General features: G+C 61.9%; 225 protein-coding genes, 1 tRNA gene and 3 pseudogenes (2 of these 229 cut by a window edge). 105 read left to right on the top strand and 124 right to left on the bottom strand.

Going from position 1 to position 225,257, the window contains the following annotated elements; all coding sequences use genetic code 11:
* Positions 1–779: the 5' portion of a hypothetical protein gene (locus AC1D10_RS26515; protein WP_477277133.1), read on the bottom strand. Its footprint begins 1 nt before the window's first position; 779 of the gene's 780 nt are visible here — the first part of the coding sequence; its start codon is at positions 777–779; only part of the stop codon is in view: it crosses the left edge, with 2 bases visible at positions 1–2.
* A 212-nt stretch (positions 780–991) separates the two neighbouring features.
* Here AC1D10_RS26515 and AC1D10_RS26510 point away from each other — a divergent pair, with 212 nt between their 5' ends.
* Together AC1D10_RS26510 and AC1D10_RS26505 are read left to right on the top strand one after the other, a co-directional pair.
* Positions 992–2,422, top strand: a complete 1,431-nt coding sequence (locus AC1D10_RS26510) for a glycosyltransferase (RefSeq protein WP_477277131.1) — start codon at positions 992–994, stop codon at positions 2,420–2,422.
* A 2-nt stretch (positions 2,423–2,424) separates the two neighbouring features.
* Positions 2,425–3,123 (top strand): Stf0 family sulfotransferase, encoded by a 699-nt coding sequence (locus AC1D10_RS26505; RefSeq protein WP_477277129.1) that lies wholly within the window; start codon positions 2,425–2,427, stop codon positions 3,121–3,123.
* 55 nt (positions 3,124–3,178) lie between these two features.
* Here the strand turns inward: AC1D10_RS26505 and dprA are convergent, their stop codons facing one another.
* From dprA to AC1D10_RS26485, 4 genes are read right to left on the bottom strand one after another with little or no spacing between them, the layout of a single operon-like run.
* The gene (dprA, locus tag AC1D10_RS26500; protein WP_477277388.1) at positions 3,179–4,312 is read right to left on the bottom strand and encodes a DNA-processing protein DprA; all 1,134 of its coding nucleotides are present in this window, start codon (positions 4,310–4,312) and stop codon (positions 3,179–3,181) included.
* Between the two features lie 17 nt (positions 4,313–4,329).
* On the bottom strand, positions 4,330–4,917 hold the full coding sequence (gene plsY / locus AC1D10_RS26495) for a glycerol-3-phosphate 1-O-acyltransferase PlsY (RefSeq protein WP_477277127.1): 588 nt from the start codon (positions 4,915–4,917) through the stop codon (positions 4,330–4,332).
* Between the two features lie 59 nt (positions 4,918–4,976).
* Entirely contained in the window at positions 4,977–6,263 is a 1,287-nt protein-coding gene (locus AC1D10_RS26490; protein ID WP_477277125.1) for a dihydroorotase, read from the bottom strand.
* Positions 6,260–7,225: an aspartate carbamoyltransferase catalytic subunit gene (locus AC1D10_RS26485; protein WP_477277123.1), complete on the bottom strand. Its 966-nt coding sequence runs from the start codon at positions 7,223–7,225 to the stop codon at positions 6,260–6,262. The genes AC1D10_RS26490 and AC1D10_RS26485 overlap by 4 nt, the downstream gene beginning before the upstream one ends.
* Positions 7,226–7,402: 177 nt before the next feature.
* Between AC1D10_RS26485 and AC1D10_RS26480 the strand changes: the two genes are divergently transcribed.
* From AC1D10_RS26480 to AC1D10_RS26470, 3 genes are all read left to right on the top strand, one after another.
* Entirely contained in the window at positions 7,403–9,031 is a 1,629-nt protein-coding gene (locus tag AC1D10_RS26480; RefSeq protein WP_477277121.1) for a DNA alkylation response protein, read from the top strand.
* Positions 9,032–9,227: 196 nt separating this feature from the next.
* Positions 9,228–9,785, top strand: coding sequence for a hypothetical protein (locus AC1D10_RS26475; RefSeq protein ID WP_477277119.1), 558 nt, complete (start codon positions 9,228–9,230; stop codon positions 9,783–9,785).
* Positions 9,785–10,126: a DUF6105 family protein gene (locus AC1D10_RS26470; RefSeq protein ID WP_477277117.1), complete on the top strand. Its 342-nt coding sequence runs from the start codon at positions 9,785–9,787 to the stop codon at positions 10,124–10,126. The genes AC1D10_RS26475 and AC1D10_RS26470 overlap by 1 nt, the downstream gene beginning before the upstream one ends.
* On the opposite strand, the gene ruvX is transcribed toward AC1D10_RS26470, so the two are convergent.
* Positions 10,044–10,550: a Holliday junction resolvase RuvX gene (gene ruvX, locus AC1D10_RS26465; RefSeq protein ID WP_477277115.1), complete on the bottom strand. Its 507-nt coding sequence runs from the start codon at positions 10,548–10,550 to the stop codon at positions 10,044–10,046. The two genes, AC1D10_RS26470 and ruvX, sit on opposite strands and share 83 nt — an antisense overlap.
* A gap of 123 nt (positions 10,551–10,673) precedes the next feature.
* Here ruvX and AC1D10_RS26460 point away from each other — a divergent pair, with 123 nt between their 5' ends.
* The 6 genes from AC1D10_RS26460 (at position 10,674) to AC1D10_RS26435 (ending at position 15,094) form a co-directional block, all read left to right on the top strand.
* Positions 10,674–11,381 (top strand): metal-dependent hydrolase, encoded by a 708-nt coding sequence (locus AC1D10_RS26460; RefSeq protein ID WP_477277113.1) that lies wholly within the window; start codon positions 10,674–10,676, stop codon positions 11,379–11,381.
* 24 nt (positions 11,382–11,405) lie between these two features.
* Positions 11,406–11,822, top strand: a complete 417-nt coding sequence (locus tag AC1D10_RS26455; RefSeq protein ID WP_477277111.1) for a hypothetical protein — start codon at positions 11,406–11,408, stop codon at positions 11,820–11,822.
* Positions 11,823–11,951: 129 nt separating this feature from the next.
* The gene (gatC, locus tag AC1D10_RS26450) at positions 11,952–12,239 is read left to right on the top strand and encodes an Asp-tRNA(Asn)/Glu-tRNA(Gln) amidotransferase subunit GatC (protein ID WP_477277109.1); all 288 of its coding nucleotides are present in this window, start codon (positions 11,952–11,954) and stop codon (positions 12,237–12,239) included.
* Between the two features lie 7 nt (positions 12,240–12,246).
* Entirely contained in the window at positions 12,247–12,702 is a 456-nt protein-coding gene (locus AC1D10_RS26445; protein ID WP_477277107.1) for a GNAT family N-acetyltransferase, read from the top strand.
* The gene (locus AC1D10_RS26440; RefSeq protein ID WP_477277105.1) at positions 12,702–14,267 is read left to right on the top strand and encodes an amidase; all 1,566 of its coding nucleotides are present in this window, start codon (positions 12,702–12,704) and stop codon (positions 14,265–14,267) included. Before AC1D10_RS26445 ends, AC1D10_RS26440 begins: the two co-directional genes overlap by 1 nt.
* A 29-nt stretch (positions 14,268–14,296) precedes the next feature.
* The gene (locus AC1D10_RS26435) at positions 14,297–15,094 is read left to right on the top strand and encodes a YdcF family protein (protein WP_477277103.1); all 798 of its coding nucleotides are present in this window, start codon (positions 14,297–14,299) and stop codon (positions 15,092–15,094) included.
* Here the strand turns inward: AC1D10_RS26435 and AC1D10_RS26430 are convergent.
* Positions 15,067–15,786, bottom strand: coding sequence for a DUF599 domain-containing protein (locus AC1D10_RS26430; RefSeq protein WP_477277101.1), 720 nt, complete (start codon positions 15,784–15,786; stop codon positions 15,067–15,069). The two genes, AC1D10_RS26435 and AC1D10_RS26430, sit on opposite strands and share 28 nt — an antisense overlap.
* A gap of 181 nt (positions 15,787–15,967) precedes the next feature.
* Between AC1D10_RS26430 and AC1D10_RS26425 the strand changes: the two genes are divergently transcribed.
* From AC1D10_RS26425 to AC1D10_RS26410, 4 genes are all read left to right on the top strand, one after another.
* Positions 15,968–17,371, top strand: coding sequence for an L-serine ammonia-lyase (locus AC1D10_RS26425; RefSeq protein ID WP_477277099.1), 1,404 nt, complete (start codon positions 15,968–15,970; stop codon positions 17,369–17,371).
* Between the two features lie 106 nt (positions 17,372–17,477).
* On the top strand, positions 17,478–17,915 hold the full coding sequence (locus AC1D10_RS26420; RefSeq protein WP_477277097.1) for a DUF1489 family protein: 438 nt from the start codon (positions 17,478–17,480) through the stop codon (positions 17,913–17,915).
* Between the two features lie 75 nt (positions 17,916–17,990).
* Entirely contained in the window at positions 17,991–18,722 is a 732-nt protein-coding gene (locus AC1D10_RS26415; RefSeq protein ID WP_379104567.1) for a vWA domain-containing protein, read from the top strand.
* Complete coding sequence (locus AC1D10_RS26410) at positions 18,722–19,420, top strand: DnaJ domain-containing protein (protein ID WP_477277094.1); 699 nt, start codon at positions 18,722–18,724, stop codon at positions 19,418–19,420. Before AC1D10_RS26415 ends, AC1D10_RS26410 begins: the two co-directional genes overlap by 1 nt.
* Before the next feature lie 47 nt (positions 19,421–19,467).
* On the opposite strand, the gene AC1D10_RS26405 is transcribed toward AC1D10_RS26410, so the two are convergent.
* Positions 19,468–20,838, bottom strand: a complete 1,371-nt coding sequence (locus tag AC1D10_RS26405; RefSeq protein ID WP_477277092.1) for an SPOR domain-containing protein — start codon at positions 20,836–20,838, stop codon at positions 19,468–19,470.
* Between AC1D10_RS26405 and AC1D10_RS26400 the strand changes: the two genes are divergently transcribed.
* From AC1D10_RS26400 to AC1D10_RS26380, 5 genes are all read left to right on the top strand, one after another.
* Entirely contained in the window at positions 20,765–21,028 is a 264-nt protein-coding gene (locus AC1D10_RS26400; RefSeq protein WP_477277400.1) for a hypothetical protein, read from the top strand. The two genes, AC1D10_RS26405 and AC1D10_RS26400, sit on opposite strands and share 74 nt — an antisense overlap.
* A 151-nt stretch (positions 21,029–21,179) precedes the next feature.
* On the top strand, positions 21,180–21,509 hold the full coding sequence (locus tag AC1D10_RS26395) for a phasin family protein (protein ID WP_379104393.1): 330 nt from the start codon (positions 21,180–21,182) through the stop codon (positions 21,507–21,509).
* 297 nt (positions 21,510–21,806) lie between these two features.
* Complete coding sequence (gene clpS / locus AC1D10_RS26390) at positions 21,807–22,136, top strand: ATP-dependent Clp protease adapter ClpS (protein WP_010909565.1); 330 nt, start codon at positions 21,807–21,809, stop codon at positions 22,134–22,136.
* A 6-nt stretch (positions 22,137–22,142) separates the two neighbouring features.
* Positions 22,143–24,611, top strand: a complete 2,469-nt coding sequence (gene clpA, locus AC1D10_RS26385; protein WP_477277090.1) for an ATP-dependent Clp protease ATP-binding subunit ClpA — start codon at positions 22,143–22,145, stop codon at positions 24,609–24,611.
* Positions 24,612–24,675: 64 nt separating this feature from the next.
* A complete protein-coding gene (locus AC1D10_RS26380) occupies positions 24,676–25,302 on the top strand; it encodes a chloramphenicol phosphotransferase CPT family protein (protein ID WP_477277088.1) in 627 nt (208 codons plus the stop codon).
* A 31-nt stretch (positions 25,303–25,333) separates the two neighbouring features.
* Here the strand turns inward: AC1D10_RS26380 and AC1D10_RS26375 are convergent, their stop codons facing one another.
* The 4 genes from AC1D10_RS26375 to AC1D10_RS26360 form a co-directional block, all read right to left on the bottom strand.
* Positions 25,334–25,765 (bottom strand): HIT family protein, encoded by a 432-nt coding sequence (locus tag AC1D10_RS26375; protein WP_477277085.1) that lies wholly within the window; start codon positions 25,763–25,765, stop codon positions 25,334–25,336.
* Between the two features lie 89 nt (positions 25,766–25,854).
* Positions 25,855–27,069 (bottom strand): GNAT family N-acetyltransferase, encoded by a 1,215-nt coding sequence (locus AC1D10_RS26370; RefSeq protein WP_477277083.1) that lies wholly within the window; start codon positions 27,067–27,069, stop codon positions 25,855–25,857.
* 56 nt (positions 27,070–27,125) lie between these two features.
* Positions 27,126–27,854, bottom strand: a complete 729-nt coding sequence (locus AC1D10_RS26365) for a glycerophosphodiester phosphodiesterase (RefSeq protein WP_477277081.1) — start codon at positions 27,852–27,854, stop codon at positions 27,126–27,128.
* Positions 27,855–27,868: 14 nt separating this feature from the next.
* Positions 27,869–28,333 (bottom strand): RidA family protein, encoded by a 465-nt coding sequence (locus tag AC1D10_RS26360; RefSeq protein WP_477277079.1) that lies wholly within the window; start codon positions 28,331–28,333, stop codon positions 27,869–27,871.
* Between the two features lie 139 nt (positions 28,334–28,472).
* On the opposite strand from AC1D10_RS26360, the gene AC1D10_RS26355 reads away from it, so the two are divergent.
* The 4 genes from AC1D10_RS26355 (at position 28,473) to AC1D10_RS26340 (ending at position 31,659) form a co-directional block, all read left to right on the top strand.
* Entirely contained in the window at positions 28,473–29,300 is an 828-nt protein-coding gene (locus AC1D10_RS26355) for a cell envelope integrity EipB family protein (RefSeq protein ID WP_477277077.1), read from the top strand.
* A gap of 115 nt (positions 29,301–29,415) precedes the next feature.
* Positions 29,416–30,714 (top strand): lysophospholipid acyltransferase family protein, encoded by a 1,299-nt coding sequence (locus AC1D10_RS26350; protein WP_477277075.1) that lies wholly within the window; start codon positions 29,416–29,418, stop codon positions 30,712–30,714.
* A 58-nt stretch (positions 30,715–30,772) separates the two neighbouring features.
* A complete protein-coding gene (locus AC1D10_RS26345) occupies positions 30,773–31,051 on the top strand; it encodes a DUF4031 domain-containing protein (protein ID WP_477277073.1) in 279 nt (92 codons plus the stop codon).
* Complete coding sequence (locus AC1D10_RS26340; protein ID WP_477277072.1) at positions 31,048–31,659, top strand: LysE family translocator; 612 nt, start codon at positions 31,048–31,050, stop codon at positions 31,657–31,659. Before AC1D10_RS26345 ends, AC1D10_RS26340 begins: the two co-directional genes overlap by 4 nt.
* Positions 31,660–31,777: 118 nt before the next feature.
* Here the strand turns inward: AC1D10_RS26340 and AC1D10_RS26335 are convergent, their stop codons facing one another.
* On the bottom strand, positions 31,778–33,511 hold the full coding sequence (locus AC1D10_RS26335) for an adenylate/guanylate cyclase domain-containing protein (protein ID WP_477277070.1): 1,734 nt from the start codon (positions 33,509–33,511) through the stop codon (positions 31,778–31,780).
* Between the two features lie 333 nt (positions 33,512–33,844).
* Here AC1D10_RS26335 and rpsB point away from each other — a divergent pair, with 333 nt between their 5' ends.
* Together rpsB and tsf are read left to right on the top strand one after the other, a co-directional pair.
* Positions 33,845–34,627 carry a 30S ribosomal protein S2 gene (rpsB, locus tag AC1D10_RS26330; protein ID WP_023777441.1) on the top strand — a complete coding sequence of 261 codons (783 nt, stop codon included), beginning with the start codon at positions 33,845–33,847 and terminating at the stop codon, positions 34,625–34,627.
* 109 nt (positions 34,628–34,736) lie between these two features.
* Positions 34,737–35,660 (top strand): translation elongation factor Ts, encoded by a 924-nt coding sequence (gene tsf, locus AC1D10_RS26325; RefSeq protein ID WP_477277068.1) that lies wholly within the window; start codon positions 34,737–34,739, stop codon positions 35,658–35,660.
* A gap of 1 nt (position 35,661) precedes the next feature.
* On the opposite strand, the pseudogene AC1D10_RS26320 reads toward tsf, so the two are convergent.
* Positions 35,662–36,611, bottom strand: a pseudogene (locus AC1D10_RS26320) (LysR family transcriptional regulator).
* A 115-nt stretch (positions 36,612–36,726) separates the two neighbouring features.
* On the opposite strand from AC1D10_RS26320, the gene AC1D10_RS26315 reads away from it, so the two are divergent.
* The 13 genes from AC1D10_RS26315 (at position 36,727) to lpxB (ending at position 49,846) form a co-directional block, all read left to right on the top strand.
* Positions 36,727–37,263, top strand: a complete 537-nt coding sequence (locus tag AC1D10_RS26315; RefSeq protein WP_477277066.1) for a nuclear transport factor 2 family protein — start codon at positions 36,727–36,729, stop codon at positions 37,261–37,263.
* 27 nt (positions 37,264–37,290) lie between these two features.
* Positions 37,291–38,397 (top strand): aldo/keto reductase, encoded by a 1,107-nt coding sequence (locus tag AC1D10_RS26310; protein ID WP_477277064.1) that lies wholly within the window; start codon positions 37,291–37,293, stop codon positions 38,395–38,397.
* Between the two features lie 152 nt (positions 38,398–38,549).
* Positions 38,550–39,272 carry a UMP kinase gene (gene pyrH, locus AC1D10_RS26305; protein ID WP_111546675.1) on the top strand — a complete coding sequence of 241 codons (723 nt, stop codon included), beginning with the start codon at positions 38,550–38,552 and terminating at the stop codon, positions 39,270–39,272.
* A 110-nt stretch (positions 39,273–39,382) separates the two neighbouring features.
* A complete protein-coding gene (frr, locus tag AC1D10_RS26300; RefSeq protein WP_015317784.1) occupies positions 39,383–39,937 on the top strand; it encodes a ribosome recycling factor in 555 nt (184 codons plus the stop codon).
* Positions 39,938–39,971: 34 nt separating this feature from the next.
* Positions 39,972–40,706, top strand: a complete 735-nt coding sequence (locus AC1D10_RS26295; protein WP_379104426.1) for an isoprenyl transferase — start codon at positions 39,972–39,974, stop codon at positions 40,704–40,706.
* Entirely contained in the window at positions 40,703–41,518 is an 816-nt protein-coding gene (locus AC1D10_RS26290) for a phosphatidate cytidylyltransferase (RefSeq protein ID WP_477277061.1), read from the top strand. The genes AC1D10_RS26295 and AC1D10_RS26290 overlap by 4 nt, the downstream gene beginning before the upstream one ends.
* A 103-nt stretch (positions 41,519–41,621) precedes the next feature.
* A complete protein-coding gene (gene rseP, locus AC1D10_RS26285; RefSeq protein ID WP_379104430.1) occupies positions 41,622–42,764 on the top strand; it encodes an RIP metalloprotease RseP in 1,143 nt (380 codons plus the stop codon).
* 217 nt (positions 42,765–42,981) lie between these two features.
* The gene (gene bamA, locus AC1D10_RS26280) at positions 42,982–45,351 is read left to right on the top strand and encodes an outer membrane protein assembly factor BamA (RefSeq protein ID WP_477277059.1); all 2,370 of its coding nucleotides are present in this window, start codon (positions 42,982–42,984) and stop codon (positions 45,349–45,351) included.
* A 75-nt stretch (positions 45,352–45,426) separates the two neighbouring features.
* Complete coding sequence (gene lpxD, locus AC1D10_RS26275) at positions 45,427–46,485, top strand: UDP-3-O-(3-hydroxymyristoyl)glucosamine N-acyltransferase (RefSeq protein WP_477277057.1); 1,059 nt, start codon at positions 45,427–45,429, stop codon at positions 46,483–46,485.
* Complete coding sequence (gene fabZ, locus AC1D10_RS26270) at positions 46,478–46,945, top strand: 3-hydroxyacyl-ACP dehydratase FabZ (RefSeq protein WP_027036657.1); 468 nt, start codon at positions 46,478–46,480, stop codon at positions 46,943–46,945. Before lpxD ends, fabZ begins: the two co-directional genes overlap by 8 nt.
* Positions 46,946–46,958: 13 nt before the next feature.
* On the top strand, positions 46,959–47,792 hold the full coding sequence (gene lpxA / locus AC1D10_RS26265; RefSeq protein ID WP_477277054.1) for an acyl-ACP--UDP-N-acetylglucosamine O-acyltransferase: 834 nt from the start codon (positions 46,959–46,961) through the stop codon (positions 47,790–47,792).
* The gene (locus AC1D10_RS26260; RefSeq protein ID WP_477277052.1) at positions 47,764–48,681 is read left to right on the top strand and encodes an LpxI family protein; all 918 of its coding nucleotides are present in this window, start codon (positions 47,764–47,766) and stop codon (positions 48,679–48,681) included. Before lpxA ends, AC1D10_RS26260 begins: the two co-directional genes overlap by 29 nt.
* The gene (gene lpxB, locus AC1D10_RS26255; RefSeq protein ID WP_477277050.1) at positions 48,674–49,846 is read left to right on the top strand and encodes a lipid-A-disaccharide synthase; all 1,173 of its coding nucleotides are present in this window, start codon (positions 48,674–48,676) and stop codon (positions 49,844–49,846) included. The genes AC1D10_RS26260 and lpxB overlap by 8 nt, the downstream gene beginning before the upstream one ends.
* Before the next feature lie 31 nt (positions 49,847–49,877).
* Here the strand turns inward: lpxB and gltA are convergent, their stop codons facing one another.
* The gene (gene gltA, locus AC1D10_RS26250) at positions 49,878–51,206 is read right to left on the bottom strand and encodes a citrate synthase (protein ID WP_477277048.1); all 1,329 of its coding nucleotides are present in this window, start codon (positions 51,204–51,206) and stop codon (positions 49,878–49,880) included.
* 184 nt (positions 51,207–51,390) lie between these two features.
* Entirely contained in the window at positions 51,391–52,815 is a 1,425-nt protein-coding gene (gene gltX / locus AC1D10_RS26245; protein ID WP_477277046.1) for a glutamate--tRNA ligase, read from the bottom strand.
* A gap of 101 nt (positions 52,816–52,916) precedes the next feature.
* Between gltX and AC1D10_RS26240 the strand changes: the two genes are divergently transcribed.
* Complete coding sequence (locus AC1D10_RS26240; RefSeq protein WP_477277044.1) at positions 52,917–55,370, top strand: ComEC/Rec2 family competence protein; 2,454 nt, start codon at positions 52,917–52,919, stop codon at positions 55,368–55,370.
* Here the strand turns inward: AC1D10_RS26240 and lexA are convergent.
* Entirely contained in the window at positions 55,364–56,101 is a 738-nt protein-coding gene (gene lexA, locus AC1D10_RS26235; protein ID WP_379104446.1) for a transcriptional repressor LexA, read from the bottom strand. The two genes, AC1D10_RS26240 and lexA, sit on opposite strands and share 7 nt — an antisense overlap.
* On the opposite strand from lexA, the gene AC1D10_RS26230 reads away from it, so the two are divergent.
* Positions 56,064–56,441, top strand: coding sequence for a hypothetical protein (locus AC1D10_RS26230; protein ID WP_477277042.1), 378 nt, complete (start codon positions 56,064–56,066; stop codon positions 56,439–56,441). The two genes, lexA and AC1D10_RS26230, sit on opposite strands and share 38 nt — an antisense overlap.
* Positions 56,442–56,471: 30 nt before the next feature.
* Here the strand turns inward: AC1D10_RS26230 and AC1D10_RS26225 are convergent, their stop codons facing one another.
* Positions 56,472–57,209, bottom strand: coding sequence for a GntR family transcriptional regulator (locus AC1D10_RS26225; RefSeq protein ID WP_477277040.1), 738 nt, complete (start codon positions 57,207–57,209; stop codon positions 56,472–56,474).
* Positions 57,210–57,369: 160 nt separating this feature from the next.
* Here AC1D10_RS26225 and kynU point away from each other — a divergent pair, with 160 nt between their 5' ends.
* Positions 57,370–58,617, top strand: a complete 1,248-nt coding sequence (gene kynU / locus AC1D10_RS26220; RefSeq protein WP_477277038.1) for a kynureninase — start codon at positions 57,370–57,372, stop codon at positions 58,615–58,617.
* 167 nt (positions 58,618–58,784) lie between these two features.
* Here kynU and kynA read toward each other — a convergent pair whose 3' ends face one another.
* Together kynA and AC1D10_RS26210 are read right to left on the bottom strand one after the other, a co-directional pair.
* Positions 58,785–59,621 (bottom strand): tryptophan 2,3-dioxygenase, encoded by an 837-nt coding sequence (gene kynA / locus AC1D10_RS26215; protein WP_477277036.1) that lies wholly within the window; start codon positions 59,619–59,621, stop codon positions 58,785–58,787.
* Positions 59,618–61,243 carry an AMP-binding protein gene (locus tag AC1D10_RS26210; protein WP_477277034.1) on the bottom strand — a complete coding sequence of 542 codons (1,626 nt, stop codon included), beginning with the start codon at positions 61,241–61,243 and terminating at the stop codon, positions 59,618–59,620. The genes kynA and AC1D10_RS26210 overlap by 4 nt, the downstream gene beginning before the upstream one ends.
* 310 nt (positions 61,244–61,553) lie before the next feature.
* Between AC1D10_RS26210 and AC1D10_RS26205 the strand changes: the two genes are divergently transcribed.
* On the top strand, positions 61,554–62,384 hold the full coding sequence (locus AC1D10_RS26205) for an alpha/beta hydrolase (RefSeq protein WP_477277032.1): 831 nt from the start codon (positions 61,554–61,556) through the stop codon (positions 62,382–62,384).
* Positions 62,385–62,432: 48 nt separating this feature from the next.
* Here AC1D10_RS26205 and AC1D10_RS26200 read toward each other — a convergent pair whose 3' ends face one another.
* From AC1D10_RS26200 to AC1D10_RS26180, 5 genes are read right to left on the bottom strand one after another with little or no spacing between them, the layout of a single operon-like run.
* On the bottom strand, positions 62,433–63,638 hold the full coding sequence (locus tag AC1D10_RS26200; protein ID WP_477277030.1) for a molybdopterin molybdotransferase MoeA: 1,206 nt from the start codon (positions 63,636–63,638) through the stop codon (positions 62,433–62,435).
* A complete protein-coding gene (gene moaC, locus AC1D10_RS26195) occupies positions 63,638–64,120 on the bottom strand; it encodes a cyclic pyranopterin monophosphate synthase MoaC (protein ID WP_477277028.1) in 483 nt (160 codons plus the stop codon). Before moaC ends, AC1D10_RS26200 begins: the two co-directional genes overlap by 1 nt.
* Positions 64,121–64,122: 2 nt before the next feature.
* Entirely contained in the window at positions 64,123–64,935 is an 813-nt protein-coding gene (trpC, locus tag AC1D10_RS26190) for an indole-3-glycerol phosphate synthase TrpC (protein ID WP_477277026.1), read from the bottom strand.
* Between the two features lie 3 nt (positions 64,936–64,938).
* Positions 64,939–65,949 carry an anthranilate phosphoribosyltransferase gene (trpD, locus tag AC1D10_RS26185; protein ID WP_477277024.1) on the bottom strand — a complete coding sequence of 337 codons (1,011 nt, stop codon included), beginning with the start codon at positions 65,947–65,949 and terminating at the stop codon, positions 64,939–64,941.
* A complete protein-coding gene (locus AC1D10_RS26180) occupies positions 65,946–67,838 on the bottom strand; it encodes a SurA N-terminal domain-containing protein (RefSeq protein ID WP_477277022.1) in 1,893 nt (630 codons plus the stop codon). The genes trpD and AC1D10_RS26180 overlap by 4 nt, the downstream gene beginning before the upstream one ends.
* A gap of 144 nt (positions 67,839–67,982) precedes the next feature.
* Here AC1D10_RS26180 and tpiA point away from each other — a divergent pair, with 144 nt between their 5' ends.
* The 5 genes from tpiA (at position 67,983) to AC1D10_RS26155 (ending at position 73,108) form a co-directional block, all read left to right on the top strand.
* Positions 67,983–68,750 carry a triose-phosphate isomerase gene (gene tpiA / locus AC1D10_RS26175; RefSeq protein ID WP_477277020.1) on the top strand — a complete coding sequence of 256 codons (768 nt, stop codon included), beginning with the start codon at positions 67,983–67,985 and terminating at the stop codon, positions 68,748–68,750.
* A gap of 149 nt (positions 68,751–68,899) precedes the next feature.
* A complete protein-coding gene (secG, locus tag AC1D10_RS26170) occupies positions 68,900–69,364 on the top strand; it encodes a preprotein translocase subunit SecG (RefSeq protein WP_477277018.1) in 465 nt (154 codons plus the stop codon).
* Positions 69,365–69,574: 210 nt separating this feature from the next.
* Positions 69,575–70,681: a L,D-transpeptidase gene (locus AC1D10_RS26165; RefSeq protein WP_477277016.1), complete on the top strand. Its 1,107-nt coding sequence runs from the start codon at positions 69,575–69,577 to the stop codon at positions 70,679–70,681.
* A gap of 240 nt (positions 70,682–70,921) precedes the next feature.
* Complete coding sequence (locus tag AC1D10_RS26160; RefSeq protein ID WP_095081390.1) at positions 70,922–72,559, top strand: CTP synthase; 1,638 nt, start codon at positions 70,922–70,924, stop codon at positions 72,557–72,559.
* A gap of 21 nt (positions 72,560–72,580) precedes the next feature.
* Positions 72,581–73,108, top strand: coding sequence for a DUF1697 domain-containing protein (locus AC1D10_RS26155; RefSeq protein ID WP_477277013.1), 528 nt, complete (start codon positions 72,581–72,583; stop codon positions 73,106–73,108).
* A gap of 38 nt (positions 73,109–73,146) precedes the next feature.
* Here AC1D10_RS26155 and AC1D10_RS26150 read toward each other — a convergent pair whose 3' ends face one another.
* Positions 73,147–74,604 carry an NCS1 family nucleobase:cation symporter-1 gene (locus tag AC1D10_RS26150; protein ID WP_379104478.1) on the bottom strand — a complete coding sequence of 486 codons (1,458 nt, stop codon included), beginning with the start codon at positions 74,602–74,604 and terminating at the stop codon, positions 73,147–73,149.
* Between AC1D10_RS26150 and AC1D10_RS26145 the strand changes: the two genes are divergently transcribed.
* Positions 74,586–75,200 (top strand): DUF982 domain-containing protein, encoded by a 615-nt coding sequence (locus AC1D10_RS26145; RefSeq protein WP_477277011.1) that lies wholly within the window; start codon positions 74,586–74,588, stop codon positions 75,198–75,200. The two genes, AC1D10_RS26150 and AC1D10_RS26145, sit on opposite strands and share 19 nt — an antisense overlap.
* 117 nt (positions 75,201–75,317) lie before the next feature.
* Here the strand turns inward: AC1D10_RS26145 and AC1D10_RS26140 are convergent, their stop codons facing one another.
* From AC1D10_RS26140 to AC1D10_RS26100, 9 genes are all read right to left on the bottom strand, one after another.
* Positions 75,318–75,677 carry a YybH family protein gene (locus AC1D10_RS26140; RefSeq protein ID WP_477277009.1) on the bottom strand — a complete coding sequence of 120 codons (360 nt, stop codon included), beginning with the start codon at positions 75,675–75,677 and terminating at the stop codon, positions 75,318–75,320.
* 673 nt (positions 75,678–76,350) lie between these two features.
* Positions 76,351–76,623: a helix-turn-helix domain-containing protein gene (locus tag AC1D10_RS26135; protein WP_436249329.1), complete on the bottom strand. Its 273-nt coding sequence runs from the start codon at positions 76,621–76,623 to the stop codon at positions 76,351–76,353.
* A gap of 110 nt (positions 76,624–76,733) precedes the next feature.
* A complete protein-coding gene (locus AC1D10_RS26130) occupies positions 76,734–77,270 on the bottom strand; it encodes an NADH-quinone oxidoreductase subunit B family protein (RefSeq protein ID WP_436249330.1) in 537 nt (178 codons plus the stop codon).
* 12 nt (positions 77,271–77,282) lie between these two features.
* The gene (locus AC1D10_RS26125) at positions 77,283–78,797 is read right to left on the bottom strand and encodes a hydrogenase large subunit (RefSeq protein WP_436249980.1); all 1,515 of its coding nucleotides are present in this window, start codon (positions 78,795–78,797) and stop codon (positions 77,283–77,285) included.
* A gap of 20 nt (positions 78,798–78,817) precedes the next feature.
* Positions 78,818–80,269 (bottom strand): hydrogenase 4 subunit F, encoded by a 1,452-nt coding sequence (locus AC1D10_RS26120; protein ID WP_477267728.1) that lies wholly within the window; start codon positions 80,267–80,269, stop codon positions 78,818–78,820.
* Complete coding sequence (locus AC1D10_RS26115; RefSeq protein WP_006200993.1) at positions 80,266–80,928, bottom strand: hypothetical protein; 663 nt, start codon at positions 80,926–80,928, stop codon at positions 80,266–80,268. Before AC1D10_RS26115 ends, AC1D10_RS26120 begins: the two co-directional genes overlap by 4 nt.
* Entirely contained in the window at positions 80,928–81,884 is a 957-nt protein-coding gene (locus AC1D10_RS26110; protein ID WP_477267729.1) for a respiratory chain complex I subunit 1 family protein, read from the bottom strand. The genes AC1D10_RS26115 and AC1D10_RS26110 overlap by 1 nt, the downstream gene beginning before the upstream one ends.
* The gene (gene hyfB / locus AC1D10_RS26105) at positions 81,875–83,884 is read right to left on the bottom strand and encodes a hydrogenase 4 subunit B (protein WP_477277385.1); all 2,010 of its coding nucleotides are present in this window, start codon (positions 83,882–83,884) and stop codon (positions 81,875–81,877) included. The genes AC1D10_RS26110 and hyfB overlap by 10 nt, the downstream gene beginning before the upstream one ends.
* Positions 83,885–83,889: 5 nt before the next feature.
* The gene (locus AC1D10_RS26100) at positions 83,890–84,201 is read right to left on the bottom strand and encodes a helix-turn-helix domain-containing protein (RefSeq protein WP_477267731.1); all 312 of its coding nucleotides are present in this window, start codon (positions 84,199–84,201) and stop codon (positions 83,890–83,892) included.
* A gap of 253 nt (positions 84,202–84,454) precedes the next feature.
* Between AC1D10_RS26100 and AC1D10_RS26095 the strand changes: the two genes are divergently transcribed.
* The 6 genes from AC1D10_RS26095 to AC1D10_RS26070 all read left to right on the top strand — a co-directional run bounded on the left by AC1D10_RS26095 (position 84,455) and on the right by AC1D10_RS26070 (position 94,422).
* Entirely contained in the window at positions 84,455–85,192 is a 738-nt protein-coding gene (locus tag AC1D10_RS26095; RefSeq protein ID WP_477267732.1) for a spermidine synthase, read from the top strand.
* A gap of 347 nt (positions 85,193–85,539) precedes the next feature.
* Positions 85,540–86,376 carry a universal stress protein gene (locus AC1D10_RS26090; protein ID WP_477277005.1) on the top strand — a complete coding sequence of 279 codons (837 nt, stop codon included), beginning with the start codon at positions 85,540–85,542 and terminating at the stop codon, positions 86,374–86,376.
* Positions 86,377–86,387: 11 nt separating this feature from the next.
* Positions 86,388–87,995 (top strand): MBL fold metallo-hydrolase, encoded by a 1,608-nt coding sequence (locus tag AC1D10_RS26085; RefSeq protein WP_477277003.1) that lies wholly within the window; start codon positions 86,388–86,390, stop codon positions 87,993–87,995.
* A 50-nt stretch (positions 87,996–88,045) separates the two neighbouring features.
* Entirely contained in the window at positions 88,046–90,607 is a 2,562-nt protein-coding gene (locus AC1D10_RS26080) for a cation-translocating P-type ATPase (protein WP_477277001.1), read from the top strand.
* 173 nt (positions 90,608–90,780) lie between these two features.
* Positions 90,781–93,204: a phosphoketolase family protein gene (locus tag AC1D10_RS26075; RefSeq protein WP_477276999.1), complete on the top strand. Its 2,424-nt coding sequence runs from the start codon at positions 90,781–90,783 to the stop codon at positions 93,202–93,204.
* A 51-nt stretch (positions 93,205–93,255) separates the two neighbouring features.
* On the top strand, positions 93,256–94,422 hold the full coding sequence (locus tag AC1D10_RS26070; protein ID WP_477276997.1) for an acetate/propionate family kinase: 1,167 nt from the start codon (positions 93,256–93,258) through the stop codon (positions 94,420–94,422).
* A 755-nt stretch (positions 94,423–95,177) separates the two neighbouring features.
* Here the strand turns inward: AC1D10_RS26070 and AC1D10_RS26065 are convergent.
* The 3 genes from AC1D10_RS26065 to AC1D10_RS26055 form a co-directional block, all read right to left on the bottom strand.
* Positions 95,178–95,693 carry an N-acetyltransferase family protein gene (locus AC1D10_RS26065; protein WP_477277383.1) on the bottom strand — a complete coding sequence of 172 codons (516 nt, stop codon included), beginning with the start codon at positions 95,691–95,693 and terminating at the stop codon, positions 95,178–95,180.
* Between the two features lie 70 nt (positions 95,694–95,763).
* The gene (locus AC1D10_RS26060; protein WP_477276995.1) at positions 95,764–96,411 is read right to left on the bottom strand and encodes a helix-turn-helix domain-containing protein; all 648 of its coding nucleotides are present in this window, start codon (positions 96,409–96,411) and stop codon (positions 95,764–95,766) included.
* 805 nt (positions 96,412–97,216) lie between these two features.
* A complete protein-coding gene (locus tag AC1D10_RS26055) occupies positions 97,217–98,179 on the bottom strand; it encodes a universal stress protein (protein WP_477276993.1) in 963 nt (320 codons plus the stop codon).
* A 125-nt stretch (positions 98,180–98,304) separates the two neighbouring features.
* Between AC1D10_RS26055 and AC1D10_RS26050 the strand changes: the two genes are divergently transcribed.
* From AC1D10_RS26050 to AC1D10_RS26040, 3 genes are all read left to right on the top strand, one after another.
* Positions 98,305–99,048, top strand: coding sequence for a metallophosphoesterase family protein (locus AC1D10_RS26050; RefSeq protein WP_477276991.1), 744 nt, complete (start codon positions 98,305–98,307; stop codon positions 99,046–99,048).
* 20 nt (positions 99,049–99,068) lie between these two features.
* Complete coding sequence (locus AC1D10_RS26045) at positions 99,069–100,478, top strand: protein kinase domain-containing protein (protein ID WP_477276989.1); 1,410 nt, start codon at positions 99,069–99,071, stop codon at positions 100,476–100,478.
* Between the two features lie 90 nt (positions 100,479–100,568).
* Entirely contained in the window at positions 100,569–101,075 is a 507-nt protein-coding gene (locus tag AC1D10_RS26040; protein WP_477276987.1) for a hydrolase, read from the top strand.
* 121 nt (positions 101,076–101,196) lie between these two features.
* Here the strand turns inward: AC1D10_RS26040 and AC1D10_RS26035 are convergent, their stop codons facing one another.
* The gene (locus AC1D10_RS26035) at positions 101,197–101,499 is read right to left on the bottom strand and encodes an ArsR/SmtB family transcription factor (protein WP_477276985.1); all 303 of its coding nucleotides are present in this window, start codon (positions 101,497–101,499) and stop codon (positions 101,197–101,199) included.
* A 250-nt stretch (positions 101,500–101,749) separates the two neighbouring features.
* Here AC1D10_RS26035 and AC1D10_RS26030 point away from each other — a divergent pair, with 250 nt between their 5' ends.
* From AC1D10_RS26030 to AC1D10_RS26015, 4 genes are all read left to right on the top strand, one after another.
* The gene (locus AC1D10_RS26030; RefSeq protein WP_477276983.1) at positions 101,750–103,057 is read left to right on the top strand and encodes an NAD(P)/FAD-dependent oxidoreductase; all 1,308 of its coding nucleotides are present in this window, start codon (positions 101,750–101,752) and stop codon (positions 103,055–103,057) included.
* 151 nt (positions 103,058–103,208) lie between these two features.
* Entirely contained in the window at positions 103,209–103,409 is a 201-nt protein-coding gene (locus AC1D10_RS26025) for a YgaP family membrane protein (RefSeq protein WP_477276981.1), read from the top strand.
* A gap of 11 nt (positions 103,410–103,420) precedes the next feature.
* On the top strand, positions 103,421–104,383 hold the full coding sequence (locus AC1D10_RS26020; protein WP_477276979.1) for an efflux RND transporter periplasmic adaptor subunit: 963 nt from the start codon (positions 103,421–103,423) through the stop codon (positions 104,381–104,383).
* Complete coding sequence (locus tag AC1D10_RS26015; protein ID WP_477276977.1) at positions 104,380–107,577, top strand: efflux RND transporter permease subunit; 3,198 nt, start codon at positions 104,380–104,382, stop codon at positions 107,575–107,577. Before AC1D10_RS26020 ends, AC1D10_RS26015 begins: the two co-directional genes overlap by 4 nt.
* A gap of 64 nt (positions 107,578–107,641) precedes the next feature.
* Here AC1D10_RS26015 and arcC read toward each other — a convergent pair whose 3' ends face one another.
* From arcC to AC1D10_RS25985, 6 genes are all read right to left on the bottom strand, one after another.
* Positions 107,642–108,559 (bottom strand): carbamate kinase, encoded by a 918-nt coding sequence (gene arcC, locus AC1D10_RS26010; RefSeq protein ID WP_477276975.1) that lies wholly within the window; start codon positions 108,557–108,559, stop codon positions 107,642–107,644.
* Position 108,560: 1 nt separating this feature from the next.
* Positions 108,561–109,562: an ornithine carbamoyltransferase gene (argF, locus tag AC1D10_RS26005; RefSeq protein WP_477276973.1), complete on the bottom strand. Its 1,002-nt coding sequence runs from the start codon at positions 109,560–109,562 to the stop codon at positions 108,561–108,563.
* A gap of 17 nt (positions 109,563–109,579) precedes the next feature.
* Positions 109,580–110,794: an arginine deiminase gene (locus AC1D10_RS26000; RefSeq protein ID WP_477276971.1), complete on the bottom strand. Its 1,215-nt coding sequence runs from the start codon at positions 110,792–110,794 to the stop codon at positions 109,580–109,582.
* A 13-nt stretch (positions 110,795–110,807) separates the two neighbouring features.
* On the bottom strand, positions 110,808–112,274 hold the full coding sequence (arcD, locus tag AC1D10_RS25995) for an arginine-ornithine antiporter (protein WP_477276969.1): 1,467 nt from the start codon (positions 112,272–112,274) through the stop codon (positions 110,808–110,810).
* Positions 112,275–112,491: 217 nt separating this feature from the next.
* Entirely contained in the window at positions 112,492–113,088 is a 597-nt protein-coding gene (locus AC1D10_RS25990) for a cytochrome b/b6 domain-containing protein (protein WP_477276967.1), read from the bottom strand.
* Positions 113,066–113,344 carry a PepSY domain-containing protein gene (locus tag AC1D10_RS25985; RefSeq protein WP_477276965.1) on the bottom strand — a complete coding sequence of 93 codons (279 nt, stop codon included), beginning with the start codon at positions 113,342–113,344 and terminating at the stop codon, positions 113,066–113,068. The genes AC1D10_RS25990 and AC1D10_RS25985 overlap by 23 nt, the downstream gene beginning before the upstream one ends.
* A gap of 256 nt (positions 113,345–113,600) precedes the next feature.
* On the opposite strand from AC1D10_RS25985, the gene AC1D10_RS25980 reads away from it, so the two are divergent.
* Together AC1D10_RS25980 and AC1D10_RS25975 are read left to right on the top strand one after the other, a co-directional pair.
* On the top strand, positions 113,601–114,098 hold the full coding sequence (locus AC1D10_RS25980) for a plastocyanin/azurin family copper-binding protein (RefSeq protein ID WP_477276963.1): 498 nt from the start codon (positions 113,601–113,603) through the stop codon (positions 114,096–114,098).
* 542 nt (positions 114,099–114,640) lie between these two features.
* Positions 114,641–115,075, top strand: coding sequence for a plastocyanin/azurin family copper-binding protein (locus AC1D10_RS25975; protein ID WP_246675775.1), 435 nt, complete (start codon positions 114,641–114,643; stop codon positions 115,073–115,075).
* A gap of 132 nt (positions 115,076–115,207) precedes the next feature.
* Here the strand turns inward: AC1D10_RS25975 and AC1D10_RS25970 are convergent, their stop codons facing one another.
* From AC1D10_RS25970 to AC1D10_RS25950, 5 genes are all read right to left on the bottom strand, one after another.
* Positions 115,208–115,594 carry a hypothetical protein gene (locus AC1D10_RS25970; RefSeq protein ID WP_477276960.1) on the bottom strand — a complete coding sequence of 129 codons (387 nt, stop codon included), beginning with the start codon at positions 115,592–115,594 and terminating at the stop codon, positions 115,208–115,210.
* Positions 115,595–115,678: 84 nt separating this feature from the next.
* The gene (locus tag AC1D10_RS25965) at positions 115,679–116,932 is read right to left on the bottom strand and encodes an MgtC/SapB family protein (protein WP_477276958.1); all 1,254 of its coding nucleotides are present in this window, start codon (positions 116,930–116,932) and stop codon (positions 115,679–115,681) included.
* Between the two features lie 13 nt (positions 116,933–116,945).
* Positions 116,946–117,395, bottom strand: coding sequence for a thioredoxin TrxC (trxC, locus tag AC1D10_RS25960; protein WP_477276956.1), 450 nt, complete (start codon positions 117,393–117,395; stop codon positions 116,946–116,948).
* A 28-nt stretch (positions 117,396–117,423) separates the two neighbouring features.
* Entirely contained in the window at positions 117,424–119,277 is a 1,854-nt protein-coding gene (locus AC1D10_RS25955; RefSeq protein ID WP_477276954.1) for a heavy metal translocating P-type ATPase, read from the bottom strand.
* 35 nt (positions 119,278–119,312) lie between these two features.
* Positions 119,313–119,699 carry a DUF302 domain-containing protein gene (locus AC1D10_RS25950; RefSeq protein WP_477276952.1) on the bottom strand — a complete coding sequence of 129 codons (387 nt, stop codon included), beginning with the start codon at positions 119,697–119,699 and terminating at the stop codon, positions 119,313–119,315.
* Positions 119,700–119,853: 154 nt separating this feature from the next.
* On the opposite strand from AC1D10_RS25950, the gene AC1D10_RS25945 reads away from it, so the two are divergent.
* Positions 119,854–122,535 (top strand): bifunctional acetate--CoA ligase family protein/GNAT family N-acetyltransferase, encoded by a 2,682-nt coding sequence (locus AC1D10_RS25945; RefSeq protein WP_477276950.1) that lies wholly within the window; start codon positions 119,854–119,856, stop codon positions 122,533–122,535.
* A 22-nt stretch (positions 122,536–122,557) separates the two neighbouring features.
* Here the strand turns inward: AC1D10_RS25945 and AC1D10_RS25940 are convergent, their stop codons facing one another.
* Both AC1D10_RS25940 and AC1D10_RS25935 read right to left on the bottom strand, forming a co-directional pair.
* The gene (locus AC1D10_RS25940; RefSeq protein ID WP_477276948.1) at positions 122,558–124,111 is read right to left on the bottom strand and encodes a bifunctional aminoglycoside phosphotransferase/ATP-binding protein; all 1,554 of its coding nucleotides are present in this window, start codon (positions 124,109–124,111) and stop codon (positions 122,558–122,560) included.
* A 49-nt stretch (positions 124,112–124,160) separates the two neighbouring features.
* Complete coding sequence (locus AC1D10_RS25935; protein WP_477276946.1) at positions 124,161–124,559, bottom strand: c-type cytochrome; 399 nt, start codon at positions 124,557–124,559, stop codon at positions 124,161–124,163.
* Positions 124,560–124,735: 176 nt separating this feature from the next.
* Between AC1D10_RS25935 and AC1D10_RS25930 the strand changes: the two genes are divergently transcribed.
* Positions 124,736–125,572, top strand: a complete 837-nt coding sequence (locus AC1D10_RS25930) for a universal stress protein (protein ID WP_477266513.1) — start codon at positions 124,736–124,738, stop codon at positions 125,570–125,572.
* 73 nt (positions 125,573–125,645) lie between these two features.
* Here AC1D10_RS25930 and AC1D10_RS25925 read toward each other — a convergent pair whose 3' ends face one another.
* The 5 genes from AC1D10_RS25925 to AC1D10_RS25905 all read right to left on the bottom strand — a co-directional run bounded on the left by AC1D10_RS25925 (position 125,646) and on the right by AC1D10_RS25905 (position 129,753).
* Positions 125,646–126,092 carry a pyridoxamine 5'-phosphate oxidase family protein gene (locus AC1D10_RS25925; RefSeq protein WP_477266514.1) on the bottom strand — a complete coding sequence of 149 codons (447 nt, stop codon included), beginning with the start codon at positions 126,090–126,092 and terminating at the stop codon, positions 125,646–125,648.
* Between the two features lie 11 nt (positions 126,093–126,103).
* Entirely contained in the window at positions 126,104–126,826 is a 723-nt protein-coding gene (locus tag AC1D10_RS25920; RefSeq protein ID WP_477276943.1) for a phosphoribosyltransferase, read from the bottom strand.
* 3 nt (positions 126,827–126,829) lie between these two features.
* Positions 126,830–127,294, bottom strand: coding sequence for a DUF2267 domain-containing protein (locus tag AC1D10_RS25915; protein WP_477276941.1), 465 nt, complete (start codon positions 127,292–127,294; stop codon positions 126,830–126,832).
* A gap of 80 nt (positions 127,295–127,374) precedes the next feature.
* Positions 127,375–128,652, bottom strand: coding sequence for a 5-aminolevulinate synthase (gene hemA, locus AC1D10_RS25910; protein WP_477276939.1), 1,278 nt, complete (start codon positions 128,650–128,652; stop codon positions 127,375–127,377).
* Between the two features lie 276 nt (positions 128,653–128,928).
* Positions 128,929–129,753, bottom strand: a complete 825-nt coding sequence (locus AC1D10_RS25905; RefSeq protein WP_477276937.1) for a universal stress protein — start codon at positions 129,751–129,753, stop codon at positions 128,929–128,931.
* Positions 129,754–129,947: 194 nt separating this feature from the next.
* On the opposite strand from AC1D10_RS25905, the pseudogene AC1D10_RS25900 reads away from it, so the two are divergent.
* Positions 129,948–130,265, top strand: a pseudogene (locus AC1D10_RS25900) (phasin family protein); the annotation flags it as partial.
* On the opposite strand, the pseudogene AC1D10_RS25895 reads toward AC1D10_RS25900, so the two are convergent.
* A pseudogene (locus tag AC1D10_RS25895) lies at positions 130,244–130,357 on the bottom strand (hypothetical protein); the annotation flags it as partial. The pseudogenes AC1D10_RS25900 and AC1D10_RS25895 overlap by 22 nt on opposite strands.
* Here AC1D10_RS25895 and AC1D10_RS25890 point away from each other — a divergent pair.
* On the top strand, positions 130,356–130,709 hold the full coding sequence (locus tag AC1D10_RS25890) for a c-type cytochrome (RefSeq protein ID WP_477276935.1): 354 nt from the start codon (positions 130,356–130,358) through the stop codon (positions 130,707–130,709). The pseudogene AC1D10_RS25895 and the gene AC1D10_RS25890 sit on opposite strands and share 2 nt — an antisense overlap.
* 135 nt (positions 130,710–130,844) lie before the next feature.
* Here the strand turns inward: AC1D10_RS25890 and AC1D10_RS25885 are convergent, their stop codons facing one another.
* The 4 genes from AC1D10_RS25885 to AC1D10_RS25870 form a co-directional block, all read right to left on the bottom strand.
* Positions 130,845–131,231: a translational machinery protein gene (locus AC1D10_RS25885; RefSeq protein WP_477276933.1), complete on the bottom strand. Its 387-nt coding sequence runs from the start codon at positions 131,229–131,231 to the stop codon at positions 130,845–130,847.
* Between the two features lie 61 nt (positions 131,232–131,292).
* Positions 131,293–131,688 (bottom strand): lipoyl domain-containing protein, encoded by a 396-nt coding sequence (locus AC1D10_RS25880; protein WP_477266937.1) that lies wholly within the window; start codon positions 131,686–131,688, stop codon positions 131,293–131,295.
* A gap of 370 nt (positions 131,689–132,058) precedes the next feature.
* Positions 132,059–132,673 carry a response regulator FixJ gene (gene fixJ / locus AC1D10_RS25875; protein WP_477276930.1) on the bottom strand — a complete coding sequence of 205 codons (615 nt, stop codon included), beginning with the start codon at positions 132,671–132,673 and terminating at the stop codon, positions 132,059–132,061.
* Positions 132,660–134,216, bottom strand: coding sequence for a PAS domain S-box protein (locus tag AC1D10_RS25870; protein WP_477276928.1), 1,557 nt, complete (start codon positions 134,214–134,216; stop codon positions 132,660–132,662). Before AC1D10_RS25870 ends, fixJ begins: the two co-directional genes overlap by 14 nt.
* A 201-nt stretch (positions 134,217–134,417) precedes the next feature.
* On the opposite strand from AC1D10_RS25870, the gene AC1D10_RS25865 reads away from it, so the two are divergent.
* The 5 genes from AC1D10_RS25865 to AC1D10_RS25845 all read left to right on the top strand — a co-directional run bounded on the left by AC1D10_RS25865 (position 134,418) and on the right by AC1D10_RS25845 (position 139,271).
* Positions 134,418–135,230 (top strand): universal stress protein, encoded by an 813-nt coding sequence (locus AC1D10_RS25865; RefSeq protein WP_477276925.1) that lies wholly within the window; start codon positions 134,418–134,420, stop codon positions 135,228–135,230.
* Positions 135,230–137,854 (top strand): magnesium-translocating P-type ATPase, encoded by a 2,625-nt coding sequence (gene mgtA, locus AC1D10_RS25860; protein WP_477276923.1) that lies wholly within the window; start codon positions 135,230–135,232, stop codon positions 137,852–137,854. Before AC1D10_RS25865 ends, mgtA begins: the two co-directional genes overlap by 1 nt.
* A gap of 23 nt (positions 137,855–137,877) precedes the next feature.
* Entirely contained in the window at positions 137,878–138,351 is a 474-nt protein-coding gene (locus AC1D10_RS25855; RefSeq protein WP_477276921.1) for an NUDIX hydrolase, read from the top strand.
* Positions 138,352–138,413: 62 nt separating this feature from the next.
* Positions 138,414–138,683 (top strand): DUF6455 family protein, encoded by a 270-nt coding sequence (locus AC1D10_RS25850; RefSeq protein WP_477276919.1) that lies wholly within the window; start codon positions 138,414–138,416, stop codon positions 138,681–138,683.
* A gap of 30 nt (positions 138,684–138,713) precedes the next feature.
* Positions 138,714–139,271 (top strand): hypothetical protein, encoded by a 558-nt coding sequence (locus AC1D10_RS25845; protein ID WP_477276917.1) that lies wholly within the window; start codon positions 138,714–138,716, stop codon positions 139,269–139,271.
* 233 nt (positions 139,272–139,504) lie between these two features.
* Here the strand turns inward: AC1D10_RS25845 and AC1D10_RS25840 are convergent, their stop codons facing one another.
* From AC1D10_RS25840 to AC1D10_RS25830, 3 genes are all read right to left on the bottom strand, one after another.
* Complete coding sequence (locus tag AC1D10_RS25840) at positions 139,505–140,203, bottom strand: CBS domain-containing protein (RefSeq protein ID WP_477276915.1); 699 nt, start codon at positions 140,201–140,203, stop codon at positions 139,505–139,507.
* Positions 140,204–140,336: 133 nt separating this feature from the next.
* Positions 140,337–140,804, bottom strand: a complete 468-nt coding sequence (locus tag AC1D10_RS25835; protein ID WP_477276913.1) for a DUF2231 domain-containing protein — start codon at positions 140,802–140,804, stop codon at positions 140,337–140,339.
* 119 nt (positions 140,805–140,923) lie between these two features.
* A complete protein-coding gene (locus tag AC1D10_RS25830) occupies positions 140,924–141,157 on the bottom strand; it encodes a hypothetical protein (RefSeq protein WP_477276911.1) in 234 nt (77 codons plus the stop codon).
* 110 nt (positions 141,158–141,267) lie between these two features.
* Between AC1D10_RS25830 and AC1D10_RS25825 the strand changes: the two genes are divergently transcribed.
* The 3 genes from AC1D10_RS25825 to AC1D10_RS25815 are packed head-to-tail and all read left to right on the top strand — an operon-like array spanning position 141,268 to position 143,620.
* Complete coding sequence (locus AC1D10_RS25825) at positions 141,268–141,612, top strand: PepSY domain-containing protein (protein ID WP_477277381.1); 345 nt, start codon at positions 141,268–141,270, stop codon at positions 141,610–141,612.
* Positions 141,612–142,277 (top strand): response regulator transcription factor, encoded by a 666-nt coding sequence (locus AC1D10_RS25820; RefSeq protein WP_477276909.1) that lies wholly within the window; start codon positions 141,612–141,614, stop codon positions 142,275–142,277. Before AC1D10_RS25825 ends, AC1D10_RS25820 begins: the two co-directional genes overlap by 1 nt.
* Positions 142,277–143,620, top strand: coding sequence for an ATP-binding protein (locus AC1D10_RS25815; RefSeq protein ID WP_477276907.1), 1,344 nt, complete (start codon positions 142,277–142,279; stop codon positions 143,618–143,620). Before AC1D10_RS25820 ends, AC1D10_RS25815 begins: the two co-directional genes overlap by 1 nt.
* 7 nt (positions 143,621–143,627) lie before the next feature.
* Here the strand turns inward: AC1D10_RS25815 and AC1D10_RS25810 are convergent, their stop codons facing one another.
* From AC1D10_RS25810 to AC1D10_RS25800, 3 genes are read right to left on the bottom strand one after another with little or no spacing between them, the layout of a single operon-like run.
* Positions 143,628–145,139, bottom strand: a complete 1,512-nt coding sequence (locus tag AC1D10_RS25810) for an RnfABCDGE type electron transport complex subunit D (RefSeq protein WP_477276905.1) — start codon at positions 145,137–145,139, stop codon at positions 143,628–143,630.
* A complete protein-coding gene (locus tag AC1D10_RS25805) occupies positions 145,136–145,858 on the bottom strand; it encodes an FAD:protein FMN transferase (protein WP_477276903.1) in 723 nt (240 codons plus the stop codon). The genes AC1D10_RS25810 and AC1D10_RS25805 overlap by 4 nt, the downstream gene beginning before the upstream one ends.
* Before the next feature lie 25 nt (positions 145,859–145,883).
* On the bottom strand, positions 145,884–146,186 hold the full coding sequence (locus tag AC1D10_RS25800) for an FMN-binding protein (protein WP_477276901.1): 303 nt from the start codon (positions 146,184–146,186) through the stop codon (positions 145,884–145,886).
* A gap of 703 nt (positions 146,187–146,889) precedes the next feature.
* Between AC1D10_RS25800 and AC1D10_RS25795 the strand changes: the two genes are divergently transcribed.
* From AC1D10_RS25795 to AC1D10_RS25785, 3 genes are all read left to right on the top strand, one after another.
* Positions 146,890–147,408, top strand: coding sequence for a cytochrome b (locus AC1D10_RS25795; protein WP_477276898.1), 519 nt, complete (start codon positions 146,890–146,892; stop codon positions 147,406–147,408).
* 4 nt (positions 147,409–147,412) lie between these two features.
* On the top strand, positions 147,413–148,108 hold the full coding sequence (locus tag AC1D10_RS25790; protein ID WP_477276896.1) for a VIT1/CCC1 transporter family protein: 696 nt from the start codon (positions 147,413–147,415) through the stop codon (positions 148,106–148,108).
* Between the two features lie 160 nt (positions 148,109–148,268).
* Entirely contained in the window at positions 148,269–148,484 is a 216-nt protein-coding gene (locus AC1D10_RS25785; protein ID WP_477276894.1) for a DUF1858 domain-containing protein, read from the top strand.
* A gap of 3 nt (positions 148,485–148,487) precedes the next feature.
* Here the strand turns inward: AC1D10_RS25785 and AC1D10_RS25780 are convergent, their stop codons facing one another.
* Positions 148,488–149,189, bottom strand: a complete 702-nt coding sequence (locus tag AC1D10_RS25780; RefSeq protein ID WP_477276892.1) for a Crp/Fnr family transcriptional regulator — start codon at positions 149,187–149,189, stop codon at positions 148,488–148,490.
* Between the two features lie 150 nt (positions 149,190–149,339).
* Here AC1D10_RS25780 and AC1D10_RS25775 point away from each other — a divergent pair, with 150 nt between their 5' ends.
* Together AC1D10_RS25775 and AC1D10_RS25770 are read left to right on the top strand one after the other, a co-directional pair.
* Positions 149,340–149,777 carry a pseudoazurin gene (locus tag AC1D10_RS25775; RefSeq protein WP_477276890.1) on the top strand — a complete coding sequence of 146 codons (438 nt, stop codon included), beginning with the start codon at positions 149,340–149,342 and terminating at the stop codon, positions 149,775–149,777.
* A 105-nt stretch (positions 149,778–149,882) separates the two neighbouring features.
* A complete protein-coding gene (locus AC1D10_RS25770; RefSeq protein ID WP_477276888.1) occupies positions 149,883–151,058 on the top strand; it encodes an NnrS family protein in 1,176 nt (391 codons plus the stop codon).
* A 49-nt stretch (positions 151,059–151,107) separates the two neighbouring features.
* Here AC1D10_RS25770 and AC1D10_RS25765 read toward each other — a convergent pair whose 3' ends face one another.
* The 11 genes from AC1D10_RS25765 to ccoN all read right to left on the bottom strand — a co-directional run bounded on the left by AC1D10_RS25765 (position 151,108) and on the right by ccoN (position 162,440).
* Positions 151,108–151,977, bottom strand: a complete 870-nt coding sequence (locus tag AC1D10_RS25765; RefSeq protein ID WP_477276886.1) for an SUMF1/EgtB/PvdO family nonheme iron enzyme — start codon at positions 151,975–151,977, stop codon at positions 151,108–151,110.
* Positions 151,978–152,029: 52 nt separating this feature from the next.
* Positions 152,030–153,136, bottom strand: a complete 1,107-nt coding sequence (gene nirK, locus AC1D10_RS25760) for a copper-containing nitrite reductase (protein WP_477276884.1) — start codon at positions 153,134–153,136, stop codon at positions 152,030–152,032.
* Positions 153,137–153,582: 446 nt separating this feature from the next.
* A complete protein-coding gene (locus AC1D10_RS25755) occupies positions 153,583–154,284 on the bottom strand; it encodes a CBS domain-containing protein (protein ID WP_477276882.1) in 702 nt (233 codons plus the stop codon).
* A 64-nt stretch (positions 154,285–154,348) separates the two neighbouring features.
* Positions 154,349–154,519, bottom strand: coding sequence for a cbb3-type cytochrome oxidase assembly protein CcoS (ccoS, locus tag AC1D10_RS25750; protein WP_140561960.1), 171 nt, complete (start codon positions 154,517–154,519; stop codon positions 154,349–154,351).
* Positions 154,516–156,795: a cation-translocating P-type ATPase gene (locus AC1D10_RS25745; RefSeq protein ID WP_477276880.1), complete on the bottom strand. Its 2,280-nt coding sequence runs from the start codon at positions 156,793–156,795 to the stop codon at positions 154,516–154,518. Before AC1D10_RS25745 ends, ccoS begins: the two co-directional genes overlap by 4 nt.
* Positions 156,792–157,289: a FixH family protein gene (locus AC1D10_RS25740; RefSeq protein WP_477276878.1), complete on the bottom strand. Its 498-nt coding sequence runs from the start codon at positions 157,287–157,289 to the stop codon at positions 156,792–156,794. Before AC1D10_RS25740 ends, AC1D10_RS25745 begins: the two co-directional genes overlap by 4 nt.
* The gene (gene ccoG / locus AC1D10_RS25735; protein WP_477276876.1) at positions 157,286–158,845 is read right to left on the bottom strand and encodes a cytochrome c oxidase accessory protein CcoG; all 1,560 of its coding nucleotides are present in this window, start codon (positions 158,843–158,845) and stop codon (positions 157,286–157,288) included. The genes AC1D10_RS25740 and ccoG overlap by 4 nt, the downstream gene beginning before the upstream one ends.
* A gap of 213 nt (positions 158,846–159,058) precedes the next feature.
* Positions 159,059–159,922 carry a cytochrome-c oxidase, cbb3-type subunit III gene (ccoP, locus tag AC1D10_RS25730; RefSeq protein ID WP_477276874.1) on the bottom strand — a complete coding sequence of 288 codons (864 nt, stop codon included), beginning with the start codon at positions 159,920–159,922 and terminating at the stop codon, positions 159,059–159,061.
* 2 nt (positions 159,923–159,924) lie between these two features.
* Positions 159,925–160,074 (bottom strand): cbb3-type cytochrome c oxidase subunit 3, encoded by a 150-nt coding sequence (locus tag AC1D10_RS25725; protein WP_477276872.1) that lies wholly within the window; start codon positions 160,072–160,074, stop codon positions 159,925–159,927.
* A gap of 12 nt (positions 160,075–160,086) precedes the next feature.
* Positions 160,087–160,818: a cytochrome-c oxidase, cbb3-type subunit II gene (gene ccoO / locus AC1D10_RS25720; protein ID WP_477276870.1), complete on the bottom strand. Its 732-nt coding sequence runs from the start codon at positions 160,816–160,818 to the stop codon at positions 160,087–160,089.
* Positions 160,819–160,829: 11 nt separating this feature from the next.
* Complete coding sequence (ccoN, locus tag AC1D10_RS25715; protein ID WP_477276868.1) at positions 160,830–162,440, bottom strand: cytochrome-c oxidase, cbb3-type subunit I; 1,611 nt, start codon at positions 162,438–162,440, stop codon at positions 160,830–160,832.
* A gap of 252 nt (positions 162,441–162,692) precedes the next feature.
* Here ccoN and AC1D10_RS25710 point away from each other — a divergent pair, with 252 nt between their 5' ends.
* Positions 162,693–163,103 carry a hemerythrin domain-containing protein gene (locus AC1D10_RS25710; protein ID WP_352676601.1) on the top strand — a complete coding sequence of 137 codons (411 nt, stop codon included), beginning with the start codon at positions 162,693–162,695 and terminating at the stop codon, positions 163,101–163,103.
* Positions 163,104–163,105: 2 nt separating this feature from the next.
* Here the strand turns inward: AC1D10_RS25710 and AC1D10_RS25705 are convergent, their stop codons facing one another.
* A complete protein-coding gene (locus AC1D10_RS25705) occupies positions 163,106–163,834 on the bottom strand; it encodes a Crp/Fnr family transcriptional regulator (RefSeq protein ID WP_477276866.1) in 729 nt (242 codons plus the stop codon).
* Between the two features lie 162 nt (positions 163,835–163,996).
* On the opposite strand from AC1D10_RS25705, the gene hemN reads away from it, so the two are divergent.
* Positions 163,997–165,346: an oxygen-independent coproporphyrinogen III oxidase gene (hemN, locus tag AC1D10_RS25700; RefSeq protein ID WP_477276864.1), complete on the top strand. Its 1,350-nt coding sequence runs from the start codon at positions 163,997–163,999 to the stop codon at positions 165,344–165,346.
* An 81-nt stretch (positions 165,347–165,427) separates the two neighbouring features.
* Here hemN and AC1D10_RS25695 read toward each other — a convergent pair whose 3' ends face one another.
* The 4 genes from AC1D10_RS25695 to AC1D10_RS25680 form a co-directional block, all read right to left on the bottom strand.
* Complete coding sequence (locus AC1D10_RS25695; protein WP_477276862.1) at positions 165,428–165,763, bottom strand: DUF779 domain-containing protein; 336 nt, start codon at positions 165,761–165,763, stop codon at positions 165,428–165,430.
* A 63-nt stretch (positions 165,764–165,826) separates the two neighbouring features.
* Positions 165,827–167,344, bottom strand: coding sequence for an aldehyde dehydrogenase (adh, locus tag AC1D10_RS25690; protein WP_477276860.1), 1,518 nt, complete (start codon positions 167,342–167,344; stop codon positions 165,827–165,829).
* Between the two features lie 144 nt (positions 167,345–167,488).
* Complete coding sequence (locus AC1D10_RS25685; RefSeq protein ID WP_477276858.1) at positions 167,489–168,457, bottom strand: GAF domain-containing protein; 969 nt, start codon at positions 168,455–168,457, stop codon at positions 167,489–167,491.
* A 207-nt stretch (positions 168,458–168,664) separates the two neighbouring features.
* Positions 168,665–169,096 (bottom strand): potassium channel family protein, encoded by a 432-nt coding sequence (locus tag AC1D10_RS25680; protein WP_477276856.1) that lies wholly within the window; start codon positions 169,094–169,096, stop codon positions 168,665–168,667.
* A gap of 303 nt (positions 169,097–169,399) precedes the next feature.
* Here AC1D10_RS25680 and dusA point away from each other — a divergent pair, with 303 nt between their 5' ends.
* Positions 169,400–170,392 carry a tRNA dihydrouridine(20/20a) synthase DusA gene (dusA, locus tag AC1D10_RS25675; protein ID WP_477276854.1) on the top strand — a complete coding sequence of 331 codons (993 nt, stop codon included), beginning with the start codon at positions 169,400–169,402 and terminating at the stop codon, positions 170,390–170,392.
* A 15-nt stretch (positions 170,393–170,407) separates the two neighbouring features.
* On the opposite strand, the gene AC1D10_RS25670 is transcribed toward dusA, so the two are convergent.
* Together AC1D10_RS25670 and AC1D10_RS25665 are read right to left on the bottom strand one after the other, a co-directional pair.
* Positions 170,408–171,109, bottom strand: a complete 702-nt coding sequence (locus tag AC1D10_RS25670; RefSeq protein ID WP_477276852.1) for a TIGR02281 family clan AA aspartic protease — start codon at positions 171,107–171,109, stop codon at positions 170,408–170,410.
* A 7-nt stretch (positions 171,110–171,116) separates the two neighbouring features.
* Positions 171,117–171,350, bottom strand: coding sequence for a DUF1289 domain-containing protein (locus AC1D10_RS25665; protein ID WP_477276850.1), 234 nt, complete (start codon positions 171,348–171,350; stop codon positions 171,117–171,119).
* Between the two features lie 200 nt (positions 171,351–171,550).
* Here AC1D10_RS25665 and AC1D10_RS25660 point away from each other — a divergent pair, with 200 nt between their 5' ends.
* Positions 171,551–172,549, top strand: coding sequence for a nicotinate-nucleotide--dimethylbenzimidazole phosphoribosyltransferase (locus tag AC1D10_RS25660; protein WP_477277378.1), 999 nt, complete (start codon positions 171,551–171,553; stop codon positions 172,547–172,549).
* A 32-nt stretch (positions 172,550–172,581) separates the two neighbouring features.
* Here the strand turns inward: AC1D10_RS25660 and AC1D10_RS25655 are convergent, their stop codons facing one another.
* Entirely contained in the window at positions 172,582–174,111 is a 1,530-nt protein-coding gene (locus tag AC1D10_RS25655; RefSeq protein ID WP_477276848.1) for a sensor histidine kinase, read from the bottom strand.
* 74 nt (positions 174,112–174,185) lie between these two features.
* Here AC1D10_RS25655 and AC1D10_RS25650 point away from each other — a divergent pair, with 74 nt between their 5' ends.
* The 4 genes from AC1D10_RS25650 (at position 174,186) to AC1D10_RS25635 (ending at position 176,738) form a co-directional block, all read left to right on the top strand.
* Positions 174,186–174,806 carry a thermonuclease family protein gene (locus tag AC1D10_RS25650; protein ID WP_477276846.1) on the top strand — a complete coding sequence of 207 codons (621 nt, stop codon included), beginning with the start codon at positions 174,186–174,188 and terminating at the stop codon, positions 174,804–174,806.
* Between the two features lie 55 nt (positions 174,807–174,861).
* Positions 174,862–175,473 (top strand): glutathione S-transferase, encoded by a 612-nt coding sequence (locus AC1D10_RS25645; protein ID WP_477276844.1) that lies wholly within the window; start codon positions 174,862–174,864, stop codon positions 175,471–175,473.
* Complete coding sequence (locus AC1D10_RS25640) at positions 175,413–176,138, top strand: uracil-DNA glycosylase family protein (RefSeq protein WP_477276842.1); 726 nt, start codon at positions 175,413–175,415, stop codon at positions 176,136–176,138. Before AC1D10_RS25645 ends, AC1D10_RS25640 begins: the two co-directional genes overlap by 61 nt.
* 108 nt (positions 176,139–176,246) lie before the next feature.
* Complete coding sequence (locus AC1D10_RS25635; RefSeq protein ID WP_006205209.1) at positions 176,247–176,738, top strand: Lrp/AsnC family transcriptional regulator; 492 nt, start codon at positions 176,247–176,249, stop codon at positions 176,736–176,738.
* A gap of 14 nt (positions 176,739–176,752) precedes the next feature.
* On the opposite strand, the gene AC1D10_RS25630 is transcribed toward AC1D10_RS25635, so the two are convergent.
* The 13 genes from AC1D10_RS25630 to moaA all read right to left on the bottom strand — a co-directional run bounded on the left by AC1D10_RS25630 (position 176,753) and on the right by moaA (position 186,434).
* Positions 176,753–177,322: a DUF3299 domain-containing protein gene (locus AC1D10_RS25630; RefSeq protein ID WP_477276840.1), complete on the bottom strand. Its 570-nt coding sequence runs from the start codon at positions 177,320–177,322 to the stop codon at positions 176,753–176,755.
* 47 nt (positions 177,323–177,369) lie between these two features.
* Positions 177,370–177,951: a GNAT family N-acetyltransferase gene (locus AC1D10_RS25625; RefSeq protein ID WP_477276838.1), complete on the bottom strand. Its 582-nt coding sequence runs from the start codon at positions 177,949–177,951 to the stop codon at positions 177,370–177,372.
* The gene (locus AC1D10_RS25620) at positions 177,911–178,615 is read right to left on the bottom strand and encodes a DNA alkylation repair protein (protein ID WP_379104508.1); all 705 of its coding nucleotides are present in this window, start codon (positions 178,613–178,615) and stop codon (positions 177,911–177,913) included. Before AC1D10_RS25620 ends, AC1D10_RS25625 begins: the two co-directional genes overlap by 41 nt.
* Before the next feature lie 8 nt (positions 178,616–178,623).
* Positions 178,624–179,493, bottom strand: a complete 870-nt coding sequence (locus AC1D10_RS25615; RefSeq protein ID WP_477276836.1) for an NAD(P)-dependent oxidoreductase — start codon at positions 179,491–179,493, stop codon at positions 178,624–178,626.
* Positions 179,494–179,605: 112 nt separating this feature from the next.
* Entirely contained in the window at positions 179,606–180,475 is an 870-nt protein-coding gene (locus AC1D10_RS25610) for an ABC transporter permease (RefSeq protein WP_477276834.1), read from the bottom strand.
* Positions 180,472–181,191 (bottom strand): ABC transporter permease, encoded by a 720-nt coding sequence (locus AC1D10_RS25605; RefSeq protein WP_477276832.1) that lies wholly within the window; start codon positions 181,189–181,191, stop codon positions 180,472–180,474. Before AC1D10_RS25605 ends, AC1D10_RS25610 begins: the two co-directional genes overlap by 4 nt.
* A gap of 75 nt (positions 181,192–181,266) precedes the next feature.
* The gene (locus AC1D10_RS25600; RefSeq protein ID WP_379104516.1) at positions 181,267–182,052 is read right to left on the bottom strand and encodes an ABC transporter substrate-binding protein; all 786 of its coding nucleotides are present in this window, start codon (positions 182,050–182,052) and stop codon (positions 181,267–181,269) included.
* Between the two features lie 156 nt (positions 182,053–182,208).
* On the bottom strand, positions 182,209–182,718 hold the full coding sequence (mobB, locus tag AC1D10_RS25595; RefSeq protein WP_477276829.1) for a molybdopterin-guanine dinucleotide biosynthesis protein B: 510 nt from the start codon (positions 182,716–182,718) through the stop codon (positions 182,209–182,211).
* Positions 182,715–183,347, bottom strand: coding sequence for a molybdenum cofactor guanylyltransferase MobA (gene mobA / locus AC1D10_RS25590; RefSeq protein ID WP_477276827.1), 633 nt, complete (start codon positions 183,345–183,347; stop codon positions 182,715–182,717). The genes mobB and mobA overlap by 4 nt, the downstream gene beginning before the upstream one ends.
* Before the next feature lie 44 nt (positions 183,348–183,391).
* Positions 183,392–184,312 carry a DMT family transporter gene (locus tag AC1D10_RS25585; protein ID WP_477276825.1) on the bottom strand — a complete coding sequence of 307 codons (921 nt, stop codon included), beginning with the start codon at positions 184,310–184,312 and terminating at the stop codon, positions 183,392–183,394.
* A gap of 121 nt (positions 184,313–184,433) precedes the next feature.
* Positions 184,434–184,793, bottom strand: a complete 360-nt coding sequence (locus AC1D10_RS25580; protein ID WP_477276823.1) for a hypothetical protein — start codon at positions 184,791–184,793, stop codon at positions 184,434–184,436.
* A 116-nt stretch (positions 184,794–184,909) separates the two neighbouring features.
* Entirely contained in the window at positions 184,910–185,383 is a 474-nt protein-coding gene (locus AC1D10_RS25575; RefSeq protein ID WP_477276821.1) for a hypothetical protein, read from the bottom strand.
* A gap of 55 nt (positions 185,384–185,438) precedes the next feature.
* The gene (moaA, locus tag AC1D10_RS25570; protein WP_477276819.1) at positions 185,439–186,434 is read right to left on the bottom strand and encodes a GTP 3',8-cyclase MoaA; all 996 of its coding nucleotides are present in this window, start codon (positions 186,432–186,434) and stop codon (positions 185,439–185,441) included.
* A 199-nt stretch (positions 186,435–186,633) separates the two neighbouring features.
* Between moaA and AC1D10_RS25565 the strand changes: the two genes are divergently transcribed.
* A complete protein-coding gene (locus tag AC1D10_RS25565; protein WP_477276817.1) occupies positions 186,634–186,987 on the top strand; it encodes a gamma-butyrobetaine hydroxylase family protein in 354 nt (117 codons plus the stop codon).
* A gap of 67 nt (positions 186,988–187,054) precedes the next feature.
* Positions 187,055–187,666, top strand: coding sequence for a pyridoxamine 5'-phosphate oxidase family protein (locus tag AC1D10_RS25560; RefSeq protein ID WP_477276815.1), 612 nt, complete (start codon positions 187,055–187,057; stop codon positions 187,664–187,666).
* Positions 187,667–187,685: 19 nt separating this feature from the next.
* Here the strand turns inward: AC1D10_RS25560 and AC1D10_RS25555 are convergent, their stop codons facing one another.
* Positions 187,686–188,138 (bottom strand): MarR family winged helix-turn-helix transcriptional regulator, encoded by a 453-nt coding sequence (locus tag AC1D10_RS25555; RefSeq protein ID WP_379104533.1) that lies wholly within the window; start codon positions 188,136–188,138, stop codon positions 187,686–187,688.
* Positions 188,139–188,185: 47 nt separating this feature from the next.
* On the opposite strand from AC1D10_RS25555, the gene AC1D10_RS25550 reads away from it, so the two are divergent.
* Positions 188,186–189,097, top strand: a complete 912-nt coding sequence (locus tag AC1D10_RS25550; RefSeq protein WP_477276812.1) for an alpha/beta hydrolase — start codon at positions 188,186–188,188, stop codon at positions 189,095–189,097.
* A gap of 12 nt (positions 189,098–189,109) precedes the next feature.
* Here the strand turns inward: AC1D10_RS25550 and AC1D10_RS25545 are convergent, their stop codons facing one another.
* A complete protein-coding gene (locus tag AC1D10_RS25545; RefSeq protein ID WP_477276810.1) occupies positions 189,110–189,505 on the bottom strand; it encodes a rhodanese-like domain-containing protein in 396 nt (131 codons plus the stop codon).
* Between the two features lie 66 nt (positions 189,506–189,571).
* Positions 189,572–190,186, bottom strand: a complete 615-nt coding sequence (locus AC1D10_RS25540; protein WP_477276808.1) for a TetR/AcrR family transcriptional regulator — start codon at positions 190,184–190,186, stop codon at positions 189,572–189,574.
* 100 nt (positions 190,187–190,286) lie between these two features.
* Here AC1D10_RS25540 and AC1D10_RS25535 point away from each other — a divergent pair, with 100 nt between their 5' ends.
* Positions 190,287–191,048: a 3-oxoacyl-ACP reductase family protein gene (locus tag AC1D10_RS25535; protein WP_477276806.1), complete on the top strand. Its 762-nt coding sequence runs from the start codon at positions 190,287–190,289 to the stop codon at positions 191,046–191,048.
* A 211-nt stretch (positions 191,049–191,259) separates the two neighbouring features.
* Entirely contained in the window at positions 191,260–193,140 is a 1,881-nt protein-coding gene (locus tag AC1D10_RS25530; RefSeq protein WP_477276804.1) for a L,D-transpeptidase family protein, read from the top strand.
* A gap of 1 nt (position 193,141) precedes the next feature.
* Here the strand turns inward: AC1D10_RS25530 and AC1D10_RS25525 are convergent, their stop codons facing one another.
* The 8 genes from AC1D10_RS25525 to AC1D10_RS25490 all read right to left on the bottom strand — a co-directional run bounded on the left by AC1D10_RS25525 (position 193,142) and on the right by AC1D10_RS25490 (position 201,963).
* The gene (locus AC1D10_RS25525; protein WP_477276802.1) at positions 193,142–193,618 is read right to left on the bottom strand and encodes a hypothetical protein; all 477 of its coding nucleotides are present in this window, start codon (positions 193,616–193,618) and stop codon (positions 193,142–193,144) included.
* Positions 193,619–193,722: 104 nt separating this feature from the next.
* Positions 193,723–194,463: a lysozyme inhibitor LprI family protein gene (locus AC1D10_RS25520; RefSeq protein WP_477276800.1), complete on the bottom strand. Its 741-nt coding sequence runs from the start codon at positions 194,461–194,463 to the stop codon at positions 193,723–193,725.
* Positions 194,464–194,624: 161 nt separating this feature from the next.
* Complete coding sequence (locus tag AC1D10_RS25515) at positions 194,625–194,882, bottom strand: PepSY domain-containing protein (protein WP_477276798.1); 258 nt, start codon at positions 194,880–194,882, stop codon at positions 194,625–194,627.
* Between the two features lie 76 nt (positions 194,883–194,958).
* Positions 194,959–195,216: a hypothetical protein gene (locus tag AC1D10_RS25510; RefSeq protein WP_477276796.1), complete on the bottom strand. Its 258-nt coding sequence runs from the start codon at positions 195,214–195,216 to the stop codon at positions 194,959–194,961.
* A gap of 154 nt (positions 195,217–195,370) precedes the next feature.
* A complete protein-coding gene (locus AC1D10_RS25505; RefSeq protein ID WP_477276794.1) occupies positions 195,371–198,574 on the bottom strand; it encodes an efflux RND transporter permease subunit in 3,204 nt (1,067 codons plus the stop codon).
* The gene (locus AC1D10_RS25500) at positions 198,571–199,677 is read right to left on the bottom strand and encodes an efflux RND transporter periplasmic adaptor subunit (protein WP_477277376.1); all 1,107 of its coding nucleotides are present in this window, start codon (positions 199,675–199,677) and stop codon (positions 198,571–198,573) included. The genes AC1D10_RS25505 and AC1D10_RS25500 overlap by 4 nt, the downstream gene beginning before the upstream one ends.
* 120 nt (positions 199,678–199,797) lie before the next feature.
* Positions 199,798–200,205 carry a hypothetical protein gene (locus tag AC1D10_RS25495; RefSeq protein ID WP_477276792.1) on the bottom strand — a complete coding sequence of 136 codons (408 nt, stop codon included), beginning with the start codon at positions 200,203–200,205 and terminating at the stop codon, positions 199,798–199,800.
* Between the two features lie 87 nt (positions 200,206–200,292).
* Positions 200,293–201,963: a winged helix-turn-helix domain-containing tetratricopeptide repeat protein gene (locus AC1D10_RS25490; RefSeq protein WP_477276790.1), complete on the bottom strand. Its 1,671-nt coding sequence runs from the start codon at positions 201,961–201,963 to the stop codon at positions 200,293–200,295.
* A gap of 89 nt (positions 201,964–202,052) precedes the next feature.
* Between AC1D10_RS25490 and AC1D10_RS25485 the strand changes: the two genes are divergently transcribed.
* A complete protein-coding gene (locus AC1D10_RS25485) occupies positions 202,053–202,481 on the top strand; it encodes a hypothetical protein (protein WP_477276788.1) in 429 nt (142 codons plus the stop codon).
* 88 nt (positions 202,482–202,569) lie between these two features.
* On the opposite strand, the gene AC1D10_RS25480 is transcribed toward AC1D10_RS25485, so the two are convergent.
* From AC1D10_RS25480 to AC1D10_RS25470, 3 genes are all read right to left on the bottom strand, one after another.
* Entirely contained in the window at positions 202,570–203,556 is a 987-nt protein-coding gene (locus tag AC1D10_RS25480) for a glycosyltransferase family 4 protein (protein WP_477276786.1), read from the bottom strand.
* Complete coding sequence (locus AC1D10_RS25475; RefSeq protein ID WP_477277374.1) at positions 203,553–204,407, bottom strand: glycosyltransferase family 2 protein; 855 nt, start codon at positions 204,405–204,407, stop codon at positions 203,553–203,555. The genes AC1D10_RS25480 and AC1D10_RS25475 overlap by 4 nt, the downstream gene beginning before the upstream one ends.
* 275 nt (positions 204,408–204,682) lie before the next feature.
* Positions 204,683–205,357, bottom strand: a complete 675-nt coding sequence (locus AC1D10_RS25470; protein WP_477276784.1) for a peroxiredoxin-like family protein — start codon at positions 205,355–205,357, stop codon at positions 204,683–204,685.
* 283 nt (positions 205,358–205,640) lie between these two features.
* On the opposite strand from AC1D10_RS25470, the gene AC1D10_RS25465 reads away from it, so the two are divergent.
* The gene (locus AC1D10_RS25465; RefSeq protein ID WP_477276782.1) at positions 205,641–207,806 is read left to right on the top strand and encodes a tetratricopeptide repeat protein; all 2,166 of its coding nucleotides are present in this window, start codon (positions 205,641–205,643) and stop codon (positions 207,804–207,806) included.
* Positions 207,807–208,040: 234 nt separating this feature from the next.
* Here AC1D10_RS25465 and AC1D10_RS25460 read toward each other — a convergent pair whose 3' ends face one another.
* Positions 208,041–208,274: a GcrA family cell cycle regulator gene (locus AC1D10_RS25460; protein WP_477276780.1), complete on the bottom strand. Its 234-nt coding sequence runs from the start codon at positions 208,272–208,274 to the stop codon at positions 208,041–208,043.
* A 467-nt stretch (positions 208,275–208,741) separates the two neighbouring features.
* On the opposite strand from AC1D10_RS25460, the gene AC1D10_RS25455 reads away from it, so the two are divergent.
* Complete coding sequence (locus AC1D10_RS25455; protein WP_477276778.1) at positions 208,742–209,095, top strand: hypothetical protein; 354 nt, start codon at positions 208,742–208,744, stop codon at positions 209,093–209,095.
* Between the two features lie 193 nt (positions 209,096–209,288).
* On the opposite strand, the gene AC1D10_RS25450 is transcribed toward AC1D10_RS25455, so the two are convergent.
* Positions 209,289–209,363: transfer RNA gene (locus AC1D10_RS25450), tRNA-Val, on the bottom strand.
* Between the two features lie 140 nt (positions 209,364–209,503).
* Positions 209,504–210,187: a phosphoglycolate phosphatase gene (locus AC1D10_RS25445; RefSeq protein ID WP_477276776.1), complete on the bottom strand. Its 684-nt coding sequence runs from the start codon at positions 210,185–210,187 to the stop codon at positions 209,504–209,506.
* 366 nt (positions 210,188–210,553) lie between these two features.
* On the opposite strand from AC1D10_RS25445, the gene rpiA reads away from it, so the two are divergent.
* The 3 genes from rpiA (at position 210,554) to gor (ending at position 213,523) form a co-directional block, all read left to right on the top strand.
* Positions 210,554–211,285, top strand: coding sequence for a ribose-5-phosphate isomerase RpiA (gene rpiA, locus AC1D10_RS25440; RefSeq protein WP_477276774.1), 732 nt, complete (start codon positions 210,554–210,556; stop codon positions 211,283–211,285).
* Complete coding sequence (locus AC1D10_RS25435; protein ID WP_477276772.1) at positions 211,272–211,892, top strand: DUF2059 domain-containing protein; 621 nt, start codon at positions 211,272–211,274, stop codon at positions 211,890–211,892. The genes rpiA and AC1D10_RS25435 overlap by 14 nt, the downstream gene beginning before the upstream one ends.
* A gap of 239 nt (positions 211,893–212,131) precedes the next feature.
* On the top strand, positions 212,132–213,523 hold the full coding sequence (gene gor / locus AC1D10_RS25430) for a glutathione-disulfide reductase (RefSeq protein WP_477276770.1): 1,392 nt from the start codon (positions 212,132–212,134) through the stop codon (positions 213,521–213,523).
* Positions 213,524–213,588: 65 nt separating this feature from the next.
* Here gor and mgtE read toward each other — a convergent pair whose 3' ends face one another.
* Positions 213,589–214,953, bottom strand: a complete 1,365-nt coding sequence (gene mgtE, locus AC1D10_RS25425) for a magnesium transporter (protein ID WP_477276768.1) — start codon at positions 214,951–214,953, stop codon at positions 213,589–213,591.
* Positions 214,954–215,226: 273 nt separating this feature from the next.
* On the bottom strand, positions 215,227–217,119 hold the full coding sequence (locus AC1D10_RS25420; RefSeq protein ID WP_477276766.1) for an ABC transporter ATP-binding protein/permease: 1,893 nt from the start codon (positions 217,117–217,119) through the stop codon (positions 215,227–215,229).
* A gap of 672 nt (positions 217,120–217,791) precedes the next feature.
* Here AC1D10_RS25420 and AC1D10_RS25415 point away from each other — a divergent pair.
* Positions 217,792–218,157: a hypothetical protein gene (locus AC1D10_RS25415; RefSeq protein WP_477276764.1), complete on the top strand. Its 366-nt coding sequence runs from the start codon at positions 217,792–217,794 to the stop codon at positions 218,155–218,157.
* Between the two features lie 96 nt (positions 218,158–218,253).
* Here the strand turns inward: AC1D10_RS25415 and AC1D10_RS25410 are convergent, their stop codons facing one another.
* Both AC1D10_RS25410 and AC1D10_RS25405 read right to left on the bottom strand, forming a co-directional pair.
* Positions 218,254–218,934, bottom strand: a complete 681-nt coding sequence (locus tag AC1D10_RS25410; RefSeq protein WP_477276762.1) for a DsbA family oxidoreductase — start codon at positions 218,932–218,934, stop codon at positions 218,254–218,256.
* 17 nt (positions 218,935–218,951) lie between these two features.
* On the bottom strand, positions 218,952–220,772 hold the full coding sequence (locus AC1D10_RS25405; RefSeq protein ID WP_477276760.1) for an extracellular solute-binding protein: 1,821 nt from the start codon (positions 220,770–220,772) through the stop codon (positions 218,952–218,954).
* A 232-nt stretch (positions 220,773–221,004) separates the two neighbouring features.
* On the opposite strand from AC1D10_RS25405, the gene AC1D10_RS25400 reads away from it, so the two are divergent.
* The gene (locus tag AC1D10_RS25400) at positions 221,005–221,634 is read left to right on the top strand and encodes an invasion associated locus B family protein (protein ID WP_477276758.1); all 630 of its coding nucleotides are present in this window, start codon (positions 221,005–221,007) and stop codon (positions 221,632–221,634) included.
* A gap of 72 nt (positions 221,635–221,706) precedes the next feature.
* Here the strand turns inward: AC1D10_RS25400 and hspQ are convergent, their stop codons facing one another.
* Both hspQ and AC1D10_RS25390 read right to left on the bottom strand, forming a co-directional pair.
* Positions 221,707–222,030: a heat shock protein HspQ gene (gene hspQ, locus AC1D10_RS25395; RefSeq protein ID WP_167392389.1), complete on the bottom strand. Its 324-nt coding sequence runs from the start codon at positions 222,028–222,030 to the stop codon at positions 221,707–221,709.
* Between the two features lie 175 nt (positions 222,031–222,205).
* The gene (locus AC1D10_RS25390; RefSeq protein WP_477276755.1) at positions 222,206–223,414 is read right to left on the bottom strand and encodes a UbiH/UbiF family hydroxylase; all 1,209 of its coding nucleotides are present in this window, start codon (positions 223,412–223,414) and stop codon (positions 222,206–222,208) included.
* Positions 223,415–223,484: 70 nt separating this feature from the next.
* Between AC1D10_RS25390 and AC1D10_RS25385 the strand changes: the two genes are divergently transcribed.
* The 3 genes in view from AC1D10_RS25385 to pcsA are tightly spaced (at most 14 nt apart) and all read left to right on the top strand, a layout consistent with a single transcriptional unit that may run on beyond the window.
* Entirely contained in the window at positions 223,485–224,423 is a 939-nt protein-coding gene (locus AC1D10_RS25385) for a DUF2182 domain-containing protein (protein ID WP_477276753.1), read from the top strand.
* Between the two features lie 14 nt (positions 224,424–224,437).
* A complete protein-coding gene (locus AC1D10_RS25380; RefSeq protein WP_477276751.1) occupies positions 224,438–225,052 on the top strand; it encodes a DUF1326 domain-containing protein in 615 nt (204 codons plus the stop codon).
* A protein-coding gene (gene pcsA / locus AC1D10_RS25375; protein ID WP_477276749.1) for a phosphatidylcholine synthase crosses the window boundary here: on the top strand, positions 225,049–225,257 show its beginning. It continues 613 nt past the right edge of the window; the window shows 209 of its 822 coding nt (coding positions 1–209); its start codon is at positions 225,049–225,051; its stop codon lies off the right edge, out of view. Before AC1D10_RS25380 ends, pcsA begins: the two co-directional genes overlap by 4 nt.

The following is a 225,257-nucleotide window of genomic DNA, read 5'->3' as shown; positions in this document are numbered from 1 at the left end:
TAGGCCCTGGAAAGCAGACCGACTTTGCGCGACGCGTGCTCTCGGGCGCTTTCCGACATGAGCTGCCGGGCCACCGGCTGCACATTTTCCCTGTAGGTGATGCATCTGTCGTAAAGTTTGTTCGCGACGCGCTCTTTGCCGATTCGCTCCCACTCCGGCGTCCAGGGCGCATCCCAGTCAAAGTGCTGCGAGATGAGACGTTCCCTGTCGAAGCACTGCGGATCCCGATCCAAAATCTGACGGGCTTCATCCGCCAATGGCGTGTAGGCTTTGACGGCAGCCATCTTTCTGGCGCGAGCAGCCGGATCCAGTTGAATTTCTACCTCGACAACCCCCGACACATCGGGAACCGCGGCGGAGCAAAGCTGCTTGCGCCCGGGCTTTGTGCCTTGCAGCAGCCTGTTGAGAGCATTGCCGAATGCGTATGCCAGATCGTGCATCGGATTGTAGCCATCGACCGCATCCGAGACGACTTGCACGGCCTGCATATCAGACACGTCGTCACTGATTCTCGTCAGCACGTCGGCAAAGATGCCACTATCCCCAGTCAACAGCGCTTTATACCAGGCAGCGTCGGGAATATCGCCGAACACCGCCCCCGCGGTTGCGCCAGCAGCTTCCACCACGTCGCGGGAATATTGGGTTCGGGCAGTGTGGCGACCGCCTGAGCCATCCGTCAAAAGGTAGATTCGGGGTTTCTTGAGCTCAAGCCAGTGATTAATCCTGAGCTCATGCCCTGGATGTGCAAGGATCAGCACATGCTGCAACTTTTCGGACAAGCAACGGCTCCAATCCAGGTTTTCGGCATACATTCGCGTTTTAGATCGTATCTAAGGCGACCAGGCGTCAAAGGCTTCCCTAACATTTGGGACAGGCGCCGGTAATTTTTGCACAAACTTGTCTGGTCGATGTCTTCAAACTAAGAACGCTGCCTAGCACCTGTTATCCTCGCCGCCAATGCGGAGATTGTGAAACAGGCAGGAGGCGGCATTTGCGGGTTCTCATCACCAATCTGTTCGTGTCGCAGAACAGCGGCACCGAAGCCGTTGTCGAATTGCTGGCCGACGGGCTTCGCGGCGCTGGTCATCAAACCATGGTGCTGGCTCCAACGCTTGGCGATATGGCCGACAGAATGCGCCGCCGCGGACACCATGTGGTCGACCGGATTGCGGAGATCGTCGAAAAGCCCGACATCATCCACGGTCAGCATTTGACGCCTTGCCTGACGGCGCTGGCGCGGTTTCCCGATGTGCCAGCCGTGTTTTCCTGCCACAGCGCATTCTTCGAGGTCGAAGCTCCCATGCTTCATCCGCAGATACGCCGCTGGATCGCGGTCGACGAAGCGTGCAAGGCCAAATGCCTGTCACGCGGTGTACCGGCGGACAAGCTGGACCTCATCTACAACGCGGTCGACCTTGACCGTTTCAAGCCCCGCCTGCCGCTGCCTTCCCGACCGGCCAGAGGGCTGCTGCTGACCAAGAATTTCGACCACCAGCAGGCCGTGCGTGAAGCCTGCTCGAAAAGCAACGTTCACCTGGATGAGTTGGGGCCGGCTACAGGACGCTTTTCCCATCAACTCGACAAGGATTTGCTCGAATACGACATCGTGTTTGCAACAGCCCGTATGGCCATTGAAGCCGCCGCCGTCGGGTGCTCGGTCGTCGTCTGCGACGCGCGTGGCTTCGCCGGCTTGCTGGATACGGCAAACATGGAGGCATGGCGGCAAATGAACCTTGGGGTTGGTCTTCTGACCAAGCCCGTCACCGTCGAGAATCTGATGGAAGCGATCTCGCGGTTCGACGCCGACGACGCCGCGAAGGTTTCGGCCTATTTTCGTGAAGTGGCTGATATCCCGCACTTCGTTCAAGAGCATCTCAGGGTCTACAACGGGGCCATTGCGGCCGATACGGACACGACCGCAGACGAACGGTCACTGGCCACAGCGTGCTGGATCGAGGAAATCGGCGTGTCGCTTCCGTCGCGCAGATGGGCCGCCATCGTGAAGGAGATGCACGGATGGCAGACTTCGCCAGACCAGGCTGCGCTTGTGGAATTGCTTCGATCAAACACAAAAACGCTGGAGAGCAATGCCGCATCGTTGATGGAGCTTGGCGAGCAGGTCAAAGCCATTGGACCCGAAATTGCAAAAACTGGTCCGATCCTTTCGCTCGACAGGGTAGCCCATGACAGTCAGGCCAGATTGCATCGGCTTGAAGAGCAGCTATCCGGCCTTTCAAACTCTGTCGTCGATAGCTCCGCTTCGCTTAACCGCGCGGCCCACGATAGCCAGGCCGCATTGCATCGAATTGACGAGGAGCTTTCGAGCCTTTCAAATTTCGTCAACGAGAGCAAACGACTCTACAACGGCATGATCCCGCTGTTCATGAGAAGAATGTTTCTTCGGGCTCGCGGGCGAGGCTGAAGGTGTCCGACGACGTACGCGGCTACTCAATTTGCACATCGCCGAGATCTGGCAGCAACTTCCTGGGCCTGCATCTCAGTGGCACCGGTGTGCTCGGACACCCGCTTGAGTATTTCAATTGGCGGGCGCGCCGATTTTTCGACGATCCCAACTTTCCTGAAGATGTGGCCGGGCAGGTCGAGAAAATCCTGACAGTCGGCGCCACGCCCAACCATATATACGGCCTGAAAATATTCGCTCACCAGCATGATTGGATTTCAAGCGAAATAGGCTGGTTCGATGCTCTTCCGTATCTTCGGTTCATTTTTCTTTCCAGGCGGGACCTTCTCGGTCAGGCAATATCCTGGGCGAGAGCCCTCCAGACCGGTCAGTACCGGTCGACGCAACCGGTGAGCCAAGAGGCGGTTTTCGATGCCGAGTTGATTCAGCGGCAACTTGATGCGCTGGTCCGGGAAACGGCGCGTTGGGAGATGTTCTTTGCCCGGACCGGGATTAGCCCTCTCAGGCTCGACTACGAGACGGTGGCGGCGAATCCACGGGATGCCGTCCGCCAAGTCGCCGACATGATGGGTGTGACGCTCCCGCGCAGCCCAGACTCCATCAGCATCGCGATCCAGCAACAGCGCGACTCAATCAGTCTCGAATGGGCCGATCGTTTCAGGCGTGAGCGCGGCAATCCAAATATGCTGGACCTGGTGTAGAGCCGCCTGCATGCGGCGGTGACGTGTCGAATGGATCAGGGATCGACGCGGTCTCTCAGGAACCTTCGAACACCAGCGAAACATGACCGCCGGCATGGCGCTCGAGCCGGCCGGCGAGGTCGAGTTCCAGCAACACCATGAAGACCTGGGCCGGATGCAGGCCGGTGTGGCGGATGATCTCGTCGACCGACACTGGCGTCGGGCCAAGCGCCTCGATGACGCGGGCGCGGTCGTTTTCGCCTGGTGGCGGTGTGGCCGAGAAATCGGGCGGGTCTTGAAACGGCGGCACATCGGGCGCTCGCAAACCGGTCAGTGGCGCAATGGCGTTGGAAATGTCGGCCGCTTCCGTCACCAGCGTGGCGCCGTCCTTGAGCAGGCCGTTGGTGCCGGCGGCGCGCGGATCGAGCGGGGAGCCGGGCACGGCGAAGACCAGCCGGCCCATCTCCCCGGCAAGCCTGGCGCTGATCAGCGAACCCGATCGTTGCGCTGCTTCGACCACCACCAGCCCAAGGGCCGCGCCCGCGACAAGGCGGTTGCGGCGCGGAAAGTCCTGGGCGCGCGGCTGCCAGCCGAACGGCATTTCCGAAATGACGGCGCCGCGCTCGGCAATCTCCTCGCACAGGCCGGCATTTTCGGGCGGGTAGGGCAGGTCGAGGCCGCCGGCCAGCACACCGATCGTGCCGGTCAAGAGACTGCCCTGATGCGCCGCCGTGTCGATGCCGCGCGCCAGCCCCGAGACGATGCCATAGCCGTCGCGGCCAAGATCCGCCGCCAGCATGCGCGCCATCTTGATACCGGCCAGCGATGCGTTGCGCGCGCCGACAATGGCTACCCCCGGCAGCCGGAACACGGCGGCATTGCCCTTGACCGCCAACAGTGGCGGCGGATTGTCCATGCTGTGTAACAGCGGCGGATAGTCGGGTTCGCCGATGCCGACAAAGCGCGCGCCAGCCTTTCGGGCCGTCTCCAATTCGGCCTCGATTTCGGCAACGGAAGGGATGCGGGCAATGCGATTGGCGCCGCCCGAAATCATCAATTCCGGAAGTATCTCCAGCGCCACCTCGGCCGAACCGAAGCGATTGATCAGGTCGCGGAAGGAGGCGGGGCCGACATTTTGGGTGCGGATCAGCCGCAGCCAGCTCAGCCGCTGCCGGTCGCTGAGGCGCGGCCCGGCGGCCGGTTCGCTCACCCTGGTTGCGCGATCGCTCACCCCTTGGCTCCGATCTTGCCCTCGATGCCGGCAAGCAGGCGCGAAATGTTTTCACGATGCTTGATGAAGACAATGATGCTCATCACCACGAACAGGGCGGCAATCTGCGGTGTGCTCAGGACGTAGAGGGCGACCGGCACGATGACAGCCGCTGTCAGTGCTGCCAGCGAGGAATAACGGAATAGGAATGCCATCACCAGCCAGACGACGGCGAAGATCAGCGCCACCTGCCAAGCCAGGCCGATCAGCACGCCGAGATAGGTGGCGACACCCTTGCCGCCCTTGAACCCCAGCCATGCCGGAAAGAGATGGCCGAGAAAGGCGCCAAGACCGGCCCAGATCGCCATTTCGGATGCGAAATGCCCGGCAATCAACACGGCGGCTGTACCCTTGAGCGCATCGAGCAGCAGCGTCGCAGCGGCAAGGCCCTTGTTGCCAGTGCGCAGAACATTGGTAGCGCCGATATTGCCCGAGCCGATCTTGCGCACATCGCCGAGGCCGGCGGCGCGCGTCAGCAGCAGCCCGAACGGAATCGAGCCCAGGAAATAGCCGAACACCAGCGCTGGGATGAGGCTGTAAGTCATTGTTTCCCCCCGCGTTTCCCCCAGACAGGCCAGATCAGGCGCGGTGCGCGATCACCGTCTTAGATTGAGAACACTGTGCGGCCCGCCACCAGCGTTTGCAAGACCTTGCCCTGCAGTCGCGCGCCTTCGAAACAGGTGTTTTTCGAGCGCGAACGAATGCCGCTTTCGGCGACGATCCAGGGTTCGTCCAGATCGACCAGCGCAAGATCGGCCATCGCGCCTGGCTTCAGCGTGCCGCCGGGCAGGCCGAACAGTCTTGCCGGCGCAGTAGACAAGGTTTCGATCAGCCTGAGCAACGGCACGTCGCCATTGTGGTAGAGCCGCAAAGCTGCGCCCAGGAGGGTTTCGAGCCCGATGGCGCCGGCCGCCGCGTCGGCAAAGGGCAGGCGCTTGGTGTCGACATCCTGCGGATCATGCGAGGAGACGATGATATCGATCGTACCGTCCCTGACCGCCTCGATCATCGCCAGCCGGTCTTCCTCGGCGCGCAACGGCGGCGTCAAACGGAAGAAGGTGCGGTATTCGCCGACATCGTTTTCATTGAGCGACAGATTGTGGATCGCCACGCCTGATGTCACCGTCGCGCCGTCGGCTTTGGCGCGGGTCACGGCGTTTGCCGCCATCGCCGTCGAGATCTTGGCCGCATGATAGGAACCGCGTGTCAGCCGCGCCAGTGCAAGGTCGCGCTCCAGCGGGATGGATTCGGCTTCACGCGGAATGCCGGAGAGGCCGAGCCAGCTGGCGTATAGGCCTTCGTTCATGACGCCGGACGAACCGAGGTCGGCGTCCTGCGTTTCATGCACGATGGTGGAGCCGAAGTCGCGCGCATAGGTCAGCGCGCGGCGCATCACCAGCGCGCTTGATATGGTGTGACGGCCATCGGTGAAGGCAACGGCGCCAGCCTCGCGCAGCAGGCCGAACTCGGTCATCTCGCGCCCCTCGAGGCCCTTGGTGATCGCCGCCGCCGGAAAAACGTTGACGCTTGCCGTGTCCTTGGCGGTACGCAGCACGAACTCGACCAGCGCCACGTTGTCGATCACCGGGTCGGTGTCGGGCATCATGACGATGGAGGTGACGCCGCCGGCCGCCGCCGCGACACTGGCCGAAGCGATGGTTTCGCGATGCTCGCCGCCCGGCTCGCCGATGAAGACGCGGCCATCGATCAGGCCTGGAATGATCGCCCTGCCGACGCAGTCGATGACGGTCGCGCCCTCGGGCGCGCCCTGGTTCAGCGCCGCCTTGCCGGCGGCAACGATCTTGCGGCCGTCGACGATGACGGAGCCGACTTCGTCGATGCCGCGCGAGGGGTCGACGATGCGAGCACGCTCGAAGACGGTCGTGCTCATGCGCCGCGGCCCTCATGGTTGCGGCGCGGGTCGAGTAGCGCTTCCATCACCGCCATGCGCACGGCGACGCCCATCTCGACCTGTTCCTGGATGACGCTTTGCGGACCATCGGCGATTTCCGAGGCGATCTCGACGCCGCGGTTCATCGGGCCGGGATGCATCACCAGCGCGTCGTCCTTGGCCGCCTTCAGTTTTTCGGCATCGAGGCCGAAATAGCGGAAATATTCGCGGACCGAAGGCACGAACGCGCCTTCCATGCGCTCACGCTGCAGGCGCAGCATCATCACCACATCGGCGCCCTTGAGGCCTTCAGCCATCGAGCGGGTGACAATGACACCCATCTTCTCGATCCCCGACGGCAGCAATGTCGACGGGGCGACGACCCGCACCTGCGCGCCGAGCGCGTTGAGCAGCATGATGTTGGAGCGTGCCACGCGCGAGTGCAGGATGTCGCCGCAGATCGCCACGATCAGCTTCGACAGCGGGCCCTTGGCGCGGCGGATGGTCAGAGCGTCGAGCAGCGCCTGTGTCGGGTGCTCATGCGCGCCGTCGCCGGCATTGACTACCGAGCAGCCGACTTTCTGGGCAAGAAGTGCCGCCGCGCCCGCCGACTGGTGGCGGATGATCAGGATATCGGGCCGCATGGCGTTCAGCGTCATCGCCGTGTCGATGAGCGTTTCGCCCTTCTTCACCGAGGAGCTTGCCACCGACATGTTCATGACATCGGCGCCGAGCCGCTTTCCGGCCAGCTCGAACGACGACTGCGTCCGCGTCGAGGCTTCATAGAAGAGGTTGATCTGGGTGCGGCCCCGCAGCGTCGAGGTTTTCTTCTCGGACTGCCGCGAGATCGCGACCGCCTGATCCGCCCGGTCGAGCAACAGCTCGATGTCGGCGGGGGAAAGGTCGCGGATGCCCAGAAGATGGCGGTGAGGATAGAGTGGCAGGGACGAAGCGTCGGTCATCTCAAGGCGCTGCTATAGGGTGGAGAATTTGCGGCTGCAAGCGCCAGCTTTGCATTGGAGCCGTTCTCCCCGGTATTTTCATCGCGCGCGTTGCATGGCTTGGGCTATAAACCGCCGATGGCGTCGGATTCGTGGCTTTCTGACGACAAGGGCCTTTCTACCGATAAAGGATTGGGCGTGACCGACGACGTGACGAACCAGCCGCCGCCGCTCGCAGGCGGCAACGCCTGGCGGGGCGATCCGTTGCTGATCCAGCTTGCCGAGCGTTTTTCCGATCCGGTGCGCAAGGATCTCGACGGGCTCGGCCGTTTCGTCCTGACGCAGGAGGCGCAGGAACTGGCCCGTCTCGCCAATGTCGAGACGCCGAAGCTCAGGACGCATGATCGGCAGGGACGGCGCATCGATGTGGTCGAGTTCCATCCCGCCTATCACGCCTTGATGCGCCGCTCGGTGGCCAACGGGCTGCATTCCTCGGTGTGGGAAAACGGCGACGCCGAGATCGGCCGCCGCCATCAGGTCCGCTCTGCCAGGTTCTATCTGACGGCTGAGCTCGAGACCGGGCATCTGTGCCCGATCACCATGACCAACGCTTCGCTCGCCGCCTTGATGGCCAGCCCAAAGCTGTTTCGCGAATGGGCGCCGCGCGTGACGACGCGCAAATACGACCAGAGCCAGAAGCCACCGGTCGAGAAGGCCGGGCTTACGCTCGGCATGGGCATGACCGAGAAGCAGGGCGGCACGGATGTGCGCGCCAATGTGACAAGGGCGGAACGCGCCGGCAGCGGGTTCTATCGCCTGACCGGGCACAAATGGTTCATGTCGGCACCGATGTCGGATGCGTTCCTGGTGCTCGCACAGGCGCCGGAGGGGCTGTCCTGCTTCCTCGTGCCGCGTGTTCTCGGCGACGGCTCGGGCAACGGCTTCCGCTTTCAGCGGCTGAAAGACAAGCTCGGCAACCGTTCCAACGCGTCCTCCGAGGTGGAATTCGTCAACGCCATCGGCGAGATGGTCGGCGAACCGGGTGCCGGCGTGAAGACGATCATGGACATGGTCACCTTGACCCGGCTCGACTGTGCGGTGGCGTCGTCGGCGATCATGCGCGCCGGTCTCGCCGAGGCCGTTCATCACGCCCGCCATCGACAGGTGTTCGGCACCAATCTGATCGAGCAGCCGCTGATGCAGCGTGTGCTGGCCGACATGGCGCTCGATGTCGCCGCCGCCACCGCGCTGTCGTTCCGACTGGCGCGGTCGTTCGACGAGGCGGCGAGCGATCGCGGCGAGGCGGCATTCGCCCGCGCCATGACCCCGGTCGTCAAGTACTGGGTCTGCAAGATCGCGCCGCCGTTGCTTTACGAGGCGATGGAGTGCCTCGGCGGCAACGGCTATGTCGAAGAGGCGCCGCTCGCCCGCTACTATCGAGAGGCCCCGGTCAACGCGATCTGGGAAGGGTCGGGCAATGTCATGGCCCTCGACGTGCTGCGCGTGCTTGGCCGCGCGCCTGGTTTGTTCGAGGACGTGCTGGCCGGCATCGACCGCGACCTCGGCGCTGGCGGACGCGGCACGATCGGCGTGCTGAAGGCGGCGATGCAGGTTGCTGCAACCGATGAAGGCTCGGCCCGGCTGCTTACCGAACAGCTGGCACTGTCGGCGGCTGCGGCGGAACTGCGCCGACTGGGGGCAGGGCGGATCGCCGACGCCTTCGTCGAGACGCGATTGGCCGGCCAGTGGCGCAACACCTATGGCATGCTCGATTCGCGCCACGACGCGCGCATGATCATCGACACGCTCTATCCGCCCGTGAACTAAGCCGCGAGCGTTGCGCAAAAAACCGGCGCCATTGATCATTTTGGGGCGCCGGCGAGCCTCCTCATGCGCATCACCGATCGCCGTTAACCTTAACAAATGGTTTCCGTTGCGGTGACGGGCGGCAAAGCCCACTGTTCTGACGAGAGCAGGGAATGGTTCAAATTGGCCATTTCTATCTTGCGAAGCAGGAATGCCGATGCGACACGTACTGACCTCTTTTCTGGCCTTGCACTGGGCGATTGTTTTCGCCCTGCTTGCGCTCATCTGCATCGACGGAAACCGCGGTGTTGCGGCGGCGCTGGGCGTGTTGGGCGCCACCATCGAGGGCACTCGCTTCATCGACCTCGACAACGTCATCGTCGTGGCGCCGCTCGCCACCGCATTGCTGGTCGTCGCGGTGCTTTTCTTCTGGGCCTTTGTCGAAACCCTGATCAATGACGCAAGCAGCGAGGGCGCCGACAGCGTTGCCCGCATCGCTTTCATCTCCGCGTCCGGCGTGCTGTCGCTGATCGTCATCGGTGGCGCCGCGCAAGGCATCAACGGGCTGTTCATGGTTGTCGCCGTGCAACTGGCGGCACTTCTGGCGTCCTATGTCGCCATGCTTGCCGAGCGGCGGTCCGCGGTTGCGGCGGCTGCTCCGGGTGAGGGCGAGATCCACGCCGTCGCGCACGGCATGGCAAAGGCCGCGGCCCACAATTCGCTGCTTTCACTCATATCGGGCCGGACAGGCTCGAATCCCAAGGGAGGCCGCTGATGCGCTATATCTTCGCATTGTGGGCCGCCCCTATGGCGCTGTTCTGGGGTTGGTTCTACCTGTCGCTCAACGACATGAACTTCGGTTACGTCATGCTGAGCCGGCAGTTGCACGATTTCGTCTTTCAGCTGTATGGCCAGATGCTCGGTATCGATCCGGTGACGATCCCCGGCATGGTGGCAAAGGCCTGCGTCTTCGACGGCTTTCTGCTGATGGCGCTGTGGGCGTTTCGCCGGCGCCGCGAAATCGCCGGCTGGGTCAAGCAGCGCTCGGCGGGTCCGGTTCCGTTCGAGCGGATGCGTGGAATGACTGAAGCCGGTCCAAAACTCCCTGCAGAATAAACGCGGCTGCCGCCGAATCGATCTTGCCGGCGCGTTTGCGGCGCGAGAAATCCATCTCGATCAGCGTCCTTTCGGCCGCGACCGTCGATAGTCTTTCATCCCAGAGCACGAAGGGCAGGTCGCTGATCTGCGCCATGTTGCGGACAAAGGCGCGCGATTTCTGCGCGCGGGGCCCTTCCGAACCATCCATGTTGATCGGCAGTCCGATCACCACCGCGCCGGCGTTCTCCTTCTGCAGCAAGGCCAGCAGGATGGCGGCATCGAGCGAGAATTTCTTTCGCATGATGACCGGGCGCGGATGGGCGAAGGAAAACCTCTGGTCCGAGACCGCGACGCCGATCGTCTTGTCGCCGAGGTCAAGCCCTGCCAGCGTCTTGCCGCCGGCGAGCCGCGCCGGCAATTCCTCGATCGCGATAATGCTCAATGGCTGCCCTTTACCCTTCAACGCCTCGTGTTTTGCCAAACGCGCGACGGACACTGTAACCCTTTGATCTCAGGGCCATCGGCGTTCTATCCTTTGGCAAGGCAAAAATCGAGGAAAGCATTCATGAAATTGACCTGGTACGGCCACTCGGCCTTTCGCATCGAAACCGCCGATGCCAAGATCCTCATCGATCCCTATCTGATCGGCAATCCGTCCTGGACGGGTGGCTGGGAAGGGCCGGCCGAAGGAATCACGCATGTGCTGCTGACGCATGGCCACAGCGACCACATCAGCGGCGCGGTGGAAGTGCTCGGCAAAAGCGGCGCCCAGCTGGTCGCCAATTTCGAGGTCTGCATGTACCTGGTCGGCAAGGGCGTCAGCGACAAGAAGATCAATCCGGGCAACATCGGCGGCACCGTCGATTGCGGCGGCTTCACCACCACTTTCGTCCAGGCGCTCCACTCATCGTCGTTTCCGGGCGATGGCGGCCAGAACACCTATCTCGGTAATCCGGGCGGCCTCGTCCTGCATTTCCCGGAAGACCGGACGCTCTACCACATGGGCGATACCGACATCTTTTCCGACATGGCGCTGATCAACGAGTTGCATGAACCGAAGATCGGCATCGTGCCGATCGGCGACCGCTTCACCATGGGCGGAGCGGTGGCCGCGCTCGCCTGCCGCCGTTTCTTCAAGTTCGACACCGTGGTTCCCTGTCACTTCGGCACATTTCCGATGATCGATCCGACTGCTGAAAAATTCGAGGCCGGGCTGGAAGGATCGGATGTGAAGGTGGCATTGCCGAAGATCGGCGAGACGATTACCATTTAGAGGCGGCTAAAACGGAATGAAACCATGGCCTTGAGGCAATCTCTTTGCGTATCCATGTTGGTCGCGGCGTCGCCGGCACTCGCCGCGGATGATTTCATCGAAGGCGTCTACCTTCAGTCCGAAGAGCTTTGCACACAGGCCAGGAAGGCTACGCTGCAGACACTGATCGACGCCGGAAGCATCGTGCTTTCGGCGCACGGCCTGGAGGGGGTCGAATACAATTGCGAGTTTCTGCAGATCAGCAAGGCGACCGCGTCACCAAGCTGGGCGGTGACGGCCATCTGCCAGGAGCCGGGTTACGTCTTTCCCGACGTCCTTTCGGTGACGCAGGTGAGCGCGACGCAGCTTGATCTCGTTTCGGTCCGGCCGGCCGGTGACGAAAGCGAGGCGAGCGGCAACAGTGGCAGTTACTATCTCTGCGAGGGCGTTGCCCTGCCATAGACAGCATCTTGTCCGTGGACTGATCGCGGAGACCGGGCCGGCACCACGGCCTGGTCTCTCGCACGATGCATGTTGCGCACCGCGCGCGGCGCCGCTATAGCCCGAACTGGTTTTCCCCGAGGCAAAAACATGTCCGTTGACCTGCAGACAGTGAAGCGCGTCGCGCGTCTCGCCCGCATCGCGGTGAGCGAAGAAGATGCCGAACGCATGACCGGCGAACTTAACGCCATCCTCGGCTTCGTCGAACAGTTGAACGAGGTCGATGTTTCCGGCGTCGAGCCGATGACCTCGGTGACGCCGATGGAGATGAAGAAGCGCAGGGATGTCGTCAGCGACGGCAACAAGGCCGCCGACATCGTCGCCAACGCGCCGGCGACCGAAGAGAATTTCTTCCTCGTGCCGAAGGTCGTGGAGTAGCGCGCCGATGGCAATCGAGATCGCCATTGAAACGCCGCTGCAGGACGACGTGCGCGGACTGGTCAACGAACTCAACGAGACGTTGCTGGAACTGACGCCGCCGGAGCACTGCTACCACCTGACGGTTGAGCAGATGGCCGGTGAGGATACGACCGTTTTCATCGCCCGCGACAACGGCCTGGCCATCGGCTGCGGCGCGCTGAAGCGCCATGACGGCGCCATCGGCGAGGTCAAGCGCATGTACACGCGGCCTTCGCATCGCGGCCGCAAGATCGGCGCTGGGATTGTCGAGCGGGTCGAGGCGCTGGCGCGCAACGAGGGGCTGAAGCGTCTCGTACTGGAGACGGGCGATCGTCATCCCGCCGCGTGGACCGTCTACGAACGCGCCGGGTTTTCGCGCTGCGGCCCGGTGCTGGATTATCCCGATTCCGAGTGGTCGGTGTTTTACGAAAAGAGCCTTTGATGAGCGACCTGACCCAGCTGACGATTTCGCAGGCCCGCGCCAAGCTGCGCGGCAAGGAAATCACCGCGACCGAGATCACCGAGGCCTATCTCGCGGCCATCGATCGCGCCAATCCGGCGCTCAATGCCTATGTCGCAGTGACCGGCGACAAGGCGCGCGACATGGCCAAGGCCTGTGACGCCAGGCTCGTCAAGGGCGAGGGCGGTGCGCTGGAAGGCATTCCGCTCGGCATCAAGGACCTGTTCGGGACCGAAGGTGTCCATACCCAGGCCTGCAGCCATGTGCTCGACGGGTTCAAGCCGCGCTACGAATCGACCGTTACCACCAATCTGTGGGCCGACGGCGCGGTCATGCTGGGCAAGCTCAACATGGACGAATTCGCCATGGGCTCGTCCAACGAGACGTCTTACTACGGTCCGGTCATCAACCCATGGCGGCGCTCGCGTCTCGACACGGTGGTGATGCCGACAACACATCAGGGTGACGGCGGTTTCGTCTCGGCCGGCGGCACCAGGATCGCGCGCAGCCTCGACAATGCGCAGCTGGTGCCGGGCGGTTCTTCCGGCGGTTCGGCAACCGCCGTCTCGGCCTTCCTGTGCGCGGGTGCCACGGCTACCGACACTGGCGGCTCGATCCGCCAGCCGGCCGCCTTCACCGGCACCGTCGGCATCAAGCCGACCTACGGCCGCTGCTCGCGCTGGGGCATCGTCGCCTTCGCTTCGTCGCTCGACCAGGCCGGGCCGATCGCCCGCGACGTGCGCGATGCCGCGATCCTGTTGAAGTCGATGGCTTCGGTCGATCCGAAGGACACGACCTCGGTCGACCGGCCGGTGCCGGACTACGAGGCGGCGATCGGCAAGCCGATCAAGGGCATGAAGGTGGGTATTCCCAAGGAGTACCGCGTCGATGGCATGCCCGAAGAGATCGAGGCGCTGTGGCAGAAGGGCATTGCCTGGCTGAGGGACGCCGGCGCTGAGATCGTCGACATTTCTCTGCCGCACACCAAATACGCGCTGCCGGCCTATTATATCGTGGCGCCCGCCGAGGCTTCATCCAATCTCGCCCGCTACGATGGCGTCCGCTACGGGCTGCGCGTGCCGGGCAAGGACATCGTCGACATGTATGAGAAGACACGCGCCGCCGGTTTCGGCCGCGAGGTCAAGCGCCGCATCATGATCGGCACCTATGTGCTGTCGGCCGGCTATTACGACGCCTACTATCTGCAGGCGCAGAAGGTGCGCAATCTGATCAAGCGTGACTTCGAGAATGTCTTCGCCGCCGGTGTCGACGTCATCCTGACCCCGGCGACACCGTCCGCCGCCTTTGGCATCGCCGACGAGGACATGGCTGCCGATCCGGTCAAGATGTATCTGAACGACATCTTCACCGTCACGGTGAACATGGCCGGCCTGCCGGGCATCGCCGTGCCGGCGGGGCTCGACGCCAAGGGCCTGCCGCTTGGCCTGCAGCTGATTGGCCGGCCGTTCGACGAGGAAACGCTGTTCCAGACCGCTGCCGTCATCGAGCAGGCGGCTGGCACATTTCAGCCGGAAAAGTGGTGGTAACGAAGTCGCTCGTCCGACGGGGGTGAGCGATGTTCTTCTACCTTTCCAAGATCTTCTGGTTCTTCATCCAGCCGCTCAACCTGACGATCTTCCTGCTGCTGGCCGGACTGCTTGCCGCGATGATCGGCCGACGGCGGCTTGCCGCCACGGGCAGCGTGCTTGCGTTTTTGATTCTTGCGCTGTCGGCCTGGACGTCGCTCGGTGCCATGATGCTCAATCCACTGGAGGAGCGCTTTGCGCGTCCGCCGCTGCCGGAAAGGGTCGACGGCATCGTTGTGCTCGGCGGCGGATTCGAAGGTGCCATCAATCTGGTGCGCGGCGGCTATGAGCTGAACAGCGGCGGCGATCGGATGGTCGAGACCGCGATACTCGCCCGACGCTTTCCAACCGCCAAGGTGGTCGTCTCCGGCGGCACCGGCGAATTGTTCTTGGATGGCGAGGGCGACGCCGCCACGGCACCGCGATTGCTCACAGCGCTTGGTGTGACGGCCGATCGCCTGATCCTCGAAAACAAGTCACGCAACACTTATGAGAATGCCGTCTTCACCAAGGAGCTGGTAACACCGATGCCTGGCGAGACCTGGCTGCTGGTGACCTCGGCCTTCCATATGCCGCGCGCCAAGGCGCTGTTCGACAAGGCCGGATTTGCGACAATCCCCTGGCCGGTCGACTATCGCACCACGGGGCGGGAAGGCATCGGCCTGTTCCGCGACAATCCAGCCGATTCGCTGCAGGCCACCACCATGGCCATCCGTGAATGGATCGGGCTCTTGGCCTACTGGCTATCGGGCCGGATCGATCAGCCTTTTCCGGCGCCCGGCGGCTGACCGATTACCGCCTGTCTGGCGGCCGAGAAGAACTGGCGCCGCACCAGCACGGCGAGCAGCAACAGCGTCGACAGCACGAACACCATTGGATCGACGAACCAGCCGAGATAGCCGATCGAGAAGAACACGCCGCGCAGGCCGGAATTGAAATGCTTTCCCGCAAGCATGTTCATCTGCGCCGCACGCCAGACGGCCGTTTCGGTGACCGGGTTGCGCGAGGCTTCGCCGTGCGGGATCGGCACGGCGCCGATCAGGATCGTGCAATAGTTGAACAGCCGGTACGCCCAGCCGAATTTGAAGAACGAAAACGCCAGGATCAGCACCAGTCCGAACACCTTTATCTGAAAGGCAGCGCGCGACGGGGCGCCGCCCAGAGACAGGTCGCTGAGCACTTCAAGAACCCGGTCGGACGCGCCGAGCAAGGCAAAGCAGCCGCCGATCGCGATCAGCGAACTGGAGGCGAAAAAGGCGGTTCCCTGCTGCAACCCGCTCATGATGGCGGTGTCGACGATGCGGATCTCGCGCTCGGCCATGGTGCGCATCCAGGCTTGCCGCTGGGCATTCATCGCCGTCGTCAGCGATATGCGGCTAATGAGCTTGCCGTCGGAGGCAAGCGTGTGCAGCAGCCACACGACGAGGAAGAAAGCCAGCGCCGCGAGATCGGCTGTCGAAAGATCGAGGGAATCGCCCATAGCCTGAATTTATCACATTCAGTGTGATCGCTTCGATGCCCGGCAAAGAGCGATCGACAACCAATGTCGCTGCCGGAGCAAACAAGGTCGGCTGGCGCTGCGCCGCGATTGACAAAAGAGCGGAAACATCTGGGAATTCCTATAGTAGTCGTTCGAAGTGAACTCCAGGAGACAACGCCGCGTGTTCCTTTCCGTTTTCGACCTGTTCAAGATCGGCATAGGACCCTCGAGTTCGCACACGATGGGGCCGATGACCGCCGCAGCGCGGTTTCTCGACGAGGTCGCGGGAAATGACTGGCCGCGTCCGGCGGGCGTCAAGGTCGACCGCCTCGCCGCCAGCCTGCATGGCTCGCTCGCCTATACCGGCATCGGTCATGGCTCGGATCGTGCTGTCATACTCGGCCTTGCCGGCCTGACGCCGCAGACTGTCGATCCGGATCAGGCTGATGGCATTGCCAGCCGCATCACCGCGGAGAAGCGCATTTCACCGCCCGGCCATCCGTCCTATCGTTTCGACCCGGCCACCGATCTGGTGCTGGACCGCAAGACGCCGCTCACCGGCCACGCCAACGGCATGGCGTTCTACGCCTATGATGCCGGCGACCGCCTGTTGCTCAAGCGCATCTATTATTCCATCGGCGGCGGCTTCGTCGTTTCGGAAGAAGAGCTGCAGCGGATGAAGGCCAAGGGGTCGGTGACGACCGAAGGCAAGAAGGTGCCTTATCCCTTCAAGAACGCGGTCGAGATGCTGGCGATGGCCGGCAAAAGCGGCCTTTCCATCGCCGACATGAAGCGCGTCAACGAGGAAACGCAGATGTCGCGCGAGGAGCTCGACGCCGGACTCGACGGCATCTGGAGCGCCATGAAAGGCTGCATCGACCGCGGCCTGTCGCAGGATGGCATCATGCCGGGCGGACTGAAGGTGCGCCGGCGGGCACGCATGCTGCATGACAAGCTGCAGGAGCAGTGGCAGCAGAACAAGCCCAATCCCTTGCTCGCCAATGACTGGCTGTCGATTTACGCCATGGCCGTCAACGAGGAGAACGCCGCAGGCGGCCGCGTCGTCACCGCGCCGACCAATGGCGCTGCCGGCACATTGCCGTCGGTGCTGCGCTACTGGCTGCATTTCCATCCCGAGGCCGATCAGCCGAGCATCCGCGACTTCCTGCTGACAGCCGCGGCAGTCGGCGGCATCATCAAGACCAACGCCTCGATCTCCGGCGCCGAGGTTGGCTGCCAGGGTGAGGTCGGCTCCGCATCGGCGATGGCCGCGGCCGGCCTGTGCGCCGTCATGGGCGGCACACCCGAACAGGTCGAAAACGCCGCCGAGATCGCGCTCGAACACCATCTCGGCATGACCTGCGATCCGGTCGGCGGGCTGGTCCAGGTGCCTTGCATCGAGCGCAATGCGCTGGGCGCCGTCAAGGCGGTGACGGCTGCGTCACTGGCCATCAAGGGCGACGGCATCCATTTCGTGCCGCTCGACGCGGCGATCGAGACCATGCGCCAGACCGGCCTCGACATGAACGAAAAGTACAAGGAAACCAGCCTTGGCGGGCTTGCCGTCAATGTCGTGGAGTGCTGAGAGCCCGTTTGGAACCGCTCCGGCGGGCCATCTGATGGCGTTTTGGCACTGTGGAGAAGTCGATCAGGCCGTTGACGCATCCGCGCGCGGGGCTAAACCTTAGGCGATGTCTCTCAATCTCATAAAACTCTGCGTCGGCTGCGACAGCGTCGAGGACCTAGAGGAGTGGATCGCTTTCCGCCTCGACGAGCGGCGGCGTGCCGGTGAGCCGGTCGAGCAATATCACACCACCCGCATGGTGCCGACGCGCGCCTCTGAAATCACTGATGGCGGTTCGCTCTACTGGGTGGTCAAGGGCAACGTGCAGTGCCGCCAGTTGATCACAGAAATTCGCCCCTTCACCGACGACGAAGGCATCGGCCGCTGCCACTTGATCCTCGATCCGGAAGTCGTGCGCACCGATTGGCAGCCGCGCCGCGCCTTTCAGGGCTGGCGCTATCTGAAACCGTCAGACGCGCCGGTTGACCTTGGCAAGGGCAAGGCAGGGTTGATCGAGATGCCGCCGAAGCTGCGGCGCGAGCTTGCCGATCTCGGCCTGCTCTGATCCCGTGTCCTCTGGCCCTCAATGTTGCCTCAGGCAGGGCTTGCAAGCGATGGAACAACGCCACATCTTGTTTTCATGAGCGACAAGAAGCAGCCCGTGCCCGCAAGGGTTAACCCTGCGCCGGTCAAACCTCAATCCAATGCCGGCGAGATCGAAGCGTTTCTTCGACAAGCAAGGACGCTGGCTGCGTCGGCGACGGGTTCGGGCAGGCTGATCCTTTCGCTCGACGCGACGATGAGCCGCCAGCCGACCTGGGATCTGGCTTGCGAGCTGCAGGGCCAGATGTTCGATGCCGTCGGCAAGGCCGGAACCCTCAGCGTCCAATTGGTCTATTTTCGCGGCCTGGGCGAGTGCCGTTCGTCCGCTTTCGTGACCGATACCAATGCCTTGAAACAGCTGATGACGCGAATCGAATGCCGTAGCGGCCACACCCAGATCGGCAAGGTGCTGGCGCATGCGCTGAAACAGACGGCCACGGCCAAGGTCAATGCGCTGGTCTATATCGGCGATGCGATGGAAGAGAACATCGACGATCTGGCCGAAAAGGCCGGCAGCCTCGGCCTGCATGGCGTTCCCGTCTTCGTCTTCCAGGAAGGTCATGATTCCGGCGCAGAAAAGGCGTTTAAGGAAATCGCGCGGTTGTCCAAAGGGGCTTGGTTCCGATTTGATCGGCAGGCTGCCGCGACCCTGGCAGGACTGCTTTCGGCGGTTGCGGTGTTTGCAACCGGCGGGCTTAAGGCGCTCGAGGCCAGGGGCAGGCCGGAAGACCGGCTGATGATCGAGCATCTGCGGGGCGGCGGGAACTGATGGGCGCAATTATCCTATTCGTTGCATTGCTTCTGGTGCTTCTCGGTGCGGTGACCATCTTTCTGCGCGCCGATCCGGGAAAACTGGCAAACGGGATGCGGACGCTCGGACCGGTTCTTCTGGCGCTGGTCGGCCTCGCCGTGCTTGTCGTCGGGCGGGAAGGCATCGCCGGCATCATCCTGGCCGCGGCACTTACCTGGTATGGTTCAGTGCGGACGAAGCGGCCGACGGCGGGACTCGCGCCGGGCAAGCGGTCGACGGTACGGACCGCGGCATTGGAAATGGAGCTTGATCACGATACCGGCGGCCTAGAAGGGCTTGTGCTGGCCGGTCGCCATGAAGGCAAGATGCTCGGCGCGATGGGCATGGCCGAGCTGCAGCAGCTTTATCGCGAACTCTCCGGCGATCCGGAGAGCCGGCAACTGCTAGAGACGTATCTTGACGGCAGATTTCCCGTCTGGCGCAAAAACACTGAGACGAACGGTGGCGAAGGGCTGGGTGTTGCGCCAGGTTCGGGCGCCATGACTAAGGAGGAGGCCTACAAGGTCCTTGGTCTTGAAGCGGGGGCCGCCGCGGCGGATGTCCGCAAGGCGCACCGCCGCCTGATGCAGCGCCTGCACCCCGATATCGGCGGCACGTCTTTCCTGGCGGCGCGGATCAATGAAGCCAAGGACGTCTTGCTCTCCAATCACAATTAGTTCTCCTTCGACGCAGAATTTTTCCGGGAGATCACTTCCACGCCGTCCTACTGCTGGACGGCGTAGCACTCGATGTTTTTCTTCTTCAAAGCGGTACAGGCCTTCCAGGCGGCAGTCTTCGAACCAAAGCCACCGAAGCGGGCGCGGTAGTAGGTGACGCCGTCCTTGTCGAAGGCGACGGTGAAGCCGGATGCGTCGGCCAGCACCTTGGGTGCCTGTTTGGTGGTCTTGTCGAGGAAGGCCTGGGCTTCGGACTGCTTTGGCGACGAGGCGACCTGGATAGCCCAGCCCGACGGCACCGACGCGGTGTTGACAGGGTCGACGGTTGGCGTCGGCGTCGGCTCAGCATAGGCCGCCACGACCTGGGCCGTGGCCACCTGAGGCGCCGATACGATGACGGTCTTGACCTTCCTTGTCTTGACGACGGGGGCAGCCTCCTCGCTCTGCGCGGTGCTGTCTTCCGCGACAGTAGCGTCTTCGGCAACGGTGGCAACGTCCTGGGTCGCATCATCCTGTGCCACTAGCGGCTTGTCGTCCGGCGTCGGCGCGTCGTGCTTGGGCAGGAGCACCTTTGCAAGGGCGGTGATCGGGTTGTTGCCGCCGGCCTTGGCGACCAGTTCACCACCGCCGCGGGTCGATGCGCGCGGCATATAAGTGTTGATCAACGCAGCCATCTGGTTGTCGCGGCTGCCGCCGGAGCTGCCGCCCATGACCACGCCGACGATGCGGCGATTGCCGTCGGAAACCGACGAGACGAGATTGAAGCCGGAGGCACGGGTGTAGCCGGTCTTGATGCCGTCGACGCCCTTGATGCGTCCCAGCAGACGGTTGTGGCCGTTGATGCGCTGACGGCCGTAGAGAAAGGACCGCTGCGAGAAATAACCATAATACTGGGGAAAATGCTCCCGCAGCGCGATGCCGAGCGTCGCCATGTCGCGAGCGGTGGTGAACTGGCCGGGGTCGGGCAGGCCATTGGCGTTTCGGAACACGGTGCCGTTCATGCCCAGCGCCCGCGCCTTGGCCGTCATCATGCGGGCGAAATTGGTTTCATTGCCGCCGAGGAATTCACCGAGCGCGGTAGCCGAGTCGTTCGCCGACTTGGTGACCATCGACAGGATGGCGGTATCGACCGTGACCGAACCGCCTGCCTTCACGCCGAGTTTCGTCGGCGGCTCGGCTGCGGCATGGGCCGAAAACACAACTTGCGAGTTCCGGCTGATCTTGCCCTTCGCCAACGCCTCGAAGGTCAGGTAAAGCGTCATCATTTTGGTCAGGGAAGCCGGATAGCGCCTGCCGTTGGCATCCGCGGAGTACAGCACCTTGCCAGTCTTGGCGTCCACAACTATGGCCGCCTGCCTCGCCGCCAGGGATGAAGCGACGTCACCGCAGACGAATGTCAACGCCAAGGCGAAGATCATCATCTTTTTGAGAGGGGATGTGGATTTGGATACGATGCCCAACAACGCCTTACGCACTGGTACTTCCCTTGGATTCTTCGTTGCGTTGGAGGCGGCGAAGGGTCCTGCCTCACTTCCAGCCAAGCTACCGGGGCAGCGTTACCAATCCGTTTATGGTAACCGCCGCGTTCACCATTTTCTTCGGGCTTGAAGCTCTCTTTATTCGATTTTTATCCATTGGCTGGGCAGGCGGGCTCCGCACGCCGTCGAAATATTGACTTTTGTGCGGCGCACAATATATTAGAGTGCATTGCACAAGGGCGCCCCGAAGAAGGACGCTTCAACCCAAGGGAATGCGTGACATGACCCAGACCTATGAGGACTTCAGCAAATACGGCAAAGAGTTTGCCGATACCGGATTGAAGAGCTTCGCTTCGCTCTCCAAGGGCGCCCAGGCGATCGCCACCGAGGCTGGCGAATACACCAAGAAAAGCTTCGAAGCCGGCAGCGCCGCCGTCGAAAAAATCTTTACTGCCAAGTCGCTGGAAAAGGCGATCGAGATCCAGTCCGATTATGCCAAGCAATCCTATGAGGCGTTCGTCGCCGAGGCCACCAAGATTGGCGACCTCTATGCCGAACTGGCCAAGGAAGCCTACAAGCCGTTCGAATCGATCGTTGCCAAGGCGAAGTAATTTCGCCCGGGCGACCTAAATTCGCCTGACGTGATCCAGATCCGGCCCTTTGGGCCCGGGACAAAGCCCGGCCGCGGAAGCGTGGCCGGGTTTTTTCATGTCAATTTCCGCTCCAGGGCCTCGCGCCCCTTCACGATTGCGAAAATCGGACAAGTTTGGTCACCTAGCCATATTGTCAGCTAAACAGAAGGGCTTAAAATCGTTCATCGAACACCTACATGTCGAACTCGCATGGGGATTCGAAAGAGGCAGGAATACGTGACGATCGGTTTGACTGCCACGAGACACGTGGCGCGGATGCAAAACGGCGGCGGCGACGGCAATGAGGCCGGCCGCGGGACGGCCGTCATCACGCGCACCAAAACCAAGACCAAGAAGCCCAGCCTTTACCGGGTCCTCATCCTCAACGACGACTACACGCCCATGGAGTTCGTGGTTCACGTGCTGGAGCGTTTTTTCCAGAAGGACCGCGAAGCCGCCACACGCATCATGCTTCATGTTCACAATCATGGAGTGGGCGAGTGCGGGGTCTATACATTCGAGGTGGCCGAGACCAAAGTGTCCCAGGTCATGGATTTCGCCCGACAGAATCAGCATCCGCTGCAATGCGTGATGGAGAAGAAGTGAGGTAACATGCCGGCTTTCTCCCAAGGCCTGGAAAAGGCGCTTCACCAGGCGCTGACGCTCGCCAATGAGCGGCACCATGAATATGCAACCCTTGAACATTTGCTGCTCGCGCTCATCGACGACACCGAGGCGGCCGCCGTCATGCGCGCCTGCAATGTCGATCTCGATGAGCTGAAGCACACGGTTCTCACCTATATCGACACCGAGCTCGACAATCTGGTCACCGGCTACGACGAGGATTCCAAGCCGACAGCCGGCTTCCAGCGCGTTATCCAGCGCGCGGTGATCCATGTGCAGTCGTCGGGCCGCGAGGAAGTGTCGGGCGCCAACGTGCTCGTCGCCATCTTCGCCGAGCGCGAGAGCCATGCCGCCTATTTCCTGCAGGAACAGCAGATGACCCGCTACGACGCGGTCAACTACATCTCGCACGGCATTGCCAAGCGTCCGGGAGCATCGGAGACGCGTTCGCCGCGCGGCGCCGATGACGAGCAGGGCGGCCAGAACGGCGCCGAGCCGCAGGAGGAAGGCGGCAAGAAGAAGCAGCAGCAGGATGCGCTGACCGCTTATTGCGTCAACCTGAACAACAAGGCCAAGGCCGGCAAGATCGACCCGCTGATCGGCCGCGAGTCCGAGATCAACCGTACCATCCAGGTGCTGTGCCGCCGCTCCAAGAACAACCCGCTCTATGTCGGTGATCCTGGTGTCGGCAAGACGGCGATCGCCGAGGGCCTCGCCAAGCGCATCGTCGAGGGCGACGTCCCCGAGGTGCTGCACAACGCCACCATCTTCGCGCTCGACATGGGCACGCTGCTCGCCGGCACGCGCTATCGCGGTGACTTCGAGGAGCGGCTGAAGCAGGTCGTCAAGGAACTCGAGGACTATCCCGGCGCGGTGCTGTTCATCGACGAGATCCACACGGTGATCGGGGCAGGGGCGACTTCGGGCGGCGCCATGGACGCCTCGAACCTGTTGAAGCCGGCCCTGTCCTCGGGTGCAATCCGCTGCATCGGCTCGACCACCTACAAGGAATTCCGCCAGTTCTTCGAGAAGGACCGCGCCTTGGTGCGGCGCTTCCAGAAGATCGACGTCAACGAGCCGACCATCGAGGATGCGATCGAGATCATGAAGGGCCTCAAGCCCTATTATGAGGAATTCCACAAGGTGAAGTTCACCAACGAGGCAATCAAGGCCTCGGTGGAGTTGTCGGCGCGCTACATCAACGACCGCAAGCTGCCGGACAAGGCGATCGACGTGATCGACGAGACCGGCGCCTCGCAGATGCTGGTGCCGGAAGCCAAGCGCAAGAAGACCATCGGCATCAAGGAGATCGAAGCGACGATCGCAACCATGGCGCGCATCCCGCCGAAGACGGTTTCGGCCGACGACGAGAAGGTGCTGCAAGGCCTCGATATCGAGCTGAAGCGCGTCGTCTACGGCCAGGATACCGCGATCAGCGCGCTGACCTCGGCGATCAAGCTGGCGCGTGCCGGCCTGCGCGAACCGGAGAAGCCGATCGGCTCCTACCTGTTCTCGGGTCCGACCGGCGTCGGCAAGACCGAAGTGGCTAAGCAATTGGCCGCCTCGCTTGGCGTCGAGCTGATCCGCTTCGACATGTCGGAATATATGGAGCGCCACACCGTGTCGCGGCTGATCGGCGCGCCTCCCGGCTATGTCGGCTTCGACCAGGGTGGTCTTTTGACCGACGGCGTCGACCAGCATCCGCACTGTGTGCTGTTGCTGGACGAAGTCGAGAAGGCGCACCCGGATCTGTTCAACATCCTGTTGCAGGTCATGGACCATGGCAAGCTCACGGACCACAACGGCAAGCAGATCGACTTCCGCAATGTGATCCTGATCATGACCACCAATGCGGGCGCGTCGGATGCGCAGCGCGCGGCGATTGGCTTCGGCTCGACCAAGCGCGAAGGCGACGACGTCGAGGCGATCAACCGCCTGTTCACGCCGGAATTCCGCAACCGTCTCGATGCAATCATCCCGTTCGGCTCGCTGCCGGTGCCGGTGATCCATCAGGTGGTGCAGAAGTTCGTCATGCAGCTCGAGGCCCAGCTTTCCGAGCGCGGCGTCACCTTCGACCTGTCGCCCGATGCGATCGCATGGCTGGCCGACAAGGGCTATGACGAGCGCATGGGCGCGCGGCCACTCGGCCGGGTCATCCAGGAGCACATCAAGAAGCCATTGGCTGACGAGGTGCTCTTCGGCAAGCTCAAGAAGGGCGGCACGGTGCGCGTCACCGTCGAGAAGAAGGAAACCGGCGAGACCGGCCTGAAGCTCGAATCGCTCGCCGACGAGGCGCCGGTGAAGCCGAAGAAGGAAGAGCCGGAAGAAGCACCGAAGCCCGCAAAGGCCGTGGCGAAAAAGCCCGCGACGAAGAAGCTGGTGGCGCAGAAGCCCGAAGCCAAGGGCAAGGACGGCGGCAAGCGCAGCCTCGTGCCGCAACTGCCCAGAAAGAACTGACCCTGACGAAAATCGAAAAAGCCCCGGAAACGGGGCTTTTTTCATTGGAACGATGAGAGGACGCATGGCCGGACAGATCATCATCCTGAACGGAGCGCCGCGATCGGGAAAAACAAGCATCGTCCAGGCCATCCAGGAGAATTTCGACGGGGTATGGATCAATCTCGGCGTCGATGTCTACGAGCAGGCCACGCCGCCGAGATATCGGCCTGGAATAGGATTGCGGCCGGGCGGCGAGCGTCCGGACCTTGAAGGCCTCGTGCCCGGCTTCTACGCCGCACTCTACGAATCGATTGCCGCCCACAGCCGGCTGGGCGTGAATGTCGTGGTGGATGTCGGCCATCACGATGCCTATTCGAAGCCCCTCGATTGCCTTGCTGATTGCGCGCGCCGTCTCGCCGGCCTGCCGGTGCTGCTTGTCGGCGTTCGCTGTCCAATTGAAATCATCATAGAACGGCGCGCCGCCAGCGCGACGGGCAGGGGGTATGTGACCGGCTCGCCCGATGATCCCGTACCGCTGCCCGTGCGCCTGTGGCAGGAAGAGGTGCACCGGCCAGGCGTATACGATCTGGAAGTCGACACCTCGCTGCTGAGCCCTGCGCAATGCGCGGATACGATCCGCAGGCGGCTGCAGCAAGGCATCGTTCGGCCGAGCGCGATCGAGCACCTGGCTCAAACCGCCGCCGGGTAGCACTGTTTCCAGTCGTAAAGCGACGTGCGCTTCAGCTTCGCAGCGCCGCCCGTATCTTTTCGGCGTTGTGCGCCAGCACTTCGGGCTTCTCCATCCCGCCCGTGTGCGGCTTCAGCGGGATGCCATCGAAGCGCGGGATGACATGTACATGCAGATGATAGACGGTCTGCCCCGAGGCTGGCTCATTGAACTGCATGATGGTTACGCCGTCGGCGCCAAAACCTTGTTTGACGGCCCGAGCCACTTTCTGGACGACCGTGAAAAGCGGGCCGAACGTTGACGGATCGGCGTCGAGCAGGTTGCGCGATGGTGACTTCGGCACCACCAGCGTATGGCCGGGCCCCTGCGGCATCACATCCATGAAAGCGACGACCGCCTCGTCCTCGTAGACGCGATGCGAGGGGATCTCGCCGCGCAGGATCTTTGCGAAGATGTTGTCGGTGTCATAGGCGGTTTGGGCCATGGCAAACGCTCCGGATTGTGCCTTCGTGTAGCGAAGCCACCGGAAGTCGGCAAGGCGATTGGGCAAAGTCGACCCTGCTGATCAGGGTGCTACTCCTCCAGATCCTTGCGGAATGGGGTGTGCTCTTCAAGATATTCGCTCATCCGCTCCACCTCGCGCCGTTCGCGCCTCAGATAGTCGGCAACGGCGTTGCGTAGGCCGGGATGGGCGATGTAGTGCGCGGAATGCGTGATCACCGGTCGGTAGCCGCGCGCCAGCTTGTGCTCGCCCTGCGCACCTGCCTCGACCACCTTCAGCTTGCGCTCGATGGCAAAGTCGATCGCCTGATGGTAGCAGACCTCGAAATGCAGGAAGGGATGGTCCTCGATGCAGCCCCAATTGCGGCCATAGAGTGCGTCGGAGCCGATGAAATTGATGGCGCCGGCAATGTAGCGCCCATTGCGTTTGGCCATCACCAGCAGGATGTCGTCGGCCATGCGTTCGCCGATCAGCGAGAAGAACTGGCGGCTGAGATAGGGCCGGCCCCATTTGCGGCTGCCGGTATCCATGTAGAAGGCGAAGAAGTCGTCCCAGACCTTTTCGGTGAGGTCCTTGCCGGTCAGCCAGTCGATCGAGATGCCGTTGGCCAGCGCCTCGCGCCTTTCCTTCTTCATCGCCTTGCGCTTGCGCGAGGCAAGGGTGGCGAGGAAGTCGTCATAGGTTGAAAAGCCTTCGTTGAAGAAATGGAACTGCTGGTCGGTGCGGTGCAGAAAACCCGCCGCTTCCAGCACCTCCACGTCGCTCTCTTGCGCGAAGGTGACATGCGCGGAAGAGACACCGAGTTTCTGTGTGACCGCCTGCAGACCCGCGGCCAGCCCGGCCTTGACGGTGCTGATATCCTCGCCCCTGGTGACCAGCAGGCGAGGGCCTGTGACCGGCGTGAACGGCACCGCGCATTGCAGTTTGGGATAGTAGCGGCCGCCGGCGCGTTCGAAGGCATCCGACCAGCCATGATCGAACACATACTCGCCCTGGCTGTGCGACTTGAGATAGCACGGCACCGCGCCGAGCAGCTTGCCTTGCGCGGTTTCCAGCCGCAAATGATGACCTTGCCAGCCGGTGCGCCGCACGGCGCAGCCGGACTCTTCGAGCGCGCTCAGAAAAGCGTATGAAACGAGCGGGTTATAGCCGTTTTCGGCATCGTCGCGCGTGGTCCCACTAAGGCTGTTCCACTCGTCCGGGGTGAAGGCTCCGATGCCAGCGGCGACGCGGATCGAATAGTCCGCATTTGCTGTCTGGCCATCGCCGTCGTCGCCTTGATCCATGAGGCTTATTTAAGCTCCGTCCGGCCTGGTACAAGTCACGTTTCAGACACTCGACTTCAGGCGACTTTGACCAGATCGGGTTCGAATCCTTCGAATGTCATCTGGTCGGCATATCTATAGGTCAGGTCCACCGCGGGCTGGTCATGCACCGTCCAGGTTATGACCGGCATTTTCAGTTTTTCACGCACGAAGCCGACGAACCGGTTCGGCAGGTCGCCGGCGGCATAGGAGGTGAAGGCGATCTCGTGCGCCAGCATGGCGAAATGCGCCTCGATCAGCTGGTTTTCCTTGCCGTAGGCAGTCAGTCCGCCCGGAATGCCCGGCGCATGTTTGGAGAAATCGCGGATCAGCCAGTGGTCGAACGACATGATCGCTGCCTTGCCCTTGTAACGTTTGAGCATCTTGCCGACGCCCGCCACGAGACCCTCGTCACGGCCGGGGACCCCTTTCAACTCCACGACGACCGGCACCCGGCCATCGACGAGATCCAGCGCTTCCTGAAGTGTCGGCAAGTGGTCTGACGTGCCGCCCACCTTGAGCGCCGTCAGCTCGGCCGCAGTGCGCTGCCAGACGAAGCCGTCCTGTCCGGTCAGCCTTTGCAGGTCACCATCATGGATGACGACGGGAATGCCATCCGACGACAGGTGCACGTCGCATTCGATGGCATAGCCGCGCTCGGCAGCGGCGGCGAAAGCGGAAAGCGTGTTTTCCCAACGCGTCTTGTTCATGTCATGGAAGCCGCGATGGGCAACGGGCCGGGCGGTCAGCCAGGATAGGTCGGTCATGATTGTTCCCTGGCTCACTCGATTTCGAAAATGGCTTCGATTTCCACTGCGGCATTAAGCGGCAGCGAGGCGGTGCCGACTGCAGAGCGGGCATGCTTGCCGCGCTCGCCAAGTGCTGCAACCAGGAAATCGGAGGCGCCGTTGGCAACCAGGTGCTGCTCGACAAACTCGGGTGCGGAGGCGACGAAAACGGTGATCTTCACCAGGCGGCGGATTTTCTCGAGGTCGCCAAGTGCGGCCTTGGCCTGCGCCAGAATGTTGATCGCGCAGTACTTTGCCGCGTCCATGCCAGCCGCCGTGTCGACGTCACGGCCAAGCAGTCCGCTGGCCTGCAGCTTGCCGTCCTTGAGCGGCAACTGGCCGGCGGTGAACAGCAGATCGCCGGTCCTGCAATAGGGCACGTAGTTGGCGGCGGGCGCGGCGGCGACAGGAAGCGTCACGCCCAGATCGCTTAGCCGCTTTTCGATTGTTTCGCTCATGGTATTTCCCTATTGCTTGGGTGACGCCGCGCTGGCCGGGCCGAAATTGCTATTTTTGCCTCGCTTCCGCCACGACTTTTTTTAAGCTGGACCATCTTTCCCTGCGGCCTGCCATCAGCCGCGACGATCGGAGTACCTCATGCGCGCAACGCGCCTTGCATTCCATGCCGTGCTTTTGTCGGCAGTCTTCTCGATCGGCCCTGCTTTCGCCGTGCCGGCGCTGCAAGCCCACCGCGCCGTTTACGACCTCACCCTCAAAAAGGCGTCCGATCAATCCGGCATCACAGGCATATCCGGCCGCATGGTCTACGAGTTCAACGGCTCAGCCTGTGAGGGCTATACGGTGAAATTCCGTTTCGTCACCCAGATCGTCACCAACGACAACACGAGGCTGACCGACCAGCAGACGACCACTTTCGAAGACGCTGAAGGCAAGACTTTCTCGTTCGTGACGAAGTCCTTCGTCGACCAGAACCTCGACAAGGAGGTCAAGGGCATCGCCACGAAAGAGACCAAGGGTTTGAAGGTCGATATCGACAAGCCTGAAAAGAACAGCCTCGAACTGGCCACGACTCAATTCCCGACCCAACATCTGGTCGAACTGATCGGCAAGGCCGAAAAGGGCGAGAATTTTTACGAAACCAACCTGTTCGACGGTTCCGAAGACGCCAACAAGGTGATGACCACCACCGTCGTCGTCGGCAAGAAAACCGATGCCGACAAGGCCGACCCGGAGGCTCCGGCATTGGCGAAGCTCGCAACCGACAAATATTGGCCGGTCGACATCGCCTATTTCGACGACAGCGACAAGACAGGCGAAGAGGTGCCGGAGTACCGGATCAGCTTCAAGCTGCATGAGAACGGCATCACCCGCGACCTCGTCATGGACTATGGTGACTTCTCTATGACCGGCAAGCTGGTCAATCTTTCGTTGTTCGACCAATCGAAAACCTGCCCGACCAAATAGTGGTTCAGCTTGCCGGTTGATCGACCACGACACGGCGTTGTCGTGGCGAACGACTTGAACCTGCCGCAATCGGCTCTCAACTTCCTTTCCAGCGTCGAGGCGCGAGGGGGGCAACTTGAGCAGGATCGATGTCTTCGTGGCGCCGCGGCCCAATCCGGCGCTGATCAAGATCATGACGTTCGTCAACCGGATTGTCATGCTGCATGGCATTCCCGGCCTTCGCGATATCTTGCCGTTCAACCGCGTGGCCGGACTGCGTGGCGTCGCCAATGTCCGTCACATCGACTTTCCCGACGCCGACCTCGAGCGGCTGAGGGCCAGTTGCGGGACAGGGAAGGCAACCTTTATCACGCCCAATCATCCCGAGTTCTTCACCGACTGGATGATCGACAAGGAGATCGTGTCGCAGGTCAGCCCGCTTGCGGCCTCCTGGGCAACGAACGGTGTTGTCAACGGCCTTGGCCGGCTGATGCAGAAATTCTGGCTGGCCAACAATCTGATCGCCCAGATCCCCGGCAACAGTGAGGCAGCCAAAGAACACTCCGTCGCCTGGGCATTGAAAGGCCATGGCGTGCTGCTGCATCCCGAAGGCGGCGTCGGCTGGCATGCCAACATCGTTGCGGCGCTGCTGCCAGGTGCCGTCGAGATGGGATTGGAAGCGCTGAAGCGTGGCCGCATGGCCGATTCCAATTTCCAGGTCTGGATCGCGCCGGTCGTCTGGAAACTGGCCTTCACCAGGAATGTCGAAGCAGCGCTGGCGAAGGAATGCACCTATGTCGAGAAAAGCCTGAAAATAGAACGCCGCGCGGCCGACACGCTGCCGCAACGGATCCACCATATCTATTCGACGCTGCTGGCGCGCGACGAAGCCGCGTGGGGCATGCCATCCGACGAACGCACGACCTATGCCGAGCGCCAGCAGATATTGGTCGCCGAACTGGGCCGCCGGCTCGGCGAAGACATTTCAGCCGACGCCGTTGTCACCGACATCACCGAGCTTCTGCGGCGGGCGCGTCGCTGGCAGCGCGAAAACACCGGCGACGCTGAACGGCAAAAAAAGGTCTGGGCGCTCACCGATATGATTCAGAGGCTGCAACGCGTCGGGCCCTGGGCCTCGGCCAATCCGCGCATCACCCAGGAGGAGATCGCCGAGCATCTGAAGCGTATCCGCAACGACTATTGCCGGAGCGGACTGCACGACACGATGAACCGATTCATTCCGCAGCCGGCCGGGCCGCGTTGCGCCCATATCCGGGTACCCGATCCACTCGGCCTGCATGAGCATGCCGGCTCGGTCGACGTTGCTGTTGCCGAGTTGCACCGTCGCATGCAGGACACAGTCACGGGCACCGTGGCTGAGCTTGCGGCCAATGGCGGCTTCATTTTCTATCCGAATCCATTCTATCGTCCCTGACATGCGAACGGCCGATCGTCATTCGGTTGGAAAGAATGGAAGGCAGGCAGCAAGCCTCATGGCGATCTATGTCGACGCGGCGATCTGGAACTGGGCGGGCCATCGCTGGTGCCATCTGATGGCTGATGACACCGATGAGTTGCATCGCTTTGCCGCACAGCTTGGCGTCAAGCGCTCATCCTATCAAGGGCCGCCCAGGACATCAGCGCCGCACTATGACATAACCGGCTTTGAGCGCGACCGCGCGGTGCGGCTCGGCGCTACAGAATGCAGCCGCGAGGAGATCGTCGCGATCTTCCGGCGGGTGCGGGTGCCCAACGGAAAGGCTCGACCATGACACCAACGGCATTTCTGGCTTACTGCGCCGCGATCACGCTTGCAGCTGCAACACCAGGGCCGGCGATGTTCGCGGTCATCACCAACGGCGTATCGCGCGGGTTTCTTCGTGCATTCATGGCCGGAGTTGGCGTCGCCGCCGGCGATGCCGTGCTGGTCACCCTGGCGTTGCTCGGACTGGTGGCGTTGGCCCAGACTTTCGAATGGGTTTTTCTCCTGCTGAAATACGCGGGCGCTGCCTACCTGGTTTTTCTCGGCATCAGGATGTGGCGAGCTGCCGCCACGCAATCGGATGAACCGCAGGCGTCGCAGGCGAGATTGTCACGGTCGTTCTTCCTCGGTGCATCCATTGCGCTAGGCAATCCGAAGGCTATCCTGTTCCATGCCTCGATCATGCCGCTGATCCTGAACCTCAACACCATGACCCCTGCCGACGGTCTGCTGGTGGTCGCTGTCGTCATCAGTGTCAACGTCATCACCATGGGCATCTATGCTGCACTTGCCGGACGGGCCTCGGGCTGGTTCAGGACGCCGAGACGCATGAGGCTGATGAACAGGTTTGCTGGCAGCGCAATGATCGGCACCGGAGCGCTGATTGCCGCACGCTGAGTGGTGGAACGCCGGTGGCGTCTCAATTTGAATTTCGGCTCACGACCTTCTCTGCCCTTCGTTCGCGGCATGCCCTGACCCAAACCGGACTCTGCCGTCTCGGGAAATTCACCGTACTTCAGACGTTGATCCCGCTCTTCCGGAAGCCTTCGAGCCAGTGATCCCTATCCGCCTGTCGCGAGCACATTCGCATCCAAAATGTGATGTGGGATTTCAAGTCGTGGCCGGGAGGCCGCTTTCGTTCATATTCCGTGACGGCGGCCTCCGCCTCGTCAGTTTGTCCCGATTGTGCGTATGCGGCAGCCAAGACCAGGTATAGGAATGCAGGGACGTTCTGATAGGTCTCGTGAATCTCGATCACTTTCTCATAGTTGCGAAGCATATAGTGGCAGTCGCAGAGCGTATCGAGACGCTGATCATCGGAGGCGTAGGGTTCAAGGTGCTCTGACCTAGCGAACCACTCAAGCGCCTGCTCGGGTTCCCCTGTATAGCTTAGAGCGCAACCAAAGGCGTAAAGCGCAAACGGGTCGTTGGGGTTGAGGGCCACCGCGCGCTCGGCATATTTTCTAGCCAACCGATGATCACCCGATATGTGGTACGTGTATGCCGCATACGCATTGACTGTTGGATTATTCTCGTCGAGCGAAACTGCCTGTTGTGCGTGCGTTCTGCCACGATTCAGCGTGCTTTCCGGGGGCAATCCCAAACTTAGGATACCGAATATGCAAGTCATACCGAGGCCGGCATGCGCCATGGCATAGGTGGCATCTGCCTTGACCGCCTTTTCATACCAATCAAGCGCACTTGATAGGCCTTCTGCCAGATGAAAAAACGCCCAGCGGCCGCGAAGTTCGCAGTCGTAAGCGGTGAGATTGTTTGGTGCCTTTCTCCGGAGATGCTCAACAGCAAAGCGATCGAGTCGACCGGGAATCGCTGCGGAAATAGCGCGTACCAGTTCGTCTTGGACGATAAAGATTTGGTCCAAGTCACGATCATAACGCTCAGCCCAGAGATGATTTCCAGTAGCTGCTTCGATCAACTGGACAGTCACACGGACCCGATTGCTTGTCCTGCGGATGCTGCCTTCGACGACGTACTGCGCACCGAGTTCGCGTCCGATCCGTCGCACGTCAGTAGCTTTGTCGCGATACTGAAACGATGAGTTTCGAGCGATAACGAACAGCGAAGCGAAGCGGGATAATTCTGTGATGATGTCCTCGGTAATTCCATCGCTAAAATATTGTTGCTCCTGATCGCCGCTCATATTGTCGAACGGGAGCACGGCGAGCGAATGCTTCGTGGAGGGAGCCTCGGCCGGCAGTGGGCCAGCTACCCCTGTCTTCGTCCTCACCCGGTATGCCCGCACCGGCCGATCGATGTTCTTGAGTGTCTGCTCGCCCATATCCTCCATGGCGCAGTCGACTTTGCCGCGGACCTCCTCCTGCACCTTGCCCGAGATGCAAATGCCACTGGGTTCGGCCATGGTCTCAAGTCGCGCCGCGATGTTTACGCCATCGCCGAATATGTCAGTACCGTCGCCAACGACTTCGCCGAGATTTATGCCGATACGCAATTTGATCTTCCGTTCCTCGGTCAGATCGGCGTTCGTCTCGGCCATTCCCTCCTGCAGGCCGAGCGCGCAGCGCAGCGCATTGACGGCACTAGGAAACTCTACCAACACGCCATCGCCCATGAACTTGACGATCCGCCCGCCGTTTTCGCGAACTAGCGGTTCGACGATAATCTTCCGTCGCGCCTTTAGCGCAGCGAGGGTCAGCGCTTCGTCCGCCGCCATGAGGCGGGAATAGCCGACCACATCGGCGACAAGAATGGCAGCGAGGCGGCGCTTCACCGTAGGTTCTCCTATCGGAGAGGGATTATCGGCCATTCCTCATACAAGCGACAGCGATAAGAACGCCCGCAACTTGGGCTATTGGCGCTTGCTGCTCGTTCCGGTCGACGAGACGTACGGCGGGAAACCACCCACAGCCGAAATTCAAACTGAGACACTACCTGAACGCCCCACGACTTGCGTTTGTCACGCAAGCCCTCTATATGCGCGCTCATTCCACACACGGACTTTGGTGTCTGCCCGGGAGAAATCCGGCTGAAACCTCCGGTGGCGTTCGAGGACAAAGTCCAAAAATGCCTGTGTCCGTGGAGGCTAACCGGAAAGGAACTAAGAATGGCTCTGCCTGATTTCAGCATGCGCCAGCTTTTGGAAGCTGGCATTCACTTCGGCCACCAGACTCACCGCTGGAACCCGAAGATGGCGCCCTACATCTACGGCGCCCGCAACAACATCCACATCATCGACCTCAGCCAGACGGTGCCTTTGCTGCACCAGGCGCTGAAGCAGGTTTCTGACACTGTCGCCAAGGGTGGCCGCGTGCTGTTCGTCGGCACCAAGCGCCAGGCGTCCGACATCGTCGCCGATGCGGCACAGCGTTCGGCCCAATACTATGTCAATTCGCGTTGGCTCGGCGGCATGCTGACCAACTGGAAGACGATCTCGAACTCGATCCAGCGCCTGCGCAAGCTCGACGAGATGCTGGCCGGCGAAGCCCAGGGCCTGACCAAGAAGGAACGCCTCAACCTCGACCGCGAGCGCGAGAAGCTCGACAAGGCCCTGGGCGGCATCAAGGACATGGGCTCGACGCCCGACCTGATGTTCGTCATCGACACGAACAAGGAAGCGATCGCCATCCTCGAGGCCAAGCGCCTCGGCATCCCGGTCGTCGCCATCATCGATTCGAACTGCGACCCAGACAAGATCGACTTCCCGATCCCCGGCAATGACGACGCTGCCCGCGCCATTCAGCTTTATTGCGACCTGATCGCCAAGGCTGCGATCGACGGCATCGCCCGCCAGCAGGGCGCGCTCGGCGTCGACATCGGCGCTTCGGTCGAAGCTCCGGTCGAACCGGCGCTCGATCCGGCCCCGGCGTCGGAAGCCCCCGAAGCTTGATAATCGAAGGCCGGTTGCGGCCTTCATCTTTCTCATATTTTGGCACGCTAAACAGACGCATCATCGAGGTTCGATGGTGCGTCGGTGCATTTAAAACAAAGAGGCGACAATGAGCATTTCGGCTGCACAGGTCAAAGAACTCCGCGACTTGACCGGCGCGGGCATGATGGATTGCAAGGCGGCGTTGAACGAGACCAACGGCAACATGGAAGAGGCCATCGACTGGCTGCGCAAGAAGGGCATTTCGAAAGCTGACAAGAAGGCCGGCCGCACAGCGGCCGAGGGCTTGATCGGCGTCGATTCCGGCGTGCGCGAAGCTGCCGTCGTTGAAGTCAACTCCGAGACCGACTTCGTTGCCCGCAACGATCAGTTCCAGGAGCTGGTGCGCAATGTCGCGAAGGTCGCGCTCGCCTACGGCGGCAAGACCGAAGTGGTCGCGGCGGCCAAGTATCCGGGTTCGGACAAGTCCGTCACCGAGGTTATCAAGGACGCCGTCGGCACAATCGGCGAGAACATCAGCTTCCGCCGCTCCGCCAAGCTGACGGTTCCGCACGGCGCAGTCGCGACCTACGTCCACAACGCGGTTGCCGATGGCCTCGGCAAGCTCGGCGTGCTGGTCGCCATCGAGACCACGGGCAACGAGCATGCCGCCAACGCCTTCGCGCGCCAGGTCGCCATGCATGTCGCGGCCACCAGCCCGATGGCGCTGACCACCGAAGAACTCGATCCGGCGGCAATCGAGCGCGAGAAGGCGATCTTCTCGGATCAGGCGCGCCAGTCCGGCAAGCCGGAAGCGATCATCGAGAAGATGGTCGAGGGCCGTCTGCGCAAGTTCTATGAGGAAGTCGTACTCCTGAAGCAGGCCTTCGTGCTCAATCCCGACATCACTGTCGAGAAGGCGCTGAAGGATGCCGAGAAGGACATCGGTGCGCCGGCCAAGATCACCGCCTATCTGCGCTTTGCGCTGGGCGAAGGCATCGAGAAGGAAGAGACCGATTTCGCGGCGGAAGTCGCGGCGGCGGTCAAGAAGTAAGCTACCGAGGCGGCTGTTCTTCTGACGATTTTTTTCGGCCGGGTGTCCGCAGGGATGCCCGGCCGATTTCTTGTGCGGTATCGATGAAGGCCCTGAGCTTCGGCGCCATGGACGCCCGGCGCGGAAAGTAGAGGAACAGCCCCGGCTCGTCGATCGCGGCTTCGCGCAGGATTTCGACCAATCGGCCGGTCTGGATGTCGGCTCGCACCAGCGGCTCGAACAGATAGGCGAGGCCGATACCGGCCAGCGCCATGTCGCGCGCCGACAGCGGATCGGTGACGACAACGCTGCCACGCGTTTCGACGCTGATATCCTTACCATGGTCGGACAGATCCCAGCGGTAGAGCGCACGCGATCGCAGCAACCGATAGCCGACGCAGTTGTGACTGGAGAGGTCTGCCAGCGTCCGCGGTTTTCCATGCCGGCCGACATAAGTGGGGAGGCGACGATGACCGTTCGGAACGGCTCAGTCAGCCGCACCGTCACCATATCCTCCGCGATCATCTCGCCCAGCCGTATGCCGGCGTCGAAGCCTTCGCCGACAATATCGCTCAGACGCTCGTCGGTGAACACTTCCACCGTCACCTCGGGATAGCGCTCGGCCATTGCCGACAGGATGGGCATCAAGGCGAGAGGCAGCGCCAGGCGCGGCACGTTCATCTTGAGCAGCCCGCTCGCCCTGCCTTTCACCGAGCGAATGCGCTCGATTCTGTCGGCGATGTCTTCCAATGCCGGTTCCGCAGCCGCGACAAGCGCTTCGCCAGCTTCGGTAAGCGCGACGCTGCGCGTGGTGCGGGCAAACAGCGGCTGGCCGATCCGCTCTTCCACCAGGCGCACCGCGTGGCTGACCGCCGAAGGGCTCATGCCAAGTTCTGCGGCGGCCGAGGCAAAGCCGCCACGCCGCGCCACGGCGACAATGACAGGAAGGTGGCTGAGCAGATCGCGATCCATTCATGCACGATATCGCATAGTCCATGCAGATAATGCAATCTTCTCGACGCCGGCGCGCCCGCCCACATTGTCCCCAACAGCTCGCGGCGGGCCGATCGCGAAAAGGAGAAGAGACATGACTGCATTGAAGTACATTACCTTCGCGGCGGGACTTGCGCTGGCGCCAGTCGATGCCGGCCGGGCCGAACCGTCCCGCGAAACGACGCTCGCTGATGAGCGTGCCGTCATCCGCATCGCCGATGCTATCGATCGCGCCGTCGATGCCCAGGATTGGCGACTCGCCCGCAGTTACTTCGCCGACCGCGTCACCGTCGACTTCAGCAGCCTGAGCGGACAACCGTCGGCCACCATCGCCTCGGACGACCTGATCGGAACCTGGGCGGCGAACCTCCGGGGGAACAAGACCAGCCTGCATCTGCGCACCAATCACCAGGTCGCCTTTGGCGCCGAGGCCGCGACAGTCTCCTCCAACGGCTATGCCTGGAACAAGATGGAAGGCAATGGAGACCCGCTGTGGGAAGTGTGGGGCACCTATGAACACCACCTGACGCGATCGGGCGCCGGCTGGATAGTGGACGGCTTCACATTCCGCATGACGCATGAGCGTGGCAACCCGTGGGTCAAGACGACCCCCGGACAGGATCGGCGTTGACCATTGGATCAGGATCGGAACGACATCATGGCCATGTCCTACTACACCCTCGGCAACAGCGGGCTGCGTGTCACCCGGCTGGCACTCGGAACCATGACCTTCGGCACCGAATGGGGCTGGGGCGCCGACAAGGAGACGGCGCGCGCCCTGGTCGATGTCTATGTCGAGGCCGGCGGCAATTTCTTCGACACGGCCGACGCCTATACCGGCGGCACCTCCGAGACCTGGCTTGGCGAGTTCATCGCCGAGCGCGGTCTGCGCGACAAGGCGGTGATCAGCACCAAATTCAGCATGAATCTGGAGCAGGGCAATCCGAATGCGGGCGGCAATGGCCGCAAGAACATCATCCGGGCCGTCGAAAGCTCGCTGAAGCGGCTCGGCACCGACTATATCGACCTCTATTTCCTGCATGCATGGGACAGGCTGACGTCGCCGGAAGAGGTGATGCGGACGCTGGACGATCTGGTGCGCGCCGGAAAGATCCGCCATGTCGGCCTCTCCGACGTCCCCGCCTGGTACGCAAGCAGGGCGCAGTCCGTCGCCGAGCAGCGCGGCTATGAACCGGTTTCGGCGCTCCAGCTCGAATATTCGTTGGCCGAGCGCAACATCGAGCATGAATTCGTGCCGTTCGGCACCCGCTACGGCGCCGGCATCATGGTCTGGAGCCCGCTGGCAAGCGGCCTTTTGAGTGGCAAATATCGTTCAGATACAATCAGCAAGGCCGGTGGCCGGCTGGAGACGATGCGCGGTTCGACCAATCCTGGGTTCCAGAAATTCACCGACCACAACTGGGCAATCGTTGCCGAACTGGAGAAGGTCGCCGGCGAGCTCGGTCGCGGCATGGCCCAAATCGCCTTGAACTGGGCAGCGACGCGGCCCGGTGTCGCCTCGGTGATCATCGGTGCGACCAGGCTGGATCAGCTCAAGGACAATCTCGGCGCGCTGGATTTCGAAATTCCACTGGAGCTTCTGGCAAGGCTCGATGCGGTCAGCCGGCCGGTCACGCCGTTCCCGTACTCGTTCTTCGGCCCGGAAATCCAGGGCGGTCTCACCGGAGGCCAGGCGGTCGGCGGCAAGCCGGCCGGCTACTTCCCGGACCTGCTCATGAAAGGCACTTTTGCCGGCGTGAGTTAAACAAAAGCCGAGACAATTTTCGGGCTCGGGCGCCGCGTGACATCGCGGCGCCCTTCGTGTATCGGAACACGGCATCGCGCCATTGTTTCGGGGCGGCGCCTGCGCGAGGGTGGCCACCCGGAACGCGTCACATGCAAAATGACGAGGACCAGATGACGGTGAAGCCCCTCTACCGACGTGTCTTGCTGAAAGCGTCGGGCGAAGCATTGATGGGCGAACAGCATTTCGGCATCGACGTTTCGGTCGTGGATCGCATCGCTGCCGATATCGCCGAGGCACGCGCACTGGGCATCGAAGTGGGCGTCGTCATTGGCGGCGGCAACATCTTTCGCGGCGTGGCCGTTGCCTCCAAGGGCGGCGATCGCGTCACCGGCGACCACATGGGCATGCTTGCCACGGTCATCAATTCGCTGGCTCTGCGCACGTCACTGAACAAGATCGGTGTCGACGCGGTCGTGCTTTCGGCGATCGCCATGCCCGAACTTTGCGAGAGCTTCTCGCAGCGCCAGGCCACCGCCTACATGAACCAGGGCAAGGTGGTGATCTTTGCCGGCGGCACCGGCAATCCGTTCTTCACCACTGATTCGGCCGCTGCACTTCGCGCAGCCGAGATTGGCGCCGACGCGCTGTTCAAGGGCACCCAGGTCGATGGTGTCTATTCGGCGGACCCGAAGAAGGACCCGAATGCGACGCGTTTCGAGCGCATCAGCCATGGCGAAGTCATAAAACGCGGCCTCTCCATCATGGATACGGCAGCGATTGCACTTGCGCGCGAAAACAACATTCCGATAATCGTTTATTCGATCCACGAAAAAGGTGGGTTTGGCGATATTCTAAGGGGCGGCGGCCGCTGCACGGTCGTCGCGGACGATTGATCCGGGGCCTGATCCCGAAGAAGGGGAAGCCGGTTTTCGAAAATCAGGCTCGAACACGGGGCCTTGCCCCGAAGCAGTGAACCCGCGGCAGACGGGTCGAGGAGACTAAGATGAGTGGTGAGTACGACGATCTCAAGCGGCGCATGGACGGGGCAATCGCCGCGTTCAAGCATGATCTGGCTTCGCTGCGGACCGGTCGCGCCTCCAGCAATCTGCTCGACGCGATCCAGGTGCAGGCGTACGGCACCACCATGCCGATCAACCAGGTCGCCAACGTTTCGGTGCCGGAGCCGCGCATGATTTCGGTGTCGGTCTGGGACAAATCGATGGTCGGCGCGGTCGACCGCGCCATCCGCGAATCCAATCTGGGTTTCAATCCGATCGTCGACGGCACCAATCTCCGCATTCCACTGCCCGAACTCAACGAGCAGCGCCGCAAGGAGCTGGTCAAGATCTCGCACGGCTACGCCGAGAACGCCCGTGTCGCCGCGCGCCATGTGCGCCGCGACGGCATGGACTTCCTGAAGAAGGCGGAGAAGGACGGCGACATCAGCGAGGACGATCAGCGCAAGCGCTCCGACCAGGTCCAGAAACTGACAGACGAAACGATCAGCACCATCGACCACCTGCTTTCCGATAAGGAAGCTGAAATCATGCAGGTTTAGGGTCTTGGCCATCGGCTGACCCGAAAGCGAGAACATGGCAACGCCCGCGCATGTCGCGATCATCATGGACGGAAACGGACGCTGGGCCAAGGCGCGCGGCATGCCTCGCCTTGCTGGTCATCGCGCCGGCGTCGAGGCGCTGCGCAAGACGGTGCGCGCTGCACCCGGGCTCGGCATCTCCTTCCTGACCGTCTATGCCTTCTCGTCGGAGAACTGGTCGCGGCCGAAGTCCGAGGTCAGCGACCTGATGGGCCTGCTGAAACTGTTCATCCGCCGTGATCTGGCCGAATTGCACCAAAGTGGCGTGCGGGTCCGAATCATCGGCGACAGGGCTGGGCTGCAGCCAGACATCAGGGGGCTGCTCGACGAGGCCGAATCGCTGACTGCCGCAAATGAAGCGCTGACGCTGGTGATCGCCTTCAACTATGGCGGACGCGACGAGGTCGTGCGCGCGGCGCGCAAGCTTGCCGCGGCCGTGGCGCGTGGCGAACTCGACAGCGAGGCGATCACCGCCGAAAGTTTCGCCGGCGCTCTCGACACCCAAGGCATTCCCGACCCGGAGCTGGTCATCCGCACCAGCGGCGAGCTGCGGCTGTCGAATTTCCTTCTGTGGCAGGCTGCCTATAGCGAGCTCGTCTTCCTGCCTTGCTACTGGCCCGACTTCAGCCGCGAGCACTTGGCCGAGGCCTTGCGCGAATTTGCCGGCCGCGAACGTCGTTTCGGCGGACTTGGCCCGCAGGACGTTGCCTCGCGACCGGCCGCAGGATGAGCAATCTCCAGCTTCGCGTCATTTCGGCAGTTGTGCTTGCCATCATCACCCTCGGCTTGACCTGGCTCGGTGGCCTGCCGTTCCGGTTGCTGTGCGCCGTGATGGCGGCGGTGATCTTCCATGAATGGACACGTATGTCGCGCCCTGCCGTGGCCACGGGTCTGGGTTTCCTGCCGGAAGCGCTGCTCGTTGTTTTCATTGGCGCCTTGATCGCTGGCTTTGCCGCGTGGTGGCTGCTGCCACTTGTCGTGGTCATGGTTGGCGCAACGGCGATTGCTGCCTCGGTTCGCAAGATCGGGCAATGGGACGCGGCTGGCCTTGCCTATGCCGGCGCTTCCGGCCTGTCGCTCGCCCTGCTGCGCGATGGCGACCAGTCAGGCCTTGTCGCCATCCTGTTCCTGTTCGCGGTCGTCTGGGCCACCGATATCTTTGCCTATTTCGTCGGCCGTGCCGTAGGCGGCCCGAAACTGGCGCCGTCGATCTCTCCCGGCAAGACGCGTAGCGGCGCGCTCGGCGGCGCAGCCGGCGGCGTTGTGGCGGGGATCATCCTGGCCGCGGTTGCCGGCGTCGGCAATCTGGCATTGCTCGGCCTGCTGGCGCTGGTGCTGTCGATTGTCGCCCAGGCCGGCGACCTGTTTGAATCGTGGGTCAAACGCCGCCACGGCCGCAAGGATTCGGGTGCGCTCATCCCGGGCCATGGCGGCGTCATGGATCGTGTCGACGGGCTTGTCGCGGCAGCTTTCGCCCTGTACGTCATCGGTTGGATTTCGGCGACCGCCGATCATCCGGCGCAGGGGCTGTTTCCGGTTTGAGTGGTGTCATCTCAGGGCCGTTGCGCGCCGCGCCTTGGATTCGCCTGGATTGATGCCACAGTCACGGCGCTATCCGCGCCGCGGAAGAATTTGAGGGTTTATCTTGAACGATATTCTTCACGCGCTTTTCAGCACCCAAGGCTTCGTCCTCGGCACGCTCTTGCCGTTCCTCTTTGTGCTGACGGTGGTCGTGTTCGTCCATGAAATGGGCCATTATCTTGTCGGGCGCTGGTGCGGCATCGGGGTCAAGGCCTTCTCGATCGGCTTCGGCCCGGAGCTTTTCGGCTTCAGCGATAGTCACGGCACGCGCTGGAAACTGTGTGCGATACCGCTTGGCGGCTATGTCAAATTTGTCGGCGACATGAATGCCACCTCGAGCCAGCCCACTTCGGAAGAGATGGACACGCTGACCGAGGAGGAGCGCAAGGTCGCCTTTCACACGCAGCCGATCTGGAAGCGCGCGGCGACGGTGGTCGCCGGGCCGCTGTTCAACTTCCTGCTGACGATCATCGTCTTTACCGTGTTGTTTTCCGCCTATGGCCGCTATGTCGCCGAGCCGATGGTCGCAGAGGTGACCGCAGACAGCCCGGCGGCGAAAGCCGGCATCCTGCCCGGCGACCGATTCGTCAGCGTCGACGGCAGCAAGGTCGAAACCTTTGGCGACGTCCAGCGCCTGGTTTCGGGACGCGCCGGCGACACCATCACTTTCGTCATGCTGCGTGACGGCAAGGAGGTCACGGTGACTGCGGCGCCGCGGCTGATGGACCAGGAAGACGCGCTCGGCAACAAGGTCAAGGTCGCCGTGATCGGCGTCGTCAACAACAAGGAACTCGGCCAGCCGAGGTTCATCACCTACACGCCCGTCGGTGCGGTTGCAGCGGCAGTCGAGGAGACCGGGCATGTCATCCAGCGCACCGGTCAGTTCCTGCAGCGTTTCGTTGTCGGGCGTGAGGATAAATGTCAGCTGGGCGGCCCGGTGAAGATCGCCGACATGGCCGGCAAGGCCGCGAAACTGGGGTTCGAATGGCTCGTGCAACTGATTGCACTGCTGTCTGTCGGCATAGGGTTTCTGAACCTTTTGCCGATTCCCCCCCTCGACGGCGGCCATCTCTTGTTCTACGGGGTGGAGGCCGTCATTCGCCGTCCGGTGTCGGATCGGATGATGGAAATGGCCTATCGGGTCGGGTTGCTTCTGGTGCTGGGCTTCATGGGTTTCGTTTTCTGGAACGATCTGTTTGGCTGCTGAAATCATGAAGAAATTTGGCTTTGGCATGGTCGATGTTGAGACGCCGTTTACCATGCACGGGGATATGAGTGACGCGAAAGCCACGCCGCAGGGTTAAGTAAATACAAATTAACCAGAAGCCTTGCGTGTAGGGAAAATCCGGTTAATACGGTACGAGAAATTACCGCACGTCCGGTTTTCTCGCCGTGGGGACTACGAGAAAAGGTTATTAAGCCCGATGAAGGCAGCATCCAAGTTTCTGAGCGCCGCTTCCGCGGTGACCCTGTCCGCGGCTCTTGTCGTGCCAGGCGCGCTCGCAGTGCAGTTCGTTGCCACATCGGCGGCCGAAGCCGCTGTCGTCAGCAGAGTCGAAGTGAGCGGCAACCAGCGTATCGACGCTGATACCGTCCGCAATTACATCTCCATCAAACCGGGCAAGGCGTTCTCCAGTTCCGATATCGACAGTGCGGTCAAGGCGCTGTTCGGCACGGGCCTATTCTCGGATGTGCAGATCAACCAGGTCGGCTCGACGCTGGTGGTCAAAGTTTCCGAATACCAGGTCGTCAACCAGGTGCTGTTCCAGAACAACAAGAAGCTCAAGGACAATGCGCTGGCGATGGCGGTGCAGCTGAAGCCGCGCGGAACGTTTTCGCAGGCGACGCTCGATTCCGACGTCGAGGCGGTCAAGGCTGCCTACAGGCGTATCGGTCGCGACGATGTGACTGTGACCACGCAGGTCATGCAGCTTGGCGACAACCGCGTGAACGTGGTCTTCAACATTACTGAAGGCGACCGCACCCAGATCGCGGCGATCAATTTCGTCGGCAACAGCGCCTACTCCAGCCGCCGCCTGTCGGATGTGATCAATACCAAGCGTTCGTCATGGGTTTCCTTCATCCTGCGCGACGACGTCTATGACGACGACAAGCTGCGCGCCGACCAGGAGTTGCTGCGCCGCTTCTATTACAATCACGGCTATGCCGATTTCCAGGTCGTGTCCGCTGTCGGCGAACTCGACAACGCGACGAACAAGTACACGGTGACCATCACCGTCCAGGAAGGCGACCGCTACACGTTCGGCGATGTCAGTGTCGAAAGCACGATCCCGGAAGTCGACAGCAAGTCGCTGGAATCGGTGGTCGAAACCCGCAAGGGCGACGTCTACAACGCCAAGGACGTCGAGGACACCATCATAGCGCTGACCGAGAAGGTGGCCGGTTCCGGCTATGCCTTCGCGCAGGTGACACCGCGCGGCGACCGCAATTTCGAGAACCACACCATTTCGGTTGTCTACACGATCGACCAGGGCACCAAGGCCTATATCGAGCGCATCGAGATCCGCGGCAACGACCGCACGCGTGACTATGTCATTCGCCGCGAGTTCGACGTCAGCGAAGGCGATGCGTTCAATCAGGTGCTCATCCAGCGCGCGAAGAAGCGCCTGGAAGCCCTAAATTACTTTGACAAAGTCGATATCTCGACCGTGCCGGGCTCGCAGCCCGACCAGGTCGTGCTGGTTGTTGACGTTGTCGAAAAGTCCACCGGCGAGTTCTCTGTCGGCGCCGGCTATTCGACCGGTGGTGATACGTCCGGTCCGTCCGTCGAAGGATCGATCACCGAGCGCAACTTCCTCGGTCGTGGCCAGTTCATCAAGGTGTCGGCTGGTGGCGGCAAGAATTCGCGCGACTACAGCCTGTCTTTCACCGAGCCCTATTTCCTCGGACGGCGCATTGCCGCGGGCTTCGACATCTTCAAGCAGACGCGGGAGTACGACAAATACGATAGCGATACCACGGGCGCTACGGTGCGCTTCGGCCTGCCAATCACCAACAGCATCACGACGCAGCTCGCGTATAACATCTCGCGGGAAAAATATGAGTACGACGACAACTGCGATGACAATGCAGACGGCGTGCTGGGTGACTGCGACATCTCGAAGGCGATCGTTCAGGGTATCGACGAAAGCCCCTGGATCAAATCGTCGGTCAGCCTTGGTCTGGTCTACAACACCATCGACGATATGAAGAACCCGCACGAAGGCATTTACGCCAACACGACGGCCGAATTTGCCGGCTTGGGCGGCGATGCCAAGTATGTGAAGCTTACCGGGCGCGGTAGCGTCTATCAGACGCTCTCGGAGCAGTTCGATCTGGTTGGCCTCGTGTCGGCTGGTGCAGGTCATGTCCAGTCTTACGGCGGCGATGGCAGTTTGCGCATCTTCGACCAATTCCAGAGTACCGACCGCATGATCCGCGGTTTCGAATATGGTGGCATTGGCCCGGCGGACAGTCTTACGGGTGACCACCTCGGTGGCACGACGTATTTCAACGCCTCGGCCGAAGCCCAGTTCCCGCTGCCGGTCATTCCGGAAAGCTTTGGCTTGCGCGGCGCCGTGTTCGCGGACGCAGCAACGCTCTATGGCACCAAGATCAGCGACACCGTCGCCGCTCAGACATCGACTGACATGAAACTGCGCGCCTCGGTCGGTGTCGGTCTGATGTGGGCGTCGCCGTTCGGTCCGATCCGTATCGACTATGCGATCCCGGTCAAGAAGGAAGCAACCGACGACGTGCAGGAATTCAACTTCGGCATATCGACCCGCTTCTGATCGGCGGCCAACGATGCTCCCGGATTTTTAAGGTCCGGGAGAAATGTTCCGACCTAGCTGGATATAGCTTCTGGAATGACCGATCCGGTGTTCTTCGCGCCATCACGCCGGTACACGGCGGGCGAAGTCGCGAATCTGACCGGCTCGGTGCTTGTCGATTCCGGCCAATCCGATATTTCGATCGAGGCACTCGCGCCGGCCAACGAAGGCGGCGAGAATGCGCTCGTTTTCGTCGATGGCAAACGCAATTCGGCGCTGATGCCGTCACTGCGGGCGGCCGCGGTCCTATGTCCGGCGGAATTCGCCAGCAAGGCGCCGGCTGGCATCGCCGTTCTGGTCCATCCACGTCCGCAACAGGCCTTCGCGCTGGTCGGGCGTCTGCTCTTTCCGACAGCCGCGACACCGGGGCCAATGACCAGTGAAACCGGTGTCTCGCCGCATGCTCATGTCGATCCGACCGCGCATGTCGAAGCCGGCGCGGTTATCGAGGCCGGTGCTGTCATCGGTCCGAGTGCTTCGATCGGTGCCGGCACCGTCATCGCGCCCAATGCGGTCATCGGACAATCCTGTCAAATTGGCCGCGACGGGTATGTTGGCCCGGGCGCCAGCATCCAGTATGCCTTGATCGGCAACCGCGTCATCATCCATGGCGGCGCCAGGATCGGCCAGGATGGGTTTGGCTTCGTCGGCGGCGCCAAGGGCCCCGAACGTGTGCCCCAGGTCGGCCGTGTCGTCATCCAGGACGACGTCGAGATCGGCTCGAACACCACCGTCGATCGCGGCGCCATGTCCGATACGATCATCGGCCAGGGCACCAAGATCGACAATCTCGTGCAGATCGCCCATAACGTTCGCATCGGCCGCAATTGCATAATAGCCGGGCTTTCGGGTATTTCGGGTTCAGTGGTCGTGGGTGACAACGTCACCATGGGAGGCGGCGTCGGGCTTGCGGATCACCTGACCATCGGGTCTGGGGCCAAGCTTGCCGCCAGAAGTGGATTTATGAGCAATGTCCCTGCAGGCGAGATCTGGGGCGGTTATCCGGCACAGCCGATGGCGGAAGCCATGCGGGAGATAGCCATGCTGCGCAAGCTCGCCAGGACCCGCAAACAGGGCGAGGGAGGCAATGGCTGACATGATCGCGTCGACGACGCTGGAAGCGGTCGACATCATGGGGCTGATGAAGCTCCTGCCGCACCGCTATCCGTTCCTGATGATCGATCGCATCGTCGACATCGACGGCGACGAGTCTGCTGTCGGCATCAAGAACGTGACCATAAACGAGCCGCATTTTCAGGGCCATTTCCCCGAGCAGCCGGTCATGCCGGGTGTGCTCATCGTCGAGGCGATGGCGCAGACGGCCGGCGCCATCTGTATCCGCAGCCTGGGCACTGAAAAGCCGTCATTGGTCTATTTCCTGACCATCGACAACGCCAAATTCCGCAAACCGGTCGTCCCCGGCGACCAGTTGAAGATTTATGTCAAGAAAATCAAGAAACGCGGCAACCTGCTCAAATTCGCTTGTGAAGCCATGGTCGACGGCGCCAAGGCGGCCGAGGCCGAGATTTCAGCCATGATGGTCACCAGCGACTGACGATCGAATGCTTATGAAAATCAAGACATCTATCCATGCTTCCTCTGTCGTGGAGGAAGGCGCCCAAATCGGCCAAGGCGTGCGCATTGGCCCGTTTTGTCATGTCGGCGCCGACGCGGTGATCGGCGACGGCGTCGAACTGGTCAGCCATGTCTCGGTGATGGGCGCGACCACCATCGGTGCGTCGACCAAGGTCTACCCGATGGCGATACTGGGCGGACCGCCGCAGAACACCAAGCACAAGGGCGGCCGCACCACCCTGGTCATCGGCAAGAACTGCACGATCCGCGAAGGCGTGACCATGCATCTCGGTACCGATTCCAGCCGCGGCGAGACGACGGTCGGCGACAACGGCAATTTCCTTGCCTATGCCCACATCGCCCATGATTGCGTCGTCGGTAACAATGCGACATTCGCCAATGGGGCGACGCTGGGCGGCCACTGCGAAGTCGGCAACAGTGTCTACATCGGCGGCCTGACGGCGGTTCATCAGTTTGTCCGCGTCGGTGACAATGCCTTTCTCGGTGGCTGCTCTGCGATCGTGGGCGACGTCATCCCCTATGCCATCGCGGTCGGCAACCGCGCCAGCTTGCGAGGCCTCAACATCATTGGCCTGAAGCGTTCCGGCCTGCCAAGGTCCGAAATCCATCTGCTGCGCAAGGCCTACAGGATGATCTTCGATCGTTCCCGAACCGTTGGCGAGAACATCGAATTCGCCAAGGCGGAGTTCGCGTCGTCACCGACCGCCATGAAGATCATCGATTTCATCACCAGTCGCGGCAAGCGGCATTATGCGGTGCCGTCGCTCAAAGGCGGCGATGGCGACGATGTCGATGACGAAGACTGAGACCGCATCAGCGGGTCTTGATCTTCCGCCGGGTTCCAGGGTCGGCATCATCGCCGGTGGTGGCAGTCTGCCGGTCGAAGTCGCGGCCGGCTCGGCGGAACGAGGTTACCCTCCCTTTGTCATCCTGATGGAAGGTGAGGTGAACCGCATGGCCGACCTTTCCCGGTATGAGCATGAAAGCCTCGCTCTCGAATCTATCGGCTCGCTGATACCATTGCTGAGGCGGCACCGGATTACCCATCTCGTGCTTGCCGGCGAGATCAAGCGCAGGCCACGATTGCTTGCGTTGCGTCCCAGTCTCAGCCTGCTCGCGGTGATCCCCCTGGTGGTCATGGCGCTGGCGCGTGGTGACGATGGCCTGCTGAAGGTCGTGGCTCGCGGCCTCGAAGCGCGTGGAATAAAGGTCGTCGGCGCCCACGAAATCGTGCCGAACCTTGTCGCCGCCAAAGGCGTCCTGACCAAAGCCGCGCCACGAAAATCGGACTGGCCCGACATCGAGGCTGGCCTTGCGGCGGCAAAGGCCATAGGGGCGCTGGATATTGGCCAGGCGGCGATCGCGGTCGGCGGCCGGACCATCGCGCTCGAAGGCATCGAGGGGACAGCCGGACTGCTCGATCGTGCGAAGCTGCTGCGCGGCCACGGCCGTATAGCGGGCAAGACCCGCGGCGTCCTCGTCAAATGCGCCAAGCCTGGTCAGGAACTGCGCGCGGATCTTCCTTCCATCGGTCCGCAGACGATCGAGGCGGTGCATGCGGCCGGGCTTGCCGGCATTGCCGTCGAGGCAGGACGGTCGCTGGTTCTCGAAGGCTCTGAAACCATAGCGCGCGCCAACGCCCTCGGTCTGTTCGTCATTGGTTTGCCTGCTGCTGCGGAGCCGCACCATGGCTGACAGGGCATTGAAGATCGCAATCGTTGCCGGTGAGGAGTCCGGCGACTTGCTTGGCGCCGACATCGTGCGTTCGCTCAAGCAGGCTACCGGGCGTGAGGTGCAACTCGTCGGTCTCGGCGGCCGCCATTTGCAGGCACTGGGATTGGTGTCGCCATTCGATGCCGGCGAGATCGCACTCATGGGTTTCAGCGCTATCCTGCGCGACCTGCCGCGCCTGATGCGGCGGATCAACCAGCTGGCCAAAACCGTTGCGGATGAGAAGCCTGACTGCCTCATTACCATCGACAGCCCCGACTTTTCGCTGCGCGTCGCCAGGAAGGTGCGTACGGCCAATCCGTCGATCCCGATCATCCACTATGTCTGCCCGAGCGTCTGGGCCTGGCGGCCGGGCAGGGCGGTGGCGATGAAGCCCTATGTCGACCATATCCTCTGCATCCTGCCGTTCGAGGTAAAGGAGCTCGAGCGGCTTGGCGGCCCGCCCGGAACCTATGTCGGGCATCGCCTCACCCATGATCCGGGCGTCCTCGCCGCGGCCAAGGCGCAGGACCCGTTACGCGACCTCGCTCCGGACCACGTCAAGACATTGCTCGTCCTGCCCGGTTCGCGGCGCGGCGAGGTGCGGCGGCTGCTCGACCCGTTCGGCGAGACAGTATCGATGCTGCGCGCGCGCGGACATCGTCTGCGGCTGCTGCTGCCGACAGTGCCGCATGTCGCCGACCTGGTCAGATCCTCGGTCACCAGGTGGGACGAGAAGCCCGAGATCATCCTTGATCCCCAGCGCAAATGGCAGGCTTTCGGCAAGGCCGACGCCGCGCTGATCGCGTCCGGGACGGTATCGCTGGAGCTGGCGCTGGCGGGTGTGCCGATGGTCTCCTGCTACAGGCTCGATCCTGTCGCCCGTGTCGTCGCGCCTTACCTGCTGTCCGTCTGGTCGGCGCTGCTGCCCAACCTGATTGCGGATCGCGCGCTGGTCCCGGAATTCTACAACGAGTACGTCAAGCCGAACAATCTGGCCCGGCAACTGGAAGCGCTGTTCGCCGATAGCGGGATGCGCGCCTGGCAAAAGCAAGGCTTTGCCGAGATCACGCGGCGTATGGCGACCAGCAAGCCGTCCGGTGAGATCGCGGCGGGTGTCGTGCTTCATCACATAAAAAAAGCGCCCTGACGGGCGCCTTTCTTAGTCTGGAAAGCTTCGATCAGCGCTTGGCGATCGGCACGTAGTCGCGCTCTGGCGCGCCGGTATAGAGCTGGCGCGGGCGGCCGATCTTCTGGCGAGGGTCCTCGATCATCTCCTTCCACTGCGCGATCCAGCCGACGGTGCGGGCGACCGCGAACAGTACGGTGAACATGGTGGTGGGGAAGCCCAGCGCCTTCAGCGTGATGCCGGAATAGAAGTCGACATTGGGGTAGAGCTTCTTCTCGATGAAATAGGGATCGGTCAGCGCGATCTTTTCCAGTTCCATGGCGATGTCGAGCAGCGGATCGTCCTTGATGCCAAGCTCGCCCAGAACCTCGTGCGCCGTCTTCTGCATGATCTTGGCGCGCGGATCGTAGTTCTTGTACACGCGGTGGCCAAAGCCCATCAGCCGGAACGGGTCGTTCTTGTCCTTGGCGCGGGCAATGAACTCCGGGATGTGGTCGACATGGCCGATCTCGCCCAGCATGTTCAGCGCCGCTTCATTGGCGCCGCCATGGGCCGGGCCCCACAGGCAGGCAATACCGGCAGCGATACAGGCGAACGGGTTGGCGCCCGAAGACCCGGCGAGACGCACGGTCGATGTCGAGGCGTTCTGCTCATGGTCGGCGTGCAGGATGAAGATACGCTCCATGGCGCGCGCCAGCACGGGATTGATCTTGTATTCCTCGCACGGCACCGCAAAGCACATATGCAGGAAGTTGGCGGCGAAGTTCAGCTCGTTCTTCGGGTAAATGAAGGGTTGGCCGATGTGGTATTTGTAGGCCATCGCCGCGATCGTCGGCATCTTGGCGATCAGCCGCATGGAGGCAACCATGCGCTGGTACGGGTCGGAGATGTCGGTGGAGTCGTGATAGAAAGCCGACAGCGCACCGACCACGCCGCACATCACCGCCATCGGATGCGCGTCACGGCGGAAGCCGGTGAAGAAGCGCGACATCTGCTCGTGCACCATGGTGTGGCGCGTCACGCGGTAATCGAAATCGTCCTTCTGCGCCTTGGTCGGCAATTCGCCGTAGAGCAGGAGATAGCAGACCTCGAGGAAATCGCCATGTTCGGCCAGCTGGTCGATCGGATAGCCGCGGTGCAAGAGGATGCCGGCGTCGCCGTCGATGAAGGTGATCTCGGACTCGCAGCTTGCGGTCGAGGTGAAGCCGGGATCGTATGTGAAGGCGCCGGTGGTGCTGTAGAGCGAGGCGATGTCGATGACATCGGGCCCGACCGAGCCGCTTCGCACCTTGAATTCGTGAGTCTTGCCGGCGAATTCAAGCGTTGCCGTGGCCTCTTGGGTCGTGCCGCCCAAATCCAGTTTTTTCGCAGCTTCGGTCATTGCAAACTCCTTATTGTTTCCTCATGCCGGCAAAGGCAAAATTCTGCAGAGCGACACGTCGAAATCACCGCAATGCGCGTATTCGCCACCGCATTTTAGGAGGTGCGTGCCAGATTGGGCCAAGGCCTAATGTTGCACTGCGAAACGCGCCTTTCAATGCCAATCTTCTTGGGCCAGATTGCTCCTAATCGATTTGATCCGCTATGCGAGCCAGGCTCTCGTTGCGCCCGAGCACGGCAAGCACGTCGAACACGCCCGGCGAGGTGCTCTTGCCGGTCAATGCAGCGCGCAAAGGCTGGGCCACGGCGCCAAGCTTGTGGCCGCCAGCCTGCGCATAATCGCGGACCGCGGCCTCAGCCGCAGTGGCCGTCCAGTCGCCCGAAAGCGCGTTCAAAGCTTCGTGAGCGCCGCGCAAGACCTTGCGTGTGTCGTCATTGAGCAGAAGTGCCGCCTTGTCGTCGATTGGTAGCGGCCGGGTGGCAAACAGGAAAGCGGCGCCATCGACAAGCTCGACCAGCGTCTTGGCGCGCTCCTTCAGGCCCGGCAGCGCGGCGAGCAGCTGCGCCTTGTTGTTGTCGTCGAGGCGTGCGGCCATCGCTGGACCACCCTCGAGATAGGGCAAGGTGGCGATGAAGATATCGAACAGCTCGGCATCGCTCATGCGGCGCATATGGACGCCGTTCAGCGCCTCGAGCTTGGCGAAGTCGAAGCGGGCCGCGCCCTTGTTGACATCGCCGATGTCGAACCAGGAGATCATGTCCTTGATCGACATGATCTCGTCGTCGCCATGGCTCCAGCCGAGCCGCGCCAGGTAGTTCAGCAGCGCTTCCGGCAGGTAGCCCATGGCGCGATAAGCCTCGACCCCAAGGGCACCGTGCCGCTTCGACAGCTTGGCGCCATCGGCGCCGTGGATCAGCGGGATATGCGACATCGACGGCACGCCCCAGTCCATGGCGTTGTAGATCACCGTCTGGCGGGCGGCGTTGGTCAGGTGGTCGTCACCACGGATGATATGGGTGACGCCCATGTCGTGGTCGTCGACGACCACGGCATGCATGTAGGTCGGGTTGCCATCCGAACGCAGGATGATGAAGTCGTCGAGATCCTTGTTGGGAAATCGCACCTCGCCCTGGACACGGTCGTGCACCACCGTCTCGCCCTCGGTCGGCGCCTTGATGCGGATTGCGCCCTTGATGCCTGCAGGCGCCTCGGACGGGTCGCGGTCACGCCACCGGCCGTCATAGCGGGGCGGCAGCCCCTTGGCCCGTGCTGCCTCACGCATCGCCTCCAACTCGGCCGGCGTCGCGTAGCAGTAGTAGGCCTTGCCCATGCGCACGAGCTCCTCCGCCACCTCACGGTGGCGCGGCGCACGCTCGAACTGTGACACCGGCTCGCCGTCCCAGGTCAACCCGAGCCAGGAAAGCCCGTCGAGAATGGCCGCGGTGGCAGCATCGGTCGAACGCTCACGATCGGTGTCCTCGATGCGCAGCAGCATCGTGCCATCGGTGTGCTTTGCATACAGCCAGTTGAACAGCGCCGTGCGTGCCCCGCCGATGTGCAGGTAGCCGGTGGGCGAGGGGGCAAAACGGGTGACGACCTTGTCGGACATGGAACTCTCGGAAACCATCTTAAGCGGGTGCGGTTGCGCGGACTTTCGCGCGGTCGGCGTTCATGTAGCATAGGGTGTCGAGGGCGCAAGGGGCAGACCCGATGGCTGGACCAGGCCGGGGCTCGAATCAGGGCGAGGACGCTGCTATCGGCGTCAGCGAACGGTCGCTGTTTGCGCCGCCGCAGCCGGCTTCGTTGCCGCCGCCATCACCTCTCGTGCCGGGCACCGGCAACCTGCCATTGCAAGCCGATATCCCGGTCGTTGCCGAAGTCGGCAGGATCGTGCGCGTGCGCCGGCAAATCGGTCCGATATCACTGCCTCGCCTGCGACACAGCCTGGCCACGGCAGCGGGCCTGGAGCTCGACCGAGGCGTGGCCTTTCTGCTGGTGCCGGTCTGCCTGGCAATCGGCGCGATCGGCTATTTTTCGCTGGCGGCGGAGCCTGACTTTCCAAAGCCTGTCGCGGTCGTTGCACTGACGGCGTTCTGTGCGCTTGTCTCGCGTTCCTGGCCGAAAACCCATCTGTGCCTCATGGCAGCATTGTTGTGTGCGCTGGGCTTGCTCGCCGCAAAGGTCGAGACATGGCGGGCGGGAACGCAGATTCTGGGTTCGGAAATCTCGACTCAACTGACGGGGCGGGTGGTCTCGCTCGACCGGATGGAGAGCGGCCGCATTCGGCTCACCATCGATGTGACATCGACCGCCCGGCCGAAGTTGCGCTATGCGCCGGAGCGGGTTCGGCTTTCGGCGCGAAAGATCCCGGCAGAGATGACCGCCGGCTCCCTCATCGCCGGCTACGCCAAGCTGTTGCCGCCGACAGGCCCGGTACGGCCGGGCAGCTACGATTTCTCCTTCGACAGCTACTTCGCCGGCATCGGCGGCAGCGGGTTCTTTCTCGGCAATCCAAAGATGGCCGCCACCGATGGCAACGAGATGCCGCTGTCGGCCCGCCTTTCCTCGGGGATAGAAAATGCCCGCGAAGCCATCGCCGACCATATCAGGGGCAGTGTCGGTGGCGCCGAGGGCGAGATTGCCGCGGCGCTGATCGTCGGCGTGCGCGCCGGCATTCCCGATGACATCAACGAAGCGATGCGGAGGACCGGCATTTACCACATCATCTCCATTTCCGGACTGCACATGGCGCTGGTCGCCGGCACAATCATGGGCTTGCTGCGTGGCGCCTTCGCCCTGTTTCCGGACTTTTCCGCGCGTCGACCGGTGAAGAAATACGCGGCCGCCGCGGCACTTTTCTCGATCGCCGCCTACCTGATCATCTCTGGCGTCGTCGTTGCCGCCGAGCGCAGCTTCATCATGCTGGCCGTGATGCTGATTGCCGTGCTGTTCGATCGGGCGGCGCTGACCATGCGCAATCTGGCGATCTCGGCGATCGCCGTCATTGTGGTGTCGCCGCACGAAGTGGCCGGCCCGAGCTTCCAGATGTCGTTCGCGGCGACGGCTGCGCTTGTCGGCGCCTATGCCGGGTGGTCGGATCATCGAGCGGGAAAGACGAGACCTCCGCCGCCACGGCGATCGCTGCCTGGGTTTCTCACGCAAAAATTCCTGCTGGCGGCTGGCGGCCTTGCGATGACCTCCATCATCGCCGGCGGCGCGACTGCACTGTTTGCCATCTGGCATTTTCAGCGGGTGTCGCCGCTCAGCCTGTTCGCCAATCTGGCCATCATGCCGATCGTGTCACTTGTAGTCATGCCCTTCGCCGTCCTCAGTGCTCTGGCGATGCCATTCGGTGCCGACGGCCCCTTTCTTTATGTGATGGGCAAGGGCCTGACGGCGATGATCGCCATGTCCGGATGGATTTCCGAGCGCTCGCCGGTCGACGCCGTCGGGTTGATTTCGCAGCAGTCTGTCCTGCTGGTGGCGATTGCCTTGGTCATTGCGACGATGGCGACGACATGGCTGCGGCTCGCAGCCCTTCCCTTTGCGCTTGCCGGCCTGTTGACCGTCTCGAATACGCGCCCACCGGACGTGCTGATCTCGGAGGACGCCAGGCTGGTTGCGTTGCCGATCGGGGGCGGCGAGCTGGCCGTCAGCCGCGCCCGTCCGAACGAATTCACGGTCGACAACTGGAAACGCGCGCTGACATCGGAAACCATCATCGTGCCGGAGGTGTTCAGCAAAGGAGAGGGGCAGTTCGACATAGCGGATGCCGCTGAACTGCCGCCGGGCGCGCCTTTCTACTGCACGTCAGGCGTTTGTCTCGCCAAGCATCCGTCCGGTGTGATCATCGCGCATGTCGAAGACGGGAAGGACGCCTGGAAGGCCTGCGGCTTCGCAGACCTGATCGTCATCAATGACGCCACGGCCTATGACCCCTGTCACAATCCGCTGGTGCTTGTCATCACCAAGCGACAACTGGCTCGCAAAGGCAGCGCCGCCGTCTTCTTCGATCGGGAGTCTGCGACGACGCCGGCAACGGTCAGCTTCGCGGTGGACAGGCCATACCGGCCCTGGCACACGCAACGCAAATTCTCGCGCGAGGCGAGGGGCCTTCCACCCTATCGCAAACCCGAAAAGCCGGCTGCAAGCCCTGCTCAGTAGCGCCTGATCAGGCCGACGAGCTTGCCTTGCACCTTGACCCTGTCCGGTCCGAAAATGCGGGTTTCATAGGCCGGGTTGGCGGCTTCGAGGGCTATCGAGGCGCCCTTGCGGCGGAACCGCTTCAGCGTCGCTTCCTCTTCATCCACCAGCGCCACGATGATCTCGCCCGGGCTGGCTGTATCGGCGTTACGGATGATGACCGTGTCGCCGTCGAAGATGCCGGCCTCGATCATCGAATCGCCCTTGACCTCCAAGGCGTAGTGCTCGCCGCCCATGATCATGTCCGGCGGCACCGAGATCGAATGCGTCTGGTGCTGGATGGCGTCGATCGGCACGCCGGCGGCGATGCGGCCCATCACCGGGATCGACACGGCGGAGACGACGTCGTCGTCATTGCCGGCAGAAGGCATCCGCGAAGGCGACGGTTTGATTTGCCGGCCAAGGCCGCCTTGACCGAGGCTGCCCTGGATGACGCTTGGTGAGAACTTTTTTGCCGCGTTGAGGCCAGGCGCGATCGAGTCCGGCAGCCGCAGCACTTCCAGAGCGCGCGCCCGGTTGGGCAGCCGGCGAATGAAGCCGCGCTCCTCCAGCGCCGTGATCAGCCGGTGGATGCCGGATTTGGAGGCGAGGTCGAGCGCTTCCTTCATCTCGTCGAAGGATGGCGGAATGCCGCTTTCCTTGAGGCGTTCATGGATGAACATCAGCAGTTCATGTTGTTTGCGCGTCAGCATGGCAGCCCCCAGGTTACCTGAAATCGGAATCGGAAAAACAAACCCAGAACAAACACTATCTGTTCCAGTTGTGTTCCGCAACCGTTTAAAGTTTAATGAATTTGTTAAGACGGCTGAAATCATTTGCCGCGCGGTAGCGTGCGGCGTTCCACGCTTGCCTGCAACCGCCACAGCCTTGGTTCGATTGAAAATGTTATGGTTAATGGCTTTGGCCCACCCTGTGTCGGGCTTGGCATCCGTTACAGATGAAGCTCAACGAGAGGGCTTTGGTCACGTCACCGATGGTTGGCCTGCCGTGAACGAAACGAAGCCAAAATGCCAACTTCGCCGGAGAAATTGACCAAGTCGGCTTTAGCCTGTTCCTGTTGCATTACCGCTTGTTCGTGCTGCCGTCGCCAGCATGGACATAGACATGCAACGTGTAGCCGATGTGGGCGATCATCAGGGTTTTCGCGCGCTCGATGTTGCGATCCAACGCCGCTTCCATGAGCGCGGTGTGATGTTCGATCGCGACAGCCTGGCGCAACGCCGCCACGGCCTCCTCATAACCATGCTGCAGGCCAGCGACCGCTCGCAGGGTTGGTGCAAGGCCTAGAAACCGGTGATGGCGACGCAGTTGATCCGCGATCGTGGAATGGAAGGTCAGCAGCCATGGGGATGCTGCCGCGCCGAGCAGTGCCGCGTGGAAAGCCTCGTGCTTTTCGTCCCATTCGTCCACCACGCCGTCGGACGGGTCGTCGACCGCTGTCTTGCAGCGCGACAGCCGGTAATGGGCCGCGACAACGGCATCCTCCCATTCACGGCCGCCTTTCTCGATCGATTCCTGGAGCAGCGGCAGTTCGACCACGAGCCTCGCGCGTGACAGATCTTCCAGCTCGACGCGCGAGACTGGTGCGACGGCAAAGCCACGATTGCTGATGGCGGTCACCAGGCGCTCGGCCTCCAACCGCGACAGCGCCTCGCGCAACGGGGTCCAGCCAATGCCGTAGCTGCTCCGCAACGCGCTGAGCTTGAGCGGCGCGCCGGGCTTCAGGCGGGTCGTGAGGATATCGCGACGCAGCAGCCTGTAAGCTGCTTCCGTTTTCGAGAAGTGCTCGTCATCCAGCATCGCCGTCCATCCGTACTGCCTGGGCGACGATTATATATGAAAACCTCTCGTTCCGTAAATTATATATAACGTTTGACAGCGCCTAGGAGACTGCCCATGATCGGCTAACGGTTTCACCTGATGCTCATCCGAGTACGCTCATGCGCGGGGATAGTCGATCATGAATGCCACTCTCGATCTCGCTGCAATCGAGGCGATGGATGCCGCGGATCCGCTGCGTGCCATGCGCGATCGTTTCGTCTTGCCGGAAGGGGTCATCTACCTCGACGGCAATTCGCTTGGCGCGGCTTCACCCGCCGTCTTCGAAGAGATCCAGAAGGCCGCGACGCAGGAATGGGCGCAGGATCTCATCCGTGCCTGGAACACCGCCGGCTGGTTCGACATGCCGGTCGAGCTCGGCGACCAGCTCGGACGCCTGATCGGTGCCGCGGCCGGCCAGACGGTGGTCTGCGACACGACCTCGATCAACATCTACAAGGTGCTGCATGCGGCACTTGCAATGCGGCCTGACCGGTCGGTCATCGTCGCCGAGGGCGACAGTTTTCCAACCGACCTCTATATGGCCGAAGGCGTTGCCTCGACGCGGCCAGGTACCGTGTTGCGGCTTGAGGGCGTCGACGCGCCTGCTATCGAGGAGCTCATCGATGAACGCGTCGCCGTTATCCTGGTCAACCACGTCAACTACAAGTCCGGTCAGTTGCGCGACATGGCAGCCTTGACGCGCAGGGCTCATCAGGCCGGTGCGCTGATTGTCTGGGACCTCTGCCACACCGCCGGTGCGCTGCCGGTCGAGCTTGACGGGGCTAATGCCGATTTCGCCATTGGCTGCACCTACAAGTACCTCAATGGCGGCCCGGGCTCACCGGCCTTCATCTATGCCGCAAGGCGCCACCACGGAGATGTCTATCAGCCGCTCAGCGGCTGGTGGGGGCATGCGCGGCCGTTCGCCTTCGAACAGGCCTATGCGGCCGGCACCGGCATCCGCCGCTTCCTGTGCGGCACGCAGCCGGTGTTATCGATGCGGGTGCTCAAGGGCGCGCTCGACCTCTGGAACGATGTCGACATGGCGGCGGTACGCAAGAAAAGCATCGCACTGACCGACCTGTTCATCCAACTCGTCGAAGCGAAATGCGGCGCCTATCGCCTCGAACTCGAAAGCCCGCGCAACGGAGAAGAGCGCGGCAGCCAGGTTTCGTTCATCCACCCGCATGGCTACCAGGTGATGCGGGCCTTGATCGAGCGCGGCGTGATCGGCGATTTCCGCGCGCCGTCGACGATCCGCTTCGGCTTCACGCCGCTCTATGTCGGCTACAGGGATGTCTGGCAGGCGGTCGAGGTGCTGGAGGACATCCTGCGCACCGGCGCCTGGCGGGACGCGCGGTTCGCGGTCAAGACTGCAGTCACTTGAGGTGTGTTGATATTCAGGTGATACCGGCCTGCATACGACGGCTTTCCGCGCTTCCGGTGCTCATGGACCCGAATGTCCGTTCCGCTCCGGTTCTCGAAAGCCACCGTTTTCGGCTCGGCCTGACCTGACTCTCATTACTGCTTGATGCATAAAAGTGCGCACGATGGTCAGAGTCGGGTGCGGACCGTCCAGAGCTCCGGAAACAGGACGACCTCGAGCATCTTCTTCAAGTAGGAAGCACCCGACGTGCCTCCGGTACCGCGCTTCAGGCCGATGATGCGCTCGACCGTGGTGACGTGGTTGAAGCGCCAGCGGCGGAAGTAATCCTCGAAGTCGACCAGCTTCTCGGCCAGTTCATAGAACATCCAGTAGCGCTGCGGGTCGCGGTAGACTGTCTGCCAGGCGACCAGGACCTCTTCATTCTCGGTTCGCGTCTCACGCCAGTCGGTGCGCCTGGCGTCGGCGCCGATGTCGAATCCGTTGCGCGCCAGCAGCAGAAGCGCTTCGTCGTAGAGCGACGGCTCGGCCAGAATAGCCTCAAGCTTCCCGCTGAGATCCGGCCGGTGCTTGTGCGGGCCGAGCATGGCGAGGTTGCGGTTGCCGGCCATGAACTCGATGGCGCGATACTGCCAGGACTGGAAACCCGAGGATTGGCCGAGCGCGTCGCGGAACTCGGTGTATTCGCTGGGCGTCATCGTCCGCAGCACGTCCCAGGCGTTGTTCAACTGCTCGAAAATGCGGGCGACGCGCGACAGCATCTTGAAGCTCGGTTCGAGGCGGTCGCCGCGGATGGAGCGGATCGCAGCACCGATCTCGTGCAGCGCGAGCTTCATCCAGAGCTCGGAGGTCTGGTGCTGGATGATGAACAGCATCTCATCATGCGCCGACGACAGCGGCGTCTGTGCCTCCAGCACTTTCTCCAGGTGCAGATAGTCGCTGTAGGACATGCGCTCCTTGAACGACATCTGTGCGCCTTCGGAAGCCGGATCGTATGGTTCGCTCAATTGATTTTCTCCGTGCGCAGCCGGAAGCGCTGGATCTTGCCGGTCTGCGTCTTGGGCAACGCAGCGATGAACTTCACCGATCGCGGGTATTTGTAGGGCGCGATCGTCGCCTTGACGTGGTCCTGCAGGCGCTTGGTGGTCAACGCGTCAGGTGCCACGCCTTGCACCAGCACGACATGCGCCTCGACGATCTGGCCGCGTTCGGCGTCTTGGGCGCCGATCACAGCGCATTCGGCGACATCCGGATGCGCCAGCAGCGCCGCCTCGACCTCTGGGCCAGCAATGTTGTAGCCGGCGCTGACGATCATGTCGTCGGAGCGGGCAGCAAAATGGAAGAAGCCGTCCTCGTCCTGCGTGAAGGTGTCGCCGGTAAGGTTCCATCCGTCGCGGACATATTCTTTCTGCCTGTAATCGGCCATGTAGCGGCAGCCGGTCGGGCCGCGCACCGCCAGCCTGCCAGTCGCGCCGCGCGGCACCTCGCGCATCTCGTCGTCGACGATGCGCGCTTCGTAGCCGCCCACTGGCTTGCCGGTCGATGCCGGCTTCATGTCGTCGAAGCGGTTGGAGATGAAGATGTGCAGCATCTCGGTGGCGCCGATGCCGTCGAGGATCGGTTTGCCGGTCTTTTGCGTCCACTCCTCGAAGACCGGAGCCGGCAAGGTCTCGCCGGCCGAAACGGCGACGCGTAGCGATGACAGGTCGGCACCCTCATCCATGGCCTTCAGCATGGCGCGATAGGCGGTCGGCGCGGTGAAGGAGATGGTCGCTTTGTAGGTCTCGATGATGTGGATCATGTTGGGTGGCGTTGCCTGTTCCAGCAATGTCGCCGCCGCACCGAAGCGCAGCGGGAAGATGGCGAGACCGCCAAGGCCGAAGGTGAAGGCCAGCGGCGGCGAGCCGACAAAGATGTCGTCCGGCGTCACCTGGAGGATTTCGCGGGCATAGGCGTCGGCGATGATCAAGAGGTCGCGGTGGAAATGCATCGTCGCCTTCGGCACGCCTGTCGTTCCCGAGGTGAAGCCGAGCAGCGCGACGTCGTCGCGGCCGGTGTTGACGGCGCTGAAAACAACCGACTTGTCGAGAGCCGCGCGATCGAGTTCGGCATCATGGTTGGCGGTGCCGTCGAAGCCGATAACCTGCTTGAGGAACGCGCTGTCCTTGGCGCAAGCGGTCATCTCGTCCATCAGCCTGGTGTCGCAGAGCGCGATTGTGATTTCCGCCTTGTCGACGATCTTGGCAAGCTCGCCGGCGCGCAGCATCGGCATGGTGTTGACGACCACGGCGCCGACCTTGGTGGCAGCCAGCCAGCAAGCGACCATGGCGGGGTTGTTGGCCGAGCGGATCAGCACCCGGTTGCCGGGCTTCACGCCATAGTTCTCGACCAGCGCATGGGCCAGCCTGTTCGTCCAGTCGGACAGTTCCTTGTAGGTGCGGCGGCGGCCATTGCCGATCAGCGCGGTATGGTCACCCAGGCCCTTCTCGACCAGCCTGTCGGTCAGTTCGACGCCGGCATTGAGACGTTCGGGATAGTCGAAACCGTCGAGCAGGAAGTCCGGCCATTGCTCCGGCGGCGGCAGGTGATCGCGCGTGAACGTGTCGATATGCGCTGAAGGCCCAAGCATGTCGCCGCTATCCTGTCTGCTGCCTGGCCAGTGCACGAGGCTCTGGCTGGTGTGGTGGATTTGGAATTCCTGCTTTTAGAGGAGGCTTCGTGCCGCCAGTCGCTACCTTGCTCAACATCGGCCGAAAGGGCGGACATCTGCAGGTTTTGGGCAGCACAGCAGACCTCCCATTGTCGGCTGTTCATCAGGGCAGGATCGCACCAGTCGAAATTTGTTTCAAGCCTAAAATGTTTTGTCCTGGAGCATTGACGCATGACGCGGCGGTGGCCATTGCTAGCGGAGAAACGATGCCGTTTGGGGAGGGGTGCGGATGTTCGAGCGTCACATTGCCGATTGGGACAGCGCCTACGCCAACGGCGCGAACATCGCCGGCAGCGACCGCTGGCCGGCCGCTTGGGTCGAACCGGCGCAAGCGTTTCGTGGCGCGCTTTCGGCAGAGGGCCGGGCAAGGCTCGACATCGCCTATGGCGGGGGACGGCGCAATCGGCTCGATCTCTTCCTTCCAAGCGCCACGCCCAAGGGGCTCGTGGTGTTCATCCATGGCGGTTACTGGATGGCATTCGACAAGAGTTTCTGGTCACATCTCGCCAACGGCGCGGTCAGCAGTGGCTTTGCCGTGGCGATGCCGTCCTACACGCTGTGCCCTGAAATACGCATCGCCGGCATCGTCCAGGAGATCGGCGCGGCGATCGGCAAGGCGGCCGAAATGGTCGACGGGCCGTTGATGTTGACCGGGCATTCGGCCGGCGGCCATCTCGCCAGCCGGATGGTGACGACAACCACGCCTTTGGCGGCAGACGTGGCGCGGCGCATACGCCACGTCGTTTCGATTTCGGGTGTCCATGACCTGCGTCCGATCATGCAGACCGAGATGAACGCGACCCTGGCAATCGACGAGCCCGAGGCGCTGGCCGAAAGCCCGGCGCTGTTGCGCCCGATGGACGGTGCCCGCATCACCTGCTGGGCCGGTGGTGGTGAACGCGCCGAGTTCCTGCGCCAGAACGCGTTGCTTGCCAACATCTGGACCGGCCTTAGCGCGACGACCAGCGCCGTGGTCGAGCCAGACCAGCATCATTACAACATCATCGATGGCCTTGCCGACCCAGCGCATCCGCTGACCCGGACCTTGATCTCGGAATAGCGCAGAGATCATTTTCGTTTTTTTATGAACGGCTTGTCTGGTGGCGCTTCAGCGCAGCATCAGCACACTGCATGCTTCGCCCACAGCCGCTGCAGGGGCGAACGGCGCCCGCACCACCAGCCCGTTGGCGTCGGCCAGCATTCTCAGCATCGAGGAATCTTGGATGCCGAACGGCGTCGCCACGAGCGCGCCGTCATCTTCCCTGACCACCGCCCGCACATAGTCCTGGCGCAGGTCGTTGGCCGACATTGCAGCTCCCAATCGCGCCCGGCGTATGTCCTGGCGATGATTGCGGCCGCCGAGCCGTGCCAGCAGCGGCTTCAGGAACAAATGCGAGCAGACCAGGCTTGCCACCGGATTGCCGGGCAGGCCGATGCACCTGATGTGGCCGAGGCGGCCGAACATCAGCGGCTTGCCGGGGCGCATGGCGATCTTCCAGAAGCCGAGCGTCATGCCTTCGCCGGTCAGCACGTCGTGGATCAGGTCGTGATCGCCCACCGAGGCACCACCAAGCGTGACGATGACATCCGCGCCGGCCATGACAGCTTTCTGCACCAGCGCAGCGATGGCCTCCTTGCGGTCGGCAGCAATACCGAGATCGAGTGCGCGAGCGCCGACCGACTGTGCCGTCGCGGCGACGCCATAGGCATTGGACGAGATGATCTGGTCCGGACCGAGTTCGCTGCCCGGCGGCAACAATTCGTCGCCGGTGGCGATGATGGCGACCAGAGGCCGTTTCACCACGTTGACCCGGGGATGGTTGGCCGATGCCGCCAGCGACAATGCCGCAGGGTCGAGCACGCGGCCTTTTTCCAGCAGGACGTCGCCTTTCGAAAAGTCGAGGCCGATGCTGCGGATGTTGCGCCACTTCGTCGTCGGTTCGGTCACTTCGATGTCGCCGCCGCCGAGGTCGCGGACATTCTCCTGGATGACGATGGTGTCGGCTCCGTCAGGCAGCGGCGCACCGGTGAAGATGCGCACGGCCTGTGCCTTGCCGACCGTGCCGTCAAAGCCGCGCCCAGCCGGCGCCATGCCGATCACCGAAAGTCTCGATGGCGCCGACGTCACATCCGTGGCGTGGGCCGCGTAGCCATCCATGGCTGAGGCGTTGAAGGGCGGCTGAGTACGCAGGGCGACGACCGGCTCGGCCAGCACCCGGTCCACCGCCTCGAGGAGCGGAACGCTTTCACCGGCCAGCGGCGTAGCGCCTTCCAGCAGGCGTTCGAGCGCCTCCGCGACGGGAACCAGCGCCATCAGGCGCGCGCCTTGTAGTCACCCGACTTGCCGCCGGTCTTTTCGACCAGCCGGATGCCGGAGATGACCATGGCTCGGTCCACCGCCTTGGCCATGTCGTAGATGGTCAGGCAGGCCACGGAAGCAGCGGTCAGTGCTTCCATCTCGACGCCCGTCTTGCCGGTGACACGTGCCAGCGCGGTGACTTTCAGGCCCGGCAAAGCGTGATCCGGTTCGATGTCGACGGAAACCTTGGTCAGAAGCAGCGGATGGCAGAGCGGAATCAATTCATGCGCCTTCTTTGCCGCCATGATGCCGGCGATGCGCGCGGTGCCGAGCACATCGCCCTTCTTGGCATTGCCGGCGAGGATCATGGTCAGCGTCTCGGGCTGCATCGCGACAAAACCCTCGGCAATCGCCGTGCGCGTCGACTCCGTCTTGTCGCCGACATCGACCATGTTGGCCTCGCCCTGCGTGCCGAGATGGGTGAGGGCGGCCGTCATCGTCAGATCGCCTCGACCGGTGCCTTGCCCGTCAGAAGCAGGCGCGTCGCCGTGGTGACGTCCTGTTGCCGCATCAGGCTCTCGCCGACAAGGAAGGTGCCGATGTCGCTCTTCTGCAATCTGAGGCAATCGTCATGCGTGAAGATACCGCTCTCGCTGACCAGCAGGCGGTCGGCCGGCACCATCGACGCCAGCCGCCCGGAGGTTTCGAGGCTGGTCTCGAATGTTCTGAGATTGCGGTTGTTGATGCCGATCAGCCGCGAAGACAGCTTTAGCGCGCGCTGCGTCTCGGCTTCGTCATGCACTTCGACCAGCGCATCCATGCCAAGTTCGAACGCCGTCGATTCGAGGTCGCGGGCCAAGGCGTCGTCGACGCTCGCCATGATGATTAGGATGGCGTCCGCGCCCCAGGCGCGGGCTTCGTAGACTTGGTACGGGTCGAACAGAAAATCCTTGCGCAAAGCCGGCAGGGCGACGGCGGCTCGCGCTCTGGTGAGAAATTCGGGCGCGCCCTGGAAAGATGGCGCGTCCGTCAGTACCGAAAGACAGGCGGCGCCGCCTTCAGCGTAGGCTTGCGCCAATGCCGGCGGATCGAAATCGGCACGGATCAGGCCTTTGGACGGGCTTGCCTTCTTGATCTCGGCGATCAGCGCGAAGGCGCCGGATTTGCGCTTCGCCTCGAGCGCGGCAAGAAAGCCGCGTGGTGCGTCGGCATCTTTTGCCCGCGCCTTGATTTCGGCAAGTGGCACGCGTGCCATTGCCACCGCGATCTCGTCGCGCTTGTAGGCCTCGATCTTGCGAAGAATGTCAGACACGCTCTATCCGTTCGAAATCTCGACCAGCCTGTCGAGCACCTGCAGCGCCCGGCCGCTGTCGATGGCTTGCGCCGCTGCCGCGATGCCGTCGCCAAGCGTCGTCGCCTTGCCGGCCACGACCAGTCCGGCGCCGGCATTCATCAGCACGGTGTCGCGATAGGCGCCGGCAGCCCCGCCCAGCATATCGCGCAAGGCCTTGGCGTTGTACGCCGCGTCGCCGCCGCGCAACTCGTCCTTGGTGTGGCGCGCCAACCCAACCGCTTCGGGGGTCAGCGTGAAGCTGCGGATCTCGCCGCCGATCAGTTCGGCGACATGTGTTTCGCCGGTGGTGGTGATCTCGTCATAGCCGTCGCCATGAGCGACCCACGCATGCTCCGCGCCCAGCGCCTTCAGCGCCTCGGCCACCGGCAGGATCCATTCCGGCAGGAACACACCGACCAACTGCCGCCTGACGCCAGCCGGATTGATGAGCGGGCCGAGCAGGTTGAAGATGGTGCGGGTGCCAAGCTCGACGCGGGTCGGGCCGACATGCTTCATCGCCGGATGGTGCGCGGGCGCGAACATGAAGCCGACCCCCGCCTCATGGATGCAGCGGCCGATGAATTCGGGCGAGATGTCGATCTTGACCCCGAGCGCACCCAGCACGTCGGCGGCGCCGGTCAGCGACGACAGACCGCGATTGCCATGCTTGGCGACCGGCACCCCACTGCCGGCGATGACGAACGCCGACCCCGTCGAAATGTTGACGCTGTGGGAATTGTCACCGCCCGTGCCGACGATATCGATGGCGCCGGCCGGTGCGTCGACGCGCAGCATCTTGGCGCGCATGGTTGCAACGGCGCCGGAAATCTCGCTCACCGTCTCGCCGCGCACGCGCAGCGCCATCAGGAAGCCGCCGATCTGGCCGGGCGTTGCGTCACCCGACATGATGATGTCGAAGGCCTCGCGTGCTTCCTCGAAGGAAAGCGCGCTTCCGGTCGCGACCTTGGCGATATGGGTTTTCAGCGCGCTCATCTTGTCGAGGCTTGGGCAACGGCGGCCTGGTCGATGCGAACGTCGTATTGCGTCTGCAGTTGTGCCACCAGTTGGTCGAGCAGATCATCCGACATGCCGGAGGTGAAGGATTTCTGCGCGTCGTCCGGCACCGAACTGGCATCGGCCCCGGCGGGCTCGAACACTTCGGCGATCTTGTACAGGATCTGTCCGTCGCCGGTGGGAGAGGGGATCAGGCCGGTGCCGCCTTCGCCGACACCGAACATCGCCGCCGCACCCTCCTTGCCGAAATCGACGTCGTCAGCCTCGCGTTTGACGCCGCGCTTGGTCTGCTTCTCCAGCTTCAATTCGCCGGCGATGACGTCGAGCGTGACACCGGCCTTGAGCCGCTTCTCGAGCTCGTCAGCCTTGGCGGCGAGCCGCTTGGTCGTCTCGGCAGCCGTCCAGTCGGCGACGACTTTCTGACGAACCTCGTCCAGTGTCCGGTCTCGGGCCGGCGTGATGGAAGCCACCTCATAGAAAACGAAGCCGTTGTCCGCCGTGGTCAAGGCGTCGTTTTCCGTCTTGGGTTCGGCGTCGAAGACAGCCTTGATCAATTCCGGCGATTGCGGCAGGTCCTTCACGATGGTCGCGTCGGGCCGCAGCCCGCTGCGATCGATGGCGTCGATGGTGACAACCTTCAGCTTCAGCTTGGTGGCGGCGTCGGCCAGAGAACCGCCGGCGGCGCGGGTGTCTTCGTAATTGTCACGCACATCCAGAAGAATGCGGCTTGCCTCGCCCAGCGCCAGATCCTTGCGGATCTGGTCGGACGCTTCGGCCAGCGGCTTCACGACTTCGGGCTTGATTTCGGTGACGCGCAGCAGCACCGGACCGAAGGCGCCCTGCACAACCTGGCTGACTTCATTGGCATTGAGTTTGAAGGCCGCGTCGGCGACGGCCTTGTCAGCGATCTTGTCCTTGGCCAGCGTGCCGAGCAGCGTGTCGGCCTGGGTCTTGCCTTCCGCCGTGACCAGCTTGTCGAAGGTGGCGCCGGCCTTGAGCGAATCGAGCGCCGCCTTGGCCGCGTCTGGCGTCTTGAACACAAGCTGCTCGATGGTGCGCAGCTCCGGCGTCGTGTAGCGCGCCTTGTTCTTGTTGTAGTCGTCGTTGACCTGTTGGTCGGTGACGGCGGTCGTATCCATGATGTCGACCGGTTCGAGCCTGACATAAGAGAATTTGCGGTATTCGGGCGCCGCATATGTCTTCTTGTTTGTGTCGAAATAGGTCGAGAGCACGCTGTCGGACGGCGCCTGGATCGGCTCGACCAGTGCCTTGGGCAGCGTCAAATAGTCGATGGTGCGGTCTTCGCCGCGATAGAGCGCGACCGCCTTGAAGAAAGTGTCCGGCGCCTTGAGGCCATCCGAGACCGCCTCGACGATTTGCTGGCGCACCGCCACCTGGGCACGGTTCTTCAGATAATCCTCAGGCCGCATGCCGATCTGCTGCAACATATATTCGAAGGTTCGCCTGTCGAACTGGCCGCCAGGGCCCTTGAAGGCCGGATCTTCGCGCGTCAACTCGGCCAGCCGGTCCTTGGAGAGGCCGAGGCCCAGCTTGCGGGCCTGTTCGTCGAGGACGGCTCCCGAGACGAGCTGCGCCAGCACCTGGTTGTCGATGCCGAGCGCCTTTGCCTGTTCGTGGGTGAGACGCTGGCCGAACTGCTGCGACATGACGGCGAGCTGGCGATCATAAGCCAAGCGATATTCGTTGAGCGACACCTTGGTGCCGCCGGCGGTTATGACCGAATCGTGGCCCGCGAAGCCACCCATCACCCGCCCGGAAATGCCCCAGGCGAGGAAACTCACAACTAGCAGCGAAAGCAGCGTTTTCGCGACCCAGGTTCCTGCCGCGTCTCTCAATATACCAAGCATGGACAATTCCGATTTATGCGCATTTTCGCGTGCGCCGAGTCTGAAACAAGCGCAATAGCGCCCTTCCGGGCCACTGTCGATTGCTTTGTGGCCTGATTTTGGTAGTGAGGGCCAAAGCCGAATATTGCCCGGAGAAGCAAACCCATGACGCCAGGAATTCGCCCACTCGTTGCCGGCAACTGGAAAATGAATGGCACCAGCGCCTCGCTCAATGAGCTCAGGATGATCGGTAATGGCTTCATGAGCGGGCTCGACGCGGAGACCGAAGCGCTGGTCTGCGTCCCAGCAACCCTGCTTGCGCACGCGACGGAAATTCTGTCACGCACGCCGGTCCATGCCGGTGGCGAGGATTGCCACACCAAGGAAAGCGGCGCCTACACCGGCTGCATCTCGGCGGAAATGCTGAAGGATGCGGGTGCGAGCCATGTCATCGTCGGCCATTCCGAATGCCGCGAGCAAGCAGGCGAGGATGACGCGACGGTCCAGGCCAAGGCCTCCGCCGCCTGGCGCGCCGGGCTTGTGGCCATCATTTGCATCGGCGAAACGCAGGAACAGCGTGAAGCGGGCGCCACGCTCGACGTGCTGTCACGGCAGATCGCCGGATCTGTGCCACCAAGCGCCACCCCGTCCAACTCAATCATCGCCTATGAGCCGGTATGGGCAATCGGCACCGGCCTGACGCCGACTGCGGCCGATGTGGCCGAAGCACACGCGCATATCCGCGAAAAGCTCTCGGAAAAGCTCGGCAGCGTTGCGGCCAAGATGCGCATTCTCTATGGCGGCTCGGTCAAACCATCCAACGCTGTCGAACTGCTCGGCGTAAAGAATGTCGACGGCGCGCTGGTCGGCGGCGCCAGCCTGAAAGCGGCGGACTTCCTTGCTATCGCCGAGGCTTATCGCAACATCGCCTAGGGGCAGACGGCGCCGGAAATCGTTGCAAAGGGAGCGTTGCTTCCCATATTCCGGCCACGGGCTTGGAAATGCCGTCAAAGCATTGTATTGAGCCGCCTCCAATTCACCGGTCGTGTCCGCGGCCGGGCAAGGCCTTGCCAGGATAAACTATGGAAACCGTACTGATCGTCATCCATCTCATGGTTGTGCTCGCCCTTGTTGGCGTGGTGCTGCTGCAGCGCTCCGAAGGCGGCGGCCTGGGCATCGGGGGCGGCTCGGGCTTCATGACCGCGCGCGGTGCGGCCAATGCGCTAACGCGTGCGACGGCGATCCTGGCGGCCGCCTTCTTCGCCACCTCGCTGACGCTGTCGATCGTCGCCCGCTACGGCGAGAAGCCGATCGACATCCTTGACCGTGTGCCCGCGACATCGGACGGCGCCGGCAAGGGCGTGCTCAACCAATTGCCCGGGACGACCACCCCGGCGCCTGCCGGCAATGCCACGCCGACGCCGCCGTCCGGCAATGACGCCGCCGCAAAGCCTCCGGCGACGGCGCCTGCCGCCGGTTCGACTCAGCCGGCGGCAAACGGCACCACTCCCGCTGCACCGGCGACCCCGCAGGTCCCGAACCAGTAGTCTCCAACGCCTGAAGCCGCGACCTGTTGTCGTTTGAACACAGTCGCGGCAAATGCGGCACGATCACGAAGATTCGAGTGGGTGCGGCGCGGCCTCGCGCTTGAGGCATCCGCGCTTATTCGACTATAGATTGCGCGCGGCATTTCCGGCGCCCTTGGGGGGCGCTGGGCGACGCCGTGGGCAACAGCATAGAACGATCGGATCTTCGCCATGCAGCTTCGCAGCTTCATTTTCCTGGGACTTTGCGCCGCACTCGGCATGAGTTCCCCGGCTTTCGCCGGTGTGCCGGCCAATATGGCCGTATCGGCTGACAAAACCAGTGCCATCAACGTCGCCGTCAAGAGTGATTCGGCGCAATTGAAGCTTCTCAAGAAGAAGAAGAACCCGACACCCGACGATCTCGCCCAGATCAAGAAGATCGAGGCCAAGATCGTTGCCGACAAGGAAGCCGCCAAGGCCAAGGCGCTCGAAGCCAGAAAGCTGGCAATGCGCGAAGCGGCGAAGGCCAAGGCCGACGCGGAACGGCAGGCGTTCCTCGCCAAGCGGGGCAAGAGCGCAACCGAAGTGGCTGACGCCAAGCCGGCCAAGAAGGCTGCCAAGGTCTTTGAGCCAATCGAACCGATCGAACCGATCCAGTCGGCTGAGTCGCTCCCGGCCGAAGCGATGAATGTCGCGTTGACCGGCAACAACGGCGAGCTGCGCAGCGAAGTCGTCGGCCAGAAGCAGGCGAGCGGCGGTCTGTTCGCTGGCCTCTTCGGCGGCACCTCCTCTTCTTCGATTTCATATCTCCCCGAGACGCGTGTGCTGGACCAGGCGCTCGCCAAGAAGGAAGCCAAGAAGCAGTTCAAGGTGAAGCCGGAGTTCGTCCCGCAGGACGTGGAATTCACCGGTTACGATGCGGGCACCATTGTCATCGACACCAGCGCCCGCCGCCTCTATCTCGTCGAATCGTCTTCCACCGCTCGCCGCTACGCCATTGCGGTCGGCCGCGAGGGCCTGCAGTTCAAGGGCACGGTTGCGGTCGGCGACAAGCAGGAATGGCCGCGCTGGATCCCGACGCTGGACATGCAGAAGCGCGAGCCGAAGCACTATGGCCAGTACAAGGACGGCATGCCTGGCGGCGGTCAGAACCCGCTCGGCGCGCGCGCCATCTATCTCTATGACGGCAAGAAGGACACGCATCTGCGCATCCACGGCACCATCGCGCCGCAATCGATCGGAACCAGCGCCTCTAACGGCTGCTTCCGCATGATCAACGAGCACGTCATGGACCTCTACAGCCGCGTCAGGGTAGGCACCAAGGTCGTCATCATCTGACGCCTGCGTCCCTCATGCCGAAAGGGCCGGCCTTGCCGGCCCTTTTGTTTTGCCTTGCCTCTAAGCGCGTCGCGTTGAAACGGAAACAGTCGACGCGCTTTAGATCTTCGTTTCATGCATGTCGTTGTCCCAAAACCGCTGCACACTTTTGGGCGACATGCATAGGACATCACGCCTTTTTGGGAAAAAACCTTCGCGGCGGTTTTTTCTCTGGCGGAATCAATCCGGCCGCGTTAAGCGATGACTCCCATGGCGCGATATGTATTCATCACAGGCGGCGTGGTTTCCTCACTTGGAAAAGGCATTGCCGCAGCGGCCCTTGGGGCTCTCTTGCAGGCGCGAGGCTATCGCGCGCGCATCAAAAAACTCGACCCCTATCTCAATGTCGATCCGGGCACGATGTCGCCGTACCAGCATGGCGAGGTTTTCGTCACCGATGACGGCGCCGAGACCGATCTCGATCTTGGCCATTACGAGCGCTTTACAGGGCGCTCGGCCAATCAGCAGGACAACATCACCACCGGCCGCATCTACAAGAACATCATCGAGCGCGAGCGGCGCGGCGATTATCTTGGTGCCACCGTGCAGGTCATCCCGCACGTTACCGACGAGATCAAGAATTTCGTCCTTAATGGCAATGACGACTATGATTTCGTGCTGTGCGAGATCGGCGGCACGGTCGGCGACATCGAGGCGATGCCGTTCCTCGAGGCGATCCGCCAGCTTGGCAATGACTTGCCGCGCAACAACGCCGTCTACGTGCATCTGACGCTGATGCCCTACATTCCGACGGCGGGTGAGCTGAAAACCAAGCCGACCCAACATTCGGTCAAGGAATTGCGTGGCATCGGCATCGCGCCCGACATCCTGCTGGTTCGCGCCGATCGCGCCATCCCCAAGGAAGAGCGCCGAAAGCTGTCGCTGTTCTGCAACGTCAGGGAAAGCGCGGTAATCCAGGCGCTGGACGTGCCGCACATCTACGACGTGCCGATGGCCTACCACAAGGAAGGGCTCGATTCGGAAGTGCTTGCCGCTTTCGGCATCGATCCGGCGCCGAAGCCGCGCATGGAGCCCTGGCAGGCGGTGTCCAACCGCATCCACAATCCGGAAGGCGAGGTCACCATCGCCGTGGTCGGCAAATATACCGGCCTCAAGGACGCCTACAAATCGTTGATCGAGGCGCTTTCGCATGGCGGCTTGGCCAACCACGTCAAGGTCAAGCTCGACTGGATCGAATCGGAGATCTTCGAAAAGGAAGATCCGACGCCCTGGTTGGAAAAGGTCCATGGCATCCTGGTTCCCGGTGGCTTTGGCGAGCGCGGCTCCGAGGGCAAGATCCTGGCGGCGAAGTTCGCGCGTGAACGCAAGGTGCCGTATTTCGGCATCTGCTTCGGCATGCAGATGGCGTGCATCGAGGCCGCGCGGTCGCTGGCCGGCGTCGAGCACGCCTCATCGACCGAATTCGGCCCAACCGAGGAACCGGTGGTCGGCCTGATGACCGAATGGCTGAAGGGCAACATGCTGGAGAAGCGTCGGGAAACCGGCGATCTCGGCGGCACGATGCGGCTCGGCGCCTATCAGGCCGATCTCGCCAAGGGTTCCAAGATCGCCGAGATCTATGGCGATACGCAGATTTCCGAGCGCCATCGCCACCGCTACGAGGTCAATGTCGACTACAAGGAGCGGCTTGAGGATTGCGGCCTGGTGTTTGCCGGCATGTCGCCCGATGGGGTGCTGCCGGAAACGGTCGAATACCCCGATCATCCCTGGTTCATCGGCGTCCAGTATCACCCGGAACTGAAAAGCCGGCCGCTCGACCCGCATCCGCTGTTCGCCAGTTTCATCGAGGCGGCGGTGGAGCAGAGCCGGCTGGTGTAGCGACCACTGGCTGGCAGGGCGATGCAGACCTATGTCGCGCTTCTCTACAGCATCATCCTAGGGCAGGGGCGGCGGGTGGTCATGGCCGACCTCAAGGCGATGGCCGAAGACCTCGGCCTGAAGAATGTTCGCACCTTGGTGGCGACCGGCAATCTCGTCTTCGAGACGTCGGCAACGGCCATCGCCGATCTGGAGCAACGGTTGGAAGCAGCCTTCGGCCGGCATGTCGAGATCATCGTGCGCGGTGCCGAGGAGTGGCTGACGCTTGCCGCCGGCAATCCGTTCCTGGGCGAGTCCATCGAAGCCGGCGACCAGGTCGCGGTGCGCGTGATGCGCCAGCCCGCGCCCATGGATGCTGTCGCGGCGCTCCAGGCCTATGCCGCCGAGGACGAAAAGGTGCTGTCGGTCGGCGGCGACATATGGGTTGCCTTTTCACGCGAGAGGCCAAGTTCGCGGCTGCTTGCGGCAACCAACCACAAGCGTCTGGGCATCGGGACGTCGCGCAACTGGAACACGGTGCGCAAACTGGCCGAGATGGTCAGCGCATAAAATTGGGGGCGGCATTGCGCCGCCCCCCATAATGCCTGTCAGGCCTTCGCGGTCTTGGCGCCGGCACCGAGTGCCGCGGTGCGCAGCACGTAGTAGATGATGCCGGCGATGGCGACGCCGAAGAACCAGCCATAGACGCCCCACCAGGACGGCAGCCAGTTGGTGAAGTTGGGCAGGATCGACGAGAAGATGGCGCCGATGCCGGCGGCGATGAAGGCATTGACGTGCCAGCCGCCCTGGAAGCGGAATTCGCCGTCCTCGCGATAAAGCGCTTCGACGTCGACCTCACCTTTGCGGATCAGATAATAGTCGACCATCATCACCCCGAAGATCGGTCCCATCGTCGCGCCGATGATGTTGACGAAGGAGGCGGCGCTGCCTTCCCACGGCGCGAAGGGATAGAGCACGAGCGCAATCAGCGCCGCGATATAGCCGCCCTTCTTGAAGTCGATCTGCCTTGGAAAGACGTTGGAGAAGTCGAAGGCCGGCGACACGAAGTTGGCGACGACGTTGATGCCAAGCGTCGCCACGGCGAAGGTCAGGGCCGCAAGGGCCGCCAGGAACCAGCTGTCGAATTTCGCCGAGATCTGGTCGGGGTGCAGCAGCACCTCGTGATAGACGTCATAGGCGGCAATGGTGGTGACCCCGGCGACCAGCGAGAACAGGATGAGGTTGACCGGCAGGCCCCAGATGTTGCCCTTGCGCAGCGATGCCTGATCGGGCGCATAGCGGGCGAAATCGCAGAAGTTGAGATAGAGCGCCGAGAAATAGGTTACCCAGATCGCGGCCACCGCAAACAGCGCGGTCCACGAACCCGGCGTGCCCGGCACGCCCGCATCCTTGGTCTTCTCCAACAGCACGTCCATCGGGATGTCGCTGGTGAAGGCGAAGGTTCCGGATTTGACGCACAGGTAAATCGCCAGGATCAGCATCATCACCCAGACCGCCGGACCAGCCCAGTCCTGGAAGCGGCGCACTGTTTCCATACCGCGCTGGATGATCAGCAGCTGCAGCGCCCAGATGACGACAAAGCAGATCACTTCCAGGCCCGAATGACCTAGGAAATGCGTGTTGGCGTTGAAATCGGCGAACCATTGCGAGCGGATCAAGAGCGCCACGATGGCGCCGGAGGCGGCGGCAGTCTGCGCGCCGTACCAGAAGCACGCGACGATGGCGCGCACCAGCGCCGGTATGTTGGCGCCCCAGATGCCGAAAGAGGCGCGGGCAAGCACGGGGTAGGGCACGCCGGTCTTCACGCCGGCATAGCCGACCATGTTCATCAGCGCATAGATGATCAGCGAACCGATGCCGATGGCGATGATGAAGTTGACGAAGCCGCCGCAGAAAAGGAACAAGCTGGCGGCCAGGTAGTAGCCCCAGAGGCTGTGAACGTCCGACGTCCAGACGTTGAAGATCGAGAATGGTCCCCAGTTTCGAACTTTGGCCGGAGCCAGATCCTCATTGTACAGATCAGGTGATGCGCCTTGTATCGTCATTAAAATGTCCTCCCCTTGATTGCCCGCGCGCCGCCGCGCGTTGGCCCCGCAAGGTAAGCCTGACGCAGGGGAACCGACAAGCAATCCATTTGCCGGCTTTGGCCTTAAAGATATTCAATGAGAACCGCGATTATCGATCGAACGCGATGGTGGGCCGCTTTGCATTTGTCGGTCGAGTGATTCGAATTTCGGCCTCTCGCGATTTTTCAAAATTCCGCTTCTTGCACGGAACCAACCTGCGGATGGAGCGTTTCATTGGGTTCGATCGTGCAGCGGTCGACCGGGAGGAAACAATGGATTATCTGCATTTCTTTTCGCCCGTGCGGATTTCGCGCGGGCAGGGACACCCTGCTGAAGAAATCGATAGTGTTGCCGAGGCCATGGTGTTCTTGCGGAAATGGCCGACGGGACGGCGCGGTCCGGTCTATCACTGCGCGCTGAATTGCTGCTCGGCCGCCTTGTCGGGCCAGATGTCGGCCGAGGAAGCAAGGAAAGCGTTTACAGGCTTTGCCCGCATTACGCGCCTTCTCGACGATGACATGGCGTTGCCGCTCGGCGGCGAAGGCGAAGCCAAGGTGTATGCGCTGAGGCGGTAAGCGCCTGTTCTGTTGATGATCTCACAAGGTCTCGCACCGTGGCGGCGCGGGCCTTGTTTTGGTGCGCTCCGAGATGACGGGCGTCGAAGTTCGTCCACATCGCATCGGACGCTTGCCTCAAGTGACGGAATAACGGTCGATCACCCAAAGCCAGCTGCCATCGCCTTGCCGCCGGGCAACCTCGCTGGTCACTTCGCCATCGGGGAGCCGGGTCGATGTGAGCGCAAGATCGCCGCATAGGAGGGCGGGACGCTGCTGTCCCACCGCAAACTTTCGTCCTGACGCGACAATCTCGACACAGTAGCCGCGAATGGCCTCCTTGCCGCGCAGCAAATTTCCGCCTCCACAGTCGATCACCGCGTCGGGTTCGAACAGAGCCGTCATGCCATCGACATCGCCCGCGTGCTGTCGCGAAACCAGCAGGGGCTCCAGATGCTGGGGATCGTAAACAGGTTTTCTCCCGGCTGGATCGTTCATGCTGACCTCCGCTGGTCTTGCGAACGCAATCCTAGTGCAGGCCGGCCGGATATGTCCGTGGCAAGTCGGAGAATGTTCTGGGTCAGCAAGCACGGCCATGCCGTGCAGTCGACACGTGACGAAGGCGTCACGTTGTGGCATACGATCATGCGCCAGGAACGACCCGGAATTGGTTTTGACGAAAGAAGCCGCGAAATATCAAGAACATAGGCTTGCCATTGCCCCAATGATGGATGGGGTAGATAGATAAGTAATATCAGATAGTTGCGGGATGCCGTGTGCAAAAATCGCACACGAAAATTCTGCTTCTCTTCCTTTTTCGTTCCCACGACGGAGCGGCCGAGAGCCCTATTCGGACGCTCTTTTGCCGACGAGATTGACCGTTCCATTGCGCACGTTCGCTGCGATGTCCGTGACCCTTATTGTCCATGCGGCGTCCAATTTGCCTGGGGTTCATGGAAGCTTTTCGAACCTTCTGCCTTGCGCCTCCAGCCGAATTGCGCGCGCTTATGAAAGAAGTTGGCGGGTCTGGATCCGCAGTGGTGCAAACTTGATCGCAGCGCTTATTCGGGGGTTCGTGTCGGAAGAGCGCCTTTCCCGACGTTCAGATGATCTGCGTTATCTTGCGGGTAAGCCGCTCAGTCGTTGCCGATCTCAGGGGCCGCTGAGACGATCAATGCGTTCGTCCCGTTAAGCCAACAGGGTGCGCAAAGCGTACTCCCTTGCCGCCGCCGTCACTGCGTTCATGATCTCCAATCACCTCGACCCCCGCTGCCCTGAATGCGCTGATGACTTTCATCAGTGTGTCGGCGACATCCCGCACATCACCCGCACAGGCTTCCATGCGTTGAATGGTCGACAACGAAACTCCTGCACGTTCAGCCAGGGTCTTCTGGTCAATTCCAAGCAGCGCCCGGGCTGCGCGCATCTGCGAGGCGGTAATCATCCTTGAATCTCCGGATCTGCGAATTTCCCCTCGCGCAAGCATTGATCGATCGACGGTCGCCGTCCGATGCCTTGGATGGAAGGCTGGTCCAAAAGTGACAGCATCGACATTCAACCAGGGAGCACCAGTCGTTGCATTCCCCCCTCGATCAAGGCGAGCAGGCCCTTCAGAATTTCGATTGGGGGCGGCGGGCAGCCTGGAATATGCAGATCGACAGGCAGCACCTCCGACACGCCGCCCACGACGGCATAGCTGCCAGCGAAACAGCCGCCGTTCCTGGCGCAGTCGCCGAGTGCGACTACCCATTTGGGGTTGGGTGTCGCATCCCAGGTCCTCTTCAATGCCTCGCGCATGTTCTTAGTGACCGGCCCTGTGACAAGCAGCACATCGGCATGGCGCGGCGACGCGACGAAACGGAATCCAAAGCGCTCGATGTCGTAGAAAGCGTTGTTGAGCGCGTGCATTTCGAGTTCACAACCGTTGCAGGAACCGGCGTCGACCGCCCGGATCGACAGGCTACGTCCCAGCCGTTTGCGAGCGGCACCATCAAGGGCGTTGGCGAGTTCGTCGATCGCGGCTTCGCGTGCCAAGGGTGGGCGCTCGGTGAGCGGGGGTCGTATCAGGCTTTCGAAGAGAAGCTTGCGCATGATGGCGTGCCTTTAGAGATCATGGCCGGAATAGGAGCAGTTGAACGACTTGTTGCAGAGCGGAAAGTCGGCAACGATGTTGCCTTCGATCGCCGCTTCAAGAAGCGGCCATTGAAACCATGACGGGTCACGCAAGTGGCAGCGCTCGACCAGGCCGCCTTCGCCAATGCGCAGCCAGGCGAGGATGTCGCCGCGGAATCCTTCGACCAGCGCCATACCTTCACGCGGGCCGTTCGTAGGGGGGACATTGGCGCGCGCCGCGGGGCCACCCGGCAGCCGTTGCAGGATTTGTTCGACCAGCGACAAGCTCTGCTGGACTTCGCGAATGCGGATCCAGACGCGGGCATTCACGTCTCCCTCCTCAAGGACAGGTACGTCGAAAGTGAGTTCGTCGTAAGGGGGGTAGCCGGGACTGCGCCGCGCATCGAAGTGACGGCCGGAGGCGCGGCCGACATAGCCGCCGGCTGCATATTGCCGGGCAAGCTCCACCTTGAGTCGGCCGGTTCCGACGGTGCGGTCCTGCAGCGAGGCGGTGTTGTCGTAGAGTTCAATCAGGCGAGGAAAGCGTTGCCTGATCTCCGCGATCACCGACCGAACCGCGCGCTCTCCCTCTTCGCGCAGGTTGCTTGCCACCCCTCCAGGCACGATGCAATCGCGCATCAAACGATGGCCGAAGGCGGCATCGCTGGCGCGCAGAACGCGTTCGCGCAGCACGCCGCAATGGGCGTGCATCAGTGCGAAGGCCGCGTCATTGCAGATGGCGCCGATATCGCCGAGATGGTTGGCAAGCCGCTCCAGCTCGGCCATCAGTGCCCGCAGCCAGAGGGCACGCGGCGGGACCTCGACACCGAGCGCCGCTTCGACCGCGCGGGCAAAGGCAAGCGAATAGGCCACTGTGCTGTCGCCAGAGGTCCTGCCTGCCAGTCCGGCGGCGCGATCGACGGGCGAACCCGCCATCAGGCCTTCTATGCCCTTGTGAACATAGCCGAGACGCTCTTCCAGCCGCACCACCGTTTCGCCGCTTGCGGTGAATCGGAAATGCCCAGGCTCGATGATGCCGGCATGCACGGGTCCGACCGGAATCTGGTGGAGGCCATCGCCTTCCGCGCCAAGGAAGCGGTAGGAAGACGCCGCGGCTGGAGGCTGTGGCCGCGTCGCCAGGGGATGGCTGCCCCCCCAATGGCCATGGTCAAGCCAGCGACGGGTATCGGGAAGCCCCTGCGGCAGCAACCCGAAAAGGTCAGCGGCAGCACGCTCAAGCCGCAAAGCGGGCGGATGCCGCTGGCCGACCGATGGGTAGCGGCCGCCAGGGCATTGCAGACTAATGACGCCGATGTCGCGAACCTCGTCGAGAAGCGCCATGTGGACGGTGTTCGGCTCCCCCCAGAGGCCGAGCAGGCTCCAGCGGCCCTCAGCGAGTTGCTCGACGGCAAGGCTCCAGATTTTCGGGGCCACCACGGCGCGCCTCGAAGGCGCGTGATGTTCGACAGGACGGCCGGCCTCGATGAGGTCGACCAGCGCCGGCATGCTTCTTTTGCTCATCCGCTTCATCCCAGAATGGCCGCGACATGCTGGAACCACGTGACCAGGGGCGATGGCAGATATACGCCGGCGCCAAATACCAACGCCAGATGGGAATACATCGGCACGTAGGATGCCTCGACGGGCGCGGTGCCGCCGCGCGGCTCGCCGAAGGCGACGCCGGTCAGCCGCAGCAGCAGGGCGCCGAAGGCGAGCAGAAGCCCGAACACCAACGGGATCGCCAGAAGCGGTTGCCTGGCAAAAGTCGAACTCACGACCAGGAATTCGCTCATGAAGATGCCGAGCGGCGGCAGGCCGGCGATGGCGACGACACCGATGACCAGCGCCCAGCCAAGCCCGGGATGGCTTTCCGTCAGCCCTCTTATGTCGGCGATCTTTTGCGTCCCCTTGACCTGCGCGATGTGGCCGACCGCAAAGAAGATCGCCGACTTGGTCAGGCTGTGCATGACCATATGCAGCAGGCCGGCAAAGTTCGCGAGCGGACCACCCATGCCGAAAGCAAAGACGATGATGCCCATATGTTCGATCGAAGAGTAGGCGAACAGGCGTTTGATGTCGCGGCGGCGGTAGAGCATGAAGGCGGCGAAGATGAGGGAGGTGAGCCCCATCGTGACCATCAACGGTCCCGGGGGTATCGCCTGCGGGCTTGCGGCCAGCAACAGCTTGAAGCGCAGCACGGCGTAGAGCGCGACATTCAGCAGCAAGCCCGACAGCACCGCGGAAATCGGCGTTGGGCCTTCCGCATGCGCGTCGGGCAGCCAGGCATGCAAGGGGGCAAGGCCGACCTTGGTGCCGTAGCCGAGCAGCAGAAAGACGAAGGCGACATTGAGCAAAGCCGGGTCGAAGCGGGCGGCATGTTCGATCAGCACTGTCCAGACCATGGCATTCGTACCCTCGCCGACGACCGGTTGGGCGGCCATGTAGACGAGGATGGTGCCGAAGAGGGCGAGCGCAATGCCGACACTACCCAGGATGAAATATTTCCAGGCCGCCTCCAGCGCTTCATGGGTGCGATAGATGCCGACCATGAGCACGGTGGTCAGCGTGGCAAGCTCCACCGCCACCCACATCAGACCGATGTTGTTCGACACGAATGCCAGGTTCATGCCGAACATCATGACCTGGTACATGGCGTGGTAAAATCGCAAGTTCGTTGCGGTCAGCCGGCCGGTGTCCAACTCGTGCGCAATGTAGGAGGCGCTGAACACACTGGTGGTGAAACCGACGAATGTGTTGAGCACGATGAAAACGATGTTGAGATCGTCGACCAGCAGATACTGCCCCGGCTGCGGCCGGTCGGTGACAAGAAGCGACAGCGCGGCAAGCAAGGTCAGGAAGCTGGCGACGACATTCAGGCGTGCCGTCACCCGATAGTTCGGTAGCACGGCCATGAGTGCCGCAGCCGCTGGCGGTATCAGCAAAATGGCGGCCACCGCATCGAAGGAAACCCCAGTCAACGGCGTTCTCCCCGATAGTCGTCGAGCGCACCAACATCCACCGAGTCGAACCTTTCGCGGATGCGGAACAGGAAGACGCCGATGACGATGAAGGCGATCAGGATCGAGAAGGCGACGCTGATCTCGACGACCAGCGGCATGCCCTTGGCGCCCGTGGCGGCCAGCACCAGGCCGTTCTCGAGCGACATGAAGCCGACAACCTGGCTGACGGCATTTCGGCGGGTGACCATCACCAGCAGCCCCAGCAGAATGATTGACAGCGCGAAGGCCAGATCCTCGCGCGCCAGCGGATCGGCCTCAGGGGTGACCCGCAACATCAGGACCATGGAGAGCGTCACCAGACCAATTCCCGCCAGCATGGTCGGACCGATGCCGACTGCGGTCTCGATGTCGCGATGGATGCCGAGCCGCTGAATGATGCGATGAAGCCCGACGGGAATGACGATCGCCTTGAACACGAGGGCGATCGCGGCGGTCACGTAGAGATGATGGGCGTCCTGGATGTAGGCCTGCCAGGCCACGGACAGAGCGAGGACGACCGCATGCAATGCAAACACGTTGATCAGTGCAAAGAGGCGATCCTGATACAACATCATGAAACTGACCAGCACCAGGCCGCCGGCAAGCAGATGAGCGATGTCGAAGGTGAGACCGTTCATCAAAGGCTCCGTGAGACGAACAGCAAGAGTGTGCCGAGCAGGGCCAGCATGAGCGCTGCTCCCAGGAAATCCGGAACGCGGAAGACGCGCATCTTGGCGATGGCGGTTTCGAATACGGCAAGGAGAATGCCGCAGACAGCAAGCTTGCCGACATAGGCGACGACGCCCAGACCGTAGGACGCCGGCCCGGCCTGGGCAGTCACCAGTCCCCAGGGAACGAAGACGCAGGAAATCAGCGAGACATAGAGCAGCAGCTTGAGGAATGCGGCGAACTCGATCATCGCTAGATGGCGGCCGGAATACTCCAGGATCATCGCCTCATGGACCATCGTCAGTTCTAAGTGGGTCGCCGGATTGTCGACGGGTATGCGGGCGTTTTCGGCGATCGCCACCATTACGAGGGCGATGAGCGACATGCCGAGCGATACCCGCAGACCAACCTCGGGTGAACTCATGAAGGTGGCGACCGTGGAAAGTTGTGTTGCGCCGGCGACGAGCGCCAGGCTGAACACGATCAGAAGCATGGCGGGCTCGGCCAGCGAAGCGATCATGACCTCGCGGCTTGCACCGATGCCGCCGAAACTGGTGCCGACATCCATCCCTGCCAGAGCCAGGAAGAAGCGTGCGCTGCCAAGCAGCGCGACGATGGCTATCAGATCGGCGGTCCAGCTGAAGGTGAGGCCGGTTGCGAATGTCGGGATGAGCGCGGCAGCGACCCAGGTGGCGGCGAAGATCAGGTAGGGTATGACGCGAAACAGCCAGGATGCGTTGTCCGCCAGGACGACTTCCTTGCGCATAAGCCGCAACAGATCGCGGTAGGGCTGGATCAGGGGAGGTCCCTGGCGCCGCAGCAGTCTCGCCTTCACCTTGCGCACGAAGCCGGTCAGCAGCGGTGCAAGCAAAAGCACCAGCATCATCTGTGCGCCCTGGACAGCCAACTGAAGGATCAGGGCCATAGCGCGAGCACCGTGAGCAAGATGACGAGATAGAGGAAAACGAGAGTCAGATAGCGTCGAATGGTCAGGAACTGCAGGCGGTTCAGCCTCAGGGTTGCAAAATCGATGGCGCCAGCGATCGGCTGATAAAAAGCCTCCCAGACCACATCGTGCATTTCGACAGTCAAACGCGCCGGGCCAGTCGCGCCGGGCGGTGGCATCTCTACCGTTTCCTTGGCCCGGAACGCGAATGTGCCGAAGACGCGGCGAATGGGCTGCGCGAAGCTGACTGCCGTGTATTGCGCGGCCGGCGTAACGTCCGGGAAACCACAGCCCCAGGCGGGGGCCCGGCGGAGCGCATGCGAGGCGAAGCGGTGGATCACGACTGCCGCGAGCGATGCGGAAGCAGCGATGAAAAGGAACACCAGCAGGCCATTGTAGGAGCTGCGGCTCTCGGCGATCGGTACGATCGACAGCCATGGTTGCGCCATCTGCACCGGCATGCGGTTGCCGATGAGCGAAAGCGTTACCGGTGAAAGACCGTCTATGACGAGGCCCGGCAGAATGCCGGCAAGCAGGCAAAGTGCCGCGAGGATGAACATTGCCGCGAGCGAATAGCGATCGACCTCGTGCGCACGCTCCACCACGGCGGTCCGGGGCCGGCCGAGAAATGTAATTCCGAACGCCTTCACGAAACATGCCGCCGCCAGCGCCGCCGACAATGCCAGCAGGCCACCAACGGCAGGCACCATAACCCTCAGACCCCACTGCGGCAGGTCAGGGCTCTGCAAGATGGCCTGGAAGGCCAGCCATTCGGAGACGAAGCCGTTGAAGGGCGGAAGCGCGGAGATCGAAACACAGCCGACCAGAAAGACAAAACTGGTCAGCGGCATCCGATGGATAAGACCGCCCAGCTTCTCCATGCTCCTTTCGCCGGTCGCCGTGAGGACGGCGCCGGCACCGAAAAACAGCAGGCTCTTGAAGAAAGAATGGTTGAGAACGTGGAACAGTGCGGCGGTGAGCGCCAGTGCCGCAGCCGACGGCATCGCGTTCGCCTTGAAGGCAAGCGCGAGGCCGAGGCTTATGAAGATGACGCCGATGTTTTCGATCGTGCTGTAGGCGAGGAGCCGCTTGAGATCCTTTTCCATCAATGCATAGAGGATGCCGAGAACCGCCGTCAGGCCGCCAAGGAAAAGCACGACGACGCCTGACCACCATGCCGGCTCGCCGAGTAGGTCGAAAATAACGCGTATGAAGCCATAGACGGCGACCTTGGTCATGACGCCGCTCATCAGGGCGGAGACATGGCTCGGCGCCGCCGGATGCGCGAGCGGCAGCCAGACATGGAGAGGGACGAGGCCGGCCTTGGAGCCGGCGCCGAGCAGCATGAGGGCGAGGACGGCGGCAGCGATGAACCGGCTTGGCTCGGCGGCCCGCATTGCGTCGAATGTATAGGTTCCAGCGGGTCCGGCGAGCAGACCGAAAGCCAGTAGCAGCGCCAGCGTGCCGAAGCTCGCCATCACCAGATAGATGTAACCGGCCCGCGTGTTGTCCTGGTCGCGATGGTGCGCCATGACGAGCGCCCACGAGGCGAGCGACATGAACTCCCAGGACAGCAGGAAGGTGAAGGCATCGTCCGCCAGCACGACGAGGTTCATGCCGGCGAGGAACGCCGGGAAGAACGGCAGCACCCGGTGCGGTGCGGCCTCATGGCGGCCGTAGCCCAGTCCGTAGAGGCTGGCGAGCGCACCGCCGAGGTTGACGACGACGAGAAAACAGGTCGAGAGCGCATCCAGACGGAAGTGAGCACCGATCCATGGCAGTCCAAGTGGCAGCGTGATCGTTGAGACGCCGGCAGGATCGCCTGCCAGCGCGCTTGTGACGATCACGAACAGGGCGGCCGAGATGCCAAGCGTTGCGCCATAGACCAGACGTGTCGCCGAACCACGCCGGCTGACCGCGACAGCCCCTATGGCGGTTCCCAGAAGCGCGGCGACGCCCCACAAGGGAAGGGCAACCATCGGCGTCACGGCAGGCTCTCGCCGGAGCCGGTCTCCGCATCGTCGGCGCCGGAAATCCTGGCTGGGTTGAAGCCCACCTTGAGCCGCACCCCACGCCCGCCAGCCTGGCTGGTCGCACCTTCCCCGATCAACTCGATGCCGGCGGTCTCAAGCGCTGCGATCAATTTCATCAGGGAATCGACATTACCCCGGATCATCCACTCGCTGGCTTCCATGCGCTGAATTGTCGGCACCGAAAGGCCGGACAATTCGGCAAGTCTGCGCTGATCGATGCCGAGCAGCGCCCTGGCGGCGCGCAACTGCGGAGCAGTTATCACAAATCGCCCCTTTTTCAGCTTTGAGACATAAGCTCTACACGTTGCAGCATACATTGAAATGCGCTATAGTCAATAAATGATGTTTTAGATATCATCTTTAGGTGTCAGCCGTTCATGGCTGGCTATCCCAGGCAGACGACGCAAACCGGGGCGCGTACCTTGAAGGACCTCAGCCCTCAGAAGCCGTCCTCAAGATCAAGACCATGCTTGGTTGAACCGCAGGATTTGGAACCCTGGCTACGATGGCTAAATCATGATCCGGATAGCAAAATATCACAGTGATTTCGGCAATATCGAAGTTCTTCGCGCGAAGGACACCGGCTCGTTCATCTATCGGCAGGGTGGCTGCTACCAAAGCGAGTGCGACCCAGATGGCGTAAGTGTGGTGCCTTACATACACGCGATCTTTGGCCTTCTCGCGCAAATGCAAGCATCGGATGTATTGATGATCGGTTGCGGCGGCGGCAGCCTGGGCACCATGTTGGACAGAGCCGGCGTGCACGTGACAATAGTTGACATCAATCCAAGCGCCTTCCGGATCGCTCACAAGTATTTCGGACTTCCTCGCGAGGTCGATTGTCATGTTGCTGACGGGCGCAATTTCCTGCGTGCCGACCGGCATCGCTACGACGCAATTGTCCTCGATGCGTATTCTGGAAGACGCATTCCAGATCACCTATGCGCCGAGACATTTTTCGGCCTTGTTCAGACACGCCTGAAAAATGCTTCCGGCTGTTTGTTCGCCAATGTTCATGCGGGCCATGACCTTGATCTGATGCCCGATCGCGTCGCCGCAAAATTGAACAATGTCTGGGCTGACGTAAGGCTGCTAGATGTTCGCGGCATGTCGGATCGCAACGCGATTGTCATGGCCGGCAAGGTGCGCAATCTCGTACAACCAGCCTTGCACATGCCACCTTCGATCGGAGCGGATGAGATCGCGCGAGACCTAAGTCTATTGGCGTTCAGGCCTTGGCTTTTGCGCCGCTGAAAAGCATGACGGCTGGGGATCATCTGATGCGACAACCAGAAGGCTTCCCGCGTAGCGTCAAATGGGTGCGGGTTTAGAGTGGTAGCGGAAGAGCGCTACCGCCTTCCCCCCGCTCATTGAACCGCCAGTTCAGGCTCCGTTCCTACGCCTGAGCGATTTTTGCCATCTAACTACGGGGTCAGAAACTCGAATCCCTTCGAAGTCCCCGGGATCGATGAAGCTGCGAACTACGAGCTCCCTATTGAGGGGCCGCATTTGCGCTGGGTCAAAGCTCGTTGCGTCCATTGTGACTACAAGATGTTGCGAACGATGGTCATTCGGCCTTTGCAGCAATGGAGGCGATTCTGATGCAACTGATGGCATCCCTGTCCTTGGCGACTTATCCAGACACGAATTCCGCGAAAATCGCGGCGAACGCGGTCGCTCTTGTCAAGCAGATCGACGCGGCGCTGCATGCCGTTGCCATCGACGTCGACATTCCCGACGTTTCGAACGCGCTTTCAAGTTATTTGCTGGACCTTCCCTACAAGATACAAGAAGCCGAGGCGACCAGTCGCAAGCGCGGTAAAGTTCTGCTCGAGGCAATTAACCAAGAGGCCGCCCGCGCCGGTGTGACCCTCACCACGCAGGAATTGACAGCACCACCGGCCTTGATGGGCGATGTTGCCGCGAAGCACTCCCGCTATTTCGATGTCTGTCTGGTCGGCTGGGCGCCGGACAATCAGACGGCGCGGATGCTAGCCGAGGCGATATTGTTCGGCTCGGGTCGACCGACCCTGCTTCTTCCCGACTCCACGGACGTCGGGGTGCTTGGACATGTCGTTATCGCCTGGGACGGCAGCAGAGTGGCCGCACGGGCAGTTGCCGACGCGCGAGCGTTTCTTGAACGTGCCTCGATGGTCACCGTTGTGACCGTGACCGACGAAAAGCCGCTTCCGGGACAAGGCATCGGCGAACGCCTTGCACTGGGCTTGAGGACGCGTGGTCTGGTGGCGGAGGCTGCCTCTATCCAGGCAGGGGACAGTTCAATCGGAACAGCGCTACAGGAGCATGCTCTCAAGATCGGCGGCAACCTGCTCGTCATGGGCGGATACGGCCACTCCCGCGTCAGGGACTTCGTACTTGGCGGTGCCACCGAAGGCATTCTCGCGGATCTGCGCCTGCCTGTCCTCCTGTCGCATTAGGTCGTGGCGAGATGAGAGGCGGCACGGATCCTATCCTGCGTTTCCACGGCGCAGCCCATGGCGTCACCGGCTCATGCTATGAGATCGAGGCGCCGCATTCGCGCATCCTTATCGACTGCGGCCTGTTCCAGGGATCGAAGTCCGAACGGGAATTGAACTACGGGGCGTTCCCGTTTCCACCGGATGCGATTGACGCTGTCATCCTGACGCACGCGCATATCGATCACAGCGGCCTTTTGCCGAAGCTGGTCAAACAGGGCTTTTCTGGTCCCATCCATACGACCCGCGCCACCATCGATCTCTGCTCGGTCATGCTGCCGGATTCGGCGCATATCCAGGAAATGGAGGTCGAGCACCTGAACCGCCGCAACGCGCAGCGCGGTCGCCCGCCCGTCGAGCCGATCTACAGCCAGCAGGATGCGGCCGCGTGCATGACCTTGTTCCGGGCCTTGGAATATGGCGAATGGACCACGGTCGCCAAAGGCCTCCGCGCCCGCTTCTGGAACGCCGGCCACCTGCTTGGCTCGGCATCGGTTGAGCTCGAGATCGATCGACACGATGCGCCGCTGCGCATCGTATTTTCGGGCGACATCGGTCCAGGCCACAAGCTGCTCCAGACCGATCCCGAGGGGCCAGCCGGCGTTGACTATCTGATCTGCGAATCGACCTATGGCGACCGCGACCGGCCGGACGTTTCGCCCGAACAGCGGCGATCCCAACTCGGTGATATCGTGCGTGACGCCGCCGCGGCCGGCGGCCCGCTCATCATTCCGTCTTTCGCTGTCGAGAGGACACAAGAACTGCTGGTCGATCTGCATTTGCTCATGAAAGTGGGGGAGGTGCCGTCAGCCCCGGTCTTCGTCGATTCGCCGCTGGCAACACGCGCCAGTGCGATTTTTGAGCGCCATGCCAACGAGATCGAACATGGTGACGTGCTACGCCAGGCCCTTAACTCGAAGGAGCTGCGCTTCACCGAGACGGTGGAACAGAGCAAGGCGATCAACCGCCTCACCGGCTTCTTCGTGGTGATCGCCGCCAGCGGCATGTGCGATGCGGGGCGTATCCGCCATCATCTCAAGGCCAATCTTTGGCGCAGGAGCGCCACGGTGATGATGGCAGGATATCAGGCCCAAGGGTCGCTTGGCAGGATCCTGCTCGACGGCGCGCAGCGTGTGCGCATCCAGGGTGAGGAAGTCGAGGTCAAGGCGCGTATCAGCCTGTTCGACCTCTATTCCGGCCACGCCGATGCCAGTGAACTGGTCGCCTGGCTCAAGGCCCGAACTCCAGTGAAGCAGCAGGTGTTCCTGACGCATGGAGAGGAAGCTGGACTCGGCGGCCTGCGCGTAAGGCTTGCAGGACTGATACCCGACGACAAGATCATCATCCCGAGGCTGGACGATGCTTTCCAATTGACCCCCGGTCGCAGTTTGCCGGTCGAGGTCAACGAGCCCCGCCGTTTGAGGCCGGAAAAGATTGCCCGTCTGGACTGGCACAATGACCTTTCGAAGCTTCTCCTGGATGTAAACGAGGCGGTCAGCGCCGCGGCCGACGAACGGAGCCGAGCAGCGGTGATCAGGCGCATGCGCAGGGCGCTCGACACCGGCGACAGCAGCATCTGAGAGCCTGACGGCGCACCCAAACAGTGCGCTGGTGATGGAAGAAAGCCAAAATGTCTCGAGCCACCTCATCGACCATTGCCTTGACCGGCCTCAGCGAAGCCGAGGCACAAGCTAGGCTTGTCACCGAAGGGTTCAACGAGTTGCCCAGATCCAACCGTCGGACGCCCTTGCGAATTGCTATCGAGGTCGTGCGCGAGCCGATGCTTGCCCTGCTGTTGGGTGGAGGCTGCGTTTACCTGCTTCTTGGCGATCTTCAGGAAGCGTTGATACTGCTCGCATTTGCCACCTTGTCGGTGGGGATTACCATCGTTCAGGAGGCGCGAACGGAGCGTGTTCTCGAGGCGTTGCGTGACCTGACAAGTCCGCGCGCCCTGGTAATACGCGATGGCGAACGCAGGCGGATTGCGGGTCGCGAGGTGGTGCGCGGCGATACGGTCGTGCTGGGCGAGGGGGATCGGATTCCGGCCGATATCTTGCTCATCCAGAGTCGGGATATCCAGACCGATGAGTCCTTGCTGACAGGAGAATCCGTGCCGGTGCGAAAGATTGCAGCCAGCGAAAGCGATCTGCCAGCCGAACGCCGGCCAGGGGGCGATGACTTGCCTTTAGCTTTTTCTGGATCACTCGTCGTTCGCGGGTCAGGCATCGGCGAAGTTCTGGCAACCGGGCCGCTCAGCCAAATCGGTGCGATCGGGCAATCGCTTAGCACGATGGAGACCGAAGCACCCCGCCTGCAGCGACAGACAAAACGCCTTGTCGGCATCTTCGCGCTGGTCGGCGGCGCGGTCAGTGTTCTCGCGGTCGTGCTTTATGGCCTGCTGCGTGGCGGATGGCTCGATGCGGTGTTGGCCGGTATTGCGCTCGGCATGTCGATGCTGCCCGAGGAATTTCCCATGGTGCTGACAATCTTCATGGCTATGGGCGCATGGCGCATCTCGCAGGCGCGCGTGCTCACGCGTCGTGCAGCAGCGATCGAGACGCTTGGCTCGGCAACGGTCCTTTGCACCGACAAGACCGGAACGCTGACCGAAAACCGCATGACAATTGCAGAACTGAGAACGCCCGATGGCAAACTGTTTCGCCTGCTGAACAACTCAAACACAGAGATGCCGGCGGCATTTGGGGAGTTGGTCGAGATCGGCATGCTAGCCAGTGCCGAGATTCCTTTTGATCCGATGGAAAGGGCATTTCACAAACTCGCGCAGGAGCGATTGCCCAAGCGCACAGACAGCACCGATCGGAAACTGGCCCGCGCCTACGGGTTGCGCCCTGAACTGTTGGCAATGTCGAATGCCTGGCAGTCGTCAACTGGAGGCGCCGACTGCCTGATTGCCGCCAAAGGGTCGCCGGAGGCCATCGCGGCACTCTGTCGTCTACCTGCGGATCGTGTCGCTTCGGTCAAGGATGTTGTGGACGCCATGGCAACGGAAGGACTGCGCGTCCTAGGCGTGGCGCGTTCTTGTCATGCTGGCGATCAGCTGCCGGACAAACAGACTGGTTTCGATTTTAAGTTCATGGGCCTCGTCGGACTTGCCGATCCCCTGCGTTCAGGGGTTCCGGACGCGGTGAGCAATTGCCGCTCCGCCGGAATAAGAGTGATCATGATTACCGGGGATTATCCCGCGACCGCGAGAGCAATCGCCAGTCAGGCCGGGCTCGATTTCAACGATGTCGTCAGCGGTGAAGAGCTCAAGACACTGGATGACGCAGCCCTGGCGGCGCGCGTGAAAACCGCGGCGGTGTTCGCGCGGATCATGCCCGAGCAGAAATTGGCAATCGTCAGAGCCTTGAAGGCCAACGGCGAGATTGTCGCCATGACGGGCGACGGCGTCAACGATGCTCCGTCGCTGAAAGCCGCAAACATTGGCATTGCCATGGGCGGTCGCGGCACGGATGTCGCGCGGGAGGCGTCGTCCATCGTCCTCCTCGACGACGATTTCGGGTCGATAGTCAAAGCCATCCGGCTGGGCCGCCGCATCTACGACAACTTGCGCAAGGCAATGGGCTTCATTCTTGCCGTGCACGTGCCGATCGCTGGGCTGGCCCTGCTTCCATTGCTGTTTGGGCTTCCTATCCTGTTCGGGCCAATTCACATTGCCTTTCTGGAGATGGTGATCGATCCGGTCTGCTCATTGGTCTTTGAAGCAGAAACCGAGGAAGACGACGCGATGAAGCGTCCGCCACGGGATCCGGAAGCGGCGCTCTTCTCGCGCTCGTTGATCGCATGGAGCGTTGTGCAGGGACTGCTGGCATTCGTGCTTGTTGCGGGCATCTTCCTCTTCGCCTTGCACTGGGGAATGCCTGAAGACGAGATTCGAGCCCTGACGTTCTTCTCGCTGGTGCTGACGATCGTTGGGCTGATTTTCGTCAACCGTACGTTCAGCGAGTTGCTGCTGACTGCTCTTTTCCGGCCAAATCGATCGCTTGCTTTTGTCGTCGTTGTGGTTGCAGCGGCGCTGGGCGGGACGCTTCTGTGGCCGCTCGCGAGTGATCTCTTCCAGTTCGGACCGCTGCACCTGGACGACCTCGCCGTGACGCTTGCGGCCGGGTTGGCAGTGCTGGTCTGCCTTGAGTTCCTGAAACATTTCTGGCGGGAGCGGCTGAAAACCTGATCATTGATGCAAGTCTGACCGTGGTTCCGACCAGCGCGAACGCCCAGCTTGCGGAGCGCGCGCTTTGACGGTCGGGCCGAGCAGTGATGAACCGAAAGGCGAACGATGCGTTGGTGCCATGTCTGAGGCGCAATCCGCAGGCTTTCGCAAAATGAGCAACGGAGCCAAATCAGATGACCGAACATTCGGCAACATCAGTCAACACCAAACGGTTGTCCGAACAGGAGTTGCGCGACATTGACGCCTATTGGCGAGCTGCGAACTATCTCACGATCGGCCAGATCTACCTGCTCGACAATCCGCTGCTGCGTGAACCGTTGCGGTTGGAGCACGTCAAGCCGCGTCTCCTCGGCCACTGGGGAACGTCGCCCGGCCTGAGCTTCATCTATGCGCACCTCAATCGCGCGATCCGGCTCAGGGACGCAGATGTGATCTATGTCTGCGGCCCCGGCCATGGCGGCCCGGCAATGGTGGCGAACACCTATCTGGAGGGCACCTACAGCGAGCTCAATCCCGACATTGCGATGGACGAGCAGGGGATGCACAAGCTGTTCCGTCAGTTTTCGTTTCCCGGCGGCATACCGAGCCATGCAGCACCGGATGTGCCCGGCTCGATCCACGAGGGCGGCGAGTTGGGCTACTCCCTTTCGCATGCCTATGGCGCGGCCTTTGACAATCCGGATCTTGTGGTCGCCTGTGTCGTCGGTGACGGCGAGGCTGAAACGGGACCACTGGCAGCCGCGTGGCATTCCAACAAATTCCTCAACCCCGCGCGCGACGGGGCGGTGCTGCCTATCCTGCACCTGAACGGCTACAAGATCGCCAATCCAACCATTCTGGCCCGCATTCCCGAGGACGAATTGCGCGCGCTGTTTGCCGGCTACGGCTATGAGCCGCTGTTCGTGGAAGGCCACGAACCTGCCCTGATGCATGAGCGGATGGCGAGCGTGCTCGACGATGCGCTAGACCGCATCCGCGCGATCCAGCAAGCCGCGCGTGCTGGCTCGGCGTCGCCGACGTCGCGACCAATATGGCCGATGATCGTGCTGCGCAGCCCCAAGGGCTGGACGGGACCGAAAGAGGTCGACGGTCTGAAGACAGAGGGCTTCTGGCGCTCGCACCAGGTTCCCTTGTCAGGCCTTGCGGAAAACCCCGCCCATCTCAAGCTGCTCGAGGAGTGGCTGAAAAGCTACCGGCCCGAGGAACTGTTCGACGCCGCCGGCGCTCCTGTCGCCGCGATTCGTGCCACGGCACCCCAGGGCACGCGGCGTATGAGTGCAAACCCACACGCCAATGGCGGCCTGCTGCGCAGGTCTCTCGAACTGCCCGGGTTGCATGACCACGCCATTGCGCTCGAGCGCCCCGGCGGCGTCAAAGCCGAGTCGACGCGGGTCATGGGCAGTTTCCTGCGTGATGTCATGCAGTTAAACGAGGCCTCGAAAAACTTCCGGATCGTCGGCCCGGACGAGACTGCTTCGAACCGCCTTCAGGACGTGTTTCAAGTGACTGAGCGTGGCTGGATGGAGAAGATCCTGCCCGAAGACGTTCATCTGGGGCGCGATGGCCGGGTTCTCGAAATCCTCTCCGAGCACACCTGCCAGGGCTGGCTCGAAGGCTACCTGCTAACCGGGCGCCATGGTCTGTTTTCCTGCTACGAGGCGTTCATCCACATCGTCGATTCCATGTTCAACCAGCATGCGAAATGGCTGGACGCCTGCCGCGACATCCCCTGGCGGCGGCCGATCGCATCGCTGAATTATCTGTTGTCGAGCCATGTCTGGCATCAGGAACACAACGGCTTCAGCCATCAGGACCCAGGATTCATCGATGTCGCTCTCAACAAGAAGGCCGATATCGTGCGGGTCTACTTGCCACCGGACGCCAACACCTTGCTGTGCGTGACCGACCATGTGCTGCAGACCTGGAACCGCATCAACGTCATCGTCGCCGGCAAGCCACCATCATGGCAATGGCTGTCAATGGACAAGGCAATCGTTCACTGCCGGGCAGGGATCGGCATCTGGGACTGGGCGTCAACCGACGATGGGACCGAGCCCGACGTCGTGATGGCTTGTGCAGGCGACGTCCCGACCCTCGAAACGCTGGCCGCGGTGCAGATTCTCAGGCAACAGGTTCCGGATCTCAGGATCAGGGTGGTCAATGTTGTCGACCTGATGACACTCCAGCCGAAGGAATATCATCCGCACGGTCTGTCGGATCGCGAGTTCGATGCGCTGTTCACCACCGACAAGCCTGTCATCTTTGCCTATCACGGCTATCCCTGGACTATTCATCGCCTGACCTATCGACGCACCAACCACGACAACATCCATGTGCGCGGCTACAACGAGGAGGGCACGACCACGACACCTTTCGATATGACGGTGCTGAACAGTCTCGACCGGTTTCATATCGTCCAAAGCGTCGTAGATTGGGTTCCGCGACTGAAGAGCATGCAGGTCGGCATCAAGCAGGCGATGGACAGCAAGCTGCTTGAACATCGAGCCTATATTCGCGCCCATGGGCAGGATATGCCGGAGATCCTTGAGTGGAAATGGGAACAGGATGCCGATGCGGGGCCGAAGCGTCCGGATTGAACGGATGCCCGTTCGCAAGCGCATAGGGGCGGCAAGATATCGGATGGCTTCATGACCGATGCGATCCTTGTCCTGAACGGCGGTTCTTCAAGCCTGAAGTTCGCCGTCTTCGAAGAGCGCGACAAACTTCCGCTTCTGCTGCGCGGCAATGTCTCCTCTATCGGTCAACAACCGCGGCTGCGTGTCGAGGCCACCGTCGGCAGGTCCAAGATCGACAGGAGCCTGGGCGAAGCACCGATCGATATGGACAAGGCGTTCGCGGCGGTCGCCTCCGTGCTCGCCGATAACGATCTCCTGCGTCGCATCGACAGGGTCGGCCACAGGATCGTTCACGGCGGGCGTGACTTCACCGAAGCGACGCTGCTCGACGAACGCACGCTCAAAGCATTGCGCCTGCTAGAGTCGCTGGCGCCCATCCATCAGCGGATCAATCTCGAGATTGTCGCACTGGCTGCTGAACTCTTGCCGCAGGCCCTCCAGATCGGATGCTTTGACACCGCGTTTCATTCGGCCCGGCCGGAGCTTGCAAAAATATACGGGCTGCCGCGCGCGATGACCGAGGCGGGCATCGTTTCCTACGGTTTCCACGGCCTGTCATATAGCCATATTGCTGCGAAGCTGCGTGACCGCTACGCCGCGCGCGCCGGGGGCCGTACGATCGTCGCCCATCTCGGCAGCGGCGCCAGTCTGTGCGCAATGAATTCGGGACGAAGCATCGCCACGACGATGGGATTTTCGACCCTGGACGGCCTGGTGATGAGCACGCGTTGCGGCGCGCTCGACCCGGGGGTCATCCTCCACTTGCTGCAGGAACGGCGGCTGTCTGCGGAAGGACTGGTCACGCTTCTCTACGAGCAATCCGGTCTGCTCGGTGTGTCCGGGATATCTGGGGATATGCGGACCCTGATCGGCTCAGACGACCCTGCCGCCGCCGAGGCTGTTGATCTCTTCGTCTACCGCATCGGACGTGAGATAGGATCGCTGGCCGCTGCCATGGGAGGACTGGATACGCTGGTGTTCACTGCCGGCATTGGCGAAAACGCGCCACTGATCCGGGAAAGGATCAGCGCCGCCGCGGCCTGGCTTGGCGTCGGTCTCGACGACGAGCGAAACCGGGAAGGCGAGGAGGTGGTCAGCGCCGCGAATTCCCGCGTCGATGTTCTTGTCATTCCAGCGGATGAAGAAAGCGCTGTGGCCGCGAAGATGCTCGTATTCTGAACCAAGTGCGGCTTGATCCAGCACTTCGACCGCTTCTTCATCATGGCGGCCAATCCAGCGATGAACGCCCGCGTGCCGCCGCCAGTTCGAAGCAATGCTCCGACAATCCATCGCAATACCAGCGCTTCAGCCTGTTGACTTGGATCAAGGCAACGAAACGCGGCTCGGCTTAGGCTTCTCGCAAATGGAGAAGCTCGCAATGCCTATCGAATCGATCGTAGTCATAACCGCCGTAGTCCTCGCATTCGTGTTCTTTTCGGCCGTATTGGCGTTTGGACAGATCACTTATGACCGCCCCCCCAAGCCAGGCGCTCGCCGGCGAAACTAGCGTCTGGGGAGGCGATGAAGACCTACCTTGTTGAGGAAATTGAAGACGGCGCAGTAGTTGCGACGCACCTTTTTCAGGCAGCGACCCCGTTCCAGGCCGCCAGCGGTGCTTGTCGCCGGCCAGTCACTCTTCGACGAGGCGAATCCAATTGGATCAGGGTTACAGAAACTGTGATCCGCGCCGGGCAGAAAGCTGGGAGGGTTCGCGTCTTCGAATACTACGGGCTAGGACGAAAAGCTGCTGGCGCAGGCCCGCCGCGTCAATCTTCCTCGTGAAATCCTGCAAAGTGGCTTTGCGCAGCGGGCGGTGAGTCGGCCTGCCGTCCTCCGCGAGTTCCTGAGGTGGTGCCTCGAGATAAACAGCGATTGATCGCGTGTTTTGCAGAATGATTTGTCATCTTGCCTGTGACTGTATGGGACCGCGGCAGCTAGGCGACTGATCGCGCCCCAAGCTCCCGCCGCACCAGGACCAGCGTCGCATCGTCGGGATCGGTGGTGACGGTAAAACCCATGTCGCGCTCAACCTCGATCGCAGCACGGTTTTCACGGCTCTCGATCGACTCGATCGCCTTGAGGCCGAGTTCCTCGGCATATTTCGCGACATAGGCGAGCAGCTCCCAGCCAACGCCCAGATGCTTGCGATCCTGGCGAATGCAGATCGCGACCTCGCCGTTTCGATCGGCTCGATCGCTTGCCAGCGTCGCAACCGCGATCAACATGCCGTCGGTCGAGAATGCCAGAAAATTATGAATATGGGCGTCGTCTGAACGCGTCATCGCCACCAGTCGTTCATGCGAAACTTCCTTCACAGCGCCGAGAAAGCGGAAGCGCAGGTCGTCCGCGGTCACATGGGTGAAGAACTCGGCCAGCGTTGGCTCATCTTCTGGGCGCGCACGGCGCACTTCGAAGCGAAAGCCGGTATGGGTGGTAAGTGTGTTGTCCATCGTCATCTGGTCCTTGAACTGAGGCCGGTTCTTCGGCGTCATTGTCGTCTCTTGCGCAGGCAGGCGCCTTTCATTCGCTCATGCAGTGGAGCGCGTCGTGCTTGACGATTTCGATGCTGCGCAGGTTGAGCAGCCGGATGACGCCCTTGTCCTTCAGCCGGGTGAAGACCCGCGATACGGTCTCGATGGTCAGGCCGAGATAGTCGCCGATGTCCATACGTGACATTGGCAACTCGACCTGCCGCAACCCGCCCTGCCGCTCTGCCATATCCACGAGGAAAGCGGCGACGCGTTCGATAGCGTTCTGGCGGCCGAGGACCAGGAGGTGTTCCTGCGCCCTTGTCAGGCCCTTGAGCGCCAGGGGCAGCAGCTGATGGGACATGTCTGCTCCAGCGCTGAAGCGGAAGGCGCGCACCCCGCTGGCGTTGATCGCTTCGGCAAAAAAATGATGCGTCGTGTCGGCTTCAAAACCGAAAGTCTCTCCGGCGAGGTGGAAGGCGCTGATCTGCCGGCGGCCGTCTGCGAGCAGGCGATAGATGCGCACGGCGCCGAATTCGACCTGGTAAAAAGCACCCGCCTTCTCGCCTTGAGCATAAATCTCCGAGCCGGCGGGAAAGAAGCTGACGGGCTGTTGCGTTTCCGAGCCAAATGCCGCCGGCAGGCCTGGCTGAGCAGAATGCGACGGCAATGAAATTCTGGAGGCGGTGTAAGCGTGCATGGCTGTGTTCCCGGTTGTTCCGTGACACAGCAATCGCGCGAATCCGTGGGTCGCGAAATTCGGTTTTGTCCCTAGGGGAAACTACCTAGACGCGCGGATGTTGATCCACATCAAGGGGCCGGTCGCGCCGGTAGCTTAAGTCCTCCTTCGCTTTGGGCAATAGCAATAGGGAGTCGTTTCGAATTCTTGCATCGGAACGGCCGGTGGACAGCGATGTATCTTCCGCAATTCCTGGTCGGAATGTTTTTGACGTCGGGTATCGTGTGTCTGTGGGCCTACGCGGCAACGGGTTCAATCTGGAGCGCGGTAGGCTGGACGATTATCGACCTGCTCATTCTGCAGGTCGCATACTTCGCCTTTGTCATACGCCTTGTTTACAAACGCACGACTGCAGACGCTGCAGCAAATTCGGCACCGCCAAGCCACGTTCAGCCATTCCGCCGCGATGGCATGCACTCTTAGGGCCGCCAAACCGTGTGACTCATCCGCCAACGGCCTTCCCCAAATCCAGCCGCGGCTTCAAGAGATCAGGTCCGACAGTCGCGCCGCCATATGCTCTCGTCACGCGCTAGTTGCCGTCATCGAACGGGTAAAAGTGGACTATCTTGAGTGTGACCGGGATGTCGTGGCCCTCGATCAGAACCGTGGCCCCACCGGTCCCCCAGATCGTCTTGCCAAGTTTCGGTAACGCGGCACCTTGCGGCCAGATCCATGCCAACCTCGACCTTGTCCGTTCTCTTTGCCATCATTGGACTCCCGTTCGCTTTCGCCTCGTATCTGCGTATCGCTTCCTGCTCCCAATGGGTCAGTTCGAGAGCAGCCGGTTAATCGCCCCTTGCTTCAGCAAGGAGCGGGTCATACCGCCAAACGCCCATTCGCGGATACGGCTGTGGCCGTAGCCGCCCGCGACCACAAGGTCGGCACCCATCGCCCGGGCGACTTCGGACACGGCTTCGCAAGCGTCCACTTGGCCGACGTCCAGAACTTCCGATCTTGCCTTGACGCCATGTCTCATCAGGAAGCGGAGCACATCCCCGACACTTTCGCGTGCGCTTCTCTGGTTTTGCTCCTCGATCGTCGCCACAAGGACATGTTGTGCACCGGTCAAAAAGGGCATTGCATCGGTGACCGCGCGCCGCGCCTCGCGGGTATCCTTCCAAGCCACCAGAACATTTTCGGACTTAAGCGGTGCAACCTTGTCAGCCGCAAGCAACACGGGCCGTCCGGCCGACAGCACCAACGTTCCGACATCGACCATCCGGTGGCGGTCGCTGGGAACGCCCCGTGCGGGAGCCCCGGTCACGACGAGGTCGGCGGCGCGTGCATGCATCGCAAGCAGACGTGTTGGATCGCCGATCTCCTCGCGCCAGGAGGCATCGTGTCCGACGACGACACTGAGGAATTCTTCCTTCAGAGTCTTCAGGCGATCCTCGATATCCGTGCGGCGTTGCCGCATGATTTCGGCTGCCGCCACGCCGCCATCGTCGCCTGGAACAAACACATATGAATCGGCCGCCGCAAAACCGATCAGGGTAGCTTCGAAGCGTCGCGCCAACTCCAGCGCATAGGTCGTTCGCGGCGCTGCCGGGGAATCGACGTCGAGCTGAACCATGATGGTGTTAAATGTCATTGCCGTGCCTCCGATGAGATTTATCGCAGGATCGCCGGAAGTGCGACCTTGCGCCTTGATACGCATCAAGGTCCGGCCGGTCAGGCGTTGGACAACACTTGTTTTCTCATTTCGTGTCCCTCCGTGCGTGCTTTTCACCCGGCGATCTCTTGGGTGCTGCGGAGCGTGGCCAGCCGGCGACTGCGCGCGTGGGCCTTGAGCAGAATCAAATCACTCGCGGTATGCGCCGTACTATGTTTTGTTTGGGCCCGGGATGAGGTTGAATGCGCATTGCAATCCTGTCTGACATCCATGCCAATCGCGAGGCGTTCGACGCAGTTCTGGAAGCTGTTCACGACCGCGGTAGTCCGGACGAGTTGGTATTGCTCGGCGATCTGGTCGGCTACGGTCCCGATCCCGTCTATGTGATCGAGAAGGCCGCCCATCTGATGGCTGATGGCGCGCTTTGCATCATGGGCAACCACGACGAAGCAGTGGCGCTGAACCTGAGCAACATGACTGAGAATGCGCGGTTCGCCGTCCAGTGGACTCGCAAACGCATCGCCTCGGCGCATCTCGATTTCCTGGCGCGATTGCCGCTCTCGCTGCAATCCGAAGACCGCCTGTATGTGCACGCAAGTGCCGAGCGACCGGGAAAGTGGCTCTACATACGCGACGTGGACTCAGCGGAACGCTGCCTCTCGGCAAGCGACGCCCGCTTCGTTTTCTGCGGCCACACCCACATTCCCGCCATCTACTACGCGCTTCCGGGTCGCCGGCCCATGCATTTTCAGCCGTATGACAATGTGGCTGCACCCTTGTCGGAGATGAGGCGCCACCTGATGATCGCCGGCGCTGTCGGGCAACCCCGCGATGGCAACCCGGCGGCGTGCTTTGTTCTTGTCGACACGCAGCGGCAAGAGGTCACGATGGTTCGTGTTCCCTATGATCACGAAGAAACAGCCCGCAAGATCCAAGCCGCCGGCTTGCCTGGATGGCTTGGCATGCGGCTGAAGATCGGCCGCTAGGCTTCAAGGAGACGTACTTGATGCAAAGGTTTGACGCAGGCGCAGTCATCGATGGTTTCGAGCTGGTCGAAAAGCTCCCCTCCGGCGGCATGGCCTCGCTCTGGCGGGCGACCAACCCACGCTATGATTTTCCGCTTGTGCTGAAGATCCCTTTTCTCGACCCGGGCGCGGATGTTTCCGTCATAATCGGTTTCGAGGTAGAGGAGCTGATCCTGAAACGCCTGTCGGGACCACATGTGCCGCGTTTCGCCGCATCCGGCAGCCTGGCGCAGGTTCCCTACATAGCCATGGAGTTCGTGGTCGGAACGGGCCTTGCAGATATCGTCGGTGGCGCGCGTCTGCCTTTGGACGAGGTGGCAAGGATCGGCATCGAGATAGCGACGGCACTCGCCGCCCTGCACCGGCAGAAAGTCGTTCATCTCGATCTCAAGCCGGAGAATGTCATTCTCGCCAAGCGCGGCGCGGTGCTCCTCGACTTCGGGCTCGCCCGGCACGCGGAGCTTCCCGATCTTCTCGGCGCGGAAAGCTCCGTGCCGATGGGCACCGCCGCCTATATTTCACCCGAACAGGTGCTCGGGGAGCGATCCGATCCCGCAAGTGACCTGTTTGCGCTGGGTTGCATCCTCTATCAGTTGGCTACGGGCGATGAGCCGTTCGGGCGGCCGGCGACTTTGGCGGGAATGAAGCGCAGGCTCTATCATGCGCCTAGATTGCCGCGGGATATCAACGACGCCATTCCGCGTTGGCTGGAAGCTGTCATTCTGAAATGTATGGAAGTTGACAGGTCTCGACGATACATCGAGGCGGCGCACATTCTCTCCGATCTCAGGAACCCCGACCAGGTCGTGGTCGCCAGGCGCAGGCCCCAGAACGAGGGGGGGTGGGCTGCGATCACCAGCCTGTTTCGCAAGACAGATGACAGGTCGCTCGTCGGCAGGCCGAGTTCGATAAGGACACAGGCGGGACCGTCGATTGTTCTGGCCGCAGTCGACCTGGCCAATGGCAGTGATGCGCTGGCGGGTGAGGTTCTCAGCGAGACCGCCCGTGTGCTGGCCTCGCGCGAGGATTCGTGGCTGGCCTGCGTGACTGTCCTGAAGACCGAAATCGTCGGCAAGACGCCGGCGACCGACGAGACAGGGCGCTCGGTCTATTTGAAGCGGCTCGTGGCGCTGAAGGATTGGGCCCACCCACTGCATCTGCCGGAAGACCGCATCAGCTATCATGTGCTTGAAGCGGTCAGCCCCGCCGATGCGATCCTCAGCTACGCTGAGCACAATGACGTCGGGCATATCGTGGTTGGAGCGCGGGCGTCCTCGGCAATCCGCCGTCACCTCGGCAGCGTCTCGACCAAAGTCGTGGCACAGGCCCTTTGTTCGGTTTCAGTGGTCCGATTAAAGGCGGTCGAGGAACAAGGGCGGCAGCTGCTTTGATGATTTCGGTGCGGGTTCAGGGCGTTTGACACGGATCAAGGATGGCCGGTGTCGTTGCCCGTCAGATGGCTGTTCAAATGGAGAATAACCATGCAGACGAATGAAACCCCGCGGTACGACGCCAGCGTCAACACGACGGGTTGCTGCCCCAAATTCAATCCCGAGGGGTGGGACAGCCAGGACCTGCACTTCAAGGACAAGCGGTTCGTCAAAGCCACAACCCACAGCGTCATGCATATCCCGATGAACATGGGCAGCGTGTTCGCGCGCGTTAACAAGCACATGGAAGACGCCGACGCTTCCGACGAAGGTCAGTTCATTGTGCTGAGCAGAGAGATCTCCCCCTGGAGCAGCGAGCATCTGTTCGCGGTTTCGAAGCCGGTCGCCGGCGAAGAGATGACCACGCTGAGCGGGGACTTCATAACGAAGGTGTTCGAGGGGCCGTTCAGCCAAGCGAGGACCTGGGACGAAGAGATGCGGCAGATTGCGCGCGATCGAAATGCAGAGCCAAGTGACGTGTATTTCTTCTACACGACATGTCCGAAATGCGCTGAAGCCTATGGCAAGAATTATGTTGTGGGCATTGCGGGAGGGTGAATCGCGACCGGGGGACGCCGTTCCGAGGGTGTGTTTAGCTGCCTGCGGCCAGTCGACCATTGGCAGGCCGCTGAGCCGGGTAATATTCGGCGAATCATCGATTCATGCCGGCGCTGTGGAGTCACCGGGACCTAACCTTGGCGATTCTCGTCTCCGGATCGCAATAGATGCCGTAGAGCGTTTGCAGGATGCGCTCGACCTCCACCGAAGCCAGCCGATAATGGACCTGCTGGGCATCACGCCTTGTGTCCACGAGTTTGAGCGCACGCAATTTTGAAAGCTGCTGAGACAGTGCCGACTGGTTCATTGCGACCAGTTCCGCCAGTTCGTTGACGCTCGTCTCGCCATCCAGCAGGTGGCACAGGATCATGAGGCGCTTCTCGTTGGCCATCGCCGCGAGCAGTTCGGAGGCTTCCCGCGCCATCTTGTCCAGCTCAGTGATTCTTATGTTGCGCATGTGAACACATTATCATATTAAGAGTTACAAATAATAATAGTCCGGCGACCGCGTCTGTCAAGCCGATGAATCGATACGCGGGAGATTCCCGACAACACATTCGGTTGATCCGCATCAAGTCGCTTCCGGTCAAAATGGCGCAGGACTAGCCAATGCCTGCGTGGGAACAGCAATGTCGGCGTTGCGCCAAAGCGACGCCGCAAAGGAAGGAAAGAGCATGGCGCATGTTGTTGTCCTGGGTGCCGGACTGGGAGGCACCATCATGGCCTACGAGCTTCGCGACGAGCTGGCCAAAGAACACAAAGTCTCCGTCATCAACAATGGCAGCCACTATTCATTCGTGCCGTCCAACCCCTGGGTCGCCGTTGGCTGGCGCAACAGGCAGGCCGTCGAAATCGACCTCGCTCCGGTGCTGGCACGGCGCAACATTGGTTTCCATCCGCAGGGAGCCAGGCGCGTTCATCCGGCCGAACGAACAGTGGAACTCAATGACGGCTCATCCATCGCCTATGATTATCTGGTGATCGCCACCGGCCCTGAGCTTGCTTTCGATGAGATCGAGGGCCTCGGGCCAGAGCACAACACCCAGTCGGTCTGTCACATCGATCACGCGCTCAGGGCCAAGACGGCCTTCGACGCGCTCGTCGCCAAGCCAGGTCCGGTTGTCATCGGCGCGGTCCAGGGCGCGTCCTGCTTCGGGCCTGCCTACGAATTCACCTTCATCCTCGACAAAGCCCTGCGCGACGCCAGGGTGCGTGATCGCGTTCCCATGACCTTCGTCACCTCGGAACCCTATATCGGACATCTCGGCCTCGACGGCGTCGGCGACACCAAAGGCCTGCTCGAGAGCGAGATGCGCCAGCATCACATCAAATGGATCTGCAACGCCAAGGTCGACAAGGTCGAGCCGGGCAAGATGTTCGTCCAGGAAATCGCCGACGACGGGTCGGTCAGGCAGGCGCATGAATTGCCGCATGCCTACGCCATGATGCTGCCGGCCTTCCGTGGCGTTGCCGCGGTGCGCGGCATCGAAGGTCTCACCAATCCGCGCGGCTTCATCGTCGTCGACAAGCACCAGCGCAACCCGGCCTTCCCCGACATATTCGCGGTCGGCGTCTGCGTCGCCATCCCGCCTATCGGCAAGACGCCGGTCCCGGTGGGCGTTCCCAAGACCGGCTTCATGATCGAATCCATGGTCACGGCGACGGCGCGCAACATCGGCCGGCTGGTAAAGGGCGCGGAGCCCGACGCCCAGGGCACCTGGAACGCCGTCTGCCTCGCCGACTTCGGCGATTCCGGCGTCGCGTTCGTGGCGCAGCCGCAGATTCCTCCGCGCAACGTCAACTGGTCGTCGTCCGGCAAATGGGTGCACACCGCCAAGGTCGGCTTCGAGAAGTATTTCCTGCACAAGATCAGGGCAGGCAAGTCCGAACCCTTCTACGAGCGGCTTGCGCTGCAGGCGCTGGGTATCGACAAACTCAAACAGATCAAGGTCGAGGCGCCTGCGGATGTCCCGGGAGCCTGACCGGCGCAAGCCGCGGCTAGGCTTCTTGCGGACGGCGGTAAGCGGGCGCGGCGAAGGCCCGCAACCGCCAGCGGCAAATCTGGCGCAGCCTCTTGCGGCCAACGATAACATTCCTATATTTAGATATGATCATGTACAAATGGAGATGACGATGTCCCTCGACCGTTCCGTTCTCGCTTTCGCCGGCATCATGGTGCTTTTATCCGTCGTGCTCACCGCCTTTGTCTCGCCGCTGTTTGTCTGGCTGACGGTCTTCGTCGGGGTCAACATGTTGCAGTCGTCGTTCACCGGCTTCTGCCCGGCCGCGATGGTCTTCCGCAAGCTCGGCATCAAGCCGGGATGCGCATTCTAAGGAAGATCCATATGCGCACGCCTCTTTTGTTCGCCGCGTTGCTGGCGGCATCTCCGGCGCTTGCCGGCACGCTGACGCTGGCGCCGACGACGGTGACCGAGTGGAAGGCGGTCTATGGCCGCGTCGAGGCGCGCGACACCGTTCCGGCCCGCGCCCGCATCGGCGGCCTCATCGTCGACCTGGGCGTGACCGAGGGCGAGCAGGTCAAGGCGGGGCAGAAGATCGCCACCGTCCAGGATGACAAGATCGCCTTTCAGGTCGCCGCGCTGGATGCGCAGCTTCGCGCCCTGCAGGCACAGCTTGAAACGGCGCAGTTGGAACTCGCCCGTGGCCAGACACTGGTCGACAAGGGCGTCATCACCGCGCAACGCCTCGATCAGCTGCGCACCGAGGTCGACGTCGCGCGCAACCAGCTTGCCGCGACCGAGGCGCAGCGTTCGGTGGTCGTGCAGCAGGGCGCCGAAGGCGATGTCTTTGCCCCCGGCGACGGCCGCGTGCTGACCGTGCCGGTGACGCGCGGTGCCGTCATTATGGCCGGAGAAGTGGTGGTCACCATCGGCGGTGGCGGCGTGTTCCTGCGGCTGGCCGTTCCGGAGCGGCATGCGGCGTCCCTGAAGCAGGGCGCCGGCATCCGCATCAACGCCGGCGGCAAGGAGTCTGTTGGCCGCCTCGCCAAGATATATCCGCAGATCGACAATGGCCGTGTCATCGCCGATGTCGAGGTCGACAATCTCGATACCGATTTCATCGACGCTCGGGTGCTGGTGCAATTGCCGGTGGCTGAACGTTCGGCGCTGCTGGTGCCTGCAGCGGCGGTCGCGACCCGTTCGGGGATCGATTTCGTGCGCGTCGCTTCCGCCGGCACGGAGACGGAGCGGGCAGTGGTTGCTGGCGAGCGGATGGCGCGCGCTGACGGCGACTATGTCGAGATCCTGACCGGCCTTGCGGCCGGCGACGTCGTGGTCACACCATGAAGGGTGTTGCGTCATTCGGTACTGCCGGTGGATTGACGCGGGCTTTCATCGCCTCGCCGCTGACGCCGCTGTTCCTGGTTGCCGCCCTGGCCTTCGGGCTGGTGGCGCTGCTCACGCTGCCGCGCGAGGAGGAGCCGCAGATTTCGGTGCCGATGGTCGACATATTCGTGCGCGCCGATGGCCTCAAGGCCGACGACGCCGTCAAACTGGTCACCGAGCCGCTGGAGATGATCGTCAAGGGCATCGACGGCGTCGAGCACGTCTATTCGCAGACCCATGACGACCAGGTGATGGTCACCGCCCGCTTCATTGTCGGCACCTCGTCCGACGCCGCCGTACTGCGCGTCCACGACAAGGTCCGCGCCAACATGGACCGCATTCCCGTCGGCGTGCCCGAGCCGCTGATCGTCGGTCGCGGCATCGACGACGTCGCCATCGTCACGCTGACGCTGTCGCCGAAGCCGGAGGCGGCCGCGAATATGACCGCTAACGATCTCACCCGCATCGCGCGCGAACTGCGCACCGAAATCTCCAAGATCGATAATGTCGGCCTGACCTATCTGGTCGGCGACGCCGGAGAGATCATCCGCGTCAACCCCAGCCCGGAAAAGCTCGCCCTCTACGGCGTGACCTTGCAGCAGCTTGCGGCCAAGGTCTCGGGCGCGAACAAGGCTTTTCCGGCCGGGCGCGTGCGCAATCAAGGCGAGCAGATCGACATCGTCGCCGGCGAGACGCTTGGCTCGCCGGACCAGATCGGCAATCTGTTGCTGACCTCGCGCGACAACCGCCCTATCTATGTCCGCGACGTTGCCGACGTCGCCTTCGCGACCGACACCGGCGACGTGCTGGTCTCGACGCTGACAAAGTCGGGGACGGGCGTGACGCGCGTGCCTTCAGTGACCGTCGCGGTCGCCAAGCGGGCCGGCTCCAACGCTGTCGCGGTCGCCGAGGCGATCCTGCACCGGGTCGACATGCTGAAGGGTGGCCTTATCCCCACCGACCTGTCGGTCGAGGTCACGCGCGACTATGGCGAAACGGCCAACGAGAAGGCCAACGAGCTACTCTATCATCTGGGGCTGGCGACGATCTCGATCATCGCGCTGGTCTGGATCGCCATCGGTCGCCGCGAGGCCATGGTGGTGGCGATCGTCATCCCCGTCACCATCCTGCTGACGCTGTTTGCTTCCCGCGTCATGGGCTACACGCTGAACCGCGTCTCGCTGTTCGCACTGATCTTTTCCATCGGCATCCTCGTCGACGACGCCATCGTCGTGATCGAGAACATCTCCCGCCACTGGGCGATGGGCGATGGCCGCGAGCGCCGCCAAGCGGCGATCGAAGCGGTGGCGGAAGTCGGCAATCCGACCATCGTCGCCACCTTGACCGTGGTCGCGGCGCTGCTGCCGATGTTGTTCGTTTCGGGAATGATGGGTCCCTATATGAGCCCGATCCCGGCCAATGCTTCGGCGGCGATGATCTTCTCCTTCTTCGTCGCGGTGACGGTGACGCCGTGGCTGATGATGAAATTTGCCGGACGCGCGCCGGTGCATGCCGACCAGGATCATGGCGGCGGCGGTCCGCTCGGCCGCGCCTACACGATGGTCGCCCGGCCGATCCTGGCCTCGAAGAAGGCGAGCTGGGCCTTCCTGCTTGGCGTCGGCGTGCTGACGCTCGGCTCGCTCGCACTTTTCTACACCGAGCATGTCACGGTCAAGCTGCTGCCCTTCGACAACAAGTCTGAACTCTCGGTGACCATCGACCTGCCGGAGGGGGCCTCTGTCGAGGCAACCGATCAGGTGACGCAAGCCGTCGCGGGCAAGGTTCTTGAACTTGGCGAAGTCCGGTCGGCCCAGACCCATGCCGGAACCGCTGCCCCCTTCAACTTCAACGGCCTTGTCAGGCACTCCTTCCTGCGCAGCGAGCCGCAGCAAGGCGACGTCGCGATCAACCTATCGCCGAAATCAGAACGCAGCCGTTCGAGCCACGATATCGCGCTGGACATCCGCGGCCGCATCGCCTCGCTGGGCGTTCCCGCTGGCACCAGCCTGAAGGTCGTCGAGCCGCCGCCCGGTCCGCCGGTCATGGCGACCTTGCTGGCCGAGATATATGGCCCCGACGGCGAGACACGCCGCAAGGTTGCCGCCAGGGTAGAGGCGGCGTTCCGCTCCGTGCCCTTCATCGTCGACGTCGACAATTCCTGGGGACAGCCGGCACGCCGGCTGCGCGCCACGATTTCCACCGACGATGCGGAGTTCTTCCATGTCCAGGAAAGCGACGTCTTCGACACGCTCGCCATCCTCAATGGCGGGAAGACCGTCGGCTATTCGCACCGCGGCGGTGGCCGCCAGCCGATTCCGATCCGCATCGAGCGGCCGAAGGGCGAAAGGACGCTCGACGAGCGCTTCCTGACCACACCCATTCCGGCCAATGTCCTGCCCGGCGATCGCGGCGTCGTCGAACTCGGCGATGTCGTGCGGGTGACGCCGGAGCGCGCTTCGTTCCCGGTGTTCAGGCACAATGGCCGCGCCGCCGAGATGGTGACAGCCGAGCTTGCCGGCAGCTTCGAGGCGCCACTTTACGGTATGCTCGCCGTCAGCAGGGCCATCGACGCGCAGGACTGGACCGGACTGCAGAAGCCCGCAATTTCGCTGCATGGCCAGCCGGAGGACGAAAGCCGGCCGACGCTTTTGTGGGACGGTGAATGGGAGGTCACCTGGGTGACCTTTCGCGACATGGGGGCTGCCTTCGGCGTCGCTCTGCTCGGCATCTACATTCTGGTCGTCGCCCAGTTCGGCTCGTTCAAGGTGCCGCTGGTGATCCTCACCCCGATCCCGCTGACCTTCATCGGCATTCTCGGCGGACACTGGCTGTTCGGCGCGCCGTTCACCGCCACCTCGATGATCGGCTTCATCGCATTGGCTGGCATCATCGTGCGCAATTCGATCCTGCTGGTCGACTTCATCCGCCACGCAGCGTCGCCGGATAGGCAATTGAGCGAGGTCCTGATCGAGGCCGGAGCGATCAGGTTCAAGCCGATCCTCCTCACCGCACTCGCCGCCATGATTGGTGCGGCGGTAATCCTGACCGACCCGATCTTCCAGGGGCTGGCGATCTCACTGCTGTTCGGTTTGGCCTCCTCGACGCTGCTGACGGTGCTGGTCATCCCGGCGATCTACCGGGTGCTTCGGACCTGATTTGGTGAGGGGCACCATCGACGACCACAGCAGGAAGTGTTCAGCCACTCCGGCAACAGGCGAATTAGGCAAGAATCTCAGCATCCAGCCAGGTACCACGTTCGCCACTGACAATTTCGACGGCGTCATCGAGCTTGCCGATAGCAGCAGGCTTGCCTGTCGCTTCAATGAATTCGATTGCAGCGTTGACCTTCGGTCCCATGGAGCCGGCCGGAAAATTCTTCCCGGATAGCCCCTTGGGGGTCACGCGCCGAAGCGGCCGAGCGGCTGCTGTTCCGTAGTCGACATAAACGGCGTCGACATCGGTCAACAGGAGCAGCATGTCAGCTTTCAACTGGCGGGCAAGCAGCGAGCTTGCCAGGTCCTTGTCGATGACTGCTTCGACGCCGCAAAGCGTGCCGTCGTCCCGGGCAATCACCGGAACACCGCCGCCGCCGGTGCAGATGACGATCACGCCGCGCTCGACCAGGAACGAGATTACAGACGCTTCCAGGATTTCCAGGGGCCTGGGTGAGGGCACGACACGGCGCCATTTGTCGCCATCGGGCGCTATCTGCCAACCGCGCTCGCTGGCAAGCCTATGTGCGGTTGCCTCGTCGTAGACCGGGCCGATAGGCTTCGTCGGGTGAGCGAAAGCGGGATCGTGCGGATTGACCTTCACCTGTGTCAGCAGGGTAGCAAATAGCCTCTCCTTGAGGAGGTTGCCGAGTTCCTGCTCAATGACGTAGCCGATCATCCCTGCGCTTTCGGCGCCAAGCACGTCGAGTGGAAATGTGCGGCCATCCGAAGTCGCCGCTGCCTGCAGGGCCAGAAGTCCCACCTGCGGACCGTTGCCGTGAGTGACTACAATTGAGTGCCCTGCGTCGACCAGATTCGCCAATACAGCCGCGGCGCGCACGATGTTGGCGCGCTGGTTGCCGGCTGTCATCGGTTCTCCACGACGCAAGAGCGCGTTTCCGCCTAGAGCAACGACGATAAGCATCTCAGTTGCCGATCGTTGCCACGAGCAGGGCCTTGATCGTGTGCATCCGGTTTTCGGCCTGGTCGAAGACGATGGACGCTGCCGACTCGAACACCTCGTCGGTGACCTCCATGCAGTCGATGCCGTATTCCTTCGCAACGAAGGCGCCGATCTCGGTATCGGTGTCGTGGAATGCCGGCAGGCAATGCATGAATTTGACGTGAGCGTTGCCGGCGGCAGCCATCACCTCGCTGGTCACGCGGTAGGGCGTCAAAAGGCGAATGCGCTCGGCCCAGCCCGATTTGTCCTCACCCATCGACATCCACACGTCGGTGTAGACAAAGTCGGCGTCCTGGACGCAGCTCGTGACGTCCTCGTCGAGCCGGAAGCGGCCGCCGCTGCGTTCCGCCAGGTCCCTGACATGAGCGCAGAACTCCTCGTCCGGCCAGAGTTCCTTTGGCGAGGCGATGCGCATGTCGATGCCGACCTTGGCTGCTCCCAGGGCGAGGGACAGCGCGACATTGTCCCGGCCCTCACCGACGAAGGTGACGGTCATGTCCGAAAGATGCTTGTGGGTGAATTCCCGCATGGTCATGAAATCGGCGAGGATCTGCGTCGGATGCGCCTCGTCGGTAAGACCGTTGTAGACCGGCACGCCGGCATATGTGGCCAGCAATTCAGCCTGGTGCTGGCCAAAGCCGCGATACTCGATCGCGTCATACATGCGGCCGAGCACGCGAGCGGTGTCCTTCATGGATTCCTTGTGGCCGATATGGCTGCCGGTAGGGCCGAAATAGGTGACGTGAGCGCCTTGGTCATACGCCGCCACTTCGAATCCCGTGCGAGTGCGCGTCGAATCCTTTTCGAAGATCAAAGCAATGTTCTTTCTGACAAGACGCGGAATCTCGTGCCCGGCGAGCTTGGCCGCCTTGAGGTCGGAAGCCAGCTTGAGAAGAAAGCGGATCTCGTCGGCGGTGAGATCATCCAGGGTCAGGACGGAACGGCCATGAAGATTGATCGACATCGGGATTTCCTTTCGGGTCAAATCGGGTCGCGGGCAATCGGACAGGTCATGCAATGCCCGCCGCCGCGGCCGCGGCTGAGTTCGGCGCCTTCGACCGTGATCACTTCGATGCCCGCGCGGCGCAGCAGCGTGTTGGTGTAGACGTTACGGTCGTAGCCGATGACCACGCCGGGCTCGACCGCAACGACATTGTTGCCATCATCCCATTGCTCGCGCTCAGCCTCGTAGCGGTCGCCGCCTGTGGCGATGATGCGCAGCGATTTCAGTCCAAGGGCTTCGGCAACCACAGCCGTGAACGGTTTTGCCTCATCGGTGACCTCGACCGCCGCCTCGCCATCGCCCGGCCGCAGCGAGAAGGTGCGCAACCGGTCAACCACCGGCGGATACAGGGTGACGAGATCGCGGTCGCAGAAGGTGAAGACGGTGTCGAGATGCATGAAGCTACGGTCGCGGGGCATCAAGGCGGCAATCACGCGCGTCGCTTCACCGGAGGCGAACAGGTTGCGTGCCAGGTCACCCACGGCTTGCGGCGTGGTGCGCTCCCCCATGCCGATGAGAACTGTTCCACCACCGATCGGCATTACGTCGCCGCCTTCCAGGCTGGTGCCTGTTCCCAAATCCGGCGACACGAAAGGAATACCGCTGTCGCGAAAGTGGGGATGGAAACGGTAGACGGCTTCGACATTGGCCGCTTCCGGGCGTCTGGCAGGCCAGTACATCGAATTGACAGAAACCGAACCGTAGATCCAGCACGAGCTGTCACGGGTGAAAAGCTGGTTCGGCAGCGGCGGCAGCACGAATTCCTGGGGCGCGAGCGTCCTTCCGGTCAGGCCTTTCGGCTCGAAAGGAAGCTCCGCCCGCGCAATGCCCCCGACAAGGTAAGACGAAAGCAGCTCTGACGGCATTTCGTTGAGCCATCCGCGCAGCTCGCCGACCATGTCGAGCCCGACGACGCCGGGATGAACCCGGCGGTCGAGAAGCCAGTCGCGTGCCTTGGCCAGGCTCATTGTCTCAGCCAGGAGCTCCCCGAAGGAATGCACCAGCACGCCGCGTTCGCGCAGCGCATCGACGAAGACATCGTGTTCCTGGCGAGCCCGCTTGACCCACAGCACGTCGTCGAAGAGCAGCGCCTTGCAGTTTTCCGGTGTCAGCCTGCGCAGGCTGAGGTCGGGACGGTGGACCATCACCTCGCACAGACGGCCGACTTCGGAATGAACACCCAGCTTCGTCATCGAACCAATCCATTCAAAGCGGGCTGACGGCACCGATCCACATCTCGTAAACGGCGAGGATGGCGACGGCGACAAGGGCTGCGGCGAGTGCTGCTTCGACAGGATGGAACACGCGCTGACTGGTTTCGCGCCGGGCCCAGATATAGAAGATGATGCCGGGCGCATAGAGGATCGCGCACATGAACAGGTATGCCGGCCCCGCTGCATAGACGAGCCACAGCCCGTAGACCGTTGCCAGCAAGCCCGCAAAAAGCGGACCGGCGCGCTGCTCGCCGCTCTCGTAGCTCTCGCCCGTCAGCGCGAGCTTGGCCGCGTAAGCTCCAGAAAAGATGTAAGGAACCAGGATTGCGGCCGACGCGATGTAGAACAGGGCCTGGTAGGTGCTTTGCGCGAAAAGCGTGATCACCAGGAAGGCCTGAACGAGCAGGTTGGTGATCAGAAGCGAGATCGACGGCACGCCGCGGTCGCTTTCGCGGCCGAAGAATTTTGGCATCGTGCCGTCCTTGGCGGCGACATGCGGAATTTCGGCGGCGAGCAGTGTCCAGCTCAGGAAGGCGCCGATCACGGACACGACCAGCGCGATGTTGATCAGGATGGCGCCCCAAGGACCTACAATCGCCTCCAGAACACCAGCCATGGAAGGGTTCTTCAGCGCGGCGAGCTCAGGTTGGTTCAGGATGCCGAGCGACAGCAGCGACACCAGGGCGTAGAGCGCGAGGCAGGTGAAGAAACCGAGAACTGTCGCCGTGGCGATGTCCTTGCGGCGCTCGGCACGGCCGGAAAAGACGCTGGCGCCTTCGATGCCGATGAACACCCAAAGCGTCACCAGCATCGTGCTCTTCACCTGCGCGGTGATCGAGCCGAGACTGGCGTTGCCGAGACCTGTGAAGTCGAGCGACCAGACCTGCAGTTTGAAGGCGACGGCAACGACCCCGACGAACAGGACGATCGGCGCGATCTTCGCCACCGTGACGATGAGATTGATGATAGCCGCCTGTCGGATGCCGGCGAGAACCAGGATGTGGATCAGCCACAGCAGGACCGATGCGCCGAGCACCGCCTGCCAGGTGTTTCCATCGCCGAAGGCCGGAAAGAAATAGGAGAGCGCGCTGAACACGATCACTGCGTAGGAAACGTTGCCGACCCAGGCGCTGATCCAGTAACCCCAGGCGCTGTTGAAGCCGATAAAGGGGCCGAAGCCGGCCTTGGCGTAGGCATAGGGCCCGGCATCGAGCTCGGGCTTGCGGGTCGCCAGCGATTGATAGACGAAAACCAGCGCCAGCATGCCGACCGCGGTGATGGCCCAGCCAATCAGGATTGCGAGGGGACCGGCACCTGCCGCCATGTTCTGCGGCAGGCTGAACACGCCGGAGCCAACCATGGAACCGATCACCAATGCGGTCAGGGAACCCAGTCGAAGTTTCGTTGGCGCCGCGGTCGCGACTTTCGCAACAGGGATGTTGAAATCAGCCGTAGTCATGATGCTCTCCCAGATTTGAGGCTCTGATGGGAGGCAGTGAACAGCAAAAACGGGCCGGCAGCTTTGACGCGGGTCAATAACCGTTTTCTGTACGGGGGCACTCGGGCGCTGTTTCTGGCTTTGGATTGCCGCACCAAAGTCGCTCGGACCTGCGCTCCACTTGCACCTCTCGAGATCCGTCGAGGGCGCGAATCGGATTTGGTGCATTGACAGGTCGTCAGGCGATGTCCGCCGGCTTGGCTTTGCGTTTTCGCCCCGTGATCATGGCCCGTACCAGGTTTTCGCGATGGCGAAAGCTTGCCAGCGCAACGCCGCCTATATGGAAAAGGACCAGCACAAGTAAGCCGTGCGCGCTTAGGCTGTGTGCCGTTTCGACCCACGACACTCCGAAATAGGCGTCCGTCGTCATCAGCCAGCCCGTCAACGCAGTTGAAGCCATCGCGGCGATCAACACGACCACCATCGCGCCGCCAGCCGGATTGTGGCCGATATAGCGGGCTTCGCCACCGCTCAGTATTGCCCAGAGATAGCGCAGCACCGTCGCCGGATCGCGCACGAATTGAGAGAACCGGGCATAGGGCGTACCTAGGACGCCCCACAAGAGCCGCATAGCGACCAGTGCTGCGGCGACGTAGCCGGCCCAATGGTGAATGTCCTCTGAGGAATGGGAGGTGAGCCAGGCTGTGACGAAGCTGAGCACCAGCGCCCAGTGGAAACTCCTCACGACCCGGTCCCAGACGCGCACCATCTCTTGAGATGGTTGCGCGTCCGTGGCTATCGAAACGTTCGGATCAATTTTCGCCGGCTTCGGCATTGTCGAGCTTTTCAAGGGTCTCGGCATTGTAAGCCAGGTTCACCTTCTTGCCGGCCTTGTCGACCGCATAGACTTCATAGCAGCCCTTCTCGACCTTGATCTGGCGGACGGTGAGACCTTCGCCGGTCAACTGCGCCTCCAGCGTTGCCTTGGGCTTGAACTGCGATTTCGGGGCGGTGCTGCAGCTGCCGCCGGCGGCGAGGGCCGGTCCTGCAACCATGCCGGCGAGAGCGCCGAGAACGAGTGTGCGATACATGATGGCTCCATTCGGGAGGTTGGGCGCGAATGTTGCGCCTGCGGTTGGGACTTCGATCGTTCGTGCCAGACAGTGATTTCGCCGTCATTGGTGCGACATAGCCAATTGAACCTGACAACTGGCTGACAGATCATCGGCCCCGTTGATGGGCTTGCGCCGATCAGTTTGATTTGGCGCAAGGACGGTGGATGACCTCGCGAGCAGGATGACGGTCGAGACGTAGAGCGCTTCTGCTGCCGTCCTGAAGGAGATCGCCATGAAAACCATATCGAGGAGAGCAGCGCTCGGGCTTGCCGCCGCGATGCTTATGGCCGGCGGAGCCGGCGCCGTCCAGGCTGCTTCGCCTGTCCAGATCTCGCTGTGGGACAAGGGCGCGAGTATGGAGATGCCGATGGGGCTCGCCTATGCGGCGCCCGGACTCGATCTCGCTAAGGCGACCATGGGCATCAAGGCTTTGCCCGGTACTGTGAAGGCCGGGGAGGTCACATTCAATGTGAAAAATGACTCCAAGGACACCGTCCACGAAATGATCGTGATGTACCTTGCCGAACCCGGCAAGCCGCTTCCTTACCTTGAGGCCGAGAACCGGGTCGACGAAGACAAGGCCGGCGACAAGGGCGAGGTGTCGGAGCTCGATCCCGGCAAATCAGGCTCCCTGACCGTCGAGCTAAAGGCTGGAAAATATCTGCTTATCTGCAACGTGCCAGGTCACTATGGGGCGGGCATGTGGGCTGAATTCACCGTCGATCCATAGGCCCTGAACCAGGCTGCCCTACCTAAGACTGTCGCAGTCTCACAAGGTTGCCGGAATCGCCAGTCTTGTCGCTTTGGCCGCCGCACAACAGCAAGGTTACCCCTGAAGGCAAGGTCAACACAAGATACGTGACCGTCTTAAGCCTCGCGATCATCGAGGATGCGAACCGGGCTTGGTGCGCTGGCAGATCGTCAGGCGATGTCCATCGGCTCGGCTTTGCGTTTTCGCCCCCATGATCATGACTCGGACCAGGCCTTCGCGATGGCGAGGGCTTGCCAGCGCGAGGCCACCCGGCAAACAGCGCAAGGTAACGACGATGCAACGGAGCGACCGGTGAGGCCGCTTTGGCCATGTTTGGTGAAGGTGATGCCTCATCCTTGGTCCCTGCCTCCGCTGTCAGCACGTTGTCAGCTTGGCTGTTTTAGCCGGGTGCCGCGACCATGAATGATTCCCCAAACGCGCTTGTGGGGTCGCCGCAAGCGATCAGGAGCCTTTCGAACATGCAGCCTTTCAAGACCGGACTGGTCCTCGTTCTCCTAGCCGTGTCGGCACCCGCCTTTGCCAACGCGATCGTAAACGTCAAGCTATGGGACAAGGACGGCGTCGCGAACCCCGACGCAAAGATGGGAATGGGCATGCCGGCAAACATGAGCATGGCAACGATGAGGATCAAGCTGGATCAAACCGTCGTGCCCGCGGGCAAGGTGACCTTCGAGGTTCAAAACAGCTCCAAGGACGCGGTCCACGAAATGATTGTGGTGCCGGTGACCGATGTCAAAAAGACCACGCTGCCCTATGTAGCAAATGAAAATCGCGTCAACGAGGATGCGGCAGGCCATCTCGGCGAGGTCTCTGAACTCGATCCAGGCAAAACCGGATCGCTGACGCTCGACCTCAAGCCCGGAAACTATGCCGTCTTTTGCAACATTCCCGGCCATTTCATGAACGGAATGTGGGCAACAATCCTGGTCAAATAGGCCGTGGTTTGATGAGGCACCCGCCGCGCCAAAGGGGCGGCGGGTTTTTTTGGTTTCGTATACGTCGTTGTCCCGATCAGCGTTTCCTGCATGATCCAAAACCAACTCGCGCGATCCGCCAGGAGCTAGCCATCAAGGCCGCTCAACCCTTGCCACCTGGTAGGTGTGCATGGCGCCGTTGCGCTCGATCGACACGTATTCACCGGTCACAAACCGTTCGTCGCCGAGATGGAAGCCGATCTCGTCGTCGCGATCGCCTTCGGCGTAGTCAAAGTACCACTGTCCGCCGGGCTTGCGCCTCAGCCGGCCGATCAGATCCTCCTCACCGGTGCGAAAGCGGCGAACACGGCAAGAGGCCCTGTGCGACTTCCATTCGTCGGCATCGATCCGGCCTTCGCCGGTCAATGGAGCCAGCACGTCATAGCCTTCTTCACGGTCGCCTTCCGGGTGGCTTTTTTCACGCGCGAGCAGCAACCGGACATTGCGGAATTTCGGGGTGAGGTCCTTCAAACTGGTCATGGCGAACTCCTTTCACGGAGTTTCATAGATCGGTGGCGCGACCTGGCCCTTGATCCGCATCAAAGATGCTCGAGAACAGCACGTCTATCCAGGCCCAAGCAACAGCAGGGCGCAGATGCCCATGGCCGCGGCGATCAGAGTTGCGAAGGCGAGTGGCAACCAGAACCTGACCGGACCGGCAAATACTGCGAGCGAAAGGCGACCGATCGCGTTTGCTGCCAGTGCCGCGAGCACCGCCTGGCCCACGGTCTCGACGGACACGGAATGCTTGACCAGGCGCAGCGCGCCAAGCACCGAGACATCGACATCGAATGCGCCGGCCAGCGCCGAACTCGCCAGCAGACCGCTCCCGCCGAATTGAGCGGCCAGCCCGGCACTCGCGGTCGCCACGATCGCAAAGAACAAGGCAAAGAGCAGCAAAGGGCCCAGTTCGAATGGATTGCGCGCGATCGCGCTGCCTTCACCGTTCCCGCTGTCGCGAGTCAGCAGCAGCGCGCCGCAGACAGCGAAGGCAAGCGCCGCGGCAATCGCCGGAATGGCGACCGATGCGAGCACGCTTGGCTCGACGATCAGAACCACGGCGCAGACGCGGAGCACCGAAACCATTGCAGCCAGGGATGCCGCCCCGGCGAGCGGCAGCGGATTGCTTGCCGACGCGGCATTGCGGGCAAGCGCCAAGGTCACCGCTGTTGAAGAGACGATTGCACCGGTGAGCGAACTGACCAGCAGACCACGTGTATTTCCCAGAATGCGAACAGCCACGTAGCCGGCGAACGAAATCGAGGCCATCAGCACCGTCAGGAACCAGACTTCCCAAGGATTGAAACCGCCCCACGGGTCCATCGTCCGGTTTGGCAGCAGGGGCAAGACGATCGCCGTCATCACCGCCAGGATCAGCGCCGAACGGAGTTCGACCCAGGTCAGTCGCTTCAGAAGGCCGTGCAGGACCTCGCGGCTGGCCAGGATTGCCGCCAGTGCCGCCCCACCGGCAGCAGCAGCACGATAATCGCCGGCGACGGAAAGCGCGCCAAGGGCAAAAACGCCCAGGCCGGCGATCACGCTCGTGACGCTGAAATCCTCGTCATGGGCAGCCTCGCGCGCCTTGTACCAGGCGAAGATTGCCGCAAAGGCGATGAATCCGCCGACCAGCACGGATACCGCGCCGAGTGCGTTGGCGAGTGCGGCGAGCACGCCGCCGAGCAGGCCGGATATGCCGAATGTCCGGATGCCGGCCGTGCGACTGCGTTCGGGCGCATCCCGCTCCTGCCAGCCACGCTCCAAGCCGACGAGAAGACCTATCGCAAGTGCCAGTCCAAGCCGGGCGATGAGCGGATCCATTGGCGCGGCGATTTCAGGCGGCGACCGTCGGCAGGCGGTCGCGAACCCACCTGACGATCTGGCCTGCCGTCATTGCGCCGGATGTGCGCGCGACTTCGTGCCGGCCATGGAACAGGATCATGGTCGGGATGCTGCGAATGCCGAGCCTGGCCGCAACAGCCTGCTCCTTGTCGGAGTTGAGTTTGATCAGGCGAACATGCGGCTCAAGTTCATTTGCTGCGGCTTCGTAAGCCGGCGCCATCATCTTGCAGGGGCCGCACCAAGGTGCCCAGATGTCGACAACAACGGGCAAGCTGCTGCGCGCGATCTGATTGTCGAAGATCGCGGCATCGACATCTTCGGGATGCCCCGAAAACAGCCGGTTCCCGCACTTTCCGCATTTCGCTTCCACGGCATTGCGGCCCGGTGGCAGGCGGTTGACCCCACCACATTTGCTGCAAACCACCAGATTCTGCTGTGCCATGGTCATCTACCGATTTTGCTCTCAACCACTATGCGCGCCACAGATGGCCATCGCCAAGGGTGCGCAGCGCGTTCAGGATGACCGCTACGTCAATCCCTTCCTGGAGCAGCGCTCCGGCAACCGGGGTGATCTGCCCCATGGCCGCCGCGATCATTGCCAGCCCCGACAGCGCCAGCCCGGCGATGATGCTTTGCAAGGCGATCGATCGCGTTCGCCGTGCAATCCGAACGGCATCGGCGACCGGCTGCAGCCTGTCGGTCAGCACGATGACATCAGCTGCCTCGGAGGAGGCGGTCGCACCACGTGCGCCCATGGCGACACCGACCGTTGCGGCCGCCAGGGCAGGGGCATCGTTGATGCCGTCGCCGACCATCATTGTGGGTGCCCGCGCTTTTTCGGCCTCGACTGCCGCGACCTTTTCGGCAGGGGTCGCGTCGGCGACAATGGCGTCGAGGTCGAGCCGGGCGGAGATGCGCTTGGCCGCCACTCTATCGTCGCCTGTGAGCATAATCATGCGCGCAATGCCGGCAGAGCGCAGCTTGCCGAGTGCGTCATGCGCATCAACGCGCAGGGCGTCCCCGAATGTGAAAATCCCGGCAAGTCGTCCACCGAGTGCCACAAAAACCCGAAGCACGGGCTCGTCGCGGTATCTTTCTTCGCCGCCTTTCGCCCAGCTGGGCAGCGGCTTGTCGGTGAGCACGAGAGTCCGCGATCCCGCCGTGATCGCCATGTTGTCGACCCGGCCCTTCAGGCCCGCACCGCGATGCTCGCGGACATCACGCGGATGCGAAAGCGTCAACTGCTTGCTACGCGCCGCCCGGATAATTGAGTCGGCGAGCACATGGTGCGAGGCCTGTTCCAAAGACGCGAGTAGCCGCAACAGATTGTCGGGGTCGCGACCGGTCGCCACTTCGATTTCGATGAGCTCAGCTCCGCCGATGGTCAAGGTTCCCGTTTTGTCGAAGATTGCGGTCCGGACCTGCGCAAGCGCCTCCAGAGCCGCGCTGCCTTTCATCAGGATGCCGGCACGGGCCGCGCGCGACACGCCGCCGATGAAGGCAACGGGGGCAGCAAGGATAAGCGGACAGGGCGTCGCGACGACCAGCACGGCCAATGCTCTAATCGGATCGCCGGAGATGTACCAGGCGGCACCTGAGACCAGCAAAGTGGCTGGCAGCAGGAACAGCGCAAAGCGGTCGGCCATGCGGATGAACGGGGATTTCGCCGTCTGTGCTGCAGCAACCATGCGCACGATCGCGGCATAGGTGCTCTGCTCTGCCAAGGCAGAAGCCTGCATGCTGAAGGTCTCGCCCGCATTGAGGGTGCCGCTGCGCAGAAGATCGCCCGCTGTTCGCCGTTCCGGCAGCGGTTCTCCGCTCACTGCGGACTCGTCGAGAGAGGCCGAAGCATCGAGCAGGATGCCATCGACGGGAAGCAGTTCGCCGGCCCGAACCAATAGCTCGTCGCCCACGGCAACGTCTTCAACGGAGATGGTCTCGGTCCCCAGCTTTGACGTTCGATGGGCGACACGCGGTGACCGGTCGGTCAATGCCTTGAGGTTCCGTTCCGCACGGCCGCGGGCGAAATCCTCAAGCACCGTGCCGCCGGCATACATGATCGCAACCACCACGCCCGCCAGGGGTTGTCCGAGCAGAAGCGCGGCGGACATCGATACCAAGGCAATCGCATCGACGCCGAAGCGGCCGATCCAGAAATCGCGCAGAATGGAAATCGCGAGAGCCGCCACCACGGGCAAGGTCGCCACCGTCCAGATCATGTCGGCTTCAAAGGGGCCGAGCCCGGTTCGCCAGGCTCCTAAACCAATGGCGAGGCCCAGGATGGCGATGACCAGCAATGCGCGCCGCAGGGTGGACTCGTTCATGCGATGTCCCTCAAGCTTGATGACCCCCTTTGGCGCTAGAGTTCGCGGACCGTCTCCTCGAGCAGGCGCCGCACATCATTCGCGACCTGCGCAAGCTCGCGATTGCCGATAGCGCCCATTGAAGCGACCGGATCCACCGCTGCGACCTCCACCTTTCCCGGTCCGACCTCCGTGATGATGACATTGCAGGGCAGCATGGTTCCGATCTTGTCTTCGGCCTGAAGCGCCCGCCATGCGAAATGCGGATTGCACGCGCCCAGGATCACATAGGGCCTGAATTCTGCGCCAAGCTTGGCCTTCAGGGTCTGCTGGACATCAATCGAGGTCAGAACGCCAAACCCCTTGCTTGCGAGCTTGTCGGTCACGTGGTCGATTGCCGCTGCAAACGGCATGGCGACGATCTTGCTGAAATAATAACTCATCCAACTCTCCAATCATTGACCGCAACAGCTCGTCGCCACTTTGCGAGCGACCTCGCGCAAGAGCTAGTCGCGATGACCGGAGAACGCTTTGATCCAACGCAACGAACGGGCAAGATCGATTGGCGATGATTGCAAGGAATAGGAGACATTGGGGGTGACAATCCGAAATCTCGACCATGCGTTCGCCCCGAAGTCGGTTGCGGTCTTCGGCGCGTCGGTGCGGGACGGCTCGGTCGGCCGTGTCGTCTTCGACAACATCGTCAGCGGCGGCTTTGCAGGCGAGATCTGGCCGGTAAACCCGAAATATTCTCAAGTGGCCGGTCGACGCTGCTATGCGAAGGCGGCCGACCTGCCGGGTGTTCCAGAGCTTGGTGTCATCGTCACGCCGCCGGACACTGTTCCCGGCATCGTGCGCGAGCTCGGTGACAAGGGCACACGGGCCGCGGTCGTAATCACCGCCGGGCTTACGCGCGAGAACGGCCTGCGTCAGGCCATGCTCGACGCTGCCAAGCCCAATCTTTTCCGCATCATCGGGCCGAACACGGTCGGTCTGATGATCCCGCCTTTGAAGCTCAATGCCGGATTTGCGCATATGGCCGCCAAGCCTGGCAACATCGCGCTGCTGTCGCAATCCGGCGCAATTGCCACGTCGCTGATCGACTGGGCGGCTGACAACAATGTCGGCTTCTCGCAGATCGTCTCGCTCGGTGACATGGCGGATGTCGACGTGGGAGATTGTCTCGACATGCTGGCGGGCGACATGCACACGCGCGCCATCGTGATGTATCTCGAAACAATTCCCAATCCGCGCAAGTTCATCTCGGCCGCCCGTGCGGCGGCGCGGATCAAGCCGGTGATCGCAATTAAATCGGGCCGGCACGAGCAATCGGCCAAAGCGGCTGCGACCCACACCGGCGCACTGTCGGGGGCCGATCGTGTCGTCGATGCGGCATTGCTGCGCGCAGGCATCCTGCGTGTCAAAGGCCTGACCGAGCTGTTTGATGCCGCTGAAACGATCGCCCGCTTCCCTCCGCTCAAACGAGCCCGCGTCGGCATCGTCACCAATGGCGGCGGGGCAGGGGTATTGGCCATCGATCAGCTTATCGACTGCCAAGGGGAATTGGCCGCGCTTTCCGCGGCCACTATCGAACGCCTGAACGCCGTATTGCCGCCGACATGGTCGCACGCCAATCCGGTCGATATCATCGGTGACGCCCCGCCTGAGCGATACAGGGCCGCCGTCGAAGCCGTGGCGGCCGACCCCGGCACGGACGTCGTCCTGGTGATGAATTGTCCAACGGGGCTGGGTTCGCCGCTTGCCGCGGCAAGCGCGGTGGCGGAACTCACAAGGGAAGGGATGATCGCCGGCAAACCGGTCCTGACCTGCTGGCTCGGGGAGCATACGGCGCGCTCCGGGCGACAAATCCTTCAGGATGCCGGCATTGCCAGTTTTGAAACTCCGGCTGACGCGGCAACGGCCGTCTCCTACCTCAGCGAATGGTCGCGTGCCCAGCGTGCCTTGATGCGCACGCCTTCGAGCCGCAGCGAGGACGTCACGAGCGACCGCGAAGCCGTGCTCGCCATATTCAGGCAGGTCGCGAGGGAGGGGCGGCGAATGCTGACCGAGCCTGAAGCCAAGGCAGCAATTTCCGCCTACGGCATCCCGGTGCCCGAGACGGTCGTCGCCAAAACTCCTGCCGAAGCGGAAGTGGCAGCCTTGCGGCTCCTCAAAACGTCCGAACGGATCGTCGTCAAGTTGCTGTCCAAGGCGATCTCGCACAAATCGGACATTGGCGGGGTGGTGCTCAACATCGCCGATGCCGCAGCCGCCGGAGCTGCAGCAAGCGCAATCGAGGCGCGCGTGCGCAGCCACGCACCGCAAGCCGATGTTGAAGGCTATGCCGTTCAGCCGATGGTGGTGCGAAAACAGGCCCAGGAACTCATCCTCGGCATGAGCCAGGATCCGATCTTCGGACCGGCCATCCTGTTTGGAGCCGGTGGCGTTGCCGTCGAAGTAATGGATGATACAGCGATCGCATTGCCGCCGCTCGACGACGTTCTTGCCGGCGACCTGATCGGGCAAACGCGGATCGGCCGCCTGCTTGCCGGGTTCCGCGATCGCAAGCCGGCGAACCGGCAAGCGATCATTGCAGCACTCAACGGCCTGTCGCAGATGATCGTCGACTTTCCGTGCCTGGTTTCGATGGACATCAATCCGCTGCTGGCCGACGCCGAGGGCGTGATTGCGCTCGACGCTCGCATCGAGATCGAGCCGGGACGCGTGGAGGAGCTAGGGCCAAACCCGGCGCTTGCGATCAGGCCTTATCCGTCGGGTTGGGACAAGGCGTTTTTGGGAGGCGACACGCATTATCACATCCGACCGATCAAGCCGGCCGACATCGCGCTCTATCCGGAATTCCTTGCCAGGATTTCACCGGACGATCTGCGCTTGCGATTCCTGTCGCCGCGAAAGAGTTTCTCCGACCAGATGCTGAAGCGGTTCACCCAGCTCGACTATGACCGCAACATGGCTTTCGTCGCTCTGGAGACAGCCACCGGCGCTTTGGCGGGCATCAGCCGGCTTTCCTGCGATCCCGATCACCTTAGCGCCGAGTACGCTCTGCTGGTGCGTTCGGATCTGCAGGGTCACGGTCTGGGCTGGGAATTGCTCAGGCAGATCGTCGCCTATGCAAAGGCCGACGGGATCGGACGGATAGAAGGCATCGTGCTCAGCGAGAACACGACGATGCTGGCCATGTGCCGCGAATTCGGCTTCTCAATCGCCCATCTTCCGGACGAGCCCGGCCTTGTCGAGGCTAGGCTCCAACTGCACTAAGGGCGATCATCTGCCGTACCTTTCATGAGGCCGTGCGCAGGGTGTCGGACGCATCGCTGTCGGAAAACCTTCTCAGCTCTGTGACTAAGTCGGCAAGCTTCCGATCGGCATTGATCCTGCGCCAACTCGTTTGGGCGGCGTTTCGCTGCAATTGCCGCGAAAGGATATCTATGGTGGCGTCGGAAGGGCCGCCCTTGCGATCACTGACCCGTTGCCATAGAACAAGCGGGTCCGCTTCCAACCAGAACCCGGCGAAAGCTACACCCCTGACGCTTGCCGCCTTCTCGATACGGTCGCGATCGGCAGGCCTGTCAAATACGGCATCAGCGACAACCGAACCGCCCTCCGCAAGGATCAGGCCGGCCCGCCCTGCCATGTCGCGATAGACACGGTCCGATACCTCCGGCCGATAAGCCTTGTCCGGCAGCCGCGTTTCGGCCGGCACCCCATGCATGGCCTTGCGGATGCGGTCGCTTTCGACAATGCGGGCCCCGGGCGGCGCACCGACATGGACGGCCAGCGCCTCCGCAACGGTCGTCTTGCCCGAGCCGCTGAGGCCGCCGATGGCAACGAGCTGCGGCGATGTTTCCTGGAGAAGTGTATGGGCAAGGTCGAAATAGGATCTGGCCTCGGCAGCCAGTCGATCGGAATCGGCGCTGCCTTCCTCGACCTGCGTTGCGGTGACATGGGCGCGCACGGCAGCCCGCACGGCCATGAAAAAGGGCAGTAGGATGAAACCGTCTTCATCGTCGGCCTCGTCGAGATAGCGGTTCATCACGAGATTGGCGAGCTTCGGAAAACCGCAATGCCAAAGGTCCATCAACAGGAAGGCAAGGTCGTACAGAACATCGATGCTGGCGATCTGGTCGTTGAATTCGATGCAATCGAAGAGGCGGGGCTCGCCGTCGAAAAGGCAGATGTTGCGCAGATGCAGATCGCCATGGCACCTGCGGACCTTGCCCGCGGCTTCCCGGCGGTCGAGCAATTCCGAATACCGGTGGAGGGTTGTGCGGAAGGCCTTGGCAAAGCTCGTGACCTCTGCTTTTGCGAAAACATGGCTGGTGGCAAAGCCGGCTTCATTGATGTCGAGCACACCGGCCAGATTGGATGAGCCGCTGCCATTGTGGATTGTCGGCGCGGAACGGTGGTAGCCCACGATCATGCGTGCGACCCTGGTCATCAGCGCCGGCGTCAATTCTCCGGCGGTTGCCATCCGATCTAGGAGCTTCGACTGGTCGAAGCGGACCATCTCGATTGCCGCATCGACCATTTGGCCGGTGCCATCGAAAGCCAACTTGCCGTCGGCTTGCCGCGTGATGCGCCGCACCCCCAGATAAAGGCCGGGCGCGGTCTTCGAGTTGAGTTCCACCTCTTTCTCGCAGGCGGCCAGCCTGAGGGCCGGCGTCGAGAAATCGACATAGGGCAGCTTGACCGCCCGCTTCATCTTGTAGGCGCGTTGGCCAACCAGAAAGAGACGCGATATGTGGGTCTCAATATCCTCGACAGGCCCGGTCGCGCCATAGGAGGAAGGATCAAGCAGGAAAGCGGCTGTGGCTTGCTGGTCTTCAACGATCATGGCCGGCCTCCCTAATTTGTCCTGCGAAATTCGTTTCCGCGATCTGCGCTCATTGCTGCAATGTCTGGACATAACCTGCCAATTCATGGATGCGTTCCCTGGTGACGATTTCGCCGGCGTTCGGGCCGTATCTTTTCACGTCGGCAGGCAGGAACTGGCTGCCCCATACTGGCATGTCGCGCTCGCCATGCGCCGGCACCATGGCGCGGCCGTCGATCACGGCATAGACGCGCCAGTAAGGGAATTCGCCGCCATTGCGCCTGGAGATGCGCGTCAGGTCGCTCGGACGCTTCAACAGTTCGTCGCCCAACGGTCCATCGCCCTTGCCGTCCGGGCCATGGCAGACGGCGCACGAGTTCATGTATTCGGACTTGCCGTCGCCGAGGTCCTGCGCACTGGCCGTATGGAAGGTCATGCCAGCGAGAGCCGCCGCGACCAGGAATCTCATCTGCGTTTTCCCTGATTAATTGGCTGAAGCCTACAGCCTTGGCGGGCCAGCACGTTGATGCGGATCAAATAGCCGCCACAGCCAAGACGTTTGATCCAGCGCAATGAACGCACCGGCTCCTGTCGGCTATGCCTCAGCAACGATTGAACCTTCACGCGAAATGAGGAGTTGCCGCCGTGTCCTTCAAGACATTGCTTACGGTTACCGGACCGAACCAGGGGGATGGCGATCTCAAGCTCGCCGCCTCTCTGTGCGAACAGATCGATGCCCACCTTTCGGTGCTCGTCCTTGAGCTTGCCGCACCGCCCTCGGGTGGTGAGTATGCTGCTATCGTCTCACCAGCCTGGCTCGAGGAGCGTCAGGCCGAGCTGAAAAGGCTCGAGAAACGAATATCGGCAGTCGGCGCCTTTCTTTCACAGACCCCGGTATCGGCTGATCTGAGCGACGACTATCCCGACACGGGATGGGCTGACGATGTCATCGGCAGGCGTGCCCGCTACGCCGATCTGACCATTCTGGGACCGGATCTGCTGGCAAGCCATGCGCTGAAGGATAAAGTGATCGAGGGCACGCTGTTCTCATCGGGAAAGCCCATTCTGCTTGTTCCCGAAGGCTCGCGCCCGACGCTGAAGCCGAAACGCATCCTGGTCGCGTGGGACGCGCGCCTTGAGTCATCGCGCGCCGTCCGCGAGTCGCTCGATATGCTGAAGGGCGCGGTAGAGGTGCACCTCGTTATGGTCGACCCGATCGAGGACGAGTTCCATCACGGCGCGGAACCCGGAGCCGATGCCGCCGCCTATCTTGCCCGGCACGGCGTGAAAGTTACGGTCGAGCGCCTGCCGAGCGCGAACCATTCGGTCGCCGAAGTGCTTCGCCAGCGTGCCGGCGATATGGCTGCCGAGCTCCTGGTCATGGGCGCCTATGGTCATTCCCGGCTGCGCGAGCGGATTTTTGGTGGGGTCACCAAGTCAATGCTTGAGGGTCAATCGCTGCCGGTCTTGATGGCGCGATAGCAATTCAACAGAAAAAGGGGCCGGTGCAGATTGCGCCGGCCCTCTTCAATTCTCGCAAGACCTAACGGGGCGACTACTCGCTCGCTTCTCGTCCGGACACCTGTTCAACGAGAATCCGGAAGAAAACGTGCGGAGCACTGTCGGCTGTGGGAGGAATGACGGGCTTGAGTGCGCCAGGTTCCCACCAGTCGGCATGCTTGCTCAACACCGACCAGGCATGATCGCGTTCGAGCTTGTGGCCAATTCGATCCGGCAACTCTTCGTACCGGCCGTCGGCAACGACGCTTCTCCATCCTCGCCCCTGGCCATGCTCGTCAACCTGGACGGACACCAGCGGATTGGCCCGCATCCATTCGATCTTTTTGCCCGGCATGGAAAACGCGTAAAGATGAGCATCCGAATGGGCGTAGTAGAAGGGCACGACGTAGGGCTGTCCGTCTTTTGCGCATGCTAGGCGGCCCACGCGATTGGCCGTCAGGATTTTCGTGCATTCCAAGGCAGAAAGGGTTCGGACCAGCATGACGTGATCTCCTATTTCTCTCGGTTATTCCGTGGCGTTGATTTCGTGGCGGTTTTTGAATCGGGGCCCGCTACGTGTTGTCCACTTCGGTGTTGCCCGGCCGTTTGCGACCGACCAGCCTCGTCCATCGCAGCGACGACATCGCTGTCCGTGAGTTGCGGAAACCGCAGGTAATGGTAGCTCAGGGCACGGAACTGTCCTGGTTGACTTAGGCAAACCACACGATCTGCTTCGCATGCCAGTTCTGCGACCGTCTCTTGCGGCGAAACAGGAACTGCCACGATGATTTCCCTCGGCGAACGGCGCTTTATGGCGCGGATCGCGATTTTCAGGGTCGTACCGGTCGCGGCCCCGTCATCCACGATGATCGCGGTCTTTCCCGCGATCGAGATCGGTTTGGTCTTCCCTCGATACGCAGCGCGCCGGCGTTCGAGTTCTGGACGCTCATTTGCAATCAAGACGCGTAGCTCGCCTTCATCGAGCGCATAGGCCTCGACGATCTCCCGGTTCAACACGACCTCCCCGGGGTCGCCATCGACGATTGCTGCAACAGCCAGCTCAGGATTGCCTGGGGCGCCGACCTTGCGGACGATCAGCAGGTCAAGAGGAGCGTTGAGAACTCTGGCCACCTCCACCGCGACAGGCACGCCGCCACGCGGCAATGTGCGATGCAGTTTAAGGTTGCTCAGCTCCAGGCCAAGCTTCGCGCCAGCGTCTTCCCGGTCTCGGAACATGGGTCAATCCACCGGCCACAATTTTCTGAGCGACTTCTTCATCGAGTTTCGGACCTGCACGATCTCGCCATGCGAAATGTGACGGTCGAGAAGCTTGAAAACGGCACCGATCGCGACATCGAAGTCGATCTCCTCATCGTAGCCGAAACTGTCTCTGACGCTGAGAACAAAGTCACGCTTCGTACGCTCATGCGCAGGCGCAGATGGAGTCCAGCCTTCGAAGTAGATGCCGCGAATCAAAACTGGGAGTTGGGCCGAGAGATCGGCCATTTCCGCTTGCGACAGCCAATCCCGCACCGTGTGCAGGACAGACCTCAGGAGGCGGCACGCGCTCGGCTCGCTCCAGCAAAGATCCCTGGCAAGCTCGTTGACCCACTGCTGCGCCTGTTGGGCAGCGTGCGCGAAGTCAGCAAAGGACGTGTGTGGACTATGACCCATGGCGATGCTCCTCGAAGATTTGAGGTCCATTCTTAAGGCGTCGAAAAGCTTCGAGCATTGAGCCGGATCAAATCCCTCAGGATGAAGACCGTTTGGGCGGGCGGCGGCTTTTAGCCGCCGGATTTCTGCACCAGCAGGGGTATGATGCGGTCGCTCTTGGCCACTGACGGACGGCCTGCGGAACCATAGGGGATGCCAAGCGCGTCCCATGTCTCGACCAGCGCATCCTGCAGTCCCGCGATCAGCGCATCGGTGTGGAACGGCGTCGGCGTGATGCGCAGCCGCTCGGTGCCGCGCGGCACGGTCGGGTAGTTGATCGGCTGGATATAAATGCCGTGCACGCCGAGCAGGCGATCGCTGGCCATCTTGCAGAGTTCGGGGTCACCAACCAGCACCGGCACGATATGCGTCGGCGACTCCATCACCGGCAGGCCGGCAGCAGACAGAATTTCCTTGGTCCGCGTCGCCTGGCGCTGCTGCGCATCGCGTTCGGCCTGTGAGCGCTTCAGGTGGCGGATCGAGGTGGTTGCGGCGGCCGCAATGGCCGGCGGCAGCGCCGTGGTGAAGATGAAGCCCGGCGCGTAGGAGCGCACCGCGTCGATGACAGCACTGTTGCCGGCGATATAGCCGCCCAGCGTACCGAACGCCTTGGCCAGCGTGCCTTCGATGATGTCGATGCGGTCGGCCAGGCCCTCACGCTCGGTGATGCCGCCGCCGCGCGGTCCGTACATGCCCACCGCATGGACCTCGTCGATATAGGTCATGGCGTTGTAGCGCTCGGCCAGTTCGACGATCTGTTTGATTGGCGCAATGTCGCCATCCATCGAATAGACGCTCTCGAAGACGATCAGCTTGGCGCGTTCGCGACCCGCCGCTTGCAGCAGGCTTTCGAGATGCGCGACGTCATTGTGGCGGAAGATCTTCTTTTCGGCGCCCGAGCGCCGCACGCCCTCGATCATCGAAGCGTGGTTCAACTCGTCCGAGATGATCAGGCAGTTGGGCAAAAGCCGCGCAATCGTCGAGATCGAGGCTTCGTTGGAGACGAAGCCGGAGGTGAAGACCAGGGCCGCTTCCTTGTCGTGCAGGTCGGCCAGTTCCACTTCGAGCTCGACCAGCGGGTTGCTGGTGCCGGAAATGTTGCGGGTGCCGCCGGCGCCCGAGCCCATCTTGCCGGCCGCGTTCTGGAACGCGGCGATGACATCGGGGTTCTGGCCCATGCCGAGATAGTCGTTGGAACACCAGACGGTGATTTCCTCGGCGCGGCCATTGGAACGCCAGATCGCGCGGGGAAATTTGCCCACGATCCGCTCGAGATCGGCGAAGACACGGTAGCGCCGCTCGGCATGGAGCTGGTCGATCGCTTCCTCGAAGAACCGCTGATAGTTCATGTCGACTTTCCTTTGCCTGTTGAACAATCGCTCGTGCCGCCGCACCGTCTCCGCCGCCTGGAATTTGATCCAGCGGCGCAATTACAGTGCGGCGGCCCTTACCAAGTCTTGTTGCCTGCATGACATATCGCTCTGCGCCCGCCCGCGTTTGCTCGCGGTTTCTTGCGCCGCACGTCATCGGCTACGCTCAACTTGGCAAGGGTTAGAGGTAGCCTTTTGCGGGAAAGGCCGACCTTGATTCATGTCAATATCGGAGAGCCTGAGATGTCTTTTTGCTCAGTTCGAGATGAAGCGATGCAACGAGCCGCTGCGCAGCACAGAACGCGTCACGCCGCCAAAGGTCATTTCCCTAACGCGGCTGTGCCCATAGCCACCCAGAACAATCAGATCAGCCGCAATTTCGTGCCCAATCCGCAGGAGCAAGTCCGCCGGCTCGGAGCGGCGCGCATCCAAAACTTCCGATCGCGCCTTCACGCCGTGGCGCGCCAGGAAGCGCTCGACGTCCGCAACATCGTCCCGAGGCGCGGTGTTTCCCCGGTCCACGGAGACGACCACAACGTTGCTGGCCTCGATCAAAAGGGGCATTGCATCGACGACAGCGCGGCGCGCTTCCCGCGTGTCGCTCCATGCTATCAGGATGCTTGCAGCGCTGATCGGCGCAAAGGTTTCCGAGGCCACGAGTATCGGGCGGCCGGCTGCAAGGATGAGACTTGCCGGATCCAGCATACGATGATGGTCGACGATCAGATCGACCGTCGGCGAGCCAGTTAGGATCAGGTCGGCGGCACGCGCATTGAGTGCAAGCTGGCGCGTGGGATTTCCTATTTCTCCGCGCCACGAGGCACGGTTGCTGCCGTTGACTGTGCTCAGGAATTCCTCTCTCAAGCAATTGAGGCGGCCCTCAATCTCCTCCACCTGACACCACAACCCCTTGGTCGCGGCCTGGTCATCGGTGCCGGTTGGCATGACAAAATGCGGCTCGGCTGCACAGAAGCCGATCAGATCGGCATCATGTCGTTGCGCAAGATCCCAGGCCATGGAGATGCGTGGCGCGGCGATGGTGTCCACGTCCAGTTGAACCATGATCGTTTTGAAAGCCATCGCTGCAGCCCCTTTTTCGTCAGAGCGAGCTAGCCACGAAGAACGGACAACGACCTTGATGCGTGTCAAACGCGGGAACGACATCGGTGGCGCCCGATTGCATCTGTTGATCCGGATCAAGGACCCAGCGACGAATAGCGTTAGCGTCGTATGGCGAACACTTTTGTTTCCACCCTCACAATGGAGTACCGATCATGCAGATCCATCCCCAACCGTCGCAATTCGGCATGCAACTATTGCCGATGGTGGAGAATGGCCAGAAGGTCGTCTTCGCTGCGGCGTCTCTTCAGACGCATGCTTTCAAAGCAATGATGCGCTATCACATCGAAACGCTGGGGTTTCTGAAACATCGCTACGAGCAGGATGTAAAGCTGGCCGGTGACCTGATCGACGGCGCTGAGTTCAACGACGCCTTCGACATCTTCTCCAGTTTCCTGCAGAATGCGACATTGGAATACACAACCGAAGCCGGCAAGGTCGCGGGCCTGACCTCCAAGCTCGCGTCGGAAACGGCCAAGCGCGTGCGCAAGGAAGCCAAAACCGCAATCGAGGACGCAGCGGCGAAGACAGCCGCGTAGATCGAAAGGCGGAGGCCTGCAACCATGAGCAGCTATATGGGCAACGGGCGTCGCCGGCGGCGGTTTCGATGGGTTTGCGCACCTGCGGCGTTGCTGCTTGGATTCGTGCCTGCACAGGCCAACAGCCTGACGGAACGCGGCCAGGCATTGGTTGAGTTCAATTGCGCCCGCTGCCACGCCATTGGAAAAACCGATCAAAGCACCCATCCCGACGCGCCGGCGTTTCGCACCTTATCGAAGCGCTATCCGATCACGGATCTCGAGGAAGCCCTCGCGGAGGGCATTTCGACCGGCCATCCGGACATGCCCGAATGGGTTGCAAGCCCTGACCAGATCGAGGCGATAATCGCCTACATCAGCAGCTTGCAGCAGCCGTGATCGGGGCCATGGGCGCAACGGTCAACCGAACCAGACGGTTCGCTGCGCGATCGGAGTTCATGCAAGCCGCTCTGTAAAATGCAATCGACCTCGCAGCCGATCGCGGGCCATCAGAGCAACTCCAGACTGAGCTAATTAGGGCAACATCCGGTCAGCGGCACGGAAGAACGACCGCGCGTGTGCCACAATCTGGGCCTCCGTAGGATGATCCGCCGTTTCAACATCGACAATGCGATCCTTCAAGTGCGCATGGTGGTCACGGATGTGCTTGGCCAGTTCATCTTTTGCCGATCCTGGTCCCACGATCAGCCATTCCTTGGCTGGCTGCAGGGCGTTGACCACATCGTGGTAGAAGGCATCGTCTTCGGGCGCTCGCTTGCCGTCGATGCTGCCTGCCTTGTTGTGGGTCTGATGATGCGCCAGCGTGGTGACAAGCCTCACGCTTTCGGCTGTCTCACGGTTGAAGAAAAACACCTTGGCTTCGCGATGGTCGAGCCAAGCGACGGCATGTTGGGTCTGCATGTCTATACGTCCTTGAGTTATTGTTGATGAGCGCAATCGTCGCGGTGAGGCGTCGAATGCTTCACGCGGATTGGAACTCCAGCGTTGCCAAGATCGAACCGGGTTCGATGACGGCATTTGCTGTGGCGACAATCGTCGCGCGGCCACTTGCTGGCGCGACAATCTCGTGAAGCGCGTCTTCGACGCGAATTTCGGCTATTAGCTCGCCGGCCTTGATTGTGTCGCCGCTGGAAATGAACCAACGCTCCAGGATGCCCTCGGGCAACATGCTGGACGCCCATAGCGCTTCGTCGACCTTGATGTACTGCATGGCAATCTCCTTCTGCTTCGAATGATAGGCGCTTCGCCAAACTGGGCCTTGATCACGATCAAACAGCTGCGAGGATGCCAGCATGCAGACAGCGGCCGGCCGTTTTGCAACTCGCACAATGGCCGGGTTGGCATGGCCGGTCGCCAAGCGGCGCGCGCCTACCGCCTACACAACCAAATGATTGGACCTCGACCGCTCGGAACGACCGACGCGCTTACTTGCCCACAACGCATCGCGCAATTTCAGAAATGATCCAGGTCAAAGCGCGCCGCGCCGTTTCCGTCAAAGCTAAGACAATGTGGAACTCTATCCTAAGCGCACCGTATGGTCGCGACCTCGAACTCGCCGTCGTCGACGAGGAGGGGACGCATGCGCTCGTATTTCCGTGCGTAAGGAGTAGAGAAGGCTGGAAGAACGCCACCACCGGCGCCCGTGTCGACATCCGGCCGACGCACTGGCGCGATTGGAAGCCGGAGCAGGCCCAAGCCAGAACTGGCAACCCTCTCGAAGGGTCTCCCTAGGGTCTGGATTCCACGATCAACGCCATGCGCACAAGATGTGACAGGCTGCCCGCGCCCATTTTGCTCATGACATTGGCCCGGTGGATTTCGACCGTGCGCGGGCTGATTCCCAGATCGTAGGCGATGGACTTGTTCGGCAGACCCGACACAAGCCCGTCCAGCACCTGCCGCTCGCGCTCCGACAAGGTCGCCAGACGCGTGCGGATGTCCGAAGATTGGGGATGCGCCGCGTTTGCCTGGTTCCGGTTGGCCAGCGCGGAGCGGATCGCGCCAATCAGCATCTCGTCGTCGAATGGCTTTTCGATGAAATCGGAAGCGCCTTCCTTCATTGCCTGAACGGCGAGCGCCACGTCGGCATGGCCCGTCATCACGATGACCGGAATTGTATGTCCGCCTGCTCTGAGCTGTCGCAGAAACTCTATGCCATCTATGCCCGGCATGCGGACGTCGGTGACGATGCAGCCGTCGAGACTGCTCGTCGCCGTCGACAGAAAAGCTGTGGCCGATTCGTGCAGGCGTACAGCGAAGTCTGCTGTGGCCAGAAGAAAACCGAGCGACTTGCGAACGTCGACGTCGTCGTCGACCACGTGCACCAGATCACTGTCGGCCATTTGTGACCTCTTCTTTCTCTACGATGCGCAAGGTGAACCGGAACGCGGTTCCACCGGCCGGCACCGCCTCGGCCCATATGTGACCGCCATGCGATTCAACGATGGTGCGGCAAATGGAAAGGCCGACACCCATGCCTTGCTTCTTGGTGGTCACAAATGGCTGGAAAAGTTGCGCCGAGACCTCCGGCGCGAGACCTGGGCCTGTATCGATCACGCTTACCTCGGCCATCCCATCATCCCGGGCAATAGTCGTGACTTTCAATTCGCGTCGTGCTGCATCCTGCATGGCCTCAACCGCGTTGCGCATCAGGTTGAGCAGAACCTGCTGAATCTGGATGCGATCGGTCAAGACCAGTTCGGCGGCAGGGTCTAGCTTGTAGCTGACGAGAAGATTCATCTCTCGCGCACCAACCAAGGCCAGGGATGCGGCTTCCTCGATCAGCAAGGGCAGTCGTTCGACCTGGCGCTCGCTTTCGCCCCTGGCAACAAAATCCCTCAGATGACGAATGACGTCTCCCGCCCGCAGGGCCTGCTCAGCTGCCTTTTCCACGGCATCCCGCAGCATGGGCGCGTTCTCTTCCGTGCTCTTTTCAAGCAGCCGACGACTGCCCTTGAGGTAATTCGTGATGGCGGTGAGCGGCTGGTTGATCTCGTGGGCAAGTGTCGAGGCCATTTCGCCGAGCGCGGTGAACCGCGCCATGTGGAGGAGCTCCTGCTGCTGCTCCTGGATTCTAGCTTCTGCCCGGTGGCGTTCGGTCAGGTCGCGGCAGAAGCCGGTAAAGAAGCGTCCGGTTCCCGGATGCATCTCGCCGACGGAAAGCTCCATAGGGAAGGTCGTGCCATCCTTGCGTGCCCCGGTAACGGTGCGGCCGAGCCCGATGATCCGGCGCTCGCCCGTCGTCAGGTAGCGAAGCAGATAGGCGTCGTGCTCATCGCGGTAGGGCGCGGGCATCAGCATTTTCACGTTTTGACCAATGACTTCACCTGATTGGTAGCCGAACAGCGTTTCGGCCGCAGTGCTGAAGGATTGAATGCCGCCCTGTTCGTCGATGACGACCATTGCGTCTGGCACCGTTGCCAGGATCGATCGCAGGTGATCTTCACGCAACAGAAGAGCTGCGTTTGCAAAGGAGAGTTCGCTGACATCCGTGCCTTCAATGAAGATCGCGGTGATACGGCCATCGTCGGCCTTGACCGGCTGATAGACGAAATCAAGGATGCGCTCTTCCACCGGCCCGTCGGCTTTGTTGCGAAGGCCAACCTTCACCCCGTGGCCAATATAGGGCTCGCCCGTCATGTACACATGGTCCAGATGTTCGAAAAACTCATGTCCTTCGAGCTCGGGAAAGGCCTCCCGCACCGACTTGCCAATCACTTGCCTATTGCCGATCAATCGCTGGTAAGCGGCATTGGTCAGTTCGAAAACGTGACCTGGCTCGCGCATGAGCGCGATAAAGCCCGGAGCCTGATCGAACATCCGCGACAAGAGGGCTTTCAGTGTCGTCCCACCGGGCGACAAACTGAGCGCTTCGTCTTTGATCACCTGAAGTTCCTGGGTTCGAGACGGTGCTACCAGGGGCTAACTATCACTTCCTGCGGCACACGCAAAACACATCGAGACGACGTTTCCGCAAGAGATTCAGTTGCCGGGCGCAATTGGCGGGTCTTTGACGCGCGTCAAGGCACCGGGCGCTGGCGCATGCGATCCCTCACGCATAGCACCGTTTCAGCGAAAGGCGCCGCAATGTCCTACAAGTCAATTATCGTGAACCTCGCCATCGATGCGGCTCCTGCGCCCATTGTTCAGGTTGGGATCGAACTTGCCGAGCGATTTGGAGCGCATCTTATTGGCCTGGCGGCAGCTGATGTCCCACCTCTGGTCGCGACAGGCGAGGGCATGGTTTACGAAGGCGAGATCATGCAGATCCAGCGAACGGAGATCGAAAAGCGGCTTGCCGAATTGCGCGAAGTGTTCGAGAGACTTGTGCCGGCTTCGATTACAAGCGAATGGGGACAAGCCGTCTGCAGTCCGACCCGGTTCCTCAGCGTTTCGGCCAGAGCGGCCGACCTCATCGTCACCGGCGACGGGGATGGAGACAACGTCTTTCGCGCTGTTGATATTGGCAGCCTTGCACTCGGGACCGGGCGGCCGGTTCTGGTCACTGCAGGCAATATGGAGCATATCCGCGCAAAAACCGTGCTGGTTGCCTGGAAGGACACCAGGGAGGCACGGCGGGCGATAGCCGATGGCCTGCCTTTTCTGGCCAAGGCGAACGAGGTCGTCGTCGCCACAATTGACACCAACCGTGACGAGAGCATTCGTGACAGCCTCGACGATGTCGCCGCCTTTCTTGGACACCATGGCATCAACGCGCGAACCGAGCTGATCACCGGCGAGGCTGATGGCGACCGCCTGCTGACGTTCGCACGCTCGATCCATGCGGACCTGATCGTTTCGGGCGCCTATGGCCATAGCCGCTTGCGGGAATGGGCGTTTGGCGGCGTCACCCGCACGCTCATCGAAGAGAGCGGCATCAGCCGCTTCATGTCGTATTGATGGCAAGCGAAGCTGACCAGCAATCCGTGGCACCGGACGGCGCCGCTTATTGGTCGATCGAGACCGATGACCTTCTGCGGAGCCTCGAGACGTCGCCATCGGGGCTTGCCGCCTCCGAGGCCGCATCGCGGCTGGCAAAATTCGGTCGAAACACACCGGCGTCGAAGTCGAGCGCATCCGGCCTGGCAGTGTTTGCCCGCCAGTTCCGCAGCCCGCTGGTCCTGATCCTCATTTTCGCAGCCGGCGTGTCGGCCTTTGTCGGGCAGGGTCAAGAGGCCGCGATCATTGGCGCCATCGTGCTGGCAAGCTGCATCCTGAGTTTTACCCAGGAGTATGGCGCGTCGCGGGCGACCGAAGCGCTGAAACAGCGTATTTCGCGCAAGGCGATAGTGTTGCGCGATGGCGTAGAGTGCTCGGTTGCTGCCGAAGATATCGTGCCGGGCGACTTGATCCGGCTTTCGGCAGGAAACCTCATTCCTGCGGACGGCATCATTCTGGACGCGCGCGATTTCAATGTCAGCGAGGCTGTGCTGACCGGTGAAACCTTTCCCGTCGTGAAGGCGCCGGGGCGGTCGGCGCCAGAGGCTTCGCTTTCGCAGCGAACCAATGCGGTTTTCACGGGCACTTCCGTTCGTAGCGGTACTGCAACCGTGCTTGCCGCAGCGACAGGCGCCCGCACCGAATTTGCGTCGATCGCCGCAGCCCTGGAGCGAAAAATCCCGGAAACGGGCTTCGCCCGGGGGATAAGACAGTTCGGCTATCTGATGACCGAGATCATGCTGGCGATTGTCATCCTGGTGTTCTTCGCCAACCTGATGCTGCATCGACCACTGATTGAATCGCTGCTGTTTTCACTGGCACTGGCGGTTGGTCTTACGCCGGAACTCCTTCCGGCCATCATCAGTGTGACGCTGGCTAGAGGGGCTCGCGCGATGGCTGCCAATGGCGTCATCGTGCGCCGTCTCGACGCCATCGAGAATCTAGGCAGCATGGACGTGCTCTGCACCGACAAGACCGGCACGCTGACGGAAGGCGTGATTCACCTCGACGGATGGCTTGATGTCGACGGCAATCCGTCAACCGATATCCTGCTTTGGGCACGTCTTAACGCGACCCTGCAGACCGGACTGAAGAACCCGCTGGACGAAGCGATCGCCGGTGCGCCGGGCGAGGGAGGATCATTGGCTGCCTTCACGAAGGTCGATGAGATCCCCTACGATTTCATCCGTAAGCGTTTATCCGTAATTGTGCGGAGCACCGAAGACCTTCTGATCACCAAAGGCGCCGTACAAAATGTCCTCGAAATCTGCGCGTTCGTCCACACAGCCAAGGGGTTGGAACCCCTCGATGCAACGCACCGTGCGGCGATCGACGACAAATTCCGGCGCTGGAGCGCGGACGGCTACCGCGTGCTGGGCGTGGCGATCCGTCGATTTGAGAGCCGGAAAACGTTTAACAGGACTGATGAAATCGATCTCGCCTTCGCCGGCTTCCTGCTTTTCCTCGACCCGCCTAAGAAAGGCGTCAAGGAGACGCTTGCCGATCTCGCCCACCGCGGCATCGCGGTAAAGGTCATTTCGGGCGACAATCGCTACGTTGCCGCGCACCTTGCCCAGGCGGTCGGCCTACGCGCCGACAGGATTATGACCGGCGAGGCGCTTTCGAAATTGACCAAGAGCGCGCTCTTTGCAGGCGTTCAGCACACCGATCTCTTCGTCGAAATCGATCCCAACCAGAAGGAGCGCATCGTTCAGGCCTTGCGGAGCAGGGGGCATGTGGTTGGTTATCTGGGCGATGGCATCAATGATGCGCCTGCTCTCCATGAGGCAGATATTGGCATCTCGGTCGACACCGCTGTCGATGTCGCGCGCGAGGCCGCCGACATTATCCTTCTCAAGCAGGATCTGGGTGTGCTCGTGCGCGGCGTCGATGACGGCCGCAAGACATTTGCCAACACGATGAAATATATTTCGATCACCACCAGCGCCAATTTCGGCAACATGATCAGCATGGCTGTCGCCTCTCTTTTCCTGCCTTTCCTGCCGCTCCTGGCAGCGCAGATCTTGCTCAACAATTTCCTTTCTGACGTCCCTTCGCTCGCCATTGCCAGCGACAACGTCGATGCCGACCAACTGCGCCGGCCTCGCCACTGGGACATCCGTTTTGTGCGGCGGTTCATGATCAGCTTTGGCCTGGTCAGCTCGCTGTTCGATTTCGCCACGTTCGCGTTCCTGCTGTTCGTCGCTCACGCCACGGCGGCTGCCTTCCAGACCGGCTGGTTTGTCGAATCGTTGCTGACAGAGCTTGCGATCGTGCTCATTGTGCGCACACACAGAGCTTTCTGGGCAAGCCGTCCGAGCCCGTTGCTTGCTTGGCTTACGCTGGCTGTCGGGGTTGTTGCGATCATGATCCCCTATCTGCCGTTTGCTGCCTGGTTCGGCTTCGTGCCCTTGCCGCTGCCCGTGCTTGCCGGGCTTGTCGCCATCACCGCGCTCTATCTCCTGGCCTCGGAGGCGACCAAGCGTTGGTTCTTTGGACGGGAGAGCCGCCAATCGCAGCGGAAGAGGGCGGGGCAGATGATCGATAGAGCCTCCAAACCTCATGCGGCCTACTCGAGGTTATAGGCCGGTGTGGGAGGCTTGAGGCGATGATGAAAAGAAGCGCGGGCATTCTGCCGTATCGCAGATCAAGCAATGGGCTGCAGGTGCTGCTCGTCCATCCGGGCGGCCCTTTCTGGCAAAGCCGCGATCTTGGCGCCTGGTCCATCGCCAAGGGCGAGTATGACGACAGCGAGCTGCCAGAAGCCGCGGCGCGGCGCGAATTCCAGGAAGAGACAGGCTGGAAGCCCAACGGAGCCCTGCTCAATCTGGGAGAGTTGCGCCAGCGAAAGAGCAAAATCATCACTGCTTTCGCGCTGGAAGGCGATTTCGATACCGCCACGTTGCGCAGCAACATGTTTGAGATGGAATGGCCACGACGCAGCGGCCGCATACAGTCATTTCCCGAGGTGGATCGCAGTGCATGGCTGGATCTGGACTTGGCCCGGGCAAAACTGCTTGCCGGTCAACGGCCCTTTCTAGACCGCCTTGTCGCTTCGGTTTTGCGCCACACAGCCTGTTGATCGAGATCAACGCCACCTGCCGCCAACATGGCAATGATGGCGAGTAGGCAGGAGTGATCAATATGAGCTTTCTCGATTACCTGATTTCGGTCGACGCCAGAACGGCTCTGATGGGTCGCATGATGCGGACGGTCGGCGTCGACAGACATTTGAAGGTCGTGGCAGACCATGCGGCAGTCACAAATCGGGCAGTGAACCGCTGCCGTTCCTGTGGGCATCAGGACGAGTGCTCGGCCTGGCTCGACGAACATCAGCAAGCCGAGAACCCGCCAGACTATTGCCGCAACAGCGACCTGATTGCACGACTGCAGCACGCAGCCGGCCAACGGTAGTGCATCGAGCAGATCAGCCTTGAGGACGTCATGACTTCAGTGGACGATCTGGTCTTTCTAGAAGCATTTCTGCTCTTTGTTGCACCGGGGCCCACCAACGCTCTTTTGATGGCGGGGTCGGTCAAACGGGCGAATGCGATCAAACTTTTGGCCGCTCAGGCATGTGGATACGGGATCGCATCCGCGTGCTGGTTTTCGCTGCGTCCCTTTGTGTCGTCGGATGCCATTCAGATACTGAGACTGGTTGCAGCCGGATGGCTCGTCATTCTTGGCCTACGTCTGATGACGAGCGCCGGGACCAACGCTTCCAAAAACGGTGATGCCATTTCTGTTGCGGCGACCAGCGCCCTGAACCCGAAGGCCTTTATTTACTGCCTGGCTATCGTGCCAATGAACATTGAACCGCGAGCGCTGGGAGCTTTCTGGATTGCACTCCTTATGACCACAGCTGCCACAGGATCGCTGTGGCTTTTGCTAGGCAGGCACTTTGGCGGCACAAAAAGGATGGCAGAAAGAGTTGTGGGCACGGCGCTTGTTGCATTCGCCCTGCTGCTCCTTGGACCATTGATGCCTCTGGTCGCGATCTGAGCGCGGTGAAGCCAGGGCGAACCGGCAGGTCACCTTGGCAATGGTGCCTCGCTGCAGATATCCCGCCAATCTGGCGACGAGCGCCCAAACGCAGGCGTGACGCGCCTTTGCCCCTTGAAAGCCGTGGCACCTGTAAGCGCTGACCTGTTTCGCTGGTGGGTCTATCGTGGATGCAACGTTGAAGCCCGCTGGCTCGGCAGTTCGCGACATCAACGGTGTCGCTCTTGCCACCGCTACGAAACAAGGATGACGGACACGGGATCTGCGCAGAAGAGAGCGTCCTCGACAGCTTTGACGCCGGCCACGTTTTCCGCCGCAACAATGGCGGCCTGGCGCTCACGTTCGTCGAAGATGGCACCGCTCAGTTTCGCTACGCCTTTGTTCACCTTCACGTTGATCAAGTCCTTACCGGCCCATTTCTGCATCGCTAGCTCGGTCATGATGTTTTGGCGAATCTGTTCGTCATCGATGACTGCAGGGGCTGCATCAGGAAGGACGCCGAGCAATGCCCGCAGAAGATCAGAGCGGGTGATGATGCCGACGACTTTCCCAGCGTCGACGACCGGAACGCGTTTGACATGGTGTCGCGTCATGAGCTCGACGACCTCGGCGAGCGATGCGGCAGGGGATGCCGTGACGACATCTTGCGACATCACCTCCTCGATCCGTCGCCCATTGGCGCGGACATATTCATCGGCCGCCTTTCCGGGGCTGAGGATAAACTCAAGCCAGCGCGAGCGCTTGCGCTCCGTGCCCAGTTCCCCGCGACGCAGGAAATCGCCCTCGCTGACGATCCCCACCAGGGTCCCGTCGCCGCGAATGACGGGCAAGCCGCTAATCCTTTTGAAGAGCATGGTCCCGGCCGCTTCAGCGATCGACGCGGACGGGTTTATGCCGACGACTGGTTTGCTCATTATGGCTGCGGCTTGCATGTTCGCTCTCCGGAGTTTCTCCAAACCTCCCGGCTTCTTAGGCTTCACATGCCCAAAGCGCCTTGATCTGAATCATTTTGCCATCGAGGCAAATGGTCCAAAGGTTGGCTCGCAAGTGACGGGCGCGTTCCCGTTAGCCAGCGATCGCGGCCTTGGCGACGTTCACGCCAAGCTCGTAGACAAGCAGTCCACCATAGTAGGCCGTCGCAGTGACCAGAATTGCTCCGCAAATTTCGATCAAAGGTATGGCGATCGTCACAGCCCGAAACTCGCGATTCCGGGCCCAAAGTGCGAGCCGCACCAGTCCCCAGATCAGGAAGGCAAAGGCAGTGATACCCCCCAGGCTCTCGTGGATTTCCGCGATATCGCTGCTGAAGCCGGCTGCTTCGGCGTGATCGAGGGCAAGACCGCCGAAGAACCAGGTCCCAATGGCAAACACTCCGGCAGCCAGGGCCACGAAGGTTGAGACCGTGCCGGCGCCCGATTTCCTGGTGACGGCTCTGCCACCGGCCAGCGCCACAAGGTCGATAACCACAAGCGTGTAGATCAGGACAATAGGAAAATGAACAAGAATGGGGTGGATGTGCTGAATGGGGACCACGAAAACTCTCCAGAAATTGGTTGGGACCTGGGACAATTGCCAGCCTTGCAGCGAGCTTTGGCCGACGACATTTGTGAGCGTTATGTGCTTTGACGGGCCACGCACTGCGAACGAGAGATCTAGTCGTTTTCGTCGGCCTCATCGCCCTGCCGGTCGTCACACGCATCGTCATCACCCTTGATGGCTTTCGGAGTGGTGGCGTCCTGCATCGGGATGGCCTGCAGGTCGATCGGGTTAGAGGGGTCAACGGACGATGGCGCCCCACATGATCCTTCGTCCGATTCGGCGGCCGCCGGCAGGGCAAAGATCGTGAGGCCTGCAAGTGCTGCAAGGACAAGCATGGAACTGCGCATGGTCTGGTATCCTTCTCGGCGCGGCCATGATTGGACGCGATAATGCCTTGATATGGACCCTTCGCTTGCTGCGGGCTGAGGATGATTGACAGCAAATTGAAAGCTTGAACGTGCGACATGCCTTGCCGATGAAAAGCCTGTTGATGCGTTTGGCGGTGCTGGGTCTCGCTGGACTGGTCCTGGCAATGCCTGTCGCTGCCCGTGCCGATGAGGACGATGACGGCGACCATGACCGGGCGCGGGATTTGTACGAGCACGGCGAAATCAAGGGCCTTGCCGACATACTGGACGTTGTCCGCGCCAAAGCCCCAGGCGATGTTGTTGCGGTCGATCTCATCCGCAACGCCAACAGATGGGTCTACCGGTTCCAGGTCGTCGGTGCCGATGGCCGGCGAAAGACCGTCGACGTCGACGCCGGAGCCGGTGTCGTCATGCGCGATGGGGAGGGCGACTGATGAAGATACTCCTCGCCGAAGACGAGCCCCGTATCGCTGCCGATATCGCGACCGCCCTCAAGGCGTCCGGAATGGCGGTCGATGTTGTAAAGGATGGTGAAGCCGCCTGGTTCGCAGGCGATGTCGAGACTTATGACGCCGCGATTCTGGATCTTGGATTGCCCAAGCTCGATGGCCTCACGATCTTGAAGCGGTGGCGGGCCAACGCCCGCCGGTTTCCGGTTCTGATCCTCACCGCAAGGGGGATGTGGACGGAGCGGGTCGAGGGCATCAACTCCGGTGCTGACGACTATCTTCCCAAGCCTTTTGAAATGGAAGAACTGCTCGCCCGGTTGCGCGCCATCCTGCGTCGCTCGGCAGGGCAGGCGGCACCGGTTCTGAGGTCCGGCCCGCTGCTTCTGGACACGCGCCAGATGCGTATATCGCTGCGCGGCATTCCCGTTTCCCTGTCGCCGCTGGAGTACCGGCTCCTGGCGTTTCTGATGCATCATGCAGGGCGGGTGGTGGCGCCGACCGAACTGGCTGAGCATCTTTACGATTCAGGCAACGACCGCGATCCGAACGCGATCGAAGTCATTGTCGCGCGATTGCGACGCAAGCTCGGCAGCGATGTCATCGAGACGAGACGCGGGTTCGGGTATCTGATGCCCGATGATCCCGCCTGATGGGCAACTCAATCCGCTTCCGGCTGTGGTTGGCGGCAACCATCTCGATTCTTGTCGCGCTCGGCATCGCCGGCGCCGGTTTGCGCTATCTGTTCGAACTTCACGTCGAGCGGCGCGTGGTGGGCGAGCTGACGGTCGACCTCAACGAATTGATCGGCGCAACGACTTTCACAAGCGATGGCCGCCTTGTGGTGACCCCGGTGCTGACCGACCCACGGTTTGCCAATCCACTGTCCGGTTACTACTGGCAGGTGGAGGACATCGCCACAGGCAGCCTTGAGCGTTCGCGATCATTGTGGGACGCCAAGCTGCTCCTGCCCGCCCGGAGCGCAAGTGGTGGGCTGCCAACGGTCGAGGAGTTCACGGGCCCGGGCGGAGAACTCACTATTGCGGTCGAGCGCACGATCATCGATGCCGGAGGCCGCTCCTTTCGTGCCATCGTGGCGGAAGATCATCGAACCGTTGAGGTGTCTGTAAGCGAATATGTTCGCGACCTTGCCCCGGCTCTCCTGATGCTCGCTGCAGTTCTCATGGCCGCGTTTTTCATCCAGATCACCATCGGCCTTGCACCGCTGGAGACCTTGCGGGTCGCCGTCGGAAGCGTGATTGCGCAGCGAACGGCGCGGCTCGATGTGGTGGCACCAAGCGAGGTGCAGCCGCTCGCTGAGGAAATCAATCGTCTTCTCGATGCGCAGGAGAAGGCTCTCGCTCGGGCGCGCTCGCGCGCCACCGATCTGGCGCACGGCCTCAAGACGCCGCTGCAAGTTCTTTCGGCCGACATCCGCGCGTTGAGAAAAAAAGGCGAGACGGATCTGGCCGACGAGATCGAGAAGAGCACCGGCGCGATCCGCCGCCATGTCGAGCGGGAGCTGGCGCGCGCCCGCCTCGCGCCCGGAGTCTCGGGCAAGGCATCCTGTGGGGTGTCGGACGTCGCGGCTGGCGTCGTTGCCGTCGTCAAACGGACGCCAAGCGGCAGGCAGCTTTCTTTCACGATGGGGGTCGCGGAAGATCTGCTGGCGCCAATCGACGAAGGCGACCTGTCGGAAATCCTCGGCAATCTGGTCGAGAACGCCGCCCGGTACGCAAAGTCGTCAGTCCGTGTCGATGCCTCCGCAACCGCCGGCGAGGTAATCGTCACTGTCGCGGATGATGGCCCGGGCATAGCGGATGCCGATCGCGAGTCCGCCTTGTCGCGTGGCGTCCAGCTCGACAGCAAGGGCGGCAGCAGCGGCCTTGGCCTGGCCATTGTTTCCGACATCGTCGAAGCCTATGGCGGACGCCTTGCCATGGCCAACGCCGATCCGGGTCTGGTCGTGAGCATTTCCTTGCCGCGACACAGTTGAGCGTGCTTCAGGCAAAACCCGGGAAGTAGTCGACCTTTATCTTCGAGCGGCGAACGCCCATGGCCAGCAGTTTCTGACGCAGCGCCTTGACCATCGCTTGCGGGCCGGAAATGTAGAAGGTGCGCTCGAGATAGTCGGGCATAGTCAGACGTATCAGGCGCTCGTCGATGTAGCCGGCATACTGGCCCCGCTCCGTGCCGCGCGCCACTGCATGCACGGTCTTGATGCCAAGCTCTTGCCTGGCGGCGGCGAGCACGTCGCGATAGGCGATGTCGCCCTGGCTCTCGGTTCCGTACAGAACGATGATCGGCCGCGCCTCCTGCCGGTCCAGCAGATATTGCAGCATCGAGCGGAACGGCGTGATGCCGATGCCTCCGGCCAGGAAAGCGATCTTGGTTTCACGCTGGGCGGGCAGCGTGAAATTGCCGGCCAGTTGCGCGGCGTGGATCGTGCTGCCTGGCTTCATGGTCATCAGTTCGCGCTTGAAGGCACTTGATTGCGGGTAGAACTTGACGCCGAGGCGGATCGTTTCCTCCGTCGGCGCCGAGGCGACCGTGAAATAGCGGCGGTTGCCGCGATTGTCGGCACGATCGAGGCCAAGCGTCCATTCGAGATACTGGCCGGCCTCAAAGGCGAGCTTGCGCGGCGACCGGAAGATGAAGTCAAAGCTGTCGACAGCCGATTGCTCGATGCGTTCCAAAGTCAGCACGAAGCGTCCCTTGGGACCCGCCGCATAGGCAAACAGGTTGCCGGTGAGCAGCGCCAGTTCCGGCGTGAAATAGAACGAGCCGATATGGATGTTGGGAGCAAACAGAAAGCCGACGATGGCGGCAAAGGCGATGCGCGGCCATCGCATCGTCGGTGCCGTCAGCGGCTCTGTCAGCATCACAAAAGCAAAAAACAGCAGGGGCGACGAGCCCAGTGTCTCCGCAAGTGCGGTCCCGTACTGCGACGGGTCGCTGGTTGCCAGAATGGTCGCCAGCGCCACGACAACGAAGGTCGAGACAAGATCAGGCCGGCGCAGTTTCCGCACAATGAGCATGCCACCAACCAGCACGAGTGGAAGCAACGGCAGATTGCCGCCAATCCACCAGGTGGCGGGTTGGTCGAGCAACAGCCCGGATAACGCCACGCCGAGCGCAGCCGGATTGAAGAGGTGCTTCCGGCCGATGGCGAGAATGAATTTGGACGAAATCGCCCAGACGGACGCGAATGCCACTGCCGCGATCCCCTCGATGTCGGTGGTGGCTACCGGATCGAGGATGAGCGCAAGGATGAGCGCGGTGATATAGACGGACTCGTTGTTGGCGGGGACTGCGAAGACATGCGCAAAGACCTTGTTGGCGAGCCAGCAGGCGGCCAGCGCAAGGGCTGTCGTGAATGCAAGCGCAACCGGATCATGCGGCACCAGCTTGGCGAAGCCGAGCACGAACGCGGCGCCGACCAGCGTCATCAGATAGTAGAGGACCAGCCTGTACATGGTCAGGTGATCGAGAAATCGATCGATGGTTTTGATCATGGCAGGCAAAGGGCTCCGAACCCGGTTGTCGGTGTGGCGCGGCCGTTGGTGTCTATGACATAGCCCTCCAGGCCGGGCGTCTGCTCGATGAAGAGAATGCCGTCCCGGCCCATGGCAAAGGCGGCAGTGGCGAAACGATCGGCTTCGAGCACATCGGCGCCGATGACGGTCAGGCTGACGATGTCCTGGATCGGACGGCCAAGCCCATGCGGGTTGTAGATGTGTTGACCCCGCACATAGGTTCCAGACGTCGCCACTCCGCGACCACGGGGATAGACGACCTTTACGATCTCATGAGCGTTGAAGGGATTGCGGATGCCGACGCTCCAGTCCTGGCCCGAGGCATTCTTGCCGCTGGACTGGACGTCGCCTCCCGCCTCGATGAAGAAATCGCGGATGCCGGCTCGCTGAACGATGGCTGCCGCGTTGCGGATGGCCCAGCCCTTGACGATGCCGGAAGGATCGAGCGACCCGTCGGGCTTGCGAATATCGAAGTATCCGTCCGTCTCGTCATGCGTCTGCCGCGCGAGAGCAAACACTTCGGCCATCTCGCCGCTCCATTCGACGACGGGGGCGTCGCCGCGGTTGATGGCCATGATCTCGCTGTCGGCCCGGTATGTGCTGAAGCGCCGGTCGATATGCTCGAAATACCCGAAGACCGTCTCGATCAGCTCAGCGCCCGACGCGCCGCCGACGTCGACCGTAATGGGCATTCCCATCAAGATACGCGTTTCACGCATGGACCTAGGACGACGCCTTCTTCAGCGCGCCGCGCAGCGACTGGATAAAGGCCCTGCTGGTCAGCGTCGCACCCGAAATAATGTCGACATTGGCGCTTTGGGCGCGGATCGCTTCGTCGCGCAGCATGGGCAGCGCCTGCCTGTTGATATTGATGGAGGTGCGGCGATCGGATGGGTATTTCAGCACCTTCAGCGCCGTAAGCTGCCCACCCTGTACGAGGGCTTGAATCTGGATAATGCCGTAATAGGCATCGGCGGGCGGGCCGGTGTAGACGCCGTCGGCATAGCCCTGTGTGGCGACCTTCATACCCACCGGGACAAGACGCGCGGGCGCATCCGGATATGCCGGCCTCGGCTGGGGGACTGGTATGTAGACGGCGGGAGTTATGGCGAATGAAGGCGTTGACAACGCGGGATCGGTGACAGCCGGCGCCACAGGCTGCTCCGTTGGCATTGGCGATGGTTGGGGCGCGACCGGAACTACTGTCTGCTTGAACGGATCATCTGGCCGTTCGGCGGGAACTGCTATGCCCGCCGTCGTTTCCCTGCCAATCGGAAACCTTGTTCTGAACCGAGGGTCGAGCGCCGGCAAAATCCGAGACATCGGCGCCGCCACGGTGGGCGCCGGCTCCGCCGACTGCGCGTCGGGCTCCTTTGGCGCGTTGGCCGGCAGCGCTGAGCCAAGCATGTCAGATGAGCCAAGCATATCGTTTGCCGGTTCTTGGCCGGCTTGATCCCAGACGTAAGCGCCAGAGGTGGCGATGACGAAAAGTGACAGGGCAATCTGTTTCATCGCAATTGTGTTTCCACGTTGAATCTCGCACGGCGATCCATCTGGTCGTCCGCTTCGGATGCAATATCCCACGACCAAGCTGACAACTGGCTGTCAGCCGAGGTCGAGCTGCAAGGGGTCGCGAAAGCTCAAGGGGAAGGCAAATTGACTTGTCCTAGATCAAGATCGTCGCATAAGCAGCGAGGTAGGAAGGTTCTCTCAAGCGAGGTAGCTGCCTATGACTGTTGCCAACGAGCCCGCCGGATACACCGGAACCCAGATAGTGCTGCATTGGACCATCGCGGTGCTGATCGTTCTGCAGCTTATAATCGGTGAAGACATCAAGCCGGCTTATCGGGCGTTCTCGCGCGGTACCGAGCCGGCAGCTGGCGACATCTTCAACGCAAACATTCATGTCTATGTCGGTCTGGCAGTATTGGTGCTGGCGATCTGCAGGTTTGCGCTACGTCTCCGGCATGGCGTGCCGGAGGCGCCGCCCGAAGAAAGCGCCCTGCTGAAGCGGATTGCCGCGGCCGCCCATTTCCTGCTGTATCTTTTCATCTTCGGGATGCCGATTACCGGGGCGCTGGCTTGGTACTTCAGCTTTCGGGCGATGGGCGAGATTCACGAACTCGCCAAGCCGGTGATCATCATTGTCGTCGGCCTCCATGCCGCAGCGGCGCTGTGGCAACATTTCTATGCGAAATCGGATGTGCTGGTCAGAATGCTGCGACCTGCCGGACGGCGCGCGCGGTGATGACATGAGCCGGCTGCACAATGAAAACCATCTCGTATCGCGCGTCGGCTGGCTGCGCGCCGCCGTGCTCGGCGCCAATGACGGCATCGTCTCGACGGCCAGCCTGATCGTTGGCGTGGCGGCCGCCAATGCCGCGGCCTCCAATGTTCTGGTGGCTGGGGTTGCCGGACTGGTCGCCGGTGCGATGTCGATGGCGGCCGGCGAATATGTCTCGGTCAGTTCGCAGTCCGATACCGAACAAGCCGACCTTGCCCGCGAGAAGGGGGAGCTGGCGACGCAGCCGGACTTCGAGCGACAGGAGCTTGCGGAGATCTATGTCAAACGTGGCCTGGAGCCAACGCTGGCCTTGCAGGTCGCCGACCAGTTGATGGCCAAGGACTCGCTCGGCGCCCACGCTCGTGACGAGCTCGGTATTTCGGAAGTGACTACAGCCAGGCCAATCCAGGCCGCGCTGACCTCCGCGGCTGCATTTTCGGTTGGCGCGGCCATGCCATTGGCGATGGTGTTTGTTTCGCCGGCCGCCTGGCTTGCCGCAACGGTGTCTGTTGCCTCACTCCTGTTCCTGGCGGTTCTGGGCGCTATTGGGGCCAAAGCCGGCGGCGCCAATGTGTTGAGGGCAACTGTTCGCGTCACCTTCTGGGGGGCGCTGGCAATGGCGCTGACCGCCGGTATTGGTGCCGTCGTTGGTACTGCCATCTGACGGTCCTGCGACCTTAATCCCGGCCCTTCCCATGGGCGCTTGTCGTACCCCAAATAATCCCGCCAGGATTCAACGCCAGTTCTGTGAAGTTGCGAAAGCGCAACGAAGGCGGCGCGCACAGGATATATCACGGGGCTTCGCAAATCGCGGAGACCCTATCGTGAAGGAACTCAGTTCGATCGGTCGGAACATGGTTGTCGACGAGATCATGAGAAAATGGCCGGCAACGGTGGCAGTCATGCTGAGCTACAGGATGCTTTGCGTTGGCTGCCCGATCGGCACTTTCCATACGGTGGCCGAAGCATGCCGCGAACATCGGATCGACGAGACCCGCTTCATTTTGGACCTGGAATCGGCTGTTCGAGGAGAACGGTGAGGATCACCTCTTGCCCCGGTTCTCGGCCAGAACCACAAGGCGATGCGCATCCTTCACGGTGACTTTCTGGCGCCCGCTGACAACTATTCCGTTGTCTTCCCACTTGCTAAGCAGGCGGCTGACGGTGTGCAGCGTCGTTCCCGTCATCTCGGCAATGTCTTGCCTTGAAATCGGGAAATCGATTTCGATGCCGTTGTCGGTCTTTCGGCCGGTTTGGTTTGCCAATCGCAACAAGGCATGCGCGACCCGCTGCTCCACCTGCTCCGTGGACATTTCCATCACCCGTGTCTGGGTCTCCTGCAGCCTGGCTCCCACCGTCCTGTAGGTGGTTGCCCCAAACGCCGGAAACCGTCGCGCCAGCTCCGGCCAAAGAGCGTTGGGCCAAGCCAGCGCCACGCAGTCGACCGCCGCGATAGCGCTGGCGGGATAGGTCGTCCGGCCAAGTGCTGCGGCGACACCAAAAATTTCGCCTTCGCTGATGTATCTGGCGATGATCTGCTGCCCATCCGGCGTGGTGCGGACGACGCGTATGTGGCCGGAGATCAGCACGAAAAACGAATGGGCCTCGGTTTCCTGCTCGAAGATCGCCGAGTCCTTGGCGTAGCGTGACGATCGAGCGCCTTTGAGTATCTCGCTTTGCTCCTGGGGTGCCATCCCCTGGAAGAGCGGCAGCTGCGATATCAGCGATCGGTCCAGCGCAACCAAGCGGATTCCTCACAGGCCTACAGTCCGCACCAATCGTGCGGCAACCCTTTCTTATCCCGAGTTTGCGCCAGCGCAAATTGTCCCCGGCCGCATTGGGCTAAATGGCATGGAACGGCGCAACGCCGCCAAGACGAAACAAAGGACAAATCGATGAAATTCTCCATCCTCGCTGCAGCAATCTCCATCCTGGCGCTCTCCAGCGGCGCAAGCGCGGAAGAGCATGTGGTGCAAATGCTCAACAAGGGCGAAAAGGGCGCAATGGTTTTCCAGCCGGCCTTCGTCAAGGCGGCACCTGGCGACACCGTCAAGTTCGTGCCGACCGACAAGGGCCACGATGCGGAGTCGATCAAGGGAATGATCCCGGATGGTGCCGAGCCTTTCAAGGGAAAGACCAACGAGGAAATCACCGTCACGCTGACGAAGGAGGGCGTCTACGGTGTCAAATGCGCGCCCCATTACGGCATGGGCATGGTCGCACTCATCGTTGTCGGCAAGCCGGTCAACCTCGATGCCGCCAAGGCGGTCAAGCACGCGGGCAAAGCAAAGACGGTGTTCGCCGACCTGTTCACCCAGATTCCCGCCAACTGACCAGAAATCGAATACAGCCATGCCTGCCGCATGAAACGGCAGGCGCGGGCCGGTTGGACCGAGGACGGCGGTTCATCCGGCCCCGTTCATTTGAGGATGCAAGTCATGGGGATTCCCCGCCTTCGAGCCTACACCGGGCCCGCATTTCTTTCGTATGGGTTCAGGCCCTTCTTCTTCCTCGGGTCGCTTTATGCCGCGCTCTCAATTCTGCTTTGGCTGCCGATGTATGCGGGCGAACTCGATGCTCATAGTGTTTTTGCTCCCGTCGACTGGCACATCCACGAGATGCTGTTTGGCTATCTGCCGGCGATCGTCACCGGGTTCCTGCTGACCGCCATTCCCAACTGGACCGGCCGGCTGCCCGTGCAAGGCCTGCCGCTGCTGACGCTGGTTGTCCTGTGGCTTGCCGGCCGCATCGCTGTCTTCTTCTCGGCGGATATCGGCTGGCAAACAGCCGCTGTGATCGATGGCTCTTTTCTGCTTGCGGTCGCCGCGGCGGCGGCACGCGAGATCGTCGCCGGGCGCAACTGGCGCAACCTCAAGGTGCTGCTGCCGCTTGCCGTTCTGGCGTGCGGCAACGGCGCTTTCCATATCGAGGCGCACCTCGAAGGAACATCCGATATCAGCCGCAGGCTCGGCATGGCTGCGGCGATCATGCTCATCTCGCTGATCGGTGGGCGCATCATTCCGAGCTTCACCCGCAACTGGCTCGTCCGCGAAAATCCCGGAAGGCTTCCCGCGCCGTTCGATCGTTTCGACATCGCATCGCTTGTCATCTCAGCCATTGCGCTGGCTGCGTGGACGCTCGCTCCCGATCACGGAGTGTCGGCAACGCTCGTGGCCGTCGCGGCAGTCTGCCAGGCATGGCGTCTGTCGCGTTGGGCTGGCGAGCGCACATTGCGGGATCCGCTGGTGCTGGTTCTGCATCTTGCCTACGCCTTCGTGCCGATCGGTCTTGCCCTGGTATCGGCGTCGATCTTCTTTCCCGATGCCGTGCCGGCGGCGGCAGGACTTCACGCGCTCGGGACTGGCGCGGTGGGCTCAATGACACTTGCCGTGATGACCCGCGCGACGCTTGGGCACACCGGGCAAAAGCTCAAGGCTGGGAAAGGCGCCTCGTTCATCTTCGTGACCGTCCTTCTGGCGGGATCATTGAGAATCCTGGCCGCCTTTGTGCCCTATGGCGTGGTGATCGACATGGCCGGCACCGCATGGGTGGCGGCATTTGCAAGCTTCATCCTGATCTACGGAACCGCGTTGATGACGCCAAAGGCACAGTGAGGCGACGGGAGAGCAGGCGAAACGCGATGAAGCGGACGCTTCTGTTTTTTCACGCAATGCCGAGGTAGCCGAGGAAACGGTTCGCCCATCCTCGATGGTCCCGGACCAGCCTGAATCCAAGATTGTCGGGAGGTGTGCCAACGGCGCAGCCACCGCTTTTCCCGTCGCCGACGAAGTTCGACATGTACGCCCTGTGAAGCCCTTCAAGGACGTGGACGCCGCAATTGTCGACCGAACTCACGACATCGGTTCCATCCGCGGCCAACGTGGTGCGGACATAGCAGGTCGAAGTCCACTCCCAGACGTTGCCGGAAAAGTCGGCGAGGCCTAAGGAATTCACACCAAAGGAGCCACGGCTCCTGGGCAAGGGGTCCGGTTTGCGATTGAGGTCCACCTCGGCCTTGTAGCTGGTGAGCCAACGCCTGGCGGGATTGTTGGCATCGTTTTCGACACCCTCAAATTCTCCTGCGAACCGCTCGGCCGCGGCAAACGCCCACTCCTCATCAGAAGGCAGCCGCCAGTCGTCGCCTGTCGCCTTCGAATACCATTGGGCGTAGGCATTGGCGTCGAGATAGCTCACTCCGGTAGCGGGAGCATCGGCCGCGATCGCGCGCGTCTCCTGTGCCGGCTGACAGCCGCCAGCCGCCACACAGTCCGCATAGTCGGACACACTGACCTGATAGGTCATGATTTCGATGGGTTCATTGAACTGTCGGCTGAGACGGGGATTCGCTTGCGGGCGTCCATTCCTCAGGAACTCGCCCGGCAGGGGATAGGTGATCGAACCGGCGGCCAAGGTAACTGTCGTGGCGGCGGGGTGGGACTGTCGATGTCCGTTCCGGCTGATAGCGGACAAGCCCATCGGAACCGTTGCGGCCGCCACGGCGACCGAGACAACCTTCAGGATGAAAAGAGACATGGCTTTTGTCCATGCCCGGACAGCGACGCTGTCCGGGTAAATTGGAGTGCCGTCAGTTGGTGGCTATGGGTTTGGGCGCCTCGACCTGCGTCATCAGATCGTCATCCCACTCGCCTTCGACCATGAAGTGAGCGGTCGCTCCGAGTTCCACAGCCTCGATCAGATTGTGATTGACGTAGGCGTAGACACCCGGCTGCAGGAACGTATAGAGCGCCGAGCCCGCCGAACCTCCGCGGATGAACCAGGTTTCCAGATCCTTGGCCGGCGGATTGGCGAATTTTCCTTGTTCCCAGACATAGTCACCGTGTCCACCGATGAGGTGTGGCCGCGTATCGCGGTTGGCCTGTGAATGGACGATCAAGACGGTTTCGCCGACCTTGGCTTTCATGGCGTTGTCACCGGTCAGGGATCCGACCTTGCCGTTGAACACGACATGCGTCGGGATCAGGCCACGCATGACCTTGACGATGTCGTCGTAGCCGTCGCCGGCCGATTCGTAGCTCTTGAAATTGCCCTTCTCGTCGCGCGGAATATAGAAGTCGCTCTCGCCGATGTAGAAGATCTTGTCGTATTTGACCGGCTCGCCCTTGTCGTTCCTGAGCCCGTCGCGCGGCAGCACCATGATTGCGCCGTTCATGCCGGAGACGACGTGCCACGGGATCATCGGACCACCGGGCGCGCAGTGATAGACGAACGTTCCTGTTCGCGTTGCCTTGAAGCGCAGTGTCACCTGTTCGCCGGGATTGACCAAGGTGAGCGCGCCGCCGCCCAGTGCGCCGGTCGCAGCGTGGAAGTCGATGTTGTGGGCAAGCGAGTTGGTGTCGGGGTTGATCAGCGTCAGTTCGACATAGTCGTCCTGGTGCACGACCATCAGCGGGCCGGGGATCGAGCCGTCATAGGTCATCGCATTGAGCTTCGTGCCATCGGCATCGATGACGACAGGCTTTTCCTCGATCGTCATGGTGAACTCGAGGATCTTCGGTCCGCTCTTGGCGATCTGATCATGCGGATGGACGAAAGGCGGTGCCACGAGCTGGATCTTTTCGCGGGGGAGCCCCTGAATGTCTGCCTTTGTAACCGTTGCCGAAAATGCCGGCAGTGCCGTCACGGCGGCAGCGCCAATGGCTGCTCCGAAAAGGGCCTCGCGTCGCGTGATCATGTCAGTCTCCTGTCTTTCTATTGTTGCAGATGAGTAGAAGCTATCTGACCTGACGCAGCGTTTCTTTGCGCTGGCGCAAATTGGCGGATGTTAATCGGGGAAACAACAGCCCTCGGATGGGTTCAGTCTTGTGAGCCAAGTTCGATATGCTGCAGTTTTGGTGTCGCATCTTTCTGCAAGCCTGCGCAGTCACTGGCGGCTCTCTGAAGATCAGCCGCCGGTATTGTCTTACAGATAGATCTGAATTCGCTCGGTGGCCAAGGCCACCAAGACAGAGGGCAACGGCCATCGCATTTCCGTCAGGGCGGGCGCCTGCCGACAGCGTGCTCGCCAAGCATGAAGGGCGCTATACGCCGCAGGAACTCGCCAACGGCCTCACGTCCAAGCGATGTAGGAAGCGAGCAGAACCCAACAGGACTCTGCTTTGCGTCCCCGCTTTTCCGCAACTACGAAACCATCATCACCGAGAGCGGATCTGTACGGAGGAAGAGGCTGTCCTTGACTTGTCCGACGCCGGCAACGTTCTCCGCCGCAACGATCGCAGCTTTCCGTTGACGCTCGTCGACAATCGCCCCCGTCAGTTCGACGACGCCATCGCTGACCCTAACATCAATCAAGTCACGACCACTCCACGATTGTCCCTGCAGTTCGGCAAGTATCGCATTGCGGATCAGGTCGTCATCGAGTGACGTGGTGTCCTGTTTCGGCATTGCGCGGATCAGGACAGGCAGCAAATCAGTTCGCGTGATGATGCCGACGACCCTTTCCCGATCGACAATCGGCACATTGTTGATGCGGTGTTGCATCATCAAGTTGACAATATGTGCAATCGAGGCGCCTGGAGCCGCCGAAATGACGGCTGTGGTCATCACCTCATGGATGATCCGTCCGTTCGAGTGCGCATAGTCATCGGCGATTGTGCCCGGGCCAAGATCAAACTCCAGCCAGCGTGGCCGCACACGCTGAGTCCCAAGTTCTTCTCGGCGCAAGAAGTCGCTTTTGCTTACAATGCCAACCAGGGCACCGTCGCTCTCGGTTACCGGGAGGCAGCTGACTTTGTTTGAAAGCATGAGCTCGACCGCTTCGGCGATCGTTGCGTTCGCATCCGTCGTGATGACTGGCTTCGTCATGATGGCTTCGGCTTGCATCCTACCCTCCTGATTTTCTTCGGAAGACGATGGGACATCCCGACCCGCAGCGCTTTGATCTAAGTCACTTGGAACGAGGAGCATTCTCGGCGCCGTCGTCGCGTTCGATGAGAATGCGCTCTGCCGCGCCATCGAGATCGTCGTACTGGCCGCTTCTCAACGCCCACAGGAAGCCGGACAGGCCGAGTGCGCCAAGGAATAGCGCTACCGGAATGAGATAGGCGAGCGTCGTCATGAGGATTGGGCCAAGGCGCCGGCCCGCACGGGCCTGTCCTGCCGTGCAATTGCGGGCGACGCACCCGTCGCGAAGCCTTGCAGGCGCATGGCATTTCCGATCACGAGCAATGACGACGCAGACATCGCGATCGCCGCGATAAGGGGGGTAACGTGGCCCAGAATGGCGATCGGCACCGCAACGGCATTGTAGACGATGGCTATGGCGATATTCTGCCGGATCAGGCTTCCCGCCTTGCGCGAGACGCTCAGGGCAAGGGGCACCGCCAGAAGGCTTTCGCGCAGGAATACGAAATCCGCCGCGTTGCGGCCAATGTCGGCGGCGGTGGCCGGTGCGATCGAGACATGGGCCGCGCTCAGCGCCGGCGTGTCATTGAGGCCGTCGCCAACCATTAGCACTCTGTGCCCGTCTCTCGCCAGGCTCTCGATGCGTTCGACCTTGCCGGACGGCAGCAGGCAGGGAACGAAGTCGTCGACACCCAGCATTTTCGCGACTTCGCCACAGGCGCCTGCCGTATCGCCCGATAGCATTTCCACGGAAACGCCAGTACGGCTCAATTGCTCGACCGTCGCCCTGGCGTCGGCGCGCAGCGCGTCCTCGAAATCGAAGGTGGCGACAATGAACCCATCTTTTGTCAGCACCGTTCCGCCATAGCCATGCTTGCCCTCGCCACCGGTCCGGGCCTTCCATCCAGCCCATCCGCGGCGACCCAGCCGCCAGGTGCTTCCGGCGGCGGTGGCTTCGATCCCGAAACCCGGGTGCTCGGTCACTCTATCGAATTTGTGCTGGCTGCTGCAGACGGCAATGGCCTTTGAATATGGATGGCGCGAATGCGCTGCCAGGTCGGCAGCGACGGCCAGCATGGTGGGATCGATCGAGGCCGCATTGATGAGCCGAGGCTGTCCGAGCGTGAGCGTTCCGGTCTTGTCGAACACCGCCGTGTCGATTGTCGCCAGGCGTTCCATGGCCGAGCCGTCCTTGACCATGATGCCGTTCTCGAACAGGCGCCGCGCTGCAACCACCTGAACGATTGGAACGGCGAGGCCAAGCGCGCAGGGGCACGTGATGATGAGAACAGCGATGGCGATCGTCATCGCCCGGTGCCAGTCGCCAGTCACCGCCATCCAGCCTAGGAATGTCGCGAAGGCGGTGAGATGAACCACCGGCGCATAGAGCGCTGAAACACGATCGGCGATCCGGCGATAGTGCGCGCGACCGCCCTCCGCGGCTTCCATCAGCCGAACCATTTCCGCCAGGAACGAATTCTTGGCGGCAGCTGTCGCCTCGATCGTCAGCGAGCCGGTGAGGTTGAGGACACCGGCCTGCACGGTTTCACCTGGCGCAACGTTTCGCGGCGTGCTTTCGCCAGTGACCAGCGAGCAGTCCAGATCCGACGCCCCATGAATGATCTTGCCGTCGACGGGGATTCTCTCGCCGGCTGCAATGAGCAGCTGCATCCCTGGTTCGATCTCGCCAACCGGCAAATAGTCCCGTGCGCCGTCGCCGCGCAGCACCATGGCGCCGCGCGCGGCCAACTGTGACAGGCCCTTTACTGCGGTCCGGGCGCGCTCGCGCATCACGTGATCGAGCGTGCGACCGATCAGGAGGAAGAACAGCAGCGATACCGACGCGTCGAAATAGGCGTGGTCGCCATGGGTGATCGTCTCATAGAGGCTCATGGCGTAGGCCAGCGACACGCCGACAGCGATAGGCACGTCCATGTTCATGCGGCCGTGGCGCAGCGCATTCCGCGCCGACTTGAAGAAGATGCCGCCGGCGAAGGCAAGGGCGGGGATGGCGATCAGTGCCGAGACCCAATGGAACAGGTCGCGCGTGGCGCCTTCGGCGCCGGACCAGACCGATACCGAGAGCAGCATGATGTTGCCCGCCGCAAAGCCGGCAACGGCGACGGCGCGGATGAGCTCCGACAGCGTCTTGTCCTTTGACTCCGTGTCGGCTTCGAACAGATGTGCCTGGTAGCCGAGGCGCCCGAGCGCAGCGACGAATGGCGGAACCTCGTCGCCGCGCCAGCGGATGGAGACTCGCCTCGTTGACAGGTTGACGCGAGCGGCCTCGACGTGATCGAGTTTTCCCAATGCTGTTTCGATCGTCTGTATGCAGGCGCCGCAGTGAACAGTCGGTACCGACAGGTCGGTCTGATGAAGGTCGTCGCCAAGCGATCGACTCGCCAGCTTGACCTCCTGGCTTGACGGCAGGACTGAAGCGGCGCTGACCAGATCCAGCGCCATTTCAGCGCCCGGTGCACAGCAGCTCATTTCAGCGCTCCATTGGAAATCATGATCCTGCGCACGTCGCGATAAGGTCTTGCCAGGCCGGCATCGGCGTTGATTTCGATGATCCAGACACCATCCCTTGGCATGTGCTGTGCTGCGAAGTCCTGGCCCGAGGCGAGGGCGAGCGTGACGGACTCATCCTCTTTCTCGTATGCCGGATGGCGAAACAGGACCTGCACGCCATGCAGGGGCACCGGCTTGCCGGTGGCGTCGGTGAGGCCATAGCGAACTTCACCCCAGGCGATGGTCAAGTTGCCGGTCCAGCCGAGGGCTGCCTGCGCACGCCCTTCTTCAGCCTTCTTGTTGAATTGCTGGCTCGCCACATAGGTATTTTCGACGACAAGGCCGGTCCAGCTTGTGTTGGCAAGCGTCGCCATCGTCAGATTGACCGCGATGACCACGCCAAAAAAAGCAAGGATGATGGCCAGCATGTGCCTGCCGGTGAATTCGCGGGGTTTTCGCGTGGTGGCGTTCATCTGGCGATCTCCGGCGCGTTGAAGGTGGCGGTGTATTCGTTGGACTCGAAGCTGACCTTGTCTTCGACCCGGAACGTGAAGGTCTGCGCCTGGCCATGAATCTGGTCGGCGGGCAGACTCACGAAAACCTTCAACATCTTCAGCCGGTCGGGTTCGACCTGGACCGCAAAGGAGCGACCTGCGGGGAGGTCGACGCCAACGATGCTCATCCCTGCGCCTGGCAAACCTCCAAGGGTGACGATAATCGTTCTTGGTTCGGGGATCATGTTCAGCAGCTTGACGGTGTAGCCATTGCGGATCGAGCCGTGGGAGAGCGTTACGAACTGCGGGTTGCGATCGTGCAGGACATTGATCTCGAGGCGGTCGCGCGTCAGCAGCGAAAAGAGCAGGCCCAGTCCGATCAGCGACCACATAGCCATGTACACATAGGTGCGTGGCCGAAAGATCTTGCGGATATGGAAATGCGCTACCCTGTCTGAAAACAGACCGTCATCCGTCCTGACCAGCGCCGGATTGACCGAACCGGCGCCGTCCGCGGTCGCCAGCATCATGTTGGCGTTGTAGTCGGAAAGCGTCGCGTAGGAGATCAGCCCGCGCTCCTTGCCGAGCTTGTCCATGACGCCGTCACAGGCGTCGATGCACAGCGCGCAGGTTATGCATTCGAGCTGCTGACCGTCGCGTATGTCGATCCCCATCGGGCACACCGCGACACAGGCATTGCAGTCGACGCAATCGCCGACCGGCTGCCCTGCGGCCTGGACCTTCTTGGCATGACGTGTGCGCGGTTCGCCGCGCCAGTCATTATAGGTGACGGTTAGCGAACTTTCATCGAGCATGGCTGCCTGGATGCGCGGCCATGGGCACATATAGGTGCAGACCTGCTCGCGCATCAGCCCGCCGAACGTGTAGGTCGTCGCCGTCAGTACGGCGACGGTGATGTAGGCGACAGGCGCTGCCGTGCCGGTGAAGAGTTCGCCCACCAGCGTCGGCGCATCGGCGAAATAGAAAATCCAGGCGCCACCAGTCGCCGCGCCTATGACCAGCCAGATGGCGTGTTTCGATACCCGCAGCACAAGCTTACGGGTGGTCCAGCGACCAGCATCAAGCTTGATACGAGCGTTACGGTCGCCCTCGATCGCGCGCTCGACGACCAGAAACAGATCGACCCATACGGTCTGTGGGCATGTATAGCCGCACCAGGCACGGCCGACGGTCGACGTGATCAGGAAAAGACCGACGCCGGCCATGACCAGAAGGCCAGCCACATAGTAGAATTCCTGCGGCCATATCTCGATGAAGAAGAAGTAGAAGCGCCGGTTGGCGAGGTCGAGCAGCACGGCCTGGTCCGGTGCAAACGGACCCCGATCCCATCGCAGCCACGGCGTGAGATAATAGATACCCAGCGTGATCGCCATCACGATCCATTTGAATTGGCGAAAATTGCCCGAGGCGCGCTTGGGAAAGATTTTCTTGCGCGCGGCATACATTGGCTGGCGCACTCGGGCGGAGTTGACCGCCTCGGCTTCGAGCCGTTCTACCTGCGTATTGTCCAGCACCGGTATCTCCAGTCGCGCAGCTTCTCATGTCGCCGGGGCAATCGGCCTGATTCTCTCAGGCAGCTATGCCAAGCGTTTGCGTGGACTTTGCCGCCGACCGGATTGCGCCGCGTTGATGCAGGTCAATCGGCGCCTACACGCCAACAGATCGAGGCCCGGCAGAGCCGGGCCTCGTCGCTTGAGCGGTGAAGGGCAGGGAATAGGCTCCCCTTCCTATTCCCCACCGCCAAGCGAATGCACGTAGACCGCCAGTTCCTTGACCTTAACGTCGCCCAGGCGTCCGCCCCAGGCCGGCATCACGCCCTGTTTCGGTGCGCGGACCTGCGCGGCAATGGCTGTTTCGCCGGAGCCATAGAGCCAGATCGCATCGGTCAGATCGGGAGCTCCGAGTTCCTTGTTGCCTTTTGCGTTGTCGCCATGACAGGCCACGCAATTTTCGGCAAAGACTTTGGCACCAGGCTCGATCAGACTGGCGTCCTGGACCTTGCCGGAGAGGCTAGCGATGTAGGCACTGACCTGGGCGATCTGGTCAGCGGGAATGATGTCACCAAAGGCCGGCATTTCCGACAGGCGTGAATCCGGGTCGGACGCAAAACGGATGCCGTGCGTGATCGTCTGCTGGATCTGCTCGGCCGTGCCGCCCCACAGCCAGTCGTCGTCGTTGAGGTTGGGGAATCCGGCCGAGCCCTGGGCGCCCGAGCCGTGGCACTGCACGCAATTGAGCTTGAACGCGGCACCGCCGGCAGCGACGGCGAATTCGCGCAAGGTATCGTCCGCGGCAATCTCCGAAACGGTCTTTGACTCTACCGCCGCGACATATTTGCCCTTCGCGACTTCGGCCGCGGCCAGTTCGTTATTGACCTCGTTGCGGCTGGAATAGCCGAGCACGCCCTTGGTGGCCGAGTGCAGCAGCGGCCATGCCGGGTAGGCGATGGTGTAGCCGATGGCCCAGACCACGGTGATGTAGAATGTCCAGACCCACCAGCGCGGAAGCGGGTTGTTCAATTCGCGAATGCCATCCCACTCGTGGCCGGTGGTCGAAACACCAGAGATCTCATCGATGTGCTTGTCGCTCATGATCACTCGTCCTCAAGGGGAATCCGGGCAGCTTCATCGGCCAGCGCGCGGCTGCCGGGGCGGAGCGCGAAGGCAACCGCCCCGACAAAGAACAGCGCCATGGCGACCAGGCCCCAGCTGTCAGCGAACTCCCGCATCAAATTGTAATCCATCGATAAAACTCCTCAGCGGTAGCCGGCGGCTTCGTCGTAATTCTTAAAATCGACCAGCGTGCCCAGCATCTGCAGGTAGGCGACCAGCGCATCCATCTCCGTCACCTGTTGCGGATTGCCGTCGAAGTCGCCGATCTTGGCCTTGGGATAGCGGGCCTCAAGGCCGGACGTGTCGGCATTTGGGTCCGCCTGCGCCATCAAATCGGCATTGGCGTTAACGACCATGTCCTCGGTGTAGGGGACGCCCACGCGCCTGTTGGCGACCAGATGCGTCGAGAAATCCTTCACCGCGATCGGCTTGTCCTTCAGAAAGCCATAGCTCGGCATGATCGATTCCGGCACCACGGACCGTGGATCCATCAGGTGTTCGACGTGCCACAGATTGGAATAGCGGTCGCCAACCCGGGCGAGATCCGGTCCGGTGCGCTTCGATCCCCACTGGAAAGGATGATCGTACATCGACTCGGCCGCCAGGCTGTAATGGCCATAGCGCTCGACCTCATCACGGAACGGCCTGATCATCTGGCTATGGCAGAGGTAGCAGCCCTCGCGCACATAGATGTTTCGCCCGGCAAGTTCGAGCGGTGAGTAAGGCCGCATGCCTTCCACCTTCTCGATCGTGTTATCGAGATAAAAGAGCGGCGCGATCTCGACGATGCCGCCGACCGTCACCACAAGAAGGGAGCCGACGAGAAGAAGCGTAGCGTTCTTCTCGATCAGTGCGTGTCTGTCCATCAAGCCCATTTTCTGGCTCCTTATTCGGCAGGCTGAAGGGCGGGAACGGAGCCGGCCATCGGCTCCTCCTCGCGCTGGTATCCAAGGATCGTCATGGTGATGTTCCAGGCCATGATCAGGGCGCCGGACAGGTACATGGCCCCGCCGATGGCGCGCATGACATAGTAGGGGTGCATGGCTGCCACGGTTTCGGCGAAGGAGTAGACCAGGAAGCCCTGCTCGTCGTATTCGCGCCACATCAGGCCCTGCATGATGCCGGACACCCACATGACGGCGGCGTAGACAACCATGCCGAGCGTCGCCAGCCAGAAGTGCCAGGTGACCAGCCGGAGCGAGTAGAGACGTTCACGATTCCACAGCTTCGGCACCATGAAGTAGATTGCGCCGAAGGAGATCATGCCGACCCAGCCCAGCGCACCGGAGTGCACGTGGCCAATGGTCCAGTCGGTATAGTGCGACAGCGAATTGACCGTCTTGATCGACATCATCGGACCTTCGAAGGTCGACATGCCGTAGAAGGCGATCGCCATCACCATCATGCGGATGATGGGATCGGTGCGCAGCTTGTCCCAGGCGCCCGACAGCGTCATCAGGCCGTTGATCATGCCGCCCCATGACGGCATCCACAGCATGATCGAGAACACCATGCCGAGCGTCTGCGCCCAGTCGGGCAGGGCGGTGTAGTGCAGGTGATGGGGCCCGGCCCAGATATAGAGAAAGATGATTGCCCAGAAATGGACGATCGACAGGCGGTAGGAATAGACCGGCCGGTTCGCCTGCTTGGGCACGAAATAATACATCATGCCGAGGAAGCCGGCGGTGAGGAAGAAGCCGACGGCATTGTGGCCGTACCACCATTGCGTCAGGGCGTCCTGGACCCCGGAAAACGCGGAGTAGCTCTTGGAGCCGAGGAAGGACGCCGGCATCGACAGGTTGTTGATCACATGCAGCATCGCGATGGTGACGATGAAGGAGAGGTAGAACCAGTTGGCGACGTAGATGTGCGGTTCCTTGCGCTTCAGGATCGTGCCGAGGAACAGGATGAGATAGGCGACCCAGACAATGGTCAGCCAGATGTCGACATACCACTCGGGTTCAGCATATTCGCGGCTCTCGGTGATACCGAGCAGGTAACCGGTCGCTGCCATGACGATGAAGAGCTGGTAACCCCAGAACACGAACCAAGCGAGATCGCCGCCGAACAGCCGCGCGCGGCAGGTGCGCTGCACGACATAGAGAGACGTGCAAAGCAAAGCATTGCCGCCGAAGGCGAAGACGACCCCGGATGTGTGCAGTGGACGCAGGCGGCCGAAATTGAACCAGGGCTGGATGTTGAGATCTGGGTAGGCAAGCTGCAGCGCGATGACCACGCCGACCAGCATGCCGACGACACCCCAGAACATGGTGGCGATGGTGCCGTAGCGGACAGGCCCATCCATATAGGCGGCAGGGTCGATCGGAGCGGCAGCTTCAAAACTCGTGTTGCGGAGGAGGATGGCGACAAAGCCGAGCAGCACAAAAAACAGCACCCACATATGCTGCCGGAAGGGCTCGTCCACCCCGAAGCCGGCGGCCACAAGAGCTGCGAACGTGAACAGGCTCAAAGCGAAGATTTGAGTGCCGAACTTCATGAGATGTCCCCGACCCGGATTGTGATGCGCGGACGCCAATCCGCGTCGACACCAATTCCGCAGTCGCCGCCTCGCCGCCTTGATCCATGTCAAGGCCAATTCTTTTTGGATTGGGCAGCGTCGATCGCGCAAACGATCAGGAGACTACCGTTGAACAGGGAGAAGGAGCTGGGATCGTCGCTGAGCGAAACAAGCCGTGAAAATTCGATACTGGCAGCTCGATCTGACCGGGAGGCAGTTCCGGCGGCGGTGATGAAGCGCGCGCATCTGGAAAAGCTGCTGCTCTGCGAGGCCCTCGAAAAAATCGCCGACACGCTGCCAAAGGTTGATCGTTTGAAATGCCTGAGCACGGCAAACGCGATCGTCCCGCTGTTGCGAAACATCCATCAATATGAAGAGACGGTCATCTTTCCGGCCTACGAGGCTGCGTTGAGCAGCAGCGATGCCAACCTTGCTTCAACCCGGCGATTGCGTGCCGAACATGTCGAGGACGAATGCTTTGCCGGCGAGGTGACTGAAATCCTGCTGGCGATCGGCCATGGCGAGACGGTCGAGAATGCCGAGGCTGTCGGCTTCATGCTGCGCGGCTTCTTCGAAAGCTTGCGCCGGCATATCGCCTTTGAACGCGAGCACGTCTTGCCAATGATCGGGGTCGTCGATTGATCCTAGACGCCAGAGCGTCGCTGCAGCCGGGTCAAATTGTCGACGGTGACTTCCCGGTTGTTCTCGATCCGGATCACCCCATCCGATCGCAGCCTGGTCAACTGGCGGCTCACCGTCTCGATCGTCAGACCCAGGAAATCGGCGATGTCGGCGCGGGTCAGAGGCAGATCGAAACTTGTCGACTGCGCGGCCGGGTCAAGCGTAGGGTCAATGTTCCTGGCGATCATCAGGAGAAAGCTCGCCACCTTCTCAGAAGCACTTTTGCGACCCAGCGTCACCATCCAGTCGCGGGCTTCGTCGAGTTCGTTCAGCGTCTGCTTGAGCAGTCGATGCTCGAGTTCCGGAGATTCCTTCATCATCCGCTCGATGGCGGCCTTGGGAAACGAACAGACGGAAACGGCGGTGGCGGCTTCTGCGTTGATTGCACTTTCCACCTTGAAGGGCCGCCCGAGAAAATCGGGAGCGAACTGTAGGCCGACAATCTGCTGGCGTCCGTCCGACAGGCTCTTTGTGAGCTTCACCACGCCTGAAAGCACGTTCGAATAGCTGTCGACGGCCTCGGTGTCGCCTATCAGTTCTGCGCCCTGTTCAACGGTATGCTTCGATGAGGTCTTGGCCAGGCCCACCAATTGATCAGGATCGAGCGCTCCGCAAACGCCATGGTGGCGCGCTTCGCACGATTGGCAAAGCACGGGAATGCCGGCGTTGTGAACATCCTGACGCACTGTCACCACGATTGCCCGAGAAATCCAGAAGTTCAGGCAGGATATAGCATCGGCCTGAGAAAAAGCCTTGCGGCAGTTTGTCCGCAGCAAGACGTATTGACCGAAATCAAGGCTGCCGGCCAGTATCGGGATCAATGTGGCTCCATGCAAAGTGGAGCGGACAGAGACATGCGGCCAGATTTAGTTGCCAGACTTGGTGAGAACGTGCCGCGCTATACCAGCTACCCGACAGCGCCGCATTTTCATTCAGGCGTTGACGCCGCCGTCTGTCGTGACTGGCTGCAGGCGCTCGGCGAGGGCGACGAGATCTCGCTCTATCTGCACATCCCCTATTGCGACAAGCTTTGCTGGTTCTGCGCCTGCCATACCAAGCAGACACGCCACTACGAGCCGGTGACCACGTACCTGCGTTCACTGCATGCCGAGATCGCCACAGTCGCCGATCTTGTCGCAGGCAAGGGCCGCGTGCGTGCCGTCCATTTCGGCGGCGGTTCGCCGACAATGCTCAAACCTGGGGATATGGTGGCGCTGGGAACAGTCCTGCGCAACAGCTTCGCCTTTCTGCCCGATGCAAAGACCAGCGTCGAAATCGAACCCAACGATATGGAGGATGCCCGCCTCGACGCGCTTGCCGAAATCGGCATGACAAGGGCTAGCCTCGGGGTTCAGGATTTCGATTTGAAGGTGCAAAAGGCAATCAACCGCGAGCAGAGCTTCCTGCAGACCAAGACGGTCGTGGACGGCGTTCGTTCGCGCGGCGTCGAATCCGTCAATCTCGACCTGCTCTACGGCCTGCCGCACCAGACCAGGGAGAGCGTCGCCTCCACGGTTGCGCAGGCACTGACCCTGGAGCCGGACCGGATCGCGCTTTTTGGCTACGCCCATGTTCCGTGGTTCAAGAAACATCAGACGATGATCGACGAGGCCTGGTTGCCGGGTCCCGCGGAGCGGTTTGCTCAATCGCAACTGGCCGCGCAGGCGATTGTGGACAATGGATACGAGGCAATCGGGCTTGACCATTTCGCCAGACCGGGCGATGCGCTGGCGATTGCGGCCCGCGCCGGGACTTTGCACCGGAACTTTCAAGGCTACACCGAGGATCGCTGCGAAACCTTGATCGGCCTCGGCCCATCGTCCATCAGCCAGTTTCGGCAAGGCTACGCACAGAACATGCCTTCAACCGCCGAGTACGGGCGCATGGTCGCGGACGGCGGGTTGGCCGCTGTCCGTGGCATTGTGCTTTCCCAAGACGACCGCGTACGCGGCTGGATCATCGAGCGCCTGATGTGCGATTTCGGTTTCTCCGCAATCGACTTGGTGGAGCGCTTTGGCGAAGCCGGCCAAAGACTTCTCGTCAAGGCGAGTTCCACCGCCCTTCATGATCCTGCGCGGTTGCTTGAACTTGACGGTGACCGCTTCGTCGTGCCTGGGGAAAGCCGGCCCTTTGTCAGAAGCATCGCGGCCAAGTTCGACAAATATTTCGAAACCGGCAAGGCGAGACATTCCGTAGCCGTCTGAGCGTCAGCTTGACCTGATTTTGGGCCAGGGCCGTCAAGCCGATGACGACCGTGTCCATGACCTGATGGATGGCCTACATCCTCATCTGACAGCGCAAATCGTCGACCGCGTCAGGAACCGCTTCTCCCGCCCGTTGTCCAGCGAGAACATGCCGCCGCGACCAGCCACCACGTCGATAATGAGATCGGTGTGTTTCCAGGCCTCGAATTGCGAGGCTCCGATGTAGAAGGGGGCCTCACCGATGTGGCCGAGCAGCACATCCTGGTCACCAATGATGAAGCCCGCCACCGGATAGCACATCGGCGAAGAGCCGTCGCAGCAGCCGCCGGACTGATGGAACAGCACCGGGCCATGATCGGTGACAATCTCCGCCATCAGTTCAAGGGCTGCCGGTGTCGCCGTGACTTTTGCAAGCATGGTCTTATCTGCTTTCCAGCCACGCGCGCAGCCCCCATGGAGCCGCGCGCATGAGCGCAGTGATCAGAAGAAGCCGAGCTTCTTCGGGCTGTAGCTGACCAGCATGTTCTTGGTCTGCTGGTAGTGGTCGAGCATCATCTTGTGGGTCTCGCGGCCAATCCCGGACTGCTTGTAGCCGCCGAAGGCCGCATGCGCGGGATAGGCATGATAGCAATTGGTCCAGACGCGGCCAGCCTGGATTGCCCGGCCGAAGCGGTAGGCGCGGTTGGCATCGCGTGTCCAGACGCCGGCGCCGAGACCGTAGAGCGTATCGTTGGCGATGCTGAGTGCTTCGTCGTCGTCCTTGAAGGTCGTGACCGAAACCACCGGCCCAAAAATGTCCTCCTGGAAGATGCGCATCTTGTTGTGACCCTTGAACACCGTGGGCTGCACGTAGTAGCCGCCCGCCAGGTCACCGGGCAGGAGATTGCGTGCCCCACCGGTCAGCAACTCGGCGCCTTCCTGGCGGCCGATGTCGATGTAGGACAGGATTTTTTCCATCTGCTCGGACGAGGCCTGAGCGCCGATCATCGTCGCCGGATCGAGTGGATCGCCCTGCACGATCGCCTCGACGCGCTTGAGGGCGCGTTCCATGAATCTGTCGTAGATCGATTCATGGATGAGCGCGCGGCTCGGGCAGGTGCAGACCTCGCCCTGGTTCAGCGCGAACATGACAAAGCCTTCGATCGCCTTGTCGAAGAAATCGTCGTCTTCGGCGACGACATCCCTAAAGAAGATGTTGGGTGACTTGCCGCCGAGCTCGAGCGTCACGGGGATCAGGTTCTGGCTGGCATACTGCATGATCAGCCGGCCCGTCGTGGTCTCGCCGGTAAAGGCGATCTTGGCAATGCGCGGCGACGACGCGAGCGGCTTGCCGGCCTCGAGGCCGAAGCCGTTGACGATGTTGAGCACGCCCGGCGGCAGCAGATCGCCGATAAGATCGGCCCATAGCAAGATGGCAGCCGGGGTCTGTTCGGCAGGCTTCAGTACCACGCAGTTTCCGGCGGCAAGCGCCGGAGCAAGTTTCCAGCATGCCATCAGCAGCGGGAAGTTCCACGGGATGATCTGGCCGACGACGCCGAGCGGCTCATGGAAATGATAGGCGACGGTGTCGTCGTCGATCTGGGAGAGGCTACCTTCCTGGCCGCGCACCGCTCCGGCAAAATAGCGGAAATGGTCGATGGCCAGAGGGAGGTCGGCCGCGGTCGTTTCGCGGATCGGCTTGCCGTTGTCCCAGGTTTCGGCACAGGCTAGGAGATCGAGGTTCTCCTCCATGCGGTCGGCGATGCGGTTGAGGATAAGCGACCGCTCGGCCACGCTGGTGCGTCCCCAGGCATCCTTGGCGGCGTGCGCCGCATCGAGCGCGGCCTCGATGTCCTGGCCATCCGAGCGTGCGACTTCGCACAGGAGTTGACCGTTGACCGGTGAGTAGTTCTCGAAGTAGCGGCCGGACCGCGGCTCGGCCCATTTGCCGCCGATAAAATTGCCATAGCGCTTGTCGAAGGGCGCCTTGACCGGGCGTGAGAATTCAACCTTGTTCATGTGTCTTCCTCCCAAAGCTGACGTCGCGGGATGCGACGCTTCGGAAGAGACTTGCGATTTCCGCCTGGAGTTGTCACCGCACCGGTCACTGCGGTTGGACATGATGTGTCGCAGAATTGCGACAGTCATGGTCGCCAAGGGTGTTCAGTGTGACCGGTGGACATCCAGGCGGTTGAGTTTGCGGTGAAGCGTCGCGCGGCTGATACCCAGCGCCTGAGCCGCCGCGGAGACATTTCCGTCCGCCCGTGCTAACGCTCGCTGGAGCGCTCCGCGCTCTGCTTCAGCAAGAACTTTGGAGTCACTCTCGGCCCAGCCGAGCAGATCGGCGGCGGGCATCGGTTTGTCGAGACACTGTTGCGTAAGGCCAAGCGCCAAGCGGGCCGAACGGGTCGCGCCGACCACGAGATCGTCCGCGTCGACGGCAATCAGCGCACCGGAACCTTTGTCGATCACCGGTGCAAGTAGAATGCGCGCCTTTGCGAACGCCATCTTGAAGTTTTCACTTTCGATCCGACGCGCCGCGTCGACGACAGCCATCGAGATGAGATTGGCGAACGCCTCCGTCAGATCTGCCCGGCAGGACGATACGTCAAGCGCTGCAACAAGGTGCCCTTCATGATCATGGATCGGAGCGGTGGTGCAACTAAGCAGGGTGTTGCGCGTATGGAAATGCTGGTCGCGGTGAATTGTCAGCGCGCGCCGCTCGACCAGACAGGTACCGATCCCGTTGGTTCCCTGGCACTCCTCATTCCAAACGGAGCCAGTCCACAAGCCCCAGGAGTGAAACGTCTCGTCATCGACGGCCGCGCCGCGCCGTTCGACCGGCACGCCGTCACGATCGGCGAGCAGGACACAGCATCCGACGCCGCCTACCGCCAGATAGAGACGGTCCAGACTCGATTGGGCAGCTTGCACGAGAGGTTCGATGCGTTGCCGGGCCTGCCCCAATTCCGCCTCCGTCAGATAGCGTGGGGGCGTGCAGTCGGCTGGATCGAGCCGATGCAAATTGGAAGACCGTCGCCAGGAGGCAACCAGCGCGGACTTCGCTGCAGCATCCGAGGCGATCGCGGCCTGGATGCGGTCGGCATGATGGCCGGATTGATCTTCGCCCATACTTAATCCTCCCAACCTTGATATCTTTCCTCCGATCTGACCGGTCTGCGGTTCCCGCAGCACATAGTCAATTCGCCGAAAGAAGCAGAGCGCAGACGTCTCCTTCTTGCCCATCGTTGAGCAATTCGTGGGTACTCATTCGAGAGAACCTACTAACAGATTGCCGTGCGTTCATTGATCAGGAGCAAATCGGAGCATCAGCTGCAGTCAAAAATGCTCGCCGGCCTTGAACGGCCCGATGCGGGTGCCTGCTGCGATCAGGTAGGCTGTCGACCAGCCAATGAGAAGGAACCCATTCACGCCCTCAAGAGCCGCCAGGACACGCCACGCATGGGCAGGCACGATGTCGCCGTAGCCAACCGTCGAAAAGGTAATGGTCGAAAAATACAGGGCGGTTTCGAAGTCCTCGAAGATATCGAGCAACCGGTATAGTCCTGCCCAGAGCCAGACCTCTACGGTCATGACCGCAAAGAGGCCCATCACCACGCTGATCATCGCGACGATGCGGCTGCGGCGCCCGTGCATGCGAAACCGCGCGACCAGGTGCCCCATCGCGTGTGTGACGGCGATCAGACCAAATGTGTGGACGAGAACCGTCAGACTTATGACGACTGTGCCAATGAGCAGATTGAGGATCATGGGCAAAAGCTAGATGACGTATGGATCTGGGGTCCTTGTGCGAAATCAAATCCACCGCAGCATACTCCAAACCGCGACGGGGACTGCGTTCGCACGTACGCATTGGTTGCGATTTCTGACGGCAACGTCACTCAGGCTTTGTGTGCACCACGTGTGCAGTGAGAGACGTATTTACCAAAGGTGGCTTTCAGCTGCGGCGGCAAAATCGTAACATCGGTTACGTTTTGATATGCATATGTCGCTAAATTTCCCAGTCTTTCCAACGGGGTATTGGACGGACTGAGACAGAAAAAAGATAATAAAATGAATATGTTACATCATAAACTTTCCGTTGCGCCGATGATGGACTGGACGGACCGGCATTGCCGGTTCTTCCATCGCCAGCTGACGAGCCGTGCGCTGCTTTACACCGAGATGGTGGTGGCCGACGCGGTCATCCAGGGCGCACGCGCGCGGCTGCTCGGCTTCGATGAGGCGGAACATCCGGTTGCCTTGCAGCTCGGCGGTTCCGATCCACGCAAGCTTGCCGAGGCGGCGCGCATTGGCGAGGCCTTCGGCTATGACGAGATCAATCTCAATGTCGGTTGCCCGTCCGATCGCGTCCAGTCGGGCACGTTTGGCGCCTGCCTGATGAAAGTGCCTGACCTCGTCGCCGGCTGTGTCGCGGCGATGAAAGCTGTGGTGACAATTCCCGTCACCGTCAAATGCCGCATCGGCGTCGACGAACAGGACCCAGAACCCGCACTTGATGCACTGGCGGACGGTGTTTTCGACGCCGGCGCGGACGCGCTGTGGGTGCATGCGCGCAAGGCGTGGCTGGAAGGGCTGAGCCCCAAGGAAAACCGCGACATCCCGCCGCTCGACTATGGTCGCGTCTATCGACTGAAGGCCAGAAAGCGCAGCGAATTCATTGGGATTAACGGCGGTATTCAATCGATCGAAGAGGCGCAGGCGCATCTCGACCATGTCGACGGCGCCATGCTCGGCCGCGCCGCCTACCACACGCCCGGCATCCTGGCCGGCGTTGACGCAGCCTTCTATGGCGCCAAGTCCGAAACGTTCGATTTCGCCGCGCTGATCGATTCGATGGCAGAATACGCGGCCCGCCATATCGAGCAGGGCGGGCGGCTTGGCCATGTCACCCGCCACATGGTCGGTCTGTTCCATGGCTTGCCCGGCGCGCGCCGTTACCGCCAGATCCTGTCCACCGACGCGACGCGGCCGGGTGCCGGACCGGAGGTGCTGAAGACGGCTTTCGCAGCCGTCGAGTTGGGTGGGGCGGCTGAAGCGGCCTGACGCGTCGGGTCGGGGTCAATCCCTGAGGACCATGCGATCGCCGCGCACATCGAAGCCCGACAACGAGCCGATGAAGTTCATGCCGAGCAGGGACTGGCTGAGCATGCCGGGTGCCGCGACCATCACCGACATGTCCTTGCGCACAATGCCGCCGATCGCCAGCTGATCGGTCTTCACGGCCGCGGCGCGCGCCATGCCGTTGGCGGTCGAAACCGGTATGGTGTAGTTGAGCGCCGCTGGATTGAACCCGGACGCCTGGGCGTCCTCGGAGGTCAGCACGGTGCTGGTTGCGCCGGTATCAACCACGGCGCGCACAGGATTACCGTTGATCAGGATGCGAGCTTCGAAATGGCCGTTTTCCGCCTTGTCGAGCGTCACCGTGGCGTGGCCGTCTTCGACGCCCAGGGCGAGCGGGCTGCCGGGAACAAGGCCGGCGGTCACCCGGCTGGCGAAATCCTGCAGTTCATAGCGATACTGGTAACCGGCGATCAGCGCGAGCGCAATTGCCGCCCAGGCGCCGAGGTTGCGGGCCATGGCGCCCAACGGCCTGCCCGAACGAAGCAGGCCGGCGCCGATCAGGGCGCCGAAGGCGCCAAGCCAGATCAGCCGACCAAAATCGTAATTCTCGACGCCGAGCGTGCTGCCGCCGGAATCGTTGACCATGAGCAGGACTGCTCCCACCCCGATCACGGCAATCAGTATCCAGAACAACCTCATCTGCGTCTCACGAAAGCACGTCGCGTTCGCGCGCCATGCGGGTGCGGCGCGTTTCCCGGCGCGGCCGGCGCTCGACCGTGTCCAGCCGGGCGGGCAATTCAGCCATGACGCTGCGGCGTGCTTCCGGCGTCATTGCGATCCAGGCGCCGATTTCCTCGCGCGTGCGACCGCAGCCGAAGCAGAAGCCGGTTTTCATGTCGATCGAACAGACCAGGATGCACGGGGATTCGATGGCCGTCATGACTTTCTCTTGAGGGTTTCCATCCGGATCCCTTTGTTCCATCTCCACATGGTGCAACGGCAAAGCCAATGCAAGCCCTCACAATTGCGCCGTGCGCAGCCGCCTTTGCGGCAAAGGGTGGAGGGTTGATCCTAGAGGTTGTGCCAACAGCGCAAGGCGGCTATGCCGCTCACCAACTTCAGGGAATGACCACCAACGACATGACTAGCGCGCTGCCTTTCGAAGATTTTCGCAACCTGTTGGCCAACCTGCCGGCGGCCGACACGTCGGCCGAGGCGCGTGTGCGCACGCTGTTTGCCAGGGCCGACAAGCCCAGGAGTTCGCTTGGCCGCGTCGAGGACATCGCCGCGTGGCTCGCCGCCTGGAGCGGGCGTGCTCCACCCGCAGTGACAAGGCCGCTGATGGCGGTCTTTGCCGGCAATCACGGCGTCACCCGGCATGGCATTTCGCCCCGGCCGGTGGCGGCGACCGCCAACGCGGTCGAGCTTTGTGCCGCCGGAGGTGCTGCGATCAACCAGATCTGCATTGCCAACGATCTCGGCCTGAAGGTTTTCGATCTTGCCCTGCACATCCCGACCGCCGACATCACCGAGGATGCCGCGCTCGACGAGCGCGGCTGCGCCGCCACCATGGCCTTCGGCATGGAAGCGATCGCCGGCGGCACCGATCTGCTTTGCCTCGGCGATCTCGGCGTCGGCAACTCCACCGTCGCAGCTGCCCTGTTTGCCGCGCTGTTGGGCGGCGGAGGCGCCGACTGGGTCGGCCCGGGGTCGGGCGCCGACGCGGCGATGCAGACACGCAAGGCGGACGTGGTCGATGCGGCGCTGGCCTTTCATGGCGGCCATCTCGGCGACCCGTTAGAGGCGCTGCGCCGGGTCGGTGGCCGAGAGTTCGCGGCGATTGCCGGCGCCATCCTGGCGGCACGGGTGCAGAAGATTCCGGTGCTGCTCGACGGATTTGCGGCAACGGCCGCGGCTGCGGTGCTGCATGCCGCGAACCCCACAGCACTCGACCATTGTCTTCTTGCCAGCCTGTCGCCGGAGCCCGCACATTCCCGCGCCGCCGAACGCCTCGGTCTTCACCCGTTGCTCGACCTGGGCATCGGCCACGGCGAAGGGGCAGGGGCCGCTCTTGCCGCAGGTCTCGTCAAGGCGGCGGCGCTGACCAGCTCAGGCATGGCGGCGGCGGTTCGGGGTTAGGCGCCAGGCACGCTATATCCGGGCGACGCCTGCTACCGCCGCCGCGCCGCCACGGCCGCCACCGCCGCGGTCGGCAGCGCGGGCAGTTCCTCCATCACCCGGCTCAGCGGGAAGATGGCGATCGCCTCGGTGCCTTCGCGCAGCTTGGAGTGAAGTTGGAACTCGCCGCCATGCATGGCGAGCAGGCCTTGCACGATCGGCAGGCCAAGCCCGGTGCCCTGCTCGGCGCTCTTGATCGCGATGGAACCCTGGCCGAAGGCCGAGAGCACCACCGGGATTTCGTCTTCGGGGATGCCGGGACCATTGTCCTTGATCGAAATGTACTGCCCGCCGCCCGCCGTCCAGCCGACGCGGACGCGGATTTCGCCGCCGGTGGCGGTGAACTTGATGGCATTCGACAGAAGGTTGAGCGTGATCTGGCGCACCGCCCGCTCGTCGGCGAACAGGCGCAGCAACTCATGCTCGAAATCCTGGACGACGCGGATATCCTTGTTGCGCGCCCTCAATTCCATCATGTGACAGCAATCCTCGACGATGTTGAGAAGCATCACCGGCTCCTCGTTGAGCTGGTAGCGGCCGGCCTCGATCCGCGACAGGTCGAGGATCTCGTTGATGAGGTCGAGCAGATGCTGGCCGGATTCGTGCACGTCATGAGCGTAGTCGCGATAGGTGGGATTGCTCATTGGTCCGAGCACTTCGTTCGACATCACCTCGGAGAAGCCAAGGATGGCGTTGAGCGGCGTGCGCAGTTCGTGGCTCATCGAAGCGAGGAACCGCGACTTCGCCAGGTTGGCGTCTTCCGCCCGCCGCCGCGCCTCGTCTGACATCGATTTCGCCGTCTCCAGTTCAGCGACCAGCGCATCTTTCTCTGAGCGGAACGACAACAGCATCAGGGACGCGCGGTTGAGATCGCGGGCCAGATAGGCGAAGAAGGGCAGCGACACGACCAACAGCCCGGCCATAATCACCTCGACCGGCATCCACAGCTTGATGCCGGCATAGGCGTAGAGCGCCACCGGAACGGCAAAGGTCGCCAGCAAGGCGCCGCGCAGGGATGACGTCATCACCGCGGTTGCCGCCATCGCGAAGAGCAGCACCACCGCCTTGACGACATGGAACTGGTCGACCTGGCAAGTGCTGCAGCCAAGCCAGACGAACCACCCCCAGCCGAGCCCGCAGAGGAAGTGGCCGATCAGCAGTTCTCTTTGTGTTTGCAAGGGGTTGAGGTCGGAAGCTTCAGTGCGTTCGATGCGCCGCGCCAGGAATGTAACGATGGTGTAGCAGGCGAGCGTGAACAGTGCCCAGAGCCCGATCTCGTTGCCGACGCCGGCAAGCCGGCCGGCTGCCGCGATCACCAGGACGAGCAGCGGGATGGCGATGGCGCCGCTTGTCATTGCGCGGGCATGGAGCTTCAGGAGTTCACGATCAAAATCGGGATTGCCGGCCTGCTGCGAAAGACGGTCGCGCGTCTTGCGCACCGCGCGCGCCACATCGCTGTTGCGATGAGGTTTCCTGCGGTCCACTATGAACTTGTCCGCTGTGTTCGAGCGTTGCAAGGGCATGAAACTTCGATTTATGCGAGCAGCGGTTTCCAAGTGTTAAGCTACGTTCGAATGATTAACCAACCGTTTGCCATATGAGCCGTTCATGGGGGCCAGGGCCGCGCCGGCGATACGTTTCGCCACCCCGAAGCCCATGGCGTCGGCTGCTGGACTACGGGCTTACCGTCATCATTTTCGGGCTGCTGATCCTGCTGTCCGCCCGGCTCGACCGTGTGGAAACGCGCAAGACGGTAGGTGCGGCCATCGTCAACGACGGCGATTCGATCACGCTTGGCGCCGAACGCATCCGCATGCGCGGCATCGATGCTCCGGAGTATACGCAGACCTGCCGCAGGAATGGCGCCGACTATCCCTGCGGCACACTTGCGCGCCAGTCGCTGGTGCGGCTGATCGCCGGCAAACCCGTCTCCTGTACCGGCTGGCAGCTTGATCGCTATGGCCGGCTGCTTGGCAATTGCACCGCCGGCGGCAAGGACCTCAACCGTGCGCAGGTCGAGGCGGGCTGGGCGGTTGCCTTTGGCGACTTCGAGAGCGAGGAAGCCATCGCCCGTGCGGCAAAGGCCGGCATCTGGGCCGGCACGTTCGACCAGCCGCAAGACTGGCGCGACAGCCATCACGGCGAAGCCGTCGAGAGAAAGCACGGCACGCTGGCGTCGATCGGCGATGCCATGCGCGAGATTTTTCGCTTCTGGTGAAGCGCATCGGTAAATGAACCCAGCAGTTGTCTGGAAAACCGGGAGGATAGATAGAATGAAATTGTTCGATGGCGGCCGCGCACCCAATCCGAGGCGAGTCCGCGTTTTCCTGGCCGAGAAGGGGATCGCGGTTCCGCTGGTGTCCGTCGACATGGGCGCACTGGAGCACAAGCAGCAAGCGGTCAGCTCGCGCAACCCTTTGCAACGCCTGCCGGTGCTTGAACTCGACGACGGCTCCGTCCTCACCGAATCCGTCGCCATCTGCCGCTATTTCGAGGAGTTGCATCCCGAGCCGGCCCTGTTCGGGCGTGGCGCACTCGGCAAGGCGCGGGTCGAGATGTGGCAAAGACGGATGGAATTCAACCTGCTTAGTTGCGTCGCGCAGGCCTTCCGGCATATCCATCCGGCCATGAAGGATTGGGAAATCCCGCAGATTCCCGAATGGGGCGAAGCCAACAAGCCCAAGGCCGTTGCGTTCCTCAGGCTGCTGGACGATGAGCTGGGCAGCCGAGAGTTCATCGCCGGCGACGGCTATTCGATTGCCGACATCACTGGCCTGATCGCCGTCGACTTCATGAAGCCGGCACGCATCAAGGTGCCGGAGGAGTGCGCCAATGTGTTGCGCTGGCATCAGGCGGTTTCCAGCCGACCGAGCGCCGCCGCCTAACCATGAGCCCGAAAAGTGGAAGCTGGTTTTCGGACGAGACCATGGTCAACGAGGATGCGCTCGAAAGCTTGGCCGCGGCGGTGCGGGCTTGCCGCATCTGCGTCGAAAATCCGATCGGCCGGCCACTGCCGCACGAACCGCGCCCCGTGCTGCGACCATCGTCCAGCGCCCGCATCCTGATCGCCAGCCAGGCGCCGGGAACCAAGGTGCATCTGTCAGGCATGCCATTCACCGACGCCTCGGGCGACCGACTGCGCAGCTGGCTCGGGGTGACAAGCGAGGAATTCTACGACATCGAGAAATTTGCCATCGTGCCGATGGGCTTCTGCTTTCCCGGCCAGGATGCCAAGGGTGGCGACCTGCCGCCGAGGCGCGAATGCGCGCCGGCCTGGCGCGCGCCCTTGATGGCGTTGATGCCACGGATCGATCTGGTGCTGACGATCGGCATCTATGCGCAGTCCTGGCACATGGGTGCGGCGCGCCGGGCCTCGCTGACGGAAACGGTGATGGACTGGCGTGCCATCTGGGACGCGCCCGGCAGTCAGAAAGTGCTGCCGCTGCCGCATCCGTCATGGCGCAACAGCGGCTGGCTGAAGAAGAATCCATGGTTTGAAATGGATTTGCTGCCATTTCTGAGATCGGAAATCCGCTATCGTCTCGATTGACCTTTCAGCAAGAAATCACTCGCTTTTTGCCCGATCGGCAGAATTTCTTTCTTGTGAAAGGCCTGGATAAGGCAGAGTATAGGCAATCTATTCCCTTGGGAGCACGATATGGACCGCCTCGATAGAAAAATTCTCCGGCTCTTGCAGGAGGACGCGACACTTGCGGTCGCAGACGTTGCCAAGAAAGTCGGGCTGTCGACCACACCTTGCTGGCGGCGCATCCAGAAGCTCGAGGAAGAGGGCGTCATCAAGCGGCGCGTCGCTATTCTCGACCATGAGAAGGTCAATGTCCGGGTCACCGTCTTCGTGTCGATCCGCACCAATTCGCACAGCCATGAATGGCTGCGGCGGTTTTCCGAGGTCATCCAGGAATTTCCAGAAGTGGTCGAGTTCTACCGCATGAGCGGCGATGTCGACTATCTGTTGCGCGTCGTGGTGCCCGACATCGCCGCCTACGATGCCTTCTACAAGCGGCTGATCGCAAAGATCGAGATCCGTGACGTTTCGTCGTCCTTCGCCATGGAGCAGATCAAGTACACGACCGAGATCCCGCTCGACTACATGGTGCTGGACAAGGAATCGGGCGCCAACGCCGCTTGAGCCGAAGGGACGTCTCAGTTCTTCTTCTTGTTGAGGAAACTCCAGGGTGAGTTCACCGGCAGCGTGATCGTGTCCGGCACGCTGTCGACACTCACCACATCGGCCTTGCGCACGGTGTAACCGGACTGGATGACGCTGACGCCATCGAGAATGAACAGCTGGCTTTTCTCCATGTCCGGCTTCAGCGCACCGGTAACCGAGACCGGCTGGTAGGCTTCCGACATCTTGTAGGGGTGGGCCGGCGTGACCAGAACGATCTGGTTGGGCGGCGGTGTTGGCATGTGGCTGCAGGCGCCTGTCCACGGCACCAGCAGGAACTGATAGACAAGATCGCCGTCGCGATCGACCGGCAGTGCATAGCCGGCCAGCTGGATGGTTTTGTCCTGCAGGCTCAGGGACAGAGTCTCGCCATGGTCGGGCAATTTTGCCGCGATCATCGGCAGCCCGACGTTTTCGGCCGCGACTTGCGTCGCCGGGCGCAAATCCTTCCAGACTATGTGTGCGGTCTCGGCCGAGGCATTGGCGGCAATCGACACAGACAGCGCAGCTGCGAGCGCCATGGTTGATCTGATATGCTTGCTCATCGGACGCTTCCTTTGGGTCTCGAGTAAAGACGCCGCCACCAGCGACGTCAACGCTCGAGCCGCATCACATGTCGGCGAGAACCGGCCATGCCGATCTCGTGGAACCCGCGCGCCGCGAACATGTCGCGAAAGCCCATGAAACTGTAGCTCGGCGACGCCTGATCGACCGGATAGGCTTCGACCGAGCTGGCGCCCTTGGCAAAGGCGTGATCGATGGCCGCGTCCAGCAGTGCTGCTGCCAATCCGTCTCCACGCAGGACCCTTGGCACGTAAAAACAAACGATCGACCAGATATCGGTCTCGCTGTCGTCCTGTTGGCGTGAAAGCCTGCGATAGGTCTGGCGTGGCGCGACCGAGCACCAACCGACGGTCTTGCCCTCAAGATGGGCGAGGATGCCGACCGGTGCGCCGGCATCGACAAGCGCCATCATGGCTCGCTTCTTCTCGTCGTTCCGGACATGCTCTCGGCTGGGCAGATGGCGCCAGGCCATGCACCAGCAATATTTCGGCGCGCCCGGCTGTTCGAACAGGTTTTCGAAATTGGCGCGTGTCGAGCCTGTCACTTCCGTGAAGCGGATTTTACGTCCGTCAGCCTTTCCTGGCGGCGAGGCGTTCGAGCGTCCTGGCATCCGATAGTTCCTTCACAGCGTCCTTGCCGATCCAGCGCGCGGTCTTGTCGGTCGATTGCGCGAGCCTTTCGGCGACAGCAAGGACAGCAGCGTGCATATCCATCGATCGTTTACCGATCGAACGAAGGGCCCAGTTCACGCCCTTCTTCACGAAGTTGCGGCTGTCGGTGGCATGCGCTTCGATGATCGGCAGGAAGGCGAGAAAGGTCGCCTCCGGCTCTTTCTTCCGGTGGACGACAGACCAGGCCATCATGGCAAAAGCCGTGCGTCGAACGAATTCCCGTTCATCGGCCGCGAACTCGCCGATCAGTTCTTTCCAGGCGTCCGTGTCGACGAAGAGATCAGAGACGCCATCGACGATATCCCAGGAGTCGAAACTCGACGCCCATTGCCTTGCATCCGCGGCAGAAAACCGTTTCGGGTCGGCCGTGACGGAAGCGATGAACTGCGCCTCCATGATACCGGTCTGCCACAGCGCGAAAGCGCGCTCGTGGTTGCGCTTGATTTTCCTGGCAATCTGCCGCTGCACCCCGTGCGAGATGCCGAGCGCACGTTCGATCTTGATGCCGTAGCGCAGCATGCCAAGGCGATTTTCCTCCGAACCGATCGAGCGCAGATGTGCGACGATTTCGTCGGCACTCGATTGGGGCGAAAGCTCGGCCATCGCGAACCCTATTTTTCCAGGCGCGCCAGCAGCGAGGACGTGTCCCAGCGCTTGCCGCCCATTGCCTGCACATCCTTGTAGAATTGATCGACAAGTGCGGTCACCGGCAGCTTGGCGCCGTTGCGGTCGGCCTCGGTCAGGCAGATGCCAAGGTCCTTGCGCATCCAGTCGACGGCGAAGCCGAAATCGTATTTGCCGGCATTCATCGTCTTGTGCCGGTTCTCCATCTGCCAGGAACCGGCAGCGCCCTTGGAAATCACCTCGATCACCTTCTCGATGTCGAGCCCGGCCTTCTTGCCGAAATGGATGCCTTCGGCCAGGCCCTGGACAAGGCCGGCGATGGTGATCTGGTTGATCATCTTGGTGAGCTGGCCAGCACCGGCCGATCCCATCAAGCCGACCATGCGGGCATAGGCATCGATAACGGGCCTGGCCCTGTCGAAAGCTTCCTGCTCGCCGCCGACCATGACGGTCAGCACGCCGTTCTCGGCGCCGGCCTGGCCGCCGGAGACCGGCGCGTCGAGGAACGAAAACCCGCCGGCCATCGCGGCCAATGCCAGTTCGCGTGCGACCTCGGCCGAGGCCGTGGTGTTGTCGATGAAGACCGAACCTTTCTTCATCGTCTGGAAGGCGCCTTCCGGACCCGTCGTCACCGAACGAAGGTCGTCATCATTGCCGACGCAGGAGAAGACGAAATCCTTGTCCGTGGCCGCCTCCGCCGGCGTAAGCGCCAGGCTGCCGCCGTGCTGGCCAACCCATTGCTCGGCTTTGGCCTTGGTGCGGTTGTAGACCGTGACGTCGTGGCCGCCCTTGTTCCTGAGGTGCCCGGCCATCGGATAGCCCATCACGCCAAGACCGAGAAATGCCACAGATGCCATGAGCTTGCCCTTCATACGGAAAACGAATTTGCTGCGAAAGCTCTAGGCTCTACGCGCAATTCGTCAAGGCGCCTGTGGCCTGATCGACTGGTGCAGGCGGTATGGAAAGCAGTCAGCGTTTAAGGTGAATGGTGATCCGGCGCTCGATCCATTCAACGCCATGGCGCAATATCTCGACCATGACGAGGTAGACGACGGCGACCCAGATATAGGCCTGGATGTCGAAGGAGTTGGCGAAGGCGAGCTTGGCGTTGCCCATCAGGTCGTAGACGGTGATGATGGCGACGATGGCCGAAGCCTTGATCATCAGGATCAGTTCGTTGCCATAAGGCCGCAAGGCGACAATCAACGCTTGCGGCAGGATGATCTTGCGCAGTGTCTGCAATTTGTGCAGGCCAAGGGAAGCAGCACCTTCCCACTGGCCGCGGGGCACGCTCTCGATGGCGCCGCGCAGGATTTCGGCCTGGTAGGCGGCGGTGTTGAGCGCAAAGGCAAAGACGCCGCAGTTGAAAGCGTCCTTGAAAAAATCCCAAAGCGTGAACCGGGCGACAGTCAGCCCATCGCTGATAACCGGAAGGTAGATACCGTATTCGCTGAGCTGAGGCCGGAAAGAGCCGACGCCGTAATAGACGAGAAAAGTCTGGACCAGCAGCGGCGTGCCACGGAAGAAGTAGACGTAGCAGTAGGCGAGGCCGGACAGAATCCGGTTCTTGGACATGCGACCGTAAGCGACGGGGACCGACAGTATCGCACCAAGCACCATCGCTATGGCGACCAGCGACAGGGTGACCCCAAGCCCTTTCAGATAGGCCGGCGCATACTTGGCAAAGAAGGCGGGATTCCAGGCTAGAACCAGATAGGCAACGATGCCCAGCCCGAAGGCTATCCACAGGCAGACGAGCGCATAGCCCGCGATGCGGGGGCGCGGCCAGCCGCGCGCCCGGGGCGGGGGCCGTTCGACCATGGTGGCTGTGGCGCTCATCGTTGTGCCTCCCGCCGGCCGAGCGAGCGCAGGATGGCGCTGGTGGCGAAGGACGACACGACTGCCAGGCCGAGAAAGACCAGGGCCGCCACACTGTAAAACATGAACGAGTGCTTGGTGACGCGAGCGGCCACACCGGCATTGCGCAACGTCTCAGCGAGACCAACGACTGACACGAGCGACGTGTCCTTGAGCAGGCTAAGCCAGCAGTTCTCTAAACCGGGAAAGGCGATGCGAAGCAGCTGCGGCAAGATCACCTTGCGCATGGTCAGCCAATTCGAAAGGCCGATGGCATAGCCACCCTCATACTGGCCTTTCGGTATGGCGCGGAATGCGGACAGGAAAACCTCGCTGGCATAGGACGAGAAGATCAGCGCAAGCACGATCATGCCGGCGACGAAACCGTTGACGTCGATTGTCGCGTCGGGCCGGAAATATCGGATGAGATGCTGCAGCAGAATTGGCATGCCGAAGAAAAACAGGAAAAGCGTCACCAGTTCCGGCAGGCCGCGGAAGACCGTGGTGTAGATGTTGGCGGCAAGGCGCAGCGAGGGTTCTTCGGACTGTTTGGCCAGTGCTATGAAAAAACCGATCGCCAGCCCAATCGGCAGAGTGGCGAGCGCAAGCGCCACAGTGACCAGTGCGCCATAAGCGATATCATCAAGCCAGCCATCGGGTCCCCAACTGAGAAGTGTCCATATGCTCTGGGCTGGCATTGACGGGTCTTGTCTCCACTCTGGTCAGGGAAGAGCGAAAGGCGGCGGGAAATTTCCCGCCGCCTTTGTATATTATCAGGAATCGCCGCCGAAGACGTCGAACTTGAAGTACTTGTCGTTGATTTCCTTGTACTTTCCGTTGGCGCGGATGGCGTCGATGGCAGCATTGAACTGGTTGACCAGATCGGTCTCACCCTTGCGCACGGCAATGCCGGCGCCAGGTCCGAAGATTTCGACCGGCTGCGGCGACGGCGTGCCGAGAATCTTGCAGCAGGCGCCATCCGGAGTCTCCAGCCACTGGCTCAGCACGACGATGTCGTCTTCAATGGCGTCAAGCCGGCCATTGGCGAGATCGGCCTGCTCTTCCGGGCTGCTCGGATACCCCTTGACGGTGCTGTCGGTGTAGGTCTTCGAGGCATAGTTGAAATGCGTTGTCGTGGTGGCGACACCGACAGTCTTGCCTGCGAGATCTTCCTTGGTCACGCCCTTCAGCGTGGTGTCCTTCGGCGCGGCAAGGGCCGAGGGCGTGTTGTAGTATTTGTTGGTGAAGTCGACCTTTTCCTTCCGCTCTGGCGTAATCGACATCGAGGCGACGATGGCGTCGAACTTGCCGGCCTGAAGCGCGGGAATGATGCCGTCCCAATCCTGGGCGACGAAGGTGCACTTGACCTTCATCTGGTCACAAAGGGCCTTGGCGATGTCGATGTCGAAACCGACGAGCTGGCCATCGGCGGTGAGGTTGTTGAAAGGCGGGTAGGCGCCTTCGGTGCCGATCCTCAGGGTCTTTTCCTGGGCCTGGGCTACGCCGAGCGTCAGCAGCGCAGCCGATGCGGCAAGCGCGATACGCAGTGCAATACGCATGATAGTCCTCTCTTATGGTCCCGGCCGTCGTTCCAAACGGCTCTGTGGGGCGGTGCTTTTGACCGCCCGCTGGCGCGATACTCCCACTCTTTCCGAGAAAAAAGCAACTGCAAAACCACAAAAATGGGCAAGACTATTCTGCCGCTACGTTACCTCTCAAGCAACGAGTCCGGTGGCCAGTTCGATGAAGTCGGCTATTGATTTCACGTCGTCGAGATCGAACATCGGCAGGTGCTCGCCTTCGGCCGCAAAATCGGCGGCGACGGCGACGATATTCGGATCACCTGCCGAAAGCGGCGTACGGTCCTTGGCTTCCAGCCGGCGGGTTTCGATCTTGCGGTGGGCCTCGCGCTTGTAGCCTTCGATCAGCACCAGATCGCAAGGGGCAAGCCGTGACAGAATGGCCTCCAGTGTCGGCTCATCCTCACCGCGCAGTTCGTGCATCAGCGCCCAGCGATTGCCGGACACGATCGCGACTTCCGTCGCGCCGGCCTGCCGGTGGCGGAAGCTGTCGGCACCCGGCTTGTCGATGTCGAAATCATGATGGGCGTGCTTCACCGTCGACACTGTCCAGCCGCGCCGGACAAGCTCGGCGACCAGCTTTTCGGTCAATGTCGTCTTGCCGGAATTCTTCCAGCCGGTGATGCCGAAGACGCGCCTGTTCATGGTTTCATGCTTTGCAACAGACGTTCGGCCCGAACAAGGTCATTGGGCTCGTTGATGTTGAAGAAAGGGTCCACCGCTTGGCCCGCGGATTGCGGAACCGGGAATTCCACCTCGATAAAATCATGCCGGTCGATGAAGGCCGAAACCCGCCTGATATCCTCATCGACCAGAAAGTGCCGCAAGGCGTCGCGACAATCCGTCGGCCACAGCGCGAAGGTCGGGTGCCGCTTGCCGGCCAAGCAAGCAACGGCAATCGAACCGGTGCGCTGAACGGTGGCAGTGGTCAGTCGCTCGACAAGATCAAGCGGCAGGAAGGGCGTGTCGCCGGCAGCGGTGACGATTGCCTTGCAAGCCGTGTTGGCGGCAGCCCATTCAAGGCCGGTCAGGACCCCGGCAAGCGGTCCGACAAAGCCCGTGACAATGTCGGCAAGTACCGGCAGCCCAAAGCGGGAGAACCGTGCCGGATCGCCGTTGGCGCTGATCGCCAGGGGTGCGATCTGTGGGCCAAAGCGCGACACGACCTGGTCAAGCACGCGACCGCCGCCAAGCGGCAACAGGCTCTTGTCGCCGCCGCCCATTCGTCGTGACTGGCCGCCGGCCAGAATGATCCCCGCAACATCTCGCTTCATGCCATCGAGCCTGTACGCCAGCCACCGGAAATCACAAGAGCCTGCTAGATTCCATCCGGGACCATGGTTGGCCCTGTGCTTTCGGCGACGATCTTGCGCCGGCCGACGACCCGCTCGCGGTAGAGTGCATAGAGGCCGGAGCCGATGATGATCGTGGCACCGATGATCATCGGCAGATCGGGAATATCGGCGAAGATGAACAGGCCAAGCAGGATCGACCAGATCAGTGCCGTGTAGCGGAACGGCGCGATAAAGGAGATGTCGCCGGCTCGCATCGCCATGATGATGAATTGGTAGCCGATGAGCACGAGCACCGCGGCCATCGCCAACAAGGCCGTGCTTTTCCCCGTCATCGGGGTCCAGCCGCCCATCGGCGAAAGCAACAGGGCTCCCAGCACCGTCATGGCAAGCGCCGTGGCGGTCGACACCAGCAGGGTCGGAATGGCCTGGGGAATCCGCTTGGTGGCGAGATCGCGTACCGCACAACAGGCAACGCAGGCCAGCGCCACCAGCGAATAGACGCTGAACCCTTCGAAGCCAGGCCGCACGATGACCAGCACACCGGCGAATCCGACGGCGATGGCCAGCCAGCGCCGCCAACCGACGCCCTCGTTGAAGACCAGTGCCGCTCCCATCGTCACTGCCAGCGGTAGCGCCTGCAGGACAGCCGAGACGCTGGCGATCTGCAAATGGGCGAGCGCGATCAGGAACGTCACCGTACCGCCGGCTTCGCCGAGGACGCGCAGCGCCACCATTGGCTCCAGCATCGAGCGTAACCGGACAAGGGCACCGCGCTGCCAGGCAAGCGAGCCGACGAAAAGCGTCGCAAACGCTCCCCTGATCAGCATGACTTGCGCCATGTTCATCGATTGCGACGAGTATTTGGTGATGGCGTCGTTGAGGGTGAAGCCGGCCATCGCCACCACCATGAACAACGCGCCGCGAAGATTTGGAGACAGGGGCAAGACGACTACCGGTTCTGCTTTGCAGCAAGCCTGTAGCAGCCGGATATGAGACAGCAATACCAAAGGGCTGGGCCACAGAATTTTCCGTAGCCCAGAATATCGCTTGCCATAGTGGCAGACCTTACTTCTTCGGCGTCAGCACTTCGGTGCCGTTGCCTTCCTTGCCGGCGATCGTCCACAGGCCGTGCAGCGAACCGTCGTCCATCACCTTGTAGACGACGAGGCCAATGTCCTTGTCCATGACATAGCCGGCGGAGAAGGCGTCATCGTTGCGCATGCAGATACCGTCGGAAGATGAGCCACCGGTTTCCCAGTGGATCGTGCACGTTGTTCCGCTGGTCAGCGTGATGGTGGCTTCGCCGCCGTAGGCCGAACCGTCGAAATTGGTGCCGGCGACGGTATAGGTGCCGCCGATCGACTGGGCCGCAGCGGGCAGGGCGGCGAGGCCAAGCAATGCCAAAGAAAGAAGAAGTTTGCGCATGGTGTGTTCCCCCGAGCGAAAGACCGCTACGAGACGGAGGCTAAGCGGGAAAACACCACCGGTAAATCAGGCGGACATTCGCGAACAGAGATTTGTCGGCGGTGTGGCCGAAATGCTCATGGTCCCTTGAGGCTGCCGGCGATGGCGCCGACCAGCGGATCGTATTTCGGTTTCAGGGCCTGCGGATAATCGATCCAGACCGTGCGGATGACGCCATCCCGGCCGAACAGGCGCCGCTCGTAAAAGATCTTGCCATCCTTCAAGCCCGACAACACCGCCCAGTCCTTGCCGGCCTTGCTGTAGGTGACCTTGTAGCCGATTTCGTCACTGGCCTTCTCGGCCGCCACGAAACCCTTCGGCGTGTCATCATCGATGTTCAGGATGCCCGAGCAGATCAGGCTGGCGCCGTCGGCACTCAGCCATTCCTGGCCGTCACCATTGTCCGGTTCAGGCTGGCGGTCGGTGAAGATCTCGTCGGGAAAGGTGCAGACGGTGCCGAAGCGCTCGTTGACATAGGTGAACGGCGCGGCAACTGCATTGGTCGCTGCGATTGTTGCAATAACCGCCAGAAATGAGCAACACCTCTGCATATCTCGCCTCGAGACCAATGACCGAGGGCGATCTTGCATCAATTTCCCGAAAAGATCAGCCGCCGGTGACGCTCATGTGCCGCGAAACGGAGGGACGGCTTGTGCGGCGGTCGATGATGAAATCATGACCCTTGGGCTTGCGGCCGATGGCTTCGTCTATTGCTGCGGCGACCAGTTCGTTGCCTTCGGACGCACGCAAGGGCGCGCGCAGGTCGGCGGCATCCTCCTGGCCGAGGCACATATAGAGCGTGCCGGTGCAGGTCAGCCGGACGCGGTTGCAGCTCTCGCAGAAATTATGCGTCATCGGCGTGATGAAGCCGAGGCGTCCGCCGGTCTCGGCGACATGCACGTAGCGGGCCGGGCCGCCGGTCTTGAAAGGAATGTCGGTCAGCGTGAACTGGCGTTCCAGCGACGCGCGCAGCAGCGACAGCGGCAGATACTGGTCGGTGCGGTCGCCCTCGATCTCGCCCATCGGCATGGTTTCGATGACCGTCAGGTCCATGCCGCGGCCATGCGCCCAGCGCATCATCTCAGGCAGCTCGGCATCGTTGAAATCCCTCAAGGCCACAGCGTTGAGCTTCACCTTCAGACCGGCAGCCTGTGCGGCATCGATGCCCTGCATCACCTTGTCGAGGTGACCCCATCGCGTGATCTTGTGGAACTTGTCGGCATCGAGCGTGTCGAGCGAGACGTTGATGCGCCTGACGCCGCAATCGGCGAGTTCGGCGGCGAAACGCGACAGCTGCGAGCCGTTGGTGGTCAGCGTCAATTCTTCCAGCGCGCCGCTTTCGAGATGCCGTGACAGCTGGCGCACGAGGTGCATGATGTTCTTTCGCACCAGCGGCTCGCCGCCGGTGAGGCGGAGTTTTCTGACGCCTTTTTCGATGAAGACCGTGCACAGCCGGTCGAGTTCTTCCAGCGACAGCAGGTCTTTCTTCGGCAGGAAGGCCATGTCCTCGGCCATGCAATAGGTGCAACGGAAATCGCAGCGGTCGGTGACCGACACCCTGAGATAGCTGATCGTGCGACCAAAAGGATCGATCATGTCCATGCTTCAAGCGCTTCCCGTGGCCGTGAACGGCTTCGTTATATACAGCTATGTGATACGATCCGGCCGGTCATTCAAGATACCGCTTCTCGATCTTTGGTAACATCCCCTGGCCGACATCGCATGTCGGCTCACTTCAAACGGCCTTTTCCCCTGTGGCGAAGCAGCGTAGGGAAGGGTGATTGCTACGGGATCGAACACCATGACCGCACCCAGGGAACTCCGAGTCTCGAAGGATCGCAGACTGCTGTCCGTCACCTTTCCCGATCATCAGCCGTTCGAACTGCCGGCGGAGCTGTTGCGCGTCGCTTCGCCGTCGGCCGAGGTGCAGGGACATTCGCCCGAACAGCGGGTGACGGTTCCCGGCAAACGCGATGTCGCGATCCTGAAGATCGAACCGGTCGGCAATTATGCCGTGCGCATCACCTTCGATGATTTCCACGACACCGGTATCTTCACCTGGAATTACCTGCACACGCTCGGCCACGAGAAGGATGCGCGCTGGAATGCCTATCTTGCCGAGCTTGCGGAAAAGGGCTTGAGCCGGGACCGATGATCCCGTCGTTGTCGTCACATCGTCATCGATGTGGAGTAGCGCCGGCAAAGGTTTGGAGACGAAGACAATGTCCGTCATCACAACGGTCGAGCAGCTCGAGGCGCTCTATGGCATTCCGGGCGAAGCCTCGCTGGTCAAGGAACTCGACCACGTCATTCCCGAATATGCAGCCTTCATCAAGGCATCGCCTTTCGTCGCGCTGGCAACCAGCGGACCGGAGGGGCTGGACTGTTCACCGCGCGGCGATCTCGCCGGCTTCGTGCGCATCGTTGATCCGAAAACGCTGATGATGCCGGACCGGCGCGGCAACAACCGCGCCGATTCGCTGAGAAACATCATTCGCGATCCGCGCGTCGGTCTGCTGTTCCTGGTGCCGGGCTCCGGCACGACACTGCGCATCAACGGCAGGGCTCATATCACGACGGATACAGCGCTGTGCGCATCTTTCACTGTCGATGGCAAGGCGGCGCGCTCGGTAACCGTCGTCGATGTCGATTCGGTCTATTTCCAATGCGCCCGCGCCATTGTCCGCTCCGAGCTGTGGAAACCGGCGAGGCATGTCGACCCCAAGTCGCTGCCGACGCCCGGACAGATCCTGGAAATCACCAGCCGCAAGACCATCGACGGCAAGACCTACGACAAGGAGTGGCCGGAGCGGGCGAAGAAGACGATGTGGTAGGCCAGGGCTGAAAGGGCGGCTAGGCGTCCTTCAGCACGTCATAAATCTTGCGCATCTGCTCGCCGATCATGTCGCATTGTTCCGGCGTCGACTGGCTCATCGCTTTTTCGATCAGCGCCATATGCACTTTCAGCGCCTGCATCAGCAGCGCTTCCCCAGCCTCGGTCAGGGCAAGCCGCAGGATGCGCTTGTCCTTCTCGTCGCCCTCGCGGCGCAACAGGCCACGCGCTTCCAGCTGCGGCAAAAGCATGGTGATGTTGGAGCGGCCGACGAGCAGCTTGCGGGCAAGGTCGTGCTGCGACATGCCGGGGTGGCGGTAGAGGTTCATGAGCACGTCGAGCTGCGCCGGCTTCAGGTCGAGCGGCGCCAGCTTCACCGCCAGCGTGCGTTCCAGCACATGGCAGGCGCGCGCCACCGCGACCCAGTTGCGAAAACGCGGGTTGTCCCAAGGTAACTCTTGTTTATTGTTCATCTTTGAACTATTATGTTCATGCTTGAACGTATGGATGGATTCTCACTATGGCATCAATCGGGCTGAAGGTCATCCGGGGTGTGTTTGGTGCGGCCGAGCGTATTGCGCCGCGCCTGACCGGGCGCGCGGCTTTCGAACTGTTCTGCCGCACGCCGAACGTGAAGGCGCTGAGCGACGGCGAACGGCGCGCCGTCGACCGTGCCGCCGAGTTCATGACCGAGGCACGCCATCACCGGCTGAAGACAGCGACCGGCTGCGTCATGGTGCACGAATTCCGCCCGGAGCCGGGCAGGGCGAAGGCCGGCACGGTGCTTGTCGTCCATGGCTGGCGTTCGCGCACCGAATATATGCGGGCGCTGATCGAAGGCTATCGCGCAGCCGGCTACAGGGTCGTTTCGCTCGACCTGCCGGGCCACGGCCAATCGCAGGGCCGGCGGCTGAACATGGTCAATGCCGTGGATGCGATGCGGGTTGCCGGCGAATGGTTCGGCCCATTCGTGGCAGCGGTCGGTCACTCCTTCGGCGGCGCCGTCGCCGCCAATGCCATCGCTGGATCGGTCAAGAACATCCCGCCGCTGGTGGCCGGACGTCTGGTGCTGATCGCGGCGCCAAGCTCGCTGCCGGCGATCTTCGCCGACTTCAGCCGCATGCTCAATGTCGGCCCGCGCTCGCAGGCCGCCATGGCTGACCGGGTCGAACATCTTTCCGGCCGGCCGCTGCATGAATTCACCGGCGACCGCCAGCTCGCGCATGCACCGGTGCCGACGCTGGTCATCCATGCACCGGACGACCGTGAGGTTCCGGCCGATCATGCAACACGCTATGCCGGCGCCGGCGGCCATGTGCGGCTCTACTGGGCCGATGGGCTCGGCCACCGCCGCATTCTGGCAGACAAGGGCGTGGTCGGACGCGCGGTCGGCTTCGTCGCGGAGCATCGGGAGCCGTCGCTGCTGCACTGACGGTGATCGAATCTATTTCTTCTTCTCGCCGGGTTCGACCGGCAGTCCGGCCCCCTTCCAGGCGGTGTAGCCGCCAAGGATGTGCTTGACCGGCGACAGCCCCATGTCCTGCGCTGTCTTGGTGGCCAACGCCGAGCGCCAGCCGCCGGCGCAGAAGAAGACGAAGCTCTTTCCTGAAGCGAAGAACGGCTTGTGGTAGGGGCTTTCGGGGTCGATCCAGAATTCCAGCATGCCGCGGGTGACATGTTTGGCGCCGGGAATCCTGCCGTCGCGTTCGACCTCGCGTGGATCGCGCAGATCGACGAAGATGGTGTCTTCATCGTCGAGCAGCCCGGCCGCTTCCTCCGGCGACACCACCTCGATCTCAGCATTCGCCTCATCCAGCAGTTCGCGGTAACCCTTTTTCATGAGGCTAGTCCTCCCGACCGCGCATTTGGCTGGCTGTTGGATTTCCAGCACAATGACCGGCGTTTGTCACGCTCCATCCGTCCCGGCCATCACCTGCCAGGCCGCCATTGCGCCGGCCACGGTTGCCAGAAGAGCCGAATGCGAGGCGCCGTCGCGGGCCTGGATCGACATGCCGTGCTGAACCGTGGCGTAAAAGGTAGCAGCAGCGTCGCAGTCCAAGTCCGCCGGCAGTTCGCCTTCGGCAACGCCTCGCTCGAGACGCTTGCGCAGGGCCGAATGGTTCTCGGCGCGGCGGCGGCGCAGCTCCTCGCAGATGGCCCCGCGGCTGGAGTCCTGGTGCAAAGCACCGAGCGTTATCAGGCAGCCCTGCGGGCGATCGGTCTGCGCATAGGCTTTCGCCGTCAGGCACAAAAACTGTTCGATCGCCAGCCGCGCCGTCGGTGCTTCTTCAAGCGCCAGCCAGATGTCGGCACCCTCCGTGCGCGAATAAAAGTCTGTCGCCTCGAGGAACAGCGCCTCCTTGCTGCCGAAGGCGGCGTAGAGGCTGGGCGAGTTGATGCCCATGGCAGCGGTCAGGTCGCTCATCGATGCGCCTTCGTAGCCGCGAGCCCAAAAAACCTGCATCGCGCAGCGCAAGGCTGCGGTTCGATCGAAGGTGCGGGGACGACCTCGCTCAGACATCACGCTCTTTTCTGTGTTGATCGATACATAATTCAGTTGACGCTGCCGGGCAAGGCTGACAGGTATTTATGTGTCGATCATTACAAAAAAGGAGAAATCGATGTCATCCAATCAGCAGGCGGGCAACCAACTGGGCGGCAAGGCCGCGCTCGTCACCGGCGGCAGCCGCGGCATAGGCGCGGCGATTGCGCGAAGGCTCGCCACCAATGGTGCCAGCGTCGCAATCACCTATGTCAATGGCGAGGAGCAGGCCGTCGCGGTCGTCAGGGAAATCGAGGCAACCGGCGGGCGCGCCATCGCGATCAAGGCCGACAACCGTGATGCCAAGGCCATAGACAAGGCCGTCGATGACGCTGCGACTGAATTTGGCCGGCTCGACATCCTGATCAACAGCGCCGGCATCTGGCGCGCGGCTTCCATCGAGACATTGTCGCTCGCCGATTTCGACGAGACCATGGAGGTCAATCTGAGAGCCTCGTTCATCGCCTCCAAGGCAGCGGCAGCCCATATGGGCGAGGGTGGCCGGATCATCTCGATCGGCAGCAATCTCGCCGAGCGGGCAACCGACACCGGCCTCACCGCCTATTCGGCCAGCAAGGCGGCGCTTGTCGGCCTGACCAAGGCGCTGGCACGCGACCTCGGCCCGCGCGGCATCACCGCCAATGTCGTTCATCCCGGATCGACCGACACCGACATGAATCCGGCAAACGGCCCGCATGCCGAACACCAGCGGCAGAAGATGGCGACACCGCGCTTTGGCAAGGCCGACGACATCGCTGGCATGGTCGCCTGGCTTGCAGGTCCCGAAGGCCGTTTCATCACTGGCGCCGCGCTGACCATCGATGGTGGCGCCAACGCCTGATCCGCAATGGATCGCCCCGGCCGTAGTGGAGGCATCCCGCTTTGGCCGTCACGATGTTGTGAAACCGTTCTGCAACAGGCTTTCGGAAATTTATGAAAGCTTAACCAAATCAGTATGAATCAGTATAGTCGCGCCTTACATCCGCCATGCGGTGCGCGAGATCGTCTAGCGGTGCGGAACGGGAGCCGGTTACAACCGGAGCGGGTGGTCCATGAAATTCCTCGGAAACAAAGCAACCGTGATGCCGCTGGTGGCAATCTCGGCGACGCTGGCCTTCGGTGTGCCACAGGCAGGCGCGCAAGGGCTTTTCGAAATGCTTTTCGGGGGTGGCATCAAGCACGCTCCGCAAGGCGAATTTCCGCCTCCGCCTCCAAAGTATAAGCCCAAGGCACCAGGCGGCGGTGGCGGTGTGAAAATCAGCGGCCCGTCCTATTACACCTACAAGGCCGATCGGCTGGTTCGCATCGACTTTTCAGCGCTGGCGACGGCACCGCAGCCGGCGACGCCGCAGGACGCCGCTTTCGTGCCTTCAGCTACGGGTGCGGCTTTCCGTGATGCGGTTGCCGGCTTGAGCGACTACGAACTCTATGCCGAGCCGGACATCGCCAAGGCGCTGATCGCCTATTACTCGGCCAATCCGGATTTCATCTGGGTGACCGGAACCAGCCTCAACAGCCGCGCGCAAGATGCGGTGCGGGTGCTCGGCGAGGCTTCAAGCTACGGCCTCACGCCCGCCGACTATACGGTCGAAGTGCCCGCTGCCAGCGCGTCGCCGGCTGACGCCAATGCGCAACTGAAAGAACTCGTCCGCTTCGAGATGGCGCTGTCGGCCCGCGTGCTGCGCTATGCCCATGACGCCCAGAACGGCCGCGTCGAGCCCAACCGCATGACCGGCTACTATGATTTTCCGGCCAAGCCGATCGACCTGGCGGGCGTTCTGAAAACGCTGGCGCACACCCAGGAAGTGCGCACCTACCTTGAATCGCGGCATCCGCAGAATCCGGAATACCAGGCGCTGCGTGTCGAACTGGAGTCGCTGCAGGCCAGCGCCGAGAACGAAATCGTCGTCGACCCCAAGCTGTTGCTGAAGCCGGGCGAAACCAGCCCGGAATTGCCGAAGCTGCTGACCTTGATCGCGCGCAATCTCGACGACGAGATGGGCGGCGCCTATGGCGAGGTCCTGTCCAGGCTGGCCACCAGCCAAGTCTATGACCCGGAACTGGTTCCAATCATCAAGGCGTTGCAGCAGAAGGCAGGCATGAAGGGTGACGGCGTCATCGGCCCGCGCACCGTCGCGACGCTGGCCGGGACCTCCAAGGCCGACAAGCTGCTGAAGGTGGAAGTGGCGCTGGAAGAACTGCGCTGGCTGCCCTCCGACCTCGGCAGCCCGCGTGTCTTCATCAACCAGCCGGCCTTCACCGCGAGCTATATCGACAATGGCGAGGAAAAGCTGAAGACGCGCGTTGTCGTTGGCCGGACCACCAACCAGACCGCCTTCTTCTACGACCAGATCAAGCAGGTCGATTTCCATCCCTATTGGGGCGTGCCGCAGTCGATCATCGTCAACGAGATGCTGCCCAGATTGCGCAACGATCCCGGCTATCTCGACCGGGCCGGTTACGAGGTGACCGACTCGCGCGGCAAGCGCATCCCGTCGTCGGCGGTCAACTGGGGTGCTTATGGCGCCAACATTCCCTACAGCGTGCGCCAGCAGCCGAGCGAGGCCAATGCGCTGGGCGAGCTGAAGATCCTGTTCCCCAACAAGCATGCAATCTACATGCACGACACGCCACAGAAGTCGTTCTTCAAGCAGGACATGCGCGCGCTCAGCCATGGCTGCGTGCGGCTGCAGGATCCGCGCGGCATGGCGGCGGCGGTGCTAGGCACCTCGGTCGACTATATCGCCGAGAAGCTGAAGCACGGGCATTCGACCGAGGATGTGACACGCAAGATCCCGGTCTACGTCGCCTATTTCACCGCGTGGCCTGACATGTCCGGCAAGGTCGAATATTTCGGCGACGTCTACGATCGCGATTCGCGACTGAAGCAGGCCCTGGAAGCCACCGAAGCGGTTCGCTCACCGTCGAGTTGAGCTAACGCTCCAACAGCGGCCGCCGGAAGCCGGCGTCCCGCCCGGCGATCAGCCAATAGACCAATCCGGCGACAAGGCCGGCAGCGGCGATGATGCCGATGTCGGCCCAGCGCTCGGGGTCCATATCCTCCGCTGAACTTGGCCAGATCAGGAAGAAACCGGCGGCGGCGGCCGCGGCACCGAAGACCATGTGCAACAGGACGTTGCGCAACGAAAAGAGCTCGGCAATCAGCGCGAAGATGAGCGTCTGCAGCGCGGTCACGACTATGGTCAGGAAATAGACGAACAGGCCGAGCGGCGGCACCACCAGGACCGCTATCGGCGAGACGCCCATGACGTCGAAATAGCTGGGCGCGTTGGGCAGGGAACTGAGTGCGGCATAGATCGCCGCGACCGCGATCAAGCCGACCAGTACCGCCACCAGGTAGCCGGCCAACATCATCAATATGCGCTTTAGAACGTACTTCGCCGTCGCCATGCCCCATCCCCCATGCGGCGCCCAAGCGTCCAGTCAGCCATCAAAGCGGGACTGACGCAAGGGGAGGCGCCCTTGGATAGTCGTCGCGAAACGCGAAGGCCTGCTCAGGCGCCGCCACATAGATGCTCTGAGTCCGGCAGCGCCCATGAACCTTTGATGGCGAGATCGATGCCGTAGTAAATACGGCCACGCTCATCGTCCTTGGGGCAATCCCTGGGAATGGAGATCAGACACATCTCGACAGGTTCGCCGACCTTCGAGGCGGCCAGGCCAGGGTCGCGATCATAGGAGACGGCAGTGCCGTCATTGGTGAATGTCGCGGCACTGCCACCATCCGGGCTGGGCGTTTCCAGTGGATCGTCGCCAAGCCGCGTGGTCAGCGTCTTGATATGGGTGGACGCGCATTGGCCGATTGCCGAGGGCAGGGGCTGGTCGGTCCCGTTCGGGTTTCGCGCGGCGGCTTCCAGCGCCTTCTTGCCGATCAGCGCGATGTTGTAGTCCTGCACCCACGGCGGCGCAGCGCCATAGGTTTGCAGCGCGTTGCTCAGCGCGCTGACGATGCAGGCGGTATCGGCCTTACAGGCATTGCGGTCGGCAATCAGCCCGCGGGCGATCTTGCGCTTGTCGCCGCCGAACGCCGGCTCGAAATCCTTGAACGCCCTGGAGACCAGCAGATCGATGGCCGACAGCTGCGGATCGGCACAGATCGCCTTTTCCGCCGGCAGGCTTGCCTTGCGGCAGTCGAAGGACGGTCCATCGGCCCGCGCCGAAGCAGTCCCGAGGATGCCGCAGGCCAGGATGGTCGCGAGCACAGCCAGAAAACAGGGTCGAACGGAAGATCGCATGTGTGCCCCCAAGCCAACACCCGAAGACGCGGTCAGCGTCCTGCTTCCACATCATACGCCAAGAGTGGGCAATTTTAGGCGAGGAACCGTTGGCCGTTGAAAATGCGCGGAGAGCGGGCCGGCGCATCCGCATCGGGACAAGAATGTCTGCCGACGGACCTTTATTTTGGCTCGGCGGTCACAGGGTCGTAGGTGATTTCGACCTTCGCTTTGTCCGACGTGTAGTAGGTGACGACGTAAGCGCCGCTGTCCCAGTCGACCTCTTTCACATAGCGAAAGCCGTCGCGCTGCTCGACCTTGGCGAGGATCTCTGACAGCTTCTTGGCATTGGGTGGTGGCAACGGGCTCTCGTCCGCGGCAAGGGCCGGCCCGCCGGCGAGAAGAACGGCGACGCTTGTCGCCAGCAGAAATCTGGACATGGCTTTCCCTCAAAGTTTCGTCGGACAGAAACTCGCTGCCATGCCGGTTTGTTCCGCAACTGGAATGCGTGACCATTCAAGGTCTGTTGAGATTCAGGTCAGGCCGCGACGAAAGCGCGGGCACCAAAAAACCGCGATGGGTCGCATCACGATGCGTGGCTGGGCTCCGCTCGACGCCGAGCAATTCGAGGTCGCTTACGGTATAGCTTTGGGTCTCCAGCCATGCCGTCGTGTTGCCGCTGCGATATTTGCTGCCAAGGCGCTTCGACACTATGCCCTCAAGCCCCGCCTGGTCGACCAGATAGAAGACCGCATTGGCCTCGCCGCCCGGCATCGTCTCACTGAACTGGATGCGGCTGTTGGGCTGGATCAGACCGAGCAGGGTCTCCGCCGCACCTCGACGCCGAGGTCGTCCAGATCGTGGCCGTCGCCGCGCCGCGCCGATTTTCTGGAGCGATAGACCGCGCCCGACGCGGCGAATTCGTAACCTACTCGGCGGCCGTCTCCGATGGCGCCTCTACCGGCCCCGAAGGCTCGGCCTCGGCACGGGGCTTGCGCCGTGAAAACAGCGATCTGAGCGTGACGTAGAACACCGGCGTCAGGAACAGTCCGACGAAGGTGACGCCGAGCATGCCGGAGAACACCGCGGTGCCAAGCGACTGGCGCATTTCCGCGCCTGGGCCCGTTGCGATCATCAGCGGCACGACGCCGAGGATGAACGAGAAGGCGGTCATCAGGATCGGCCGCAGCCTGAGCCGGCAGGCTTCGACGGCAGCCTCGGCGGCCGTCAGGCCGCGTTCCTCCGCCTGCCGCGCGAATTCGACGATCAGGATCGCGTTCTTGGCGGCAAGCCCGATCAGCACGATGAGGCCGATCTGCACGAGGATGTTGTTGTCCAGCCCTCGGAAAGACACGCCGAGCAACGCCGCGAGCACGCCGAGCGGCACCACCAGCACAATGGCGAACGGCAGCACCCAGCTTTCATATTGCGCCGCCAGCGCCAGGAACACGAACAGCACCGACAGTCCGAAGATATAGACAGCGGCATTGCCGGTGTTGCGCTCCTGATAGGCGAGTTCGGTCCATTCATAGGAGGTACCGGCCGGCAGCGTCTTTGCCGTGATCCCTTCCATCAATGCCAGCGCGTCGCCCGTGGAAACGCCGGGCGCGGCGTTGCCCTGCAGCGGCACCGAGACGTACATGTTGTAGCGCTGGACCAGCGCCGGGCCCGTGACGTCGCGGATCTCGATCAACGTGCCGAGCGGAACCAGCGCGCCGGTCGCCGAGCGCACCTTCAGTTTCAAGATGTCGGCGCGATCGAGGCGGAACGCCTGGTCGGCCTGCGCACGCACCTGGTAGACGCGCCCGAACGCGTTGAAGTCGTTGACGTAGGCGGTCCCCAAATTGATCGACAGCGTCTCGAAGATGTTGGGGATCGGCACGTTCAGGATGCGCGCCTTGTCGCGATCGATCGCCAGGAAGAATTGCGGGCTCGACGCGGAGAACGTGGTGAACACGCCCGTCAGCCCCGGCGTCTTGTTGGCCTTGCCGGCGATTTCGTTGGCAAGTGCCAGGATCTGCCGCATGTCGGCGCTGTCGCGCTCTTGGATCTGCAGCTTGAAGCCGCCGGCATTGCCGATGCCGCGGATCGGCGGTGGCGGCAGTGCGATAATGAAGGCTTCTTTGATGCTTTGCAGGCTGCCGAACAGATTGCCGATGACCTGGGTCGCCGACAGGCCGGCTTTCAGTCGCTCGTCAAACGGCTTGAACCTGGCGAAGATCACCCCCGCGTTGCTGGCGTTGGTGAAGGTCGCGCCGGAGAAGCCGGCGAAGGCGACTGCGTAGTCGACGCCTGGCGTTTTCTGGATGATCTGCGACGCCTGTTGGATGACCGCATCGGTCCTCGACAGCGAGGCGCCGTCCGGCAACTGGACGACGACGATCGCATAGCCCTGGTCCAGCGACGGAATGAAACCGCGCGGCACCGCCTGCACCATGTAGACCGTGGCGCAGATGAGCGCCGCGAAAACGGCCAGCATGGCGGCGATCGTTATCCACGAACCGACCAGCACGCGGATGATGCTCGAATACCAATGGGCGACCCTGTCGAAGCCGCGATTGAAGCCGTCGGCGAGCGCCAGTCCGAACCGCGCCAGGAAAAAGCGCGGCGGCGCCGCCGCGGCGTGGTGCGGCTTGAACAGCAGTGCGGCCAGCGCCGGCGAAAGCGTCAACGAATTGAATGCCGAGATCGCCGTCGACACCGCGATGGTGATCGCAAACTGCAGGTAGAACTGCCCAGAAATGCCGGGGATGAAGGCTGTCGGCACGAACACGGCTATCAGCACCAGCGAGATCGCGATGATCGCCGTTCCGACTTCGTCCATGGTCAGGTGCGACGCCGGATTGGGCGCCAGCCCTCTGGCGATATTGCGCTCGACGTTTTCGACCACGACGATCGCATCGTCGACGACGATGCCGATCGCCAGAACGAGGCCGAACAGCGTCAGCATGTTGAGCGAGAAGCCGGCGGCGTAAAGCACCGCCAGCGTGCCGATCAGCGACACGGGGATCGCCACGATCGGTACGATCGCCATGCGCCACGATTGCAGGAAGACGATGATGACGATGATGACCAGCAGCATCGCCTCGAGGATCGTCTTGTAGACCTCCTGGATCGACTCGGCGACGAACTCGGTCGGATTGTAGACGATGTCGTAGCTCAACCCCTTCGGGAAGTCGCGGGAAAGCTCCTTCATCTTGTCCTGGATCTCCGCGGCTGCGGCGAGCGCATTGGTGCCCGGCCGCTGGAAGATGGCGAGCGCCACCGCCGGTTTGCCGTTGAGATAGGAGTTGGTGACGTAATCCTTGGCGCCGAGCTCGATGCGCGCCACGTCCTGCAGCGAGATCAGGCGGCCGTCGTCGGTCGATTTGACGATCACGTATCGGAAGTCGCGTGCGTCGTTGAAGCGGCCTTGCGTGGTGACCGTGTACTGGAACGCCGTGCCGGTGCTGGTCGGCGGCGCGCCGATCGAGCCGCCCGACACCTGGACGTTCTGGTCGCGCAGCGCCTGCACCACATCGCCCGAGGTCATCCCCAGGGCGGACAGTTTTTCCGGATCGAGCCAGATGCGCAGCGAATATTCGCGTTCGCCGAAGATGGTGAGGTCGCCGACGCCGTCGAGTCTGAGCAGTATGTCGCGCACCTGCGAGCGGGCGTAGTTCGAGACGTAGAGCTGGTCGTAGGTATCGTCGGGCGACAGCATGTGCACGACCATCATCAGGTCGGGCGAGCTCTTGGTGGTGGTGATGCCGAGGCGGCGGACTTCTTCGGGCAGGCGCGGCTCGGCGACCGACACGCGGTTCTGCACCAGCACCTGCGCCTGGTCGAGATCGGTGCCCAGCTTGAATGTGATGGTCAGCCCCATCGCCCCGTCGCCCGACGAATAGGACGACATGTAGAGCATGCCCTCGACGCCGTTGATCTCCTGCTCGATCGGCGTTGCCACCGTCGCTGCGACCGTCTCGGCGTCGGCGCCCGGATACTGCGCGCGAACGACGATGGTCGGCGGCGCGATCTCGGGATATTGCGCGACCGGCAGCTGGGTATAAGCGATCCCGCCGAGGATCAGCAGGACGATCGAAACGACCGATGCGAAGATCGGACGGTCGACGAAGAAATGTGCGAACCTCATTGCTGCAACTCGGCGGTCTCGGCCTTGGGCGGCAACGTCACCATCTCGACCTTCACCTTGGTGCCGGGCCTGGCGTGCATCAGCCCGTTGACGATGATCGTCTCGTCGCCGGTCAGGCCCCCGCGGATCACCCGGTAGCCGTCGAGAAGCGGGCCGGTGCGCACGGGCTTCGCCGACACCATCCCGGCCTCATCCACCAGGAACACGATGCGGCGATCCTGATCGGCGCCGATCGCCTCGTCGGGCACCAGCACACCGCTATGCGGCAGCGACCCCGGCACGTTGATGCGCCCGAACATGCCTGGCTGGAGAATGCCGTCGGCGTTGGGAAAGCTTGCACGCACCCGCATGGTGCCGGTCGCGTTGTCGATCCGGTTCTCGGCAAAATCGAGCTTGCCTTTGAATACCGCCTCCGCGCGGTCGGCGACGCGAACCACCACATCGAGCCCGCCGGCACCTTCCTGCATGCTGCCGCCACGCTGCTTCGCGTCGCGGGCGTAGCTGAAATACAGGCGCTCATCGACGTCGAAATAGAAGTCGATCGGATCGCGCGTAACGATGGTCGTCAGCAAGGTGGAATCCGGCTGCACGAGGTTGCCGACCGACACCAGCCGGCGGTCGATGCGGCCGGATAAGGGCGCCTTGATCTCGGTGAATTCCATGTTCAGGCTGGCCGTCGTCAGCGCAGCCGTCGCGCCCTGCATCTGCGCCTGCGCCGAAAGGTATTCCCGCCGGCGGTCGTCGACCGTCGCGGTTGAGATATTGCCGGTCTTGGCGAGTTCGTCGGCGCGATCCAGCTGCATCTTGGAGAATTCGAGCAGACTCTTGGCGACGTCCACTTGCGATTTGGCGGCATCATAAGCCGCCTGGTACGGACGCTGGTCGATGGTGAAGAGCAGGTCACCCTTGTTGACCAGTGCGCCGTCCTGGAAGCTGACCTTGTCCAGATAGCCGCTGACCCGCGAACGGATGGCGACCTGGTCAACGGCTTCGAAGCGCCCGACGAACTCGTCGTCTTCGACGATTTCACGGACGACCGGCTTGGCCGCCGTCACCACGGGTAGCTGCTGGTCCTGCGCAAACGCAGTGCTGCTGAAAGCCATGCCGAGCAGGAATGCCGCCGACACGGCGGCGCGGGCAAGCCAGCCGGCCGATCGACAGGGTCGCCCGCCCGCGTCGCGATCCAATCGCCCATTCTCTGGGGTGTCCATTTGCGTCCTCGCTCACTGGACCCGGAGGTCGGTTGATCCGCTTCTACGCTCAGGCTTTTCGTCGAGATCAGAGCACTGCAGTGTTGTGCATGGCAACAGGATCATTTTCCATGTGGGCTGAAATGTCCACCCTGTGGCTGCCCGCCACCGGGCTAAAGCCAGTCGCCGGGCGATGTCGTCATCCTCGACAACGTCGCCTTCCACAAGAGCCCGCGAGCCGAATACCTCCGCGGGCGATGCGGCGCCTGGCTCCTCTTTCTGCTGCCATACTCGCCCGATCTCAACCCGATCGAAATTGGCGTACTCAAAGCTGAAAGCGCTGCTCAGCAAACGTGCAACGCGATCCTTGGACGCCATCTGCAACGCACTCAGCGAAATCTGCGACCTGTTTAAGCCCCAGCAGTACAGAAACTTCTTCAAGGCTGCCGGATATGAGGCTGATCAAAACGCTACTCGCTTTGGCGTCAAAACCCAATCAGCAGGCGGTCGCCGCATACGGGTCGGCCTTCACTCCGGCAACCCCGCGAACCGCATGTGTCCGATCCAGCGGTCGAGGGCTCCGGGGACGAGGTAGGTCTTCTCCCACTGCCTGCGTTGCTTGCTGATGGAGTCGCCGGGCGAGTCTTTGAGGAAAACCGCAAGCGCTTCCTTTGCCTCTCGCTGGTTTCCCAGACAAGCGTAGATACCCGCAAGCATTCGGTGTGCGCCGATCGGGATTGGGGACATTTTCCGCATCGCCGCCAGCGCAGCCCCGCAATCATTCTTTTCATAGAGCGCCCAGCCCATCTGCCAGTTGAACCAGTCAGGATAGAAAGGATCGATGCCCTTGGCCTGCTCGATCCGATCGATCGCTTCGTCGATGCGCCCAACGTTCAGCAGCACGCCTGCACTGTGGACGAGGATATTCGGGTCGCTGGGGTTCAGGGCAATGGCCCGGTCGTACCGCGCAATGGCCTGCTCGAACTCTCCAGCTTCGTTCTGGATCTGGGCGCGGGCAAAGTGCGCTCCGGCGTCATCAGGAGCGAGCAGGAGAGCCTTGTCGGCGTATTCGGCGGCGCGCTTCAACGCCTCGTCGGGGTCATTTTCCTGCTTGTGCCAGAATACCGAGTCATTGCGATAGTACCAGGCCATCCCGATATAGCCGAACTGGGAGTTCGGATCCGCTTCGATCGCCTTGAGGCTGAACTCCCGCAGCAGCTCGTTCCGCGCGGCTGAGAAATCCTCGGTGATCCTGTCCCTCCCCATCAGGTAATAGCTGAGCGCGCTGACCTGCGCGGCGTCGCTCTTTGGCAGGGGGCGCTCGACACTCTGGCCGACCCGATCCGCAAGCGTGCGGATGATCTCCTCCTGGACGACAAAAAGATCGCCAATCTCCCGGTTGTAGGTGTTGGCCCACACATGTGATCCGTCATGCGCATTCAGCAACTGGGCGGACACTTTCAGCCGGTCTCCGATCTTCTGCTGGCTGCCCTCGAGCAGGTAGTCGACGCCGAGTTCGTCTGCGATCTGCCTGATGTCGACCGGCTGGTCGCGATACCTGAAGCTCGAGTTCCGGGCGATGACGGCATAGGTCTTGCTCCGCGCAAGCTCGGTGATGATCCCCTCGGCGACGGCATCGCTGAGATATCCCTTGTCCGCGCCAGCACTCATGTCGTCGAAGGGAAGGATCGCAATCCTGGGCATGTCGCTCGAAGGAACTGGAGCGGCTCGCCATGCTTCCGTGCCGTAGTATGCGCCGATCGCGACAGCGAAGAGAACGATTGCAGCAAGACTGAAGCCGCGCTGCGATCGGGTCTTGGCACGTTCCGTGCCGGCTGCGGCGTTTGGGTTCGCCGCTTCCGACGGATCGGCATTCAGCCGGTAGCCTCTCCGTGGGACGGTTTCCACGATCGCGTGCGCGTCGTCCGCCAACGCGCGGCGAATATCGGCAATGCATTGAGTGAGGCTGTCTTCGGTCACGAAGGTATCGGGCCAAACCGCCTGCATCATCGCATCCTTGGACACGATCGCGCCTGGTCGCGCCGCGAGCACGGAGAGCACCTCGACGGACTGGCTGCGAAGATTGACCGCTTTGCCTTCGACGGTTCGGAGTTCGTTGCTGCTCGCAAGAAAAACAAAACCGCGGAACGTGACCGTTTCAGCAGATTTCAGGTCAATTTCAGGGGCCGTTCGGGACATTTCACCCTCTTGGCGCGCTTCCTAGCATAGCCCATTCGGCCGTCGCCTCCAAGCGATCCTGGCGGCACTGGATTGGACAGGAGGCTGACATGAAACGGACCAGGTTCGTCATCGCTCTCGCTTGTCTTTTGGCAGGGCAAACGGCTGCAAAAGCGGATTCCCGCATTGCGAGACTCTGTGGCCCTGACCATGTCAACGAGGTTGCCTCAGACGACGTCCGTCCCAACCCCGGCGGTTATTGTGTCGCCAACCTCAAGTCGATGGATGACCCGGCCATGTCCGCCGCCATCGCTGTTACAATCCATCTGACCAACCAGGGGGAGTTGGTCAGGCTCCCCCTGGTGAAACCCATGACCTCGATGGCCGAGTGCAGAGCCTGGACCCATCAACAGGAGTTCATGCGCGCAGTCCCCGGCTATCTCGCAACCTTCCATTACTGCGACTACGCATCAGTGGCCAACGTGGGAAGCGGTCAGCGACCTGTCGGGCAAATGGCAGGTGAGACGAGTGCTCGATGAAGCCCCGTGCAGCGCCGCCTCATCATCGTTGCTGAGCTAGGCTATGGAGGAAGAAGGGTCCGGGAAATCTCGAAGGGCGCTACAAAGGTCAGGTTTGGCAGGGCACGTCTGAAGCCGCAGATCTCACAGGCCCGACCGCTCCGTCCGCTGGAAGCAACGAGGCAAACATGTGCGCGTAGTTCTCCGCCTGCACGCCCCAATCCCACTCTCGGATCGTCTCGATCATGCGGACGGCCATCCGCGACCGGAGTGATGGCGTATCCCGCAACAGGGCGAGCTTGTTCGCAAGCTCCGCAGTTCCATCGAAGAACAGCCCGTTGTCGCCATCCCGAATAAGCTCAGGCATGTTTCCCACCCGGGTCGTCACCACGGGGACACCGCACGCCGCCGCCTCCAGGCAAGGATTGGGAGTGCCTTCGCTGCGACTGGCGCAGACATAAACGTCGAGATCTCGATAGAAGTCGAGCATCTCGTCATGGCTACGCCAGTGTTGCTCCCGAATGGCAGTCAATAGTCGCGCGCCCGGCACGGCGGCGACCGCGGGCTCGATGACGTCGTGGAAGCCGCGATGTGCCGGACCATGGTTGCCGAGACTTCCCGCCCATCCGACGCGGAGCTCGCCGGAACGGGGTTGTGGTACTTGTGGCGGACAAAAGAATGTCGTGTCGACACCATTGGGCGTGTAGTGGACCGGAACACCCAATAGGGGAGAGTATTCATGCTCTAGCCGCCGATTGTTGACAAAGACAGCGCGCGCCAGTCGGTTCAGGGTAGCGAGCCCGCGCTCGCGGAATTCGCCCTCCAGCTCTGCGTGGCTGCAGATCCCGATAACCAGGCTGTCAGACCGGCGGGCGAGGGTCGATTCCGGCAGGGGCAGCTTCGCGATCTGGAGCCAATAGAAGATCAGCACGATGTCCGCCGCGTCCACGTCGGACTCAGTCACATCATGCTGAAATCGTTCGACGATCTCGAACCTTCTTGCCAGCACGCGCCGGAGATTCTGAGTCTTGCGATCGATCGCCCAGCCGGGTCGGTCCGCGATCGCCAGGATGCGGGGGAGGCGTACATCGCTCACGAGGCGTACCGCTCAAGCCAGTGCGCCGACCATGGATTGGCCTCGTCCAGATCGTCGTCCGTCACAATGGCGCGCACCTGGGTAGCGTCCGGCAGCCGGATATCCTCTGATCGCAAGCGGGGTCGCCATCCGTGCCAACCAAGATCAATGACCTCCTCGCTCAGGTACCGGCGGCCAGCATACTTGCGCGCGGCGTGCTCTGCGCTCAGGAACAGATAATGCTTCATGCGAAACCGCGCGGGGTAGAGCCTCACCGGACCGGCGAAGCGCACGCGATGGCCGCCTGACCACGCAATCTCCATGGGGCCGTCCTGTTTCTTGTACGCACGGACGCAGTGTGGGGAGGACGGCCGGAACGGGTAGTAGGTGCGCAGCGTGTCTTGATAATTGGGATTGTCGTGATTGGGGGCCTCCCGAGTTGGAATGAACGTGAACTCGGAAAACTCGATCGCGTTGCAGCCGAGTGCGTCGGCCGCCGCAATGGCGGAGACCAACGATGGGTGCGAAGTCGGCGGAAGGTGGATCTCGTCAGCGTCAAGATGCATGAACCAGTCTGCTTCGAGCGACTGAAAGAGTTCCTCTTTGCGACGAAGAAGGTGCTCCCAGCAATACCAGCCATTATGCGGGATGCTTTCGACCCCTATCAATCCGGCCCCGCTGTAGCGCTGGACAATCTCAAGCGTTCGGTCCGTCGACTGATTGTCGCAGACGTAGACCTGCACGCCTTGACGAAAGAGGTTCTCGAGACATCCGGCGACGAACCGCTCTTCGTTGCGTGTTGTAAGAACCGCGACGACTCGCGGGGAACTACGATCAAGCGCAGCATTCGCAATGTGGCTGTCGAGATCCACCAAGTCCCTCAATCCTTCGTCGTGTGATTCCAGATTCAGCCTAAAGATTCAGAGCGGCCATGCCAAGGCGACATCGCTTTCCCACCTGAAGTGCAACACGCGCTCTTGGCGGTTCCCGTCGCGATCGCAAGTCATTCGGGACGCCCACCACCGATAGCCAAATCAGCATCGACGAGTGGGGCGAAACGCTTCGCGCCGAAGCGCGTCGACCCCGGCTCGAACTAACGGGATGCATAACACCTGCTATCCCAGCACCCGTTCGGCGCACTGCGCCGCTACTGATCAATATGCGACGCGACCGACATCATCGCCTCGGAGTTCGGGTGGGCGCCCAAGCCGCCATCGAAAACCTCGGAGAACGTCCAGCGAACGACGCCGTTGCGGTCGAGCAGGAACTGGCCCATGAGCTGGCCCACACCGGTCGCCATCATTTGCTGGTCCGCTTCAGTGATATCGTAATTGTCTTTTTTGTTCAGATATTCGAGCGTGGCAAACGGATCCATCGGCTCAGGCATTTCGCCTGGCACGTTGAGCCGCATCGCCTTCACATCGCTCATTGAGACCTTGTGCGGCAATGCGGTCTCGCCCTCAGTTATTTGCATATTGGGCAATCCAAAGGCGCGGTGTGAAACGCGCTCCGGATCGGATGCGGCAAGCAAGCCAACCATCGGATGGTAGCGGAGATAAAGGCGCGCCCGCTCGATGGGCGTGTTCACCACCGTGAGGCTTTCGATGCCCTTTGCGTTAAGGGCTGGTGTGAGCATCGAAACCGTCGCGATATGACGCCTGCAAAACGGACAATGCAGACCTCGATACAGCCCAACCAGCACTGGCTTCTCGCCGCGGAAGTCGTCGATGGCTATCTTGCCCTCGCGAGTAATCGCGTCGAGTACGAAATTGGGCGCTCGTTCGCCCAGTTGCAGAGGGCCTACGTCGGCGCGGTCAGACATGCTTGATCCTCCTCGCGGTCAATCCAGTAACGAAAGCGCGGCGGTACTTCCGGCTCCAGCCCGTGTTCGGCACACACTTCCTGTGCGTGTTGAAATTGCAATATAGCACAGAGATGGGCGGACGTTGGGGCGCTACCTTGGTGTCGGCACTTTCCGAGCTTGATTTCCGTCCATTTTCGCGTCTTCCAGGCATTCCGGGGTCAACCGCGCCGGCCGCTGGGGAGGTCGGTCGTTTCATTTCAGTGTGACCAGGTCTATACTCCACGGGGGACAGGCCAGATCGATGGACCGTAAGCTTTCCGCCATTCTCGCTGCCGATGTTGTGGGCTATTCCGCCCAGATGGAACGCGACGAGGCCGGCACGTTCGAGCGCCTTCGTGCTCAACGCAAGGAACTGTTCGAGCCTGAGATTGCGCGCCACCACGGCCATATCTTCAAGCTGATGGGCGATGGACTGCTGGCCGAATTCGGCAGCGTCGTGGACGCGGTCGAATGTGCCGTGTCTTTGCAGAATGCCCTGGCGGAACGCAACGCCGCCGTTTCCGAGGATCAGCGGATTCGCGTCAGGATCGGGATCAATCTCGGCGAGGTGATTGTCGAGGGCGAGGACCGATATGGCGAGGGCGTCAACGTCGCTGCCAGGCTCCAACAACTAGCGGAACCTGGCGGCATCTGTGTCTCGGCAAAGGTCGCAAAGGAGGTTGAGAAGAAGTTGGCTTTCGGCTTTGAGCCGATGGGCCAACAGAGGCTGAAAAACATCGCCGAACCGGTGCAGGCGTACCGGGTGCTGCTCGATCCCGCAGTGGCGGGAAGGCCGATGGCTGTCAATCGACACCCACGCTTCAGGCGCAATCTGGCCGTCGCTGTTGGGGTCCTTGTTGTCGCGGTCGGCCTTGCAGCAGCGTGGTGGCGACCGTGGGAGCCACAGCTTCGGGCCACCTCTCTGACGGCCAATGCGAAAGCCGACACCCGGCCATCCCTCGTCGTGCTTCCATTTGACAATCTCAGCGACGACAAGGCGCAAGGTTATCTGGCTGACGGTTTCACCGAGGACCTGACCACAGAACTGGCACGCGTGCCCGGCCTGTTCGTCGTCTCGCGAAACGCGGCTTCCACCTACAAGGGCAAGGAGACTAAAGCCGCTGAGGTCGCCGCAGCGCTTGGTGTCCGCTACATACTGGAGGGCTCGATACGTCGGGTCGGCGACGACATGCGTATCAACGCGCAACTGATCGACGGCTCGACCACCGGTCATCTCTGGGCAGAACGTTTCGACGGCCAGTGGACGGATGTGTTTGCGCTGCAGGACAAGGTCGTCGTCAGCATCGCAGGCGCGCTCAAGCTCCGTCTCGTCAGCACCCAAGGCAAGGCAGATGTCGCGGGCGGCACGCGCAATCCCGCAGCCTACGAAGCTTACCTCCAGGGCATGGAAATCTACAATCGTCGCAACACTCCAGACGAGTTTGCGCAGGCGGTGAGGTTTTTCCAGCAGGCGCTGGAACTCGATCCGAATTTCGGCGTGGCGGCAGCCGCGCTCGCATGGGCCTATTGGGACATGGACGGGCCGCGGGTCAAAGCTCTGGCCTCTTCGGAAACGGTGGCGCTTTACAACGTCTACAAGCACCTGGAGGAGGCGGCCAAGCATCCTTCGCCCTCCTACTATCAACTCGTCGCCAGTTTGCTGATTCGCGAGCACCGGTCCGACGAGGCAGTCGCGCTTATGTTCAAGGCAGTGGCGCTCGACCCGAGCGATCCCCTGAACTATGTCGGGCTGGCAGAAGCCCTGAATTTCAATGGCAGGCCGGACGAGGCGCGCGACTATCTCGTCGCGGCCAACCGTGTCGACCCAGGCGGCAATGACCATCGGCACTACCAGGCTGGGCTGGCTGAATTTGGCCAGGGTCGTTTCGAGGAAGCTGTCGACTACCTTGAAAGGATCGATCTCCAATCGCCCGATCCATGGCCGAAATTCTACGGCCTGCAGGTGTTGGTTTCGGCCTACGCACATCTCGGGCGCAGTGACCAGGTCGCGGCCTATAGTGACAGGCTAAGGAGCGTCATGTTGGAACGAAAGGATGGAGGGGCAAATCAGCTGGTCACGCAGAGGTATTTTGTGTTCAAGAACCCGGCTGACATCGGGCGTCTGCTGGATGGCCTTGACAAGGCCGGTTTGCCGGAGCTGCCGGAAGAGGTCGATCTGGATGCGAAGGACCGGCTTACCGGTTCGGAGATCAGGTCGCTCATCCTCGGTCGTGAGCTGAGCGGGGGAGGCGCATGGTTGGATAAAGGAACCAGCTGGGTGCAGCAGAACTTCCTGTGCGACGCCATTCCGAAAATTCAGACAACCTGCGGCGCGATCTTCCGCAATCCTGCCGGGACGCCGGAGCGGCGCAACGAGTATACGGCAGTCTTCCGTTTCGATCGTTTTGCGTTTTCGACCGTCAAATAAGACCACCCGGGACCTGCCGGCGAATATTATCTGCGGCTAATGCGGTCGCGCCTGCCCCACTCGAGCGCAGCTGCGGGTTGCGACGCGCCCGGTGGCTTTGCGGCTCCAGCGAATTCAATGGAAAGCTGATGGTTCTGCGTCTCGTGCAATTGCCTCCGACGATGCCCCCAACTGATGTGGAGCGCATCACGCCGAGCCCTTGCCACCTGTTCCAGGGGCCGCCGCCCGCTTAAGTTACGCGGCGCGTCGCTGAGCGGGGTGGAGACCTGAACGGGTTCGACGAGGATCGACGGCAGTCACGATGCTGTGGTGGTGATCGCAATAGACGCGATCCGGCGAAGTTGGCCCAGCACAAAAACGATAACCGCCGGGTACTGACGGGTCTTCGCTCACCGGGAAGCGGCACTGATAGACGCCCAGCTGAATGAGGGGGACGTCTCTCGAAGTTGGTCTGGTATTTTCAGGCATTGTTTTAAGGTTCCTGGTTCATGGCCATTGCCGGCTGACGGCCGCAGTGCGGCAGCGTCAGGGCAAGCTTCTCTCGTATTGGAGGGCTATGGATCATCATATGGTGTTGGTCGCAGCGTCAATGAAGGCCGGGGCCCTGCTTTCGGAAGCCAGTTGTTGCGACTTAAGGCCACACTTGCTGCTGGGGTGCGGTTGACAGCGCGAAGGCACGCGGCGGGCGATGTTGTCATCCCATTGATCGCTCCGCCCCCGGTTGATCGGCAGGCGGGTGAGAGGGGGCTTGTGGGGCCCCACACGCTGCGCGCTTTCGGTTTTCAGGGCCCCGACTGGCCAGCACCAGGAGGGCGGGCTGCGGGAGCGAATACATTTTGTCAGCAGACAGCGTGGTCGCGTCCCAGCGCATCTCTGCGAACCGTTGTGCCGGTGCTATGGTGTGCCTTCATGATCAGACAGCAGGGATATGAGGCATGCCCGAAGTTACCCGCCGTACACTTCTTGCGTTCACCGCCGTGGCCTCGGTGGTTGGACCGACGTTTGCTGAAGGGGAAGGTGCCTCACCCGAATTGCGGGCGCTGATCGGAGCCCATGACGTCAGCTATGTCGGGCTTCACAGGGTTGTTCATCAAGCCGGCAGCAGCAGCCACGAACGCAAGAGGGCAGACCGGATTGAACAGGAAGCATTGCTGGCCATCTGCTCCTATCCGGCGATCAGCCGAGGCGATCGCCGGGCCAAGGCCGAGTACCTGCTGACCGTTGAGGCTCGGGGGGAACTCGACCTGGAAGAGCACATGCAGGCCATCCTGCACTCGATGAAGCGCTGATCGCGGCTCGACCGGCGCATCTCCACAGCCAGACATCGCCGACTTCACCACCATGGCGACAAGCGAGGTCGGGCACGCCATGTTATCGACACCCTGACGGGAGGCCGGGCCAAACTGATAAACGACGCTTTCAAGGAAGTTGCCGCGTGAGGCAGCGCTGGCTGCAGCCGCAAATCGACTACCGTACGGATTTTGGTGGGCGATGCAGGGATTGAACCTGCGACCCCACCCGTGTGAAGGGTGTGCTCTCCCGCTGAGCTAATCGCCCGCTCGTTGCCCGAAGGCCAAGCGAGCCGCGATATAAGGGAGGCAGGTGCGGGAAGTCAAGGCGGTGTAAGGTGTTCCGGCAAGGATCGGATTTGTCACCCTTTCAGGGCTATCTCCGACGTGATGCCGGCCGCTTTCCGCTCACTGTCCGGCAGCGGCGATCAGCCTTTGAGCCAGATCGAGCGTCAGCGCGTCGAAATGCGAGATCACCGCCGAGGGCTCGAACTCGCGCACATGGCGGTCGGTGTAGCCGAAATCGACGGCCACCACCGGAATGCCGGCGGCCTTGGCGGTGTCGATGTCGGTCTGCGAATCGCCGACCATCAGGGCGCGGTGCGGATCGCCGCCGGCGAGCTTGATGGTCTCGATGAGATGGCGCGGGTCAGGCTTGCGGAACGCGAACGTGTCCTGTCCGGCGATAGCCGCGAAATGCTTCGTCAGGCCGAGCGCCTCGATCAGCGCCAGCGAGTTGGCTTCGTATTTGTTGGTGCAGATGGCCAGGAGATAGCCGTCATTCTCGAAACGCGCGATCGCCTCGATGACACCGGGGTAGGGGCGCGATTTGCCGGGAATGTTGTCGGTGTAGTGATCAAGAAAAAGTTTTAGCAGCCGGTCGTGCTCCTCGACGTCGAGCGATCGCTGCTGGGCGGCGTGCGCCCGCTCGATCATCACGCGGCCGCCGTGACCGACATAGCGCTTGAAGCCGGCCTCGTCGACCGCCGTGATCTGGCTGGCGGCAAGGCTGTGGTTCAGGCTGTCGAGCAGGTCCGGCGCTGTATCGATCAGCGTACCGTCGAGGTCGAACACGATGATCGGGCGAGTCATGGTCTGTCCTGCGGGGGTTTGTGCATGGGGCAGGCGATAAAGGCTGCGGGGCGTCAAGGCAAGCTTGCTGGGCGAGCTCGCGAGAGCAAGCAGGCCCACCGGACATTTCGCGGCGGCCGCCAGAAAAGAAAAACCCGCCTCGGCGGCGGGTCGTTGGCGCAAATCAGCACCATGGGCAAATATGTAACATAGCTGCCCTCACCAAGTCAAGAAAAAATTCCTATCGGAGCTGACCGCGCATTGCGCTTGACCGCGCGCGTTGCACAGTATCCAGCTCGCCAACAGCAGTAGGCTGCTGCCAAAGGCTTTGACCCGACCGGCAAAAATGGTAGGAGCCCCACAGCAAGTTCCGGGGCAGCAAACGGCATGGATGCAAGACAGTTGAAGGTCGAAGCCGCACGCGCGGCGCTGGCCCATGTGAGCGACGGCATGCGGCTCGGCATCGGCACCGGCACCACCGCCGAAGAGTTCGTGCGGCTGCTTGCCGAGAAGGTCGCCACCGGCATGACCATCATCGGCGTGCCGACTTCGGAGCGCACCGCGTCGCTCTGCCGCGAGCTTGGCGTGCCGCTGTCGACGCTGGAGGAAACGCCGCAGCTCGACCTCACCGTCGATGGCGCCGACGAAGTCGACCCGGAACTGACCCTGATCAAGGGCGGCGGCGGTGCGCTGCTGCGCGAGAAGATCGTGGCGGCGGCGTCCCAGCGCATGATCGTCATCGCCGACCGGTCGAAGATGGTCGAGACGCTCGGCCGTTTTCCTCTGCCGATCGAAGTCAATCAATTCGGCCTGCGCGCAACCGAAATCGCGATTGGCGCGGCGGCTGAAAAGCTTGGCCTGTCCGGTCCGGTTATATTGAGGATGACGGGGGACCAGGCTTTTGTTACAGACGGCGGCCATTTTATCCTCGATGCATCTTTTGGCCGCATTCCGGATACAAGAGCGCTTTCGAATGCTCTCCACGCCATTCCGGGCGTGGTCGAGCATGGTCTTTTCATCGGGCTGGCTTCAGCGGCCATCATCGCCGGCGGCGACGGTATCCAAACTGTCCATGCCGCCCGAAAACCAGGGAGTTCTACCGATCATGATGTTGCATAACCGGGTTCGCAGCCTTTGCGCCGTTCTGGCGGCTTCGGCTGTTTTGGCCTTCTCTTCGCCGGCGTTTTCGCAGGATGTCACGGATGCGCACCTGAAGGCCGCCCGCGCGGCGGTCGCGGCGATCCATGCGACCGACCCGTTCGACAACATCCTGCCGCAGGCCGCGGCCGCGCTCGAATCGCAGCTGATCCAGAAGAACCCGGACATGCAGGAGCTGATCGGCAAGACCATCAACGAGAAGGCGCTGACGCTGGCCTCGCGCCGCGCCGACCTCGAGAAGGAAGCCGCACTCGCCTACGCAAAAGTGTTCTCCGAAAAGGAACTGAACGACATCGCCACCTTCTACAGTTCCGATTCGGGCAAGAAGCTGCTGGACAGCGGTCCGATCGTGACACGCGAACTGGTGAAGGCAGCCGACATCTGGCAGAACGGCCTCGCCCGCGATCTCGCGCAGCAGGTCGGCGAAACGCTGGCCGCGGCGGCCAAGGCAAAGGCGCCGGCGCCGGCAGCACCTGCCGATGCCGCAGCGCCGGCAGACGGAGCAGCACCTGCGGATGGCGCCGCACCCGCCGATGGTTCGGCCCCGGCAGACGACACGCAGAACTGATCCTGCGTTTCCAAACGGCCTAGAGCCTATTCCATCCCGATGGAATCGGGCTGGGGCTCTGGCTCTTTGTTTGGGCATGATCTCTGGACAAACGGTTTCCGTTTGTCCGAGAAAACCGGGTTCCACTTTTCGGGATCATGCTCTAGCGGCCATCGATGAAGCCCGGCTTGTCCGGGCTTTTCTTTTGCTGCCTGGCGGCCTACCTGTCTCTGGATTTCTGAAGCTTGAGGAGCCGCTGCATGGCCGGTTACGACTACGATCTTTTCGTCATCGGCGGCGGCTCGGGCGGGGTGAGGGCGGCGCGTGTGGCGGCGGCACTCGGCAAGCGCGTCGGCATCGCCGAGGAGTACCGCTATGGCGGCACCTGCGTCATCAGGGGATGCGTGCCGAAAAAGCTCTATGTCTATGCCTCGCAATTTCCCGAGCATTTCGCCGATGCCGCCGGCTACGGCTGGACGGTGCCGGAGGCCAGTTTCGACTGGCAGACGCTGGTCGCCAACAAGGATCGCGAGATCAGCAGGCTGGAGGCGATCTACAAGAGGAACGTCGAGGGCGCCGGCGGCGAGGCCTTTCACTCGCGCGCCATGATCGTCGATCCGCATGTCGTGCATCTCCTCGGCGAGGATCGCACCGTCACCGCCGACCAGATCCTGATCGCCACCGGGGGCCGCCCGGCGGCGCATCCGGCGCTGCCCGGCCACGAACATTGCATCTTTTCCAACGAGGCTTTCGATCTCAAGAAGCTGCCCAAGGCAATCATGATCGAAGGCGGCGGCTACATCGCCGTCGAATTCGCCAACATTTTCCACGGCCTCGGCGTCGACACCACGCTTGTCTATCGCGGCAAGGAGATCCTCAGCCGGTTCGACATGGACCTGCGGCGCATGCTGCACGAGACAATGGAAAAGAAGGGGATCAACATCCTCTGCCATTCCGTGTCCGAATGGATCCGCAAGCGGCCGGACGGCCGGCTCGACGCGCTCGTCACCGGCGGCAAGGTGCTGACGGTCGACCAGGTGATGCTGGCCATCGGCCGCATCCCCAACACCGAGAATATGGGCCTGGAAGGTATCGGCCTGGAGATGACGAAAACCGGTGCGATCGCGGTCGACGAATACTCGCGCACCAACATCGACAACATCTGGGCGATCGGCGACGTCACCAACCGCGTGCAGCTGACGCCGGTGGCGATCCACGAGGCGATGTGTTTCATCGAAACCGCCTTCAAGGACAATCCGACGGCGCCCGACCACGAGACGATCGCGACCGCGGTCTTTTCACAGCCCGAAATCGGCACGGTCGGCCTGTCGGAAGATGATGCCGTCAAACGCTTCCCCGACATCGAGATCTACCGCGCGACGTTCCGGCCGATGCGGCATACGCTGTCGGGCCGCGACGAGAAGATGCTGATGAAGCTGGTGGTCGACGGCGCGTCGAAGCGGGTGCTCGGCGCGCACATACTGGGGCCGGATGCCGGCGAGATGGCGCAGCTTCTCGGCATTCCGCTGAAAGCCGGGCTGACCAAGGATGATTTCGACCGCACGATGGCGGTGCATCCGACAGCGGCGGAAGAGCTGGTCACCATGTACAAGCCGACCTATCGCGTGAAGGACGGCGTGCGGGTGGATTGACCGCCATGCCGGGACGTAACGTTCCACCGTGGCAAGGGTCTTGCCACGGTGGAGATTAGGAACTGCTACAGCAGCGTGCCGCGCAGGATCACCAGCGCCACCGAGAAATAGATCACCAGCCCGGTGACATCGACCAGCGTGGCGACGAACGGAGCCGATGCGCTGGCCGGATCGAAGCCGATGCGTTTCAAGGCAAACGGCAGCATCGACCCCGACAGCGAGCCGAAGGTAACGATGCCGACCAATGCCGCGCCGACCGTGGTGGCGATCAGCGGCCAATGCGGGCCGTAGTCGTAGAAGCCCATATATTGCCAGAGCGCGATGCGGCAGATGCCGACCACGCCGAGCATGGCGCCGAGAACGAGGCCGGTGGGCAGTTCGCGCAGCGCCACCCGCCACCAGTCGCCAAGCCCGATCTCGCGCAACGCCAGCGCGCGGATGACCAACGAGGTCGCCTGCGAGCCGGAATTGCCGCCCGAGCTCATGATCAGCGGGATGAACAGCGTCAGCACGATCGCCTTTTCCAGCTCGCCCTCGTAGCTCTGCATGGCGTTGGCCGTCAGCATCTCTGAGATGAACAGCGCGCACAGCCAGCCGCCGCGCTTCTTGATCATGGCGAGGAAGCTCATCTTCATGTACGGCTCGTCGAGCGCCTCCATGCCGCCGAAACGATGCACGTCCTCGGTCGTCTCCTGAACCATCGTATCGATGATGTCGTCGATGGTGACGATGCCGAGGATCTTGCCGTGGTCGACGACCGGGACGGCAAGCAGATCGTATTTCGAGATCGTCTGCGCCAGGGTTTCGCGATCGGTCAGCGGGGAGACCGTCACCGGCGCACGATCCGGCGCCACCGTCATGATCGAATCCTCCGGCTCACCGGTGATCAGCCGGCGCAGGCCGGTCGAGCGCACCAGGAGGTGGGTTTCCGGATCGACGATGTAGATCGCGTAGACGGTTTCGCGCGTCCGCTCGACCTTGCGGATATAGTCGAGCGTGCGGCCCACGGTCCAGTCCGAGGGCACGCTGACGAACTCCGTCGTCATGATCGATGCGGCACTGCCTTCGGGATAGCCGAGAATGGCAAGCAGCGTGGCGCGCAGCGGTGGGGCAAGCCCGCCGAGCAACTCGGACCGGGCCGGTTCCTCCAGTTCGCGCAGGATGTCGGCGGCGCGGTCGACCGACATGGCGGTGAGCAGCTTGCCCGCCTTGGCGCGCGGCAGCGCCTCCATGAGTTCGGGCGCGCGGTCGAGCTCAGGCTGATCGAAGATGTCGACCAGCCGCTCGAACGTCACTTCACACAGCAGTTCCGTCGCGGTTTCTCGGGGCTCCCTGTTCAGGGCCTCGACAATGTCGGCGACGTGATCGTTGGCTAGGATACGGGCGATTGCAACGGCTTCGTCGCTCGCCACCGGGGCAAATTCGTTCATGGCTCACTCCTTGCCGTCCGGCAGGACGTGAACCATTAGAGGTCACGTCTAGGCGGACGGCGGTTTCGTTCGACTGTGACTGTCGCCAGGCATGGCGCGGTGACCTTTCCGCTTGCGGGTTCGCGTTTGACTATCTGCAAGCGGGCGCAACATAGGAGCGCGCCTTGCCGAGTCAATCGCAGTGAGGACGGAAAACGGTGCCGAACGGCTTCGATCGCGAGACTGTGATCACAGGCCGGCGCATGAACCTGGCCGACCGAGGTTGAAGCGTCGTTATTTCTGCTTCAGCCGGCGCGAGAAGCGCAGCCACTTGTCCTCGACCGGCCTTGGCTGGGCAAGAATGGTGGTGAGTTCGACGGGCAGGGTCGGAACCAGGGGCTTCTTGGTGGCGACGCCGTCGGCGATCGCGACGATGCTGTGATAGAATTCGCTGCCGGTCTGCGATCTCGGTGCCACCGCCTCGTGCATGACACTGATTACCGTGACATCGGGACAGTTGTCCTTGATGGCTTGGTGGAAGGCAATCTTGCCCTCCGGATCGAGCGCGCCGGTCGCCTCGTCGAGGAACAGCAGCCCTGGCTGCTGCAGCACGATGCGAGCCACCACCAGCTTCTGTTTCTGGCCGCCCGACAGAACCTGATCCCAGCTTTTGCCTTCACGGCTTCCTTCGGCCAAATGCGAGATGAAGTCGCCAAGGCCGGCCTTGTACAGCGCCGCCGCGACCTGGGCGTCGCTATGACCGTGCTCGGAGCCCGGCAGGCAGACCAGCTGTTTCAGCGACACCGGCTGCAGCTTGACCTCCTGGGCGGCATAGAAACTCTTCACCCCCTCGGGGAAGACGATGGTGCCGTGGCCATAGGGCCACAGGCCGTTGATCGCCTTGATCAGCGAGGTCTTGCCGCAACCCGATTCGCCCTTCAGGAAGGTCCACTCGCCACGCCGGAAGCGCAGATTGGCGGCGCTGAGGAAAGGCGTCGCGTCCTCGCCCTGATGCGCCAGCTCGAGCTTCTGGATGGTCAGGCCGAAAACCGGGTTCTGGCTGGCATAGTGGAAGTCGGAGCGACCGGTCTGGCTGTAGAACTCCTGCGGGTGCTGGACGTTCTCGATCGCCTCCGCGAGTTCGGTCACGCGCTGGCTGTTGGCACGCAGCGTGGCGATGGCCGGCATGACGTGGATGAACCACGAACATTGGCCGATCAGCGAATTGACCAGCTCTGAACCGGTTATGTAGCCCTTGAGATCGAGACCGTTGTGGATGAATGGCACCAGGCCGGGTCCGTAGGCGACAATGCGGGCGCCGATGAAATTGTAGATCAGCTCGAACGACATGTAGATGGTGTTGACGATGTTCAGCCGCGTCCATGTGCCGTCGATATCGACATAGAGCCGGCCATGCATGGTCCTCTGCACGCCTTCGCCCTGAGACGCCGCAACATGGAAGCTACGGCGCAGGAACGTCGTCAGCTCGCCGCGATAGCTGCCTTCGGCCTGCTGCATCCTGACGTTGAGGCGTTCGAGCAGGCCGCCGAGCTTGACCGCAATCCATGTGTTGAAGGGGACGTAAATGGCGACCGCCAGGAGAGCAAGGGCGGCGCTGCCATAGCTTCCCAAGAACTCAAGTCCCTTCACCTCAACCGAGTTTTTCAGCAATGCGCCGCCAACAAAGTAGAACGAGGTGAAGACACTGAATACGCCCATGGCAAGCCCGATGGCGCCGCCGGTCATGTCCTTGATGGATTCCTGGACGCGCTGGTCGATGTTGTCGGGAGCGGGCGTGCCGCTGCCGGTCGACGCATGCTGGGCATGAAAATGCGTATGGTTGGTGTCCAGCAATGCCTCATTGAAGCGGCTGTCCAGCCAGCCGCGCCATTTGCGGTGCAATGTCGCCGACACAAGATTGCGGATGCCGGTAAAGCCAGCGTCCTTGAGCACGACCAGCATTACGAGGATGCCGGCATTGACCAGCAGCGTGCGAAGCGGGGTGGTGTTGGCGGCGTCGTGGAAGAAGGCGATCGAATTGACCAGCTCGCCGGAGGTTTCTGCGAACCAGACACCGGCCTTGCTGGACAGCGCCGTGAGCAGCGCGATCACCAGCGTCAGCGTCCAGGCTTCCTTCCACCGGTCCGAGACCCAGTAGGCCCGCATCAGGCCCCAGAAGCTGCGCATCGACGATACCGGCGTCAGAAGCGATGGCCTTGCGGCATCGCGAGGTGTTTTTTCCGGTACTGACTCTTGCGATGGTCTAACGACCCGAATCACGATCCCGCCCAAACCTTTTTTCTTTTGTTACGGATGGTAACACCAATTGATCATTTTCTATTAATTTTTAAAGCTGGCCAAAGGGATTACCCCGGCGGCCGTTGCGCTGAGGCAACAGATTGCAGGGTTGCAAGGCTCTCAAACCGATCGGAAGAATCGGAATATCGCCATTGATTTCAAAACGTTGTTGGCTCGAACGGGCTGTCGGAGAAGCTTCCCTAAGGGAAGCTTTCCACACAGTTTTGTGAACTTGAAAATCGCGTGGAGTGGTAAATTTTCTCGTTGGGGACTGACCGGAATCACCGAAAATGTGCCGTTCGCGCTCTCGCCACGCTTGCCGTCTCTCCTTGTCGGAGGCTGAAAAGTGACTGGAAATGGTCGTTGCAGCAGCGTCTGTCGATCACCGCTTCGCCGATCTCGAAACGAACATGATTCATCAGGTCGTCACCCGCGCGGGGCGGCATTCCACCCTGGTCAGATCCGGAAACGCGTTTGACAATTCCTTCGTTCGGGATTGAACCTTGCCGGGTCCTGTCGGCACCCATGCATGTCCGGTTCTCCAAACAAGGAAGCTTCCCAATGCTCGTACGCGCGGCCGCAATCCTGTCCCTCTTCGCCTGGCTGCCCTTGGCGCATGCTGCCGAACAGAGCATTCCGGCGGGCGACGAGGGCCAGATCGAGTTCAACACGCCGTCCGACAACATCGGCTGCATCTACACCGCGAAGGGCGGCACCAGCACCTATCAGCCACAGGACGGCGGACCGGAACTCAGTTGCTCACGCGTCGAGCCGAGCTATGTCACCATCATCCTGGGCCCCAAGGGGCCGGCGACACTGATCAAGATCCCGGCGAGCAACCTTGCTGCAGCGATGTCACCAGGCTCGCCTATGGCAACAGCTGGCGCGCCGGGCCGTTCTCGTGCCAGTCGTCGACCAAGGGGCTGACCTGCACGGCCACAAACGGCCACGGATTTTTTATCAGCAAGGCCAAGGTGACGGTGAAGTGACGTCTGCTCTTGACGGATGCGGAGGAGGGGTGGCTCAGCCGACCTTTTCCAATTCGCCGCGCGCCTTGGCAGCCGCCACCTGACGGATGGCATCGGTCAGGGTGTCGACGTCCTGCGCGCCCATGACGGCGTATTTGCCCTCGAGCAGGAAGCACGGCACGCCTGAAATGCCCATGCGCGACGCGGTGGCGATCTCGGTGCGAACCGCCTCGACATCGGCCTCGGTCGGCAAGAGCGTGGCAACCACGGATGCATCCATGCCGGCCTCGCGCGCGGCTTCGACCAGCACGGTGTGGTCGCCGATGTCAGCACCTTCCTCGAAATTGAGCTGGAACAGGCGGCGCACCAACCTGTTCTGCACGGCGTCGCCGGCGACACCCGCCCAGCGGATCAGGCGGTGCGCATCGAGCGTGTTCGGCGCCACCTTGATGGCGTCGAAGGCGAAGGAAATACCCTCGGCTTCACCCAGCGGTTCGATGCGGGCATGAATTTCGCGGATGCGTTCGTCGCTGCCGAACTTGGCCAGCATGTACTCGTGCCGATCCTTGCCTTGCGGCGGAATGGTCGGATCAAGCTGGAACGGCCGCCAGCGGACATGCACCTCGGTATCGCCAACAGCTGATATCGCCTTGTCGAGCCGCTTCTGACCGATGAAGCACCATGGGCACACGACGTCGGACACCACGTCGACGGTGATGGCGTTCAGCTCGCCCATCTCGATCTCCTGAATCTTCAGTTCGGCTTGCGCCACCAGCTTGGCAGTTGATACCCAAATATGGGCGTCTTTTGCGGATGTTCCAGATAGTTCCAGTAGGCAATCCATTGCTGCGTGTTGTACTGCGTCGGCACCATGTAATTGCCGGAGATCAGCAACCGGTCGAGAACGCGGACTGCGGCGACGTAATCTTCTTTCGACCGGGCTCGCAGCATCGCGTCGATCGCCGCGTCCACCGCCGGATCGGCGACCCCGGCGAGGTTGAACGAGCCTTCGGCCTTGGCCGCTTCGGATCCCCAGCGTCCAAGCTGCTCGATACCGGGCGACAACGAGTTGTTGAAGCCGCTTGATCCAATCAGAGCCTCGAAGTCGAAGCGCTGCTTGCGCGATTGGATCTGGTCGCCGTCGAGACTGCGAATTGTCACATCGATGCCGATCTTCTCCAGCGTGCGCTGGTAGATGCCGGCAAGACGCTCCTCGTCCTGCGAAGCGACCAGAATCTCAAAGCCGAAGGGTTTGCCGTCGGCATCGAGCATTGTCCCGTCCTGCACGTGATAACCGATGCTTTTCAAGAGATCGAAGGCCGCTTTCAGCACTTTGCGATCCTGCCCTGAACCATCGGTGACCGGTGGCCGGTACGTGCCGTCCATGACGTCGGCCGGCACGCGGCCGGGGTAGGGCGCCAAAAGTGCTCTTTCCCTGTCGTCGGCCGGATGGCCGAGCGCGGAAAGCTCGGAATTCTGCCAGTAACTCATCGCGCGCGCATATTTGCCGCCGAACAGGTTCTTGTTGGCCCATTCGAAGTCGTAGAGCATGCCGAGTGCACGCCGCACCACCGGGTTGGCGAATTTCTGCAGCCGCATGTTGAACAGGAAACCGGTCACCACGGGCGGAATGCCGGTGTCGAAGGTTTCGGCGACCACGTCACCCTTGTGGAAGGCCGGAAAATCGAGATCGCGCTCTCGCTTGACCGGATCGCTGTCGTCGTCGATGGCGCAAAGGCCTTTCTTGAACGCTTCGAGCTTGGCGTTGGCGTTGAGGAAGTACTCGATCGTGATCTGGTCGTAATTGTCGAAACCGCGCTTGGCGGGGACGTCCTTGCCCCAATAGTCCGGGTTGCGCTTGAAGACGATGCGTTGTCCAGGCTGTACCTGCGCAACGGTGTAAGGCCCGCTGCCGATCAGCGGCTTCAGCGTCGTCTTGTCGAAGGTCTCCTTGTTGAAGGCATGTTTCGGCAGGATCGGCGTCAGCGCAATGATCAAGGGCGTCTCACGATTGGCCTTGTCGTTGAAGGTGAAACGGACACTGTGGTCGCCGGTCTTTTCCAGCTTGGCGATCAGGCTCATCCGCGCGCTGTAGGGCGGGCGACCCTTGTCGGTGTAGACATCATAGGTGAACAGCACATCCTCCGGCGTCACCGGCTCACCGTCCGACCATCTGGCTTTCGGGTTGAGATGGAATTCGATGCTCTTGCGCTCGGGATCCATGTCTGCGGTGTCGGCAAGCAAGCCGTACAGGCTGAAAGGCTCATCGTAGTTGCGCTGCATCAGCGGCTCGAAGACGAGATTGCCGTAGTTTTGGTCCATCATGCCGCGCGCCGTCGTGCGCAGGCTCTTGAGGATGAAGGGATTGAGGTTGTCGAAACTGCCGACGACGCAATAGGTGATCGTGCCACCCTTCGGCGCATCCGGATTGACATAGTCGAAATGCGTGTAGTCGGGCGGCAGCGCCGGTTCGCCCTGCATGGCGATGGCGTGCTTCGGCTCCGAGGCGGCCGGCTGATGCGAAAGGGCGAGAAATGATATCGCGGTGATCAGCCAAACAAGAACGCGGCCCATGACCGTCTCCTTACTGGGTCGGCTTGATGATTCGGTGCGCACCCTAGCATGAGGCAGCTGTGCGCCGGCCAACGGCGTCATCAAGAATTACAAGTGGCGGGCTGGATTCGACATCGCTTGCAGTGTAACACGCCGTCCGAAGTCATCCTGTTGCCTCATTTCGGCAACAGGTAGCTGGACCGCACGGCACGAAGAAGCCGGTCCTGGGATCATTTGAGAGGAAATGCACGACATGACGAGCCTGAACAGCAACGCGTACCGCCTGTCGGTCATGGCCGCTGGCGTGGTCGGCTTTCTGGGCGCAGGACTTCCCGCTGCTTCCGCTCAGCAGCAACAGCAGATTCCGCAAGGCTGGTTCAAGGCCTGCACCAAGCAGGAAGACGTCGACATCTGCAACGTCCAGAACATCACCACGGCCGGCAACGGCCAGCTGATCACCGGCGTCAGCCTGATCGAGCTGAAGGGCAAGGTGAACCGCAAGGTGTTCCAGGTAACGGTCCCGACCGGTCGTCTGGTGCCTCCCGGCATTGGCCTGCAGATCGATACCGGCAAGGCCGTGAAGCTTGATTACGTCATCTGCTTCCCGGATCGTTGCGTGGCCGAAGTGCCGCTGACCGACCAGCTCGTCGCCTCGTTCAAGAAAGGCCAGGCGATCACGCTGACCTCGGTCAATTTCCAGAACCAGCCCAATCCGATCAAGGTTGCCCTGCAGGGCTTCAGCGGCGCCTATGACGGCCCGCCGCTGCAGCAGTCCGACATCGAAGACCGGCAGAAGAAGCTTCAGGATTTTGTCGCCAAGAACAACCAGGATTTCGCCAAGAAGCTCAAGGAAGAGCAGGACAAGGCGAAGACAGCCAACTGATCGGCCGATATTTGTCGGGTCATAAAAAAGCGGGGTCATGCCCCGCTTTTTTTGCGCCGGTCGCTTGGTCGGTTAGTGCCTGGACTGCCGTTTCGGCTCGTAGCGCCCGTCCGGCCTCTTGTCGAACATCTCTTTGATCTGCGGATGCCGGACCGGTTCACCCGACTGATCCTCGAGCAAATTCTGCTCGGAGACATAGGCGATGTACTCGGTTTCCGAATTCTCGGCGAGCAGATGATAGAAAGGCTGGTCCTTGCGCGGCCGCACGTCGGCGGGGATGGCTTCGTACCATTCGTCGGTGTTGGCGAATTGCGGATCGACGTCGAAAATGATGCCCCTGAAGGGAAACAGCCGGTGTCGAACCACCTGTCCGATTGCGAATTTGGCTGTTTTCATCGTACTCACCACTGAATTCCTTAGCTTTATCTGGCGCAGACTGCGCGTCAATTCAATCCCGAAGCGCCTGAACGCCCTGAAGCTACGCGGGATGTGGCGCAAAGGTTTTGCCGCATGCGGCTGATGTCGACGATCGTCGATGACGCAGACTGTCGGAATGTCCGGAAGATCGCTGTCAGCGCGCTGGCCTTCGCAGGCCGCCGGCCAGCGCCGCGAAGCCGCTGCCGGGACGAAGCCCCTCGCGCATGAAAAAGGCGCGAAGCGGCGCGAAGCCGCCGAGCACGCCGAGCCCGGCAACACGGGCCATCTGGGCCGGCAGCATGTCGGAAAGCAGCGACATGTTGAGCAGATTGACCGCGCTGCTGCGCGCCAGAATATCGGGGCGGCGCTTGAAATCGTAGGCTGCAAGGGCCTTGGCAGCGCCGGGATCTGTACGGTTTTCACCAGCAATACCAACGAGATCGTCGATATCCCTGATACCGAGATTGAGGCCTTGCGCGCCGATCGGCGGAAACACGTGGGCGGCTTCGCCGACGAGCGCCACACGCTCGCGCGCGAAACGCAGCGGCGTCACCGCCGACAGCGGGTAGATCTGCCGGCCCGGCTCGACCGTCACCCGGCCCAGCATCGACTGCATCTGCCGTTCGACCCGCAGCGAAAGCGTTGCATCGTCCAATGCGGCGAGTTCCGTTGCGGTCTCGGGCTTCACCACCCAGACAAGGCTTGAGCGATTGCCGGGCAGCGGGACCTGCGTGAACGGACCGGTCTCGGTGTGGAATTCGGTCGAGGTGAAGGCGTGGTCGCCACTGTGACGGAAATTGACGACAAAAGCCGCCTGCGGGTAGGAGCGGGCGGAGGTCGAGATGCCTGCCGCCTGGCGCGCCGGCGACAGCCGGCCGTCGGCGGCGACCGCCAGGGAAGCATCCACTTTGCTGCCGTCGGTCAGGACGGCGCGGACATACTCGGCATCGAGATGCCAACTCGCCACCATCGCCCGTCGCCATTCGATGCCGGCATGGGCGGCCACAGTGCCGGCAAGCGCCGGATTGAGGACGCTGTTGGGCAGGTTCAGCCCGAACTGGTCCTCGTCGATCTCGCTGGCGCGAAAGGTGACGACGGGGCTGCGGATCAGCCGGCTGGTCGCGTCGACGATGCGCATCACCTTTAACGGCGCTGCCTTGGGCCTGATGGCTTCGAGCACGCCCAGCCGCGCAAGCACCTGCAAGGCAGGGTTCATCAAGGCCGTCGTGCGGCCGTCGGGGGCAGAAGCTTCGGGCCCGACGAGCGTCACCGGGAAACCGGCATCGGCGAAAGCGAGCGCCGCGATCAACCCTGCCGGCCCCGTGCCAGCAACCAGTATCCGCGCAGTTTTCTGATGCTCCAAGATCGGCTTCCGGCTTGCTATGCGAGGCAGCCCACCCGACCTGCCAGTCGATCAGCATATAGGTCAATTCATGCCGCTTGATCAACGCGGCGATTCGGCCCATTCGAATGTCATGACCGGCCAGCACGACGACTTCAGCCATCTCGACCGCGCCGGCCGCGCCATGGCGAACATCGCGCGTAATCCTCGCGTCACGGTAAATGTCGTTGTCGGCGCTTGTATCCTGCTTGCCTGGCTGTTCCTCGCCGCGATGGCGGTCCGCAGCGCCGAAGGGCGGATTGCCGGCGCCAGCGCCCCCGGCGACGCTCTCCTGCGCGACCTGCCGCGACTGCCGTTGCCGGACTTCCTGGAGCGGTTCTTCGCGCTCTGCCTTTCGCCGGCGCCGCTGGACGGAAGTCTCGGTCAACAAACCGGCGCGCTGGTTTTGATGTGGTTCCTGATGGCGATCGCGACCATGCTGCCCTCGGCCGCGCCGATGATCCGCACCTATTGCGAGATCGCCGACACAGCTCGAATCAAGGGCGAGCCGGTCGTCCATCCGCTGGTGCTGGTTGCCGGCTACCTCAGCGTCTGGCTCGCCGCCTCGGCGATGTTCGCGGCGCTGACCCTGGGCGCCCATGCATCCACCTCGTCCGGTGCTTTGCTCGACCCGGTCATCGGCATTGCCGGCGCGCTCGCCCTGCTGATTGCGGGCCTGTACCAGTTCAGCGGCATGAAGGAAGCCTGTCTGAAGAAATGCAGGAACCCGTTCTCCATCCTGTTCGCGAACTGGAGCACGAGGCCTGTCCGCGTCTTCCGGCTCGGCATCGTGCAAGGGGTGTGGTGCCTCGGCTGCTGCTGGGCGTTGATGCTGGTGATGTTCGCCATCGGGGTGATGAACGTCTTCTGGATGGCGTTGATCGGGCTGTTCACCCTGATAGAAAAACAAACGGCAAGCAGGGTTCCAACCCGACTGGCCGGTGCGATACTGCTTGTCTGGGCAGCGGCGCTGCTAGTAGTCTCGCTATGAGTGGGGGAAAATCGATGGCAGATCCGAGCTGGGCGATGAATGGAGAGCTCGTACTCTCCTGCAATTGCACGGTTTTTTGCCCTTGCGTGCTCTCCCTCGGCAATCATCCGCCGACCGAAGGCTATTGCCAGACCTGGGCGGGGTTTCGCATCGATGCCGGCCATTTCAGCGACGTCGACCTGTCGGGTCTCAATCTCGGGTTGATCATGGAAATCCCCGGTTACATGAGCCGCGGCAACTGGACCGCGGGCCTGTTCATCGACAAGCGCGCCTCGGTCTACGCGGTCAAGGCGCTGACGAAGATTTTCACCGGCAAGGCGGGCGGAACCACATCGTTGCTCTCCATCCTTGTCGGCAAGTTCCTCGGCGTCGAACAAGTGCCGATCACCTATGAGACGCGTGACAAGACACGCATTTTCCAGATACCGAAGATCATCGACGGTGCGGTGACACCGATCCCCGGCAAGGATCGCGACAAGGATACGGTGATCAGCAATTCGGAGTACTGGATCGCGCCCGAGATCATCGTCGCGCGGTCCGACAAGAGCAAGATGCGGGCTTTCGGTCGCAATTGGAATTTTGCCGGCCGTTCGGCCGAAATCTGCAAGCTGGATTGGCGGGGCCCGTGAGCAAGAACACATCGGCCAGGAAGATTACCGCCAAGAAGTTGACTGATCGCATTCCGCGACCGAAGAAGAAAGTCACCTGGCCGCAGGCGAGGGCGTTCTCCGTCCATCTGCTGACGGCCTCGGGCTCGTTCCTGGCCTTCCTGTCGCTGGTGGCGGCGAGCGAACAGCGCTGGACCGCGATGTTCTGGTGGCTCGGCCTGGCACT

The sequence above is a fragment of the Mesorhizobium sp. P2_A8 genome (assembly GCF_056404935.1).
This window is presented reverse-complemented; position numbering and strand designations above follow the sequence as displayed.

Coding starts and splice junctions, on each gene's coding strand:
- AC1D10_RS25775 (WP_477276890.1), top strand. CDS start 149,340: ATGAAATTCTCCATCCTCGCTGCAGCAATCTCCATCCTGGCGCTCTCC.
- AC1D10_RS25815 (WP_477276907.1), top strand. CDS start 142,277: ATGGGCAACTCAATCCGCTTCCGGCTGTGGTTGGCGGCAACCATCTCG.
- AC1D10_RS26130 (WP_436249330.1), bottom strand. CDS start 77,270: ATGCGCAAGCTTCTCTTCGAAAGCCTGATACGACCCCCGCTCACCGAG.
- lpxA (WP_477277054.1), top strand. CDS start 46,959: ATGAAAATCAAGACATCTATCCATGCTTCCTCTGTCGTGGAGGAAGGC.
- AC1D10_RS25600 (WP_379104516.1), bottom strand. CDS start 182,052: ATGCGTATTGCACTGCGTATCGCGCTTGCCGCATCGGCTGCGCTGCTG.
- AC1D10_RS26045 (WP_477276989.1), top strand. CDS start 99,069: ATGCAAAGGTTTGACGCAGGCGCAGTCATCGATGGTTTCGAGCTGGTC.
- AC1D10_RS26145 (WP_477277011.1), top strand. CDS start 74,586: ATGCGCCTTGTATCGTCATTAAAATGTCCTCCCCTTGATTGCCCGCGC.
- AC1D10_RS26315 (WP_477277066.1), top strand. CDS start 36,727: ATGACTGCATTGAAGTACATTACCTTCGCGGCGGGACTTGCGCTGGCG.
- AC1D10_RS25955 (WP_477276954.1), bottom strand. CDS start 119,277: ATGAACGAGTCCACCCTGCGGCGCGCATTGCTGGTCATCGCCATCCTG.
- AC1D10_RS26395 (WP_379104393.1), top strand. CDS start 21,180: ATGACCCAGACCTATGAGGACTTCAGCAAATACGGCAAAGAGTTTGCC.
- AC1D10_RS26430 (WP_477277101.1), bottom strand. CDS start 15,786: ATGGGCGATTCCCTCGATCTTTCGACAGCCGATCTCGCGGCGCTGGCT.
- AC1D10_RS26490 (WP_477277125.1), bottom strand. CDS start 6,263: ATGAGCACGACCGTCTTCGAGCGTGCTCGCATCGTCGACCCCTCGCGC.
- AC1D10_RS25540 (WP_477276808.1), bottom strand. CDS start 190,186: ATGTCTGAGCGAGGTCGTCCCCGCACCTTCGATCGAACCGCAGCCTTG.
- AC1D10_RS25650 (WP_477276846.1), top strand. CDS start 174,186: ATGAGCCGTTCATGGGGGCCAGGGCCGCGCCGGCGATACGTTTCGCCA.
- AC1D10_RS26380 (WP_477277088.1), top strand. CDS start 24,676: ATGGCCGGACAGATCATCATCCTGAACGGAGCGCCGCGATCGGGAAAA.
- hemN (WP_477276864.1), top strand. CDS start 163,997: ATGCGGCCAGATTTAGTTGCCAGACTTGGTGAGAACGTGCCGCGCTAT.
- AC1D10_RS25410 (WP_477276762.1), bottom strand. CDS start 218,934: ATGGGCGAGCTGAACGCCATCACCGTCGACGTGGTGTCCGACGTCGTG.
- fixJ (WP_477276930.1), bottom strand. CDS start 132,673: ATGGCCGACAGTGATCTGGTGCACGTGGTCGACGACGACGTCGACGTT.
- AC1D10_RS26000 (WP_477276971.1), bottom strand. CDS start 110,794: ATGACGAAGCTGGGTGTTCATTCCGAAGTCGGCCGTCTGTGCGAGGTG.
- AC1D10_RS26025 (WP_477276981.1), top strand. CDS start 103,209: ATGTCCCTCGACCGTTCCGTTCTCGCTTTCGCCGGCATCATGGTGCTT.
- AC1D10_RS25505 (WP_477276794.1), bottom strand. CDS start 198,574: ATGAGGTTCGCACATTTCTTCGTCGACCGTCCGATCTTCGCATCGGTC.
- arcC (WP_477276975.1), bottom strand. CDS start 108,559: ATGCTTATCGTCGTTGCTCTAGGCGGAAACGCGCTCTTGCGTCGTGGA.
- ccoN (WP_477276868.1), bottom strand. CDS start 162,440: ATGAAGTTCGGCACTCAAATCTTCGCTTTGAGCCTGTTCACGTTCGCA.
- AC1D10_RS25850 (WP_477276919.1), top strand. CDS start 138,414: ATGAGCTTTCTCGATTACCTGATTTCGGTCGACGCCAGAACGGCTCTG.
- AC1D10_RS25525 (WP_477276802.1), bottom strand. CDS start 193,618: ATGGCGACGGCGAAGTACGTTCTAAAGCGCATATTGATGATGTTGGCC.
- AC1D10_RS25630 (WP_477276840.1), bottom strand. CDS start 177,322: ATGAGCAAGCATATCAGATCAACCATGGCGCTCGCAGCTGCGCTGTCT.
- AC1D10_RS25580 (WP_477276823.1), bottom strand. CDS start 184,793: ATGCGCAAACTTCTTCTTTCTTTGGCATTGCTTGGCCTCGCCGCCCTG.
- fabZ (WP_027036657.1), top strand. CDS start 46,478: ATGGCTGACATGATCGCGTCGACGACGCTGGAAGCGGTCGACATCATG.
- adh (WP_477276860.1), bottom strand. CDS start 167,344: ATGAACAAGGTTGAATTCTCACGCCCGGTCAAGGCGCCCTTCGACAAG.
- AC1D10_RS26295 (WP_379104426.1), top strand. CDS start 39,972: ATGGCAACGCCCGCGCATGTCGCGATCATCATGGACGGAAACGGACGC.
- mgtA (WP_477276923.1), top strand. CDS start 135,230: ATGGCAAGCGAAGCTGACCAGCAATCCGTGGCACCGGACGGCGCCGCT.
- AC1D10_RS25925 (WP_477266514.1), bottom strand. CDS start 126,092: ATGCTGGTCCGAACCCTTTCTGCCTTGGAATGCACGAAAATCCTGACG.
- kynU (WP_477277038.1), top strand. CDS start 57,370: ATGAATGCCACTCTCGATCTCGCTGCAATCGAGGCGATGGATGCCGCG.
- AC1D10_RS25770 (WP_477276888.1), top strand. CDS start 149,883: ATGGGGATTCCCCGCCTTCGAGCCTACACCGGGCCCGCATTTCTTTCG.
- AC1D10_RS25510 (WP_477276796.1), bottom strand. CDS start 195,216: ATGCCGGGCGGCGAGGCCAATGCGGTCTTCTATCTGGTCGACCAGGCG.
- AC1D10_RS26340 (WP_477277072.1), top strand. CDS start 31,048: ATGACACCAACGGCATTTCTGGCTTACTGCGCCGCGATCACGCTTGCA.
- AC1D10_RS26155 (WP_477277013.1), top strand. CDS start 72,581: ATGCAGACCTATGTCGCGCTTCTCTACAGCATCATCCTAGGGCAGGGG.
- AC1D10_RS25940 (WP_477276948.1), bottom strand. CDS start 124,111: ATGATCGTTGAAGACCAGCAAGCCACAGCCGCTTTCCTGCTTGATCCT.
- AC1D10_RS25575 (WP_477276821.1), bottom strand. CDS start 185,383: ATGCAGAGGTGTTGCTCATTTCTGGCGGTTATTGCAACAATCGCAGCG.
- AC1D10_RS25465 (WP_477276782.1), top strand. CDS start 205,641: ATGGACCGTAAGCTTTCCGCCATTCTCGCTGCCGATGTTGTGGGCTAT.
- AC1D10_RS26080 (WP_477277001.1), top strand. CDS start 88,046: ATGTCTCGAGCCACCTCATCGACCATTGCCTTGACCGGCCTCAGCGAA.
- trpD (WP_477277024.1), bottom strand. CDS start 65,949: ATGAGCGCGCTGAAAACCCATATCGCCAAGGTCGCGACCGGAAGCGCG.
- AC1D10_RS25795 (WP_477276898.1), top strand. CDS start 146,890: ATGACTGTTGCCAACGAGCCCGCCGGATACACCGGAACCCAGATAGTG.
- AC1D10_RS26445 (WP_477277107.1), top strand. CDS start 12,247: ATGGCAATCGAGATCGCCATTGAAACGCCGCTGCAGGACGACGTGCGC.
- pyrH (WP_111546675.1), top strand. CDS start 38,550: ATGACGGTGAAGCCCCTCTACCGACGTGTCTTGCTGAAAGCGTCGGGC.
- AC1D10_RS26040 (WP_477276987.1), top strand. CDS start 100,569: ATGCAGACGAATGAAACCCCGCGGTACGACGCCAGCGTCAACACGACG.
- AC1D10_RS25435 (WP_477276772.1), top strand. CDS start 211,272: ATGATGTTGCATAACCGGGTTCGCAGCCTTTGCGCCGTTCTGGCGGCT.
- AC1D10_RS26160 (WP_095081390.1), top strand. CDS start 70,922: ATGACTCCCATGGCGCGATATGTATTCATCACAGGCGGCGTGGTTTCC.
- mobB (WP_477276829.1), bottom strand. CDS start 182,718: ATGAACAGGCGCGTCTTCGGCATCACCGGCTGGAAGAATTCCGGCAAG.
- AC1D10_RS26405 (WP_477277092.1), bottom strand. CDS start 20,838: ATGATCTTCGCCTTGGCGTTGACATTCGTCTGCGGTGACGTCGCTTCA.
- AC1D10_RS25965 (WP_477276958.1), bottom strand. CDS start 116,932: ATGGATCCGCTCATCGCCCGGCTTGGACTGGCACTTGCGATAGGTCTT.
- trxC (WP_477276956.1), bottom strand. CDS start 117,395: ATGGCACAGCAGAATCTGGTGGTTTGCAGCAAATGTGGTGGGGTCAAC.
- hspQ (WP_167392389.1), bottom strand. CDS start 222,030: ATGAAAACAGCCAAATTCGCAATCGGACAGGTGGTTCGACACCGGCTG.
- bamA (WP_477277059.1), top strand. CDS start 42,982: ATGAAGGCAGCATCCAAGTTTCTGAGCGCCGCTTCCGCGGTGACCCTG.
- AC1D10_RS25660 (WP_477277378.1), top strand. CDS start 171,551: ATGACTAGCGCGCTGCCTTTCGAAGATTTTCGCAACCTGTTGGCCAAC.
- AC1D10_RS25790 (WP_477276896.1), top strand. CDS start 147,413: ATGAGCCGGCTGCACAATGAAAACCATCTCGTATCGCGCGTCGGCTGG.
- AC1D10_RS26030 (WP_477276983.1), top strand. CDS start 101,750: ATGGCGCATGTTGTTGTCCTGGGTGCCGGACTGGGAGGCACCATCATG.
- rpsB (WP_023777441.1), top strand. CDS start 33,845: ATGGCTCTGCCTGATTTCAGCATGCGCCAGCTTTTGGAAGCTGGCATT.
- hyfB (WP_477277385.1), bottom strand. CDS start 83,884: ATGGTTGCCCTTCCCTTGTGGGGCGTCGCCGCGCTTCTGGGAACCGCC.
- AC1D10_RS25840 (WP_477276915.1), bottom strand. CDS start 140,203: ATGCAAGCCGCAGCCATAATGAGCAAACCAGTCGTCGGCATAAACCCG.
- AC1D10_RS26125 (WP_436249980.1), bottom strand. CDS start 78,797: ATGCCGGCGCTGGTCGACCTCATCGAGGCCGGCCGTCCTGTCGAACAT.
- nirK (WP_477276884.1), bottom strand. CDS start 153,136: ATGATCACGCGACGCGAGGCCCTTTTCGGAGCAGCCATTGGCGCTGCC.
- gor (WP_477276770.1), top strand. CDS start 212,132: ATGGCCGGTTACGACTACGATCTTTTCGTCATCGGCGGCGGCTCGGGC.
- rpiA (WP_477276774.1), top strand. CDS start 210,554: ATGGATGCAAGACAGTTGAAGGTCGAAGCCGCACGCGCGGCGCTGGCC.
- AC1D10_RS26115 (WP_006200993.1), bottom strand. CDS start 80,928: ATGAACGGTCTCACCTTCGACATCGCTCATCTGCTTGCCGGCGGCCTG.
- AC1D10_RS26420 (WP_477277097.1), top strand. CDS start 17,478: ATGTCTCTCAATCTCATAAAACTCTGCGTCGGCTGCGACAGCGTCGAG.
- AC1D10_RS25830 (WP_477276911.1), bottom strand. CDS start 141,157: ATGCGCAGTTCCATGCTTGTCCTTGCAGCACTTGCAGGCCTCACGATC.
- AC1D10_RS26140 (WP_477277009.1), bottom strand. CDS start 75,677: ATGAACGATCCAGCCGGGAGAAAACCTGTTTACGATCCCCAGCATCTG.
- AC1D10_RS26180 (WP_477277022.1), bottom strand. CDS start 67,838: ATGCTTGGTATATTGAGAGACGCGGCAGGAACCTGGGTCGCGAAAACG.
- AC1D10_RS25725 (WP_477276872.1), bottom strand. CDS start 160,074: ATGGATTACAATTTGATGCGGGAGTTCGCTGACAGCTGGGGCCTGGTC.
- tpiA (WP_477277020.1), top strand. CDS start 67,983: ATGACGCCAGGAATTCGCCCACTCGTTGCCGGCAACTGGAAAATGAAT.
- AC1D10_RS26060 (WP_477276995.1), bottom strand. CDS start 96,411: ATGCACGCTTACACCGCCTCCAGAATTTCATTGCCGTCGCATTCTGCT.
- moaC (WP_477277028.1), bottom strand. CDS start 64,120: ATGACGGCCGCCCTCACCCATCTCGGCACGCAGGGCGAGGCCAACATG.
- ccoO (WP_477276870.1), bottom strand. CDS start 160,818: ATGGGCTTGATGGACAGACACGCACTGATCGAGAAGAACGCTACGCTT.
- gltX (WP_477277046.1), bottom strand. CDS start 52,815: ATGTCCGACAAGGTCGTCACCCGTTTTGCCCCCTCGCCCACCGGCTAC.
- AC1D10_RS25605 (WP_477276832.1), bottom strand. CDS start 181,191: ATGCCAGCCCAGAGCATATGGACACTTCTCAGTTGGGGACCCGATGGC.
- AC1D10_RS25740 (WP_477276878.1), bottom strand. CDS start 157,289: ATGAACGCCACCACGCGAAAACCCCGCGAATTCACCGGCAGGCACATG.
- AC1D10_RS25865 (WP_477276925.1), top strand. CDS start 134,418: ATGTCCTACAAGTCAATTATCGTGAACCTCGCCATCGATGCGGCTCCT.
- AC1D10_RS26415 (WP_379104567.1), top strand. CDS start 17,991: ATGAGCGACAAGAAGCAGCCCGTGCCCGCAAGGGTTAACCCTGCGCCG.
- mobA (WP_477276827.1), bottom strand. CDS start 183,347: ATGAAGCGAGATGTTGCGGGGATCATTCTGGCCGGCGGCCAGTCACGA.
- AC1D10_RS25950 (WP_477276952.1), bottom strand. CDS start 119,699: ATGAGTTATTATTTCAGCAAGATCGTCGCCATGCCGTTTGCAGCGGCA.
- AC1D10_RS25420 (WP_477276766.1), bottom strand. CDS start 217,119: ATGCGCAGCTTCTGGGGCCTGATGCGGGCCTACTGGGTCTCGGACCGG.
- AC1D10_RS25530 (WP_477276804.1), top strand. CDS start 191,260: ATGAAATTCCTCGGAAACAAAGCAACCGTGATGCCGCTGGTGGCAATC.
- clpA (WP_477277090.1), top strand. CDS start 22,143: ATGCCGGCTTTCTCCCAAGGCCTGGAAAAGGCGCTTCACCAGGCGCTG.
- AC1D10_RS26035 (WP_477276985.1), bottom strand. CDS start 101,499: ATGGCGCGGGAAGCCTCCGAACTGCTCGCGGCGATGGCCAACGAGAAG.
- AC1D10_RS25765 (WP_477276886.1), bottom strand. CDS start 151,977: ATGTCTCTTTTCATCCTGAAGGTTGTCTCGGTCGCCGTGGCGGCCGCA.
- AC1D10_RS26400 (WP_477277400.1), top strand. CDS start 20,765: ATGGCCGCCTGCCTCGCCGCCAGGGATGAAGCGACGTCACCGCAGACG.
- AC1D10_RS26075 (WP_477276999.1), top strand. CDS start 90,781: ATGACCGAACATTCGGCAACATCAGTCAACACCAAACGGTTGTCCGAA.
- AC1D10_RS25545 (WP_477276810.1), bottom strand. CDS start 189,505: ATGAAAAAGGGTTACCGCGAACTGCTGGATGAGGCGAATGCTGAGATC.
- AC1D10_RS25970 (WP_477276960.1), bottom strand. CDS start 115,594: ATGACCAGTTTGAAGGACCTCACCCCGAAATTCCGCAATGTCCGGTTG.
- AC1D10_RS25620 (WP_379104508.1), bottom strand. CDS start 178,615: ATGGCCGAGCTTTCGCCCCAATCGAGTGCCGACGAAATCGTCGCACAT.
- argF (WP_477276973.1), bottom strand. CDS start 109,562: ATGTCGATCAATCTTCATGGCCGTTCCGTCCTGACCCTGGATGATCTC.
- AC1D10_RS25905 (WP_477276937.1), bottom strand. CDS start 129,753: ATGGCTTTCAAAACGATCATGGTTCAACTGGACGTGGACACCATCGCC.
- AC1D10_RS26050 (WP_477276991.1), top strand. CDS start 98,305: ATGCGCATTGCAATCCTGTCTGACATCCATGCCAATCGCGAGGCGTTC.
- AC1D10_RS26020 (WP_477276979.1), top strand. CDS start 103,421: ATGCGCACGCCTCTTTTGTTCGCCGCGTTGCTGGCGGCATCTCCGGCG.
- AC1D10_RS26375 (WP_477277085.1), bottom strand. CDS start 25,765: ATGGCCCAAACCGCCTATGACACCGACAACATCTTCGCAAAGATCCTG.
- AC1D10_RS26065 (WP_477277383.1), bottom strand. CDS start 95,693: ATGGACAACACACTTACCACCCATACCGGCTTTCGCTTCGAAGTGCGC.
- AC1D10_RS25890 (WP_477276935.1), top strand. CDS start 130,356: ATGAGCAGCTATATGGGCAACGGGCGTCGCCGGCGGCGGTTTCGATGG.
- AC1D10_RS25755 (WP_477276882.1), bottom strand. CDS start 154,284: ATGCAAGCCGAAGCCATCATGACGAAGCCAGTCATCACGACGGATGCG.
- AC1D10_RS26135 (WP_436249329.1), bottom strand. CDS start 76,623: ATGATTACCGCCTCGCAGATGCGCGCAGCCCGGGCGCTGCTTGGAATT.
- AC1D10_RS26240 (WP_477277044.1), top strand. CDS start 52,917: ATGGCTGGACCAGGCCGGGGCTCGAATCAGGGCGAGGACGCTGCTATC.
- AC1D10_RS25610 (WP_477276834.1), bottom strand. CDS start 180,475: ATGAGCGCCACAGCCACCATGGTCGAACGGCCCCCGCCCCGGGCGCGC.
- AC1D10_RS25555 (WP_379104533.1), bottom strand. CDS start 188,138: ATGAACAATAAACAAGAGTTACCTTGGGACAACCCGCGTTTTCGCAAC.
- AC1D10_RS26470 (WP_477277117.1), top strand. CDS start 9,785: ATGCGCTATATCTTCGCATTGTGGGCCGCCCCTATGGCGCTGTTCTGG.
- AC1D10_RS25665 (WP_477276850.1), bottom strand. CDS start 171,350: ATGACGGCCATCGAATCCCCGTGCATCCTGGTCTGTTCGATCGACATG.
- lpxD (WP_477277057.1), top strand. CDS start 45,427: ATGACCGATCCGGTGTTCTTCGCGCCATCACGCCGGTACACGGCGGGC.
- AC1D10_RS26440 (WP_477277105.1), top strand. CDS start 12,702: ATGAGCGACCTGACCCAGCTGACGATTTCGCAGGCCCGCGCCAAGCTG.
- AC1D10_RS26435 (WP_477277103.1), top strand. CDS start 14,297: ATGTTCTTCTACCTTTCCAAGATCTTCTGGTTCTTCATCCAGCCGCTC.
- AC1D10_RS26230 (WP_477277042.1), top strand. CDS start 56,064: ATGAACATCAGCAGTTCATGTTGTTTGCGCGTCAGCATGGCAGCCCCC.
- AC1D10_RS25805 (WP_477276903.1), bottom strand. CDS start 145,858: ATGGGAATGCCCATTACGGTCGACGTCGGCGGCGCGTCGGGCGCTGAG.
- AC1D10_RS25560 (WP_477276815.1), top strand. CDS start 187,055: ATGTCCGTCATCACAACGGTCGAGCAGCTCGAGGCGCTCTATGGCATT.
- AC1D10_RS25485 (WP_477276788.1), top strand. CDS start 202,053: ATGAAACGGACCAGGTTCGTCATCGCTCTCGCTTGTCTTTTGGCAGGG.
- AC1D10_RS25550 (WP_477276812.1), top strand. CDS start 188,186: ATGGCATCAATCGGGCTGAAGGTCATCCGGGGTGTGTTTGGTGCGGCC.
- AC1D10_RS26360 (WP_477277079.1), bottom strand. CDS start 28,333: ATGAGCGAAACAATCGAAAAGCGGCTAAGCGATCTGGGCGTGACGCTT.
- AC1D10_RS25460 (WP_477276780.1), bottom strand. CDS start 208,274: ATGCCTGAAAATACCAGACCAACTTCGAGAGACGTCCCCCTCATTCAG.
- AC1D10_RS25400 (WP_477276758.1), top strand. CDS start 221,005: ATGACGAGCCTGAACAGCAACGCGTACCGCCTGTCGGTCATGGCCGCT.
- AC1D10_RS25380 (WP_477276751.1), top strand. CDS start 224,438: ATGGCAGATCCGAGCTGGGCGATGAATGGAGAGCTCGTACTCTCCTGC.
- AC1D10_RS25695 (WP_477276862.1), bottom strand. CDS start 165,763: ATGCTTGCAAAAGTCACGGCGACACCGGCAGCCCTTGAACTGATGGCG.
- AC1D10_RS25615 (WP_477276836.1), bottom strand. CDS start 179,493: ATGGCATCTGTGGCATTTCTCGGTCTTGGCGTGATGGGCTATCCGATG.
- AC1D10_RS26165 (WP_477277016.1), top strand. CDS start 69,575: ATGCAGCTTCGCAGCTTCATTTTCCTGGGACTTTGCGCCGCACTCGGC.
- gatC (WP_477277109.1), top strand. CDS start 11,952: ATGTCCGTTGACCTGCAGACAGTGAAGCGCGTCGCGCGTCTCGCCCGC.
- ccoS (WP_140561960.1), bottom strand. CDS start 154,519: ATGACGACGCTCGCCTATCTCATTCCGGTAGCGCTATTCCTTGGCGCA.
- plsY (WP_477277127.1), bottom strand. CDS start 4,917: ATGACTTACAGCCTCATCCCAGCGCTGGTGTTCGGCTATTTCCTGGGC.
- AC1D10_RS26085 (WP_477277003.1), top strand. CDS start 86,388: ATGAGAGGCGGCACGGATCCTATCCTGCGTTTCCACGGCGCAGCCCAT.
- AC1D10_RS26205 (WP_477277032.1), top strand. CDS start 61,554: ATGTTCGAGCGTCACATTGCCGATTGGGACAGCGCCTACGCCAACGGC.
- AC1D10_RS25445 (WP_477276776.1), bottom strand. CDS start 210,187: ATGACTCGCCCGATCATCGTGTTCGACCTCGACGGTACGCTGATCGAT.
- AC1D10_RS26090 (WP_477277005.1), top strand. CDS start 85,540: ATGCAACTGATGGCATCCCTGTCCTTGGCGACTTATCCAGACACGAAT.
- AC1D10_RS25820 (WP_477276909.1), top strand. CDS start 141,612: ATGAAGATACTCCTCGCCGAAGACGAGCCCCGTATCGCTGCCGATATC.
- AC1D10_RS26310 (WP_477277064.1), top strand. CDS start 37,291: ATGGCCATGTCCTACTACACCCTCGGCAACAGCGGGCTGCGTGTCACC.
- AC1D10_RS26460 (WP_477277113.1), top strand. CDS start 10,674: ATGAAATTGACCTGGTACGGCCACTCGGCCTTTCGCATCGAAACCGCC.
- AC1D10_RS26290 (WP_477277061.1), top strand. CDS start 40,703: ATGAGCAATCTCCAGCTTCGCGTCATTTCGGCAGTTGTGCTTGCCATC.
- AC1D10_RS26150 (WP_379104478.1), bottom strand. CDS start 74,604: ATGACGATACAAGGCGCATCACCTGATCTGTACAATGAGGATCTGGCT.
- AC1D10_RS26370 (WP_477277083.1), bottom strand. CDS start 27,069: ATGGATCAAGGCGACGACGGCGATGGCCAGACAGCAAATGCGGACTAT.
- AC1D10_RS25635 (WP_006205209.1), top strand. CDS start 176,247: ATGGACCGCCTCGATAGAAAAATTCTCCGGCTCTTGCAGGAGGACGCG.
- AC1D10_RS26095 (WP_477267732.1), top strand. CDS start 84,455: ATGATCCGGATAGCAAAATATCACAGTGATTTCGGCAATATCGAAGTT.
- AC1D10_RS25990 (WP_477276967.1), bottom strand. CDS start 113,088: ATGCCGAAGCCGGCGAAAATTGATCCGAACGTTTCGATAGCCACGGAC.
- AC1D10_RS26345 (WP_477277073.1), top strand. CDS start 30,773: ATGGCGATCTATGTCGACGCGGCGATCTGGAACTGGGCGGGCCATCGC.
- AC1D10_RS25415 (WP_477276764.1), top strand. CDS start 217,792: ATGCTCGTACGCGCGGCCGCAATCCTGTCCCTCTTCGCCTGGCTGCCC.
- AC1D10_RS25680 (WP_477276856.1), bottom strand. CDS start 169,096: ATGATCCTCAATCTGCTCATTGGCACAGTCGTCATAAGTCTGACGGTT.
- lexA (WP_379104446.1), bottom strand. CDS start 56,101: ATGCTGACGCGCAAACAACATGAACTGCTGATGTTCATCCATGAACGC.
- AC1D10_RS26210 (WP_477277034.1), bottom strand. CDS start 61,243: ATGCTTGGGCCTTCAGCGCATATCGACACGTTCACGCGCGATCACCTG.
- AC1D10_RS25915 (WP_477276941.1), bottom strand. CDS start 127,294: ATGGACCTCAAATCTTCGAGGAGCATCGCCATGGGTCATAGTCCACAC.
- lpxB (WP_477277050.1), top strand. CDS start 48,674: ATGGCTGACAGGGCATTGAAGATCGCAATCGTTGCCGGTGAGGAGTCC.
- AC1D10_RS25855 (WP_477276921.1), top strand. CDS start 137,878: ATGATGAAAAGAAGCGCGGGCATTCTGCCGTATCGCAGATCAAGCAAT.
- AC1D10_RS26455 (WP_477277111.1), top strand. CDS start 11,406: ATGGCCTTGAGGCAATCTCTTTGCGTATCCATGTTGGTCGCGGCGTCG.
- dusA (WP_477276854.1), top strand. CDS start 169,400: ATGAATATGTTACATCATAAACTTTCCGTTGCGCCGATGATGGACTGG.
- AC1D10_RS25405 (WP_477276760.1), bottom strand. CDS start 220,772: ATGGGCCGCGTTCTTGTTTGGCTGATCACCGCGATATCATTTCTCGCC.
- gltA (WP_477277048.1), bottom strand. CDS start 51,206: ATGACCGAAGCTGCGAAAAAACTGGATTTGGGCGGCACGACCCAAGAG.
- AC1D10_RS25920 (WP_477276943.1), bottom strand. CDS start 126,826: ATGTTCCGAGACCGGGAAGACGCTGGCGCGAAGCTTGGCCTGGAGCTG.
- AC1D10_RS25500 (WP_477277376.1), bottom strand. CDS start 199,677: ATGGCTTTCAGCAGCACTGCGTTTGCGCAGGACCAGCAGCTACCCGTG.
- hemA (WP_477276939.1), bottom strand. CDS start 128,652: ATGAACTATCAGCGGTTCTTCGAGGAAGCGATCGACCAGCTCCATGCC.
- AC1D10_RS25935 (WP_477276946.1), bottom strand. CDS start 124,559: ATGAGATTCCTGGTCGCGGCGGCTCTCGCTGGCATGACCTTCCATACG.
- AC1D10_RS25535 (WP_477276806.1), top strand. CDS start 190,287: ATGTCATCCAATCAGCAGGCGGGCAACCAACTGGGCGGCAAGGCCGCG.
- AC1D10_RS25470 (WP_477276784.1), bottom strand. CDS start 205,357: ATGTCTGACCGCGCCGACGTAGGCCCTCTGCAACTGGGCGAACGAGCG.
- AC1D10_RS25520 (WP_477276800.1), bottom strand. CDS start 194,463: ATGCGATCTTCCGTTCGACCCTGTTTTCTGGCTGTGCTCGCGACCATC.
- ccoP (WP_477276874.1), bottom strand. CDS start 159,922: ATGAGCGACAAGCACATCGATGAGATCTCTGGTGTTTCGACCACCGGC.
- AC1D10_RS26260 (WP_477277052.1), top strand. CDS start 47,764: ATGGCGACGATGTCGATGACGAAGACTGAGACCGCATCAGCGGGTCTT.
- AC1D10_RS26365 (WP_477277081.1), bottom strand. CDS start 27,854: ATGACCGACCTATCCTGGCTGACCGCCCGGCCCGTTGCCCATCGCGGC.
- AC1D10_RS26355 (WP_477277077.1), top strand. CDS start 28,473: ATGCGCGCAACGCGCCTTGCATTCCATGCCGTGCTTTTGTCGGCAGTC.
- AC1D10_RS25810 (WP_477276905.1), bottom strand. CDS start 145,139: ATGATCAAAACCATCGATCGATTTCTCGATCACCTGACCATGTACAGG.
- frr (WP_015317784.1), top strand. CDS start 39,383: ATGAGTGGTGAGTACGACGATCTCAAGCGGCGCATGGACGGGGCAATC.
- tsf (WP_477277068.1), top strand. CDS start 34,737: ATGAGCATTTCGGCTGCACAGGTCAAAGAACTCCGCGACTTGACCGGC.
- AC1D10_RS25565 (WP_477276817.1), top strand. CDS start 186,634: ATGACCGCACCCAGGGAACTCCGAGTCTCGAAGGATCGCAGACTGCTG.
- AC1D10_RS25745 (WP_477276880.1), bottom strand. CDS start 156,795: ATGAGCTGCTGTGCACCGGGCGCTGAAATGGCGCTGGATCTGGTCAGC.
- AC1D10_RS25625 (WP_477276838.1), bottom strand. CDS start 177,951: ATGCCAGGACGCTCGAACGCCTCGCCGCCAGGAAAGGCTGACGGACGT.
- AC1D10_RS26410 (WP_477277094.1), top strand. CDS start 18,722: ATGGGCGCAATTATCCTATTCGTTGCATTGCTTCTGGTGCTTCTCGGT.
- AC1D10_RS25710 (WP_352676601.1), top strand. CDS start 162,693: ATGAAGCGCGCGCATCTGGAAAAGCTGCTGCTCTGCGAGGCCCTCGAA.
- secG (WP_477277018.1), top strand. CDS start 68,900: ATGGAAACCGTACTGATCGTCATCCATCTCATGGTTGTGCTCGCCCTT.
- arcD (WP_477276969.1), bottom strand. CDS start 112,274: ATGACTACGGCTGATTTCAACATCCCTGTTGCGAAAGTCGCGACCGCG.
- AC1D10_RS25685 (WP_477276858.1), bottom strand. CDS start 168,457: ATGGGCGAAGATCAATCCGGCCATCATGCCGACCGCATCCAGGCCGCG.
- AC1D10_RS26225 (WP_477277040.1), bottom strand. CDS start 57,209: ATGCTGGATGACGAGCACTTCTCGAAAACGGAAGCAGCTTACAGGCTG.
- moaA (WP_477276819.1), bottom strand. CDS start 186,434: ATGGACATGATCGATCCTTTTGGTCGCACGATCAGCTATCTCAGGGTG.
- mgtE (WP_477276768.1), bottom strand. CDS start 214,953: ATGAACGAATTTGCCCCGGTGGCGAGCGACGAAGCCGTTGCAATCGCC.
- AC1D10_RS25655 (WP_477276848.1), bottom strand. CDS start 174,111: ATGCCCTTGCAACGCTCGAACACAGCGGACAAGTTCATAGTGGACCGC.
- AC1D10_RS26200 (WP_477277030.1), bottom strand. CDS start 63,638: ATGGCGCTGGTTCCCGTCGCGGAGGCGCTCGAACGCCTGCTGGAAGGC.
- AC1D10_RS25490 (WP_477276790.1), bottom strand. CDS start 201,963: ATGTCCCGAACGGCCCCTGAAATTGACCTGAAATCTGCTGAAACGGTC.
- AC1D10_RS25845 (WP_477276917.1), top strand. CDS start 138,714: ATGACTTCAGTGGACGATCTGGTCTTTCTAGAAGCATTTCTGCTCTTT.
- AC1D10_RS26110 (WP_477267729.1), bottom strand. CDS start 81,884: ATGGCCCTGATCCTTCAGTTGGCTGTCCAGGGCGCACAGATGATGCTG.
- AC1D10_RS25985 (WP_477276965.1), bottom strand. CDS start 113,344: ATGTATCGCACACTCGTTCTCGGCGCTCTCGCCGGCATGGTTGCAGGA.
- AC1D10_RS26070 (WP_477276997.1), top strand. CDS start 93,256: ATGACCGATGCGATCCTTGTCCTGAACGGCGGTTCTTCAAGCCTGAAG.
- AC1D10_RS25670 (WP_477276852.1), bottom strand. CDS start 171,109: ATGAGGTTGTTCTGGATACTGATTGCCGTGATCGGGGTGGGAGCAGTC.
- AC1D10_RS26015 (WP_477276977.1), top strand. CDS start 104,380: ATGAAGGGTGTTGCGTCATTCGGTACTGCCGGTGGATTGACGCGGGCT.
- clpS (WP_010909565.1), top strand. CDS start 21,807: ATGCAAAACGGCGGCGGCGACGGCAATGAGGCCGGCCGCGGGACGGCC.
- AC1D10_RS25385 (WP_477276753.1), top strand. CDS start 223,485: ATGCCGCTTGATCAACGCGGCGATTCGGCCCATTCGAATGTCATGACC.
- AC1D10_RS25455 (WP_477276778.1), top strand. CDS start 208,742: ATGCCCGAAGTTACCCGCCGTACACTTCTTGCGTTCACCGCCGTGGCC.
- AC1D10_RS25645 (WP_477276844.1), top strand. CDS start 174,862: ATGAAATTGTTCGATGGCGGCCGCGCACCCAATCCGAGGCGAGTCCGC.
- AC1D10_RS25800 (WP_477276901.1), bottom strand. CDS start 146,186: ATGAAGGTCGCCACACAGGGCTATGCCGACGGCGTCTACACCGGCCCG.
- AC1D10_RS26485 (WP_477277123.1), bottom strand. CDS start 7,225: ATGACCGACGCTTCGTCCCTGCCACTCTATCCTCACCGCCATCTTCTG.
- AC1D10_RS25980 (WP_477276963.1), top strand. CDS start 113,601: ATGAAAACCATATCGAGGAGAGCAGCGCTCGGGCTTGCCGCCGCGATG.
- AC1D10_RS25885 (WP_477276933.1), bottom strand. CDS start 131,231: ATGCAGACCCAACATGCCGTCGCTTGGCTCGACCATCGCGAAGCCAAG.
- AC1D10_RS26475 (WP_477277119.1), top strand. CDS start 9,228: ATGCGACACGTACTGACCTCTTTTCTGGCCTTGCACTGGGCGATTGTT.
- AC1D10_RS25515 (WP_477276798.1), bottom strand. CDS start 194,882: ATGTCCAGATTTCTGCTGGCGACAAGCGTCGCCGTTCTTCTCGCCGGC.